This is a genomic window from Micromonospora sp. NBC_00898 (assembly GCF_045207895.1).
Taxonomy (GTDB): domain Bacteria; phylum Actinomycetota; class Actinomycetes; order Mycobacteriales; family Micromonosporaceae; genus Micromonospora.
Genome location: NZ_CP108775.1, coordinates 6376092 through 6600163, shown reverse-complemented (window position 1 = coordinate 6600163; position 224072 = coordinate 6376092). Strand labels below are relative to the sequence as shown.

217 protein-coding genes, 10 pseudogenes and 2 riboswitches (2 of these 229 cut by a window edge) are annotated in these 224072 nt (G+C 73.3%); of the genes and pseudogenes, 100 read left to right on the top strand and 127 right to left on the bottom strand.

The annotated features are described in order from the left end of the window. The 5 genes from OG799_RS32100 to OG799_RS32080 form a co-directional block, all read right to left on the bottom strand. Positions 1-285: the 5' end (the start) of an ABC transporter ATP-binding protein gene (locus tag OG799_RS32100; RefSeq protein WP_406040561.1), read on the bottom strand. It extends 447 nt beyond the left edge of the window; the window shows 285 of its 732 coding nt (coding positions 1-285); its start codon is at positions 283-285; its stop codon lies off the left edge, out of view. Further along, a complete protein-coding gene (locus OG799_RS32095; RefSeq protein WP_406040559.1) occupies positions 282-1025 on the bottom strand; it encodes an ABC transporter ATP-binding protein in 744 nt (247 codons plus the stop codon). The genes OG799_RS32100 and OG799_RS32095 overlap by 4 nt, the downstream gene beginning before the upstream one ends. Positions 1026-1028: 3 nt before the next feature. Next, positions 1029-2231 (bottom strand): substrate-binding domain-containing protein, encoded by a 1203-nt coding sequence (locus OG799_RS32090; RefSeq protein ID WP_406040557.1) that lies wholly within the window; start codon positions 2229-2231, stop codon positions 1029-1031. A gap of 233 nt (positions 2232-2464) precedes the next feature. Continuing rightward, positions 2465-2719: a hypothetical protein gene (locus OG799_RS32085; RefSeq protein WP_406040555.1), complete on the bottom strand. Its 255-nt coding sequence runs from the start codon at positions 2717-2719 to the stop codon at positions 2465-2467. After that, positions 2719-3021 carry a DivIVA domain-containing protein gene (locus OG799_RS32080; protein ID WP_406040553.1) on the bottom strand — a complete coding sequence of 101 codons (303 nt, stop codon included), beginning with the start codon at positions 3019-3021 and terminating at the stop codon, positions 2719-2721. The genes OG799_RS32085 and OG799_RS32080 overlap by 1 nt, the downstream gene beginning before the upstream one ends. 296 nt (positions 3022-3317) lie before the next feature. Between OG799_RS32080 and OG799_RS32075 the strand changes: the two genes are divergently transcribed. Further along, a complete protein-coding gene (locus tag OG799_RS32075) occupies positions 3318-3548 on the top strand; it encodes a GntR family transcriptional regulator (RefSeq protein ID WP_406040551.1) in 231 nt (76 codons plus the stop codon). A 575-nt stretch (positions 3549-4123) separates the two neighbouring features. Here the strand turns inward: OG799_RS32075 and OG799_RS32070 are convergent. Next, positions 4124-5413 (bottom strand): IS256 family transposase, encoded by a 1290-nt coding sequence (locus tag OG799_RS32070; protein WP_406036440.1) that lies wholly within the window; start codon positions 5411-5413, stop codon positions 4124-4126. 131 nt (positions 5414-5544) lie between these two features. On the opposite strand from OG799_RS32070, the gene tcmP reads away from it, so the two are divergent. Continuing rightward, positions 5545-6675 (top strand): three-Cys-motif partner protein TcmP, encoded by a 1131-nt coding sequence (gene tcmP / locus OG799_RS32065; RefSeq protein ID WP_406040549.1) that lies wholly within the window; start codon positions 5545-5547, stop codon positions 6673-6675. A 41-nt stretch (positions 6676-6716) separates the two neighbouring features. Here tcmP and OG799_RS32060 read toward each other — a convergent pair whose 3' ends face one another. After that, positions 6717-7472, bottom strand: a complete 756-nt coding sequence (locus OG799_RS32060; protein ID WP_406040547.1) for a DUF5131 family protein — start codon at positions 7470-7472, stop codon at positions 6717-6719. 262 nt (positions 7473-7734) lie between these two features. Further along, a complete protein-coding gene (locus tag OG799_RS32055) occupies positions 7735-8859 on the bottom strand; it encodes a glycerophosphodiester phosphodiesterase (protein ID WP_406040545.1) in 1125 nt (374 codons plus the stop codon). A 106-nt stretch (positions 8860-8965) separates the two neighbouring features. Between OG799_RS32055 and OG799_RS32050 the strand changes: the two genes are divergently transcribed. After that, entirely contained in the window at positions 8966-10300 is a 1335-nt protein-coding gene (locus OG799_RS32050; RefSeq protein WP_406040543.1) for a TrkH family potassium uptake protein, read from the top strand. Continuing rightward, complete coding sequence (locus OG799_RS32045; protein ID WP_406040541.1) at positions 10290-10958, top strand: potassium channel family protein; 669 nt, start codon at positions 10290-10292, stop codon at positions 10956-10958. The genes OG799_RS32050 and OG799_RS32045 overlap by 11 nt, the downstream gene beginning before the upstream one ends. Positions 10959-11026: 68 nt before the next feature. On the opposite strand, the gene OG799_RS32040 is transcribed toward OG799_RS32045, so the two are convergent. The 7 genes from OG799_RS32040 to OG799_RS32010 all read right to left on the bottom strand — a co-directional run bounded on the left by OG799_RS32040 (position 11027) and on the right by OG799_RS32010 (position 19778). Further along, complete coding sequence (locus OG799_RS32040) at positions 11027-12616, bottom strand: protein kinase domain-containing protein (protein ID WP_406040539.1); 1590 nt, start codon at positions 12614-12616, stop codon at positions 11027-11029. 71 nt (positions 12617-12687) lie between these two features. Further along, positions 12688-14241, bottom strand: coding sequence for a fused MFS/spermidine synthase (locus OG799_RS32035; RefSeq protein WP_406040537.1), 1554 nt, complete (start codon positions 14239-14241; stop codon positions 12688-12690). 36 nt (positions 14242-14277) lie between these two features. Continuing rightward, positions 14278-15297: a coiled-coil domain-containing protein gene (locus OG799_RS32030; protein WP_406046470.1), complete on the bottom strand. Its 1020-nt coding sequence runs from the start codon at positions 15295-15297 to the stop codon at positions 14278-14280. 246 nt (positions 15298-15543) lie between these two features. Then, positions 15544-16353: an inositol monophosphatase family protein gene (locus OG799_RS32025; protein WP_406040535.1), complete on the bottom strand. Its 810-nt coding sequence runs from the start codon at positions 16351-16353 to the stop codon at positions 15544-15546. Then, positions 16346-16798 (bottom strand): response regulator, encoded by a 453-nt coding sequence (locus OG799_RS32020; RefSeq protein WP_406040533.1) that lies wholly within the window; start codon positions 16796-16798, stop codon positions 16346-16348. Before OG799_RS32020 ends, OG799_RS32025 begins: the two co-directional genes overlap by 8 nt. Beyond that, positions 16795-18564, bottom strand: coding sequence for an ATP-binding protein (locus OG799_RS32015; protein WP_406040531.1), 1770 nt, complete (start codon positions 18562-18564; stop codon positions 16795-16797). Before OG799_RS32015 ends, OG799_RS32020 begins: the two co-directional genes overlap by 4 nt. Continuing rightward, a complete protein-coding gene (locus OG799_RS32010) occupies positions 18561-19778 on the bottom strand; it encodes a PP2C family protein-serine/threonine phosphatase (RefSeq protein ID WP_406040529.1) in 1218 nt (405 codons plus the stop codon). Before OG799_RS32010 ends, OG799_RS32015 begins: the two co-directional genes overlap by 4 nt. Positions 19779-20120: 342 nt before the next feature. Between OG799_RS32010 and OG799_RS32005 the strand changes: the two genes are divergently transcribed. Both OG799_RS32005 and OG799_RS32000 read left to right on the top strand, forming a co-directional pair. Then, the gene (locus tag OG799_RS32005) at positions 20121-22499 is read left to right on the top strand and encodes a M28 family peptidase (RefSeq protein WP_406046469.1); all 2379 of its coding nucleotides are present in this window, start codon (positions 20121-20123) and stop codon (positions 22497-22499) included. Between the two features lie 76 nt (positions 22500-22575). Then, positions 22576-23070: a class I SAM-dependent DNA methyltransferase gene (locus OG799_RS32000; RefSeq protein WP_406040527.1), complete on the top strand. Its 495-nt coding sequence runs from the start codon at positions 22576-22578 to the stop codon at positions 23068-23070. A gap of 458 nt (positions 23071-23528) precedes the next feature. On the opposite strand, the gene OG799_RS31995 is transcribed toward OG799_RS32000, so the two are convergent. The 4 genes from OG799_RS31995 to OG799_RS31980 form a co-directional block, all read right to left on the bottom strand. Further along, positions 23529-24404 (bottom strand): oxidoreductase, encoded by an 876-nt coding sequence (locus OG799_RS31995; protein ID WP_406040525.1) that lies wholly within the window; start codon positions 24402-24404, stop codon positions 23529-23531. A gap of 170 nt (positions 24405-24574) precedes the next feature. Then, positions 24575-24829 (bottom strand): Smr/MutS family protein, encoded by a 255-nt coding sequence (locus OG799_RS31990; protein ID WP_117664998.1) that lies wholly within the window; start codon positions 24827-24829, stop codon positions 24575-24577. A 92-nt stretch (positions 24830-24921) separates the two neighbouring features. Beyond that, positions 24922-25287: a tetratricopeptide repeat protein gene (locus OG799_RS31985; protein ID WP_406040523.1), complete on the bottom strand. Its 366-nt coding sequence runs from the start codon at positions 25285-25287 to the stop codon at positions 24922-24924. Positions 25288-25376: 89 nt separating this feature from the next. After that, a complete protein-coding gene (locus tag OG799_RS31980) occupies positions 25377-26147 on the bottom strand; it encodes an ROK family protein (protein WP_406040521.1) in 771 nt (256 codons plus the stop codon). A 77-nt stretch (positions 26148-26224) separates the two neighbouring features. On the opposite strand from OG799_RS31980, the gene OG799_RS31975 reads away from it, so the two are divergent. The 3 genes from OG799_RS31975 to OG799_RS31965 all read left to right on the top strand — a co-directional run bounded on the left by OG799_RS31975 (position 26225) and on the right by OG799_RS31965 (position 29256). Continuing rightward, positions 26225-27862 (top strand): ABC-F family ATP-binding cassette domain-containing protein, encoded by a 1638-nt coding sequence (locus tag OG799_RS31975; protein ID WP_406040519.1) that lies wholly within the window; start codon positions 26225-26227, stop codon positions 27860-27862. 38 nt (positions 27863-27900) lie between these two features. Then, positions 27901-28221 carry a hypothetical protein gene (locus tag OG799_RS31970; RefSeq protein ID WP_406040517.1) on the top strand — a complete coding sequence of 107 codons (321 nt, stop codon included), beginning with the start codon at positions 27901-27903 and terminating at the stop codon, positions 28219-28221. A 309-nt stretch (positions 28222-28530) separates the two neighbouring features. Next, the gene (locus OG799_RS31965) at positions 28531-29256 is read left to right on the top strand and encodes a methyltransferase domain-containing protein (RefSeq protein WP_406040515.1); all 726 of its coding nucleotides are present in this window, start codon (positions 28531-28533) and stop codon (positions 29254-29256) included. Between the two features lie 65 nt (positions 29257-29321). Here OG799_RS31965 and OG799_RS31960 read toward each other — a convergent pair whose 3' ends face one another. Next, positions 29322-30332, bottom strand: a complete 1011-nt coding sequence (locus OG799_RS31960) for a LacI family DNA-binding transcriptional regulator (protein WP_406040513.1) — start codon at positions 30330-30332, stop codon at positions 29322-29324. 141 nt (positions 30333-30473) lie between these two features. Here OG799_RS31960 and OG799_RS31955 point away from each other — a divergent pair, with 141 nt between their 5' ends. From OG799_RS31955 to OG799_RS31935, 5 genes are read left to right on the top strand one after another with little or no spacing between them, the layout of a single operon-like run. Next, positions 30474-31985, top strand: a complete 1512-nt coding sequence (locus OG799_RS31955; RefSeq protein WP_406040511.1) for an alpha-N-arabinofuranosidase — start codon at positions 30474-30476, stop codon at positions 31983-31985. Between the two features lie 36 nt (positions 31986-32021). Continuing rightward, positions 32022-33356: an ABC transporter substrate-binding protein gene (locus OG799_RS31950; RefSeq protein WP_406040509.1), complete on the top strand. Its 1335-nt coding sequence runs from the start codon at positions 32022-32024 to the stop codon at positions 33354-33356. A 6-nt stretch (positions 33357-33362) separates the two neighbouring features. Further along, positions 33363-34325, top strand: a complete 963-nt coding sequence (locus OG799_RS31945) for a carbohydrate ABC transporter permease (RefSeq protein WP_406040507.1) — start codon at positions 33363-33365, stop codon at positions 34323-34325. A gap of 10 nt (positions 34326-34335) precedes the next feature. Next, positions 34336-35160, top strand: coding sequence for a carbohydrate ABC transporter permease (locus tag OG799_RS31940; protein ID WP_406040505.1), 825 nt, complete (start codon positions 34336-34338; stop codon positions 35158-35160). Beyond that, entirely contained in the window at positions 35157-36173 is a 1017-nt protein-coding gene (locus tag OG799_RS31935; RefSeq protein WP_406040503.1) for a glycoside hydrolase family 43 protein, read from the top strand. The genes OG799_RS31940 and OG799_RS31935 overlap by 4 nt, the downstream gene beginning before the upstream one ends. A gap of 59 nt (positions 36174-36232) precedes the next feature. Here the strand turns inward: OG799_RS31935 and OG799_RS31930 are convergent, their stop codons facing one another. Next, on the bottom strand, positions 36233-37729 hold the full coding sequence (locus OG799_RS31930; protein WP_406040501.1) for an amino acid permease: 1497 nt from the start codon (positions 37727-37729) through the stop codon (positions 36233-36235). A gap of 304 nt (positions 37730-38033) precedes the next feature. Between OG799_RS31930 and OG799_RS31925 the strand changes: the two genes are divergently transcribed. Beyond that, positions 38034-39695, top strand: a complete 1662-nt coding sequence (locus OG799_RS31925; RefSeq protein WP_406040499.1) for a glycoside hydrolase family 10 protein — start codon at positions 38034-38036, stop codon at positions 39693-39695. A 77-nt stretch (positions 39696-39772) separates the two neighbouring features. Here the strand turns inward: OG799_RS31925 and OG799_RS31920 are convergent, their stop codons facing one another. Beyond that, positions 39773-40465, bottom strand: coding sequence for a class I SAM-dependent methyltransferase (locus OG799_RS31920; protein WP_406040497.1), 693 nt, complete (start codon positions 40463-40465; stop codon positions 39773-39775). A 171-nt stretch (positions 40466-40636) separates the two neighbouring features. Next, positions 40637-41284, bottom strand: coding sequence for a PadR family transcriptional regulator (locus tag OG799_RS31915; RefSeq protein WP_406040495.1), 648 nt, complete (start codon positions 41282-41284; stop codon positions 40637-40639). Positions 41285-41511: 227 nt separating this feature from the next. On the opposite strand from OG799_RS31915, the gene OG799_RS31910 reads away from it, so the two are divergent. Then, entirely contained in the window at positions 41512-42051 is a 540-nt protein-coding gene (locus tag OG799_RS31910) for a phospholipase (RefSeq protein ID WP_406040493.1), read from the top strand. Between the two features lie 107 nt (positions 42052-42158). On the opposite strand, the gene OG799_RS31905 is transcribed toward OG799_RS31910, so the two are convergent. Together OG799_RS31905 and OG799_RS31900 are read right to left on the bottom strand one after the other, a co-directional pair. Then, positions 42159-44999 carry an ATP-binding protein gene (locus OG799_RS31905; RefSeq protein WP_406040491.1) on the bottom strand — a complete coding sequence of 947 codons (2841 nt, stop codon included), beginning with the start codon at positions 44997-44999 and terminating at the stop codon, positions 42159-42161. Positions 45000-45156: 157 nt separating this feature from the next. Continuing rightward, positions 45157-45378 carry a zinc ribbon domain-containing protein gene (locus OG799_RS31900; protein ID WP_406040489.1) on the bottom strand — a complete coding sequence of 74 codons (222 nt, stop codon included), beginning with the start codon at positions 45376-45378 and terminating at the stop codon, positions 45157-45159. A gap of 38 nt (positions 45379-45416) precedes the next feature. Here OG799_RS31900 and OG799_RS31895 point away from each other — a divergent pair. The 3 genes and pseudogenes from OG799_RS31895 to OG799_RS31885 all read left to right on the top strand — a co-directional run bounded on the left by OG799_RS31895 (position 45417) and on the right by OG799_RS31885 (position 51145). Then, positions 45417-46686: pseudogene (locus OG799_RS31895) on the top strand (lytic murein transglycosylase). 72 nt (positions 46687-46758) lie between these two features. Beyond that, positions 46759-47775: a GNAT family N-acetyltransferase gene (locus OG799_RS31890; protein WP_406046468.1), complete on the top strand. Its 1017-nt coding sequence runs from the start codon at positions 46759-46761 to the stop codon at positions 47773-47775. 94 nt (positions 47776-47869) lie between these two features. Further along, entirely contained in the window at positions 47870-51145 is a 3276-nt protein-coding gene (locus OG799_RS31885; RefSeq protein WP_406040487.1) for a lamin tail domain-containing protein, read from the top strand. A 55-nt stretch (positions 51146-51200) separates the two neighbouring features. Here the strand turns inward: OG799_RS31885 and OG799_RS31880 are convergent, their stop codons facing one another. Next, a complete protein-coding gene (locus OG799_RS31880) occupies positions 51201-51398 on the bottom strand; it encodes a hypothetical protein (RefSeq protein ID WP_406040485.1) in 198 nt (65 codons plus the stop codon). 575 nt (positions 51399-51973) lie between these two features. On the opposite strand from OG799_RS31880, the gene OG799_RS31875 reads away from it, so the two are divergent. Continuing rightward, positions 51974-52486, top strand: a complete 513-nt coding sequence (locus OG799_RS31875; RefSeq protein WP_406040483.1) for an RNA polymerase sigma factor — start codon at positions 51974-51976, stop codon at positions 52484-52486. A 2-nt stretch (positions 52487-52488) separates the two neighbouring features. Next, positions 52489-53634, top strand: a complete 1146-nt coding sequence (locus tag OG799_RS31870) for a hypothetical protein (protein WP_406040481.1) — start codon at positions 52489-52491, stop codon at positions 53632-53634. Here OG799_RS31870 and hemB read toward each other — a convergent pair. The 5 genes from hemB to OG799_RS31845 are packed head-to-tail and all read right to left on the bottom strand — an operon-like array spanning position 53628 to position 59333. Then, a complete protein-coding gene (hemB, locus tag OG799_RS31865) occupies positions 53628-54611 on the bottom strand; it encodes a porphobilinogen synthase (RefSeq protein WP_406040479.1) in 984 nt (327 codons plus the stop codon). The genes OG799_RS31870 and hemB overlap by 7 nt on opposite strands. Before the next feature lie 18 nt (positions 54612-54629). Beyond that, positions 54630-56210 (bottom strand): uroporphyrinogen-III synthase, encoded by a 1581-nt coding sequence (locus OG799_RS31860; protein WP_406040477.1) that lies wholly within the window; start codon positions 56208-56210, stop codon positions 54630-54632. Then, positions 56207-57175: a hydroxymethylbilane synthase gene (gene hemC, locus OG799_RS31855; protein WP_406040475.1), complete on the bottom strand. Its 969-nt coding sequence runs from the start codon at positions 57173-57175 to the stop codon at positions 56207-56209. Before hemC ends, OG799_RS31860 begins: the two co-directional genes overlap by 4 nt. Next, positions 57172-58566, bottom strand: a complete 1395-nt coding sequence (locus tag OG799_RS31850) for a glutamyl-tRNA reductase (protein WP_406040473.1) — start codon at positions 58564-58566, stop codon at positions 57172-57174. The genes hemC and OG799_RS31850 overlap by 4 nt, the downstream gene beginning before the upstream one ends. After that, positions 58563-59333 (bottom strand): redox-sensing transcriptional repressor Rex, encoded by a 771-nt coding sequence (locus OG799_RS31845; RefSeq protein WP_406040471.1) that lies wholly within the window; start codon positions 59331-59333, stop codon positions 58563-58565. Before OG799_RS31845 ends, OG799_RS31850 begins: the two co-directional genes overlap by 4 nt. Before the next feature lie 412 nt (positions 59334-59745). On the opposite strand from OG799_RS31845, the gene OG799_RS31840 reads away from it, so the two are divergent. Beyond that, positions 59746-61047 (top strand): sensor histidine kinase, encoded by a 1302-nt coding sequence (locus OG799_RS31840; protein WP_406040469.1) that lies wholly within the window; start codon positions 59746-59748, stop codon positions 61045-61047. Positions 61048-61155: 108 nt separating this feature from the next. Next, complete coding sequence (locus OG799_RS31835; RefSeq protein WP_406046467.1) at positions 61156-61815, top strand: response regulator transcription factor; 660 nt, start codon at positions 61156-61158, stop codon at positions 61813-61815. A gap of 25 nt (positions 61816-61840) precedes the next feature. On the opposite strand, the gene OG799_RS31830 is transcribed toward OG799_RS31835, so the two are convergent. Genes OG799_RS31830 through OG799_RS31820 form a run of 3 tightly spaced genes read right to left on the bottom strand, consistent with a single transcriptional unit; the run spans position 61841 to position 64410 of the window. Then, positions 61841-62491, bottom strand: a complete 651-nt coding sequence (locus OG799_RS31830; protein ID WP_406040467.1) for an HAD family hydrolase — start codon at positions 62489-62491, stop codon at positions 61841-61843. Positions 62492-62522: 31 nt separating this feature from the next. Continuing rightward, positions 62523-62777 carry a glutaredoxin family protein gene (locus OG799_RS31825; RefSeq protein WP_406040465.1) on the bottom strand — a complete coding sequence of 85 codons (255 nt, stop codon included), beginning with the start codon at positions 62775-62777 and terminating at the stop codon, positions 62523-62525. Further along, positions 62767-64410: an AMP-binding protein gene (locus OG799_RS31820; RefSeq protein ID WP_406040463.1), complete on the bottom strand. Its 1644-nt coding sequence runs from the start codon at positions 64408-64410 to the stop codon at positions 62767-62769. The genes OG799_RS31825 and OG799_RS31820 overlap by 11 nt, the downstream gene beginning before the upstream one ends. 545 nt (positions 64411-64955) lie before the next feature. On the opposite strand from OG799_RS31820, the gene OG799_RS31815 reads away from it, so the two are divergent. From OG799_RS31815 to OG799_RS31805, 3 genes are all read left to right on the top strand, one after another. Continuing rightward, positions 64956-65930 carry an ECF subfamily RNA polymerase sigma factor, BldN family gene (locus OG799_RS31815; protein ID WP_406040461.1) on the top strand — a complete coding sequence of 325 codons (975 nt, stop codon included), beginning with the start codon at positions 64956-64958 and terminating at the stop codon, positions 65928-65930. 289 nt (positions 65931-66219) lie between these two features. After that, the gene (locus OG799_RS31810) at positions 66220-67098 is read left to right on the top strand and encodes a DUF5667 domain-containing protein (RefSeq protein ID WP_406040459.1); all 879 of its coding nucleotides are present in this window, start codon (positions 66220-66222) and stop codon (positions 67096-67098) included. Between the two features lie 121 nt (positions 67099-67219). Further along, positions 67220-68092, top strand: coding sequence for an HAD family hydrolase (locus OG799_RS31805; protein ID WP_406040457.1), 873 nt, complete (start codon positions 67220-67222; stop codon positions 68090-68092). A gap of 15 nt (positions 68093-68107) precedes the next feature. On the opposite strand, the gene OG799_RS31800 is transcribed toward OG799_RS31805, so the two are convergent. The 11 genes from OG799_RS31800 to OG799_RS31750 form a co-directional block, all read right to left on the bottom strand. Next, positions 68108-68986, bottom strand: a complete 879-nt coding sequence (locus tag OG799_RS31800) for a lysophospholipid acyltransferase family protein (RefSeq protein ID WP_406046466.1) — start codon at positions 68984-68986, stop codon at positions 68108-68110. A 329-nt stretch (positions 68987-69315) separates the two neighbouring features. Continuing rightward, the gene (locus tag OG799_RS31795; protein ID WP_406040455.1) at positions 69316-70389 is read right to left on the bottom strand and encodes an NAD-dependent epimerase/dehydratase family protein; all 1074 of its coding nucleotides are present in this window, start codon (positions 70387-70389) and stop codon (positions 69316-69318) included. A 120-nt stretch (positions 70390-70509) separates the two neighbouring features. After that, positions 70510-70611, bottom strand: coding sequence for a 30S ribosomal protein bS22 (locus OG799_RS31790; protein ID WP_007465623.1), 102 nt, complete (start codon positions 70609-70611; stop codon positions 70510-70512). A 219-nt stretch (positions 70612-70830) separates the two neighbouring features. Continuing rightward, positions 70831-71040 (bottom strand): helix-turn-helix domain-containing protein, encoded by a 210-nt coding sequence (locus OG799_RS31785; protein ID WP_089005106.1) that lies wholly within the window; start codon positions 71038-71040, stop codon positions 70831-70833. A gap of 223 nt (positions 71041-71263) precedes the next feature. Then, the gene (locus OG799_RS31780; RefSeq protein ID WP_406040452.1) at positions 71264-72448 is read right to left on the bottom strand and encodes an ABC transporter permease; all 1185 of its coding nucleotides are present in this window, start codon (positions 72446-72448) and stop codon (positions 71264-71266) included. Further along, on the bottom strand, positions 72445-73332 hold the full coding sequence (locus tag OG799_RS31775; RefSeq protein WP_406040450.1) for an ABC transporter ATP-binding protein: 888 nt from the start codon (positions 73330-73332) through the stop codon (positions 72445-72447). The genes OG799_RS31780 and OG799_RS31775 overlap by 4 nt, the downstream gene beginning before the upstream one ends. Then, positions 73329-74717, bottom strand: coding sequence for an efflux RND transporter periplasmic adaptor subunit (locus OG799_RS31770; protein ID WP_406040448.1), 1389 nt, complete (start codon positions 74715-74717; stop codon positions 73329-73331). The genes OG799_RS31775 and OG799_RS31770 overlap by 4 nt, the downstream gene beginning before the upstream one ends. A gap of 40 nt (positions 74718-74757) precedes the next feature. After that, positions 74758-76164, bottom strand: a complete 1407-nt coding sequence (locus OG799_RS31765) for a hypothetical protein (protein ID WP_406040446.1) — start codon at positions 76162-76164, stop codon at positions 74758-74760. A 287-nt stretch (positions 76165-76451) separates the two neighbouring features. Further along, positions 76452-76787 carry a YrdB family protein gene (locus tag OG799_RS31760; RefSeq protein ID WP_406040444.1) on the bottom strand — a complete coding sequence of 112 codons (336 nt, stop codon included), beginning with the start codon at positions 76785-76787 and terminating at the stop codon, positions 76452-76454. Continuing rightward, positions 76787-77353 (bottom strand): TetR/AcrR family transcriptional regulator, encoded by a 567-nt coding sequence (locus tag OG799_RS31755; protein WP_406040442.1) that lies wholly within the window; start codon positions 77351-77353, stop codon positions 76787-76789. Before OG799_RS31755 ends, OG799_RS31760 begins: the two co-directional genes overlap by 1 nt. Then, complete coding sequence (locus OG799_RS31750; protein ID WP_406040440.1) at positions 77346-78140, bottom strand: alpha/beta fold hydrolase; 795 nt, start codon at positions 78138-78140, stop codon at positions 77346-77348. Before OG799_RS31750 ends, OG799_RS31755 begins: the two co-directional genes overlap by 8 nt. A gap of 112 nt (positions 78141-78252) precedes the next feature. Here OG799_RS31750 and OG799_RS31745 point away from each other — a divergent pair, with 112 nt between their 5' ends. Beyond that, positions 78253-78657: a VOC family protein gene (locus tag OG799_RS31745; protein ID WP_406040438.1), complete on the top strand. Its 405-nt coding sequence runs from the start codon at positions 78253-78255 to the stop codon at positions 78655-78657. Between the two features lies 1 nt (position 78658). Here OG799_RS31745 and OG799_RS31740 read toward each other — a convergent pair whose 3' ends face one another. After that, positions 78659-79579 carry a proline dehydrogenase family protein gene (locus OG799_RS31740; protein ID WP_406040436.1) on the bottom strand — a complete coding sequence of 307 codons (921 nt, stop codon included), beginning with the start codon at positions 79577-79579 and terminating at the stop codon, positions 78659-78661. Between the two features lie 152 nt (positions 79580-79731). Between OG799_RS31740 and OG799_RS31735 the strand changes: the two genes are divergently transcribed. From OG799_RS31735 to OG799_RS31725, 3 genes are read left to right on the top strand one after another with little or no spacing between them, the layout of a single operon-like run. Further along, a complete protein-coding gene (locus tag OG799_RS31735; protein ID WP_406040434.1) occupies positions 79732-80016 on the top strand; it encodes a hypothetical protein in 285 nt (94 codons plus the stop codon). A 1-nt stretch (position 80017) separates the two neighbouring features. Further along, positions 80018-81184 carry a glutathionylspermidine synthase family protein gene (locus tag OG799_RS31730; RefSeq protein WP_406040432.1) on the top strand — a complete coding sequence of 389 codons (1167 nt, stop codon included), beginning with the start codon at positions 80018-80020 and terminating at the stop codon, positions 81182-81184. 19 nt (positions 81185-81203) lie between these two features. Continuing rightward, positions 81204-81779, top strand: a complete 576-nt coding sequence (locus OG799_RS31725) for a CGNR zinc finger domain-containing protein (protein ID WP_406040430.1) — start codon at positions 81204-81206, stop codon at positions 81777-81779. Positions 81780-81800: 21 nt separating this feature from the next. On the opposite strand, the gene OG799_RS31720 is transcribed toward OG799_RS31725, so the two are convergent. Together OG799_RS31720 and OG799_RS31715 are read right to left on the bottom strand one after the other, a co-directional pair. Beyond that, positions 81801-82607, bottom strand: a complete 807-nt coding sequence (locus OG799_RS31720) for a sugar phosphate isomerase/epimerase family protein (protein WP_406040428.1) — start codon at positions 82605-82607, stop codon at positions 81801-81803. A gap of 76 nt (positions 82608-82683) precedes the next feature. Next, positions 82684-83628 (bottom strand): Ppx/GppA phosphatase family protein, encoded by a 945-nt coding sequence (locus tag OG799_RS31715; protein WP_406040426.1) that lies wholly within the window; start codon positions 83626-83628, stop codon positions 82684-82686. A 74-nt stretch (positions 83629-83702) separates the two neighbouring features. Here OG799_RS31715 and OG799_RS31710 point away from each other — a divergent pair, with 74 nt between their 5' ends. Genes OG799_RS31710 through OG799_RS31700 form a run of 3 tightly spaced genes read left to right on the top strand, consistent with a single transcriptional unit; the run spans position 83703 to position 85142 of the window. Then, on the top strand, positions 83703-84521 hold the full coding sequence (locus tag OG799_RS31710; protein WP_406040424.1) for a hypothetical protein: 819 nt from the start codon (positions 83703-83705) through the stop codon (positions 84519-84521). Positions 84522-84555: 34 nt separating this feature from the next. Further along, positions 84556-84756 carry a hypothetical protein gene (locus OG799_RS31705; protein WP_406040422.1) on the top strand — a complete coding sequence of 67 codons (201 nt, stop codon included), beginning with the start codon at positions 84556-84558 and terminating at the stop codon, positions 84754-84756. Further along, on the top strand, positions 84753-85142 hold the full coding sequence (locus OG799_RS31700; protein ID WP_406040420.1) for a type II toxin-antitoxin system death-on-curing family toxin: 390 nt from the start codon (positions 84753-84755) through the stop codon (positions 85140-85142). Before OG799_RS31705 ends, OG799_RS31700 begins: the two co-directional genes overlap by 4 nt. Positions 85143-85158: 16 nt before the next feature. Here the strand turns inward: OG799_RS31700 and rraA are convergent, their stop codons facing one another. From rraA to OG799_RS31670, 6 genes are read right to left on the bottom strand one after another with little or no spacing between them, the layout of a single operon-like run. Next, positions 85159-85641: a ribonuclease E activity regulator RraA gene (gene rraA / locus OG799_RS31695; protein ID WP_406040418.1), complete on the bottom strand. Its 483-nt coding sequence runs from the start codon at positions 85639-85641 to the stop codon at positions 85159-85161. Between the two features lie 14 nt (positions 85642-85655). After that, entirely contained in the window at positions 85656-86849 is a 1194-nt protein-coding gene (locus tag OG799_RS31690; RefSeq protein WP_406040416.1) for an MFS transporter, read from the bottom strand. After that, positions 86850-87242 (bottom strand): universal stress protein, encoded by a 393-nt coding sequence (locus tag OG799_RS31685; protein WP_406040414.1) that lies wholly within the window; start codon positions 87240-87242, stop codon positions 86850-86852. After that, positions 87239-88741, bottom strand: a complete 1503-nt coding sequence (locus OG799_RS31680) for a tripartite tricarboxylate transporter permease (protein WP_406040412.1) — start codon at positions 88739-88741, stop codon at positions 87239-87241. Before OG799_RS31680 ends, OG799_RS31685 begins: the two co-directional genes overlap by 4 nt. After that, positions 88741-89451 carry a tripartite tricarboxylate transporter TctB family protein gene (locus tag OG799_RS31675; protein ID WP_406040410.1) on the bottom strand — a complete coding sequence of 237 codons (711 nt, stop codon included), beginning with the start codon at positions 89449-89451 and terminating at the stop codon, positions 88741-88743. Before OG799_RS31675 ends, OG799_RS31680 begins: the two co-directional genes overlap by 1 nt. A gap of 5 nt (positions 89452-89456) precedes the next feature. Beyond that, positions 89457-90464, bottom strand: coding sequence for a Bug family tripartite tricarboxylate transporter substrate binding protein (locus OG799_RS31670; RefSeq protein WP_406040408.1), 1008 nt, complete (start codon positions 90462-90464; stop codon positions 89457-89459). Between the two features lie 99 nt (positions 90465-90563). On the opposite strand from OG799_RS31670, the gene OG799_RS31665 reads away from it, so the two are divergent. Together OG799_RS31665 and OG799_RS31660 are read left to right on the top strand one after the other, a co-directional pair. Beyond that, on the top strand, positions 90564-92219 hold the full coding sequence (locus tag OG799_RS31665; protein ID WP_406040406.1) for an ATP-binding protein: 1656 nt from the start codon (positions 90564-90566) through the stop codon (positions 92217-92219). Next, positions 92216-92887, top strand: a complete 672-nt coding sequence (locus OG799_RS31660; protein ID WP_406040404.1) for a response regulator — start codon at positions 92216-92218, stop codon at positions 92885-92887. Before OG799_RS31665 ends, OG799_RS31660 begins: the two co-directional genes overlap by 4 nt. Here the strand turns inward: OG799_RS31660 and OG799_RS31655 are convergent. The 3 genes from OG799_RS31655 to OG799_RS31645 all read right to left on the bottom strand — a co-directional run bounded on the left by OG799_RS31655 (position 92869) and on the right by OG799_RS31645 (position 95713). Beyond that, positions 92869-93462: a TetR/AcrR family transcriptional regulator gene (locus OG799_RS31655; protein WP_406040402.1), complete on the bottom strand. Its 594-nt coding sequence runs from the start codon at positions 93460-93462 to the stop codon at positions 92869-92871. The two genes, OG799_RS31660 and OG799_RS31655, sit on opposite strands and share 19 nt — an antisense overlap. A 253-nt stretch (positions 93463-93715) precedes the next feature. Further along, positions 93716-94399 carry a response regulator gene (locus tag OG799_RS31650; RefSeq protein ID WP_406040400.1) on the bottom strand — a complete coding sequence of 228 codons (684 nt, stop codon included), beginning with the start codon at positions 94397-94399 and terminating at the stop codon, positions 93716-93718. Between the two features lie 21 nt (positions 94400-94420). Then, positions 94421-95713: a sensor histidine kinase gene (locus tag OG799_RS31645; RefSeq protein ID WP_406040398.1), complete on the bottom strand. Its 1293-nt coding sequence runs from the start codon at positions 95711-95713 to the stop codon at positions 94421-94423. A 215-nt stretch (positions 95714-95928) separates the two neighbouring features. Between OG799_RS31645 and phoU the strand changes: the two genes are divergently transcribed. Beyond that, positions 95929-96582 (top strand): phosphate signaling complex protein PhoU, encoded by a 654-nt coding sequence (phoU, locus tag OG799_RS31640; protein WP_406040396.1) that lies wholly within the window; start codon positions 95929-95931, stop codon positions 96580-96582. A gap of 49 nt (positions 96583-96631) precedes the next feature. Here the strand turns inward: phoU and OG799_RS31635 are convergent, their stop codons facing one another. After that, positions 96632-97399 carry a phosphoglyceromutase gene (locus OG799_RS31635; RefSeq protein ID WP_406040394.1) on the bottom strand — a complete coding sequence of 256 codons (768 nt, stop codon included), beginning with the start codon at positions 97397-97399 and terminating at the stop codon, positions 96632-96634. Between the two features lie 150 nt (positions 97400-97549). Here OG799_RS31635 and OG799_RS31630 point away from each other — a divergent pair, with 150 nt between their 5' ends. After that, positions 97550-98875, top strand: a complete 1326-nt coding sequence (locus OG799_RS31630; protein WP_406040392.1) for an MDR family MFS transporter — start codon at positions 97550-97552, stop codon at positions 98873-98875. A gap of 144 nt (positions 98876-99019) precedes the next feature. Next, positions 99020-100297, top strand: a complete 1278-nt coding sequence (locus OG799_RS31625) for an MFS transporter (protein WP_406040390.1) — start codon at positions 99020-99022, stop codon at positions 100295-100297. 428 nt (positions 100298-100725) lie between these two features. Here OG799_RS31625 and OG799_RS31620 read toward each other — a convergent pair whose 3' ends face one another. The 3 genes from OG799_RS31620 to mshA form a co-directional block, all read right to left on the bottom strand. After that, positions 100726-101646, bottom strand: coding sequence for a hypothetical protein (locus OG799_RS31620; protein WP_406040388.1), 921 nt, complete (start codon positions 101644-101646; stop codon positions 100726-100728). 77 nt (positions 101647-101723) lie between these two features. Continuing rightward, positions 101724-102278 (bottom strand): YbjN domain-containing protein, encoded by a 555-nt coding sequence (locus OG799_RS31615; protein WP_406040386.1) that lies wholly within the window; start codon positions 102276-102278, stop codon positions 101724-101726. Between the two features lie 72 nt (positions 102279-102350). Further along, complete coding sequence (gene mshA / locus OG799_RS31610) at positions 102351-103715, bottom strand: D-inositol-3-phosphate glycosyltransferase (protein WP_406040384.1); 1365 nt, start codon at positions 103713-103715, stop codon at positions 102351-102353. Positions 103716-103886: 171 nt separating this feature from the next. On the opposite strand from mshA, the gene OG799_RS31605 reads away from it, so the two are divergent. Both OG799_RS31605 and OG799_RS31600 read left to right on the top strand, forming a co-directional pair. Continuing rightward, entirely contained in the window at positions 103887-104651 is a 765-nt protein-coding gene (locus OG799_RS31605; RefSeq protein ID WP_406046465.1) for an SDR family oxidoreductase, read from the top strand. Continuing rightward, positions 104651-105430, top strand: a complete 780-nt coding sequence (locus OG799_RS31600; RefSeq protein ID WP_406040382.1) for a class I SAM-dependent methyltransferase — start codon at positions 104651-104653, stop codon at positions 105428-105430. The genes OG799_RS31605 and OG799_RS31600 overlap by 1 nt, the downstream gene beginning before the upstream one ends. Positions 105431-105529: 99 nt before the next feature. Here OG799_RS31600 and OG799_RS31595 read toward each other — a convergent pair whose 3' ends face one another. Beyond that, positions 105530-106621, bottom strand: coding sequence for a UDP-N-acetylmuramate dehydrogenase (locus OG799_RS31595; protein ID WP_406040380.1), 1092 nt, complete (start codon positions 106619-106621; stop codon positions 105530-105532). 70 nt (positions 106622-106691) lie between these two features. On the opposite strand from OG799_RS31595, the gene OG799_RS31590 reads away from it, so the two are divergent. The 8 genes and pseudogenes from OG799_RS31590 (at position 106692) to OG799_RS31555 (ending at position 114707) form a co-directional block, all read left to right on the top strand. Beyond that, on the top strand, positions 106692-107447 hold the full coding sequence (locus OG799_RS31590; RefSeq protein WP_406040378.1) for a maleylpyruvate isomerase family mycothiol-dependent enzyme: 756 nt from the start codon (positions 106692-106694) through the stop codon (positions 107445-107447). 247 nt (positions 107448-107694) lie between these two features. Then, positions 107695-109008, top strand: coding sequence for an ABC transporter substrate-binding protein (locus OG799_RS31585; RefSeq protein ID WP_406040376.1), 1314 nt, complete (start codon positions 107695-107697; stop codon positions 109006-109008). A gap of 73 nt (positions 109009-109081) precedes the next feature. Continuing rightward, positions 109082-110068 (top strand): carbohydrate ABC transporter permease, encoded by a 987-nt coding sequence (locus tag OG799_RS31580; RefSeq protein ID WP_406040374.1) that lies wholly within the window; start codon positions 109082-109084, stop codon positions 110066-110068. Beyond that, positions 110068-110901: a carbohydrate ABC transporter permease gene (locus OG799_RS31575; RefSeq protein ID WP_406040372.1), complete on the top strand. Its 834-nt coding sequence runs from the start codon at positions 110068-110070 to the stop codon at positions 110899-110901. Before OG799_RS31580 ends, OG799_RS31575 begins: the two co-directional genes overlap by 1 nt. After that, positions 110898-112275, top strand: a pseudogene (locus OG799_RS31570) (GH1 family beta-glucosidase). The gene OG799_RS31575 and the pseudogene OG799_RS31570 overlap by 4 nt, the downstream one beginning before the upstream one ends. Positions 112276-112294: 19 nt before the next feature. Continuing rightward, positions 112295-113302, top strand: coding sequence for a LacI family DNA-binding transcriptional regulator (locus OG799_RS31565; protein ID WP_406040370.1), 1008 nt, complete (start codon positions 112295-112297; stop codon positions 113300-113302). A 107-nt stretch (positions 113303-113409) separates the two neighbouring features. After that, on the top strand, positions 113410-113811 hold the full coding sequence (locus OG799_RS31560) for a RidA family protein (RefSeq protein WP_406046464.1): 402 nt from the start codon (positions 113410-113412) through the stop codon (positions 113809-113811). Next, entirely contained in the window at positions 113811-114707 is an 897-nt protein-coding gene (locus OG799_RS31555; protein WP_406040368.1) for a GNAT family N-acetyltransferase, read from the top strand. Before OG799_RS31560 ends, OG799_RS31555 begins: the two co-directional genes overlap by 1 nt. Before the next feature lie 92 nt (positions 114708-114799). On the opposite strand, the gene OG799_RS31550 is transcribed toward OG799_RS31555, so the two are convergent. Then, positions 114800-115315, bottom strand: coding sequence for an O-acetyl-ADP-ribose deacetylase (locus OG799_RS31550; RefSeq protein WP_406040366.1), 516 nt, complete (start codon positions 115313-115315; stop codon positions 114800-114802). A gap of 1 nt (position 115316) precedes the next feature. Beyond that, positions 115317-116108 (bottom strand): EI24 domain-containing protein, encoded by a 792-nt coding sequence (locus OG799_RS31545; RefSeq protein ID WP_406040364.1) that lies wholly within the window; start codon positions 116106-116108, stop codon positions 115317-115319. A gap of 105 nt (positions 116109-116213) precedes the next feature. Between OG799_RS31545 and OG799_RS31540 the strand changes: the two genes are divergently transcribed. Next, on the top strand, positions 116214-117272 hold the full coding sequence (locus OG799_RS31540; RefSeq protein WP_406040362.1) for a helix-turn-helix transcriptional regulator: 1059 nt from the start codon (positions 116214-116216) through the stop codon (positions 117270-117272). Here OG799_RS31540 and OG799_RS31535 read toward each other — a convergent pair. Next, positions 117263-118177, bottom strand: coding sequence for an SDR family oxidoreductase (locus OG799_RS31535; RefSeq protein WP_406040360.1), 915 nt, complete (start codon positions 118175-118177; stop codon positions 117263-117265). The genes OG799_RS31540 and OG799_RS31535 overlap by 10 nt on opposite strands. A 77-nt stretch (positions 118178-118254) precedes the next feature. Here OG799_RS31535 and OG799_RS31530 point away from each other — a divergent pair, with 77 nt between their 5' ends. Continuing rightward, on the top strand, positions 118255-118941 hold the full coding sequence (locus OG799_RS31530) for a DNA polymerase beta superfamily protein (protein WP_406046463.1): 687 nt from the start codon (positions 118255-118257) through the stop codon (positions 118939-118941). Positions 118942-119145: 204 nt separating this feature from the next. Further along, on the top strand, positions 119146-120048 hold the full coding sequence (locus OG799_RS31525; RefSeq protein WP_406040358.1) for a GNAT family N-acetyltransferase: 903 nt from the start codon (positions 119146-119148) through the stop codon (positions 120046-120048). 58 nt (positions 120049-120106) lie between these two features. On the opposite strand, the gene OG799_RS31520 is transcribed toward OG799_RS31525, so the two are convergent. The 5 genes from OG799_RS31520 to OG799_RS31500 form a co-directional block, all read right to left on the bottom strand. Then, entirely contained in the window at positions 120107-120844 is a 738-nt protein-coding gene (locus OG799_RS31520) for an alanyl-tRNA editing protein (RefSeq protein ID WP_406040356.1), read from the bottom strand. Positions 120845-120855: 11 nt separating this feature from the next. Beyond that, positions 120856-121743 (bottom strand): alpha/beta fold hydrolase, encoded by an 888-nt coding sequence (locus OG799_RS31515; RefSeq protein ID WP_406040354.1) that lies wholly within the window; start codon positions 121741-121743, stop codon positions 120856-120858. After that, positions 121740-122060: a DUF2516 family protein gene (locus OG799_RS31510; protein ID WP_406040352.1), complete on the bottom strand. Its 321-nt coding sequence runs from the start codon at positions 122058-122060 to the stop codon at positions 121740-121742. The genes OG799_RS31515 and OG799_RS31510 overlap by 4 nt, the downstream gene beginning before the upstream one ends. A 72-nt stretch (positions 122061-122132) precedes the next feature. Continuing rightward, the gene (locus OG799_RS31505) at positions 122133-122816 is read right to left on the bottom strand and encodes a hypothetical protein (protein WP_406040350.1); all 684 of its coding nucleotides are present in this window, start codon (positions 122814-122816) and stop codon (positions 122133-122135) included. Beyond that, on the bottom strand, positions 122813-123418 hold the full coding sequence (locus OG799_RS31500) for a helix-turn-helix domain-containing protein (protein ID WP_406040348.1): 606 nt from the start codon (positions 123416-123418) through the stop codon (positions 122813-122815). The genes OG799_RS31505 and OG799_RS31500 overlap by 4 nt, the downstream gene beginning before the upstream one ends. 111 nt (positions 123419-123529) lie before the next feature. On the opposite strand from OG799_RS31500, the gene OG799_RS31495 reads away from it, so the two are divergent. Next, positions 123530-124327, top strand: coding sequence for an alpha/beta fold hydrolase (locus OG799_RS31495; RefSeq protein WP_406040346.1), 798 nt, complete (start codon positions 123530-123532; stop codon positions 124325-124327). Between the two features lie 264 nt (positions 124328-124591). Here OG799_RS31495 and OG799_RS31490 read toward each other — a convergent pair whose 3' ends face one another. The 4 genes from OG799_RS31490 to OG799_RS31475 all read right to left on the bottom strand — a co-directional run bounded on the left by OG799_RS31490 (position 124592) and on the right by OG799_RS31475 (position 128137). Continuing rightward, positions 124592-125551, bottom strand: a complete 960-nt coding sequence (locus tag OG799_RS31490; RefSeq protein ID WP_406040344.1) for an asparaginase — start codon at positions 125549-125551, stop codon at positions 124592-124594. A 94-nt stretch (positions 125552-125645) separates the two neighbouring features. Then, complete coding sequence (locus OG799_RS31485; protein WP_406040342.1) at positions 125646-126473, bottom strand: 3-keto-5-aminohexanoate cleavage protein; 828 nt, start codon at positions 126471-126473, stop codon at positions 125646-125648. 126 nt (positions 126474-126599) lie between these two features. After that, the gene (locus tag OG799_RS31480) at positions 126600-127712 is read right to left on the bottom strand and encodes a YgfZ/GcvT domain-containing protein (protein WP_406040340.1); all 1113 of its coding nucleotides are present in this window, start codon (positions 127710-127712) and stop codon (positions 126600-126602) included. After that, positions 127709-128137: a Fur family transcriptional regulator gene (locus tag OG799_RS31475; protein WP_406040338.1), complete on the bottom strand. Its 429-nt coding sequence runs from the start codon at positions 128135-128137 to the stop codon at positions 127709-127711. Before OG799_RS31475 ends, OG799_RS31480 begins: the two co-directional genes overlap by 4 nt. A 67-nt stretch (positions 128138-128204) precedes the next feature. Between OG799_RS31475 and OG799_RS31470 the strand changes: the two genes are divergently transcribed. Next, positions 128205-129053 carry an aminotransferase class IV gene (locus OG799_RS31470; protein ID WP_406040336.1) on the top strand — a complete coding sequence of 283 codons (849 nt, stop codon included), beginning with the start codon at positions 128205-128207 and terminating at the stop codon, positions 129051-129053. Between the two features lie 19 nt (positions 129054-129072). Here OG799_RS31470 and OG799_RS31465 read toward each other — a convergent pair whose 3' ends face one another. Then, on the bottom strand, positions 129073-129675 hold the full coding sequence (locus OG799_RS31465) for an FABP family protein (protein WP_406040334.1): 603 nt from the start codon (positions 129673-129675) through the stop codon (positions 129073-129075). A gap of 173 nt (positions 129676-129848) precedes the next feature. Continuing rightward, entirely contained in the window at positions 129849-129953 is a 105-nt protein-coding gene (gene mtfM / locus OG799_RS31460; RefSeq protein WP_275587258.1) for a small membrane protein MtfM, read from the bottom strand. Positions 129954-129976: 23 nt separating this feature from the next. Between mtfM and OG799_RS31455 the strand changes: the two genes are divergently transcribed. The 3 genes from OG799_RS31455 to OG799_RS31445 all read left to right on the top strand — a co-directional run bounded on the left by OG799_RS31455 (position 129977) and on the right by OG799_RS31445 (position 132864). After that, positions 129977-130339, top strand: coding sequence for a DsrE family protein (locus tag OG799_RS31455; protein ID WP_406040331.1), 363 nt, complete (start codon positions 129977-129979; stop codon positions 130337-130339). Between the two features lie 87 nt (positions 130340-130426). After that, positions 130427-130807 (top strand): hypothetical protein, encoded by a 381-nt coding sequence (locus tag OG799_RS31450; RefSeq protein WP_406040329.1) that lies wholly within the window; start codon positions 130427-130429, stop codon positions 130805-130807. After that, the gene (locus tag OG799_RS31445) at positions 130804-132864 is read left to right on the top strand and encodes a glycogen debranching N-terminal domain-containing protein (protein ID WP_406040327.1); all 2061 of its coding nucleotides are present in this window, start codon (positions 130804-130806) and stop codon (positions 132862-132864) included. The genes OG799_RS31450 and OG799_RS31445 overlap by 4 nt, the downstream gene beginning before the upstream one ends. Positions 132865-132880: 16 nt before the next feature. On the opposite strand, the gene OG799_RS31440 is transcribed toward OG799_RS31445, so the two are convergent. The 6 genes from OG799_RS31440 to OG799_RS31415 form a co-directional block, all read right to left on the bottom strand. Further along, on the bottom strand, positions 132881-133747 hold the full coding sequence (locus OG799_RS31440) for a hypothetical protein (protein WP_406040325.1): 867 nt from the start codon (positions 133745-133747) through the stop codon (positions 132881-132883). A gap of 177 nt (positions 133748-133924) precedes the next feature. Further along, positions 133925-134251: a DUF1416 domain-containing protein gene (locus OG799_RS31435; RefSeq protein ID WP_406040324.1), complete on the bottom strand. Its 327-nt coding sequence runs from the start codon at positions 134249-134251 to the stop codon at positions 133925-133927. A gap of 3 nt (positions 134252-134254) precedes the next feature. Then, entirely contained in the window at positions 134255-135103 is an 849-nt protein-coding gene (locus tag OG799_RS31430) for a sulfurtransferase (protein WP_406040322.1), read from the bottom strand. A gap of 203 nt (positions 135104-135306) precedes the next feature. Further along, entirely contained in the window at positions 135307-135384 is a 78-nt protein-coding gene (locus OG799_RS31425) for an Ms5788A family Cys-rich leader peptide (protein ID WP_311202345.1), read from the bottom strand. A 129-nt stretch (positions 135385-135513) separates the two neighbouring features. Next, positions 135514-136299, bottom strand: a complete 786-nt coding sequence (locus OG799_RS31420; RefSeq protein ID WP_406040320.1) for a DUF2993 domain-containing protein — start codon at positions 136297-136299, stop codon at positions 135514-135516. A gap of 80 nt (positions 136300-136379) precedes the next feature. Further along, positions 136380-137441, bottom strand: a complete 1062-nt coding sequence (locus OG799_RS31415) for a hypothetical protein (protein WP_406040318.1) — start codon at positions 137439-137441, stop codon at positions 136380-136382. Between the two features lie 252 nt (positions 137442-137693). Here OG799_RS31415 and OG799_RS31410 point away from each other — a divergent pair, with 252 nt between their 5' ends. The 9 genes and pseudogenes from OG799_RS31410 to OG799_RS31370 all read left to right on the top strand — a co-directional run. Further along, a complete protein-coding gene (locus tag OG799_RS31410; RefSeq protein WP_406040316.1) occupies positions 137694-138407 on the top strand; it encodes a winged-helix domain-containing protein in 714 nt (237 codons plus the stop codon). Between the two features lie 172 nt (positions 138408-138579). Further along, positions 138580-139419 carry a polysaccharide deacetylase family protein gene (locus OG799_RS31405; RefSeq protein ID WP_406040314.1) on the top strand — a complete coding sequence of 280 codons (840 nt, stop codon included), beginning with the start codon at positions 138580-138582 and terminating at the stop codon, positions 139417-139419. 67 nt (positions 139420-139486) lie between these two features. Continuing rightward, on the top strand, positions 139487-140413 hold the full coding sequence (mshD, locus tag OG799_RS31400; RefSeq protein ID WP_406040312.1) for a mycothiol synthase: 927 nt from the start codon (positions 139487-139489) through the stop codon (positions 140411-140413). A 3-nt stretch (positions 140414-140416) separates the two neighbouring features. Then, positions 140417-141481, top strand: a complete 1065-nt coding sequence (pstS, locus tag OG799_RS31395) for a phosphate ABC transporter substrate-binding protein PstS (RefSeq protein WP_406040310.1) — start codon at positions 140417-140419, stop codon at positions 141479-141481. A gap of 307 nt (positions 141482-141788) precedes the next feature. Further along, positions 141789-142889 (top strand): phosphate ABC transporter substrate-binding protein PstS, encoded by a 1101-nt coding sequence (pstS, locus tag OG799_RS31390; protein WP_406040309.1) that lies wholly within the window; start codon positions 141789-141791, stop codon positions 142887-142889. Positions 142890-142936: 47 nt separating this feature from the next. Beyond that, positions 142937-144028, top strand: a complete 1092-nt coding sequence (gene pstC, locus OG799_RS31385; RefSeq protein WP_406040307.1) for a phosphate ABC transporter permease subunit PstC — start codon at positions 142937-142939, stop codon at positions 144026-144028. Next, complete coding sequence (gene pstA, locus OG799_RS31380) at positions 144025-145110, top strand: phosphate ABC transporter permease PstA (RefSeq protein WP_406040305.1); 1086 nt, start codon at positions 144025-144027, stop codon at positions 145108-145110. The genes pstC and pstA overlap by 4 nt, the downstream gene beginning before the upstream one ends. Positions 145111-145130: 20 nt before the next feature. Further along, complete coding sequence (gene pstB, locus OG799_RS31375; protein ID WP_406046462.1) at positions 145131-145907, top strand: phosphate ABC transporter ATP-binding protein PstB; 777 nt, start codon at positions 145131-145133, stop codon at positions 145905-145907. A 98-nt stretch (positions 145908-146005) separates the two neighbouring features. Further along, positions 146006-146830 (top strand): annotated as a pseudogene (locus OG799_RS31370) (IS5 family transposase); the annotation flags it as partial. 176 nt (positions 146831-147006) lie between these two features. On the opposite strand, the gene OG799_RS31365 reads toward OG799_RS31370, so the two are convergent. Beyond that, entirely contained in the window at positions 147007-147834 is an 828-nt protein-coding gene (locus tag OG799_RS31365; protein ID WP_406040303.1) for an NUDIX hydrolase, read from the bottom strand. A 70-nt stretch (positions 147835-147904) separates the two neighbouring features. On the opposite strand from OG799_RS31365, the gene OG799_RS31360 reads away from it, so the two are divergent. Then, a complete protein-coding gene (locus OG799_RS31360; protein WP_406040301.1) occupies positions 147905-148873 on the top strand; it encodes a Gfo/Idh/MocA family protein in 969 nt (322 codons plus the stop codon). Positions 148874-148925: 52 nt separating this feature from the next. Here OG799_RS31360 and OG799_RS31355 read toward each other — a convergent pair whose 3' ends face one another. The 4 genes from OG799_RS31355 to OG799_RS31340 all read right to left on the bottom strand — a co-directional run bounded on the left by OG799_RS31355 (position 148926) and on the right by OG799_RS31340 (position 152279). Then, a complete protein-coding gene (locus OG799_RS31355) occupies positions 148926-149930 on the bottom strand; it encodes an anion permease (protein ID WP_406040299.1) in 1005 nt (334 codons plus the stop codon). Between the two features lie 4 nt (positions 149931-149934). Then, positions 149935-150561 carry a DUF47 domain-containing protein gene (locus tag OG799_RS31350; protein ID WP_242794679.1) on the bottom strand — a complete coding sequence of 209 codons (627 nt, stop codon included), beginning with the start codon at positions 150559-150561 and terminating at the stop codon, positions 149935-149937. Between the two features lie 131 nt (positions 150562-150692). Next, positions 150693-151682, bottom strand: a complete 990-nt coding sequence (locus tag OG799_RS31345; protein ID WP_406040297.1) for a PPK2 family polyphosphate kinase — start codon at positions 151680-151682, stop codon at positions 150693-150695. A gap of 108 nt (positions 151683-151790) precedes the next feature. Continuing rightward, positions 151791-152279, bottom strand: a complete 489-nt coding sequence (locus OG799_RS31340; RefSeq protein ID WP_406040295.1) for a MarR family winged helix-turn-helix transcriptional regulator — start codon at positions 152277-152279, stop codon at positions 151791-151793. Between the two features lie 111 nt (positions 152280-152390). Here OG799_RS31340 and OG799_RS31335 point away from each other — a divergent pair, with 111 nt between their 5' ends. Continuing rightward, positions 152391-152942: a hypothetical protein gene (locus OG799_RS31335; RefSeq protein ID WP_406040293.1), complete on the top strand. Its 552-nt coding sequence runs from the start codon at positions 152391-152393 to the stop codon at positions 152940-152942. Then, positions 152939-153895 (top strand): RNA polymerase sigma factor SigJ, encoded by a 957-nt coding sequence (sigJ, locus tag OG799_RS31330; protein ID WP_406040291.1) that lies wholly within the window; start codon positions 152939-152941, stop codon positions 153893-153895. Before OG799_RS31335 ends, sigJ begins: the two co-directional genes overlap by 4 nt. 7 nt (positions 153896-153902) lie before the next feature. On the opposite strand, the gene OG799_RS31325 is transcribed toward sigJ, so the two are convergent. Further along, positions 153903-154409, bottom strand: a complete 507-nt coding sequence (locus OG799_RS31325) for a DUF402 domain-containing protein (RefSeq protein WP_406040289.1) — start codon at positions 154407-154409, stop codon at positions 153903-153905. Positions 154410-154547: 138 nt separating this feature from the next. Here OG799_RS31325 and OG799_RS31320 point away from each other — a divergent pair. Both OG799_RS31320 and OG799_RS31315 read left to right on the top strand, forming a co-directional pair. Beyond that, positions 154548-155897 (top strand): annotated as a pseudogene (locus OG799_RS31320) (ATP-dependent DNA helicase); the annotation flags it as partial. A gap of 111 nt (positions 155898-156008) precedes the next feature. Beyond that, positions 156009-156695, top strand: a pseudogene (locus tag OG799_RS31315) (ATP-dependent DNA helicase); the annotation flags it as partial. A gap of 107 nt (positions 156696-156802) precedes the next feature. Here the strand turns inward: OG799_RS31315 and OG799_RS31310 are convergent. Further along, the gene (locus OG799_RS31310; protein ID WP_406040287.1) at positions 156803-158167 is read right to left on the bottom strand and encodes an AI-2E family transporter; all 1365 of its coding nucleotides are present in this window, start codon (positions 158165-158167) and stop codon (positions 156803-156805) included. An 88-nt stretch (positions 158168-158255) separates the two neighbouring features. On the opposite strand from OG799_RS31310, the gene OG799_RS31305 reads away from it, so the two are divergent. Together OG799_RS31305 and OG799_RS31300 are read left to right on the top strand one after the other, a co-directional pair. Beyond that, the gene (locus OG799_RS31305; RefSeq protein WP_406040285.1) at positions 158256-158603 is read left to right on the top strand and encodes a GroES family chaperonin; all 348 of its coding nucleotides are present in this window, start codon (positions 158256-158258) and stop codon (positions 158601-158603) included. 77 nt (positions 158604-158680) lie between these two features. Beyond that, positions 158681-158848 (top strand): hypothetical protein, encoded by a 168-nt coding sequence (locus OG799_RS31300; protein ID WP_406040283.1) that lies wholly within the window; start codon positions 158681-158683, stop codon positions 158846-158848. A gap of 35 nt (positions 158849-158883) precedes the next feature. Here OG799_RS31300 and OG799_RS31295 read toward each other — a convergent pair whose 3' ends face one another. Further along, the gene (locus OG799_RS31295; RefSeq protein WP_406040281.1) at positions 158884-160371 is read right to left on the bottom strand and encodes a PrsW family intramembrane metalloprotease; all 1488 of its coding nucleotides are present in this window, start codon (positions 160369-160371) and stop codon (positions 158884-158886) included. Between the two features lie 22 nt (positions 160372-160393). Next, positions 160394-160514: riboswitch (SAM riboswitch) on the top strand. A 51-nt stretch (positions 160515-160565) separates the two neighbouring features. On the opposite strand from OG799_RS31295, the gene OG799_RS31290 reads away from it, so the two are divergent. Beyond that, complete coding sequence (locus OG799_RS31290; RefSeq protein ID WP_406040279.1) at positions 160566-161879, top strand: aminotransferase class V-fold PLP-dependent enzyme; 1314 nt, start codon at positions 160566-160568, stop codon at positions 161877-161879. Between the two features lie 6 nt (positions 161880-161885). Here the strand turns inward: OG799_RS31290 and OG799_RS31285 are convergent, their stop codons facing one another. Then, entirely contained in the window at positions 161886-163148 is a 1263-nt protein-coding gene (locus OG799_RS31285; protein WP_406046461.1) for an FUSC family protein, read from the bottom strand. A 58-nt stretch (positions 163149-163206) separates the two neighbouring features. Here OG799_RS31285 and OG799_RS31280 point away from each other — a divergent pair, with 58 nt between their 5' ends. Next, positions 163207-163845: a metal-dependent phosphohydrolase gene (locus OG799_RS31280; RefSeq protein ID WP_406040277.1), complete on the top strand. Its 639-nt coding sequence runs from the start codon at positions 163207-163209 to the stop codon at positions 163843-163845. A 49-nt stretch (positions 163846-163894) separates the two neighbouring features. On the opposite strand, the gene OG799_RS31275 is transcribed toward OG799_RS31280, so the two are convergent. Next, positions 163895-164212, bottom strand: a complete 318-nt coding sequence (locus OG799_RS31275) for a DUF4031 domain-containing protein (protein ID WP_406040275.1) — start codon at positions 164210-164212, stop codon at positions 163895-163897. Positions 164213-164278: 66 nt separating this feature from the next. Between OG799_RS31275 and OG799_RS31270 the strand changes: the two genes are divergently transcribed. Beyond that, complete coding sequence (locus OG799_RS31270) at positions 164279-165679, top strand: FAD-binding oxidoreductase (RefSeq protein ID WP_406040273.1); 1401 nt, start codon at positions 164279-164281, stop codon at positions 165677-165679. Positions 165680-165737: 58 nt separating this feature from the next. On the opposite strand, the gene OG799_RS31265 is transcribed toward OG799_RS31270, so the two are convergent. Both OG799_RS31265 and OG799_RS31260 read right to left on the bottom strand, forming a co-directional pair. After that, a complete protein-coding gene (locus tag OG799_RS31265) occupies positions 165738-166178 on the bottom strand; it encodes a hypothetical protein (protein ID WP_406040271.1) in 441 nt (146 codons plus the stop codon). Positions 166179-166341: 163 nt separating this feature from the next. Then, positions 166342-168159, bottom strand: coding sequence for a glycerol-3-phosphate dehydrogenase/oxidase (locus OG799_RS31260; protein ID WP_406046460.1), 1818 nt, complete (start codon positions 168157-168159; stop codon positions 166342-166344). A 79-nt stretch (positions 168160-168238) separates the two neighbouring features. Between OG799_RS31260 and OG799_RS31255 the strand changes: the two are divergent. The 3 genes and pseudogenes from OG799_RS31255 to OG799_RS31245 all read left to right on the top strand — a co-directional run bounded on the left by OG799_RS31255 (position 168239) and on the right by OG799_RS31245 (position 172128). After that, positions 168239-170795: pseudogene (locus tag OG799_RS31255) on the top strand (S8 family serine peptidase). A gap of 61 nt (positions 170796-170856) precedes the next feature. Further along, positions 170857-171792: a GNAT family N-acetyltransferase gene (locus OG799_RS31250; RefSeq protein ID WP_406040269.1), complete on the top strand. Its 936-nt coding sequence runs from the start codon at positions 170857-170859 to the stop codon at positions 171790-171792. A gap of 93 nt (positions 171793-171885) precedes the next feature. Beyond that, positions 171886-172128 (top strand): hypothetical protein, encoded by a 243-nt coding sequence (locus OG799_RS31245; protein ID WP_406040267.1) that lies wholly within the window; start codon positions 171886-171888, stop codon positions 172126-172128. A 64-nt stretch (positions 172129-172192) separates the two neighbouring features. On the opposite strand, the gene groL is transcribed toward OG799_RS31245, so the two are convergent. From groL to OG799_RS31230, 3 genes are all read right to left on the bottom strand, one after another. After that, positions 172193-173815, bottom strand: a complete 1623-nt coding sequence (groL, locus tag OG799_RS31240; protein WP_406040265.1) for a chaperonin GroEL — start codon at positions 173813-173815, stop codon at positions 172193-172195. A gap of 277 nt (positions 173816-174092) precedes the next feature. After that, positions 174093-175100, bottom strand: coding sequence for a hypothetical protein (locus OG799_RS31235; RefSeq protein ID WP_406040263.1), 1008 nt, complete (start codon positions 175098-175100; stop codon positions 174093-174095). A 194-nt stretch (positions 175101-175294) separates the two neighbouring features. Beyond that, positions 175295-175498: a cold-shock protein gene (locus tag OG799_RS31230; protein WP_013288855.1), complete on the bottom strand. Its 204-nt coding sequence runs from the start codon at positions 175496-175498 to the stop codon at positions 175295-175297. A gap of 222 nt (positions 175499-175720) precedes the next feature. Here OG799_RS31230 and OG799_RS31225 point away from each other — a divergent pair, with 222 nt between their 5' ends. Continuing rightward, complete coding sequence (locus tag OG799_RS31225) at positions 175721-176251, top strand: GNAT family N-acetyltransferase (RefSeq protein WP_406040260.1); 531 nt, start codon at positions 175721-175723, stop codon at positions 176249-176251. A gap of 42 nt (positions 176252-176293) precedes the next feature. Here OG799_RS31225 and paaN read toward each other — a convergent pair whose 3' ends face one another. The 4 genes from paaN to OG799_RS31205 all read right to left on the bottom strand — a co-directional run bounded on the left by paaN (position 176294) and on the right by OG799_RS31205 (position 181974). After that, complete coding sequence (paaN, locus tag OG799_RS31220; RefSeq protein ID WP_406040258.1) at positions 176294-177967, bottom strand: phenylacetic acid degradation protein PaaN; 1674 nt, start codon at positions 177965-177967, stop codon at positions 176294-176296. Positions 177968-178019: 52 nt separating this feature from the next. Then, positions 178020-179039 (bottom strand): GNAT family N-acetyltransferase, encoded by a 1020-nt coding sequence (locus OG799_RS31215; RefSeq protein ID WP_406040256.1) that lies wholly within the window; start codon positions 179037-179039, stop codon positions 178020-178022. A 359-nt stretch (positions 179040-179398) separates the two neighbouring features. Beyond that, positions 179399-180685, bottom strand: a complete 1287-nt coding sequence (gene thrC / locus OG799_RS31210) for a threonine synthase (RefSeq protein ID WP_406040254.1) — start codon at positions 180683-180685, stop codon at positions 179399-179401. A gap of 11 nt (positions 180686-180696) precedes the next feature. Beyond that, positions 180697-180830, bottom strand: a riboswitch (SAM riboswitch). Between the two features lie 169 nt (positions 180831-180999). Then, positions 181000-181974, bottom strand: coding sequence for a DMT family transporter (locus OG799_RS31205; RefSeq protein ID WP_406040252.1), 975 nt, complete (start codon positions 181972-181974; stop codon positions 181000-181002). A 90-nt stretch (positions 181975-182064) separates the two neighbouring features. On the opposite strand from OG799_RS31205, the gene OG799_RS31200 reads away from it, so the two are divergent. After that, on the top strand, positions 182065-182370 hold the full coding sequence (locus tag OG799_RS31200; RefSeq protein ID WP_406040250.1) for an ArsR/SmtB family transcription factor: 306 nt from the start codon (positions 182065-182067) through the stop codon (positions 182368-182370). 12 nt (positions 182371-182382) lie between these two features. Further along, the gene (locus OG799_RS31195; protein WP_406040248.1) at positions 182383-182820 is read left to right on the top strand and encodes a DUF4232 domain-containing protein; all 438 of its coding nucleotides are present in this window, start codon (positions 182383-182385) and stop codon (positions 182818-182820) included. Here OG799_RS31195 and OG799_RS31190 read toward each other — a convergent pair. After that, positions 182815-183732 carry an ABC transporter permease gene (locus tag OG799_RS31190; RefSeq protein ID WP_406040246.1) on the bottom strand — a complete coding sequence of 306 codons (918 nt, stop codon included), beginning with the start codon at positions 183730-183732 and terminating at the stop codon, positions 182815-182817. The genes OG799_RS31195 and OG799_RS31190 overlap by 6 nt on opposite strands. Beyond that, positions 183732-186599, bottom strand: coding sequence for an alpha/beta fold hydrolase (locus tag OG799_RS31185; protein WP_406040244.1), 2868 nt, complete (start codon positions 186597-186599; stop codon positions 183732-183734). The genes OG799_RS31190 and OG799_RS31185 overlap by 1 nt, the downstream gene beginning before the upstream one ends. Before the next feature lie 375 nt (positions 186600-186974). Between OG799_RS31185 and OG799_RS31180 the strand changes: the two genes are divergently transcribed. From OG799_RS31180 to OG799_RS31145, 8 genes and pseudogenes are all read left to right on the top strand, one after another. Next, positions 186975-188147 carry a hypothetical protein gene (locus OG799_RS31180; protein WP_406040242.1) on the top strand — a complete coding sequence of 391 codons (1173 nt, stop codon included), beginning with the start codon at positions 186975-186977 and terminating at the stop codon, positions 188145-188147. Next, the gene (locus OG799_RS31175; protein WP_406040240.1) at positions 188134-190632 is read left to right on the top strand and encodes a nitrate- and nitrite sensing domain-containing protein; all 2499 of its coding nucleotides are present in this window, start codon (positions 188134-188136) and stop codon (positions 190630-190632) included. Before OG799_RS31180 ends, OG799_RS31175 begins: the two co-directional genes overlap by 14 nt. Continuing rightward, a complete protein-coding gene (locus OG799_RS31170) occupies positions 190629-191093 on the top strand; it encodes a roadblock/LC7 domain-containing protein (protein ID WP_130329367.1) in 465 nt (154 codons plus the stop codon). The genes OG799_RS31175 and OG799_RS31170 overlap by 4 nt, the downstream gene beginning before the upstream one ends. Further along, positions 191090-191581, top strand: coding sequence for a DUF742 domain-containing protein (locus tag OG799_RS31165; protein WP_406040238.1), 492 nt, complete (start codon positions 191090-191092; stop codon positions 191579-191581). The genes OG799_RS31170 and OG799_RS31165 overlap by 4 nt, the downstream gene beginning before the upstream one ends. Further along, positions 191559-192320 (top strand): GTP-binding protein, encoded by a 762-nt coding sequence (locus OG799_RS31160; RefSeq protein ID WP_406040236.1) that lies wholly within the window; start codon positions 191559-191561, stop codon positions 192318-192320. Before OG799_RS31165 ends, OG799_RS31160 begins: the two co-directional genes overlap by 23 nt. Before the next feature lie 44 nt (positions 192321-192364). Then, the gene (locus OG799_RS31155) at positions 192365-192835 is read left to right on the top strand and encodes a hypothetical protein (RefSeq protein ID WP_406040234.1); all 471 of its coding nucleotides are present in this window, start codon (positions 192365-192367) and stop codon (positions 192833-192835) included. Positions 192836-192887: 52 nt separating this feature from the next. After that, a pseudogene (locus tag OG799_RS31150) lies at positions 192888-193475 on the top strand (ATPase); the annotation flags it as partial. 150 nt (positions 193476-193625) lie between these two features. Then, positions 193626-195191 (top strand): annotated as a pseudogene (locus tag OG799_RS31145) (AAA family ATPase); the annotation flags it as partial. A gap of 309 nt (positions 195192-195500) precedes the next feature. Here OG799_RS31145 and OG799_RS31140 read toward each other — a convergent pair. From OG799_RS31140 to OG799_RS31085, 12 genes and pseudogenes are all read right to left on the bottom strand, one after another. Then, on the bottom strand, positions 195501-195887 hold the full coding sequence (locus OG799_RS31140; RefSeq protein ID WP_406040232.1) for a gas vesicle protein K: 387 nt from the start codon (positions 195885-195887) through the stop codon (positions 195501-195503). Then, the gene (locus tag OG799_RS31135; RefSeq protein ID WP_406040230.1) at positions 195884-196147 is read right to left on the bottom strand and encodes a gas vesicle protein; all 264 of its coding nucleotides are present in this window, start codon (positions 196145-196147) and stop codon (positions 195884-195886) included. The genes OG799_RS31140 and OG799_RS31135 overlap by 4 nt, the downstream gene beginning before the upstream one ends. After that, the gene (locus OG799_RS31130; RefSeq protein ID WP_406040228.1) at positions 196138-196998 is read right to left on the bottom strand and encodes a GvpL/GvpF family gas vesicle protein; all 861 of its coding nucleotides are present in this window, start codon (positions 196996-196998) and stop codon (positions 196138-196140) included. The genes OG799_RS31135 and OG799_RS31130 overlap by 10 nt, the downstream gene beginning before the upstream one ends. Before the next feature lie 151 nt (positions 196999-197149). After that, positions 197150-197344: pseudogene (gene gvpJ / locus OG799_RS31125) on the bottom strand (gas vesicle protein GvpJ); the annotation flags it as partial. 7 nt (positions 197345-197351) lie between these two features. Further along, positions 197352-197708: a gas vesicle protein gene (locus tag OG799_RS31120; protein ID WP_406040226.1), complete on the bottom strand. Its 357-nt coding sequence runs from the start codon at positions 197706-197708 to the stop codon at positions 197352-197354. A 1-nt stretch (position 197709) separates the two neighbouring features. Continuing rightward, a complete protein-coding gene (locus OG799_RS31115; protein WP_406040224.1) occupies positions 197710-198051 on the bottom strand; it encodes a gas vesicle protein GvpG in 342 nt (113 codons plus the stop codon). Between the two features lie 4 nt (positions 198052-198055). After that, complete coding sequence (locus OG799_RS31110) at positions 198056-198832, bottom strand: GvpL/GvpF family gas vesicle protein (RefSeq protein WP_406040222.1); 777 nt, start codon at positions 198830-198832, stop codon at positions 198056-198058. Positions 198833-199046: 214 nt separating this feature from the next. After that, positions 199047-199196: pseudogene (gene gvpJ / locus OG799_RS31105) on the bottom strand (gas vesicle protein GvpJ); the annotation flags it as partial. A gap of 74 nt (positions 199197-199270) precedes the next feature. After that, entirely contained in the window at positions 199271-200485 is a 1215-nt protein-coding gene (locus OG799_RS31100; protein ID WP_406040220.1) for an SRPBCC family protein, read from the bottom strand. 1 nt (position 200486) lies between these two features. After that, a complete protein-coding gene (locus tag OG799_RS31095; RefSeq protein ID WP_406040218.1) occupies positions 200487-200969 on the bottom strand; it encodes a hypothetical protein in 483 nt (160 codons plus the stop codon). A 288-nt stretch (positions 200970-201257) separates the two neighbouring features. Then, the gene (locus OG799_RS31090) at positions 201258-201767 is read right to left on the bottom strand and encodes a GNAT family N-acetyltransferase (protein WP_406040216.1); all 510 of its coding nucleotides are present in this window, start codon (positions 201765-201767) and stop codon (positions 201258-201260) included. Positions 201768-201896: 129 nt separating this feature from the next. Next, positions 201897-202733, bottom strand: a complete 837-nt coding sequence (locus OG799_RS31085) for a hypothetical protein (protein ID WP_406040214.1) — start codon at positions 202731-202733, stop codon at positions 201897-201899. A 275-nt stretch (positions 202734-203008) separates the two neighbouring features. Between OG799_RS31085 and OG799_RS31080 the strand changes: the two genes are divergently transcribed. Continuing rightward, a complete protein-coding gene (locus tag OG799_RS31080; protein ID WP_406040212.1) occupies positions 203009-203221 on the top strand; it encodes a hypothetical protein in 213 nt (70 codons plus the stop codon). Positions 203222-203226: 5 nt separating this feature from the next. Here OG799_RS31080 and OG799_RS31075 read toward each other — a convergent pair whose 3' ends face one another. The 4 genes from OG799_RS31075 to OG799_RS31060 form a co-directional block, all read right to left on the bottom strand. Next, positions 203227-203664: a DUF3263 domain-containing protein gene (locus tag OG799_RS31075; RefSeq protein WP_406040210.1), complete on the bottom strand. Its 438-nt coding sequence runs from the start codon at positions 203662-203664 to the stop codon at positions 203227-203229. Between the two features lie 126 nt (positions 203665-203790). Next, the gene (locus OG799_RS31070) at positions 203791-204804 is read right to left on the bottom strand and encodes an ABC transporter permease subunit (RefSeq protein ID WP_406040208.1); all 1014 of its coding nucleotides are present in this window, start codon (positions 204802-204804) and stop codon (positions 203791-203793) included. Continuing rightward, complete coding sequence (locus tag OG799_RS31065; protein WP_406040206.1) at positions 204801-205808, bottom strand: ATP-binding cassette domain-containing protein; 1008 nt, start codon at positions 205806-205808, stop codon at positions 204801-204803. The genes OG799_RS31070 and OG799_RS31065 overlap by 4 nt, the downstream gene beginning before the upstream one ends. Positions 205809-205908: 100 nt before the next feature. Next, the gene (locus OG799_RS31060) at positions 205909-206694 is read right to left on the bottom strand and encodes a DeoR/GlpR family DNA-binding transcription regulator (protein WP_406040204.1); all 786 of its coding nucleotides are present in this window, start codon (positions 206692-206694) and stop codon (positions 205909-205911) included. Between the two features lie 199 nt (positions 206695-206893). Here OG799_RS31060 and OG799_RS31055 point away from each other — a divergent pair, with 199 nt between their 5' ends. The 3 genes from OG799_RS31055 to nagA are packed head-to-tail and all read left to right on the top strand — an operon-like array spanning position 206894 to position 209881. Then, a complete protein-coding gene (locus tag OG799_RS31055; RefSeq protein WP_406040202.1) occupies positions 206894-207823 on the top strand; it encodes an SIS domain-containing protein in 930 nt (309 codons plus the stop codon). Next, entirely contained in the window at positions 207820-208740 is a 921-nt protein-coding gene (locus OG799_RS31050; RefSeq protein WP_406040200.1) for an ROK family protein, read from the top strand. Before OG799_RS31055 ends, OG799_RS31050 begins: the two co-directional genes overlap by 4 nt. A 31-nt stretch (positions 208741-208771) precedes the next feature. After that, entirely contained in the window at positions 208772-209881 is a 1110-nt protein-coding gene (gene nagA, locus OG799_RS31045) for an N-acetylglucosamine-6-phosphate deacetylase (protein ID WP_406040198.1), read from the top strand. Between the two features lie 216 nt (positions 209882-210097). Here the strand turns inward: nagA and OG799_RS31040 are convergent, their stop codons facing one another. After that, entirely contained in the window at positions 210098-211309 is a 1212-nt protein-coding gene (locus OG799_RS31040) for a DUF4032 domain-containing protein (protein ID WP_406040196.1), read from the bottom strand. Between the two features lie 141 nt (positions 211310-211450). Between OG799_RS31040 and OG799_RS31035 the strand changes: the two genes are divergently transcribed. Together OG799_RS31035 and OG799_RS31030 are read left to right on the top strand one after the other, a co-directional pair. Next, a complete protein-coding gene (locus OG799_RS31035) occupies positions 211451-212182 on the top strand; it encodes a phosphatase PAP2 family protein (RefSeq protein ID WP_406046459.1) in 732 nt (243 codons plus the stop codon). A gap of 10 nt (positions 212183-212192) precedes the next feature. Continuing rightward, positions 212193-213437 carry an APC family permease gene (locus tag OG799_RS31030; protein WP_406040194.1) on the top strand — a complete coding sequence of 415 codons (1245 nt, stop codon included), beginning with the start codon at positions 212193-212195 and terminating at the stop codon, positions 213435-213437. Positions 213438-213443: 6 nt separating this feature from the next. On the opposite strand, the gene OG799_RS31025 is transcribed toward OG799_RS31030, so the two are convergent. Further along, positions 213444-215228, bottom strand: a complete 1785-nt coding sequence (locus OG799_RS31025) for an NAD-binding protein (RefSeq protein WP_406040192.1) — start codon at positions 215226-215228, stop codon at positions 213444-213446. An 86-nt stretch (positions 215229-215314) separates the two neighbouring features. Here OG799_RS31025 and OG799_RS31020 point away from each other — a divergent pair, with 86 nt between their 5' ends. From OG799_RS31020 to OG799_RS31010, 3 genes are all read left to right on the top strand, one after another. Beyond that, positions 215315-215806: an MSMEG_6728 family protein gene (locus tag OG799_RS31020; RefSeq protein WP_406040190.1), complete on the top strand. Its 492-nt coding sequence runs from the start codon at positions 215315-215317 to the stop codon at positions 215804-215806. A gap of 37 nt (positions 215807-215843) precedes the next feature. Then, a complete protein-coding gene (locus OG799_RS31015) occupies positions 215844-217373 on the top strand; it encodes an FAD-dependent oxidoreductase (protein WP_406040188.1) in 1530 nt (509 codons plus the stop codon). A 303-nt stretch (positions 217374-217676) separates the two neighbouring features. Continuing rightward, the gene (locus tag OG799_RS31010; protein ID WP_406040186.1) at positions 217677-218120 is read left to right on the top strand and encodes an HNH endonuclease; all 444 of its coding nucleotides are present in this window, start codon (positions 217677-217679) and stop codon (positions 218118-218120) included. A gap of 116 nt (positions 218121-218236) precedes the next feature. On the opposite strand, the gene OG799_RS31005 is transcribed toward OG799_RS31010, so the two are convergent. Next, positions 218237-218467: a hypothetical protein gene (locus tag OG799_RS31005; protein WP_406040184.1), complete on the bottom strand. Its 231-nt coding sequence runs from the start codon at positions 218465-218467 to the stop codon at positions 218237-218239. 306 nt (positions 218468-218773) lie between these two features. Between OG799_RS31005 and OG799_RS31000 the strand changes: the two genes are divergently transcribed. Continuing rightward, a complete protein-coding gene (locus tag OG799_RS31000) occupies positions 218774-218983 on the top strand; it encodes a helix-turn-helix transcriptional regulator (protein WP_406040182.1) in 210 nt (69 codons plus the stop codon). A gap of 64 nt (positions 218984-219047) precedes the next feature. Here the strand turns inward: OG799_RS31000 and OG799_RS30995 are convergent, their stop codons facing one another. Continuing rightward, positions 219048-219674: a TetR/AcrR family transcriptional regulator C-terminal domain-containing protein gene (locus tag OG799_RS30995; protein WP_406040180.1), complete on the bottom strand. Its 627-nt coding sequence runs from the start codon at positions 219672-219674 to the stop codon at positions 219048-219050. Positions 219675-219746: 72 nt separating this feature from the next. Between OG799_RS30995 and OG799_RS30990 the strand changes: the two genes are divergently transcribed. Beyond that, positions 219747-220361 carry a peroxiredoxin-like family protein gene (locus OG799_RS30990; RefSeq protein ID WP_406040178.1) on the top strand — a complete coding sequence of 205 codons (615 nt, stop codon included), beginning with the start codon at positions 219747-219749 and terminating at the stop codon, positions 220359-220361. Between the two features lie 78 nt (positions 220362-220439). Here OG799_RS30990 and OG799_RS30985 read toward each other — a convergent pair whose 3' ends face one another. The 4 genes from OG799_RS30985 to OG799_RS30970 form a co-directional block, all read right to left on the bottom strand. Beyond that, on the bottom strand, positions 220440-220661 hold the full coding sequence (locus OG799_RS30985) for a hypothetical protein (RefSeq protein ID WP_406040176.1): 222 nt from the start codon (positions 220659-220661) through the stop codon (positions 220440-220442). Then, on the bottom strand, positions 220658-221083 hold the full coding sequence (locus OG799_RS30980; RefSeq protein WP_406040174.1) for a hypothetical protein: 426 nt from the start codon (positions 221081-221083) through the stop codon (positions 220658-220660). The genes OG799_RS30985 and OG799_RS30980 overlap by 4 nt, the downstream gene beginning before the upstream one ends. 65 nt (positions 221084-221148) lie before the next feature. Further along, on the bottom strand, positions 221149-221916 hold the full coding sequence (locus OG799_RS30975; protein WP_406040172.1) for an enoyl-CoA hydratase/isomerase family protein: 768 nt from the start codon (positions 221914-221916) through the stop codon (positions 221149-221151). Positions 221917-222046: 130 nt separating this feature from the next. Then, a protein-coding gene (locus OG799_RS30970; protein ID WP_406040170.1) for a M4 family metallopeptidase crosses the window boundary here: on the bottom strand, positions 222047-224072 show its 3' portion. The gene runs 380 nt beyond the window's last position; the window shows 2026 of its 2406 coding nt (coding positions 381-2406); its start codon lies beyond the right edge, outside the window — the gene reads right to left on this strand; it ends in the stop codon at positions 222047-222049.

Here is a 224072-nt window from a genome sequence, read left to right as displayed (position 1 = left end):
GACGCAGCGGTCCTCCGGCACGTAGCCGAGCCCGCCGCGGACCAGCCGGTGGGTGGGGCGGGCGAGCAGGCTCTGTGCGCCCATCCGGATGGCGCCGCTGACCTCGCCGTTTCGGGGGGTCAGCCCGACGATCGCGCGCAGCGTGGTGGTCTTGCCGACCCCGTTACGGCCCAGCAGCACGGTCACCCCGGTCGGCGCGACCGTGAAGGACACCCCTTGGAGGATGTGCAGACCGGCGATCCGTACCGACAGGTCCTCGACCGCGAGAATCGGTTCCGCGCTCATAGCGATTCCCCCAGGTACGCCTCCTGGACGGTGGCGTTGGCCATCACCGTCTCCGGGGTGTCGCAGGCCAGCAGGGCACCGTGGTGCATCACGGCGATCCGGTCGGCCAGCTCCAGGATCACGTCCATGTGGTGCTCCACCATCAGCACCGACCGGCCGCTGTCGCCGGTCAGCGACTTGATGACGCTGACCAGCTCGGGCACGTCCTCGGCGCTGACGCCCGCCATCGGCTCGTCCAGCAGCATCACCCGGGGCTCCCCGGCGAGCAGCAGGGCGATCTCCAGCTTGCGCTTCTCGCCGTGGGCGAGGGTGCCGGCGAGTGCCGCACCCCGGTGGTGGAGGCCGACCCGGTCGAGCGCCGCGTCGGCGGCGGCGGCCACCTCCCGGTCGGCCGCCGCCCGCCGCCACAGCTTCATCGAGCCACCCCGGTGCGCCTGTACGGCGAGTCGGACGTTCTCCCGCACGGTGAGCGACCCGAAGACCGAGGATGCCTGGAAGGTACGCCCCAGGCCGAGCCGGGCCCGCCGGTGCGGCGGGAGCGCGGTGACATCCTTCCCGTCCAGCAGGATCCGCCCCTCGGTGGGCCGGCGCAGGCCGGTGATCAGGTTGAACAGCGAGGTCTTGCCGGCGCCGTTCGGCCCGATCACGCCGAGGAACTCCCCGGGCGCGAGGTCGAGGTAGACGCTGTCGACGATGGCGACCTCGCCGATCCGCCAGGTCAGACCGCGGGTGGCGAGCAATGGTCAGCCCTTCATCTGGGAGACCGGCGGCGCGGTCTCGTCACCGGTCAGACTCTTCTCGGCGGTCGCGGTGAAGGCGGTGCCGCTGCCGGAGAGCTTGGCCTGGTACATCGGCTGGAGCAGCGCGTGGTCCTCGGCGCGGATGGTCATCGGGCCCTTGATGCTGTCGAACTGCCAGCCTTCGAGCGCCTTGATCATCTTGTCCACGTCGTCGCCGCCCTCGGTGACCGCGCGGACGACCATCTGGGCGGCGGCGAAGCCGTCCGGGTGGAACAGGTCGAGGGTCCCGCCGGGGATCTTCGCCTTGGCGGCCTTGGCGGCCTCGGTGTCGCTGGCCCCGTCGAAGTAGTGCGACAGGAAGGAGATCTTGCTGCCGGCGGCGCCGAAGGTGGGCCAGGAGGCGCGGAGGTCCAGGCCGGTGACGACCTTGGTGGAGGCGAGCACGCCCTGCTGGTCGAGGGTCTGCCACATCGCCGGGGCGGTGGTGCCGGCCCAGGCGACGAACAGCAGGTCGGGCTTCGCGGCCTTGATCTGGCTGGCGAACGGGGTGAATTCGGTGGCGCTCGCCGGGGCGCGGACGCTGCTGACGGCCGCGCCGGCACCGCCGATCACCTTTTTGACCGCGGCCTCGTTGGCGTCGCCGAACGCGCCCTCTTGGGCGAAGACGACGACCTTCTTGCCCGCCGCGTCGCCGACGAACGACTTGGCGGTCACCACGTCCTGGTACGACTGCCGCCCGGACCGGAACGTGTACTTGTTCGCGCCGGTCACCGCGTCGGTGGCGGCCGGGCCGGAGATGAAGAGGACCTTGTTCTGCGCCGCGATCGGGGCGACCTGGAGCGCGACGCCGGACGCGGTGGAGCCGGCAATGATCTTCGAGCCCTTGCCGATCAGGTCCTTGGCCGCGGAGACCGCCTTCGCCGGGTCACCGGCGTCGTCGACCTCGGTGAGCTCGATCTTCCGGTCACCGACCTTGCCGGTGCCCTTGGTGGCGTAGTCGAGGCCGGCCTTGAACCCCTCGATGTACTGCTTTCCGTAGCTGGCCAGCGGGCCGGACTGGGAGTACACCAGGCCGACCTTGACCGGGGCGGTGTCACCGCCGCCCGAGGCGGTGTCCTGCGGGCTGCCGCAGGCCGTGGCGGCAATCGCCGCCGCCATCATCGTGGCGGCGGAGAGGAACACCCGCCGCGTGTGCCGGACCGTCATCGCGACTCCAGGTGAGGACAGGGGGAACTCAGTTGTCGGCTCACGCTAGAAGTGACGTCACCCACGGGCTATGTGGCGGAAACACACAAGTAACCAAGGTGGGGTGGCCGACCGTAACAAGCACCCGCCAGCACCGGTGATGCCACCCGTGACTGATGGCCACGACCGCCACCACCCGCGACGGCGGTGTGTCGCGGCCCGCCACCACCGCGCCGGGAAACCGGACCTTTCGGCTACGACGGTGGACGCCGGCCGCAGGCGCCGTCGTGGTCGGCCGGCAGCGGGCAGCGCCGGCCGCCGCTGAGCAACAGGTCGCAGTAGACCCGATGGCGTACGTGCTGAGCGTCCTCCTCGGACACCGTCGTCTCGGCCCGGTCCACGTCGGCGAGGAAGCCGAGCGCCCGACAGATCGCCCGGGCGAACCGCCGCGCCCCGTCGAGGTCGCTCGCGAGCACGGGCAGGTGGACGACGAACCGCTCCCGGCCCATCAGCGCACCCCCGGGGTGAACCGGGACTGCCAGCTCCGCAGCGCCCGCTTGATCCGGACGTTCTCCTCCGCCGTACGCGCCAGCTCGCGGCGCACGATCGCCAGGTCGCCCGCCACCCGGTAGAGGAAGGCGTGCACCTCGGCCGGGTCGAGGCCGTGCCGCACGGTGCGGAAGTGCCGGTCACGGATCTGCCCCACGCTCAACGGCCGACAGGACTCCGACCGGTACCAGCCGCCGTTCCGCGGCCGACTCGACGCCGACCGCCGCCGCGCCGGCCGGAACAGGTTCAACACCTTGCGCATGACCACCTTCCTCCCGCAGTCGCCCTGGAAGGCGGCCCGGTCCGCGGAAAGGGGACGCGGACCGAGCCGCCGGCCCCGCGCCCGCAGCCCACATCGGCGGTACGACCCCAGAGCCAATCCGAGGTCCAACCCCGCGGTTTGCCGAACCAACCGGAGTCGGACACCGAGCAACCTACTACAGCAGCTACAGCAGCTACAGCAAGTCGACCCCGCAACGTCACGCGACGCCCACTTATTGCAGTAGCTCTAGCAAGTCGGGCATGATCGGGGGTGCCGAACCAACCGGAGTCCTTACCATGCCCACAGCACAGCCAACATTCCGACGCATCGTCGAGGAAATCGCCTCGAAGATTAAAAGCGGCGAACTGAAGCCTGGCGACAAGCTGCCCTCAACCAGCGAACTCGCCAAGATCTACGACGTCAGCACCGGCACTGTGTACCGCGCGCTCTCGCTGCTGCACGACCGGGAGCTGATCATCGGTCAGCCCGGTCGCGGCACCTACGTCGCGGAGCGCTCTACCCGGTAGTGACCCGTCAAGCTCCTTTGAAGCTGATGTCGCAAACGAATCAGGCGACCCGTTCAGCAACCGGCCCACCGGTTGATTCGTCTACGACATCAGGAAAGGACCGCGACGACACACCCCGAACCGGCGCCGTGCCCCCTTGTCGTGGTTGAGCTCACCGCGACCAGACCAGGCGCCGCCGAACCCGCCAACTGGACCTGACCGGAAGTTCTTTGGAGCTGCCCGCGCCAACGGGACGGCTCTTCGGGTCGCGCAGAGGGCGGCCCGCCTCGGACGCCGAAGCGCACAGACGGAGCTACGCCGCCGACCGCTCCCCGAACAAGGCGCGCCTGACTGTCAGATCAAGGACAGGCACTAACGTCACACCTCGACGCCCAACGCCATCGCCGCTGTTCGCAGGCCATGCGAGGCGTTGATACCAGCAGCGATGGCGTCAGCCAGGACAGCAGGAGCGCTAGCTCATCGCTACCGTCACCTTACTGCCGGTGATCTGTGCGGGGAGGCGCGATGTCTGCCAATGAAGAATTCTTCAAGTCCAGGAGGAGCAATAGTCAAGACTTGTGGATGAGAAATCTTGATTAGGCAGCCGTGGCCGTGCTCGTGGCGGGTCGTTCGACGAGTTTGCCGCGTTCGAAGCGGGCGCCGGCGCGGACCAGGGCGACCAGGTGGGGCGCGTTGACGGCCCGCCATCGCTGCTGGGCGGCTTCGATGAGCTTGAACGCCATGGCGAGGCCGGCGGCCTTGGAGCCGGGGCCTTTGGTGACCTTGGTGCGGTGCCGGACCGTGGCGAAGGTCGACTCGATCGGGTTGGTGGTGCGCAGGTGCACCCAGTGCTCGGCGGGGAAGTCGTAGAAGGCGAGGAGTTCGTCCAGATCGTCGACGACCTTGGCGACGGCTTTGCCGAACTTCGCCCCGTAGGCGAGCTTGAACGCGGCCACGGCGCGGCGGGCGTGGTCGCGGTCCTCGGCGTTCCAGATCTCGGCGAGGGCCTTCTTCGCCCCGGGATGAGCTGATTTCGGCAGGGCGGCGAGGACGTTGCCGATCTTGTGGAACCAGCAGCGCTGCTCCCGGGTCTCGGGGAACACCTCGCGTAGCGCGTTCCAGAACCCGAGCGCGCCGTCGCCGACGGCCAGGATCGGGGCGCGCATGCCCCGCCGCTTGCAGTCGCGGAGCAGGTCGGCCCACGACCCGGCCGATTCGCGGTAGCCCTCGGCGAGGGCGACGAGTTCCTTGCGGCCGTCGACGCGCACCCCGACGATCACGAGCAGGCACAGTTTCGCCTCGTCGAGGCGCACGTTCAGGTGCACGCCATCGGCCCACACGTAGACGTAGTCCGCACTGGACAGGTCCCGGTCGGCGAACGCGCGGGACTCGTCCTGCCACTGCCCGGTCAGCCGGGTGATCGTGGCCGCGGACAGCCCGGAGCTGGTGCCGAGGAACTGCTCCAGCGCCGGCACGAAGTCCTGCGAGGACAGGCCGTGCAGGTACAGCAGCGGCAGCACCTCGCTGATCCGCGGGGACTTGCGGCACCACGCCGGCAGGATCGCCGAGGCGAACCGCTTGCGCTCGCCGGTCGTCTCCTCGACGCGCTTGTCGTTGACCCGCGGCGCGACCACCTCGACCGCCCCGGCGCTGGTCAGCACCTCCCGGGGCCTCGCGTGACCGTTGCGTACCACCAGCCTGCGGCCCTGCTCATCCACCTGGTCGGCGTGCGCGGCGATGTACGCGGCGACCTCGGCCTCCAACGCCGCAGCCAGCATCCGCCGCGCACCGTCACGCACGATCTCGTCGATCAACGAACCGCCGGTCGAGCCGGCGTCGGGCGCGGCCGGTGGCGTCGGGTCCTCGGGGTTGACTACCGTAAGCACGGGCGTACCTTCCCGACCCGCGTTGGCGCGCGGGCTCTACTCGATTCCTTGGACTTGGACTCGCCGGGAGGGTACGCCCCACGGCGCTCATCCACAGGTTTCGAGCATTGCTCTCCAGGAGGGCCGCTGCCGTGCTGAAGCACGGCATCCTCAAGCGCTACCCGGTGGTCTTCGCCTCGAAGACCGGACAGGGAAACTCAATTGTCTTCCTTGACGGGTATGCCGGACGGGGAGAGTACGACGATGGAGAGCCGGGCTCTCCACTGCTGCTCTCCCGGTGCGCCGAGTTCGTTCAAGGCTTCCGCGATGTCCTCGCCTTCTTCGTCGAGCAGGACCCGGAGAACTTCGCGAACCTTGAGCAGGTGCTCCGCGAGAAGGGCGGGGCGGTTCAGCGCGAGCTGCGACAGGGCAGTCTTGATCAGCACTTGCCCGAACTTCTAGCGCGGGCCAAGGGCGCCTCTCTCTTTGCCTTCCTCGATCCCTTCGGCCCCGCGCTCGACTTCGACTTGATCAAGTCTCGCCTACTTGCGCGGCCCAGCTGGCCGCCCACTGAGGTCCTGCTGCATTTCAGCGTCTCGGCAGTGGCGCGCATGGGTCGAGCAGTCCATGTCGCTGGCGAAAGGCGAGGCGGCCTCTCGGAGGGCGACCAAAGGACCGCTGCTCGCTTGGACCGCTTCCTCGGCGGCGATTGGTGGAGCAGCTATTTCGCCCAGTTGAGTGACATCTCTGACGAGGAACGAGCGACCGACGTCGCGATGCGCGTCGCCCAGAGGTACGCACAGGAGTTGACGAAAGGCTCGCCCTACCAAGCGGTCCAGATGCCGGTTCGACCTCGGCCCGGCCTTGCCCCGAAGTACGTCCTTGCCTTGTTCACCACGCACAGCGAAGGTGCGTGGCATTTCGCCGACACGCTCGGCAAGGCTGGGATCGAGTGGGAGGAGGCATGGGTCCAGGAACAGGTACGACGTGGAGAAGTCGGACTGCACACCCTGTTCGGCGACGGCCCAGTGTTTGACCCCGAGCAGTACAAAGCCGAGAACGCCCCTCGCTGGTCACGGACCATCGAGGGAAACATCGCCGGGATACTCGACGAAGGCAAACCAATCCGGCTGGCCGATCGTGTACCTGAGGTATACGGCGACGTGCTTGGACAGGCCTGGGCACCCCACGTACGCCAAGCGATCAAGTCTTTGCACCGCCGGCAACTTGTCAACCACACTGGCACGGGAGACTTTTGGAAGGAAGTCCTTTGGCGACCGTAACAAGAGGTGGCCGCTGGCCCTGCCGGCGGCCACCTCTGCCGCTAAACGCCTGCCGGCACGCGAGGCTTCGGCATTTCGTCCCAGGTGCGGCCGTCCAGCAGCCGTCCGCCCGCCTTCGGAGTACGCCCGCCCCATTGCTTGAAGAAGAATGCCGTGCCGGCCCCGTTGCACTGATCCCGTAGGCCGGTCACCCAGGCCGGGTTCATCGGACGACAGCCCGTCCCTGACTCACCACCGGCGATCAACCAGTCAATGCCGGCAAGGTCGAGGCCGGGCAGCGGGCCCAGCAGGGGCTCGGCGGAGATGAAACGCACCGCCGCCGGCACCTCCCGCAGGTGGTCGATGCGGACCCGCTGGCTCTCGTCCTCGACGCTGACGCCCATCCAGACATTGCTCGGCCAATCCAACTGGGGTGCCAGCTTCGCCAGCCGCGCCGCCCGCTTCGTGAGTACCTGGTAGGTATGCCGAGGCGTGTCACGCATGACGGCGAAGACCTCTCGCACATAGCCCAACGGCACGCGCGCATGGAAAAGGTCTGACATTGAGTTGACGAAGACGGTGCGAGGCTCCCGCCAGCGACGAGGAACATCCAGGGAGTCTGGGTGCAGAGCAACTCCGAAGCCCGGCCCAGATGTCCGAGGGTCTCCGTCGACTTGGTACTTGGCGGAGCCCATGGCCTTGAGGCGCTTGGCGAGGGTCAGCGCATAGCAGTTGTCGCAACCAGCCGAGATTCGATCGCAACCGGTGGTGGGATTCCACGTTGCCTCGGTCCACTCGATGGCGCTCTTGTCAGCCATGCGCGCTCCTCCCGCTAGAAGAGCCAATCTTGTCGAACATCCGTACGGATGTGAAGCCCTCTGACGGCCCTCGGTCGGTAGTTGTCGGCCCTGATGTCTAACAGACAGCGATTTGGATGGTGGCGGCAAGACGTGTGATTCGTCTACGACATCAGCTCCAAAGGACACCGAACCAGCATGTGTCCTCCGAACAGGCGCACAGACGCGGGCCGGCCCGCTACCCCGGGATCGGGGCGGCGGACCAGCGACGGGATCAGGTGGGTTATCGGGAAGACAAGCCGGCGCGGGCGGCGGCGGCGGTGTCCGGCTGGTCGGCGAAGGCACCGTCCAGGCCGAGGCCGAAGAAGAGCTCGTACTCGGCGGTGATGTCGCCGCGGGCGTTCGGGTCGGCGCCGATCCGGAAGTCCACCGGCAGGAACTGGTTCTCGGCGCGGAACGTCCAGGCGTGCACGACCAGCTTCTCCCGGTGCGCGTCCCGGATCAGCGTGGTCGGGGCGAGCAGCCTGCCGGCGGTGTCCCGGGGGACGATCAGGTTCTTGTTCGCGCCGATTCCGTCGGCGTACCCGGCGATCCAGGCCAGGCCGTCCGGGGTGGCCAGGTCGGCGTAGGTGCGGGCGTCGCCGGCGGCGGTGAAGTCGTACGGCCGGCCGGCGGCGTCCATCAGCTGCACCAGCCGGACGTCGATCATGCCGTCGAGCTTGCGCAGGTTGGCCGTCTCGAACGACTGGATGAAGACCGGGTCGTTGCGGTGGGTCAGCCCGTTCTTCTGAAGCACCGCGACCAGCGGTTCCTCCAGCGCCAGCCCGATCGAGGCGAAGTAGCTGGGGTGCTTGGTCTCCGGGTAGACGCCGATGGTCCGGCCGCGGGCCTCCGACTCGGCGCGGGCCAGGTCGATGACCTCCTGGAAGGTCGGCACCTCGAACTTCCCGTCGAACGCCGTGTTGGCCACCCGCACCTGGGGCAGCCGCTCCTTGGCCCGCAGCGTCTTCAGTTCGGCCAGGGTGAAGTCCTCGGTGAACCAGCCGGTCACCGGGACGCCGTCGATGGTCTTCGTGGCCTTGCGGGCGGCGAACTCGGGGTGGGCCGCCACGTCGGTCGTACCGGAGATCTCGTTCTCGTGCCGGGCGACCAGCACGCCGTCCTTCGTCGAGACCAGGTCCGGCTCGATGAAGTCGGCACCCAACCGGATGGCCAGGCGGTAGGACTCCAGGGTGTGTTCCGGGCGGTAGCCGCTCGCGCCGCGGTGGCCGATCACGATGGGCCGGCGGGCCGCGCGGGACCGCTCGGCACCGGGCTCCGGGTCGGCCTGGGCGGCCACGGCCGGCACCACCACGGCCGCCGCGAGCAGCGCGCCGGCCACGCCGAGGGCGGAAAGGGTACGTCGCAACGCCGTCTCCTGTCGTCGAGGGATGCGCCCAGCAGACCCGTCCGGGTTGGCCACCAGTTGGTCGGTTCCTGACCTGCCGGTGAATCTCCGGGCGGAAGATTGCCTGGTGCGTCGGCTGCTCCGTCACCCCGTGCGACTGGTGCCGTTCGGGTTCCTGGCGGTGATCCTGCTCGGCACCGGCACGCTGATGCTGCCCTGGGCCACCAGCGAGCAGCACTACACCCCGTTCGTCACCGCGCTCTTCACCTCCACCTCGGCCGTCTCGGTCACCGGCATGGCCGTCAACGACACCCCGAACTACTGGAACGGCTTCGGGCTGACGATGATCACCGTGCTCACTCAGGTCGGCGGCCTGGGCATCCTGACCGGCGCCGCGCTGGTGATCCTGGCGGTGTCCCGGCAGCTCGGCCTGCACAACCGGCTGCTGGTGCAGGCGGAGACCGCCGAGTTCGGCATCGGCGACGTGCGTCGGCTGCTGGTGGGGATCGCGGCGACCGTGTTCGCCACCGAGGCGGTGATGACGACGGTCATCACCGGCCGGCTCTGGCTGGTCTACGACTACCCGCCCTGGTCGGCGCTCTGGTCCGCCGCCTTCGACTCGATCCAGGCGTTCAACAACGGCGGGTTCACCCTCTACTCGGACGGGCTGCTCGCGTTCTCCCGGGACCCGTGGGTGGCGCTGCCGCTGGCCCTCGGCGCGATCATCGGCGGGCTCGGCTTCCCGGCCCTCTTCGAGGCCGTCCGCGAATGGCGGCGACCGGGCCGGTGGGCGGTCGCCACCAAGCTGACCATCTGGGGCAGCCTGGCGCTGATCGTGCTCGGCTCCGGTTACCTGCTGCTCGCCGAGTGGGCCAACCCGGCGACCATCGGCACGTACGACCCCCCGGGGAAGCTGCTGGCCACGTTCACCCAGATCGCGCTGAGCCGGACCGGCGGCTTTGACGTGATCAACGTCGACCAGCTCACCGAGGCGAGCTACCCGCTGCTCATCATCCTGATGTTCATCGGTGGCGGCAGCGCCAGCACCGCGGGCGGCATCAAGGTCTCCACCTTCTTCCTGCTGGCCTTCGTCATCTGGGCGGAGCTGCGCGGCGAACCGGACGTGACGGTCGGTCGTCGGCAGGTCGCCCGCGCCAGCATCCGGCAGGCGCTGACCGTGGCCCTGCTCAGCGTCGCCCTGGTCGTGGTCGGCACGGTGCTGCTGGTCGTGATCACCGCGGGGGTGCGCTACTACCAGGCGCTGTTCGAGGTGACGTCGGCCTTCAGCACCACCGGCCTGTCCCTCGGGGTCGCCCCGAACCTGTCCCACCCGGGCCAGTACGCCCTCACCGCGCTCATGTACATCGGCCGGGTCGGCCCGCTCACCCTCGGGTCCGCCATCGCGTTGAACACCCGGCGACGCCTGTACCACTACCCGGAGGAGCAACCCATTGTCGGCTAGGAAGACCAACGACAGCGGCGTCGTGGTGATCGGCCTGGGCCGCTTCGGCTGCCACCTGGCCGGCACGCTGAACCAGCTCGACCACGAGGTCCTCGCCATCGACCGCAGCCAGGAACAGGTGCAGCGCTGGTCGGCGCAGCTGGACCGGGTGGTGCAGGCGGACTCCACCGAGGAGGGCGCGCTGCGGCAGCTCGGGGTGGCGGACTTCCGACGGGTGGTGGTCGCCATCGGCGCCTCCGTGGAAGCCAGCGTGCTCACCGTGCTGGCCCTGGCCGAGCTGGGCATCCCGCAGATCTGGGCCCGGGCCACCTCGGAGAAACACGCCAAGATCCTCGGCTCGGTGGGTGCCCACCACGTGATCTTCCCGGAGGCGGAGACCGGCGAGAAGGTGGCGCACCTGATCGTCAGCAAGATGCTCGACTTCATCGAGTTCGGCGACGACTTCGCCATCGCGAAGGTCCGCGTGCCGGATGGGATGGCCGGCCGACCGCTGCGCGACCTGGCGCCGGCGGACCGGTACGGCGTGCGGGTGGTCGGCGCCAAACTGCCGGGTGAGCGCTTCCGCTACGCCGAGCCGGACACGGTGCTGGAGAAGGACAGCGTGCTCATCGTGGAGGGCAGCATCGCCCAGGTGCAGCGCTTCGCCGCGCTGAGCTGAGCCCCGGCCATACCGTCACTTGCCCTTGCCCTTGCCCTTGCCGCCGTGACCACCTCCCTTGCGCTCGGTCACTTTCCTTTTCCCTTGCCGCCGTCCTTGCCCTTGCTGGGCTTGTCCGCCCTCGCCCGCGCACTCCCGCCGGCGCCGCCCTTCGCGGTGGTCTTCGCGGGCGCCCTGGTCGTCGGCGGCGTGGCGGGCGTCGACCCGGCAACCCCGGCAACCTGCACGCCGCAGGTGTTCTCGCCGACCTTGAACTCGACCGGCAGCGGGTTGGTTCCGGTGTAGCTGCCGCTCAACGTGACCTTCTTCGACGCCCCCGGCGCCAGCGCGGCGTCCGTGGCGGGCGGCTGCAGCAGCACCGTCCGCCCGTCCTGCCGCACCGCAGGCTGGGCCTGCGTCACCGTCTGCCGGCCGGGGAAGGTGAAGCTCATGCTCCAGTCCCGCAGCTCCCGACCGCCGGTGTTGGTCAGGGTCAGCTCGGCGGCGAAGTCGCGGCCGGAGTCGCGGCGCAGCACGTAGTCGACCTCGCACGGCGCCGGCTGGGGCAGCTCCATCCGGGCCTCCGTGGGCTCGACCCCTCCGCTGGCCGAGCTCCGCGAGGTCATCCCCCACATGGCGGCGGTGACCGCGACCAGGCCCACCGCGGCCACCCCGGCCTCGACCTTGCGCCGGCGGGCCGCCGCCCGGCGGGTCCGGGTGCGGACGGCCGAGAAGGGCAGCGCGTCGGTCGCCGTCGACCAGGGCAGGATCGTCGTCCCGGCGTTCTCCAACAGCGCCGGGTCGAACTGGCCCAGCGCCGGGGAGACCGGCACGATCGCCGCGATGCCGGCCGCGTCGGCGAGGGTGCGGGCGACGTCGGCGGTGCTCGGGCGGTCCGCGGGAGACTTCGCCAGGCAGCGCCGGACCAGCTCCTCCACCTCGGCGGGCAGCCCGACCACCGGCGGCATCGGGTCCGGGTCGTTGTACATGTGCGCCCGGAGCATCTGGGTGGTCGTGCTGGCCTGCCAGGGCAGCCGGCCGGTCAGCATCCGGTACAGCAGCAGGCCGACCGCGTAGACGTCGGTCGCCGGCGAGACCTGACCGTTGTCGAGCCGCTCCGGGGCCAGGTACGCGGGGGTGCCGAGCAGGGCACCGTCCGGGCCCTGCTCGCTCTCCCCGACCAGCGCCGAGATGCCGAAGTCGACCACCTTCACCCCCGTCGGGGTGAGCATCACGTTGCCGGGGGTCACGTCCCGGTGCACCACGCCACGGGCGTGCGCGGTGGCCAGCGCCGAGGCGACCTCCGCCCCGATCGTCACCGCCTCCCGCCAGGGCAGCTGCCCGCCGCGGCCGAGCCGGCTGCTCAGCGGGCCGCCATCGACCAGCTCCATCACGACGTACGGGACGGTCAGCCCCACCTGCTCGGACTCGCCGTAGTCGTACACGTTGGTGATGTTGGGGTGGCAGAGCCGGGCGGCGGCCTGCGCCTCGATCCGGATGCGGTGCCGGAAGGCCTTGTCGCTGGCCAGCCGGGACGCGAGCACCTTGACCGCGACCTGGCGGCCGAGCACCTCGTCGTAGCCGCGCCACACCACCGACATGCCGCCCGCACCGAGCTGCTCGATCAGCCGGTACCGCTCACCCAGCAGCTGCTGGCCGTTCCTGACCGCTCCACCCATGGTCAGTCCTGTTGCCCGAGGTGATCCCACCTACACCCGAAGAGTCGGAATCGGTCAGAAAAGTCACCCGTTCAGGCGGTCGCGAGCAGTTGGTCCACCGGGGCGTAGTCGTCGGTCAGCACCAGCGCGTCCCCGACGTACCCGGTCAGGTCACCGTCGTGCAGCAGGCGCGCCTGCTCGGGCAGGGTGCGCAGCCCCACCTCGATCCGGGCCAGCGGCAACGGCGCGTCCGAGCCGACGATCAGGAAGTTCGAGCCGTACTGGCCGGCGATCGCGCCGGGCGGGGCGACCAGTGCGACGTACCGGAACTCGGCGGCCACGGTGGCCAACTCGGCGCGGACGAAGCGGCCCGGCGGATAGTCGATGACGTTCTGCACGTAGATCCCGCCCGGCCGGAGCACCCGGCGGATCTCGGCGGCCATCTCCCGGGTCGCCAGGTGCCAGGGCACCACCAGGTGGCCGAAGGCGTCACCGACGATCAGGTCCCGGCTGTCGGTCGGTTCGGCGTCGAGCAGCACCCGGGCGTCCCCGACCGCCGCGTGCAGCTCCGGGCCGGTGCGCACGCCGAGCTCCCGCCGGTCCAGCTCGACCAGGCCACCGTCGATCTCGAACACCAGGTTGTCGGTGCCCGGCCGGGTCGCGGTCAGGTAGCGCGGCATGGTGAAGCCGCCGCCGCCCAGGTGCAGGGCGTCCAGCCGCTGCCCCTTCGGCGCCGCCGCGTCAGCCACCAGGCCCATCCACTGCGTGTACGCGTACTTCAGGTGCGTGGGGTCGGCCAGGTCGACGTACGAGTGCTCGGCGGAGTTGAGGTAGAGCGTCCGCCCCTGCGTCCACTGCGGGTCCACCTCGACCCGCGCGCAGTGGTACGCGGTCTCCACGTCGCACGGGTTCGGGGCGACCGTGGCGAGGCCGGCGCCGGCCAGGCCGAGCACCGCCAGGGCGGCCTTCGCCCGGGCCGGACCGGGCAGCCCGGGCCCCGCCCGACGCCGCAGGTACGCCCCGAGCGCCAGCCCGGTGACCCCGAGCAGCCCCGCCAGCCCGAGCACGATCACCGTGCTGGGCAGCGCCGCCACCAGCACGAAGCCGGTGACCATGGTGGCGGTGATCCCGCCCAGGGTGCCGATGCCGGAGAGCCGCCCGACGACCTGCCCGGTGCGGCGCAGGTCGGCGAGCTGGAGCTTCACCACCAGCGGGGTGACCCCGGCGAGCAGCGCCGCCGGCAGCAGCACCGCCAGCGCGGTGAGCAGCAGCACGGCGCTCGCCGCCCCGCCGCGCAGCGCCTCACCGGCGTACCGGACGACGGGCAGGGTGATCGCGGTGGCGACGCCGGCCAGCACCAGGGCCGGGGCCAGCAGCGTGCGCGGGTCCCGCCGGTCCGCCAGGAACCCGCCCATCCACGCCCCGTACGCGATCGCCCCCAGGGCCATACCGATGACCGAGCTGGTCACCTGGAGGGTCACCCCGACGTACGGGCCGACCAGGCGCAGCGAGACGGTCTCCAGGACCAGCACGGCCCCGCTGGATAGGAACACCAGGAAGGCGGCGAGCCCGTTCGGCAGGGCCCGGGGCGGCGCCGGCGGGGTTGACGCGGACTCCACCACGACGTCGGACGATGAGCTGCTCACCGTCGCGATGCTACGCAGCGTTCCAGGCGACTCTGGTCAGTACATCGAGATATGAACATGGTTCGTGTGGTCGGCGGCGGGACTGCCGCCACCGCTGTACGACCGCCAGCCGGTGTTCGGCATCCAGATCTGCCGGTACCAGATCACGTACATGATGCCAAGGCGGCTCGCGTTGTTCTTGGCCCAGCTGGCCAGGCTGTCCCCGTACGCCTTGTCCCCGCCGGTCGCCGAGACGTCCTCGAAGCCGCCGCTGGCGGCGGAGAAGTCGCAGGCCCGGCCCTTGGGGTGCTCGCCGTCCCCGCCGCTGCGGTGGCAGGAGACGTAACGCTTGTAGCCGGCGGCCTGGGCCTGCTGGAGCATGTGCAGCGTGCGGGGCGTGATGCAGCCGGAGGTGGTCGGGTCGTTCACCGAGCAGGACTCCGACGGCCAGGAGCCGTCCGAGTTGCGCGGCGCCGGCTTGGCGGAGGCCGAGCCGCCGCTGAACCCGGAGCTGCTGCCCGAGCTGACCTTGGCCAGCGCGATCTCGGCGTCCCGCTTCTTCTTCGCCAGCACCGCGAGCTGCTTCTGCTGCTCGCGCACCTCGATGTCGATCGCCGCCTTCTTGGTCGCCGCCTCGGCCTTGGCGTCGGTGAACGCGCGCAGCCGCTTGCTGTCCCGCTGGGCCATCATGTCCAGCTCGGCGGCCCGCTTGAGGAACGCGTTCGGGGTGGTGCTGGCGAGCAGCATCGACACCGGGGTCAGCCGACCCAGCCGGTACGACTGCGCGGCCACCTCGCCGACCTGCGAGTTCAGCTCGACCAGGCGCAGCTCGATCTCCTTGAGCTGACCGGCCAGCGCCACCTGCCGGCGTTTCGAGTTGTCGAGCCGGGCCTTCGCCTCGATGTGGCCGCGGGCGGCCGCGTCGAGCGCCGCACGGAGCTGCTTGCTGCCGCCCTCGTCGGGCGCACCCGGCGCCGGGGCGGCCGCGGCGACCCCGGCCGGGGCGAGGCCGGCGCCGAGCAGCAGGGCCGTCGCCGCGAGCAGGGCGAGCAACGACCGGCGGGCGCGCCGCCCGATGAGCCTGGTCCTGGGCACGAAAGCGTCCTTCCGTCGGCCGCCGGCCCCCCGGGTCGATCACTGCGCGGCGGCGGCTCCACCGGCGCCGGACGGCGGCCTGCTGGCGGAAACCGCCGGTCACGATACCGGACCGGGGCGGCCGCGCCAGGCCCCCAACCTCGGGCCACACCGGACATCGACGCAGCGTGTCGGGGCTGTCGCCACGCCGTCACCGATCGCCCGGCCGGGGCGGCATCCGACCGGTGCTCAGCCGCCGAGGAGGGCCGACCGGACCTCGGTCCAGATCTGTTCGTTCGCCGCGACCAGCAGGCCCTGGCCGTCGTCGGCGGGGTGGTAGTCGGTGCCGTCGAAGCGTCGGGCCACCCCGCCGGCCTGTCGGACCAGCAGGGTGCCAGGGGCGTGGTCCCAGGGGAGCGTCCGCCAGAACAGGACGAACTGCTGCGCGCCGGTGAGCAGGTCGAGGTATTCCCGGCCGGCGCAGTGCTGGCCGGGCAGCAGCTCGCCGATCCGCGCCCCGCCCGCCTCGACGGCCTGCCGGACGTCCGGCGGCAGGAACCGGGTCATCGCGGTGCCGCGCAGCGCGCCGACCGCGGGCACCGCCTCGGCCGTGCGCACCACCGTCCCGTCCAGCCGTGTCCCCGCGCCGGTCCGGCAACTGGCCAGGTCCCCGGCGAGCGGGTCGAAGACCCAGGAGGCGACCTGCTCGCCGTCGGTCAGCAGCGCCACCATCAGGGCGAACGGCTGGCGGCCGGCGGCGAAGTTGGAGGTGCCGTCGACCGGGTCGACCAGCCAGACGTCGCCTGCGGCGCGCAGGTGCCGCAGCAGGGCCGGGTCGTCGGCGACGGCCTCCTCGCCGACCACCACCGAACCGGGCCGCAGCCGCCGCAGCCCTGCCGAGATCAGCTCCTCGGCCCGCCGGTCGGCGACGGTGACCACCTCGCCGGGGGCCTTCTCGGCGATGTCGGCGTCGTCGAGCCGGCGGAACAGCGGTACGACGACCTTCGCCGCGGCCTCCCGCAGCAGCTCACCGACGTCGTCGAGCAGCGCGTCAGCCACGAGGCGGCAGCTTGACCACGCTGACGAAGAACTCGTCGATCTGGCGGACCACCGAGATGAAGCGCTCGAAGTCCACCGGCTTGGTCACGTAGGCGTTGGCGTGCAGCTGGTAGCTGCGCAGGATGTCCTCGTCGGCCTGCGAAGTGGTGAGCACCACGACCGGGATCCGGCAGAGCTGCTCGTCCTTCTTGATCTCCGCGAGCACCTCCCGGCCGTCCCGGCGGGGCAGGTTGAGGTCGAGCAGGATCAGGTCGGGGGCCACCGCGTCCGCGTACTGGCCCTCGCGCCGCAGGTAGGCCAGGGCCTCCGCGCCGTCGGAGACGACGGTCAGCCGGTTGCGGAGCTTGTGCTCCTCGAAGGCCTCCTGGGTCATCAACACGTCGCCCGGGTCGTCCTCGACCAGCAGGACCTCGATCGGGCTCTTGCCGTCTGCCGGCGCGGTCATCCCACCGTCTCCTTCATGCCACCTGTTGAACCGTGTCCCGTCGTACCGTCGGCCGGGTCCGTGCGCTCCGACCCACCCGGCTGCCGACCGATCGGCCCGCTCCCGGCGGCGTCGTCGCCGGTCCCGTCCCCGGTCAGCGTCCCGTCCCCGGTCGACTCCGCGCCGGCCGCCGCCTCGTCCGCCGCGCCCACCTCGGCCGCCGCGTTCGCCGCCGCCACGTCCTCCGGGAGGGCGGGCAGGGTGAAGCGGATCGCGGTGCCCTCGCCGGTGCCGGTGTCCACCCAGACCCGGCCGCCGTGGTACTCGACGATCTTCTTGACGATCGCCAGGCCGATGCCCGTGCCCGGGTACGCGTCCTTGGCGTGCAGCCGCTGGAAGATCACGAAGATCTTGTCCGCGAACTCCGGCTCGATCCCGATGCCGTTGTCCTGGCAGCTGATCTCCCACTCGTCCCCGACCAGCCGGGCCGTGACGTGCACCTTCGGCGGCACGTCCGGGCGGCGGAACTTGATCGAGTTGCTGACGAGGTTGGCCAGCAGGTTGGTCAGCAGCGGCTCCTCGCCGCGGATCACCGGCAGCTCGCCCCAGGTCAGCTCGGCGTCGGCGTACTGCCGGGCGGCCTCGGTCTGGCCGGCCACGTCGCCCATCACCTTGTTCAGGTCGATCTCGATGAAACCGGTGGTGAGGCGGCCGATCCGGGAGAACGCGAGCAGGTCGTTGATCAGGCGCTGCATCCGCTGCGCGCCGTCCACCGCGAAGGCGATGTACTGGTCGGCCCGCTCGTCGAGCTGACCGGCGTAGCGGCGCTGGAGGAGCTGGCAGAAGCTCGCCACCTTGCGCAGCGGCTCCTGGAGGTCGTGCGAGGCGACGTACGCGAACTGCTCCAGGTCACGGTTGGACCGGGTGAGCTCCTCGGCCTGCTTCTGGAGCTGGCTGTTGACCCACTCGATGCGCTCCCGGGCCTCGCGTACCTCGGCCAGGTCGCGGGCGATCTTCTGCCGCATCCCGTCGATGTCGTCGGCGAGCCGGCGGAACTCCGGCGGCCCGGCGCCGGCGATGTGGTGCTCGTAGTCGCCCGCGGCGACCTCCCGCACCTGGCCCACCAGCCCGGCCAGCGGCCGGATCAGGATGCGGTCCAGGGAGAGCACCATGACCGCGCCTGCCACGGCCACCACCAGGGCCGCGATGATCAGCAGGACGACCAGCACGTTGCCGGTCCGGGTGACCTGGTCGGCGGTCTGCTGCCGGACGACCAGGATCTCGGCCTGGAGCTGGTTCACCGCGGAGCGGATGCCGTCGAACTGCTGCCGGGTCTGGTCGGTGATCAGCGCCTGCCCGGCGGCCGGGCCGCTGCGTTCGGTCGTCGTGATCACCGGCTCGGCCACGTTCGCCCGCCAGCGCTCCGCCTGCTGCTCGACGACCCGCAGCTCGCGCAGCACGTCCGGGTAGCCGGCGGCCAGCCGCTCCATCGAGTCGACGGTGGCCCGTTCCCGTTCCAGACCCGTTTCGTACGGGGCCAGGTCCTTGCGGTCGCCGTTCACCGCGTACCCGCGGACCGCGGTCTCCTGGTCGAGCAGCGCGCTGAGCAGCTCCTGCGCCTGCACCCGCAGCGGACCGGTCTTGATCAGCACGGCGTCGATGTTCTGCCGGTTCTTCGCCGCGACGACCGCCTCGGCGGCGGCCAGCCCGAGCAGCAGCACCAGGACCACGCCGAGCAGCGCGACGACGCGCCGGCGCAGGGTCCAACCCTGCTGGTACGACTTCACCGGCCACCACCCCGGGCGACCAGCAGCATGGCGACGTCGTCGGCGAGCGGGCCGCCGTTGAGCTGCTCGGCGCGGCCGACCAGCCAGGCCGGCAGCTCGGCCAGGGGCACCGCCTGGTTGGCCGGGTCGGCGAGCAGCTCGGTCAGCCCCGGCACGTCCAGCCGGTCGTCACCGGTGCCCACCCGACCCTCGATCAGGCCGTCGGTGTACATCAGCAGGGACCAGTCATCGGTGTCGAACTCCAGCTCGAAGGCAGCGGGGCGGCGCGGTCGTACGCCGAGCAGCAGTCCACCCTTGGCCGGCACCGGCGCGACCTTACCCCCGCTGAGCAGCAGCGGCGGCGGGTGACCGGCGAGTCGTACGGTGGCCCGGTTGCCGGCCAGGTCGAGCCGGGCGGTCGCCACCGTGGCGAAGATCTCCTGGAGCCGGCGCTCGCTCATCAGCACCTGCTCCAGGGCCGGCAGCACCTCGTCGTCCGGCACCCCGGCCAGGACCAGGGCCCGCCAGGCCACCCGCAGCTCGACGCCGAGGGCCGCCTCGTCCACGCCGTGCCCGCAGACGTCGCCGACGATCAGGTCGATCCGGTCCGGCCGGGTCTGCACCACGTCGTAGAAGTCGCCGCCGATCAGGGCGGCGTGCCGGCCGGGGCGGTAGAACGTGTGCACCGACACCTGGTCGGTGGTCATCAGCGGCTGGGGCAGCAGGCCCCGCTCCAGGCGGGCGGACTCGGCCTGGCGCAGCTCCACCTCGCGGAGCCGGCGGGCGTTCTCGTCGGCCCGCTTGCGTTCCACCGCGTAGCGCAGCGCGCGGGTCAGCAACACCCCGTCGACCTGCCCCTTGACCAGGTAGTCCTGGGCGCCCTCGGCCACCGCGACGATGCCCAGGTGCTCGTCGGAGCGACCGGTCAGCACGCAGACCGCGGCGCCGCTGGCCATCTCCAGCACCTGGCGCAGCCCGTCCAGCCCCTGCGCGTCGGGGAGGCCGAGGTCGAGCAGGACGCAGTCGACGCCCATCACCCGTTCCCGGGCCTCGCTGAGGCTGGTGGCGACCAGCAGGTCGATCATCGAGTTGGTCTCGGCGAGCAGTTCGCCGACCAGGAAGGCGTCGCCCTCGTCGTCCTCGACCAGCAGGACCCGCAGCCGCTCACCGGGCGGCAGGTTGGCGTGCCGCGCCAGCCCGCCGTGCGGGTACGGCACGACGGAGGAACCGGCCATGCCGGCCCCCCGGTGCGGCCGGGTCACCGCCGCGAGACGCGGGAGATCGCTGGTGATGTCGGGCTCCTTCCGAGTGCCCTGCTGATCCTGTATTAGACAACGGTCGCACACAACACGGCGGCGTCGGCGCAGGCGGGGGCGGGCCGGGCTCACCACCGGATCAGCGATAAAGCGGACGGCCGATGTTACGCCCCGGGGTGGCAGCCGGGCCCGCACGCCGATCGTCCACCGGATCCGGCGGGCGGGAGTCCCGCTCGGGGCCGCCGGGGTGCAGGATGATCCCACCCCTGCCCCCACCCCCGAGGAGTTCCCGTGGGCGCACCCGTCACCCGCCCCGTGTCCGTGGGCGCACCCCCCACCCGCCCCGCCGACCGGGCGCTGGCCCGGCCCCGCCGGCGCCCGCTCGCCGCCGTCGCCGCGCTCGCCGCGCTGCTCGCCGTGGGCGCCGGCGTCCTGGTCGACCTGCGTACCCCGACCCCGCGCCCGGCCGACGCGCCGGCGTCCGACTTCAGCGCGGAGCGGGCGTACCGGAACGTGCAGGTGATCGCGGCCCGGCCGCACGTCGCCGGCAGCCCGGCCAACGACCAGGTCCGCGAACACCTCCTGGGTGTGCTGCGCGGGCTGGGCCTGGAGACCGAGGTGCAGGACACCGTGGCCCCGGAGGCCGGCCAGCTCAGCGGGGCCGCGGGCGGGGCCACCCTGGCCCGGGTGCGCAACGTGGTGGCCCGGCTGCCCGGCACCGACTCGACCGGCCGGGTCTTCCTGGTCGCCCACTACGACTCGGTGCAGTCCGGCCCGGGCGGTAACGACGACGCCGCCGGCACCTCGACCATCCTGGAGGTGGCCCGGGCGCTGACCACCGGGCCCCGCCCCCGCAACGACGTGGTCTTCGTGCTCACCGACGCCGAGGAGGCCTGCCTCTGCGGCGCCTCCGGGTTCGCGTCGAGCCACCCGCTGGCCGCCGACGGCGGGGTCGTGCTGAACCTGGAGGCGCGCGGCTCCACCGGGCCGGTGATCATGTTCGAGACGTCCCGGAACAACGCGAAGCTGGTGGATCTCTTCGGCCGGGCCGCCCCACACCCGGTGGGCACCTCGTTCGCGGTGGAGATCTACCGGGCGCTGCCCAACGACACCGACTTCACCGCCTTCGCGGACCGGAAGTTCGTCGGGCTGAACTCGGCGTACATCGACGGGGGCGCCGTCTACCACACGCCGCTGGACACCCCGGCGGCGATGGACCGCGGCAGCCTCCAGCAGCACGGCGACAACGCGCTCGGGCTGGCCCGGGAGTTCGGCCGGACCGACCTGACGGCGCTGCGCTCCGGCCACGACGCCACCTACTTCCCGGTGCCGGGCGGGCTGGTCCGCTACCCCGGCTGGCTCACCCTGCCGCTGGCGCTGCTCGCCGTGGTCGCGGTCGGCGTGCTCGGCTGGCTGCTGCGGCGACGCGGCCGGGCCAGCGCCGGCCGGCTCGCCGCCGGCTTCGGGCTGGCTCTCGTCCCGGTCGTCGCCGCCCCGCTGGGCGCTACGGCGCTCTGGGCGGCGATCACCACGCTGCGCCCCGGCTACGCCGAACTGCTCGACCCGTACCGGCCGGTCTGGTACCGGCTCGCCGTGGTGGCGCTCGCCGCCGCGCTTCTCTTCGCCTGGTACGCGCTGACCCGCCGCTGGGCCGGCCCGGCCGCCCTGGCGTTCGGCGGGCTGGCGTGGCTGGCCCTGCTCGGGGTGCTGCTGGCCGTGCTGGTGCCCGGTGGGGCGTACCTGGCGACCCTGCCGGCCCTGGCCGGCGCGCTCGCCGGCGTGGCGGCGCTGGCCACCCGGCTCGACGGCCCCTGGCCGGTGCTGGCGGTGACCCTGGCCGGCGCGGTCGGCGTGGTGATCCTGCTGCCCACCGTGGTGCTGCTCTTCCCCGCGCTCGGCATGGCGATGGGCGGGGTGGCGGCGCTCTTCGCGGTGCTGCTCGGGCTGGCCGCGCTGCCCGTGGTGGACCTGCTGCACCCGCAGGCCGGCGGGCAGCGCGGCCTGGTCGCGCTGCGGGCCCGCCGGCTGGGTGCGCTGCCGGCTGTCGCCGCCGCGCTCGCCGCCGTGGTGTTCGCCGGGGTCGGGCTGCGCGTGGACCGCTTCGACGCCGCGCACCCGGTGCCCACCCACCTGATGTACGCGCTGGACGCCGGGACCGGCCGGGCCGAGTGGCTCAGCCACGAGGACGCCCCCCAGCCCTGGACCGACGGCTACGTCGACGGCACGGTCTCGGTGGCGGACGACTTCCCGGGGCTGGGCGACGGCGAGCTGCGGGCCGGGCCCGCGCAGGCGGCTGACCTGCCGGCGCCGAAGGTGGAGGTGCTTTCCGACACCCGCTCGGGAGACCAGCGGGTCCTGCGGGTGCGGCTCACCCCACAGCGCCCGGTCCGCCTGGCCACGCTGCACGTCGACACGTCCACCGCGACCGTGAAGTCGGCGAACGTGGCCGGGCGGGACGTGCCGGTGAAGGCCCGCGACGGCCGCTGGGGCTTCGGGATCGTCTTCCACGCCCCGCCGCCCGAGGGCATCGAGGTGACCCTCACCCTGACCCCGAAGGCGGGGCAGGTGGTGCTGCGGGCGATGGACGCCAGCGACGGCCTGACCGGCGTACCGGGCTTCCGCCCCCGCCCGTCCGATGTCGGCATCGTCGGCTCCCACACCTCCGAAATGCTCGCGGTAGCCCGCACCTACCCGGTGTGACGGGCAGCGGCGGCGGTCGCCACAAGCAGATCGGCACGGCCGGCGCAGTGTTGATCACTGCACTACTGTCCCCGCCATGGGTGCTGACGGCTGGCTCGCCGACACGCGGGCGTCCTACGACACGGTGGCGGAAAGCTATGCCGACCTGCTGCGTGACGCACTCTCTGGTGCGACCTACGAGCGGGCAATCCTGGGGTTGTTCGCCGAACTGGTCCGCACCAGCGGCGGGGGACCCGTGGCCGACATCGGTTGCGGACCGGGACGGATCACCGCCTACCTGCACAACCTCGGTGTCGACGCCTTCGGCATCGACCTTTCCCCCGCCATGATCGACCTCGCCCGGCGTGACCACGCGGGCCTGCGGTTCGAGGTGGGCTCCATGACGGACCTCGACCTCACCGATTCCTGCGTTGCCGGTGTTCTGGCCTGCAAGGCAGGCGTCCAGGGTTCACACCACCTCCGGTGGGCGGGGCCGCTGTTGCAGGTAGCTCCGGGCGCGTGGCAGCGGGTCGTGCGCGTACTGCGCCGGCATTCGGTGGTTGTGAGCGGCGCAGAAGTGTCGAAGTGTTGAGGTGATTGGCAGTAGCTCCCAGCCCGAGCCTGGTTCGTACTCCGCAGTGGCGCGCAGCAACTCGGGCAGGGGCGTCCAGCCATCGTGGTCGAAGGCCCAGCGGTCGTTGCTGATGATCACGTGGCTGACGTAGGGCTCATCGAGCTGACGTAATCCCATGATGCCGAAACCGCCCGAGGCGTACCGCTCGACGGCGACCCAGGCGAGCACATGGCATGCGCCGGCGGCGAAGAACGCCTGGTCCGACCGCTTCCATGACAGCAGTTGATCCACGCGTTCAGCTTGCGTGCGGCGGAACCTGGCCGCAGGAGTGTAGGGCGTCCCCATGCCGGAAGTATCCAGCAAGCACACCAAGGCCATCGGGATCTGGAGGCTGTTGGCCTGTGCCCGGCTGGCGAGCACCTCCAGGGCACATCAGCGGATCATGATAAACGAGATGTCGCCTGCCCGGTGTGGCGCTATTCGAGGCTGGCCAGCTCGTCCGCGGACAGGCGAAGCGCCCCGGCGGCCACGTTCTCGACCAGGTGATCCGGGTTGCCCGTGCCCGGGATGGCCAACACGTGCGCCCCGCGACTCAGCGTCCAGGCGATCCGGACCTGCGCGGGCGTGGCGCCGTGTGCACGTGCGATGGCGAGGACCGCGTCGTTGTCGGCAACACCGCCGGCCTCACGTCTGTCACCGGCAATCGCGAAGAATGGCACGAACGCAATGCCCTGATCGCCACACATGTGGAGGGTTTTGTCGCTGACGCGTTTGTCGATGCCGTACGCGTTCTGCACGCACACGACGGGGGCGATCGCCTGGGCCTGTGCGAGATGTTGCGGGCGGACATTCGAGATGCCCAGGTGCCGAATCAGGCCGGTGTCGCGCAGGTCGGCAAGCGCACCGAAGTGCTCGGCGATCGAGTCGAGGCCGTGTTGGCGCAGGTTCACCACGTCCAGGTGGTCGCGGCCGAGCTGGCGCAGGTTCTCCTCGACCTGCCCACGTAGTTGATCCGGCCGGGCCAGTGGCAGCCAATCGCCGGACGGATCCCGGCCGGGACCGACCTTGGTGGTGATGACCAGATCGTCGGGGTACGGCGCCAGCGCCCGATTGATCAGCTCGTTGGCCGAGCGCAGCGGGGAGAAGTAGAACGCCGCGGTGTCGATGTGGTTCACACCCAGCTCGACCGCACGGCGCAGCACGCCGATGACCCGGTCGCGGTCGCTTGGCGTGCCGAGGTCGAAGGCGGCGCTGCCCGTCAGGCGCATCGCGCCGAACCCGATCCGGTTGACGGTCAAGTCGCCGAGCGTCCACGTACCCGCCGAAGCCGCAGTGATCTCGTGAGTAGGCATCGGACGAACATAGCCACGGCCGCTGACCTGCGCAGTCGGTCGTGTGCCCGATGGTGCCACGCCAAGATCCCTGTTACGTTACTTATGCTCAGGGAGCACTGCGGTCGGGTTGGCCCAGTGCTTGCATCCCGTTGCCGGGGATGGCGTGGGAGGTCCGGAAGCCGGGGCTCCTACTTCCAGCGGAAGTGGATGAAGAGGCGGCCGAAGTTCTTCGAGTCCTTCTCCACCCGGTGGTAGAGCTGCTTGACGTCCTTCTGGTCGAGGAAGCGCAGCACCCGCTTCTTGAGCTGGCCGGAACCCTTGCCGGGGATGATCTCCACCAGCGTGGCCTTCTTCGCCACCGCCTCGTCCATGATCCCGCGCAGCGCGCGGTCGATGTCCTGGCCCTTGTTGAAGATGTCGTGGAGATCGAGTTTGAGCTTCACGGTTCCCATCGTAGGCGCGGCTGGCCGTCAGGCCCGCAGACGGCGAAGGGCAGCCCGCCAGGGCTGCCCTTCGCGTTCGTGCTGGTGACTCGTCAGCGACCGCTGACCCGGCTCTCCACCCGGCGCAGGGCGGTCGTGTAGTCGTTGTTCGTTGAGTACATCGCCGCCGCGATGCGCAGGTGCCGCAGCGCGTCGGCGTACCGGTTCATCCGCTCCAGCGTCCGGCCCAGCACGTGGTGCGCGTAGTGGTCGCTCGGGTCCCGGTCGACCAGCTCACGCAGCTGCTCCTCGGCCCGGTTGAGCTGGGCCGACTGGAAGTACGCGCGGGCCAACAGCTGCCGCACCGAGGAGTTCCCGGGCTCCGCCTCGACGATCGGCTCGAGCAGCCGGGCCGCCCCGGCCGGGTCACCCGTTTCGAAGAACATGGTCGCCCGCCGGTACTCCGCCAGAAGATCCACTCGACCCACCTCCTCGTGTCGCGCCGCCTGAGTTCCGACGCTGGCACAACATCGGCCGCACCGCGAGTGTTCCTGGAGCGGAAGTTGCGTCAGGGGGTCGGGTCGTACCGGTCCCCCATCAGGTCCCAGGCCCGGACACCGCCGACGATTCCGGCCGTGTTCGGGACGACCACGACGTCGTCGCCCATCCGGGCCAGTTGTTCCGGGCGGATCAGCCGGGAGTTCCCCCCGCCCAGGTAGAGCCGGTCCCAGCGGAACACCGGGCGCAGGCCCTCGACCACCTGCCGGATCCGCCGGGACCAGAACGCGTCGCCGAGCCGGCGGCGTTCCGGCTCCCCCACGTACGTGTCGTAGGTGGTGCCCCAGCGCACCGGGGCGTGCGACAGCTCCAGGTGCGGGGCGAGCACCCCGCCGTCGAAGAGCGCGCTGCCCAGCCCGGTACCGAGGGTCAGCACCAGCTCGCAGCCGGCCCCGGCGACCACGCCCGCGCCGTGCACCTCGGCGTCGTTGAGCACCAGCGCCGGGATCCCGAACGCCTCGGCGAGCGCGCTGCGCGCGTCGTACCCGGACCACTCGGCGACCAGGTCCGGGTCGACCTTGCTGCGCGGCCCGGACCGGGTCACGTAGTGCGGGGTCGCCACGACCACGCCGTGCCGGATCATCCCCGGCATGCCGACGGTCACCCGGTCGGCCGCCGGCAGCCGGGCGCCCAGGTCCAGCAGGGTCTTGACGAACAGCGACGGCGGCAACGGGTACGGCGTGGGCACCCGCAGCGGCCGGGCCCGCATCGTGCCGGCGCCGTCCAGCACCGACGCCTTGATCCCGCCGCCCCCGCAGTCGATCGCCAGTGTGGTCACCACGCCCGTGAGTGTCCCTCAGCTCTGTTACGGGCGGAGCCCCGGTCACCGGATCGACCGCCGGTAGGCTCGGTCTTCTCATGAGCGCCACGCTGATCGTCAAGGACCTCGCCGCCGGCCACGGTGACCGGCTGCTCTTCTCCGACCTGGAACTGGTGGTCGCCCCCGGCGACGTGATCGGGCTGGTCGGGGTGAACGGGGCGGGCAAGTCGACCCTGCTGCGTACCCTCGCCGGGCTCCAGCCGGTGGAGCTGGGCAGCGTCTCGCTGAACCCGCCCAGCGCCACCGTCGGCTACCTGCCCCAGGAGCCGGAGCGCCGGCCGGGCGAGACGGTCCGTGACTTCCTGGCCCGGCGTACCGGGGTCACCGCGGCGCAGGACGCGCTCGACACCGCCACCGAGGCGCTCACCGCCGGCACGGACGGCGCCGACGACGCGTACGCGGAGGCCCTGGAACGCTGGCTGGGGCTGGGCGGCGCGGACCTGGACGAGCGCGCCGAGCAGGTCGCTGCGGAGCTGGGGCTGACCGTGGACCTGGACCACCCGATGACCGGCCTCTCCGGTGGTCAGGCGGCCCGGGCCGGCCTGGCCTCGCTGCTGCTCAGCCGGTACGACATCTTCCTGCTCGACGAGCCCACCAACGACCTCGACCTGGCCGGGCTGGACCGGTTGGAGCGGTTCGTGACCGGGCTGCGCGCCGGCACCGTGCTGGTCAGCCACGACCGCGAGTTCCTGACCCGGACGGTGACCCGGGTGCTGGAGCTGGACCTGGTTCAGCAGCAGGTCCGGCACTACGGCGGTGGCTACGCGGCGTACCTGGAGGAGCGGGAGGTGGCCCGCCGGCACGCCCGCGCCGACTACGAGGAGTACGCCGACACCCGGGCAGGGCTGGAGGCCCGAGCCCGTACCCAGCGGGCCTGGATGGAGAAGGGCGTGAAGAACGCCCGACGCAAGGCCACCGACAACGACAAGATCGGCCGCAAGTTCCGCGCCGAGGCGACCGAGAAGCAGGCGGCGAAGGCCAAGCAGACCGAACGGCTGATCGAGCGGCTGGAGGTGGTCGAGGAGCCGCGCAAGGAGTGGGAGCTGCGGATGGAGATCGCCGCCGCGCCCCGCGCCGGCGCCGTCGTGGCCGCGCTGCGCGGAGCCGTGGTACGCCGGGGCGGCTTCACCCTCGGTCCGGCGGACCTGCAGATCGACTGGGCGGACCGGGTGGCGATCACCGGGGCGAACGGCTCCGGCAAGACCACCCTGCTCGCCGCGCTGCTGGGCCGGCTGCCGCTCGACGAGGGGCACGCCGCGCTCGGTCCCGGGGTGGTGGTCGGCGAGGTCGACCAGGCTCGCGGGCTCTTCCTGGGCGACCAGCCGCTGCTGGACGCGTTCGGCGCCGCCGTACCGGAGCTGAACCCGGCGGAGGCGCGGACGCTGCTGGCCAAGTTCGGGCTGCGCGCGGCGCACGTGCTGCGCCCGGCGGCGACCCTCTCCCCGGGCGAGCGGACCCGGGCCGCGCTGGCCCTGCTTCAGGGGCGCGGGGTCAACCTGCTGGTGCTGGACGAGCCGACCAACCACCTGGACCTGCCGGCGATCGAGCAGCTGGAGTCGGCGCTGGCGACCTACCCGGGCACGCTGCTGCTGGTCACCCACGACCGGCGGATGCTGGACGCGGTGACCGTCAACCGGCGGCTGCGGGTGGACGCCGGACGGATCGCCGAGGATTGATTCGTGCCGGCCGGCCCGCGCCGGGTGAGAATGACCCCATGCTCAAGTGGGAGTACGCGCTGCTGGTCCGCCGTCGCCAGGCCGCCACCACCGACATCGGGTGGGAGGTCGTCTTCATCTGGTACGGCCCGGACGGCTCGATGGTCGACGTCACCCCGTACGGCGACACCGCGCTGGCCCACCTGAACCGCGCCGGCGACCAGGGCTGGGAGCTGGTGGCGATGAGCGAGGACCCGTCGCTGCCCGGCAACAACGAGCTGCACCGGTACCACCTCAAGCGGCCGAAGACGGTGGCCCCGCAGCCCCGCCAGCGGATGCGCGGCGCGGGCCGGACGGCCCGCCGGACGATTTCCGGCTGACCCTGCCGCCGCCCCCGGCCGGGGTCGCGCAGCCGGCGCACGCCCGAGGGGCCCGCAAGCGGGGCGGGCCGCCCGGGCGTGTCGCGCCGCGGCGGGCAGGTGTCCGGTGAGCGATATACCGGAGAGTCATGAATATGCCTGACAGGCATATCGCTTGGCGGCGTTACCACCGCGGCGGCCGCCCGCCGTCCGCGCCGGGATCGCCCTCCTTGGGCGTCCCAGCGGCCGGGGGCGTCCCAGCGGCGATGGACTTCCCGATCGAGGCATAACGGTCGAGGATGCGGGTAACGGGCGGCGCGGAGGTGGCTCATGGTCGCGATGGCCCAGTACGCACCCTCGGCCGAGCGGCTGCGGAAGGTCGACGAATTCCTCGCCGAGGCGTGGGCCGACCTGGCGCGCAACGACGACCGGCTGCGCCCGCTGGGGGTGGAGGTGCGCTTCGACCGGGGCGTCGCGCACCTGACCGGCGAGGTCGCCGACCCGGCCGAGCTGCGGCTGGTCCGCGATCTGGTCGGCCGGCTCGGCGGCGTGCTCGGCGTCTGGTGCAAGGTACGCGTCGGCGGCCGGGCACCGGTGGTGGTGGACCTGGGCTGCGGGGCCACCAAGCAGTGGCCGGGCAACCTGGGGCTGGACATCTACCCGGCGCCCGGGGTCAACGCGGTGGCCGACCTCTCCGGCTCGCTGCCGCTGGCCGACGACTCGGTGGACGTCTTCTTCGCGGTGCACATCCTGGAGCACCTGATCGACTTCCTGCCGCTGCTGGACGAGTGCCACCGGGTGCTCCGGCCGGGTGGCGTGCTGCACGTGATGAGCCCCTGGTGGCGACACGTGAACGCGGTGGCCGACCCGACCCACGTCCGGCTGCTGGACGTGCAGACCTTCAAGGGCATCTGCGGTCAGCGCCCGCCGGGCACCCCGCGCTGGTACCCCCTGCACGCCAGCTGCGACGGCGCCTCGATCTTCGCCGACCTGACCCCGCTGGGCCCGGACGACCCGGCGGCCGAGCCGAGCCATCTGGCCCGCTTCTTCGACTGACCGGCCTGGCCCGCGCGCTCCACCCGCGGTCCGGCGAAGGTGAACCGGGCGGGGGCGGCGACCGGTCAGGGGCGGCCGGTGGTGCTCTCGCGGGCGGCCAGGCGGTGGGGGGCGGTGAGTTCCCGGGGCGGGGCCTCGCGATCGCCGTCGAGGCGGCCGGCGAGCAGCTCCACCGCGAGCCGGGCGATGCGTTCCTTGTCGGGAGCGACGGTGGTGAGGGTGGGGATGGAGAACCGGCCGTCCTCGATGTCGTCGAAGCCGGCCACCGCGACGTCCTCGGGCACCCGCAGGCCCGCCTCGTGCAGGGCACGCAGGGCGCCGAGGGCGAGGGTGTCGTTGAAACAGAAGACGGCGTCGGGGCGTACGCCGGTGGAGAGCAGCTCGCGCATGGCGGCGGCGCCGTCCGCGCGGTGCCAGGCCGGCGCGGGCGCGACCAGCTTCTCGTCGTACCCGATGCCGGCCTCTGCCAGGGCGGCGGTGTAGCCGGCCAGGCGCAGCCGGGCGCTGGCGCCCTCGGGGGTGCGCTGCGAGCCGATGGCGGCGATCCGGTGGCGACCCAGCCCGATCAGGTGGGCGGTGACCTCCCGGGCGGCGGCCACGTTGTCGATCACGACATGGTCGGCCGGGCCGTGGTCGACCCGCTCGCCGAGCAGCACCATCGGCATGCCGTCGAGGCCGGCGAGGTCGTCGGCGGCGAGCGCCAGCGGGCTGAAGATCAGGCCGTCGATCATGTGGTCGCCGATCCCGCTGGCGACCTTGCGTTCCTGCTCCGGGCCGCCCCCGGTCTGGTCGATCAGCACCGTCCAGCCGTGCTCGGCGGCGGCCGTGACGACGTGCCGGGCCAGCTCGGCGAAGTAGGGGATGTCCAGCTCGGGGACGGCCAGGGCGATCACCCCGGTCCGCCCCTTGCGCAGGTTGCGCGCGGAGAGGTTGGGCCGGTAGTTCAGCTCGGCGATCGCCTCCTCCACCCGGGCCCGGGTGTCCGGCCGGACGTGCAGGTAGCCGTTGACCACGTTGGAGACGGTCTTCACCGACACGCCGGCCCGTTCGGCGACGTCCTTGAGCCTGTGCCGCACTGCCCACCCTCCCGGTGTCGGTACTGCCGGCACTGTACCGCGTGCGCACCCCTTTACAACGTTGGTTACAACGTTGTAGAAACCTGGGGTACGGGGTGACCGCGGTCACCCCGGCACCGGCACGAGGAAAGGCGGCACCCCTTGCGGAGCGCACAGCTGACGATCGACCCGGCGTTCGCGATCGGACCGGCCGACCGCCGGCTGTTCGGTTCCTTCGTCGAGCACATGGGGCGCTGCGTCTACGGCGGGATCTACGAGCCGGGGCACCCCACCGCCGGCGCCCGCGGCCTCCGCGGCGACGTGCTCGAACTGACCCGCGAGCTGGGCGTCTCGGTGGTCCGCTACCCCGGCGGCAACTTCGTCTCCGGCTATCGCTGGGAGGACGGCGTCGGCCCGGTCGGCGACCGGCCCCGCCGGCTCGACCTGGCCTGGAAGACGATCGAGACCAACGCGTTCGGGCTCGACGAGTTCATGACCTGGGCGGCCGAGGCCGGCGTGGAGCCGATGATGGCGGTCAACCTCGGCACCCGCGGCGTGCAGGAGGCCTGCGACCTGCTGGAGTACACCAACCACCCGGGCGGCACCCAACTGTCGGACCTGCGCCGCAAGCACGGCGCCGAGGAGCCGTACCGGGTGCGGCTCTGGTGCCTCGGCAACGAGCTGGACGGCCCGTGGCAGGTCGGCCACAAGACCGCCGACGAGTACGGCCGGCTCGCCGCCGAGACCGCCCGGGCGATGAAGATGATCGACCCGTCGATCAGTCTGGTCGCCTGCGGCAGCTCCAACCGACGGATGCCCACCTTCGCCTCCTGGGAGGCGACCGTGCTGGAGCACACCTACGAGCACGTCGACTACATCTCCGCGCACACCTACTACGACCCGTCCGACGGCGACCGGGCCAGCATCCTCGCCGCCGCCGTCGACATGGACAACTTCATCACCGACGTGGTCGCCACCGCCGACCACGTGGCCGCCAAGCGGCGGCACAAGCGCAAGCTGAAGCTCTCCTTCGACGAGTGGAACGTCTGGTACGAGTCCCGCCTGAAGGCCGACCTGGACCGGCGCGGCTGGGTGGAGGCGCCGGCGCTGATCGAGGACGACTTCACCGCCGTCGACGCGGTGGTGGTCGGCGACCTGCTGATCACCCTGCTCCGGCACGCCGACCGGGTCGGCGTCGCCTGCCAGGCGCAGCTCGCCAACGTGATCGCCCCGATCCGCACCCGGACCGGCGGGCCGGCCTGGCGGCAGAGCATCTTCCACCCGTTCGCCCTCACCGCCCGGTACGCCCGGGGCACCGTGCTGCGTACGGAGCCGGTCTCCCCCCGCTACGAGACGAAGAAGTACGGCGACGTGCCGGTGCTGGACACCGTCGCGGTGCACGACGACGAGACGGGCGCACTGGCCGTCTTCGCGGTCAACCGGGGTGACACGGACCTCCCCCTCGACCTCGACCTGCGCGGCCTGCCCGGCCTGCGCCCCGAGCAGCACCTCACCCTCGCCGCCGGGTCCGACCCGACGGCCACGAACACCGAGGCCGAGCCCGATCGGGTGACGCCCCGGGAGCTCACCACCCCCACCTCCGACGGCGGCCGGTGCACCGTGGCGCTGCCCGCCTGCTCCTGGAACCTGCTGCGCTTCGCCCCTCAGCGCTGACCAGGCAAACTCATCCCGTCCCCCAAGGAGAACCGCATGATCCAGAACGAGTTGAGCCGGCGCCGCCTGCTCGGCCTCGGCGTCGGGCTCGGCGCCGCGGCCACGCTGACCCTGGCCGGCTGCGGCGGCGGCAGCAGCAGCCCCGGCGGCTCCGCCGCCGCCGGGAACGGCGGCAAGGACTACACCGGCCCGAAGGTCGACCTGAAGCTGTGGAACGGGTTCACCGGCGGCGACGGTGACATCTTCAAGAAGCTGGTCGAGCAGTTCAACAGGGAGCACCAGAACATCGCGGTCAGCGTGATCACGTACCAGTGGGATGACTACTACAGCAAGCTCCCCGGCGCGGTCTCCAGCGGCAACGGGCCGGACATCGCGGTCATGCACATGGACCAGCTCGCCACCTTCGCCGCACGCGGCGTGATCACCGAGCTGGACGACGTGGCCAAGGCCTTGGAGCTGAGTGAGGGCGATTTCGCCCCGACGGTCTGGAAGGGCGGCATCTACCACGACAAGCGGTACGGCATCCCGCTGGACATGCACCCGCTCGGCTTCTACTACAACAAGGCGGTGATGCAGAAGGCCGGCCTCGACCCGAACAAGCCGCCGACCACAAAGGACGAGTACACCGCCGCGCTGACCGAGCTGAAGAAGTCCGGCGTGCAGGGCTTCTGGGTCAGCCCGTTCCAGTTCACCGGCGGAATGACCTTCTATTCGCTGCTGCACCAGTGGGGCGGCACCCTCTTCGACTCCGACGTCGCCAAGGCCACCTTCAACTCCGACCCGGCGGTCGAGGCGTGCACCTGGCTGGTCGACATGATCAAGCAGGGTTTCTCCCCGGCCAACGTCGGCCAGGACGCCGACTACCTGGCGCTCAAGAGCGGGAAGAACGCGTTCAACTGGAACGGCATCTGGCAGATCAACGACCTGAAGAAGAGCTCCGCCGTGCAGTGGGGCGTCGCGCCGCTGCCGCAGATCGGCAGCCAGCAGGCCGCCTGGGCCAACTCGCACAACTTCACCATCGTCAAGCAGCGCAGCGCGGACAACAACAAGGTCGCCGGGGCGAAGGTCTTCATCAACTGGCTCAGCCAGCACTCGCTGGACTGGGCGAAGGGCGGCCAGGTGCCGGCCCGCAAGGCGGTCCGGGAGAGCGCCGACTTCAAGGCCCTGACCGAGGTCAACGCGCTCGCCCCCGAGCTGGAGTACGCGGCCTTCCCGCCGGCCGCCCCCGGCCTCGGCGAGGTCATGACCACCTTCTACAACTCCTTCAACGAGGCGGCGCTGGGCAAGAAGTCGCCGAAGCAGGCGCTCGACGACGGGGTGGCCAAGGCCAACAAGCAGCTCGAGGACAACCGCAAGAAGTACGGGAGCTGATCCGTCGTGGCGGACGTGATCGAGGTCGGGGCGGCGCGCGGTGACGCGCCGCCCCCGGCGGGGCATACCCGCCGTCGGGGGGTCACCGAGCGGGGGCACCGGGCCACCCCGTACCTCTTCCTCGCGCCGTATCTGGTCCTCTTCGGCGTGTTCGGGTTGGCGCCGATCGTCTTCGGGGTGTGGATCAGCCTGCACCAGTGGGACCTCCAGCTACCGAACCGGCCGTTCATCGGGCTGGACAACTACCAGGACCTGTTCTCCAGCGACTCGGCGATCTACGGGGACTGGTGGTCCAGCGTCCGGGCCACGGCGCTCTTCACGGTCTTCTCGGTGCCGCTGCTGGTGGTCGTACCGCTGGGGTTGGCGCTGCTGCTGAACCGGTCGTTCCCCGGACGGACGTTCTTCCGGGCGGCGTTCTTCGCCCCGTACGTCCTGGGCGTCGCGGTGATCGGCCTGCTGTGGCGCTTCCTGCTCGACGCGAACCTGGGCCTGGTGAACGGGCTGCTCGGGGCGGTCGGGCTGCCCTCGGACACCCCGTGGGTGACCGACGTGCCGTGGGCCTGGGTGTCGCTGGTGGGGGTGACGATCTGGTGGACCTGCGGCTTCAACGCGGTGATCTATCTGGCCGGCCTGCAGGACATCCCGACCGAGCTGTACGAGGCGGCGCGGGTGGACGGCGCGAACGGCTGGGACCGGTTCCGGCACGTCACGCTCCCCGGCCTGCGCCCGGTGCTGCTCTTCGTGCTGACCACCACGATCCTCGCCTCGGCGAACGTCTTCGGGCAGTCGTTCCTGATCACCCAGGGCGCGCCGGGCGAGCAGACCCGGACGGTGGTCTGGCGGATCGTGGACGAGGGGCTGCGGGACTACGACGCGGGTCGGGCGGCCGCGATGAGCGTGCTCTTCGCGCTGATGCTGGCGGTGGTCAGCATCGTCAACTTCCGGCTGTTCCGGTACCGGGAAGACTGAGGGGGCGACGATGACGAGTCTGCGTCGCGGCGTGCGCTACGCCGTACTGCTGCTGATCACCGCGGTCTTCGTGACCCCGCTGGTCTGGATGCTGCTCACCTCCCTGAAGACGTACGCCGACGCGCAGCAGGACCCGCCGAGCTGGCTGCCGCACCCGTTCTCCACGTACGGCTACAGCGCGATCATCAACAACACCGCGAACCCGGTGCTGCGCTGGTTCGTCAACAGCATGCTGGCCGCCAGCCTGCACACGCTGCTGGTGCTGGCCACCGCGTCGATGGCCGCGTACGCGCTGGCCCGGCTGCGGTTCCACGGCCGGCGGCTGAGCTTCGCGCTGATCGTGGGCACGCTGTTCCTGCCACCCACCTCGCTGGTCATCCCGAACTTCGTGATCGCCGAGCGGCTGGGCTGGATCGACACGCTGACCGTGGTGGTGGTGCCGGGGGCGGCGAGCGCGTTCGGGGTGTTCTTCCTGCGGCAGTTCTTCCTCTCCGTTCCACGGGAGCTGGAGGAGGCCGCGGTGCTGGACGGGGCGAACCACTGGCAGGTCTTCACCCGCGTGCTGCTGCCGCTGTCGAAGCCGGCGCTGGCCACCCTGGCGGTGCTGTCGTTCCTGACCAACTGGAACGACTTCCTCTGGCCGGTCTATGTGCTGTTCAGCCCGGAGCGGCTGACCCTGCCGGCGGGTCTGGGCCTGCTCCAGGGCGCCTACGTGACGGACTATCCGGTGATCATGGCCGGGGCGGTGCTGGCCAGCGTGCCGGTGCTGATCCTCTTCGTGCTCGCGCAGCGCCACGTCATCCAGGGTGTGTCGCGCAGCGGGCTGAAGGGATGATCGGCGGAAGGACCCGGCGACGCGGCGCGGCGGCGACCATCGCCGCCGCGCTGTTCGTCGCCGGTTGCGGCACTGGTCCCACCCCTTCGAGTACGCGGAGCGACCCGAGCATGTTCACCAACCCGGTCGTCCGGACCGACGCCCCCGACCCGCAGGCGATCCGGGTGGGCGAGACCTGGTACCTGTTCCACACCAACGGCGGCGGCCGGAACGTCCCGGTGCTCACCTCCCCCGACCTGGTGGAGTGGAGCGATGCCGGGGACGCCCTGCCGGAGCTGCCGGGCTGGGCCGACGCCGGGAAGACCTGGGCGCCCGAGGCGATCCAGCTCGCCCCGGACCGGTTCCTGCTCTACTACACGGTCGCCGACCGGTCCTCCGGGCGGCAGTGTGTCGGCCGGGCGGTCGCCGGCAAGCCGCTCGGCCCGTACCGGGACGACTCGACGGCCGCGCTGATCTGCCAGCCGGAGTTGGGCGGCTCGATCGACGCCAGCCCGTTCCGGGACGCCGACGGGAGCCTCTGGCTGCTCTGGAAGAACGACGGCAACGCGATCGGGGTGGACACCTGGCTCTGGTCGCAGCGCCTCAGCGACGACGGGCTGCGCCTGGTGGGCGAGCCGACGAAGCTGTTGAAGCAGACCGAGCCGTGGGAGGGCGCCCTGGTCGAGGGTCCGTTCCTCCACCGGCACGACGGGCAGCTGTTCCTCTTCTTCGCCGCCAACGCCTACGACAAGGCCACGTACGCCGAGGGCTACGCGGTCTGCGACAGCCCGACCGGCCCGTGCGTGAAGGCCCCGGAGAACCCGATCCTGCAGACCAACCAGGCCGCCTCCGGCCCCGGCCACGCCTCGATCGTCGAGAAGGACGGCCGCACCTGGCTGCTCTACCACGCGTGGCCGCCCGGCCAGGAGGGCAGCACCGACCCCGGCCGCCAGGTCTGGCTGGACGAAATCAGCTGGGACACCGGCAAACCAGTCGTCCACGGCCCGACGGCAGAGCCCCAACCCCGGCCCTGATCTCAGACCAGAACGCGCCCGACCCACGCACGGACCGGACCCACTAAACCCCCGACAGCTCACACGACGGCGCGCTCGACAGGAGATTCCGCGGCCTGCTCACGACGGGCGAGGCGGTTACGGCGGTAGCCGTAGCCGAAGTAGATGATCCCGCCCAGCAGCATCCAGGCCAGGAACCGGATCCAGGTCTCCACCGACAGGTTGAGCATCAGGTAGAGGCAGGCCAGCGCCGACACGATCGGCAGCACCGGGGAGAACGGCACCTTGAACGGCCGCTCCAGGTCGGGGCGCCTGCGGCGCAGGATCGGCACGGCGACGGAGACCAGCACGAACGCGCAGAGCGCGCCGATGCTGACCAGGTCGGCCAGGGCGGAGAGCGGCAGGAGGCCGGCGAGCAGCGCCACGCCGATGGTCATGATCGCCGAGATCCGGTACGGGGTGCCCCAGCGCGGGTGCACCTTGGCGATCGAGGGCGGGATCAGCCCGTCCCGGGCGATGGCGAAGCCGATCCGGCCCATGGCCACCAGGTCGACCAGGATGACGCTGGTCAGACCCGCGATGGCGGCGATTGAAACCAGAATGGCAGCCCAGCCGGCGCCGACCGCCTCGAAGGCGGAGGCGATCGGTGCGCCCTCGTCGATGTCGGTGTACCGGACCATGCCGACCAGGACCAGCGAGACGCCGATGTACAGCACGGTGGAGATCAGCAGCGTGCCGAGCAGGCCCAGCGGCAGGTCCCGGCGCGGCTTCTTCGTCTCCTCGCCGAGGTTCGCCACCGCCTCGAAGCCGGTGTACGCGAAGAAGACCACGGCGGCGGCGGTGAGCACCCCAGCGAAGCCGAAGACCGACGGTTCCAGCCCGAAGAGGGCCTGGGTGACCGGTTGCCGGATGCCGTCCTCGCCGCTGCCGGCGGGCTCGGCGGTGGGGATGAACGGGGTGAGGTTGGCCGCCTTCACGAAGAAGAGCCCGGCAACCACGATGAAGACGCAGATGGCGACCTTCACCAGCACCAGCAGGTTGGTCACCCGGGCGCATTCGCGGATGCCGACGATGCCGACCACGCCGAGGATCAGCACGATGGCGATGGCGCCGAGGTTGACGATGCTGCCCTCCTCGGCGAACCAGGCGCTGGGCAGGTCGAACAGTTCGGCGAGGTAGCCGGACCAGCCTCTGGCCACCACCGCCGAGCCGAGCGCGAACTCCAGCAGCAGGTCCCAGCCGATGATCCAGGCGACGATCTCGCCCATCGTGGCGTACGCGTAGGTGTAGGCGCTGCCGGCGGTCGGCACGCTGGAGGCCAGTTCGGCGTAGCAGAGCGCGGCGAGCAGCGCGACCACGCCCGCGACGGCGAACGAGATCACGACGCCGGGCCCGGCGTGGTTCTTCGCCTCGATGCCGGTCAGCGTGAAGATGCCGGTGCCGATCACGATGCCGATGCCGAAGCCCATCAGGTCGACGGCACCGAGCCGGCGGCGCAGCCCGAGCTTCCCGTCGGAGCCGTCGGCGTCCGCCTGGGCCTGCACGTCCTTGATCGGTTTGGTCCGCAGCACGGACACAGCGATCACCCCTCCCTGGACCACCCCGGTGGCGGCCGGTGACCGGCCAAGCTACCCAGCTTCCTTTCGACCGACGCCTCACCGCACGTGTCGGAAAGGTCACGAACCGCCCTGTGCGGTGGGTCACCGTCGGACGTTCGGCCCGACCTGGGGCATCGATCCGCCGGGGGGTCTTGCGCCGCTCGGGGAATAGTGAAAGTTTCCTACCAGCGACAGATGTTCTGCGGCGAATCTTGCCGGATGCGCCCGGCGTCCGTCGCCGACCGACACCTGCCCCGGGAGCCCAACGAAGGGACCGCACCACATGAAGGCAACTCGGCTCGGAGCCGCCGGGCTGGCCGTGGCGCTGCTCGGCGCGCTCGTCGCCGGCACCCCCGCGAGCGCGGCGGAGAGCGACGCGACCACCGCACCCACCTCGACCACCTGCGCCACCGACCCAGCCACACCGAAGCAGCAGTTCCGCGCGATGTGGATCTCGTCGGTGGTGAACATCGACTGGCCCACCAAGGCGTCGCAGACCGCGCCGGACCGGATCGCCGCCCAGCAGGCGGAGTACCTGGGCTGGCTCGACCTGGCCCAGAAGCTGCACCACAACGCCGTCGTGGTCCAGGTCCGCCCGACCGCCGACGCGTTCTGGCCGTCGCCGTACGAGCCGTGGTCGGAGTTCCTGACCGGCACGCGCGGCCAGGACCCGGGCTGGGACCCGCTGGCCTTCCTCGTGTCGGAGTCGCACAAGCGGAACCTGGAGTTCCACGCCTGGTTCAACCCGTACCGCGTCTCGATGCCGGCCCCCGGCGGGGCCGGCGCGGACCTCACCAAGCTCGCGCCGAACCACCCGGCCCGGCAGCACCCGGACTGGGTCTTCGCCTACCCGCCGGCCGGGGTCGCCGGCAGCCGGCTCTACTACAACCCCGGCATCCCTGAGGTCCGCGAGTTCGTCCAGACCGCGATGATGGACGCGGTCAGCCGGTACGACATCGACGGAGTCCACTTCGACGACTACTTCTACCCGTACCCGAGCGGCACCTACCAGGTGCCGGACGACGCCACCTTCGCCGCGTACAACCGGGGCTTCACGAACAAGGCCGACTGGCGGCGGGACAACATCAACCTGCTGATCCAGGAGATGTCCGCCAAGATCAAGGCGGCCAAGTCGTGGGTGAAGTTCGGGGTCAGCCCGTTCGGCATCTGGCGCAACGCCTCCGCCGACCCGGCCGGCTCGGACACCACCGGCTCGCAGTCGTACGACATCATCTCCGCCGACACCCGCAAGTGGGTCAAGCAGGAGTGGATCGACTACGTGGTGCCGCAGCTCTACTGGTACATCGGCCAGTACCCGGCCGCCGACTACGCCCGGCTGGTGCCGTGGTGGGCGGAGACCGTACGTGGCACCCGGGTGCAGCTCTACATCGGCCAGGCCGACTACAAGAGCGGTGACCCGGCGTACGGGCCGTTCTGGCAGAACCCGCGGGAGCTGTCGAACCACCTGACGCTCAACCGGTCGTACCCGGAGGTGCTCGGCAACGTACACTTCTCCGCGGTGCAGGTGAAGGCGAACCGCCTCGGGGCGACCGACATCTACGCCGCCGAGCACTACTCCCGCCCGGCGCTGGTGCCGGCCATGTCGCAGCTGCCGTCGAAGCCGCTGCTCGCCCCGGTGGTGACCGGCGCCGAGCGGCAGGCCGACGGGGTGCACCTGAGCTGGCGGCAGCCGGCGAACGGCGAGGGCCCGCTCGGCACCGCCACCTCGTACGCGATCTACCGGTTCGATGGGACCGGCATCGCCGACCGCTGCGACTTCGCCGACGCGTCGCACCTCGTCGCCACCGTGCGCGGCGACACCGGTGACGTGCAGTCCTGGGTGGACGCCACCGCCGAGGCCGGCCAGCACTACACGTACCACGTGACCGCGCTGGACCGGGTCTGGAACGAGGGCCCGGCCAGCCCGCCGCGCTTCGTGCGCTGACCACCCGCGGCGGCCCGTCCGGCCGCCGTCGGACCGGGACGCCCGGGGCTCGCGACGAGCCCCGGGCGTCCCGCCGTTCAGCCCGTGAGCGGCTTGTGGAGCCGCACCTCCAGCCCGACCAGCCCGTCCCGGTCGACCTCGCCGCCGCCGAAGGCGCACTCGGCGGCGAGCCGGGCGAAGCGGTCTCCGGTGATCGCCCGCCGCCGGAGCATCCGCAGCGCCGCCCGGGTCCAGAACGCGCTCAGCGCGCCCAGCCCCATCCGGGCGACCTCCCGGCGGATCTCCTCCCGGGAGACGTCGGCCCGCAGGTCGTGGATGACCGCTCGCCCGCCGGGCCGGAGCACCCGGTGCATCTCGTCCAGCGCCCGGACCGGCCGGGTGAAGTTCTTGAACGCCGCCTGGCAGACGACCAGGTCGAAGGTGTCCGCCCCGAAGGGCAGCTCGTGCACGTCGCCGTGGCGGAACGTCACGTCGACGCCGGCCCGCCGGGCCCGCTCGCCGGCCAACTCCACGAAGGTCCGGCTCACGTCCAGCCCGGTGACCCGGAACGGCCCCCGCCGGGCCAGCTCCACGGCCAGGTAGCCCGGGCCGGGTGCCACCTCCAGCACCGTCGCGCCGGCCGGCAGCCCTTCGGCCAACCGGGCCGCCTGCCGGCGGTACTCCGCCAGCTGGCTGGCCGAGCCGCGGTTGCGGTCGTACCAGCGGGCGGTCGCCCCCTCCATCTCGGGCAGCAGCTTGCGCCTGCTCGTTCGTAGCTCGTTGGTGGCCATGGTCTCCTCCGGTTTCGGATCGTGCGCTGCCGAACCGGCCCGGAACTCTTCAGCCCAGCTATCGTTTGCGGTTGCCACCTTGCGGCCGGGTTCCGTTCCGCGGTCTCGGTTCGAGGTCAGGGCCCCGGCGGCGGTGTTCCCGCACCCCGTCGGGGTCCGTTCTTGCGCGGGTCAGGCCCGCTCGCTCCCCCTTTCCACCAGCTCGGTCCACTCGGCCGGCACCTCGCCGGTCGCGTGCCAGGCCCGCCACTGGGCCAGGCCCGGCAGCGAGCCCGTGGTGAGCTCGTCGAGCAACCCCCGCAGCCAGGTGGCCTCCGCCTCCCGGACGGCCAGGTCGTACTCGGCCTCGATCAGGAACAGCCGGGGCACCTCGCGGGCGTGCCGGGCCAGCACGGCACGCTCCTCGGCGAGCTGGGACTCGAGCCGGCCCAGCCGCTGTCGCAGCAGCGCGGTCGCCTCGTCCGGCGGCAGGACGCCGAGCACCGACAGGCCGGCGGTGAACCTGGGGCTTTCCCGTTCGGGGACCGCCACCAGCTCACGCGTCCAGTCCTCCAGCTCCGCGCGGCCGGCGTCGGTCAGCCGGTAGACCGTCCGCTCGGGCCGGCGCCCCTGTCGTCCGCTCTCGGCGGCGGCCAGCAGGCCGTGCCGCTCCAGGTTCCGGACCACCGTGTAGAGCGAGCCCCACTTGATCGGCATGTCCTGGTCCTTGCCGCGCTCGCGGAGCACGGCCGCCATCTCGTACGGGTGCATCGGCCGGTCCACGACCACCGAGAGCACCGCGAGCGCCAGCAGGTTCCCGACCGGGCGTCGCTTGGCCATGGCACCTCCTCGCCGCCGAATACTCGCATACGAATATACGACCGTCGAGCCATCCCGTCGAGCACCGTCCACCCGGGATGGAGTGGGACACGGCATTGGTCTGTTTCGGCGCATGTCACCAACAGTTCGTGCCGAACATCGCTCGATGTTCCTCGATTGATCGACACTGATCGACACCCGGCGACCCGCCGGTAACCGCCGTACCGCACACCCCCGCGGAGGAAACCGTGTCCAGACGCCTCGCCACCGCCCTCGCCGCCGGCGCGCTCGCGCTGCTCACCGCGCTGGGCGTGGCCTCACCCGCGTCCGCCGCGGTGAGCACCGAGCAGAAGCTCTCGGTGCTCTCCAGCTGGACCCAGACCAGCGCCACCAGCTACAACGCCTGGAACGCCGGCCGACTCAACAAGGCCGCCTGGTCGGAGTACGCCTTCGACTGGTCGACCGACTACTGCTCCTCCAGCCCGGACAACCCGCTCGGCTTCAACTTCAGCCTGTCCTGCTACCGGCACGACTTCGGCTACCGCAACTACAAGGCGATGGGCCAGTTCTCCGCCAACAAGTCCCGCCTGGACAGCGCCCTCTACGCGGACCTGAAGCGGGTCTGCGCCACGTACAACATCGTGGTCCGGCCAGCCTGCTACAGCCTGGCCTGGACCTACTACGAGGCGGTCAGCGTCTTCGGCTCGGTCGCCGCCGTCCGACAGTCCGACATCGACCGCGCCGCCCGCATCAAGGCCGACGCCGAACACCGCGCCGCCCGCCGCTGACCCAGCCCCCCTGCGCTCCGCTCTGTTGATCAAGAGGTCTGCGTCCGGGTCCGGCCGGCTCCAGGACGCAGACCTCTTGATCGACGCAGTTCGACGCGCGCGGGGGGCTAGGCGGGGTGCGGGCGGGAGGCGGGGCGGGGGTTGGGCGCCTCGTCGGGGCGGCGGGGGGCCGGGGTGCCGGGCGCGCCGAAGCGGGGGGAATGCCCGGTCAGGTCGGGGTGCTCCACGCCGAGGGCCAGCGCCGCCGCCTCCTCCAGCGCCAGCTCACCGCCCGCGCCGTACGCGGCGTCGAAGGCCTCGTCGCCGAGCACCCGGCGCAGCCGCGCCTGTCGCTCCAGCCAGTACGCGCCGTAGATGCCCGGGGTGGCTCGCAGGTTCGCCCGGGTCGCCTGCGCCGCCCCGAAGAGCCGCGTTGCGGTCGCCGGGTCACCGCCGAGCGCGCAGCGCACCGCGATCGCGTTCACCGTGTCGCAGGCCCGGCCGAGGTAACCGTGGCTCATCCGGGAGCGGAGCGCCACCAGCAGGTGTTCGTGCGCCGCGACCAGGTCCCCCCGGGCCAGCGCCACCATGCCGAGCAGCATGTCGACCGAGCGGCGGCCCCGCTCGGCCGGGCGGGCCGCCTCCACCGGGCGGGCCGCGCCGAGCAGCTCGGCCGCCTCCTCCAGCGCGCCCCGCCGCCACAGCAGCTCCGCCAGGTTGTAGATGGCGAGCAGCGCGTCGGAGACCACGTCCTGCTCGTGCGCCCACTCGATCACCTCACGGCAGACCCGCTCGGCCTCCGTGAACTGTCCCATGTCGACCAGCGGCGCGGCCCGGCCCGCCAGCACCCGGGCCAGCAGGCCCAGGTCGCCCGCCTGCCGGGCGGCGGCCTCCGCGCGCTGGGAGTAGCGCAGCTCCTCGGCGAACTCACCGTCCGCGCCGGCATGCAGCGAGTGCATGTGGTACGCCGCCGCCAGCTCCGCCTCCGGGATCACCTCGCCGGTCTCCGCGATCCGGCCGTACAGCCGGAACAGCCAGAGTCGGCCCTCCCGGGCCAACCCCCGCTCCCGCCACCACTGGTCCAGCCCGCCGGCCAGCCACAACCCCGAGCGGGCGCTGCCACCGGTGGCGCACCAGCGCAGCGCCGCCCGCAGCTCCCCGGCGAGCGGGTCCAGCGCGTACAGGGAGAGAGTGACCGGTCGGCCGTCCGGCCCGAGGCGCGCCCGCTCCAGCGCGTGCCGCGACCAGGCGACGTGCCGGTCCCGGGCGGTCTGCTCCTCCCCGGCCTCGACCAGCCGCCGCGCGGCGTACGCGCGGATCGGGTCGAGCATCCGGTAGGTGCTGCCGGAGGCGTGCGGCTCCGCCAGGACCATCGACTTGTCCACCAGCACGGAGAGCGGATCGAGCGGATCCTCGTCGAGCAGCCACTGGACGGTCGGCAGGTCCACCGGGCCGGCGAAGACCGACAGCCAGCGCAGCAGCCGGGCCGAGCGCGCGCCCAGCGTCCGGTACGACCAGGTGACGGTGGCCTGCATGGTCAGGTGCCGCTCGCTGGCCGACCGCTGCACCGCCCGGGTCGCCGGGGTGGGCGGACCGGCCCCGGCCGCGGCGGCCACCAGGTCCACGGTGTCCTGCTGGTTGCCGGACCAGCCCGCCTCGGCCAGGGGCGGCTCGGGTTCCTCCCGGCCGGCGTCCAGGGTGCCGAGCATGTCGTCGAGGCGTTCGGCGAGCTGACCGACCGAGAGCACCCGCAGCCGTGCCGCAGCCAGCTCGATGGCGAGCGGCAGCCCGTCCAGCCGCCGCACCACCCGGCGCAGGTCGGCCTGCTCGGCCGAGTCCGGCGGCCGGCCGCCCCGGGCCGCCGCCGTCCGGTCCAGCAGCAGCGCCACCGCGTCGCTCTCCGCGCCGTCCGGCCGCGGGTCCACCGCCAGCGGCGGGATCCGCCACACCACCTCGCCGGGCACGCCGAACGACTCCCGGCTGGTGGCCAGCACCCGGACGCCCCGGCCGCCGGACAGCAGCCGGGAGATCACCTCGGCCGAGGCCGCCGGCTGGGCGTCGCAGGTGTCCAGCACGACCAGCATCCGGCGGGCGGCCGCGTACTCGACCAGGGTGTCCACCATCGGACGCCCCGGCTCCGGGCGGAGCCCGAGCACGGCGGCGATCTCGAACGCCACCAGGCCCGGGTCGGTCACCGCGGCGATGTCGACGAACCACACTCCGTCCGGGTAGGACTCGACGACCCCGGAGGCCAGCTCCACCGCCAGCCGCGTCTTGCCGGCGCCGCCCGCGCCGAGCACGGTCACCAGCCGGTACGCCTCGACCAGCCGCCTCAGCTCGGCCCGTTCCAGCTCCCGGCCGACGAACGAGGTGATCTGGGTCGGCAGGTTGTGCGCCACCGCGTCGGCGGTGCGCGGTCGCGGGAACCGCCGCTCCAGCCCCGGCGCGACCAGCTGGAACAGCCGCTCCCGGTCGTCGAAGCCACGCAGCCGGTGCAGCCCGAGGTCCAACAGGGACGCCCCGGCCGGCAGCGGATCGGCGCGCTGCGCGGTCGCCGCCGAGCAGAGCACCTGGCCGCCGTGCGCGGCGGCGGCCACCCGGGCGGCCCGGTGCACCTCGGGGCTGGCGTACTCACCGTCGCGGGGCTCGGCGAACCCGGTGTGCAGGCCCATCCGGACCCGGGGTGCGGCCTCCGGGGTGGGCCAGTCGTGACTGGCCAGCGCCCGCTGCGCGGTCAGGCAGGCGGTCAGCGCGGCGGCCGCGTCCGTGAAGGCGAGGAAGAACGAGTCGCCCTCGGTCAGCAGCTCCGCCCCGTCGGTCCCGGCCAGGGTGTGGCGCAGCAGCCGGCGATGTTCCCGCAGCACCGGGCGGTAGCCCGGACCGAGCAGCTGGGCCAGCCGGGTCGAGCCCTCGATGTCGGTGAACACGAAGGTCACCCATCCGCTCGGGAGGTGGATCCGTGGCGACATGCGTGGAACCTCCGCCCCTGACGTCGGCTTCATGCTGCCCTATGGTCACGTCGTCACGCATCGTGAGAACGGCCGGGCACATGCCGACCCAAGGTGCCACCGGACCTCGTCACCGGCAAGGTACGGGGTCGGCCGCCGGGACGAGGCCGACCCGCCGTCAGCAGCCGCAGCCACCGCCGCAGCAGCCACCGCCGCCGGGAGCGGACGCCCCACCGACCTGGCCGCTGCCACCCCGACCGGTGACCGCGACGGTGGAGAGGAGCCGGACCGTGTCGACGTGTCCCAGCGGGCAGGACGCGGGCTGGCCGGCCTCGGCCATCGGCCGGTTGACCTCGAAGGTGTCGCCGCAGGCGCGGCAGCGGAACTCGTACCGGGGCATGCCAACAGGGTACGACCGGGCCTGACGCCCGGGCGGGCATGGGTGATACTCGACGGGTGGTGGACGGCGAGGACAGATCGACGGTTCGGCCCCTGCGACCGGCCGCACCGCCCGACGGCCACGGGAGCCGGCCGAAATCCACACCGGTCCCCCGCCCCCGCCGGGAGCCCGCCGAGAAGGCCGGGAAGACCGAGGGCCCAACCGGGGCGGCGGTCGAGCAGGCCGAAGGCGTCACCGCCGAGCAGGCCGAGGGCGTCGCCGCCGCGAAGGCCGAGCGGGCCGAGGCGGAGGGGACGTCGAGCGTCGCCGGCACCGCGGAGCCGGCCACCAGCGTCGCCCGGCGCCGGCGGATGCCGTTCGCGCACGCCGTGCGGGTGCCGCCGCCCCGGCAGCTCGCCGTCGGCGCGGCCCGGGCCACCCGGGACTGGTCCCGCCGGCCGAGCGGGCGGGCCACCCTGCCCGGGGTGTTCCTGCTCGCCCTGGTGGGGGCCACCGCGGCCGGGGGCGCGCTGCTGGTGCCGCAGGCGGCCCGGCCGTCCCGGCCGGTGGCCGTGGACGCCACCGCGACCGTCTCCGTCACCGGCGTACCGGAGGGGGCGCGCTGCCCGGGCCGACCGGCACCGCCGTCCCCCGGGCCTGCCCGGCGCGACCGGACTGCCCGGCACTCCCCTGCCGACCGGGACGTCGCTGCCCGGCGGGCCCACCGGGCCGGTCGTCGGTCCGGCGTCGACCGGCCGGCCGGCGGACGCGCTGGCCGCGTGGGCGCAGCAGATGAGCGCGCGGACCGAGATCCCGGCCGTGGCCATGCAGGCGTACGGCTACGCCGAGCTGGTGCTGGCCGAGACGCACCGCAGCTGCCAGCTCAGCTGGACCAGCCTCGCCGCGATCGGGTACGTCGAGTCCCGGCACGGGTCGGCCAACGGCGCCACGCTCAAGTCGACCGGCCGGGCCGAGCCGGAGATCGTCGGCGACCCGCTGGACGGGCAGGGCGGCCGGTCCCGGATCCTCGACACCGACAAGGGCCAGCTCGACCGCGACACCGTCTACGACCGGGCGCTCGGCCCGATGCAGTTCATCCCCAGCACCTGGCAGGAGATCGGCGCGGACGCGGACAACGACGGCCGCAAGGACCCGCACGACATCGACGACGCCGCCCTCGCCGCCGGCAACTACCTCTGCAAGGGCGGCCGGAACATGACCATCCCGGGTGACTGGTGGGGGGCGATCCTCTCCTACAACGACGTGCGGCGGTACGCCCAGGATGTCTTCGATCGGGCGAACGAGTACGGACGGCTCAGCCGTACGTGAAGTGATCGTCCGCATACATTGGAGAACTGAACCCTTCCCCCCGGCAGCCGTTGACGGCAAGCTAGACGGGTGATGGTGCGCGAGTGGGACCCCAGGACCGCGTCGTCCGTCGAGATCGCGTCGCTGCTGGACACGCTGAACGCGGTCCTGGCGACCGACCTCCCGCAGGATCCGCCCTGGCGGGAAAGTTCCCTGCGGGAATACCTCTCCGAGGTGATGCCCGGTGAACGGCGGATCTCCTGGGTCGCCCAGGACGAACCGGCCGGCGACGGCACCCCGGGGCGGATCCTCGGGCAGGTCCAAGTGCTGCTCCTCGGCGGCATCGGGGTGCTGGAGGTGCTGGTGCACCCGTCGATGCGCCGCAGCGGGCTGGGCCGCACCCTGGTCAAGCTGGCCGCCCGCCGGATCCGCGACGAGGGCTTCGGATCGATCGGCGTCGAGGTCGTCGGGGACACCCCGGCGGTGGCCTTCTACGAGTCGCTCGGCTTCACCCGGGATTACGTCGAGACCCGCAGCGTGCTCGACCTGGGCGCGGTGGGCTGGCCGGCGCTGGCGGAGATGGCCACCGGTGTCGGGGCGGGCTACCACCTGGAGTTCTGCCCGGGCGGCCCGCCGGACGACCTGATCGAGGCGTACGCACGGGCCAAGGCGGAGGTGCGCGACGTCGACGACGGCGAGCTGCGCCCCAGCTCCTACGACCCGGAGCGGCTCCGGGACAGCCTCGACACCCTGCACCGCCGTGGCATGAAGCCGTACATCGTGCTGGCCATCCACGAGCAGAGCGGGGAGGTGGCCGGGCTGACCGAGGTGGTGGTGCCGGCCCAGCACCCCACCCGGGCCGACCAGTACGACACGATCGTGGTGCAGGACCACCGGGGCTACGGCATCGACCGGGCGATCAAGGCGCGGATGCTGCTGGAGCTCCGCTCGGCCGAGCCGGAGCTGGCCGAGGTGCAGACCTGGAACGCCCAGGCCAACGAGGCGATGCTGAAGGTGAACGCCGAGCTGGGCTACCGGCCCGACCGGGACTGGTGCGAGTACGGCGTGGACGTCGCCGAGCTGGTGCACCGCCTCGACGCCCAGCATTGACGGATATTCACCAAACGGCCCGCCGGGGGATGGACGGCGGACAGGAACGCCCCTTAACGTGCGTTTGTTCCCGTCCACCCATCGTGGAGGCCTCATGCGCCCGCGCCGCACCTTTGCCGCGCTCGCGACGACCGCCGCCGTCTCCGTCACGGCCATCGGCGTCGCACCCCCCGCGGCCAGCGCCGCGCCCAGCGATCTGTTCATCGCCGAGTACGTCGAGGGCTCGTCCAACAACAAGGCGATCGAGCTCTACAACGGCACCGGCGCCCCGGTCGACCTGACCGCCGCCGGCTACCAGCTCCAGCTCTACTTCAACGGCGCCAGCACGTCGACGAACGTCGCCCTGACCGGCACGGTCGCCACCGGGGACGTGTTCGTCCTCGCCGCCTCCTCGGCCGCGCCGGCGATCCTCGGCCAGGCCGACCAGACGTACGGCGGCTCGCTGTTCAACGGCGACGACGCGATCGTGCTGCGCAGGGGCGGCACGGTGGTCGACTCGATCGGCCAGGTCGGCGTCGACCCGGGCACCGAGTGGGGCACCGGGCTGACCAGCACCGCCGACAACACCCTGCGTCGGCTCCCCGCGGTGACCGCCGGGGACACCGACCCGTCGGACGCCTTCGACCCGGCCGCCCAGTGGGCCGGCTTCGCGACCGACACCTTTGACGGCCTGGGCAGCCACTCCGTCGACAGCGGCGGCGGCCCGGTCGACCAGCCGGCCGCGCTGAACTGCGGCGGCACGCTGACCGTCGAGGCGGGCGGCACGGCCACCCGCGACGTCACCGCCACCGACGCGGACGACACGATCACCGACCTCGCGGTCACCGCGGTGAGCCCGGCGCCCGCGTCCGGCTCGATCAGCCGTACCGCGTTCGCCCCGGCCGGCTCGGCCGGCGGCACCGCCACCGCCACGCTCACCGCCACCGGCCTCTCCGCCGGCGCGTACGCCGTGACCGTGACCTCGACCGACGCCGACGGCGCGACCGCCACCTGCACGCTCACCGTGCAGGCCACCGCGGTGCTGTCGGTGGGCGAGGTGCAGGGCCGCACCGGCGACGCCGAGAACGGCCCCACCGACCGGTCGCCGCTCGCCCCGGCCAGCGGCAACGGCACCAGCTCCGCCCTGTACGACGTGCGCGGCGTGATCACCCAGAAGTCGCTCACCCGCACCTCCGCCGGCGCCGAGCAGAACGGCTTCTACCTGCAGAGCCGCACGGGCACTGAGGACGGCGACCCGCTCAGCTCGGACGGCATCTTCGTCTTCACCGGCTCATTCACCACGCTGATCGGCGGCTACACGCCGACCGTCGGCGATGAGGTGGTGCTGCGCGGCCGGGTGTCCGAGTACTTCAACCAGACCCAGCTCTCCAGCGCCTCCCTGGTCCGCAAACTGGACTCCGGCCTGGACGTCGACACCGCCGTGCGGGTCGACGACGCGACGCCGCCGGCCGACGCGGCGGGCGCCGACCTGTTCTGGGAGCGGCACGAGGGCGCCCGGATGCGGGTCCGCTCGGGCAGCGGGGTCTCCGCCCCGCGGCACATCTACGCCTCCAGCGCCGACTCCGAGATCTACGTGGTGGACCGCGAAGACCCGATCATGAAGCGGACCGACCCGTACGCCCGCCGGGTGTTCCGGGACGCGCACCCGCTGGACGACCTCCCCGGCCAGCTCTTCGACAACGGCAACAACCAGCGCGTCCTGCTGGGCGCGGGCGGGGTGAAGGCCACCGCCGGTGACTCGACCGCGCTGCTGCCGGAGGCCCGCACCTACGACACGCTGACCGAGGACGCCTACGGCGCCATCTCGTACGCGTTCAGCAAGTACAGCGTCCAGCCCGAGCAGCTGACCCTCACCGGTGGCGCGGACCCGTCGGAGAACAACCCGCCGGAGCCGGCGAACCGGAACACCGAGGTCGCGGTCGCCACCTACAACCTGGAGAACCTGTACGACTACCGGGACGACCCGTTCGACGGCTGCGACTTCGCCGGCAACGCGGGCTGCACCGGAGTCACCCCGCCGTTCGACTACGTGCCGGCCAGCGAGGCCGCGTACACCCAGCGGCTGGGCGTCGAGGCCCGGCAGATCGTCGACGCCCTGCACAGCCCCGACCTGGTGATGGTCCAGGAGGCCGAGGACCAGGACATCTGCGCGGTCGTCGACGGCAAGCTGGCCTGCGGGACCACGAACGACGCCGACGGCGCGCCCGACACCATCCAGGAGCTGGCGCTGACCATCGCGGCCAACGGCGGCCCCGCCTACGCCGCCGCGTACGACCGGACCGGCGCGGACGCCCGGGGCATCACCTCGGCGTTCCTCTACCGGACCGACCGGCTGACGCTGGCCGAGGCGACCGCCACCGACCCGCTGCTGGGCACCGCCCCGATGGTGGACTACCGCTCGGCGGGGCTGCCGGCCAACGCGGACGTACAGAACCCGAAGTCGCTCAACGCGGTGCTGCCGGCCGATGTGGACCGGTCCACCGGCGTGGACGGCGCGAACGTCTACACCCGAGCGCCGCAGCTCGGAAAGTTCACCGTGGCGGCGGCGCCCGGCTCGACCGAGCACTACACGCTCTGGGCGCTGAGCAACCACTTCTCGTCCGGTCCGGACAGCCGCGTCGGGCAGCGGCGGGAGCAGGCCGCGTACGGCGCCGCGCTGATCGAGGCCATCGAGGCGAGCGACCCGGACGCCCGGATCGTCTACGGCGGTGACCTGAACGTCTTCCCGCGCCCGGACGACCCGATCGCCACCGGGGACAACCCGACCCCGTCGGACCAGCTCGGCCCGCTGTACCAGGCCGGCATGCACAACCTCTGGGACGACCTGGTCGCGGACGTGCCGGCGGCGGCGTACTCGTACACCTTCAGCGGGCAGGCGCAGACGCTGGACAACCTCTTCGTCAACGGCAAGCTTCACGACGACCTGGTGCAGATCCGCTCGGCGCACATCAACGCCGACTACCCGACGGACGCCGAGGGCCTCGGCGACCGGGGCGCCAGCGACCACGACCCGCAGGTGGCCCGGTTCCGCTCCCGGGCGTCGCTGACCGTGGCGGACGCGTCCGTGGCCGAGGGCGACAAGGGCGACACCGCCCTGACGTTCACGGTGACGCTGTCCCGGCCGCTCTCCGAGCCGGCGCTGATCTGCGCCACCACCTACGGCACCACCGCGTCGGCCGGGTCGGACTACGACCCGTACGTCGGCTGCCGCACGCTGGCCGCCGGGCAGACGTCGATCGCCTTCCCGGTCACCGTCCGCGGTGACCGGAAGGCCGAGGCGGACGAGCAGCTGAAGCTCTTCGTGGCGGGCGTGCCGGGGCTCCAGCTCGCCGATCCGGTCGCCGTCGGGACCATCACCAACGACGACTGACAGTGCACCCCGAGGCGGCCCGTCGTCCAGCTCACCGGCTGGACGACGGGCCGTTTCAGTACGTCCACCGCCGCGGGTCCTCCGGGGCCGGCACGCCGCGGTACTTCGCCACCCGCACCTCCCACTGGCTGCGCCGGCGGCGCGCCTCCCGGTCGATCGGGCAGCGGTGGAAGGTCTCGGGCGGCCGGGCCAGGCCGTAGATGTCCGCCCACCACTCGCCGGGCTCCGGGTCGAGGATCAGCTTCAGGTGCAACGGAAACCGTCATCCCGCCGGCCTCCACCCTGCCCACGGTCGACGGCGCCACCTTCGCGAAGCGGGCCATCTGCCGCTGGCCGAGCCCGGCGATCCGGCGGGCCTGCCGGACCAGGCCGGCGATCGGGACACGACCGATCGTTGGCCCGGTCGGCGGTGGATCGAGCGCGGAAGCCATGCCGAAACCCTGCCCACCGGGACACACCACCGGCAACCCCTGTGGACAAAGCTGTGGACAGAGCCGTGCGACCGCCGCGCGCGCGTCGGCCCGCCACCGCCAGGTTCTGTCTCGGCCCCTTTGCTCTGCTGCAGCCCACGCAACACTTGAGCGCTCCCAGTGTTGCGTGGACTGCAGCAGAGCAAAGGACGTGGACACTACTGGTCGCTCGGCGCAGGCCACCGGTCCGGGTGAGGACATCATCCTCGCTCGGCGTGGGCCGCCGGTGAGGGCGAGCGCTCGGCGTGGGCCGCCGGTCGCGTCGAGTGTCAGGAATGGGAGTGAACCGATGGAACACCCGGCCGGGGCCGGGCGTGTACCTGGCATGGGAAGCCACCCGGCAGCGCCGGCCAGTGCAGTGGAAGAGCTGACGCCCGACTGCGCGGTGCCGGCCGGTGCCCGGGCGGAGCTGCCGTTCGAGCAGTTCTACCGGGAACACCTGGACCGGATCCACCGGGCGCTCGCGCTGGCCGTCGGAAACCCGGCCGTGGCGCGGGAGGCCGCCGACGAGGCGATGGCCCGGGCGTACGCGCGCTGGGACCGGGTCCGCAGGCTCGACAACCCGGCGGGTTGGGTGTTCCGCGTCGGGCTGAACTGGGCCACCTCGTGGTGGCGAAAGGTACGGCGGGAACGGCCACCGGCCGACGACTGGCAGGCACCGGTGGCGGCGCCCGACCCGGCCGGCCTGGCCGCCCGGTCGGCCCTGGACCGACTGCCCACCGGCCAGCGCACGGTGATCGTCTGCCGGGTCCTGCTGGACCTCTCCACCGCCGAGACCGCCGCGGTGCTCAACCTGACCGAGGGCACGGTACGCAGCCGCCTCTCCCGTGGTCTGGCGGAGCTGCGGGTCGCGCTGGCCGAGAAGGAGTGACCGTGAACGTCGTACCCGAGGATCTGGCCGACCTGGTGCGTCGCGCCGCGCTGGCGACCCCGCCGCACGTGGGCGATCTCGCGAACGTACGCCGGCGGGCCCGTGCCCGGCGACGGCGTCGGGCCGCGGCGACCGCGGGCGGTCTGGTCGTGCTGGTCGCGCTCACCGGCGGTGCGGTCCCGCTGCTGGCCGGGAGCCGGCCGGCACGGCCCGCGACCACCGCACCCGCGCCGGCCAGCCCCGTGCCGGCGCCGCCACCGTCCACCAACCGGCCCGCCGAGCCGGCGCAGCGACTGATGATCGCGGTGGATCCGAACACCTGGCGGCTCGACCGCGGCAGAGGGCCGGAGGTCGGCCTGCGCGGCGGGGGTGAGGTGCTACCGGACGGGTCGGTGCGGCGGCACCGGACGCCGAAGGACTTCGGCCTCGGCGCGGCGCTGCCGGACGGGCGGCTGGTCGGGCTCCTGTACACCGACCTGATGCCCGGGGTGCGGCGTACCGACGGCCCGAACGTCGAGGGCCTGTCGATCAAGCTGGTGGTGCTCGGTCCGGACGACGCCGTGGAGATCAGCCGGGAGGTACGAATCAAGGGTCGGAGCGTCGAGCTGCTCGGCGCCGACCAGCGGTACGCCTACCTGGCCCGGGACGAGGGGATCGTCGCGCACGAGCTGACCACCGGCCGGGAGCGGACCCTGCTCCGGTCGTCGACCGCGGGCGTCGACCTGATGGCGGCCAGCCAGACCGCGGTCGGTTCCGACCGGTTGGCCGAGCAGCGCACCGACTCGCCCTGCCGCACGGACGTACGCCGGCTCGCCGACGGAAAGCGGATCGCGCGGTTGACGGCCGACGGGATCTGCATGAACGGGCTTCGGCTCTCCCCGGACGGCCGGTTGGTCGCCGTCCCGTACTTCCTCCCCGACCACGGCGGACAGCAACGGGTGGCCGTCTACGAAACCGGCACCGGCAACCTCCGCGTCGACCAGGCGATCGGCACTCCCCGCCGGATTCCCGTGCCCGGCGGCATCCAGGGGCTCGCCTGGGCCGACGACACGTTGCTCCGGGTGGCCTGGGCCGAACTGCCCGCCGGGGCCCGTCGGGTCTACTCCGTGGAGGAAGTGCTGAAGGTGGTGACCGTCACCGTTCAGTAGCGCTGGCGGAGCAGCTGGGCGGCCTCGACCGCCCAGTAGCTGAGGATGATCTGCGCGCCGGCCCGCCGGATCGAGGTGAGCGTCTCCAGCATCACCCGCTCCCGGTCGATCCAGCCGTTCGCGGCAGCCGCCTCGACCATCGCGTACTCGCCGGAGACCTGGTAGGCGGCGACCGGGACGTCCACCGCGGCCCGGACCGCCGCGACCACGTCGAGGTAGGGCAGCGCCGGCTTGACCATTACCATGTCGGCGCCCTCGGCGACGTCCAGCTCGACCTCGCGCAGCGACTCCCGCAGGTTCGCCGGGTCCTGCTGGTAGGTGCGCCGGTCGCCCTCCAGGGCCGACTCCACCGCGTCCCGGAAGGGGCCGTAGAACGCGGAGGCGTACTTCACCGCGTACGCGAGCACCGCGACGTCCTGGTGGCCCGCGGCGTCCAGGGCCCGGCGGACCACGCCGACCTGGCCGTCCATCATCCCGGACGGCCCGACCACGCCGACCCCGGCGTTCGCCTGGGCCACGGCCATCTGCGCGTACGCCTCGAGCGTGGCGTCGTTGTCGACGCCACCGTCCGGGGTGAGCAGGCCGCAGTGCCCGTGCGAGGTGAACTCGTCCAGGCAGAGGTCGCTCATCACCGCCGTGGCGTCGCCGACCTCGGCGACCACATCCCGGATCGCCACGTTGAGGATGCCGTTCGGGTCGATGCCACCGGAGCCGCGCTCGTCACGCGACGCCGGCACCCCGAAGAGCATGATCCCGCCGACCCCGGCCTGGACCGCCTCGACGGCGGCCTTGCGCAGCGAGTCCCGGGAGTGCTGGAGCACCCCCGGGAGCGACGCGATGGCCCGCGGCGCGGTCAGCCCCTCCTTGACGAACATCGGCACGACCAGCTCGGCCGGGTCGACGCGGGTCTCGGACACCAGCCGCCGCACGGCCGCGTTACGGCGCAGCCGGCGGGGCCGGATCTCGGGGTACGGCATGACAGGCCTCCTTGGCGACTACCGGAACCGCAGGGCGGTCGGCCCCTGCACCTTCGAACCGCGGCGCTGCTTCGCCGGCATGGCGGCGAGCTTCTCGCGCAGCTCGACGGCGTAGGCGGCGAGCGCCTCCACCAGGTCGGGCACCGAGGCGTGCTGAGGCTGCACGTCGACCCGCAGGCCGAACTCCGTGGCGGTCTCCGCCGTCTTGGGGCCGATCACGGCAACAACGGTACGCGCGTGCGGCTTCCCGGCGATGCCGACCAGGTTCCGGACGGTGGAGGACGAGGTGAAGAGCACCGCGTCGAACCCACCCGACTTGATCGCGTCGCGGATCTCGGCGGGCGGCGGGGCGGCCCGGACGGTCCGGTACGCGGTCACGTCGTCGACCTCCCAGCCGCGCTCGGTGAGCCCGGCGGCGAGGGTCTCGGTGGCGATGTCGGCGCGCGGCAGCAGCACCCGACCCACCGGGTCGAGGATCTCGTCGTGCGGCGAGAACTCGGCCAGCAGCCCTTCGGAGGACTGCTCCCCGGACGGGACCAGCTCCGGCTGGATGCCGAACGCGCGGACCGCCTCGGCGGTCGCCTCGCCGATGCAGGCGATCTTGACGCCGCCGAAGTGCCGGGCGTCCAGGCCGTGCTCGGCGAACTTCTCCCACACCGCGCGGACCGCGTTCACCGAGGTGAAGATCACCCAGGCGTACCGGCCGTCGACCAGGCCCTTGACCGCCCGCTCCATCTGGGCGGGGGTACGCGGCGGCTCGACCGCGATGGTCGGCACCTCACACGGGATCGCCCCGTACGCGCGCAGCCGGGCGCTCATCGCACCGGCCTGCTCCTTGGTCCGGGGGACGAGCACCTTCCAGCCGTACAGCGGCCGGTTCTCCCACCAGCTCAGCTTGTCGCGGTCGGAAACGCCCGCACCGATGGTCAGCACGACCCGGCCGGTGAAGCCGAGCGCCGCCGCGACGAACGAGTCCACGCTCGACGTGGTGGTGTACTGCGTCTCGCCGGTGCCGTCGCCGGTCACCCCGACGCCGGTGGTGCCGTCCACTCCGGCGGCCAGCAGGCCGTCCCGGACCGCGGCCAGGTCGCCGGCGTCCACGGCCAGGGCCAGCGAGCCCCGGCCGACCGCGGCGGCCAGCGCGTCGAAGTCGAGCGTGCTGACGTCCTCGACGTCGGCGGCGGTCCGCACCCCCGGCAGCGGCACACCCGCGTAGGTGGCCACGCCCTCGGCCTGGCCGACGCCCGGGACCACCTCGAAGTGCGCGGCGGTACGCGCAACCGCCTGCACCTCCTTGACCACCGAGTCGTGGCCGAACGGGTCACCGGCGACCAGGTGCACCGCGTTCTGCCCGGAGCGGGCCGCGGAGATCAGCACCTTCGCCACGTCCCCCGGTACGCCCTCGGCGGGGCTGAACTGGGCGTCGGACTTGGCCTGGGCACGGACGTGGTCGAGCAGCGACTCGGGGACTCCCCGGTCGTACACCACCTGGTCGGCGTCGACCAGGGCGTCGTGCGCCCGGCGGGTCAGCAGGCCCGGGTCGCCGGGGCCGGCCCCGACGAACGCGATGCGGCCTACGGGCTTACGGGTGCGGGTCATTCTGTGCTCCCAAATTGCTGGGTCCCCGGGCCGGCGTGTCCTTCTTGGCCGAGGATCGAGTCGGCGCCGAGTTCGAGGAGTTCGGCGGCGAGTGCCTTGCCGATCTCCGCCGCGTCGGCGGGCGTTCCGGTGCGGGACAGCCGGAGGTCACGGGTACCGTCCGGGCTGATCACCGCCCCGCGCAGGTAGATCTCCTCGCCGGTCTCACCCTCGGCGAGTTCGCCGTAGGCGGCGACCGGTGCGCTGCACCCGGCCTCCAGGGTGGCCAGCAGTGCCCGTTCCGCGGTGACCGCGGCGCGGGACGGTGCGTGGTCGAGCACCGCGAGCAGCTCGACCAGGTCGGGGTCGTCGATCCGGCATTCCACGGCCAGCGCGCCCTGGGCGGGCGCGGGCAGCATCAGCATCGGGTCGAGCGTCTCGGTGATCACGTCGGTCCGGCCGAGCCGGGCCAGCCCGGCGCGGGCCAGGACCACGGCGTCGAGGTCGGCGTCCGGGCCGAGCACCCGACCGAGGCGGGTGTCGACGTTGCCCCGGATCGGGGTGACCTCGAGCTGCATGCCGAGGGCGTGCAGCTGGGCGATGCGGCGCAACGCGCCGGTACCGACCAGCGCGCCGGGCGGCAGCTCGGCGAGGGTACGGCCACCCTTGGCGACCAGCGCGTCGCGCGGGTCCTGCCGGCTCGGCACCGCGGCGATGTGCAGCCCGGGGGCCGCCGCCGTCGGCAGGTCCTTGTACGAGTGGACGGCGAAGTCGATGGTGCGGGCGGTCAGCGCGTCCCGCAGGGCGGAGACGAAGACGCCGACGCCGAGCCGGTGCACCGGGGCCGAGGAGCGGTCCCCGGCGGTCACCACCTCGACCAGCTCGACCGCGCGGCCGGTGGCCAGGGTGAGGGCCTCGGCGATCTGGCCGGACTGGGCCATCGCCAGGGCGCTGCCCCGGGTGCCGAGGCGCAGGGGGGCGGTCATCGCGCACCTCCGGTGGACGGGACGTCGGAGTCGGTCACCGGCACGTCCGCGACCTCGAACGACGGCCGTCCGGCCGGGTCGACCTCGACCACGTCGGGAACGGTGTCGACCGGCGAGGTCTGCGGCACTTCCAGGTCGAACAGCTCGCGCAGCAGGGCCGCGTACTGGTCGCCGCCCGGCTCGGCGGCGAGCTGGCGGACCCGCACGGTGGGCTGGTGGAGCAGCCGCTGCACCACCCGGTGCACCGTCCGGGCCACCTCGGCGCGCTGGTCGTCGCTGAAGTCGGGGCGACGCTGGGCGAGCCGGCGCAGCTCGGCGGTCACCACGTCGTCGGCGCGCCCGCGCAGGGCGGCCACGGTGGGCGCCACGTCGGCGCCGCGCAGCCAGGACAGGAACGCCTCGACCTCGGTCGTCACGATCCGGCTGACCTCGGCGGCGTCGGCGGCGGCCGGCCCGTCGGCGAGGATCGCCGCCATCCGGTCGATGTCGATCACCTCGACGCCGGCCAGCCCGGCCACCCCCGCCTCGACGTCGCGCGGGACGGCCAGGTCGAGCAGGACCAGCGGGCCCCGGTCGGCGTCCCGGCGGGCCAGCGCTCGGGTCACCACGTCGCGGGTGAGGACCGGTTCGGTGGCCGCGGTGGCGGCCACCACGATGTCCACTGTGGAAAGGGCGTCGACCAGTTCGGCCATCGGGACCGCGTTGGCGCCGTACGACTCGGCCAGCCGGACGGCCCGGTCGGCGCCCCGGTTGGTCACGGTGAGCGGCCCGGCGCCCAGCCGGGAGAGCGTCGCCACGCCCAGCGAGCCCATCGCGCCGGCCCCGACCACCATGGCGGGCCGGCCGGCGAGGTCGCCGTCGAGGAGGCCGGCGGCCAGGTCCAGCGCGGCGGTGACCACGCTCTGACCGGCCCGGTCGATGTTGGTCTCGGCGTGCGCCCGCTTGCCCACCCGCAGGGCCTGCTGCATCAGCTCGTGCAGCAGCCGCCCGGCGGAGTCGGCGCCGCTGGCCCAGTGGTACGCGTCCCGGAGCTGGCCGAGGATCTGCGCCTCGCCGACCACCATCGAGTCCAGCCCGGCGGCGACCCGGAAGACGTGGTCGACGGCGGCGGCGTCGTAGTGCACGTAGAGGTGGTTGGCCAGCGCCGCCGGCGGGGCGCCGGCCTGCTCGGCCAGCACGGCGCAGATGTCGCCGAGGCCGCCGTGGAAGCCGGTGACGGCCGCGTAGACCTCCACCCGGTTGCAGGTGGAGACGAGCACGGCCTCGGCGACGTACGGCTGGGCGACCAGGCGGTCCAGGGTGCGGGTGAGGTCGGCGGGGGTCACCGCCAGCTGCTCCAGCGTGGCGACCGGGGCGGTGCGGTGGGACGCGCCGACAGCGAGCAGTTTCACGTGCCGATCGCCTCCTGGGTGTCGGTGGCCGCGAGCCCGCCGGGCAGGGCGGTGAGGGCGGCCCCGGGGGTGCCGGGCAGCGCGGTCAGCGACGCCTTGCGGTGCTCGTGGAAGGACAGGATCTGCAGTTCGATCGCGAGGTCGACCTTGCGCACGTCGACCCCCTCCGGAACCGAGAGTACGCACGGCGCGAAGTTGAGGATGCTCGTCACGCCGACGGCGACGAGCTGGTCGGCGACGGCCTGGGCGGCCGGGGCCGGGGTGGCGATCACGCCGATCGAGATCAACTCTTCGACGGCGACCCGGGGCAGCTCGTCGACATGCCGGACGACCAGCCCGTTTATCTGCTCGCCGACCCGGGACGGGTCCGCGTCGAAGAGCGCGGCGATCCGGAAGCCGCGGCTGGCGAAGCCGTCGTACCCGGCCAGGGCGTGACCGAGATTACCCACGCCGACCAGGGCGACCGAGCGGCACTGGGTGAGGCCCAGCACCGACTCGATCTGCTCGATCAGCAGGGCCACGTCATAGCCGACGCCCCGGGTGCCGTACGAGCCGAGGTGGGAGAGGTCCTTGCGCAGCTTCGCCGAGTTGACGCCGACGGCGTTCGCCAGGCCCTCGCTGGACACCGTCTCGTGGCCGGTGTCGGCGAGGTTGTGCAGCGCGCGAAGGTATTCCGGGAGCCGCGCGACGGTCGCCTCGGGCAGGTCCGGGAGCGCCGGTACGGCACCGGCGTGGCCGGGCGCGCCAGGGTGACGGTGCTGACTCATGAGACTCCGTGCGGTGCGATCCTCGACCAGCTTCGGCGGCCGGTCGTTTCGGGACTCCCGCTGGCGACCGATGTTGCCGGCTGTGCTAGCAGGGCGCGTCGGAACTACAGAGTAGGCGCTTGTGAAGACGTGCACAAATCGCGATCTTGCTGGCCCGCGACGCGCCTCCACCTGCCCCTCCATTCCACAAGATCGATCTGACGGGCTCCATCGGCGCCGCTCGGCGATTATTGCTCAATCCCGACTTCTCTGACCAATCGCGCGCGCTCCGTCGCGCTGTGTCACCGCAGATCCGGGTCCGGCGTCACTCCCGCGGCCGGTCCCGCCGGCCGGCCGCGGTAGGGAAAACCCCACCCGGAGAGGCGGGCACACGGGATGGGACCGGCCGGCCGTCGCCCATAGCCTCCTTGGCATGACCACGATTCCCCTGGCCACCACGCCGGCCCCGGCACCCGTCCGCGGCGTCGGCCGCCAACTCCTGCGCGACTCCGGCTACGTGCTGCTCGGCCTGCCCCTGGCCATCGCCGGCTTCGTGGTGGTGGTGGCGGGGATCTCACTCAGCGCCGGCCTGCTGGTGACCACCGTCGGCCTGCCCGTCCTCGCCGGCACCCTCTACGTGGCCCGTGGGCTGGCCGACATCGAACGGCTGCGGCTCCCCGCCGTGCTGCGCCAGCCCCGGGTACGCCCCGAGTACCTGGTCCCCGAGCCGGGCGCGAAGCTCTGGCGGCGGGTCTTCACCCCGATGCGCGACGCGCAGTCCTGGCTCGACCTGGCGCACGGCCTGCTCAAGCTGCTGGTGGCGCTGCCGACCTTCGTGCTGCTGCTCGTCTGGTGGGCGGTCGCCGTCACGGGCACGCTCTACGGCGCGTACGACTGGGCCATCCCCCGCGGCCCCGACGACCAGGACCTCAGCCAGCTGCTCGGGATGGGTGACGGGGCCGGCGCGCGGATCGCCCTGAACACCGCGCTCGGCGTGTTCTGCCTGTTCACCCTGCCCCTGCTGGCCCGGGCCTGCGCCCTGCTCCAGGCCGGTCTGGCCCGGTCCCTGTTGACCGGGGTGGCCGAGATGCGCAACCGGATCACCACGCTCGAGGAGCAGAAGAAGGCCGCCGCCTCGGCGGAGGCGTCCGCCCTGCGCCGGCTGGAACGGGACATCCACGACGGCCCGCAGCAGCGGCTGGTCCGGCTCGCCATGGACCTGAGCCGGGCCCGCCAGCAGCTCGCCGCCGACCCGGAGGCCGCCGGCCGGACCCTGGACGAGGCGGTCACCCAGACCCGGGAGACCCTCGGCGAGCTGCGCGCGCTGTCCCGGGGCATCGCCCCGCCGATCCTGGTGGACCGCGGCCTGCCCAGCGCCCTGGCGGCGCTCGCCGCCCGCGCCCTGGTCCCGGTCGAGCTGGTGATCGACCCAGAGCTGGGCACGCCCACCGGGCGGCTCGACCCGGTGGTGGAGAACACCGCGTACTTCGTGGTGGCGGAGGCGCTGACCAACGTCGCCAAGCACAGCCAGGCCAGCTCGTGCCAGGTCGAGGTCACCCGCCGGGTCGGCCGGCTGGAGATCGCCGTACGCGACGACGGGGTGGGCGGCGCCCACCTGTCCAAGGGGCACGGGCTGGCCGGCATCGCCGACCGGGTGCGGGCGATCGGCGGCACGCTCGACGTGGTCAGCCCGGCCGGCGGGCCGACCGTGATCCACGCCGAGCTGCCCCGCTGAGTCGGCCCGCCCCGGCCGGGCCGGCGGCCGCCCCGAGCGGCCCGGTCGCTCGGCGCACCGCGGGCGCGCCGGACCCCGGGTGGCGGCGGCGTGGTAGACACCGGAACCATGCGGGTGGTGATCGCGGACGACGCCGTGCTGCTCCGGGAGGGGCTGGTCCGGCTGCTGACCGAATCGGGACACGAGGTGGTGGCCGCCGTCGGTGACGGTGACGCGCTGGTCGAGGCGGTGGTGGCGCACCGGCCGGACGTCTCGGTGGTGGACGTGCGGATGCCGCCCTCACACACCGACGAGGGGCTGCGGGCGGCGGTGGAGGCCCGCCGGCTGGTGCCGCGTACGCCGGTGCTGGTGCTCTCCCAGTACGTCGAGGTGTCGTACGCCGACGACCTGCTGGCGACCACCGGCGGGGCCGGCGGTGGCGGGATCGGCTACCTGCTCAAGGACCGGGTGGCCGCGATCGACGAGTTCCTGGACACGCTGAACCGGGTGGCCGCCGGCGGCACGGTGCTCGACCCTGAGGTGGTCGGCCAGTTGCTGGTCCGCCGCCGCCGCGACGACCCGCTGCGGGACCTGACCCCCCGCGAGCGCGAGGTGCTCGCCCTGATGGCCGAGGGCCGCTCGAACACCGCCATCGCCAGAGCCCTGGTGGTCAGCGACGGCGCCGTCGAGAAGCACGTGAGAAACATCTTCACCAAACTCGACCTCCCCCCCGACGCCACCCACCACCACCGCCGCGTCCTCGCCGTCCTGACCCACCTCCGCGCCTGACCCCACCCCGGGAAGTCAGCGCCCGTCAGGGGAGGGTGTGGGCGAGGGTTACGGCCTGGGTGAGGGTGTCCGCTGTCGGGTGGCCGGAGGCGCGGAGGCGGGTGGGGTCGGAGATGCCGCCGGTGTAGAGGACGCAGCGGGCGCCGACCGAGGTGGCCGCGTCGGCGTCGTCGAGGGAGTCGCCGATCAGCACCGCCTCAGCGCCGGACAGCCCCAGCTCGGCCAGGTGCTTCTCCAGCCACGCCGCCTTGTGGCCGCCGCCGACCGCCGACCGCAGACCGTCCACCCGGGCGAAGTGCGGGGTCAGGCCGTAGGTGTGCACGGTCGGCACCAGCTCGTCGTGGAACCACATGGACAGCAGCGACTGGCTGCCCGGCCAGGCCGCGATGGCGGCGGTCGCGTCGGCGGCCAGCTCGCAGCTGGTCAGCTCCGCCCGGTACGCGTCGTGGAAGATCCGGTCGAGCCGGCCGAACGCCTCGTCGTCGATCGCCTGGCCCAGCATCTCGGCGTAGTACTCCGCGATCGGCCGGCGGAACCGCACCCGGTGCTCGTCGGCGCTGACTGCCGGCCCGCCGGCGCTGGCGAAGGCCACGTTGGTGGCCCGGACCACCAGGTCGAGGTCGTCGAGGAGGGTGCCGTTCCAGTCCCACACCAGGTGGCGCCGCACAGGGGTCATCGCAGCACCATAATCGAGCTCCGGGGCGGGCTCAGAGCTGCGGGGTGGTCAGGTCCCGCAGCAGCCGGTCCTCCTCGACCCGCCAGTAGCCGTGCTCCTTGCCGTCCAGCAGCACCACCGGCAACCGGTCGCCGTACTCGCGTTCCAGCTCGATGTCGTCCGTGACGTCCTTCTCGATCCACCGGTCGCCGGTGACCGCGACCACCCGGTCGAGCGCCGCCTTCGCGTCCTCGCAGAGGTGGCAGTCGGGCCGGGTGATCAGGGTGAGCCGGGCGTCAGTGGACATCGGGTACCTCCGTGCGGATCTCGGTCGGCGGAGCCGGGGACGGCACCGGGGGCGCCGACGGGCGGAGCTGGGTCTTGCGTACCTTGCCGATCGCCGAGTACGGCAGCGTGTCGACGAACTCGACGGCGGTCGGGCACTTGAACCGGGCCAGGTTGCGCGCGCAGTGGGCGAGCAGGTCCGCCTCCGTCACGGCGGAGCCGGGCGTCCGCACCACGTACGCCCGGACAGTCTCGCCGGTCCGCGGGTGCGGCACCCCCAGGACGGCCGACTCGGCCACCTCGGGATGCGCGTCGAGCACCAGCTCCACCTCGTGCGGGTAGACGTTGAAGCCGTTGACCAGGATCAGCTCGCCGAGCCGGTCGACCAGGAAGAGGTCGCCGCCGGAGTCGGCGTACGCGACGTCGCCGGTGGCCCACCAGCCGTCGGCGTCCGGGCCGCCCCGGCCGTCCGGCCAGTAGCCGGCGAACAGGTTCGCGCCCCGCACCACGATCTCGCCCGGGTCGGTGCCCGGCTCGTCGTCGGAGAGGTCCGGCTCGTCCGGGTCGTCCTGGGGCGCGGTCCCGGCGTCCGGCCACAGGTCGGCGCCGTCGGGCCCGACCAGGCGCAGGTCCACGCCGGGCAGCGGGCGGCCGATCGAGCCGGGCTTCGGCTCCCCGCCGACCAGGGTGGAGGTGAGCACCGGGGCGGTCTCGGTCAGGCCGTACCCGACGTGCGGCGGGCGACCGGCGACCTCGGCGAACCGCGCCGCGGTCGCGGGCGGCAGCGGCGCCGCGCCGCAGACCGCCACCCGGACCGACGTCGTCGCCGCCGCCACCGCGTCGCGGTCCGCGTCGGCCCAGGTCAGGAACATCGACGGTACGCCGATCAGCACGCTGACCCGGTGCCGGGCGATCTCGTCGAGCGCCCCGGTCGGGCCGAGCTCGTCGACGAGCACCCCGGTGGCGCCGTGGTGGACGACCGCCCCCAGGCCGGAATTCAGCCCGTACGCGTGGAAGAGCGGCAGCGCGAGCAGCACGGTGTCCTCGGGCCCGACCACCGGCGGGGTGATCCGGCCGACCTGCTCGTGGTTGGCGGCCAGGGCGCGGTGCGACAGCATCGCGCCCTTCGGCCGGCCCTCGGTACCGGAGGTGTAGAGCAGCACCGCCAGGTCCTCACCGCCCCGGGTCGGGAACGCCTCCGGGGCGTCACCCTCGGTCACCGGCGGTGCGGTGTGCACGGCGGTCAGCGCGGGCAGCTCGGCGGCGAGGCCGGCGACCCGGTCCCGCACCTGCGGGGCGCAGATCAGCACGGCGGCGCCGGAGTCGGCGAGCACGTGCCGCAGTTCCCGGGCGGTGAGGCCGGGGTTGACCGGCACCGCGACCAGACCGGCGCGCAGCACCGCCAGGTAGCTGACCACGAAGTCAGGTGTGTTGCCGAACGACACGGCCACCCGGGGCGGGTGCCGGTCGCCGGGCGGGCCGGCCGGCGCCGCGGCGGCGAGCGCCCGGGCCGTGGCGGTCACCGCGGCGTCCAGTTCGGACCAGGTGAGGGTGTTTTCCCGCCAGTGCAACGCGGGGCGGTCGCCGTGGGCGAGGGCCGCCCGGCGGAGCCGGTCGGCGAGGTTCGGCGCGGAACTGTCGGCTGCGTCCTGCACGGTGGCTGAGTCTGGCACAGCGGCGGCCGGCCGACCATGCCCGTGCGTCCGTACGGCCGGGACGGCCGTCCGGTCCCGCCGACGGGACCCGGGAAGGGGCGCCGGGCCTTCCCCCCTCCGGCCCGACGGCGCCGCCGCGGAAGTGCCGCCGCGACACGCCGAAGGGCGGGGCGAAATCGCTCCGACCAGGACTTTCCACTCCGGACCAGCTTCCGCCGGCAAAGTCAACCGCACACGACGGACAACGGGTCCGCCATTCGTGCGACAGGGAGGGAAATACTTCCGCCCTGTGTAACGGACTTGCCACGCGTGGGTGACGTTGGCCCTATCATCACTCGGGTCGGCTCGCCCCATTTGCCGTGAGTCGACACCCCTCAGCCCGAGGAGGCCCCCGTGCCTGTGAGCGCATTGGACCAGCACCTCAAGGGGATCTGCCGCCCGTCGGCACGTCCCGGAACGGCCCTGCCCGACCGGGGCGTACCCGGTCCCGCGGCGACGCCGCGGCATCCGGCACGGTCGTGCCCCGCGTGGATCGGGGAGGCCCGGTGACCACCTTCGGTTATGCGGAGCGGCCGGCCGGCCTGACCGGTCCGACACCGAGGACGCCGGTCAACGAGCGGCTGGAGCAGACGCCGCGCGGCACGACGGAGAGCTCGTGGGGCCTCGCCGTCCGCGGCGAGGGTGCCCGTCGGGTCCGCAACCGCCCGCACCACAACGAGGCGCCACCCCGCCCGGCACTGCCGGGTGGCAACGCGAGCCGGGTGAGCGCGCCGTCCCGCCCGACCATGCCCGCGCAGGGCCGCCGCAGCGCGGAGACGACCCCGGCCGCCGACCCGTCGGCCGGCGAGACGGCCGTCCTGCCGGCGGTGCCGGCCGCGGACACCGCCGTGCTGCCCGCGGTACCCGCCGAGCCGGCCACCGCCACCGGCTTCCCGAGCCGCCCCGACCCGTCGGACCCGGCCACCGAGGTCTGGACCCTGGTCGAGCGCGCCCAGGCCGGCGAGGCCGAGGCCTTCGGCCTGATCTACGACCGGTACGTCGACACCGTCTTCCGGTTCGTCTACTTCCGGGTCGGCAACCGGCAGCTGGCCGAGGACCTGACCTCCGACACCTTCCTCCGGGCGCTCAAGCGGATCGGCAGCTTCACCTGGCAGGGCCGGGACCTGGGCGCCTGGCTGGTCACCATCGCCCGGAACCTGGTCGCCGACCACTTCAAGTCCGGTCGCTACCGGCTGGAGGTCACCACCGGGGACGTGCTCGACGCGGACCGGGAGGACCGCGGGCCGGAGGGCAGCCCGGAGGCCGCGGTCGTCGAGCACATCACCAACGTCGCCCTGCTCACCGCGGTCAAGCAGCTCAACCCGGAGCAGCAGGAGTGCATCGTGCTCCGCTTCCTCCAGGGCTTCTCGGTGGCCGAGACCGCCCGCGCGATGGGCAAGAACGAGGGCGCGATCAAGGCGCTGCAGTACCGGGCGGTGCGGGCGCTGGCCCGGCTGCTGCCCGACGGTTTCCAGCCCTGAGCGACGCCTACCGCGCCGGCCCGCCCTCGTACCGTGGGCGGGCGCGCGGCGTCTCCGGCCTGTGACAACGATCACTCTTCGTGATTTCGCCTCCGCCGGCCCCGTAACCGCCACCCGCCGCGGACCGTTTCTCCGGGTGCGACCAGTGGTTGTCCCGGCGTCCCCCGGGCCACCCGGGTCCGGCGGACACGGTCGACCATCCTGGTCGCCCGTCGGCGTCACGCTGCCACCGGTCGCTGGTGACGAATACGGCCCGACCGGCCGTGACCAGCGAGAGGAGGTGCCTGCGGTGGACAGCGACCTCTTCTCCCGTCGGCGCGCCGAGCGCTTCGCACAGCTCCTCGACGAGGCCAACGGCGGCCGGCGTCACCACGCGCGCTCCCGGGTCGACGACGAACTCGCCGCGCTCGTCGCGGTCAGCCAGCGGCTCACCACCGAGCGGCCCGACGTCGAGTCCGGCGCGGAGTTCCGCACCGGACTGCGGGCGATGCTGGTGGCCACGGCCGAGCGGGAGGGCATCGGCAACCCGGCCACAGCGAAGACCGACAACACCGCGGCGGCCGGCACCGGAACCCGCGGTTCGCTCCTGCCGGCGGTCACCGCCCGGCGGGCCCGCGCCCGGGGCGCGATCCTGGTCGGCATCGCCGCCGGCGCCGTCGCCCTCTCCGGCATCTCCGCCGCCAGCGAGAACGCGCTGCCCGGCGATGCGCTCTACGGCATGAAGCGCTCCACCGAACGGGCCCAGCTCGCCCTGGCCAGCTCGGACCTCAGCCGCGGTCAGCTCTTCCTCGACTTCGCCCGGACCCGGCTCGACGAAGCCGCCACGGTACGCGGCGACCAGATCGGGTTCAGCGCCGTCCTCGACGACATGGACGCCGACACCCGCCAGGGCGTACGGCTGCTCACCGCCGTCGCCGCGCAGCGCTCCGACCCGGCCGGCCTGGACGCGGTGAACGTCTTCGTCACCGGCCAGCGGCGGGCGGTCAACGGGCTGCTCGACCGGGTCGACCACGTCGAACGCGACCGCACCCGACGCTCGCTCGCCCTGCTCGACGCCGTCCGCAAGCGCTCCGATGCGCTCCGCTCGGCGATCGCCTGCGGGCTGCCGACGCCGACCGCCAGCGACGCGCTGGGCCCGGCCCCGGGCAGCTGCCCCGGCGTGCGCTGACCCGGCCGGCGGGACAGCCGTCCACGCCACAGTTCGTCGCACGTACGACCGGCCGTCACCGATGTCCGGCTACGCTCGCCGTGGGAACACGTGTCGCGGTCGTCGAGCGGAGGGAGGTCGCGTGCGCACCCGGAAGGTCACGGTCAGCACCGATGTCCACGGCCACACCGCCGGCTGGTCGGAAACCGAGCAGGCGCCGCCGACCACCCCCACGCCGGACCCGACCGCGGCGGCCTTCTTCGACGTCGACAACACGGTGATGCAGGGCGCCTCGATCTACTGGTTCGCCCGCGGGCTGGCCGCCCGCAAGTACTTCACCACCGGTGACCTTGCCCGATTCGCCTGGCAGCAGGCGAAGTTCCGGCTGCTCGCCACCGAGCACGCCGGGGACATGTCGCAGGCCAAGGAGGCCGCGCTCGCCTTCATCCACGGCTGGCGGGTGGAGGACGTCGAGCGGCTCGCCGACGAGATCTTCGACGAGCTGATGGCCCCGCGGATCTGGGCGGGCACCCGCAAGCTGGCCCAACGCCACCTGGACAGCGGTCAGCGGGTCTGGCTGGTCAGCGCCGCCCCGGTGGAGATCGGCCGGGTGATCGCCGCCCGGCTCGGCCTGACCGGCGCGATCGGGACGGTGGCCGAGGTGGTCGACGGGGCGTACACCGGGCGGCTGGTCGGCGAGCTCATGCACGGTCCGGCGAAGGCGGAGGCGGTCACCCAGCTCGCCGCGGTCGAGGGGCTGGACCTGACCCGCTGCGCCGCGTACAGCGACTCCGCCAACGACCTGCCGATGCTCACCACGGTGGGGCACCCGGTGGCGGTCAACCCGGACGCCGCCCTGCTCCGGCAGGCCCGCGAGCGTGGCTGGGACGTCCGGGACTTCCGCACCGGCCGTCGCGCGGTCAAGATCGCCGTACCGTCCACCGCCGCCGCCGGGCTGGTCGCCGGGGCGGTCTCCGCCGGCCTGGCGCTGCACCGCCGCCGCCGGACCCCCTGACGGCGACGCGTCCCCTCAGGGGCCGAACGGGTCGGGGCGTCGTTCGAGGAGCCGGTGCAGGGTCTGCTGGATGGTCTCCCGGACCTGGTCGGCGAGGTTGAAGACGACCAGCGGATCGTCGGCCGAGTCGGTCAGGTGCGCGGTCGGAATCGGTGGGCAGAACTCGATCAGCCACTTGCTCGGCAGCGGCACCATGCCCAACGGCCCGAGCCACGGGAACGTCGGCGTGACCGGGAAGTAGGGCAGCTTGAGCAGCCGGGCGAGCGGCTTGATGTCGGCGAGCATCGGATAGATCTCCTCGCCGCCGACGATGGCCACCGGCACGATCGGGGTGCCGGTACGCAACGCCGCCGAGACGAACCCGCCCCGACCGAACCGCTGGAGCTTGTAGCGGTCCGAGTAGAGCTTGCCGACGCCCTTGAAGCCCTCCGGGAAGACACCGACCAGCTCACCGTTGCCGAGCAGCCGCTCGGCGTCCGGGTTGCAGGCGACCGTGCCGCCGGTCTTGCGCGCGATCTCGGAGACCACCGGCATCCGGAAGACCAGGTCGGCGCCGAGGAGCCGCAGGTAGCGGCGCGCCGGGTGCTGGTCGTGCAGGGCTGCGGAGAGGATCAGCGCGTCCAGCGCCACCGTGCCGGAGTGGTTGCCGACCACCAGCGCGGGCCCGTCGGCCGGCACGTTCTCCAGGCCGCCGACCTCGGTGCGGAACCAGTCCCGGTACAGCAGCCGGACCAGCGGGTGGAACACGGCGTCGGTGAGGTCGGGGTCGAAGCCGAACTCGTCGACCTCGTAGTCGCCGGAGAGCCGGCGCCGCAGGAAGGCGAGCCCCTTGGCCACCTTGCGGTCCCAGTGCTCCCCCGGTCGGTCCGCCACCGCCGGCCCGACCGGCTCCACCGCGCCGCCGTCCTCCGGGGCCGCGTCGCCCCGGGTCGAGCCACCCCTGGTCGCTTCGGCCGCGCCGGGACCGACGGTCCCGGCCACCGGGTCGTCCGCCGCCGGCTGGTCCAACTCCTCGGCCGTCGCCTGGTCCGGCACGGCGGGTCGTCGGGCCGGCACGGCGACCGGCTCGTCCGTCGCCGCGGTGTCCGGCTCGTCGTGCACCGCCGGGTCGGCGGCGGCCGCCGCCGTCCGGTGGTGTCCGTTGCGCCGCGCCGGCTGCGCGTCCGGCCCGGCCACCGTCATCGGTACGTCGTACCGGCCGTCGCGCCGCTCGTCCCGGCCGCTCACGGCCGCTCCCGCACGGCTGAGCGGACCTGCCGGATGCCCTCCAGCACCAACTGCTCGGCCGCGGCGAGCTGCTGCCGGCTCACCACCGCACCGCCGTGGTGGGCGCGGATGAAGTCGTCGAACGCGGCGGCGGTCGAGCGCGGCGTGAAGCCGTACTCCCGCTCGAGCCTGGTGGTGTCCACCACCCGACCGTGCACGAAGAGGTCGACCTGGTCCAACCCGTAGCGGCCGAAGCCGAGGTTGCGGGCGACCGCTGCCGCGCCGGAGAGGCCGGGCTCCAGCACCGGCATGGCCACCCGGCCGGCCCGGCGGATCGCCTGGGTGAGGGAGAGCACGCCCGGGCCGGCGACGTTGTACGTCCCCGGGTGCTCCTCGACGATCGACCGGTGCAGCACCTCGAGCGCGTCGTCGAAGTGGACGAACTGCAACCGCGGGTCGCGGCCGAAGACGGTGGGCACCACCGGCTGGGAGAAGTAGCGGGTCAGCGTGGTGTCCGCGGTGGAGCCGATGAACGGCGCGAAGCGCAGCACGGTGGCGGTGACGTCGGGTCGGCGGCGGCGGAAGCCGCGGACGTACCCCTCGATGTCGAGGATGTCGCGGCCGAAGCCGCCGCGCGGCACCTCGCGCGGCTCGGTCTCCTCGGTGAAGACCGCCGGGTCGCGGAACGACGCGCCGTACGCGGCGGTCGACGAGCGGACCACGAGCTTGCGCAGCCGGGGCGCCCGCTGGCAGGCGGCGAGCAGTTGCATGGTGCCGATGACGTTCTGTTCCTTCATCGCCGCCCGGCCGCCGTGCTGAGGGTCGGGGGCGCTGACCAGCGCCAGGTGGACGACGGCGTCGACCTCCAGGTCGGCGAGGAGGCCGCCGAGCGAGTCGAGGTCGAGACGGATCCGTTCGACCCGGTCGAGCAGGTCGGTGAACTCGGGACCGGGGGTGGCCGGGTCGACGCCGATGACCCGTTCGATCCGGGGGTCGGCGGCGAGCCGGGCGGCGACGTGGGCGCCGAGGTAGCGGCCGACCCCGGTGACGACGACGACCCCCGGAGCACCTGGGGTGCCACCGGGGGTCATGTCGTGCGCCTTGGTTGGCAGGCGGGATCGAGCCGGGACGTCCGCGGCCTGATCACCTGTGCCTCCGAGAGTCGACAGTTGGCAAGTGGTGCCGGATGCCGGGCCCTGGCCCGGCCCCGGTCACTTGCCGAGACGGCGACGCTGGACGCGGGTCTTGCGCAGCAGCTTGCGGTGCTTCTTCTTAGCCATGCGCTTGCGGCGCTTCTTGACCACCGAGCCCATACGACAGCCTTTCGATGCAACGTGCGGGGCGGACCGGGAGACACCACGACAGGTGGCGTCGGCGACCGCTTGCGGACAACGGACCGGACCAGCGTGGTGGGCAGGGCGCACCAGAGTGCGGTCACGGTCGGGTCCAGGGTAGCCGGAGTGGGTCAGCAGGACCAACGCGGCCCCGTCGATGCCCGTTACGTCGCACTCGCCGCAGCGGTCGGCGGTGCGTCAGGCGGTTTCCTGAAACGCGCCCCGGAGATACTCGTGGACGGCGTGCTCGGGCACCCGGAACGACCGGCCCACCCGTACCGCGGTCAGTTCACCGCTGTGTACGAGACGGTAGACCGTCATCTTGGAGACCCGCATGACCGTCGCCACCTCGGCGACGGTCAGGAACCTGACATCCGACAGTCGACCGTCGGACTGCGACCCGGCCATGGCTCACCGACCCATTCCCGTGCCCGGCGCGTGCCACCGGACGGGAGCTCCCGCCAGGACGGGCAACGCGCGTGTTACCAGTACGGTAGCGGGACGGCTGTGACCGGCGCGATCCCTTCCTGCAACTGATCATAAATGGGACGGCGTTTCCACCGCGTTGACCTGGTGTTTTCCTCCTCGATGCGCGCCTCGTCCCGTTGCCGGGACGGCGCACCGCGGGCGGTCACTCCGCGCGCAGCGCGACCACCGGGTCGAGGCGGCCGGCCCGCTGGGCCGGGACCACCCCGAAGACGATGCCGACCGCGGCGGAGACCCCGAAGGCGAGTGCCAGCGACCACCAGGTGATCGCGGCCGGGATCGGCGAGACCGCGTCGACCAGCAGCGCGCCGCCCACGCCGAGCGCCATCCCGGTCAGCCCGCCGATCGCGGTGAGCAGCACCGCCTCCAGCAGGAACTGCACGCCGATGTCCCGGGGGCGGGCGCCCACCGCCTTGCGCAGCCCGATCTCCCGGGTCCGTTCGCGGACCGAGACCAGCATGATGTTGGAGACGCCGACCCCGCCGACGAGCAGCGAGATGCCGGCGATGGCGGCCAGCACGCCGGTCAGCACCCCGAGGATGTCGCCGAGCACACCGAGGATCTGCTGCTGGGTGACCGCGCTGAACTCGGTGTCCGGGTGGCGGCGGGACAGCTCGGCGACGATCCGGTCGCCCAGTTCGCCGATCCGCTCCCGGTCCGGCGCCTTGACCGCGATGCCGTCGACCCGCTGGGTGCCCCAGAGCCGCTGCGCCGCGGTCACCGGCACGTGCACCTCGTCGTCCCGGTCCACGCCGAGGCTCTGCCCGAGCGGCGCGAACACGCCGATCACCCGGAACCGCACGCCGGCCAGCGCGACCTGCTGGCCGAGCGGGTCCCGGTCGGGAAAGAGCGCCGTCGCGACGGACGCGCCGAGCACCGCCACCCGACGGCTGGTGTCCACGTCGGCCCCGGTGAGGTACCGGCCCCGGGCCAGCGACCGGGTGAAGACCGCCGGGGTGGTCTCCAGCACGCCCTGGACGGTGGTGAAGTCCGACCGGTTGCCGGCCCGCGCGGTGGCCCCGGAGGCGACGGTGACGGCCACCCGGCCGGGGTCGCCGACCACCCGGGAGACCGCGTCGACGTCCTTCAGCGTCAGCGGCGAGACCACCGGGGCGGTGCCCACGTCGATCTTGCCGGGCACCACCAGGAGCAGGTTCGAGCCGAGCCCTTCCACCTGCTGTTCTACCTTCTGCTTGGTGCCGGTGCCGATGGCGACCAGCAGCACCACCGAGGCCACCCCGATGATCACGCCGAGCATGGTCAGCGCGCTGCGCAGCCGGTTGGCCCGCAAGGCGTCCAGCGCCACCCGCCAGGCCTCGGCCATCCTCACGACGCACCCCCGGTGCGGCGCGGAAGGCGCCCGGTGGCTCCGGCGGCGCCACCGGAGCCACCGGGCGGGTGCCCCGGGCCGCTTCCGGACGCGGACCGGGGCTCCGCGCTGGGAGCGGCGTCCAGTGTCTCAGGTCGGCCGTCGCCGTCGGACAGCGGTCGATCATGAAGCGTGTCGCGGCCCGGCGTGAACCGGTCGGAGCGGACCAGACCGTCCCGCACGGCGATCCGCCGGCGGGCCCGGGCGGCCACCTCCTGGTCGTGGGTGACCATCACCAGGGCCACCCCGGACTCGGCGTTCAACCGTTCCAGCAGCGCCAGCACCGCCTCCCCGGTCGCGGTGTCCAGGTTGCCGGTCGGCTCGTCGGCGAGCAGCACCGCCGGGTCGGTGACCAGCGCCCGGGCGATCGCCACCCGCTGCTGCTCGCCGCCGGAGAGCTGGTTGGGCCGGTGGTGCAGCCGGTGCCCCAGCCCCACCCGGCCGAGCATCGCCGCCGCCCGCTCCCGCCGCTGCCGCGCCCCGATCCCCCGGTACACCAGCGGCAGCGCCACGTTGTCCACGGCGGACGTCCGCGGCAGCAGGTGGAAGGCCTGGAAGACGAAGCCGATGGTCTCGTTGCGCAGCGTCGCCAACTCCGGGGCGGAGAGCGTCGCCACGTCCCGGCCGCCGATCACCAGCCGGCCACCGGTGGGCCGGTCCAGGCCGCCGAGCAGGTGCATCAGGGTGGACTTGCCGGAGCCGGACGGCCCGATCACCGCAACGTAGTCGCCGGGCGCGATGGTCAGCGACACGCCCCGCAGCGCCGGCACCGACACCCCGCCCAGCTGGTACGTCCGGGACACGTCGACCGCCTCGATCGCGGGCGCCCCGGCCGGCGGCGTCACTTCAGTTCCTGGCCGTCGCGGACCTGGTCCGCACCCCGGACCACCACCCGGTCGCCGGCCTGCACGCCGCTGACGATCTGCACCAGGTCCTGTCCCTGCACACCCACGGTGACCGGCACCTGGTCGGCCTTCCCGTCCCGCAGCACCCACACCGCGTCCCGGCCGTCGGCGGAGAAGACCGCCGAGGCGGGTACGGCGACGGCGTCGGCCGCCTCGCGTACCCGGAGGTGCACCACGGCGTTCATGCCGGGGCGCGGCGCCGGGGCGGCCGCCCCCTCGTCGAGGCGACCCGCGCCCAGCGCCAGCCGCACCCGGTAGGTCACCCCGCCCCGGGCGGAGGTGCTGGGCAGCACGTCGACCGAGCGGACCCGGGCGTCGTACGTCGCGCCGGTGACCGCGTCCAGCTCGACCGAGGCGGTCAGACCGGCCCGGACCAGGAGCACGTCCGTCTCGTCGACCTCGGCGAGCAGCCCCAGTTCGCCGGTGTCCACCACGGTCAGCACGGGCGTGCCCGCGGTGACCCGGCCACCGGCCGGCACGGCGTCGTCGACACCGGGCGGCGGGCCGCCCTGGGCGGGCGCGAACGCCGACGGGTCGAGCCCGGTCGCGCCGCCCGCACCGAGCAGGCCGGCCAGGTCGGCCGACCCGCTCGCCGGCCGGGTGCCGCCGGACTGCACCACCCCGTCGACCGGGGCGCGCAGGGTGAGCGCGTCCACCGTCGCCTGCGCCAGGTCGTACGCCTGCTGGGCCTGGAGCCGTTGGGCGCTGGACAGCGCGCCGACGGCCGAGTTGAGCCCGGCCACGCCGCGCTGCACCGCGCTGACCGCCCGGTCGGCGGCGCGGGCGGCCGACTCGTACTGCTGCCGGGCGGAGTCGACCTGGAGCAGCAGCGCGGACCGCAACCGCGGGTCGCCGATCTTCCCGGCGGCGGCCCGGGCGGCGTCGAACGCCTCGGCGGCGGCCTTGTCGGTGCCCCGCCGGCTGCCGCCCAGGTCGCCGACGCCGACGCCCCGGCCGGCCCGCTTCGCGGCGCGCAGCGCCTCGCGGGCCTGCCGGAGCCGGTCCTGGGCGGACGGTGAGTCGACGACGGCGAGCACCTGACCGCGCCGCACCCGCTGCCCGGGCTGGACGCGCAGGCTGGCGAGGGTGCCGTCGGCGGGTGCGGTGAGGGTCGCGGCGGCCCGGGCGGTCACCGTGGCCGGGGCGTCGATCACCTCGGCGACGGCGGACCGGCCGACCTGGGCCAGCGCGACGGGGGACTTCCCGTCGCCGCACGAGGCGGCGGTGGTGCCGGTCAGGGCGACGACGGCGAGGAGGGCGGTGAGCAGGCGGGGCCGCGTGGCGATCGGGGGCCGCGGCGAGTGGGTGCGGGCCACCCGGCCCATGCTACGACCCGTCGACGATCGTCGACCTGCCAGCCGCCGGTCAGCCGGCGACGGCGCGGACGTAGGCGACGCAGTCGTCGTGCAGGGTGGACCACTGCTCGCCGAAGACCTGGTCGGACGCCTCCTCGACGGACCGCTGATCGTGGACCACAGCGCGGAAGAAGTCCAGCACCCGCTGCTCCCCGTACCGGTCGACGAGGTGCCGGACGGCCAGGTAGCCGACCCCGTAGCTGCCCCCGACCCGGTCGTCGGCCGCGTCGTCGGCCGGAGCCAGCCCGTCCAGCCGGCCGGTCCAGCCGCCCCGGATGAGTTTCCGCACCTCGGGCAATCCGTCGTAGCGGCCCACCGGCTGGCCGTCCGCGCCGGCGTACTCGGCCAGGCCCTCCACCAGCCACCAGGTGGACTTCCCCGAGTAGCCCCGGTCGGGCAGCGAGGCGGCGTGGGTCAGCTCGTGCCGCAGCAGGTCGTCGACCCCGGTGGGCGACACGCTCTCCGCGTTGAGCACCACATCGTGGTGGCCCCCACCGACGCCGACGGCGTAGCCCGCCGTCCACCGGGGACGGCCGCCGCCGTACCAGCGCCGCCACTCGACACGACCGGCGTAGAAGACCAGGTAGCGGTCGGGCGGTGGGGCGCCCACCGCGTACAGGTCGGCGACCTTCGCCGCCGCCTCGGCCTGCGCGAGCAGACCGGGCAGCTTGGCCCGCAGCGCGGGCGTGGTGGCCACGACCGCCCGCTTCCCGAACGCCACCACCAGGTCGCTCACCTCCCATGGCCGGGCACCGGCCGGGCCGGTACGGGACTCCTCGACCGCCAGCAGCCGGGGCTGCTCCCCGGCGTCCCGCCAACGGGTGCCGATCACGACGGAGGCGGGTGCGCAGGCGGGGACGACGAAGCAGTAGCCCACCCGGACCGTGAGCTGCCACTCCCCCGGCCGGCCGGCGACCGGGCTGGGCACGCCGTCCGGCGTCGGCCGCCACACGGTCACCCGGAGCGCCCGCAGCGCGGCGTACCGGCGGGTGAGGTCGGCACGGGCCCCCGGATCGGCGATGGCGAGGAAGCCGGTCCGGTCGCCGCCCAGCAGCGCGGCGGCCTGACGGTCGAGTTCCGCGGACAGCCGTACGCCCACGCGACGGGCGGCGGCGGTGGCCGCGTCGTCGCCCGTGGCCGTCCGTCCGGCCGCATCGCCGACCAGCCCGACCAGCAGCACCGAAGGCAGCGCGCAGGTCAGCACCACGACCACCACCGCGAGCCCGGCCCAGAGCGGCCACCGCCGCCAGCGTGCCGACGCCGCTGCCGGCGCCAGTTCCCGTGCCGCCTGCGGCTGCGGCTGGGTGACGTTCTCGTCGGGCGCCACGACCAGTTGGCAGCCGACGACCGGCGCACCGCCCACGGCCGGCTCGCGGTCCGCGGCTGTCTCGCCGGACTGCTGGTCACCGTCGGTCACCGGCGAAGGGTACGACCAATCGGGCGATCCGGCCAGAGCCGCGCGCCGGCGGCGTCGGCTGCGGCGCTTCCCGTCCGGACAGGTGATGGTGCTGGTCCGCCGGTGCAGCTGATGTCGTAAGCGAATCACCGATGGCGTGCCGAGCGGATCCGCGACGAGCCGGCAAGGGATGCCCAAGATCTGCACGACTTCCGGGATTTGGTGGTCTTCCGCCGCGAGGAAACCGCCACATCCGGGAAGTTGCGCGAATGCCCTGACCGCACCCCCCGGGAGCGGGCGGGGGCAGGTCAGATCGGGTCGCCGGCCAGGCGGAGCAGTGCCTGGTCCGCCGCCCAGAGCACCACCAGCAGGATCGCCGGCACCGGGCGGCCGGCCAGCGCGAGCAGCGCGCCGCCGGTCACGAAGCAGGCGGCCTGGGCGGCGAGCTTGGCGGGCGCGGGCAGCGGCACGGCCGCCCTCGGGGAACAGAAGGTGCCCCAGACGACCGCGATCAGCAGGGGCGCGCCGAGCCCGGCGAGGAGGCGGACGGGCCACCCCGCGTCGAGGGTGAAGCCCCACCACCCGGCGGCGACGAGCATCGCCAGCTCCAGCAGGAAGGCGAGCGCCAACAGCAGGGCCTTCATCAGGACCTCCAGTCCCGGAACGCGGTGTCCAGCCCGGCCACCAGCTGATCGAAGGAGCGGTCGATGGCCCGGGGCAGCCCGAACCCGCCGTTGGCTTCGAGCGTGACGAAGCCGTGTACGGCGGCGCGGAACATCCTGGTGGCGTCGACCGCGTCGTCGCCACTCAGGCCGTACCCGCGCAGGATGGCGTAGATCGCGCCGACGGCCCGCTCGGCGGCCGCGACGTGGTCGGGGTCGGCGGGGTCGGGCGCCCGCTGGGTGGCGGGGTAGCGCCCGGGGTGCCGCCGGGCGTACGCGCGGTAGGCGGTGGCGACGGCCCGCAGCGCGTCGCCACCCGCCCGGCCCGCGGCGGCGGTGGTCAGTTCGGTGGCGATCTCGCCGGTGGCGAGCGCCGCCAGTTTCTGGTTGAGCGCGTCGGCGCCCTTGACGTGCTTGTAGAGGCTGGGCAGCGCGACGCCGAGCCGGCCGGCGAGCGCGGCCAGGGTGAGCCGGTCGTAGCCGACCTCGTCGGCGAGCCGGGCGGCCTCGTGGACGACGGTCTGCGGGGTGAGGCCGGCCCTAGGCACCGGAGGTCACCGCCAGGAACTCGACGAGCTGGGCGGCGGTGGCCTCGGGCTGGTCGGCGTGCGGGTAGTGCCCGGAGTCGTCGATCATGCGCGCCTCGGCGGTGGCGAACTGCCGGCGGGCGGCCCGCGCCTCCGCGCCGGGATCGGGGAAGTCGGGGTCCCTCGTACCCATCAGGACCAGGACCGGCTGCCGCACGTCGGCGGCCCGGGCCGTCCAGTGCGGCGCGACCGGCGCGACCACCCCGCGCACCGCGTCCATCCGACCGCGCAGCTTCGCGACCATCTCCTTGCGGTACGCGGCGTCGTCGGCCGGCCGCGCGGCCGGGAAGAGCGTCTTGTGGAACATGCCGAACAGCCGGGGGCTGCGCAGCACCAGCGCCTGGGCGGCCCGCATGACCGGGTTGGGCTTCGGCTCCGCGACGAACGGGCTGAGCTGCACGACGCCGTTGACCAGGTCGGGTGCGTCGGCGGCGGCGAAGACCACGGCGGCTCCGCTGGAGGAGCTGCCGACCAGGGTGGCGGGGCCGCCACCGAGGGCCCGGACCACGGCGAGCAGGTCCGCGCCGACCTCGGCGGGGGCGTACGTCGCCCAGTGCGGGCTGGAGTCGCCGTGGCCGCGGACGTCCACGGTGGCCACCCGGTAGCCGGCCCGGACCAGGAGGGGGATCAGGTGACGGAAGGATCGCCGGTTCTCGCCCATGCCGTGCGAGAGGACGACCAGTGGCCCCTCCCCGTGCACCTCGTAGCTGATGGTTCCGCCGTCCCGCGCCACCTGGCTAATCGTCATAGCCATAAAGCTAATGCCATTAGCTTGATCCGTCAAGAGCGCTCCCGGCCCGGGTTTACCCGGAACTGGCGATCTTGACCTGAACCCCGCTGGAGGTTCGATGATCGGAGGCATGACGACCTCGGGGAGCCCGCACGTCCGCATCGCCCGCCCCAGCCGCGACCTGGCGGCGGCCGAACGCTTCTGGGTGGACGGGCTGGGCCTGCGCGTGCTCTACCAGGGCGCGGCCGGTGGGCCGGGCGAGCACGACCTGGTCATGGTGGGCTGGCCGGACGCGGCCTGGCACCTGGAACTGGTCGGCGGTGACCAGCTCGCCGTCGAGCCGACCCCGACCGCGGAGGACCTGTTCGTCCTCTACCTGGACGGACCGGTCGACGACGAGCTGACCGACCGACTCGAACGGGCCGGCGGGACACGGGTCTCCGCCGGCCCGTACTGGGACCGCTGGGGGGTGACGTTCGCCGACCCGGACGGCTACCGCCTGGTGCTGAGCACCCGGGCCTGGTCGAACGGGTGAGTCACTTCTTCGAGATCAGGGCCCGGCCGAAGAACATCAGGTTGGCGGGGCGTTCCGCGAGGCGGCGCATCAGGTAGCCGTACCAGTCCTCGCCGTACGGCAGGTAGGTGCGCACGGTGTAGCCCTCGCCGACCAGGCGGGCCTGCTCCTCGGGGCGGATGCCGTACAGCATCTGGAACTCGAAGCGGTCCGGGCCGCGGTCGAACCAGCGGGCCCGGTCCTCGCCGATCGCGATCAGGCGCGGGTCGTGGGTGGCCAGCATCGGGTAGCCGTCGCCGGACATCAGCACGTTCAGGCAGCGGACGTAGGACTTGTCCACCTCGCGGGCGGACTGGTAGGCCACCGACTCCGGCTCCTTGTACGCGCCCTTGCAGAGCCGCACCCGCGACCCCGCGCCGGCCAGCTCGCGGCAGTCCGACTCGGTCCGTCGCAGGTACGCCTGGAGCACCGCCCCGGTCGACGGGAAGTCCTTGCGCAGCTTGGCCAGGACGTCCAGGGTCGAGTCGGTGGTGGTGTGGTCCTCCATGTCCAGGGTGACCGTGGTGCCCGCGGCGTCGGCCGCCGCGCAGATCGCCCGGGCGTTGTCGTAGGCGAGCTGCTCGTCGAACTTCTGGCCGAGCGCGGAGAGCTTCACGCTCACCTCGGCGGCGGGGGTGAGGCCGGCGGCGGAGAGCAGCCGCAGCAGCTTGAGGTATTCGTCCCGGGTGGCGTTCGCCTGCTCCGGGGTGACGGTGTCCTCGCCGAGGTTGTCGATGGTGACCGCGAGGCCGTCGGCGACGAGTTCGCGGGTCGCGCGCAACGCGTCGTCGGTGCCGGCGCCGGCGACGAACCGGCGGACGACGTCCCGGGTGAACGGGGCCGTCGCGACGAGCCGCTCGACCTGGGATGACCGGGAGGCGGCGAGGATGACGGAACGGAGCATGAGCCGAGCGTAACGCCCGCGCACCGGCCCGCGCCCGGGGGCGGCGGCGAACGTGACCCACGGTTAGTAGGGGCCTCCTGTACAACGCCAGGCGTCAATCAGGGGCCCCTCCTTGCATGTACGGCGTGGCGGCGATCGGCTACAACGATCACGTGGAATCTCGCCCCCGCCCCGCCCCCCGCCGCCGCCTCCGGTCGGCCACCGTGCAGCTCGGCGCGCTCACCGCCCTGGCGCTCGCCCTCTCCGGTTGCAACAACGGCTACGACGACGACGATGACGACTGCGCGCTCGGCCCGGCCGGCGGTGGCGGCGACACCGTCGCGCTGGCGCTGCGGGTTCCCGCGCCGGCCGCCGCCCGGACCGCCCCGGCGCCCGTCGCCGCGGCGGTGCCGGCGCGCGGCGGCTTCGGCACCCACCTCGCCTCGTGCGGCGGCTGAGGTGCGGCGCGAGGCCAGCACCCCCCGCCCCGACTGGGACGCCACCATCCGCGCCCAGGGCCTGGTGTACGTCGACACCGAGCTGCCGGACGGCGGGATCATGTCGTACTGGGACGAGACCGCCGCGTACGGCTTCGACCTCGACGAGGTGCTCCGGCTGGAGGAGGCGACCGAGGAGCTGCACCGGATGTCGGTGGCCGCCGCCGAGCACGTGGTGGCCCGCCACCGGTACGCCGAGTTCGGCATCCCGGCCTGGGCCGCCGAGGCGGTCGCCCGCTCGCTGCGCGAGGGGCCGCCGACCCTCTACGGCCGCTTCGACCTCTGGTACGACGGCTGCTGGCCGCCGAAGCTGCTGGAGTACAACGCCGACACCCCGACCGCGCTGGTCGAGGCGAGCATCATCCAGTGGTACTGGCTGGAGCACACCCGGCCCGCGGCGGACCAGTGGAACAGCCTGCACGAACGCTTGGTCGGGGCGTGGGCGAAGATCGGCGCCGGCCTGCACGACCGGCGGGTGCACGTGGTCTGGTCGAACGAGGAGGAGTCCGGCGAGGACCAGATCACCGCCGGCTACCTCGCGGAGACCGCCCGCCAGGCCGGGCTGGACGTCGAGCTGCTGCCCATCCAGCACGTCGGCTGGGACGGCCGGCGCTTCGTCGACGCCGCGGACCGCCCGGTCACCACCTGCTTCAAGCTCTACCCGTGGGAGTGGATGCTCGCCGAGCCGTACGGGCCGTTGGCGCTGGACCCGGGCACCCCGACCGCCTGGATCGAGCCGGCCTGGAAGCTGCTGCTGTCGAACAAAGCGCTGCTCGCCGTGCTCTGGGAGCTGTACCCGGCCCACGAGTACCTGCTCCCGGCGTACCTCGATTCGCCCCGCGGAATGTCGGAATACGTGGCGAAGCCACTGCTCGGCCGCGAGGGCGGCTCGGTGCGGATCGTGACCGGCGGTACCGAGATCACCAATCCGGGGATCTACGGTGACGAGGGCTTCTGCTACCAGCAGTTCCGTGCGCTGCCCGAGTTCGCCGGGAGCCGGATGGTGTTGGGGAGCTGGATCGTCGACGGCGAGTCGGCCGGCGCGGGCGTACGCGAGAGCGAGAGTCTCATCACCGACGGTTACGCGCGGTTCCTGCCGCACTACATCGACGCGCCGCGTACCCCGTGAGTCGTCTACCGTTGGTGTCGTGAACTTCGACGCGTACGCCCGGACCGGCGTTGACCTCGTCAACGCCCGCCTGGACGACCTCGACGACCTGCGGGCCCTCTTCCCGGACGACAACGCGTGGATGCGCGACGAGGTCGCGGAGCGGGACCTGGCGATCTTCCGGCGGGCGCAGAAGCGCCTGCGCGACGTCTTCGAGTACGGCACCTCGGGCCGGGACGGCCAGGCGGTGGCCGAGCTGAACGCGCTGCTGGAGGCTTTCCCGGTGCAGCCGCGCATCTCCGGCCACGACTCCAGTGACTGGCACATGCACGTCACCAGCCGGGGTGCCTCGGTCAGCCAGGAATACCTGGCCGGCGCGGTGTGGGGCCTGTCGGTCTGGCTCTGCGAGTACGGCAGCGCCCGGTTCGGCGTCTGCGCCGACGAGCGCTGCGGCAACGTCTACCTGGACACCTCGTCGAACTGCTGCCGGCGGTTCTGCTCGGAGCGCTGCGCGACCCGCTCGCACGTGGCGGCGCACCGGGCCCGCAAGCGCGCCGCCGTCGGCGAGCAGGTCAGCGTGGCCGCGACCGCCGACGCGCTCACCCCGGTCAGCTGAACCGCCGCTCCCGCGCCCCGGTCAGACGTCGACCGGGGAGGGGGCGGTGAGGTTGGCGCGGGCGAACTCCAGCGCCTCGCGCAGGTCGGCCTCGCGGACGGCGCGGCTCTTCGCGCCCCGGGTGGTCACCTCGACCGCGACCGAGCCGGTGAAGCCGCGCCCGGCGAGCGAGCGGAGCAGCTCGGCGCAGGGCTGGCTGCCCCGGCCCGGCACCAGGTGCTCGTCGCGCCCCTCGCCGGTGCCGTCGCCGAGGTGCACGTGAGCCAGGCCGGCGCCCATCCGGTCGGCCATCGCCAGGGCGTCGGTGTGCGAGGCGGCGCAGTGCGACAGGTCCAGGGTGTACGAGGCGTAGCCGGTGTCGGTGGGGTCCCAGCCAGGGACGTACGGGACGAACTGCCGGCCGGCCATCCGGACCGGGTACATGTTCTCCACCGCGAAGCGCAGGCCGCCGAACTGCCCGGCGATCTTGTCCAAGCCGTCGGCGAAGTTCCGGGCGTAGTCCCGCTGCCAGGTGAATGGCGGGTGCACCACCACGGTCGGCGCTTCGAGGGTCTCGGCCAGCTCGGCGGCCTTGCGCAGCCGCTCCCACGGGTCGGCGCTCCAGACCCGCTGGGTGACCAGCAGGCAGGGCGCGTGCACCGAAAGCACCGGGACGCCGTAGTGGTCGGCGAGCCCGCGCAGCGCGCCCGGGTCCTGGCTGACGACGTCGGTCCAGACCATCACCTCGACGCCGTCGTAGCCGACCGCCGCGGCGAGCTGGAACGCCGCCGCGGTCCGCTCAGGGAAGACCGAGGAACTGGAGAGGAGCACCGGGACGCGGGAAGTCACGCCCCTCAGGGTAGCCCGGCCCGTCGCGCGGCATCAGGACGAGCATCCGCAAAGCACCCAGAACGGCCGACCGGGATCACATCGGTGCGAGCTGATCCAGTCGGCGGAGGATGACCCCCTCGCGCAGCGCCCACGGGCAGATGTCGAGCGAGTCGACGTCGAGCCGGCGCATCACCGCCTCGGCCACCACCGCACCCGCCAGCAGCTGGTGGGCCCGGCCGGCGCTGACCCCCTCCAACTCGGGCAGCTGCGCCGGCGGGATGTGCCGGACGAAGCCCAGCACCTGCCGCAGCCCGGTGCGGGTGAGGCTGCGGCGGGCCCAGAGCCCGGCGCCGGAGGGCGCGGCGCCGGCCAGCCGGGCCAGCGTCCGGAACGTCTTCGAGGTGGCGACCGGGCGTTCCCAGCCCACCGCCGCCAGCTTCTCCACCACCGGGTCGAGCAGCTCGTCGACGTACTCCCGCAGCTCCTCCACGGCCTCGGCGGGCGGCGCCACGGTGCCCGCCGGGTCGACCCGCAGCCGCTCCCGGCTCAACCGCCCGGCGCCGAGCGGCAGCGACACCGCCACGTCCGGCTCCTCGTCGATCCCGGCCGCCAGCTCCAGCGAGCCGCCACCGATGTCCAGGGCCAGCAGCCGGCCGGCCGACCAGCCGAACCACCGCCGGACCGCGAGGAACGTCATCCGCGCCTCGTCCGCGCCGGAGAGCACCTCCAGCCGTACGCCGGTCTCGTCGCGGACCCGGGCCAGCACCTCGGCGGCGTTGGTGGCGTCCCGGACGGCGGAGGTGGCGAAGGCCAGCAGGTCGTCGGCGGCCAGCCCGGCCGCCGCCGCCCGGGCCATGCCGACGGCCTTGACCAGCCCGTCCGCGCCCGCGTCGGTGAGCGCGCCGTCCGGCCCCATCTGCTCGGCCAACCGGAGCACCACCTTCTCCGAGTGCGCCGGCCAGGGGTGCGCCCCGTGGTGGGCGTCGACCACCAGCAGGTGCACCGTGTTCGAACCGACGTCGAGGACACCCAGTCGCATGCTGATGACCCTAGGCCCAACACGTTTTCCCGGCTCGCCAGCCGGTCGGAGGCACCCCGCGTACGCTGGTCCGGGTGACAGGCCAGATCGAGCTGCAGGTGATCGTGGACGACCCCGACGACCCGCGAAGCCGGGAGGTGGGGCTCGACTTCCCCCGGGAGTGGATCGAGTTCGTCGACCCGGCGGACGCCAAGCACCTGGTCCGGGCCGACCTGACCTGGCTGCTGTCCCGGTGGACGTGCATCTTCGGCAAGGGTTGCCACGGCATCGTCGCCGGCCGGGCAGCCGACGGGTGCTGCTCGCACGGCGCCTTCTTCACCGACTCGGACGACGAGAAGCGGGTCCGCACCGCGGTCAAGCGGCTCACCCCGTCGACCTGGCAGCACTTCCGCCGGGGCTTCAAGAACTGGACCGAGAACGACACCATCGACGGCAAGAACCCGGCCCGGCGCACCGCCACCCGGGACGTCGACGCGCCCTGCGTCTTCCTCAACGACGCCGACTTCCCGGCCGGGGGCGGCTGCGCGCTGCACGCCCAGGCGCTGCGCGACGGGGTCCACCCGCTGGAGTACAAGCCGGACGTCTGCTGGCAACTGCCGATCCGCCGCGACCAGGACTGGCACAAGCGGACCGACAACACCAAGGTGCTGATCTCCACCCTGTCGGAGTTCGACCGGCGGGGCTGGGGCGCGGGTGGACACGACCTGGACTGGTGGTGCACCTCCTCCACCGACGCGCACGTCGGCGCCGAGCCGATGTACGTCTCGTACGGCCCCGAGCTGACCGCGCTGATCGGCGCCCCGGCGTACGCGAAGCTGGCCGAGCTGTGCGGGGCCCGGCTGCGGCAGGGCCAGATCGCCCCGCACCCGGCCAGCGAGGGCCACCAGATTTGATGATCATGGTAGCAACCTTGCTACCATCGATCACATGGCCATGACCCTTCGGTTGGACTCCGAACGCGAAACCAAGCTCCGTCTGGTTGCCGAAGAGGAGGACAGGTCGATGCACGCGGTCGTCGTGACCGCGATCGACGACTACCTCGCACGGCGAAACGCCAGGCAGTTCGAACAGCTGGCCGACGACATCATCGATCGACACGCCACGCTGCTCGCCCGGCTCGCGGAATGACGGCCGACGAGGTGTACCACCCGACGCTGGCCGACGTCGTCCGCATCGCCCGCAAGATCGGCGCGGGCGTTCGCGACGCCGGGCTGATCGAGTCAGCCATTGCGCGGCCGAAGACGAGCGTCTTCGGTGAGGATGCCTATCCCGATCTGTGGACAAAGGCGGCAGCACTGCTGCATTCCCTGGTCAACAACCATCCGTTCGTGGATGGCAACAAGCGGATGGGTTGGATCGTCGCGGTGGCGTTCCTCCGCCAGAACCATGCTGTCTCCGACACGCAGCTCACCGACGCCGACCAGGACGCGGCGTATGACCTGGTGATCGGCGTGGCGGAGGGCCGACTGACCGAGGTCGACGAGATCAGCTCGGCCCTCCGTAAGGTCTTCTGAGCAGCGCCGCGCCGGCCTACGCCCGTTTGCCGGGCGGCAGGACCACGACGCCGTCGTCGTCGCTGTGCACCTCGGCGCCCGGCGCGAAGACGCAGTCGCCGAACGACACCGGCACGTCCCGCTCACCGGCACCGGTCTTGGCGCTCTTGCGGGGGTTCGTGCCGAGCGCCTTGATGCCGATCGGCAGGGTGCGCAGGGCGGCGACGTCGCGCACCGCGCCGTTGATCACCACGCCGGCCCAGCCGTTCCGCGCGGCCGTGCCGGCGATGAGGTCGCCCATCAGGGCGGTGTGCAGGGAGCCGCCACCGTCCACCACCAGCACCCGGCCCTCTCCCGGCTCGGCGACGACCGCCTTCACCAGGGCGTTGTCTCCGAAGCAGCGCACGGTGACGGCCGGTCCGGCGAAGGCGTGGACACCGCCGAACTGGCGCAGCTGGGTGTCGCAGGAGCGGAGCGTGTCGCCGTACCGGTCGTAGAGGTCGGCGGTGGGGATCAGCATGGGTGTTACCTCTCTCATTCGGTGGTGGGGGTGGGTGACCGGTGCAGGCCGGTGGCGGCGACGGCCGCGCCGGCCAGGCCGGCAGCGGTGCAGGCGAGCACCCCGGCCGCCCCGGCGCCGGCCGCCAGCACGCCGGCGGCGCTGGGGATGAGCACCTGGCCGAGCCGGTTGCCGGTCAGCCGCAGCGACATCGCCCGGCCGCGCAGGCCCGGCGGGGCGACCTCGGCCAGGAAGGACATCGTCAGCGGTTGGCCCGCGCCCAGCCCCAGCCCGGCGACCGTGACGACGACGGCCATCGCCCAGAACGGCAGGGGCGGCAGCAGCAGCCCGAGACCGGCGGCGGAGAGGGCGACGGTGCCGATCAGCAGGGCACGCCGCCCCACGCTGGCGACCAGCCGGCCGAGCAGCAGCCGGGAGGCCATCGACGCCACCGCCCGCAGCCCCAGCAGGACGCCGATCGAGCCGGCGGCGATGCCGCGTTCGGCGCCGAGCGCGGGCAGGTAGACCAGGGTGATGTCGACCGCGGCCAGGACGACGCAGCTGACCGTGAGGGCCCGCACCAGCCCGGGCTGGCGGAGCAGGCCACGCAGTCCGCCGGCAGCCGGCCCGGCCACCTGTCGGTGGTGGCCCGACGGGCGGAGGAACACGGCGGCGACCAGCAGCGGCAGGGTGAGCACGGTGGCCCCGAGGAAGATCGCCCGGGTGTCCGGGATCGGCCGGTCCCCGCCGAAGACCACGATCAGGCCCGGGCCGAGCGCCTGACCGAGCGAGGCGGCGAAGGTGTAGTAGCCGAAGGCCGCGTCGTAGCGGGCGGCCGGGGTGCGGTTGGCGACCAGCGCCTGCTGGGCCACCACCGAGCAGAGGTGCCCGGTGCCGAGCACCATGCTGGCGACCACCAGGCCGGCGACCGAGTCGGCGAGGAACACGAAGCAGAGGCCGGCGGCGGCGAGCAGGCCCGACCCGGCCAGCACGATCCGGCGTTCGCCGAACCGGTCGACGGCGTGGCCGGACGGCACCGCCAGGACCAGCGGTACGACGGCGAAGCTGGCCCCGAGCCCGCCCAGCCACGCTCCCGGCACGTCCAGCTCCAGGGCCCGGTACGCCGACGCCGGCCGGAGCATGAAGGTGGCCGCCTGCACCACGATGGTGTGCGCGAACAGCAGCGCGGTCTGGGCGCGCCCGGGGACCGGCGGGCCCCCGGGCGCCATTCAGTCGGCCTTCACCGCGAGGACCGGGCAGGGCACCCGGAGCAGGATCTCCTGCGCCGTCGAACCCATGATCAGCTTGCCCACCGGGGTCCGGTGCCGGATGCCGATCACCACCAGCGACACGTCCTCCGCCTCGACGATCTCGACGATCTCCTCGGCCGCGTCCCGGCCCCGGACGAGCTGCCGGACCGTGTGCGGCACCCCGGCGGCGGTCAGCTCGCGGACCACCCGGTCCAGGTCGGGCTCCTGGGCGAACCGCGGGTCGACGTACGCGTCGCCGCGCGAGGTGTTCACCACCAGCACCGGCTCGTCACGGAACCGCGCCTGCTCGACGGCGGCCGCCAGGGCCGCCTCGCCGAGCGGCGAGGGCACGTAGCCCACCAGCACGGTCATCCGGTCACCAACCTTCCTCGCAGCGGACGGACCACGAACCGGCCGACCAGCGGCCAGAGGAGCACCACCAGGATCGCGGCGTAGATCAGCCAGGACACCCAACCGCCGATCAGGCCGTGCAGCTCGCCGCCGGAGAGCTGCAACGCCCGCCGACCCTGGAGCTCGGCGCGCGGGCCGAGGATGATGCCGACGATCAGCGGCAGGATCGGCAGCCCGAAGCGCCGCATGCCGAAGCCGAGCAGGCCCAGGGTGAGCAGCAGGAACAGGTCGAACGGCTGGGCGTTCACCGCGTACGCGCCCATCGAGGCGAAGAACAGGATCCCGGCGTAGAGGTACGGACGCGGGATCCGCAGCAGGCGCGCCCAAGCCGGGGCGAGCGGCAGGTTGAGCACCAGCAGCAGCAGGTTGCCCACGAAGAGGCTGGCGATCAGCGTCCAGACCAGGCTGGACTCCCGGGTGAAGAGCAGCGGGCCGGGCTGGATGCCGTACCCCTGGAAGGCGGCCAGCATCACCGCGGCGGTGGCGTTGGTGGGCAGGCCGAGCGCCAGCATCGGCACCAGGGTGCCGGCGGCCGAGGCGTTGTTGGCCGCCTCCGGCCCGGCGACTCCCTCGATCGCTCCGCGCCCGAACTCCTCCGGGTGCTTGGACAGCTTCTTCTCGGTGACGTACGACAGGAAGGTCGGGATCTCCGCCCCACCGGCCGGCACCGCACCGAACGGGAAGCCGTACGCGGTGCCGCGCAGCCACGGCTTCCAGGACCGCTTCCAGTCCTGCTTTCCCATCCACGGCTGGCCCACCGGGATCACCTCGGCGGCCCGGCGGCGCAGGTGCGCGCCGATCCAGAGCGCCTCGCCCACGGCGAAGATGCCGACCGCCACCACGACCACGTCGATGCCGTCGGCGAGTTGCGGGAGGCCCAGGGTGAGCCGCTGCTGACCGGACTGGTCGATCCCGATCACGCCGATCACCAGGCCGAGCAGCAGCGCGGCGAAGCCGCGGACCCGGGACGCGCCGAGCACCGCGCTGACGGCCACGAACGACAGCAGCATCAGCGCGAAGTAGTCCGGCGCGCCGAGGCTGATCGCGAACGACACCACCGGCGGGGTGACCACCACCAGCAGCAGGGTGGCGATGGTGCCGGCGACGAACGAGCCGATCGCGGCGGTGGCCAGGGCCTGCGCCGCCCGACCCGCCTTCGCCATCTTGTTGCCCTCGATCGCGGTCACCACCGAGGACGACTCGCCGGGCGTGTTCAGCAGGATCGAGGTGGTCGAGCCGCCGTACATGCCGCCGTAGAAGATGCCGGCGAACATGATGAACGCCTGGGCCGGCTCCATTCCGTAGGTGACCGGCAGCAGCAGCGCGACCGTCATCGCCGGCCCGATGCCCGGCAGCACGCCCACGGCGGTGCCGACGGTCACGCCGATCAGCGCGAACAGCAGGTTCATCGGGGTCAGCACGTTGGCGAACCCGTCGAGCAGGTTGGCGAGGTTTTCCATCACAGGATCCCTTGCAGCACGCCGGCGGGCAGGTTGACCTTGAGCCCGATGGCGAAGGTGTAGAACGTGATCAGCGACAGCGCGACGGCGATCAGCAGATTCCGGACGTAGTGGCGGTTGCCCAGCGCGTACGCCGAGCCCCAGAAGAGCAACGTCCCGCTGATCACCCAGCCGAGCCGGTCGATCAGCACGGCGTTGACCAGGAACGCGCCGATCAGCAGCAGCACCGTCCGCCAGTCGATCGGGCTGCTCAGGTCGACGTCCTCGCCGGCCTCCGGCTCACCGGCGCCGCCGCGGGCCACGTCCACCGCGTAGATCGCTGCGACGATCAGCAGCAGCACGCCGAGCAGGATCGGCACCGGCTTCGGGCCGATCGGGTCGGCGGTGCTGATCGCGTGCCCGATCCGCGTCGCGTCGACGATCACCAGGCCGCCGACCAGGGCCAGGAACGCGCACACGCCGTACTGCGCCCGGTCCGGTCTCGGCGCCGGGCCGTCGTCCACCGCGGGGGCCGCGACGGTCGGCGGCACGTCGCCCGTCGCGGGCCGCGCCCCCGCCGGCTCATCCGCCGTACGCTCCGCGCCCGGCTGCGTCGGGATCGGCGGTACGGATGCCGCCACGCCGGTCTGGTCCGGGTCCGGCGGTGCGGATGTCTGCCCGGCCGGGGGCCGGGGCGGCTGCTCGCCGCCCCGGTCCGGTCGGGTGGTCATGCCGCTCATGCCAACCCGAGCTGCTTGAGCACGTCGGCGACTGCCTTGTCCTGCTCGGTCAGGAAGGTGCCGAACTCGTCGCCGGTGACGAAGGCGTCGGTCCAGCCGCGCTTGGTCAGTTCGGCCTTCCACTCGGCGGAGTCGTGCATCTTGGTCAGCGCGTCGATCCAGACCTTCTTGTCGGCGTCGCTGATCCCGGGGGGCGCGACGATGCCCCGCCAGTTGGTGAAGACCAGGTCGATGCCGGCGGACTTGAGGGTCGGCACCTCCTTGAGCGCCTCGATCGGCGCCTCGCTGGTGACCGCGAGGACCCGGATCTGGCCGGCCTCGACCTGGTCGAGGAACTCGCCGAAGCCGCTGGCGCCGAAGGCCACCTTGCCGCCGAGCACGGCCGGCAGCAGCTCGCCGCCGCCGTCGTACGACACGAAGTTGACCTGCTTGGGGTCGATGCCGACGGTCTTCGCGAGCTGCATCGGCAGCAGGTGGTCCGGGCCGCCGGGCGACGAGCCGCCGCCGACGGCGATGCCCTTCGGGTTGGCCTTCCAGGCCGTGACCAGGTCGTTGATGGTCTTGTACGGGGAGTCCTTCGGCACCACGATGGCGCCGGCTTCCTCGATCAGCTTGGCCAGCGGGGTGGTCTGGGTCAGCGTCGCCGCGGACTTGGAGGTGTACGAGGCACCGACCACGCCGAGCCCCATCTGCATGGCGAGCTTGCCGTTGCCCTTCTCGTTCACGGTCCGCTGGAGGCCGACCGTGCCGCCCGCGCCGGGCAGGTTGAAGACCTGCACGCCGGTGGCGATCTTGGCGTCCTCCATCACCTTGGCCGCGGTGCGGGCGGTGGTGTCGTACCCGCCACCGGGGGTGTTCGGCACCATGATCCGCAGTCCGCTGACCGGTTTGCCGTCGTTGCTGGAGCCGCCCTCGTTCTTGTCGGCGGTGGCGCCACAGGCGCCCAGGGCGAGCGCCGTGGCCGCGGCGACGCCCATGACCAGTACGTTTCTCCTAGTTGCCATCTTGTTTCTCTTCCGTTTCGAATGAGTCCAGCGGCAAGATGATGGCCTCCGGGCGGTCCCCGAGTCTGCGTTGTGTCACCAGCGGAAGTTGAGGTCTTTGTGGTCGCGATCACGTCCCGCCGCCGAACCCTGGCCGGGCAGCTGCTGGTCCTCCAGCTCGCGATCATCGTCGTGGTGCTGGTGGCCGTGGCCGCCGTGTCGCTGGCCCAGTCGGCGGCCACCTTCAACCGGGTCGAGGGGCGCCGGGTCGCCGACCTCGGCGAGCAGCTCGCCGGCAGCCCGCTGCTGCGCGACCAGCTCAACCAGCCGGCACCCGCCGAGGCGATCGCCCCGCTGGTGCAGAACACGCCGACCCAGTACCAGGTGACCTCGGTGACCGTGGCGGACGACCGGGGCCGGGTGGTCGCCTCGACGAACCCGACGCTGGTCGGCAGTCCGGTGGGGCTCGGCGACCCCCAGGTGGCACAGGGCCGGAGCTGGTTCGGCGAGCTGGCGGTCGACGGCTCACGGGAGCTGGTCGCCCAGGTGCCGGTGCTCGGCGCCGGGAAGGCGAACCTCGGCCGGTACCTCGGCGTGGTGGTGGTCGGCGTGAAGTCGCCGACCTGGTCGGAGCGGCTGGTGGGGGCGTCGTCGTACCTCTTCACCTACCTGGGCATCGCCTGCGCGCTCGGCGTGGTCGGGTCGTGGCTGCTGGCCCGCCGGATCAAGCGGCAGACCCTGGGTCTGGAGCCGCGGGAGATCGCCGGGCTGGCCGAGCACCGGGAGGCGCTGCTGCACGGCATCGCCGAGGGGGTGATCGCGCTGGACCCGCAGCACCGGGTCACCCTGGTCAACGCGGTCGGCCGGCGGCTGCTCGACCTGCCCGAGCACTGCCTCGGGCGCAGCCTGGCCGAGCTGCGGATCTCGGGCCGGCTGCGGGACGTGCTGGCCGGCGCGGGCGGCGGGCCGGAGGCCCGGGACCAGGTGGTGGTCCGGGGCGGCCGGGTGCTGGTGATGAACCGGATGACGGTCCGCAAGGACGGCCGCCGGCTCGGCTCGGTGACCACCCTGCGGGACCGCACCGAGCTGGCCCGGCTGGAACGGGAGATCGGCTCCTTCCGGAGCACCACGGAGCTGCTCCGGGCGCAGACCCACGAGTTCGCCAACCAGTTGCACACCATCTCCGGGCTGATCCAGATCGGCGAGCACGACGAGGTCGTCCGGTACGTCGACACGCTGAGCCGGCACCGGGCCTCGCTCGACCTCACGGTCACCAGCCGGATCCACGACACGGCGGTGGCGGCCCTGCTGATGGCGAAGTCGGCGGTGGCCGCGGAGCGCCGGGTGGAGCTGCGGATCTCCGAGCGGACCGGGCTGGACCGGCTGGCGCCGGAGGTCTCCGCCGACGTCGCGACGGTGCTCGGCAACCTGGTCGACAACGCGGTCGAGGCGATCGCCGGCGGCCGGGAGGCGGGCACGGGCGGCTCGGCCGAGCGGCCCGCCTGGGTGGAGGTGGAGCTGCGGCAGGACGCCTCGTCGGTGGAGATCGTCGTCCGGGACTCCGGCCCCGGGGTGGCGCCGGAGCTGGCCCAGGAGGTCTTCACGCACGGCTTCACCACGAAGGCGGCCCAGGGCGGCGAGCGCGGCATCGGGTTGGCGCTCACCCGGCTGGTCTGCACCCGTCGCGGCGGTGAGATCGCGGTGGCGAACACCGAGGAGGGGGCGATGTTCACCGCCCGGATGTCGGTGTCCCGCGCGATGGAGGAGGCGGCATGATCGACGTGCTCGTCGTCGACGACGACTTCATGGTGGCCCGGATCCACTGCGGGTTCGTCGAGCGGATCGAGGGTTTCCGGGTGGTGGGCACCGCCAGCACCGGCGAGCAGGCGGTCGCGGCGGTCGATGACCTCCGCCCCGACCTGGTGCTGCTCGACCTCTACCTGCCGGACATGTTCGGCCTGGACGTGGTGACCCGGCTGCGGGCCGCCCGGCACGACTGCGACGTCCTGGTGATCAGCGCCGCCCGGGAGGCGGAGGCGGTCCGCCGGGCGGTCCGCTACGGCGCGGTCAACTACCTGCTCAAGCCGTTCGGCTTCGACGAGCTGCGGACCCGGCTGGAGCAGTACGCGGCCCGCCGCAGGGCGCTGCGCGCCACGGTGGTCAGCGACCAGGCCGACGTCGACCGGGTGCTCTCCCGCAGCGGCTCGGTCGCCACCCCGACCCTGCCCCGCGGGCTGAGCACGGAGACCGCCGAGCTGGTCGAACGGGCGCTCCGTGAGCACACCGGCACCCTCTCGGCCGCCGAGTGCGCCAACCAGGTGGGCATCTCCCGGGTCAGCGCCCGCCGCTACCTGGAGCATTTCTCGGGCACCGGTCGGGCGGAGGTGACCCTGCGCTACGGCGCGGCCGGCCGGCCGGAGCGCCGCTACTGCTGGGTGGGCTGACCCAGGGCGGCGTCGACGAGGGCGCGGGCGCTGCGCTTGGCCGCCTCGGCGATGGCCGGGTCCCCGTCGAGCACCCCGCCGGCCAGCCCGCCGTCGAGCAGCAGGGTGAGCTGTCGGGCGAGCAGCTCCGGCTGGTCCGCCCCGGCCCGCCGGGCCAGGTCGGTCACCCAGGCCCGGACGACGTTCTTGTGCTCGACGGTGCGGGCGTGCACCGGGCCGCCGGCGGGCGACTCGGCGGCGGTGTTGATGAACGCGCAGCCGTGGTAGCCGTCCCGGCGGCAGGCGCCGACCAGGGCATCGAACATCCCGACGAGCTGCTCGCGAGGGTCGTCGCCGGCCTCCCGGGCGGCGGCCCGCAGCGCCCCGAACCAGGCCTGGTCGACCTTGTCCAGGTACGCCAGGACGAGGTCGTCCTTGCTGGGGAAGTGCTTGTAGAGGGTGGCCTTGGCGACGCCGGACTCGGCGATCACCGTGTCCACCCCCACCCCGCGTGGGCCGTGGGCGTAGAAGAGCCGGAACGCGGTGTCCAGGATGCGCTCCCGGGCGGAGCCGGCTGGGGTACGCGGCGCGGGCATCGGCGTTCCTTCCTGCGGGTGTTCCGAGGAAGTCTACAGACCCGTCGGTCTGGACAGTCCGGAGACTGTGTTCGCCGTCACCGGTTGCCAGACTGGCATAGCAGACAGACCCGTCTGTTGGCGTCGTCGAGGACGCATGCCGCCACCGATCCGGCTGCCCCGCCACGACACGCTCGGCACCGGCGTCTTCACCTTCAAGATCGCCCACTGAGCGTCGGTCGGGGCCCGCATGGTCGGCGCGGGCCCCGACCGGTCACGGCTCGAACTTGTAGCCCAGGCCGCGGACGGTGACGATGTAGCGCGGCGTGGACGGCTCCGGCTCGACCTTGGAGCGCAGCCGCTTGACGTGCACGTCCAGGGTCTTGGTGTCGCCCACGTAGTCGGCGCCCCAGACCCGGTCGATCAGCTGCCCCCGGGTGAGCACCCGGCCGGCGTTGCGCAGCAGCAGCTCCAGCAGCTCGAACTCCTTCAGCGGGAGCTGGACGGCGGCCCCGTCGACGGTCACCACGTGTCGCTCGATGTCCATTCGGACCGGGCCCGCGGCGAGCGTCGGGGCACCCGACTCGGCCACCTCGGCGCTCTGCCGGCGCAGCACCGCCCGGATTCGGGCCACCAGCTCGCGCGGCGAGTACGGCTTGGTCACGTAGTCGTCGGCCCCGATCTCCAGGCCCACCACCTTGTCGATCTCGCTGTCCCGCGCGGTGACCATGATGATCGGTACGTGCGAACGCTGCCGGAGCTGGCGGCAGACCTCGGTGCCCGACATTTCCGGCAGCATCAGGTCGAGCAGCACGATGTCGGCGCCGGTCCGGTCGAACTCGGTGAGGGCGGAGGGACCCGTCGCGGCGACGGAGACCTCGAAGCCCTCCTTGCGGAGCATGTAGGACAGGGCGTCGGAGAACGATTCCTCGTCCTCGACCACCAGTACGCGGCTCAACGGGTGTTTCCTTTCCTGTGGTCAGACCTGCCGGAGCTCGGCCGGGCCGGCCTCGATCTCAGCGGAGGCGAGTGTCGCCTCCAGGTCGTCCGGGGGGCTGGCGGGCAGCCGGAGGGTGAACGTCGACCCCCCACCAAGAGTGCTCGACACCTCCACCCGGCCGCCATGGTTGCTGGCGATGTGTTTGACGATGGCCAGGCCGAGGCCGGTGCCGCCGGTGGCGCGCGACCGGGCCTGGTCCGCCCGGTAGAACCGCTCGAAGATCCGGTCGACCTCGTTCGGGGCGATGCCGATGCCCTGGTCGGCGACGGCGATCTCGACGTGTTCGTCGGTTTTCCGGGCGGTGACCCGGACGGTGGTGTCCTCGCCCGAGTAGTTGATGGCGTTCTCGACCAGATTGGCGACCGCGGTGGCGAGCTGGGTGTCGCTGCCGTACACGGTCAGGCCGCGCGCGCCGTCGACCACGACGTCCACCCGCCGGACGGTGGCCGCGGTGCGGGTCCGGTCGATCACCTCGGCGACCACCCAGTCCACCGACACCGGCTCCGGCGGGGGCTGCGGCTCGGCGCCCTGGAGCCGGGTCAGCTCCAGCAACTCCTGCACCAGCCGGCCGAGCCGGGTCGACTCGTGCTGGATCCGCTCGGCGAACCGCCGGGCGGCGACCAGGTCCGCGTAGAGGTCGGGCGCCCCGTCGCCCGCCGGCTCGGTGGCGTCGATCAGCGCCTCGGCGAGCAGTTGCAGCGCGCCGATCGGGGTCTTCAGCTCGTGGCTGACGTTGGCCACGAAGTCCCGGCGGACCCGGGCCAGCCGGTGCGACTCGGTGACGTCGGCCGCCTCCACCGAGATGTACCCGGCGCCGAGCCCCATCGCCCGCAGGTGCACGCCGAGCGGGTTGTCCCCGGCGCTGTCCCGGCCGCGCGGCAGGTCCAGCTCGATCTCCCGCCGTACGCCGGTGCGGCGGACCTGCCCGGCGAGGGTGCGGATCAGCGGGTGCGCGGCGATGGAGCCGGGCGTGGGGCCGGTGCGGAGCAGGCCCAGCGCCCGCGCCGCCGGGTTCACCAGCACCGGGACGTCGTCCGGGTCCAGCACCACGACGCCGGCCCGGAGCGAGTCGACCGTCTTGCGGCCGAGCCCGGAGAGCCCGCCCTGCTGGTCGTCGGGCATCGCCGGCCTCCCTGCGCTCGGGCGGAAGCCCCCGTCCCCGGACAGCCGCGAGCGGTGCCACCAGTCCCGGACGGGTCGGGACAGCAGCAGCCCGGCGACCAGTCCGGTCACCAGAGCCAGGGCCACCACGACCGCCACCGCCCACTCCACCCGGCGATCGTAGGGTCATTGTTAACCTGGGGACCGCCCAGAACGGGACGAATCACTCTCACTTTCGGCAAAGTTCACCTGCGGGCCCCGCGTCGTTCATCCTCGTTCACCTCGGGTCCGCTCCCCCGGCCTACCGTGGGTCGCCCACCCGCTCAAGCCGTACCGGCACCGGAATCCCCGGGTCGACCCGCGGCCACCGACCCCAGGAAGTGACGATGCGCGACGAATTCCGGGCCGACCTGCAGATTGTCAGCCAACTGCTGGTGGACATGGCGGAGGGGGTGCGCGCCGCCATGCGCCAGGCCACCCGTGGCCTGCTCACCGCCGACCGCGAGGCGTCGGAGGCCGTGATCGCGCGGGACGCCGAGATCGACGACCTGTACCGGCACGTCGAGGAGCGGGTCTGCGACCTGCTCGCCCGGCAGGCGCCGGTCGCCTCCGACCTGCGCGCCATGATCACCGCCCTGCACGTCGCCGCCGACCTGGAGCGGATGGGTGACCTGGCCGACCACGTCGCCAAGACCGCGCTGCGCCGGCACCCGTCCCCGGCGGTCCCGGCCGAGCTGCGGCCGGTCTTCACCGACATGGCCGCCATCGCCGACCGGATGGCCGAGAAGATCGGCTCGGTGCTGGCCAAGCCCGACGCCGACCTCGCGGCCGAGCTGGACGGCGACGACGACGCCATGGACGACCTGCACAAGAGCCTCTTCGGCGTGCTGCTCGGCGACGACTGGCCGTACGGGGTGGAGACGGCGATCGACGCCACCCTGCTGGGCCGCTTCTACGAGCGCTTCGCCGACCACGCCGTGAACGCCGGCGAGCACGTGGTCTACCTGATCACCGGGGAGAGCAGCCCCACGGCGAGCTGAACCGGACACGACGAAGGCCCCCGGTCACCCGGGGGCCTTCGTCGTCGGCTCAGCGGCCCTGGTTGGCGACCGCGGCGGCGGCCTCCTTGGCGGCATCCGGGTCGAGGTACGTCCCGCCCAGCGTCATCGGGCGCAGCTGCGGGTCGAGGTCGTAGCGCAGCGGGATCCCGGTCGGGATGTTGAGCTTGGCGATCGCCTCGTCGGAGATCTGGTCGAGGTGCTTGACCAGGGCGCGCAGCGAGTTGCCGTGCGCGGCCACCAGCACCGTCCGGCCGGCCAGGACGTCCGGCACGATCGAGTCGTACCAGTACGGCAGCATCCGCTCGACGACGTCCTTGAGGCACTCGGTGCGCGGCATCAGCTCGGTGGGCAGCAGCGCGTACCGGGGGTCGCCGACCTGGGACCACTCGTCGTTGTCGTCGATCGGCGGCGGCGGCGTGTCGTACGACCGGCGCCAGAGCATGAACTGCTCCTCGCCGTACTCGTCGAGGGTCTGCTTCTTGTTCTTGCCCTGCAGGGCGCCGTAGTGCCGCTCGTTGAGCCGCCACGACCGGCGCACCGCGATCCAGTGCCGGTCGGCGGCGTTGAGCGCCAGCTCGGCCGTGCGGATCGCGCGCCGCATCACGCTGGTGTGCACCACGTCCGGCAGCAGGCTGTGCTCGCGCATCAGCTCGCCGCCGCGGCGCGCCTCCGCCTCGCCCTTGGCGGTCAGGTCGACGTCGACCCAGCCGGTGAAGAGGTTCTTCGCGTTCCAGTCGCTCTCGCCGTGCCGCAGCAGGACCAGCGTCCCGACGGTGGGCCCCTCGCTCGCAGTCATGCCGATCATCCTGCCGTACGCCTCCGGTGGACACGCGGGGACCGGTGGTGACGACCACCACGTGGAAAAGCTGATGACCGACGTTCCGGGGCGGGACTAGGTTGTAAGGCGCTTGCGAGATTGCGGTCATTACCAAACGGGGGCGGCGCGGTGCGGACGGTGCGGAGTTGGTTCCGGGAGACGACGGGCGGGCTGCCGAGGGCCTTCTGGTACCTCTGGACCGGGACGCTGATCAACCGGCTCGGCTCGTTCGTGCTGGTCTTCCTCGCCATCTACCTCACCCAGGAGCGTGGCTTCTCGGCGTCGCAGGCCGGCCTGGTGCTCGGCCTCTGGGGCGTCGGCGGCGCGGTCGGCACCACCGTCGGCGGCACCCTCGCCGACCGGTGGGGGCGGCGACCCACCCTGCTCACCGCCCACCTGGGCGCGGCCACCATGATGCTCGCGCTCGGCCTGGCCCGGCCGCTCTGGGCGGTGGCCCTGGGCGCGCTACTGCTGGGCACCTTCGCCGAGGCCGCCCGGCCGGCGTTCGGCGCCATGATGATCGACGTGGTGCCGGAGAAGGACCGGTTGCGCGCCTTCTCGCTGAACTACTGGGCGATCAACCTCGGGTTCGCCTGCGCCGCCGTGCTCGCCGGCCTCGCCGCCCAGGCCGGCTACCTGCTGCTCTTCGTGGTCAACGCGGCCGCCATCGTGATCACCGCGCTGATCATCTTCACCCGGGTCAAGGAGACCCGCACCGCCGCGGCCGCCCCCGTCCGCAAGGGCGACGCCGCGCCTTCCGGCGCGCTGCGCACCATCCTCACCGACCGGGTCTACCTGGGTTTCGTGGTGCTGAACGTGTTCGCCGCGCTGGTCTTCCTCCAGCACATCTCGATGCTGCCGATCGCGATGGGCGACTCGGGCCTGTCCCCGGCCACGTACGGCTCGGTGATCGCGCTCAACGGGGTGCTGATCGTGGTCGGGCAGCTCTTCGTACCCCGGCTGATCAAGGGGCGGAGCCGGTCGCACGTGCTCGCGCTCGCCTCGCTGGTGATGGGCGTGGGCTTCGGCCTGACCGCGTTCGCCGGCACAGCCTGGTTCTACGGGGTCACGGTGCTGATCTGGACGCTCGGCGAGATGCTCAACTCGCCGTCCAACGCCACCCTCATCGCCGAGCTCTCCCCGGCCGCGCTGCGCGGGCGTTACCAGGGCGTCTTCTCGCTCTCCTGGCAGATCGCCGGGGCGGCCGCCCCGATCCTGGGCGGCCTGGTCCGGGAGCACGTCGGCAACGGCGCGCTGTGGCTCGGCTGCGCGGTGATCGGCGCGGTGATGGCGGTGGCGCACCTGGTCTCGGGTCCGGCCCGGGAACGGCGGGCCGCCCAGCTCCGGACGCCGGCGGCGCCGATCCTGCCGGTCACCGCCGTCCAGCCCCCGGCCCCCGAGATGGCCGAGGCCGCCGCGACCGCGCCGGCCGAGCCGGTCCGCGCCGCCTCCTGAGGTACGCCCGCCGAGGCGGGGAATCCATCGGCACGTCCCATCGGCACGTCCCGAGCACCTGGGTGACGAGGGCCACGCTGGCGCCCTCGAACCCACCTCCCTACGGTCGGGGGGTAGCAGTTAACAAACCTTCATGGAGGACGGGTGCGCGGCCTGCGGCGCTGGTGGGACGACACGGCCGGCGGGCTCCCCGCCACGTTCTGGTACCTCTGGTCCGGACTGCTGGTCAACCGGGCCGGCGCGTTCGCGATGCTCTTCCTCTCGCTCTACCTGACCGCGGCGCGCGGCGCCTCCGAGTCGCTGGCCGGCGCGGTGGTCGGCGCGTACGGGGCGGGCGGTGCGGTCGGCACGCTGCTCGGCGGGGTACTGGCCGACCGGTGGGGCCGGCGGGCCACCCTGCTCGCCGCCCACCTCGCCGCCGCCGGGCTGATGGCCGCGCTGGCCTTCACCCGGCAACTGGCGGTGATCGCGCTGCTCGCCGCGCTGGTCGGGGTGGTGCACTCGATGCCGAGCCCCGCCTTCGTCGCGGCGATCGTCGACGTGGTCCCCGAGGAACGCCGCTCGCGCGCGTTCAACCTTCAGTTCTGGGCGTTCAACCTGGGCATGGCGGTCGCCTCGCTGCTGGCCGGGGTGCTCGCCGAGGCCAGCTTCGTCGCCCTCTTCCTGGTGGACGCCGCGACCACCGTGGCCGCCGCCGCGGTCATCGCCTGGAAGGTCCCCGAGACCCTCGCCCGGCGCACCGAGGCCCGGGACGTGCCCGATCCGGCGGGAGAGGTCGCGGGGCGTGGCGGGCACCGCCGGCCGGGGCTGCACACCGCGTTGACCGACCGGGTCTTCCTGGTCTTCGTCGGGCTGACCTTCGTGCTCGCCGTGCTCACCATGCAGACGTCGACGATCATGCCGCTGGCGATGCGCGCGGACGGCCTGAGCCCGTCGGCGTACGGCGTGGTGGTGGCGCTCGGCGGGGTGCTGATCGTGCTCGGGCAGCTCTTCGTGCCCCGGCTGATCGAGCCGTACCGGAAGGCGACCGTGCTGTCGGTCTCCACCGGGCTGATGGCGCTCGGCTTCGCCGCGCTGACCTTCGCCGACGACCTGCCGTTCTACCTGGGCGCGGCGGTGGTCTGGACGGTCGGCTCGATGCTCGCCGCACCGCCGAACGCGCAGATCAACGCGGACCTCGCGCCGCCGGAGCTGCGGGCCCGTTACCAGTCGGTCTTCTACCTGACCTTCCCGGCGGCGTCGTTCGTGGCGCCCGCGCTGGGCGGCGTCAGCCTCCAGCATCTCGGCGAGCGGCACTGGCTGGTCGTGGGCGGTCTGGGCCTGGTCGCGGCGGTCGGCCACCTGCTCGCCGGTCCGCCCCGCGAACGCCGGGTCGCCGCACAACGCGACCGCGGCGCGGAGAAGGTCACCGCCGGCCGCTGAGACGCGGCCCGGCCGGTCGAATCGACACGGCTGAGGTCGGGCCCGATCCGGGCCCCGGAAACGGCGCTGGGCGCCCACCTCGACCCCCGTCGTGGTGGACGCCCGCACCGTACGCCCGGCGGCGGCGGGCGACACTCACCCCCGTAAGCGTCGCCCGCTCGCGCCGCCGGTTCCACAGGTGGCACCGTCCCCCAACGGCGTGCTCCACCTGTTTCCTCGCGCCTCGCTTGCGCGGATCTGATCGATCCGCCGCTCCCCCGAACGATTCCAAGCGTTGCGCGGTGCAATAAAGTTAGTTCGCCCGGATTCTGGATTCAACCCAGATCACTGTCTCGCCGGTCACAGCACCGGTGTCGGAAATCCGGCTGCACCTGCTCCGGGCCATGAAGGTGACAACAGCGGGTTCCCGTCGGCCATTCCCGTAAACCTCAGGCGTCCTCCCGATCGGGTGACTCCGTACGGAAGAAATTGCTCTGCCGGCCGTCACGGAGCTGCTCCTGGTAGATCAGGTTCAGCCGCCGCAGGTCGAAGGTCCGGAACCAGTCGTCCCAGGTGATCTGCCGGATCCGGCTGCTCTCCCGGTAGCCCGGGATGTTGAACGTCAGCACCCCCGGCCGGCCCTCCCGCTCGGTGCCGGCAATGGTGGCCGGCTTGGCGTTGCGGGCGCGCGCCCAGCGCTGGATGACCTCGTGGTTGGCCGTCACCAGGCTCCGACCGGGACGTTCCGGACGATCGTCCAGCGAGGTGATCTGCTGGGACGAACGCACCGAACGGGCCGGCGACCGGCCGGTCCGGACCGGCGTCGAGATCCGCCCCGCCGCGGTGCCGCCGGCGCGCGCGGGCGCCGCCCGCGCTCCCGTACGGGTGACCGCCTTCGCGGCGGGACGCCGGCCCGCCGACGGTGCCGCCTTCTTCGCGGCGGCACCCCGGGCCGGCGACGGTGCGGCCTTCTTCACGGCCGCCGCCTTACGAGCGGGGGCGGCCTTCGCCCGCGCGCCCGCGGCCTTCGCGGCGGGCGCGGCCTTGGCGGTCTTCTTGGCCGGGGCCTTCTTGGCGGCGGCCTTCTTCGTGGCGGCGGGCCGCCCCGCCGGTCCGGTGGCCTTGCGGGCCGCGCCGCCGCCCCGGCCCTCCGACCGCAGGGTCCGGGCCAGGGTCTTCACCAGCTCCGGCTTGCGCAGGGCGGAAATCCCCGTCACCCCGCGCCGGCGGAGCTGCCCGCGGATGTCGTCGACCTTCATCCGGGAGATGTCGGATTCGGAGACGCCCGGGGTGCCCGGGGTCTGGTTGCCGGCTTGCCGCTTCGTCCTGGTCGCAGTCGCGCCGCGACCTGAGCTGTTGCGCTGAGCCATGGGACACACGCTCCTCGACAGTCCGTCCTCGGCCCGCGGTGGGTCCCAGTACCGCACCGCGCGGTGCGGCATACCCGTCAGGACGGGTCCGAACCTCCGGTGGACGAGGCGACGCCGTCCGCCGCCCGGTCGGCGGCGCCCGACGGCTCGAAGAGGTGGGCGAACGCGGCCAGGTTGGCCGTCGACTCGCCCCGCTTGACCCGCCACTCCCACTCGCGGCGGATCGCGGTGCCGAAGCCGATCTCCAGCATGCTGTCGAACGACTCGTCGGCGTACGTCAGCACGGCACCCAGCAGTCGGTCCAGCTCGTCCTCGTCGACCCCGGCCAGGTTGACCCGCCCGGTGAGGTAGACGTCGCCGACCGAGTCGATGGAGAAGGAGACCCCGTACATCCGGGCGTTGCGCTGCAACAACCAGGCCCACAGCTCCTCGCGCCGCTCGTCCGGCTGGCGCATCACGAACGCCTCGACCCGCAACGCGTGTTCGCCGACGATCAGGTTGCAGATCGTCTTGAGCTTGTGCGTGCCGGGCAGGGTGACCGCGTACGACCCCTCGCCGGTCGACTCCCAGTCCAGCTCACGCTCGGCGCAGACGGACTCGATCAGGGCGGCGACGTCGCTCCTACGGCTCATCTGATCCACTTTACGGCCGCACCACCCCGCTCACCCGGCGGCGGACGCCCGTCACCCGTCACCCGTCACCCGTCACCAGGAGCAGGAGAGCGCGGGGTCGCCGGCCAACCGGGCGGCCAGCCGGCCGCGGTGCTCGGCGATCGCCTCGCCGTAGACCGTCAGCAGGCCGGACACCGTCCGGTGCCAGGAGAAGTTGCCCGCGTGCCGCTCGGCGCCCCGGCTCAGGGCCGCCCGGCGGAGCTGGTCCGGCAGCAGCTTGGCGAGCATGCCGGCCCAGTCGACCGGGTCGTGGCCGTCGATCAGCACCCCGCTCACCCCGTCCCGGACGGCGGTGACCAGGCCACCCACGGCTGCGGCCAGCACCGGCGTACCGCAGGCCTGGGCCTCCAGCGCGACCAGCCCGAACGACTCGTTGTACGACGGCACGGCGACCAGGTCGGCGGCCCGGTAGAGGGCGGGCAGGTTGTCGCCGGTCTGCGGCGGCAGGAAACGCACCCGGTCGGCGACGCCCAGCGAGGCGGCCAGCTCGATCAGCGCGGTCGGCCGGTCCAGGCCGGTGCCGCTGGGTCCGCCGCAGATCACCACGGTCAGCTCGTCGGCGATCGCGGGGTCCCGGTCCCGCAGCGCGGCCACCGCCCGGATCAGCACGTCGGGCGCCTTGAGCGGTTGGATGCGGCCGATGAAGGCGACCACGTACCCGCGGGTGGGCAGCCCCAGCCGGCGGCGGGCGGCGAGCCGGGCGACGTCCCGGTCCCCGCCGGCCGGGCGGAACCGGTCGAGGTCGACGCCGGGCTCGACCACGGCGACCCGGTCCGGGTCGGCGTCGTACCGGTCGAGCAGGTCGCGGGCCTCGACGCGGGTGTTGGCGACCAGCCGGTCGGCCTCCGCGACCACCTGCTCCTCGCCGATGACCCGGGCCTTCGGCTCGGGCCGGTCCCCGGCGGCGAGTTGGGCGTTCTTGACCTTGGCCAGGGTGTGCGCGGTGTGCACCAGCGGCACCCCCCAGCGCTCCTTGGCCAGCCAGCCGACCTGACCGGAGAGCCAGTAGTGCGAGTGGATCAGGTCGTAGTGGCCGGGCGGGCGGGCCGCCTCGGCGCGGAGCACCCCGGCGGTGAACGCGCAGAGCTGGCCGGGAAGCTCCTCCTTGGTGAGCCCTTCGAGGGGGCCGGAGGTGACGTGCCGGACGTGCACGCCGGGCGCCATCTCGACCACCGGGGGCAGGTCACCGGAGGTGGCCCGGGTGAAGATCTCCACCTCGACGTTGGCCTCCGCCAGCCGACGGGCGACCTCCAGGATGTAGACGTTCATGCCTCCCGCGTCGCCCGTGCCGGGCTGGTGCAGGGGCGAGGTGTGCACGGAGAGGGTGGCGATGCGGCGGGGCCGGGGCCACGGCAGGTCACCTCGCTGACGACCGACACCGGTGTGCAATTCCGCCACGTCCGCTCCTTCTGCCACGGTTGATGCCGTCCCGCACGACCGGCGCTTCTCGGTCAACCTCCACGCCGGGTGTCATCTTCCCCACCGGGCTTCGGAAATGCGTGTCGCCGGGTCCCCGGCGTGACGGACCTCATCACCGCCGCCGACGACGGCCGGGGGCAGAATGACCGGATGACCTCAGTCGCGATCGTCACCGGGGCGTCCAGCGGGATCGGTGCGGCCACCGCCCGCCGGCTGGCCGCCGAGGGCTTCCACGTGCTCGCCGCCGCGCGGCGTACCGACCGGCTGGGCGACCTGGTCGCCGAGATCGCGGCGGCCGGCGGCAGCGCCACCGCGGTGGCCTGCGACGTCACCTCCGACGAGTCGGTGGCCGGGCTGGCCGCGGCGGCCGCCGCCGCGCCCGGGCCGGTCACCCTGCTGGTCAACAACGCCGGCGGGGCCCGCGGCCTCGACCCGGTGGAGTCCGGCTCGGTGGGCGACTGGCAGTGGATGTACGACGTGAACGTGCTCGGCACGCTCCGGGTCACCCAGGCGCTGCTGCCGGCGCTGGAGGCATCCGGCGCCGGCACCATCGTCATCGTCAGCTCCACCGCCGGTTTCACCGTCTACGAGGGCGGCGGCGGCTACACCGCCGCGAAGCACGCCCAGACCGCGATCGCGGGCACCCTGCGCCTGGAGCTCAACGGACGGCCGGTGCGGGTCATCGAGATCGACCCCGGCATGGTGAAGACCGACGAGTTCGGCCTGGTCCGCTTCGACGGCGACGCGGATCGGGCCGCCGCGGTCTACGCCGGGGTGCCCGAGCCGCTGGTCGCCGACGACGTCGCCGACTGCATCGCCTGGTGCGCCACCCGCCCGCACCACGTCAACGTGGACCGGCTGGTGGTGCGCCCGCTGGCCCAGGCCGCCCAGCACAAGGTGCACCGGGTGACCTGATGAAGCCCGTGGGCGTGGTGACCCGGGGGACGACGAATCCGAACCGGCTCCGGCGGGTGGACAACTGGATCGTCGAGACCTGCCGGGACGCGCTGCGGTCGGCGGCCGACCCGCTGGTGGTGGACCTCGGCTACGGCGGCACCCCGGTCACCGCCGTAGAGCTGCGGGCCCGGCTGGCGGCCGGGGTCCGCGCCGACGTCCGGGTGGTCGGGCTGGAGATCGATCCGGTACGCGTCGCCGCCGCCCAGCCGGCCGCCGACCCGCCCGGGTTGACCTTCGCCCGGGGCGGCTTCGAGCTGGCCGGCCTGCGTCCCGCTCTGGTCCGCGCGTTCAACGTGCTGCGCCAGTACGACGAGGGCGAGGTCGCCGACGCCTGGCGTACGGTCACCGACCGGCTCGCCCCGGGTGGGCTGCTGGTGGAGGGGACCTGTGACGAGCTGGGCCGGCTCGGGAGTTGGGTGCTGCTCGACGCGGCCGGCCCCCGCACGCTGACCCTGGCGGCGAGGCTGACCACCCTGGAGACCCCGGCGGAGCTCGCCGAACGCCTGCCCAAGGCCCTGATCCACCGCAACGTCCCCGGCGAACGGATCCACGACCTGATCCGCGCCCTCGACGACGCCTGGCAGGCCGCCGCCGGCTACGCCCCCTTCGGCCCCCGCCACCGCTGGATGCAGACCGTCGCCGCGGTCCGATCGGCCGGCTGGCCCATCCTCGACCGCCCCCGTCGCTGGCGCCTGGGCGAACTCACCCTCCCCTGGCCCGCCGTCTCCCCCCGCTGACCCCCGCGATCTTGCACTTTGGGTCTCTGGTTTGTGGGTTCCTGCACCCATTATCCGGGCACAAAGTGCACGATCGCGTTGGGGGAACGGCGGGAGCAGTCAGATGACGCAGTTGATGAGGACGGGTTCGGGGTGGAGGGTGACGCCGAAGCGGTCGTGGACGGCGTCGCGGATCTCGCGGGCGAGGGCGACCAGGGCGGCGGTGCTCGCCGTGCCGGCGCGGTTGGTGAGCGCGAGGGTGTGCTTGCTGGAGATCGCCACACCCTCCGGGCCGGGGCGGCCCTTGGCGAAGCCGGCCTTGTCGATCAGCCAGGCCGCACTGACCTTGACCACGTCGCCCGCCCCCGGCCAGGAGGGCGGCTCACCGAGGTCGGCGGCGCGCTCACGGAGCAGCTCGTACGCCTCGCGTTCCAACACCGGATTGGTGAAGAACGAGCCGACCGACCAGGTGTCCGGGTCGGCGGCGTCGAGCACCATGCCCTTGCCGGCGCGCAGCCGCAGCACGGTCGCCCGGGCGTCGGCCAGCGGCACCTGGTCGCCCACCTCGACGCCGAGCGCCCGGGCCAGCTCGGCGTAGCGCACCGGGCCGGAGAGCGGCGAGCGGGTCAGCCGGAAGTCGACCGAGAGCACCACCCAGCGGTCGCTGTACTTGAAGATGCTGCCCCGGTACGCGAACCCGCAGTCCGCCGCGTCGACCCGACCGACGCTGCCGTCGGTGCGGTCGTACACCTGCACGCCGGTGATGGTCTCGGCGACCTCCTGGCCGTAGGCCCCGACGTTCTGGATCGGGGTCGCGCCGGCCGAGCCGGGGATGCCGGAGAGGCACTCCAGCCCCGACCAGCCGTTGGCCACGGTCGCGGCGACCAGGTCGTCCCAGGGCTCGCCGGCCTCGACACGCACGGTGACGGCGTCGGCGTCCTCGGCGACGACCCGGAGCCCCCGCGAACGGACCAGGACCACCGTGCCGGGGAAGCCCTGGTCGCCGATGACCACGTTGCTGCCACCGGCGAGGATCAGGACCCGCTCGTCCCGCCGCTCGGCCTCCTGCACCTTATGTACGATTTCCTCGGCGCTGGTGGCGGTCTCCAACCGTCCGGCGGCGCCACCGAGGCGGAGAGTGGTGTATCTCGCCAGGGTGGCCGGGTCGGTTGGGTCGGCTCCGGTCGTCAATTCGGCGTAGACGTCTGACACGCCTTTCACCCTAGGCTGAGGGGTAGCCGCGGCACCCACTGGTGGCCCGGTCACCCCCGGGAGGATTGCGATGAGCAGACTGCACGGCACGAAGGACTTCTGGATCGGCGCGCTGCGGACCGAGGGCCCCGCCTTCGCCGCCGCCGTCGCCGAGGCGCCGCCGGAGACACCGGTGCTGTCCTGTCCTGGCTGGACGGTCTCCGACCTCGCCCACCACCTCACCGGGGTGTACGTCTGGGCGCGCACGGTGGTGACCGCCGGGACCACCACCAGGCCGGTCCGCGAGGACCCGACGCCGCCGGCGGGGCTGACCCCGGCGCAGTGTTACCGGCAGGAGTACGACCAGCTGATGGCCCTCTTCGACGGGCTCGATCCGGAGGCTCCGGCGTGGAACTTCGCGCCGCAGCCGAAGAAGGCGGGCTTCTGGCCGCGGCGGGTGGCGCACGAGACGGCGGTGCACCGCTGGGACGCCCAGCTCGCCATCGCCGCCGGTGAGCCGATCGAGGCGAAGCTCGCCGCCGACGGGGTGAGCGAGGTGCTGGACACCTGGCTGCCGGCGGGGCGGCGGATCTCCCCCGGCCAGTGGCACGGGGTGGTGCAGTTGACCGCGACGGACGCCGCTCAGGACTGGTATCTGCGGCTGCGCGGCGAGGGGGTGGCCCTGCTCGACACCGCGACCATCCTCGACCACGACGATCACCGGGCCCGGGCGCAGGTGGCCGGCACCGCCAGCGACCTGTTGCTGGCGCTGATGGGCCGGGTCAGCTTCGACACGCTCGGGGTGGCCGGCGACCGCCGGCTGTTGGACGGGCTGCGGGTGGGCTGACCGCACCACTGACCGCACCACCCCGGCACCCGGGCCGGGACCGCGATCTGAGGCACGACGAAGAGTGGCCTTCCCCCGTCGGAAGGCCACTCTTCGTCGTTCCACGAGTCCCGGGAACCAGTTGACAACGGTCTGAGAACGCTCTCTTGACAGAAATTGAGGCAGGCACCGCCCTTTCGCGAGAGCGCTCTCTCAGTCACCGGAACCACCTCCATCACCCGTACGACCTAGAGGGGTCAGATAAGAGATGGCTACCTTCACGCGCCGCCGCCTGGCGGCGGTGGCCCTCGTCGCCACCACCGCGCTGCTCGGCACCGCCGCCTGCGGCGGTGCCGACGACGACAAGTCCGCCGCCGACGGACCGGTCACGCTCACCGTCGACGTGTTCGGCCAGTTCGGCTACGACGAGCTGTACAAGGAGTACATGGCCAGCCACCCCGACGTGAAGATCGTTGAGCGGGGCACCGGCAGCAACCTCGACGAGTACTCGCCGAAGCTGACCCAGTGGCTGGCCGCGGGGAAGGGCGCCGGCGACATCGTCGCCATCGAGGAAGGCCTGCTGGTCGAGTACAAGGCCAACCCGCAGAACTTCGTCAACCTGCTCGACCACGGCGCCGTCGACCTCAAGGGCAACTTCCTCGAGTGGAAGTGGAACCAGGGCCTCACCGCCGACGGCAAGCAGCTGATCGGCCTCGGCACCGACGTCGGCGGCATGGCGATGTGCTACCGCAAGGACCTCTTCGCCAAGGCCGGCCTGCCCACCGACCGGGACGCGGTCTCCAGGCTCTGGCCCACCTGGCAGGACTACATCAAGGTCGGCGAGCAGTTCAAGGCGAAGAACACCGGCGCCTCGTTCCTGGACGCCGCGACCAACACCTTCAACACCATCCTGCTGCAGACCGCCGGCAACACCCAGGGATACAGCTACTACGACACCAGCAACAACCTGGCCGTGGACAGCAACCCGGCCGTCAAGCAGGCGTACGACACCACGCTGGACATCATCGACTCCGGCCTCTCCGGCAAGTACGGCTCCTGGTCGGAGGAGTGGGTGTCGGCGTTCAAGCAGTCCAAGTTCGCCACCATCGCCTGCCCGGCGTGGATGACCGGCGTCATCGAGGGCAACGCCGGCCCCGCCGCCAAGGGCAAGTGGGACATCGCGCAGGTGCCCGGCAACGGCGGCAACTGGGGCGGCTCCTTCCTCGCCGTGCCGAAGCAGACCGAGCACCAGGCCGAGGCGATCGAGCTGGCCAAGTTCCTGACCAGCGCCAAGGGCCAGATCGGCGCCTTCAAGGCCAAGGGCCCGCTGCCGTCCTCGCCGCAGGCGCTGGAGGACCCGGCGATCGTCGACTCGACGAAGGAGTACTTCTCGAACGCGCCGGTCGGCAAGATCTTCGCCACCGGGGCCAAGAGCCTGAAGCCGGTCTACATGGGCCCGAAGAACCAGGCCGTCCGTACCGAGGTGGAGACCGCGGTCCGCACCGTCGAGCTGGGGCAGCGCAGCCCCGAGCAGGGCTGGACCGACGCGGTGAACAACGCCAAGAAGGCCGCCGCCAAGTAGCCCGAGCAGCCAGGCGTGCGGGCGGGGCCCGGCGACGGGGTACCGCGCGCACGGCGGAAAGGAGTCATGGGCCATGGCCGTCCAGCTCGACGCCCGGCCGCCGGTCGCACCGGCGCACCGCACCCCCCGCCCCTCCCGGGCCGCCCGGCTCAGCCGGTTCGACACCCGGTACTCGCCCTACCTCTACATCGCCCCGTTCTTCCTGCTCTTCGGGGTGTTCGGGAGCTACCCGCTGATCTACACGTTCTGGGTCTCGCTGCACGACTGGGACCTGCTCGGCGCCGAGCACACCTTCATCGGGTTCGACAACTACACCCAGCTGCTGGCCGGCCCGGACTTCTGGCACTCGGTGGTCAACACCCTCGGCATCTTCGTCATCTCCACCGTCCCGCAGTTGCTCCTCGCGCTCTGGCTGGCCAACCTGCTCAACCGCCGGCTCCGCGCCCGGACCACCTGGCGGATGGCGGTGCTGATCCCGAACGTCACCTCCACCGCCGCCGTGGCGATCGTCTTCGCGGTGCTCTTCGGCCGCGAGTTCGGCATGATCAACTGGCTGCTCGACCACGTCGGCGTCGGCGCCGTCGACTGGAAGGCGAACAGGTTCGCCTCCTGGGTGGCCATCTCGACGATGGTCGACTGGCGGTGGACCGGCTACAACGCGCTGATCTTCCTGGCCGCCATGCAGGCCATCCCGCGCGACCTGTACGAATCCGCCTCGATCGACGGTGCGAGCCGGTCGAGGCAGTTCTGGTCGATCACCGTGCCGCTGCTCAAACCGACGATCGTCTTCGCGGTCATCATCTCCACCATCGGCGGGCTCCAGCTCTTCACCGAGCCCCGCCTGTTCAACTCCGGCACCAACGCGATCCGCGGCGGCCCGCTGCGCGAATCGCAGACGGTGACCATGTACATGTTCGAGAACGCCTTCGCGCCGCACTACAACTTCGGCTACGGATCGGCGATCGCCTGGCTGCTCTTCGCGCTGATCGGGGTGGTCGCGGCCGTCAACGTGCTGCTCCTCCGCCGGCTCGGCGGCGGCGTCCGGAAGGAGGGCGACTGATGTCCCGGATCTGGTCGGCCAGCCGGCTCACCTACCTGGCGCTGACCCTCACGGCCTTCCTGTCGATCTTCCCGATCTACTGGATGTTCGTGGTGGCCAGCCGGACCAGCGACGCGATGGGGCAGGTGCCGCCGCCGGTCACCCCGGGCGGCAACCTCGGCGCCAACATCGCCCGGTTGTTCTCCAACACCGACGCGTACTTCCTCACCGGTCTGATCAACTCGGCCATCGTGGCGGGCACCGTCACCGTCTCGGTGGTCTTCTTCTCCACCCTCGCCGGGTTCGCGTTCGCCAAGCTGCGCTTCCGGGGACGCAACGCGCTGCTGCTGGTAATCGTCGCCACGATGATGGTGCCGACCCAGCTCGGCGTCATCCCGCTCTACCTGCTGATGACCAAGCTGAACTGGAACGACCGGCTGCCGGCGGTGATCGTCCCGGCCCTGGTCACCGGGTTCGGCGTGTTCATGATGCGCCAGTACGCGGGCCAGGCGGTCAGCACCGAGCTGATCGAGGCGGCCCGGGTGGACGGCTGCAACACCGCCCGGATCTACTGGAACGTGGTGCTGCCGGCGCTGCGCCCGGCCGCCGCGGTGCTCGGCCTGCTCACCTTCATGACCACCTGGAACGACTTCCTCTGGCCGTACGCCGTGCTCAACGACCCGGAGAACCCGACCGTGCAGCTCTCCCTGCGGGCGCTGTCCGACGGCTACTACCAGGACATGTCGCAGGTGTTCACCGGGACGGCGATCGCCACTCTTCCCCTGCTGCTGGTCTTCATCGTGTTCGGCCGCCAGATCATCGGCGGCATCATGGAAGGTGCGGTCAAGGCGTGAGTGAGGTGCGATTTCCCGACAACTTCGTCTGGGGGGCGGCCACCGCCGCGTACCAGATCGAGGGCGCCGCCCAGGAGGACGGTCGCGGCCCGTCCATCTGGGACACCTTCAGCCGTACGCCCGGAAAGGTGTTCCAGGGGCACACCGGCGACGTGGCCTGCGACCACTACCACCGGTACGCCGACGACGTGGCGCTGATGGCGGAGCTGGGGCTCGGGACGTACCGCTTCTCGGTCGCCTGGCCGCGGATCCAGCCGGACGGCACCGGCCCGGTCAACCCGCGCGGCCTGGACTTCTACGACCGGCTGGTGGACACGCTGCTGCGCCGGGGCATCGACCCGTTCGTCACGCTCTACCACTGGGACCTGCCGCAGACGCTCCAGGACCGGGGCGGCTGGACCAACCGGGAGACCGCCGAGCACTTCGCCGACTACGCGGTCGCCGTGCACGGCCGGCTCGGCGACCGGGTCCGCACCTGGACCACGCTGAACGAGCCGTGGTGCTCGGCCTACCTGGGCTATGGCAACGGAGTGCACGCGCCCGGCGAGCAGGACGCCGGGGCGGCCTTCCGCGCCGTACACCATCTGCTGCTCGGCCACGGCCTGGCGACCCGGGCGTTGCGTGCGGCCGGGGTGGCAAGCCTCGGGATCACCCTCAACCCGGCGGACGTGCAGCCGGCCGACGCCGGCAGCGAGGCGGACGCCGCCGCGGTACGCCTGGTCGACGGCCTGCACAACCGGATCTTCCTGGACCCGCTGACCGGCGCCGGCTACCCGGACGACGTGCTGGAACACCTCGCCCGGCACGTCGAGCCGGCCGCCCTCGGGAACGGCGACGAGAAGATCATCGCGGCCCCGATCGACCTGCTCGGGGTCAACTACTACTCGCCCACCTACGTCTGCGGGCGGGCGGGTGGGGCGGGTGGCAGCGCGTACCCAGGAAGACGGCGTGGTGGAGTTCCTGCCGCCGGTCGGCCCGCTCACCGAGATGGGCTGGATGATCGAGCCGGCCGGGCTGACCCGATTGCTGGAGCGGATCGGCGCCGACTACCCGGGGCTGCCGTTGATGATCACCGAGAATGGCGGGGCGTTTCCGGACAAGGCCGGCGCCGAGGACCCGGATGGGACCGGCTGGGTGGCCGACAGCGACCGGGTCGCGTACCTCGACGGACACCTGCGCGCCGTACATCAGGCCATCGCCCGAGGCGTGGACGTGCGCGGTTATCTCGTATGGTCGTTGCTGGACAACTTCGAATGGGCCGAGGGCTACCGGAAGCGGTTCGGGATCGTCCACGTCGACTACCTGACCCAGCGGCGCACACCGAAGGAGAGTGCCCGGTGGTACCAGGAGGTGATCTCCCGGAACGGGCTGTGACGAGGTGGTGGTAACGGGGATGACGACGGCACAACGACCGACCCTGGAGGCGGTGGCCCGACGGGCCGGGGTGTCCCGGGCCACGGTCTCCCGGGTGGTCAACGGCTCCACCACCGTCGCCGAGTCGATCCGGGAGGCGGTCCGCCGGGCGGTCGAGGAGCTGGGGTACGTGCCGAACCTGGCCGCCCGCAGCCTGGTCACCCAGCGGACCGACTCGGTCGCCCTGGTCATGCCCGAGGAGGCCACCCGGGTCTTCTCCGACGACCAGGTCTTCCCGGGCATCATCCGGGGCGTCAGCCAGGAGTTGGAGGCGGCCGACAAGCAGCTCGTGCTGATGCTCGCCGGCTCGCCGGCCGGGCACCAGCGGGTCGAGCGCTACACCACCGGGCGGCACGTGGACGGGGTGCTCTTCGCCTCGCTGCACGGCGAGGACCCGCTGCCGGGCGTCCTGTCCCGGCTGGGCATCCCGGTGGTGTGCGCCGGTCGGCCGCTCGACGGCGCCGAGGTGCCGTACGTGGACGTGGACAACGTCGGCGGGGTCACCCGGGCGGTGCGGCACCTGATCGGGAACGGTCGGCGACGGATCGCCACCATCGCCGGGCCGCAGGACATGGTCGCCGGGATAGAGCGGCTGGCCGGCTACCGGGAGGCCATGGCCGCAGCCGGGCTGCCCGCCCGGGAGGCGTTCGGGGACTTCACCCGGGAGTCCGGGGCGAGGGCGATGCGGGACCTGCTCGCCGCGGACCCCGACCTGGACGCGGTCTTCGCCGCCTCCGACCTGATGGCGCACGCCGCTCTGCGCACCCTGCGCGAGGCGGGGCGGCGGGTGCCGGCGGACGTGGCGGTGATCGGCTTCGACGACATCGAAACCGCGGCGTACACCGACCCGCCGCTGACCACGGTGCGCTGGGACATCGTCGAGCTCGGCCGGGGAATGACCCGGCAGCTGCTGCGGATGGCGGCCGGCGAGGACGTCGAGCAGGAGCTGATCCTGCCGACGAACCTGATCGTCCGCGACTCGGCCTGAGGTGCAAGGAGGGGCCCCTGTCAACGCCTGGCGTTGCACAGGGGGGCCCTGTCAACTCGTCGCACGGCGCCGACCCGGGCGCTACGGTCCACGGCGTGACCGACACCGTGCAGCTCATCCGCGCGCCCCACCTCACCGACGTCGCCGAGTACGCCTACGCGGCGGGGGTGATCCCGCCGGCCCGGCTGGTCTTCACCGCCGGGGCCTGCCCGCTGGACGCCGACGGCAACACCGTCGCCCCCGGCGACCACGTCGGCCAGGCGCGGCAGGTGCTGGCCAACCTGGAGACCGCCCTGGCCGCCGCCGGGGCGGCGCTCACCGACGTCGTCAAGACCACCGTGTACGTCGCGACGACCGACCGGGCCGACCTGGTGGCCGTGTGGCAGGTGGTCCGGGACGCCTTCGGCGACCACGACCCGCCGAGCACCCTGCTCGGGGTGACCGTGCTCGGCTACCCGGACCAGCTCGTCGAGGTCGAGGCGGTCGCCGCCGTCCGCGAGGTGGGCTGATGCTGATCCGTGCCGCCCACCCCGACGACGCGCCCGCCGTCGTGGCGCTGCGCGCGCTGGTCTATCCGTACCTGGTGCGCGGGGTCGAGTCGACCCGCCGGATGATCGCCGAGCCGTCGCCGGGCGAGGAATGGACCGCGTTCGTGGCCGAGATCGACGGCCGGGTGGCCGGCTGGGTGTCGGCCTACCGCAACGGCAACACGTCGGAGGCGGACTTCGGGGACGTCTCCCTGCTGCACGTCCACCCGGAGCAGCGCGGCCGGGGCATCGGCGTCGCGCTGCTGGACGCCGCGCTCGGCCACCTGCGTCCGCTGGGGATCCGCCGGGTGCGGGCCTCGGCGCTGACGGAGTCGCTGCCGTTCGCCCGCCGGCACGGCTTCACGCCGAGCCGGGGGCTGCGCTACTCGGCGCTCGACCTGCGGGCGGCACCGCCGCTGGCCGACGCCCCGGACGGGGTACGGCTGCTGCCGCTGGCCGGGCTCGATCCGCGTCGGCTGCACGCCGCCCACGTCGCGGCCTCCGCCGACGAGCCGGGCGACGCGCCCACCGACGCGCTCAGCTATGCGAACTGGCGCTACGAGGTCTGGGACAACCTCGGGCTGGACCGGCAGGCCAGCACGGCCGTCGAGGTCGACGGCGAGCTGGTGGCCTTCAGCCTGGTGAAGCGGGACGGCGACCGGATGTGGTCGGACATGACGGCCACCCTGCCGGCGTTCCGTGGCCGGGGGTTGGCCCGCATAGCCAAGATCGCCGCGCTGCACCGCGCCCGCGACCGCGGGGTCACCGTCGCCTACACCTCGAACGACGAGTCCAACGCCCCGATGCTCGCAATCAACGAGCGGCTCGGCTACCGGCCGGTGGCCGCCCAGTGGTCCTGCCTCGCCGAGCTGAGCTGACCCGACGACCGCCCGCGTCGGCGGTCCCGTGACCGGCCGACTCACCCGATGGTGGGGACGGACGCCTCACCAGGCGGCGGGGACCGGACACCTCAGCCCGCGGCGGCGATCCGCTCGGCGGTGGCGTACGTGTCGGCGCCGAAGAGGACCAGCCGGGCCTCGGTGACCCGCGCCGGGGTGGCCGCGCGGAGCACGGTCAACGCCTGGCGTATCGCGTCGTCGACCGGCCAACCGTAGACACCGGCGGAGATCAGTGGGAAGGCCACCGTCGCGGCGCCCAGCTCCTCGGCGACCGCCAGGCTGTTGGCGTAGCAGTCGCGCAGCAGCGTCGACCGGTCCTCGGCGGCGGAGAAGACCGGGCCGACGGTGTGGACGACCCAGCGGGCGGGCAGGTCGCCGGCGGTGGTGGCGACCGCCTGACCGGTTGGCAGGCCCCTGCCGTATCGGGAGGCGCGCAGCGCCCGGCACTCCGCGAGGATCGCCGGCCCGCCCTTGCGGTGGATCGCCCCGTCCACTCCCCCGCCACCGAGCAGCGACGAGTTGGCCGCGTTGACGATCGCGTCGACCCGCTGCGCGGTGATGTCCCCCGCGACCAGGGTGATCTCCATGTCAGCGCTCCTCGATGGGCTGGCCGAGCGACCGGCGGGCGAGCAGGGTGGCCCCGGCCACGGCGGCCGGCATGACCAGCACCGCGCCGAGCGGGATCAGGAAGCAGACGAAGACCGCCACGCCGAAGCCGAGCGCGGTCGGCCGGTCCGCCCTCAGCAGCGAGCGGCGGTCCGGCAGCCGCATGCCGCGCCGGTAGAAGGGCGCGCCGACCAGTTCCAGGGCGAGGAACCAGCCGCCGACCGCCGCGCCGATCACCGGTACGACGGTCTGCCCGACCACCGGAATGAAACCGGCCGCGAAGAGCGGGATGCCGACCAGCGCGGAGATCGCCACCAGTCGCAGCGAGTCGACGACGCTGCGCCGCAGCGACGCCCAGAACGGCACGTCGACCGCGCCCGGGGTGCCGCCGAAGCGCTCCTCGACCCGCTCGGAGATCTTCTCGTAGAACGGGTCACCGATCACCAGGGTGACCGCGGTGAAGGTGACCACCGCGAGCAGGCCGCCCAGCCCGAGGAAGGCCAGTCCGGCGATCACCCGGACCAGACCGCGCGGGGTCGCCGACCAGTCGTCCGCGAACGGGGTGACCAGCGCGGCGAGGTCGTCCACGAAGTACACCAGGGTGGCGAAGGCGGCGATGAAGAGCGCGCCGGAGATCAGTGCCGGGACGATGCCGAGCAGCATCAGGCCGGGGCTGCGGACACAGAGGCCGAGGCCGCGCAGCAGCAGCCCGGCACCGGCGAAGAACCGGCCGACGGCGCCGGTGACGGGGGCGGCGAGGCAGGGTGCGTTCACGACCGCAGAGCCTAACGGTCCCCCGCACCCGCGGCCCGGGTGTCAACCGGGGGCCCTTGCTCTACCGGAGGCGTCAAGTGGGGCCCTTCCTTACACAATGGGCGGGTGCGCGCGTCCCGGCTGATCTCGTTGGTCCTGCTGCTCCAGTCGCGGGAGACGATGACCGCGGCCGAGCTGGCCCGGGAGCTTGAGGTCTCCGAGCGGACGGTCTACCGGGACGTGTTGGCGCTCTCCGCCGCCGGGGTGCCGGTCTACGCCGACCGGGGCCGGGCGGGCGGCTACCGGCTGCTCGGCGGCTACCGGACCCGGCTGACCGGGCTGACCCGGGACGAGGCGGAGGCGCTCTTCCTGGCCGGACTGCCCGGCCCGGCCGGTGCCATGGGGCTCGCCGACGCGGTGGCCGCCGCCGAGCTGAAGGTGCTGGCGGCGCTGCCGCCGAGCCTGCGGGACGCGCCCGCCCGGGCCGGCCAGCGGTTCCACCTCGACGTGCCGGGCTGGTTCCGGGAGGCGGGGCCGCCGCCGTGGCTGGCCGAGCTGGCCCGGGCGGTGTGGCGGGACCGGGTGGTCGAGCTGCGCTACCGGCGCGGCGACCGGGAGGTCAGCCGCACCGTGCAGCCGTACGGGCTGGTGTTGAAGAGCGCGGTCTGGTACCTGGTGGGCCGGGTCGGCGACGGGCACCGGACGTACCGGGTGGACCGGGTGGTCGGCGTCGAGGTGGGCGAGGAGACCTTCGCCCGGGACGAGGGCTTCGACCTGGGTGCGTACTGGCGGGAGCACGCCGAGGCGTTCCTGCGCGGCATGCTGCGGGCCGAGGTCCGCGTCCGGCTGAGCCCCGCCGGCCTGCGGGCGTTACGGCACGTCGCGGAGGCCCCCTTCGCGTACGACGCGGCGGTGGCCGGCGCGGGCGAACCCGACGGGCAGGGCCGGGTGGTGACCCGGCTGCCCGTCGAGTCCGTGCCGGTGGCGTACAACGTGCTGCTGGGCCTGGGCCCCGAGGTGGAGGTGCTCGACCCGCCGGAGCTGCGGGCCCGTTTCGCCGAGGCGGCCCGCCGCTCGGCCGCGCTGTACGCCGACGTGCCGGAGACGCCGGCCGGGCCGGACGCCACGACGCCGGGCGGATCGGACGCCGCGACGCCGGACGGGCCGAGCGCCGGTCAGCGGTAGCCGGTGTCGTCGGCGGGCTTCCCGGCGGCCACCACCTCGTCGTAGTAGCGCGCCCAGTGCGGTCGGGTGCCGTCCAGGTCGGTGAAGCCGTACACCTGGGCCAACCCGCCGCTGTCCACGGACCTGCCGTTCCAGCGGGCCCGGTCCGGGTCGGCAGCGAGGGCGACCACCGCGCGCCCGACGAAGGCCGGCGTCTCCGACATGACGAAGTGCGGGTCCTTCGCCCCGCCGTCGCGCCAGGTGGCCTCGGTGACGCCGAAGTGCTCCAGCATCGCCTCGGAGCGCAGCCAGCCGGGGGTGAGCGCCACCGCGGTGCAGCCGTGCGGCGCCAGCTCGTGCGCCTGGGTGAAGGCGAGCCGGTTCACCGACACCTTGGCCAGGTCGTAGAAGACCGAGAGCCGGTAGGTGGCGTCGTTGTACTCCTTGGTGCCGTCGCCGATCTCGACGACCAGGCCGCCCCGGTTGCGGATCAGCAGCGGCAGGGCGAAATGGCTGGTGATGATGTGGGTGTCCACGGCGAGCCGAAGGGTCCGGAAGCCGGCGTCGAGGGGTTGCTCCCAGACCGGTTTCTCCCAGCTGATCAGCGGGTCGGCGCCCCAGATGTCGTTGACCAGCACGTCGAGCCGGCCCTGCTCGGCGTCGATCCGCTCGACCAGCTGGCGTACCTGGTCGGGGTCGAGGTGGTCGACGGCGACGGCGATGCCGGTGCCGCCGGCGGCGGTGACCAGCTCGGCGGTCTCCTCGATGGTCTCCGGCCGGTCCATCTCGGACCGGCGCTCGCGGGTGGTGCGGCCAGTGGCGTAGACGGTGGCGCCGGCCGCGCCGAGCTGGACGGCGATCTGCCGGCCGGCGCCGCGGGTCGCCCCGGCGACGAGCGCGACCTTTCCTGTCAGCGGTGATGTCATACGGTCGACGGTGCCAGCAATACCTGACAGCCGAGGTCCGGTTTCCCGGGTGATCTGGATCCGCCATGATGACCCGCATGCACCTGCTGCTCTCCGGGATCGTCGGCTCGGTCGCCTACGGGCTGGCCGGCCCCGGCTCGGACGTGGACCGGATCGGCGTCTTCGCCGCGCCGACGGTGGCGTTCCACGGGCTGCACCCGCCCCAGGAGTCGATGGTCACCACCGACCCGGACGTCACCCTGCACGAGGCGGCCAAGTACGCCCGCCTGGCGCTGAGCGGCAACCCGACCGCCACCGAACTGATGTGGCTGCCGCAGGAGTGCTACGAGACCCGCACCGAGTTCGGCGAGCGGTTGATCGCCATCCGGTCGGCGTTCCTCAGCGCGCCCCGGGTCCGCGCCGCCTACCTCGGCTACGCCACCCAGCAGTTCCGCAGGCTGACCGCCCGGGACTCGTCGGTGGGCGGCCGGCGGCGGTCGGCGAAGCACGCCCGGCACCTCGCCCGGCTGCTGCACCAGGGCCGGGTGCTCTACACGACCGGCGTGCTGGAGATCCGGCTCGCCGACCCGGAGTGGTTCCGGGCCTTCGGCGAGCGGGTCGCCGGCGGCGCGCTGGACGAGGCGGAGGCGCTGGTCGCCGCGGCGGAGCGGGACTTCGACCGGTTCCGCAGCCCGCTACCGGAGCGGCCCGACTCCGAGACCGTCGAGCGCTGGCTGCTCGACGTCCGCGCCGCCCACCTGCCGCCGGAGCTGGCCCGGCCGTAGCCACCGAGAGGAGCGCCGGGCCCTCCGGCTCACGGCCGAAACCCAGTTGGCCCGGCACCGACCCTGCCGTTAGGCTGCGGCCGCGTCCTCGATCAGCGAAAGGGAGGTGAGCGCGATGTCCACCATGACAGTCATGTGCTCCCACCCGACGGCGAGGACGCCGAGGTCCTGAACCGGGAGCACGTCACCACCCGGAAGGACCCCATGACCGACCTGGTCATCCGCCCGATCACCGCGGGCGAGGAACACCTCTTCGACTCCCTGCCCGACTCCGCTCTCGTCGGCCGCGCCGCCTTCGGCGAGAGCTACCTCGACATGGCCGCCACCGGCCAGTACCGCCCCGAATGGACCTGGGTCGCCCTCCGCGACGACACCGTCGTGGCCCGCGCCGCCTGGTGGGGCGGCCCCGGCGACACCGCGCCGCTGGCGCTCGACTGGTTCGACTTCACCGATGCCGGCGCGGCGGTCGAGCTGCTGCGGACCGCGCCGCTGCGGGCGGAGTACTCCATCTCACTGCCACCCGGCTGGCGCGACGACTCGGCCGTCCGGGCGCAGGGCGAGGCCCGGATCGACGCTGCGACGAAGGCCGGCATGTCGGTGCTGGTCGAGCGGTACCGGTACCGCTGGACGGCCGACTGCGGGCTGCCGGCCCGACCGGGGCGGTTGGAGTTCCGCCCCGAACCGGACGACGCCGTCATCCTCGACGTCCTCCGCCGCATCGGCGAGGGCAGCCTGGACGCCCACACCCGCCACACCATCGCCACCTCCGGCCAGGAGGCGGCGGCCCAGGAGGAACTGGACCTGTTGCGCTGGCTGCCGAGTCCCCGTGACTGGTGGCGACTGGCCCGGACCGCGAGTGGCACGCTGGTCGGCATCATCGTGCCGGCCCGCAACCACAGCGATCCGATCGTCGCCTTCGTCGGCGTGCTCCCCGAGCAGCGCGGCCACGGCTACGCGTACGACCTGCTGGTCGAAGGCACGCACCTGCTGGTCGAAGGCGGCGCGACGGCAATCGTGGCCGCCACGGACCAGACCAACCACCCGATGGCCGCCGTCTTCGCCCGGGCGGGCTACCCGGTCGAGCGGGAACGCGTCGACCTGGTGTGACGCACCGGTCCCCGGCACCGGACCACCGGTGCCGGGGACACCGCCCGGCCCAGCCCGCTCAGTCCGCGAGGCGGACCCGGACCCGGCGGTTGGCGCGACCCTTGCTCTCCACCTTGACCACCTGGACCTTGCCGATCTGGGCGGTCGACGCGACGTGGGTGCCGCCGTCGGCCTGCACGTCCAGCCCGACGATGTCGACGATCCGGACCTCCTGCTCGTCGGGCGGGATCAGGTTCGACTGGGTGCGGATGATGTCCGGCAGGGCCAGCGCCTCGGCCCGGGGCAGCACCCGGACGGCGACCGACCGGTCGGCGGCCACCTCGGCGTTGACCAGCTCCTCGATCCGGCTCTTGAAGTCCGGCGGCACCTCGGGGAGGTTGAAGTCCATCCGGGCCTCGCCCGGTTCCATGTTGCCGCCGGTCACGAGCGCGCCGAAGTCGCGGAACACCACCCCGCAGAGCACGTGCAACCCCGAATGGGTACGCATCAGCATCGTCCGGCGGTCGTCCTCCACGGCGCCCGTCACCGCGGTGCCGACCGGCGGCACCGGGTCACCCTCGGCCGGGATCAGCCAGAGGTCGTCGCCCTTGCGGATGCCGACGATCCGGGTCTGCACGCCCTGCCAGAGCAGCACCCCGTGGTCCGGCGGCTGCCCGCCGCCGCCCGGGTAGAAGGCCGACCGGTCCAGCACGATGCCCTGCTCGGGGTCGGCCGCCAGCACCGTGCACTCCCACTCGCGCAGGGTGGGATCGGCGAGGTCGAGACGGTGGGTACGGCCGTGGTGTGTGACGCCCATGACAGGCGACGTTACCCGTTCAGGAACCCCGAGATCCGCTCCCGCAGGTCGGCGCGTTCCGACCACAGCACCCCCGGCCGGTCGTACACGTGCAGGGTGGCGTGCGGCAGCGCGGCGGCCAGCTCCTCGGCGACCGACACCGGATGCAGGTCGTCGCCGGCGCAGCCGATCACCAGCGCCGGCGCGGTGACCTGGGCGAGCGCGCCCGCGTCCCGCAGCGGCGCCTGCTCGGGCAGGCTGGCCAGCCCGGGGGCGAGCCCGTCCCGGAGCAGCTGGTCGAGCCGCTGCCGCAGGTACGCCCAGCCGGCCGGGGTGTTCCGCACGGCGGGCGGCAGTTCCATCGACACCACGTCGGCGAGGGCGGAGGCGTCGCCGCTCTCCACCGCGTCGAGCAGGTCGGTCAGCCGGTCCCGGGCCACCTCGCCGCGCGGCTTGTCCAGCACGGCGGGCAGGAAGAAGACCAGCTTCTCGAAGCGTTCCGGGCTCTCCACCAGCAGTCGGCAGAGCGCCCCGGCACCCAGGCTGGCGCCGAAGGCCCGGGTGGCGCCGCCGAGGTCGGCGACGGCCCGCAGGTCGCGGGCCAGGTCCAGATAGGTCCACGGCCCGGGCGGCGAGTCGGAGCGGCCGTGCCCGCGGAACTGGAAGAAGATTCTGCGGCCGGTGACCGCGCTGCCGAACGGGCGGGTGGTGGCGATGCCGTTGCCCAGCCCGTGCGCGAACACCGTGGCCGGGTCACCGGTGCCGGTGACCAGCCGCTCCAGCCGTACGCCGTGCGGGGTGGTGACCAGCTCGGTCTCCGGCTCCGGCAGGGCGGGACGGCCGGTGCGGGGCGCCCCCGGGCCCGGCCCCCAGGTGCGGGGACCACCGTCCGGCGGCGGGGGCCAGCGGAAACCCCTCACCAGAAGCCTTTGCCGTCGTGCAGGTCACGCAGCCCGGGCCGGACATCGAGCAGGTAGATCAGGCCGGCCGCGATGCCCGCCAGCGCGAAGATGCTCAGCACGCTGAACCCGAAGAACGGGAGGGTGAGCACCAGGCAGACCGCCAGGATGGCGATCCAGCCGCCCTTGGGCAGGGTGCCGATCGCCGGGAAGGCGTCGGAACGCTGGGTGATGGCGTGCACCAGGGCGACACCCTCGACGACCAGGGCGAAGACGAGCAGGATCAGCTCGATCACGTAGCGGACTTCGAACACGAAGATCGGCGCGGCGTAGGCCATGTCGGCAAGCTTATGCCGACGGCCCCGGAAACGTCCCGCAGGACGCTTCCGGGGCCGTCGATCCAGGATCGGCTACTCGGCGGCCGGGCGGGTCCGCTTGGTGGTCTTCGGCAGCTTCGCCGACGGGGTGGCGGCCGGCTTGGCGGTCGTGGCCCTGGCGGCGGTGGCCTTGGTGGCCCGGGTCCGCGGGGTCTTGGCGGCGGCCGGCTTGGCCTCGACGACCTCGGCCACGTCGGCCGGGGTGGGCACCTCGACCGGGGCGGCCGGCGTGGTGGTCGCGACCGGAGCGGCCTCGGTCGCCTCGATGTCCGCGTGCACCGTGTCGGCGGCCTCCAGCACGCCGGCGCCGACGACCCGCTCGCCGCGGGCGACCAGCTCGGCGTACGCGGCCAGGGCCTTGACCTGCGCGGCCTGCGCGCCGGCCAGGGCGCGCTCCTGCGCGGCCTCGGCGGCGGCCAGCACGGCCGCGGCGTTGCGGCTGGCGGCCTCGCGGAGCTTGTCCAGGTCGAGGTCGGCCGGGACGGCCTTCTCCCGCAGCCCGGTCGCGGTCAGGTTCGCGGTCTTCAGCGTCTCGGTGGCCTTCTGGCGCAGCTCGAAGCCGGTGACGACCGCCTTGCCGCCGAGGTCGGCGACGACCTTGGTGCCGAGGTCGGAGACCACGGTCGGGAGCTTGCGCAGCTGCTGCAGGGCCAGCTCGCCGGCGCCGGCGGCGGCGTAGAGCGGAGCGGGGATGCGGTTGGTCTTCGGCTGGGTCATGACTTCTCCTCCTCGGCCGCACCGGCGGCCTTCGGCGTGCTCTTCTTCGGGCGGGCGGTGGTGGTCGGGGCGGGGGCGGGGCCCGCCTCGGTGACGGCAACCGACTCGAGGACCGCCTCGGTCGGGGTGCCGTCCGGCGTCGTGGGGCCGGTGGCGGCGGGCGTCACGGTGGCCGGCGCCTGCGGGGCCTGCGCCGGCTCGCTGGCGGCGGGCGTCGCCGGCTCGGCGGCGCCGTTCGCGGCGGCGGTCGTCTCGGCGAGCCGGGCATTCTCCCGGCGGAACGTCTCGTAGATCTGGGTGAGCGACTGCTTCTGCGCCATGGTCAGCTCGGGGTCGACGGCGATCGCGGCGAGCACCCCCTGGCCTTCCCTGTCGTCGAGCAGCCCGGCGCGCAGGTACATCGCCGGGGTGGAGACGCGCAGGGCGCTGGCCAGCTGCTGGAGCACCTCGGCACTGGGCTTGCGCAGGCCGCGCTCGATCTGGCTGAGGTACGGGTTGCTGACGCCGGCCTGCTCGGCGAGCTGCCGCAGCGAGATCTTCGCGTTGCGGCGCAGATCGCGAATGAACCCGCCGACGTCGGGAAGGTCCTTGCTGGTGGCCATGACTCGACGCTATCCGGCCCTGCTAGCAACTGCAAGCAAAACGCTAACCAGAGTTAGCAAGGTCTCAGATCGACTGTTGCGCGCCCGGTGTCCGGTACGTACCGTCCTGGGGTGACCAAGATCGAAGTGAACGGCGCCCAGCTCGCGTACGACGAGGCCGGCGCCGGAACGCCGGTGCTGCTGCTGCACGCCGGCATCGCCGACCGGCGGATGTGGCGGGAGCAGCTCCCCGCGCTCGCCGCCCGGCACCGGGTCGTGGCCCTGGACCTGCGCGGCTACGGGGACTCCGAACTGCCGCCGGCCCCCTTCGCCCACCACGAGGACGTGGTCGGCCTGCTCGACGCGCTCGGCCTCGACCGGGCCGCCCTGGTCGGCTGTTCGTTCGGCGGCAAGATCGCGGTGGACGCCGCACTGGCCCACCCGGAGCGGGTCTCGGCGCTGGCCCTCTTCGGCGCCCCGGTCTCCGGCAACGAGTGGTCGGAGGAGACCGAACAGCTCTGGGAGACGCTGGTCGGCGAGGTGGACCCGGAGGACTTTGCCGCGTCCGCCGCCGGGGAGGTGCGGTTCTGGGTGGTCGGCCCGGCCCGCCGGCCCGAGGACGTGGACCCGGAGCTGATCCGGTTCGCCCAGGAGATGGACCAGCGGGCGCTCGCCGCCGAGCTGGCGTTGAGCGCCGTCGAGGTCGGCGAGCTCGACCCGCCGGCGATCGACCGGCTGGGCGAGCTGCGGATGCCGGTGCTGGTCGGGGCCGGCGCGGCGGACGTACCGGACATCAGCCGGCTCGCCGACCGCATCGCGGACGAGGCACCCGACGCGGTACGACTGCCCGACGTCCCGGACGCCGGCCACCTGCTGCCGCTGGAACGACCCGGACCGGTCAACGCCGCCCTGCTCGACTTCCTGCCCTGACAGCCCGCCCCGCCCGGCAGCCGGTCCCGCTGCGGCCGGGCTGAGCGCCCGCCCGGCGTGTCGCGCGCTGGGCGCCACCTCCCCTGGCAGCGATATGACTGTCAGGCATATTCATGCCGCACAGTCATATCGCTCGTCCGGGCGACCGCTACCGGACGGCGGGACCCCGCAGCCGCCGCCGCGCGCCCACCACCGCCCAGACGGGACGGCCCCGCCGACGGCACCGATCGCCGCGGGGCTGGGACGGGCCGCGGGCAGCGCGGGTCACCAGACGGCGCGGACCGCCCCGACCGGGAGGCCGCCACCGAGCAGCGGCACCTCGGCGTACTCGGTGAGCACCGGAGCGTCGACGCCGAGCCGGCCCAGCGCGGCGACCAGCACCGGCATCCGGGCGCGGGCGGCACCGTCGTCGATCTTGACAGCGACCGCGCCGACACCGGGGACGGCCGCCGCGATGACGCCCTCGGCGCCGACCTTGGCCAGCAGACCGGGTACGCCCCGCATCAGCCGGGTGTCGTCGGCCTGGGTGCCACCCACCAGCTCCGGGTACGCCCGCATCGCGTCGGCCACGGTCCGCTCGACCGTGCCGGGCTCCGCCGAGACCAGCCGCAGGTACGCCCGGGCCAGCCCGGTCAGCGAGACGGCGAGCACCGGCGCGCCGCAACCGTCGACCCCGACCGCCGCCGCCTCCTCGCCGGTGAACTCCTCGATCGCGGCGGTCAGCCGCCGCTGCAGCGGGTGGTCGGGCCGCCAGTACCCGTCCAGCGGCCAGCCGGCCGCGAGGCAGGTCAACAGCATCCCGGTGTGCTTGCCGGAGCAGTTCATCTGGACCCGCGTCGGCCCGCCGCCGGCCCGCAGCACGGCCTCCCGGGCCGTTTCGCCCACCGGCAGGTCGGGCGGGCAGTGCAGCGCCGACTCGTCGAGCCCGGCGCGGCGGAGCAGGGCAGCGACCCGTTCCAGGTGGAACCCCTCACCGGCGTGGCTGGCCGAGACCAGCGCCACGTCGGCCGGCTCGGTCAGCGGCAGGCCCGCGCGGAGCATCCCGATCGCCTGCATCGGCTTGCTGGACGAGCGGGGAAAGATCGCGGAGTCCACGTCCCCGGTGCCGGCCACCGTCGCGCCGGACGCGTGCAGCACCACCACCGAGCCGCGGTGCAGCCCCTCCACGAAGCCGGACCGGACCACCTCGGCGAGCGGCACGCCGCCCTCGTACGTCTTTCCCACGAGGTGGACGGTACCGACGGGTCCGGGAGGCCCGGCACCGGGGTGACCAGCGGCGTCGACCGCCGGCGTACAGGGGTGCCGGGCCGGTGCGGGCTTACACGCCGAGCAGCTGCCGGGCCTCGGCGGTGGTCAGCGGCGGGCGCTGGGCCAGCTGGGCGAAGCCGACCGCGCGGGCGACCAGCTGCATGTTGGACTCCACCGGCCGGCCCTTGGCGTACGTGACGGTGTCCTCCATGCCGACCCGCAGGTGCCCGCCGGTCGACAGCGAGGCGAGCATGACCGGGATGGTGCTGCGGCCGATGCCGGTCGCCGAGAAGGTGGTCCCCGCCGGCAGGTCACGGAGCATCTGCTCGGCAGCGACCAGCGTGGCGGTGGTGCCCGGCATCCCGCCCGGCACGCCCATCACGAAGTCGACGTGCACGTGCCCGCCGTGCGGCAGGCCGTACTTGCCGAGCAGTCGCTGAAGGGCGGTCAGGTGGCCGAGCTCGAAGATCTCGTACTCCGGCACGATGCCCTGCTCCTGCATCCGGGTGTGCAGGCCGACGATGAACTCCCAGCGGTTGAGGAACACATCGTCGCCGAAGTTGACCGTGCCCATGGTGCAGGAGGCCATGTCCGGACCGGCGTCCAGCACGGCCAGCCGGGCCGCCTCCGGGTCGGTCACCGCGCCGCCGGAGGAGAGCTGCACGATCAGGTCCGTGCTCTCCCGCAGCGCGGCCACCGTCGCCCGCAGCCGCCCCTGGTCCAGGGTCGGCTTCGCCTCGTCGTCCCGGATGTGGACGTGGATCACGGCGGCGCCGAGCGCCTCGCACTCCTTGGCGGTCAACAGCAGCTCGTCGAGGGTCACCGGCAGCGCCGGCACCTCCGCCTTGGCCGACTCCGCGCCGGTGGGGGCAACCGTGATCAACGTCCCTGTCGTCATGCCGGCGATCCTAGACGCCCAGGCCAGCCCCGGTCGACGGCCGGAGCGTGTCACGACGGAAGAATCATCCGTGCCCGTCAGCAGGAGCGGAAGAACTCCCGCTTCGCGGGCGTCTGCACGGCACCCTTACGCCGGGTCGATCGCGGCGGCGGTCTCGCCGACCAGGAGGCGGGCGTCGTCGGGCACGTTGCGCTTGAGCACCGCGAGCGCGATCTGGCCCAGCTCGTAGTGGTGCACGGCGGTGCCGACGAAACCGACCGCCCGGCCGTCCAGGGTCACCGGCGTGCCGGCGACCGGCGGCTGGTCGGTGGTCACCCCGTCCAGGTGCAGCAGGACGAGGCGACGCGGCGGCTTGCCCATGTTGTGTACCCGGGCCACCGTCTCCTGACCCCGGTAGCAGCCCTTGTCCAGGTGCACCGCCGGGGCGATCAGCCCCACCTCGGCCGGGATGGTCCGGTGGTCGGTGTCCACTCCGACCCGGGGTCGCCGGGCGGCCACCCGCACCGCCTCGTACGCCCACAGCCCCGCCACCGGCACCCCGGCGCCCCGCAGCTCGGCCACCACCTGGGTCATGCCGTCCCGGGGCACCAGCAGATCCACGCCGAGCGCCACCCGCCGGGCCCAGCCGCCCGTCGGCAGCGGCTGCACGTCGTACACGACGGTGGGCCGTGGTGGCAGCTCACCGGCACGGAACTTCGGGCCCGGCACCGTGACCAGGTCGGGCTCGGCGAGCCCGGCGACGCCGAGGGTGCCGAGCGCGCCAACCGCCTCCGGCCCGACCAGCGACAGCAGCGCGTGGTCGGCGGTGACATCGCGCGGCTCGACCTTGCTGAAGAACCGCATCCGCTCCAGGTACGACAGGAGGCCGGCGGTGGCGCCCGGCTCGGTGTCCAGCCAGGTGGTCTCGCCGTCCTCGGCGACCATGGCGTGCTGCTCGACGTGGCCGTGCGGGGAGAGCACCAGCAGCTCGGTGCCCTGCCCGGCGCCCAGCGTGGCGAGGTGCTGGCTGGTCAGGGTGTGCAGCCAGGAGATCCGCTCCTCGCCGGGCACCGCGATGACGCCCCGGTGTGACCGGTCCACCAGGCCCACGGCGGTGGCCAGGGTGCGCTGCTCGCGCATCGGGTCGCCGTAGTGGGCGGCGACCCCCCGCACCCCGGCCGCCCGGTGGGCGGGCTCGGGCTGGTCCCGGGTCTCCTCGTCGATCGCCTCGGCGGCCACCGCTCCCGCGATGTCGATCATTTCTGTTCCCCGTCCTCGCAGTGGCGGCAGACGCCGAAGAGCGCCACGTGCCCGATGTCAACCTGGAATCCCCGCTGAGCGGCCAACTGGTCGGCGAGCGGGCGGAGCAGCTCCCGATCGATCTCGTCGATCGCGCCGCACTCCCGGCAGACCAGGTGGACGTGCTGGTGCTCGCCGGCCGCGTGATACGTCGGCGAGCCGTGCGAGAGGTGGGTGTGGGTCACCAGGCCGAGCCGTTCCAGCAGCTCAAGTGTGCGGTAGATGGTGGTGATGTTGACCCCGGCGGCGACCTCCCGGACCGCCGTGTGCACCTGCTCCGGCGTGGCGTGCCCAAGGTCCAGCACCGCCTGTAGGACCAGCTGCCGCTGCGCCGTCAACCGCAGCCCGCGGGAGCGGAGCAGTTCCGCGAGGGAGGATTCGGACACCGTCCGATCATAGTTCGGCCGCCGCGCTCCGCCGGCCGCCGATGTCGTACGCCACTAGGCTCCGCTCGTGGTGGCATCGCGGGTGGCCGTGCTCGGCCGGGGCGTCGTACCGGCCGGGGAACCGGTGCTGCGCGGCGACGAGCGGGGGGCCCTGCACGGCGACGGGCTCTTCGAGACGATGCACCTGCGCGGCGGGCGGCCCTGGCTGCTCGACGCCCACCTGGCCCGGCTGCGGGCCGGCGCCGCGGCGGTCGAGCTGCCGCTGCCGCCCGACGGCTTCCTGGTCGAACTGCTCGACGCGATCCGGGCGGGCTGGCCGGCCGAGGTGGAGGGGGCGCTGCGGCTAATCTGCGCCCGGGGGCCGGAGGGCGGCGGGCCGCCGACCGTCTGGGCCACCCTCGGCGAGGTCCCCGCGGCGGCGAAGCGGGCCCGGCGGGACGGGGTGACCGTGGCCACCCTCCCCCTCGGGGTGGCCGCCCGCGCCCGCCCCGAGCTGGACTGGCTTCCGGTCGGCGTGAAGTCCACCTCGTACGGGGTGAGCACCGCGGCCCGCCGCTGGGCGGCCCGCAACCGGGTGGACGACGTGCTCTGGGTCTCCACCGACGGATACGTGCTGGAGGGGCCGAGCGCGAACGTGGTCTGGCTGGCCGGCGGAACCCTGTGCACGGTGCCGGCCGCGACCACGGGCATCCTGCCCGGCGTCACCGCCCGCCGGCTCCTCGAGCACGCCGCCGACCTGGGCCTGACCGCCGAGGAGCGGATGGCCACCCCGGTGGAGCTGGGGAGCGCGGACGCCGTCTGGCTCACCTCGTCGCTGCGCGGCCTCGCCGAGGTCCGCACCCTCGACGGCACCCCCCTGCCCCGCTCCGACCGCACCCCCGTCCTGCTCACCCTCCTCGGCTTCCCGCTCCCCTGACCCGCCGGGGCGGGGTGGGTCAGCCGGCTACGCGGATGAGGCGGGCGGAGAGGTGGGGGCTGAGGGCATGACCGAGGGCGGCCATCTCCTGCGCGTAGAGCAGGGCGCCCTCGACGATGCCGAAGAGGCGGGCGCCGGCGGTGACCTCCTTGGCCGTCGCGGTGCGGACCACCGCGTCGGTGGCGAACTCGATCTGGGTGCCCTTGCGCTTGCCGATGTGCAGCTCCATCACGCCGGTGGGCACGGACATCAGGGCTTCCAGCTCGTCGGTGACCCGCTCGCCGTCCAGCACCGGACGCCACCAGCCGACCTCGCGGCCGGCCGGGCGCACCGGGCGGCTCTGCTCGTCGAGGATCCAGGCCCGCGACTCGTAGAACAGGAACGGCCGGCCGTCGTGGCTGATCCGGATCTCCTGCGCGAAGTCGAAGTCCTCGATGGTGGGGAAACCGCCGCGCCCCCGGCCACGCCACACCCCGATGTACGGCAGCAGGCCGTCCAGGCTCGGGTGCAGCTTCGGGCCGACGCGCAGGTCGTGGCTCTCCTCGTACGGGTACGGGTCGACCGGCGGCGCGTTGAGCCACGGTGGCTGCAGGGGGTTCTCGTCCGACGGCTTCGCGCTCACCGCGCCACCTTCGTTCGCGACTGCGGGGCTCGCAAACCCGGCTCACTCCTCGCGCTCACCGCGCCACCTTCGTTCGCGACTGCGGGGCTCGCAAACCCGGCTCACTCCTCGCGCTCACCGCGCCACCTTCGTTCGCGACTGCGGGGCTCGCAAACCCGGCTCACTCCTCGCGCTCACCATTTGCCTCTCGAAATGCGGACAGCGACGTAGACCAGGCCACCGGCGAGCGCGCCCAGGCCGGCGACCAGCAGGCTGACGAACCCGATCTCGGTAACCATTCCGGCCATCCTATGCTGGCGCCATGGCCCGCACTCTCGTCGTCAAGGCCACCGCCGGGGCGGACGCCCCGGAGCGGTGCGCCCAGGCTTTCACGGTAGCCGCCACGGCGGCCGCCGCCGGGGTCGACGTGTCCCTCTGGCTGACCGGGGAGTCGACCTGGTTCGCGCTGCCCGGGAAGGCGCAGGAGTTCGAGCTGCCGCACTCCGCGCCGCTCGCCGAGCTGCTGCACGTGATCCTGACCACCGGAAAGGTCACCGCCTGCACCCAATGCGCCGCCCGCCGGGACATCGGCCCCGGCGACGTCATCCCCGGGGTGCGGATCGCCGGGGCGGCGGTCTTCGTCGAGGAGGCGATGGCCGAGGGCGCGCAGGCCCTGGTCTACTGACGCCGTCCGACCCGCCCCCGGCCGGTCCTCTTCGGGCGGAGTGCCGATACTGACCCGACATGTCTGGCCACTGCCTACGATTCGGATGTGGGCGAGGCGATCGAGCGGTTCTTCGCGTCACTGCCGGAACGTGCCCCGGTGGTGCTGCTCGGGCCGGTCAGCGGGACCCTCCAGATCGACCTGACCACCGGCAACTGCACCGACCACTGGCTGGTCGAGCTGGGGCACGGCTCCGCCCGGGTCTTCCGGGAGCTGCGCGTCTCCGACGCCACCTGGCACAGCAGCCACGACCTCTTCGAGCGGCTGGTCGCCGGCCGGGACAACGGCATTGCCGCCATGATCCGTAACGAGAGCACCTTCACCGGTAAGGTGACGCTCTTCCTGGCCTTTCGGCGTTTCTTCCCCGACCCGCCGGGCACCCGCGACCCTCGCGAGCTCGCCCGCGAGCAGGCCGGACGGACGGCATGAAGGAGCAGGAACGGGTCAGCATCCTCGACGGCAACACCTTCCTGGTCTGCGACCGCCGGGGTGACATCGAGCCGTCCTTCGACTTCCCCACCGGGCTCTTCTCCTTCGACACCCGGTTCCTCTCCACCTGGCTGCTCACCCTCGACGGGGAGCGGCTGCACGCGCTGTCCATCGACGACGCCCAGTCGTACCGGACCCGGTTCTTCCTGGTTCCCGGCGAGCCGACGCACTACCTCGACGCGAAGGTCTCGGTGATTCGCAGCCGCTCCATCGGCGGGAGCTTCGCCGAGGAGCTGACCGTGCTCAACCACTCGGAGCAGGAGATCGAGTTCACCCTCCGGGTCGACATGGGCGCCGACTTCGCCGACCTCTTCGAGATCAAGCACGCGCGGCAGAAGAAGGGACGCACCACCCCGACGGCCGGCGAGAACGAGCTGCGGCTCAGCTACCGCCGGGAGGCGTTCCACCGGGAGGTGGTGATCAGCACCTCCGCCCCCGCCGAGGTCGACGGCCGGGGCATGACCTTCCGGATCCGGGTCGGCCGGCACGGCGAGTGGACCACCCGGCTGCACGTCGCCACCGTCATCTACGGCGCCCGCGGCGAGGACATCCGGGCCACCCTGCCGCTCGGCGGCTACCGCGCGGCCGCGGCCATCCACGCCGAGCAGGACGAGCTGATCGACCGGGCACCGAAGCTCGGCTGCGACTGCCAGCCGCTCGCGGGGGCGTACCGGCGCAGCCTGAACGACCTCGCCGCGCTCCGGTACGAGTCGATCACGCTCGGCGTGCGCCTGCTCGCCGCCGGCCTGCCGTGGTTCATGACGCTCTTCGGCCGGGACAGCATCCTCACCTCCCTGCAGGTGCTGCCGTTCCTGCCGGACCTGGTCCCGCCCACCATCATGATGCTGGCCGGGCTCCAGGGCAGCCGGCTGGACGACTTCCGGGACGAGGAGCCTGGCAAGATCCTGCACGAGCTCCGGTACGGCGAGACGGCCGGCTTCGAGGAGCAGCCGCACTCCCCCTACTACGGCTCGGCGGACTCCAGCGCCCTCTTCGTCATCCTGGTCGACGAGTACGAGCGGTGGACCGGGGAAGCCGACCTGGTCCGGCAGTTGGAGTTCCGGGTCCGGGCGGCACTGGACTGGATCGACACCTACGGCGACCTGCTCGGCACCGGATACGTCTGGTACATGACCCGCAACCCGGAGACCGGCCTGCAGAACCAGTGCTGGAAGGACTCCTGGGACTCGATCTCCTACCGCGACGGCCGGCTGCCCGCGTTCCCCCGCGCCACCTGCGAACTCCAGGGGTACGCCTACGACGCCAAGCTGCGCGGCGCCCGGATGGCCCGGGAGTTCTGGAACGACCCGGCGTACGCCGACCGGTTGGAGCGGGAGGCCGCGGAGCTCAAGGAGCGGTTCAACCGCGACTTCTGGATCCCGGAGCGGGAGTACTACGCGCTCGCCCTGGACCCGGAGGGGCGGCACGTGGACGCCCTCTCCTCCAACATCGGGCACCTGCTGTGGAGCGGGATCGTCGACGAGTCCCGGGCCGGGTTGATCGCCGACCACCTGCTCGGTCCCCGGCTCTTCTCCGGCTGGGGGGTGCGGACCCTCGCCGACGATCAGGGGCGGTACAACCCGATCGGCTACCACGTCGGCACGGTCTGGCCGTTCGACAACTCGATCATCGCCTGGGGGCTGTCGAAGTACGGCTTCCGCGAGGAGGCCGGCCGGATCTGCGACGCGATGCTGAGCGCGTCCCGGTTCTTCGACGGCCGGCTGCCGGAGGCGTTCGCCGGGTACGAGCGGGACCTCACCGACTATCCGGTGCAGTACCCGACGGCGTGCAGTCCGCAGGCCTGGTCGGCCGGGACCCCGCTGCTGCTGCTCCGGGTGATGCTCGGCCTCGAACCGCAGGGCGAGCACCTGATCATCGACCCCGCCGTCCCGGAGGGGATGGGCCGGGTGGAGCTGCTCGACATCCCCGGTCGCTGGGGCCGGGTGGACGCCCTCGGCCGCAGCCGCACCCCGCACGACCACGCCCGGGGCCGCTGATCGGGACCGGCCGCGGTCAGCGCGAGCAGATCGTGGAGACGGTCAGCCGGACGCGCCCGTCGACGCGTTCGGCCACCACGGTGCGGCTCGACCGGTAGGCGTACAGCTCGGGGGTCGCGCGGATGTGCTGGGCGCCGTCGTTGACCTGCGACAGCGTGCCGGGCAGCGTCGGCCGGTCGGGCCGATCGGGCGCCGAGACGGCCGTGGCCGTCCGGGCCGTCGCGCCGCCCGGGCAGGGGGCGGCGGAGACCTCCACCGGGCCCTCCGCCCCACCGAAACCACGCAGCAGCTCGGTGGCCGTGTCCGCCTCCGGCCCGCCGACGGCGGTGGGGGCGCGGTAGCCGTCACCCAGCGGCCGGCAGCCGGTGTCGGCGGTGAGCCGGACCCGGCCCGGCCCGGTGGCGCGGCCCTCCACGGCGACGAACTCACCGGCGTCGGCGCGCAGCACCGGCCCCTCGCCGCCCACCCGGACCCCGGCCCGCCAGCCCGCCGGCAGCCGGTCGGCCACCCGCTGGAGCAGCCCGCGCACGTCGTCGTCGGGGAGGAGCACCTCCACCCCGCGGGTCAGCGCGGCGCCGTCCGCGAACGGGGTGACCCGGCAGCCCCGGCGGAGCACGTCCGGCCGGAGCCACGCCGCGACGCCGTCGCCGGTCGCGGCCAGCAGCTCACCGACCGCCCGGTCGACCACCGGCCCGGCCTCGGCCAGGTTGCGCTGCTCGCGGACGGTCGGCGGGTCGTCGCGGACGGAGACCCAGGCCAGCACGGCGAGCAGCACCGACCACGCCACGGTCGCGGCCAGCAGCCAGCGCAGCCGCCGCCGGCCGGGAGCCGGCTGGTCGGGACCGGTCGGCGGGGCGTACCCCGCCTGGACAGCACCACTCACCGGGCCATCGTGTCACGCGGCGGCCCGCCTCCCGCGCCGGCCCGTTCGGGTGGACCACCGTCCCGCCCGCTGGCCGGCGTCAGTCCGCCTCCGCCCGCTCCGGCGTGACCTGCGACGGCGACGGGGCCGGTCACCCCGGGCGGGGCGACCGGCCCCGTGGGCCGATCAGAGCGTGGGTCAGGCGGCGGCGACCGCGACGGTCACCTCGTTGATCCCGCGGGCGGCGGCGACGGCGGTCTCGCCGTTGCCGTGCCGGGAGAGCGCCCGCAGGGTCCAGTCGCCCGGCGCGGCGAAGAAGCGGAACTGGCCGGCCGGGGAGGTCACCACCTCGGCGGTGAACTCACCGGTCGAGTCGAGCAGGCGGACGTACGCGCCCGGGACGACCTCGCCGGACTCGGCCTTGACCAGGCCGGTGATGACGGTTTCCTTCTCGAGGTCCAGGCTGGCCGGCAGCGGCGCGGCCTGGTCGGGAGCCGCGCAACCGGCGGCGGTGGGAGCAGTCATGGCTCAGGCCTCCCCGGGCTCGTCGCCGAGCGCGACCGGCACGCCGACCAGCGAGCCGTACTCGGTCCAGGACCCGTCGTAGTTCTTCACGTTGCGGTGGCCGAGCAGCTCCTGGAGCACGAACCAGGTGTGCGAGGAACGCTCGCCGATCCGGCAGTACGCGATGGTCTCCCTGCTGTCGTCCAGGCCGGCGGCGGCGTAGATCCTGCGCAGCTCGTCGTCGGACTTGAAGGTGCCGTCCTCGTTGGCCGCCCTGGACCACGGGACGCTGATCGCGGTGGGCACGTGGCCGGCCCGCTGCGCCTGCTCCTGGGGCAGGTGGGCGGGGGCGAGCAGCCGGCCGGCGTACTCGTCGGGGCTGCGCACGTCGACCAGGTTCCTGGTGCCGATCGCGTCGACCACCTCGTCGCGGAAGGCGCGGATCGAGGTGTCCGGCTCCTGCGCGACGTACCGCGTCGCCGGGCGCTCGACCTTGTCGGTGACCAGCGGGCGGGCGTCCAGCTCCCACTTCTTGCGGCCGCCGTCGAGGAGCTTCACGTCGCGGTGGCCGTAGAGCTTGAAGTACCAGTAGGCGTACGCGGCGAACCAGTTGTTGTTGCCGCCGTACAGGATCACGGTGTCGTCGTTGCCGATGCCCCGCTCGGAGAGCAGCGCCTCGAACTGGGTCTTGTTGACGAAGTCCCGGCGGACCGGGTCCTGGAGGTCGGTACGCCAGTCGAGCTTGATGGCACCGGCGATGTGGCCGGTGTCGTAGGCCGAGGTGTCCTCGTCGACCTCGACGAAGACGACGCCCGGGGCGTCGATGTTCTTCTCGGCCCACTCGGCCGAGACGAGTGCGGTGTCGCGACTCATCAGATCACTCCCTGTGAGGATGGATGGTGAGCCAGCGCGCGGAGATCGAAGTCGGTGATTGTCGCACCACGCGCGGGACCCTGAGTTGGGAACGGGATCACGGGTTCGTGCGACGGCGCCGCTGCCGGGCGAAGGGGGAGCACCGGAGGGTACGCGGACCCTGCGTGCCGGTGGCCGCTAGGCGGCCGAGGACAGCCCCGCCGTCAGATGACGGGGCGACACAGGCAGGTGGCCACGCGGCACAGGTCGACCGCGCGCCGTTTGGTGAGGAGCGTCCCCATGGGAAGGGAGCCTACCAGCCACCCTCGTGAACGCCACCGGACCGACCAGCATCCGGGACACGGCGCCGGTGCCCGGAAACGCCGACGGCCCGACCGACGGTCGGGCCGTGAGCAGGGTGCAGTGCCGGGTCAGCCGGCCTGGTTGATGGGTACGTTCCGGGCGTCGGCGGTCACGGTCAGCCCCTCCGGCTTCGGCTCCACCTTGCGGACGTTGAGCTGGAACGGCAGCTCGGGCAGCGGCACGTCGACCGAGATGCCCTTGGCGTAGTTGGCCAGCAGCGTCCGGGCCAGCGGCAGGTTGGGCAGCCCCTCGGCGTTCAGGTTGTTGAACCGCAGCGCCACCTTGTTGTCCTTGACGGTCACGTCGGCGGTGCCCACGACGGTGAGCTTGACGCCGAGGATGTCGACCGGGGCGGTGACGGCCAACTTGCCGCCCTGCTCCCCGAGGGTGAGGCCGGGCCGGTCGAGCAGCTTGGCCAGGCTGGCGTAGGTGATGGTGCCCCGGCCGTCGACGCTCTCGGCGACCACGTCGCCCTGCCCGGAGCGGAGGGTGTCCAGCGAGGCCCGCACGTTGTGGGCGTCCACGTCGAGTCGCGGCACGTCGACCGTGTCGCCCCGCACCGGGCCCTTCACGTCCGTCAGCACGATCGAGATGTGCTCGTACCTCCCGGCCAGCACCTGGGTCAGGAACGGGAAGCCGCCGACCTGGACCTTCGGCGCGGCGGACTGCGCGTCCTGCTTGGCGACCTGCTGCTTCACCTGGTCGGCGATGGCCCGCTCGGCGACGCCGGCCGCCACCCGGTCGGCGACGACCAGCAGCCCGGCCAGGACCAGCAGCAGGACGACGAACCCGATCAGCACCTTCCGGCCGCGTCGCCGGGGCCGTTCCTCGTACGCCGCCTGGGCCTGTGCCACGCCGCCTCCTGTGCTCGTTGCCGGGTGCCGCCCTGCGGCGCACCGCTAATACCCGATGGCTGGATTCCTCAACCGCCGGCTCAGAGGAAGAGCACGCACATGGCGTACGCGGCGGGCGCGGCCAGCGCGAAGCCGCCGAGCGGGCCCTGCATGTGCCGGGCCACCCACATGGTCGGCGGCTCGCCGGCCATCAGCCGGCCCGCCTCCGCGTACCCGACGGCGAGGTCGGCCAGCACGGCGGTGGCGGCGGTGACCAGGCCGATCAGGGCGGCGCTGGTCGGGGTGAAGCCGACCAGGTAGCTGCCGAGCACGGCGCTGGCCAGGGTGCCGATCATCGCGCCGACGACCACGCCGGCGGCGCCCCGGGGCACCTGCGGGGCGAGCCGCGGCCAGGGCGCCACCGCGTCGGTCAGCCGGGCGACGGTGAGCGCGACCCCGGTGGCGGTCAGGCAGATCGTGATGGCCTGGGTGCCGGCCGGGATCCGGCTGAGCACGATCAGGGTGCCGAACGCGACCACGCCGACCACGATGAGCAGCGTGCCGCCGAGCGAGTCGGTCACCCGGACCCGGTCGACCCGGCGGACGAGCTGGCCGAGCACGCCGAGGACGAAGCCGCCGGCCGCCGCGTATCCGAGGGGGGCCAGGCCGGCGATCTCCGACTGCACGGCGGCGGCGTCGGCCGCCGCGGCGACCCCGGCGCCGACCAGGGCGACCAGCAGCAGCGCGGGCGGCCGCATGGCCATCGTCCAGGCGAGCACGAAGAGCAGCTGGACGCCGAAGATGATGAACGCGAACGGCAGCCGGTGCCCGGGGCCGGCGGTCTGCGCGCCGAGCACCAGGCCCACGCCGAGCAGCGCGGCGAACCCGGCGACGGCGAGGGCGAGCGGTCGGCGTACCGCGACCGGCTCCACCTCCTCCTCGGGGGCGTCGTCGGCGGGCTCGTCGTCGGGTCGCCGGGCCGGGCCGCCCTTGCGGAGCCGGCGGGGGCCGCCCCGCTCGCGCCGCTGCCCGCCGTCGTCGGCGGCCGGGCCGGTGCGCGGGCCCGGCGCCGGCGGGTAGCCACGGGAGGGGTCGGCCGGCCCCGGACGGGCGCCGCCGGCCCAGGGGTCGCGGCCGGTCTCGGGCGAGGTGGAGGGAAACACGCCCCGATCGTGCCAGACCAGCGAGCTCCGGCGGAGGTCGCGGTTTCGGCAACGTTAAAACCTGAGCCGCGATCAGGGGCAGATCAGACAAAGGGGAAAGGGCACGAGGGCGCAGGCGGGGCGATCGGTTACGCTCAAGCCGTTACCCGCCCGTCAGCGACGCCGGGACCCACGCAAGTTCTCAGCGCCACCCCTCGCGGGCGTGCCGCTGGTCGCGCGCGGCCATCAGGCCGCCGGGACGGAGGTGATCGTGTGGAGATCCTGCTGCTGGTGAGCCCGCGCGCAGGGGAGCCCTCGGCGGTGCTGCCGGCACTCGACCTGCTGCCGCACTCGGTCCGCACCGCGCCACGCGACGTCCGCACGCTGGTCAGCGGCCCCAGCCCGGACGCGGTCCTGGTGGACGCCCGCTCCGAGCTGAGCGAGGCCCGGGCGACCTGCCGGATGCTGCATGCCACCGGGCTCGGCGTGCCGCTGGTCGCGGTGGTCACCGAGGCCGGCCTGATCGCGCTCAACGCCGACTGGGGCGTGGACGACGTCATCCTGGCCGCGGCCGGTCCGGCCGAGGTGGAGGCGCGGCTGCGGCTCGCGGTCGGCCGGCTCAGCAACGCGACGGCCGGGGCCGGCGGGTCGATCCGGGCCGGCGAGCTGACCATCGACCCCGACACGTACGCGGCGAAGCTCAAGGGCCGTCCGCTCGACCTCACCTACAAGGAGTTCGAGCTGCTGAAGTTCCTGGCCCAGCACCCGGGCCGGGTGTTCACCCGGGACCAGTTGCTCCGCGAGGTCTGGGGCTACGACTACTTCGGCGGCACCCGGACGGTCGACGTGCACGTCCGGCGGCTGCGGGCCAAGCTCGGCTCGGAGTACGAGTCGATGATCGGCACCGTGCGCCAGGTGGGCTACAAGTTCGTCGTCCCGCCGTCGCGTTCGCTGCCCGAGTCGGAGCCCGCCCCGCTGTCGGTCTGACCGACCCTTCGACCGCTACACCCTTTAGGGGCCTTTTCCACCTCTGCCCTTTTTGCCGGTCTGGTCGCTCCTAGTCTGACTGCCGGGTCAACGAAAAGGGGGCGACGGTGCGCGCGGTGACCACGGGGGCGACGACAGGTCCATGCCGAGGGCCGAACGGTCGGGGCTTCTGATGCCGGGCAGGAAGCTACGCGCCACCGGCATCGTGACCCTGGTGGCGGCCGCGCTGCTCGGCTCGGCGTACGCGCTGGGCCGCAGCCTTCTCCCCGACCCGCCGCGACACAGCGTGACGGCGAGCGTCAACAGCCCGCACTACACCGACCAGCCGCCGGTCCGGCCCGACCCCCCGGCGGCGACCGGGACGAGCCCCACGCCGGAGGACGGGCAGCACCCGGCCGACGGCGGCGAGGGGCCCTTCGGCAGCCTGGTGTCCACCGGCTCTCCCCGGGTGGCGCTCACCTTCGACGACGGACCGGACCCGCAGTACACCCCCCAGGTGCTCGCGCTGCTGCGGGAGTACGGCGTCAAGGCCACCTTCTGCGTGGTAGGCCAGAACGCGGAGAGCCACCCGGACCTGATCCAGGAGATCGTGGCCGATGGCCACACTCTCTGCAACCACTCCTGGAACCACGACACCGCCCTCGGCACACGGTCGCCGGACGCGATCCGGGCCGACCTGCTCCGCACCAACGAGGCGATCCGGGCCGCGGCGCCGGACGTGCGGATCGAGTACTTCCGGCAGCCCGGCGGGGCCTGGACGTCCCCGGTGGTGTCGGTCTGCGAAGAGCTGGGCATGGCGCCGCTGCACTGGGCGGTCGACCCGTCCGACTGGACGGCGCCCGGAGCCGGGAAGATCACCGCTGCGGTGATGACCCAGACGGGGCCCGGCGCGATCGTGCTGATGCACGACGCCGGCGGAAACCGGGCCGGCACCGTCCAGGCCCTGCAGGACCTCCTGCCCGAGCTGATGGACCGGTTCCAGCTGGAGGCGCTGCCCACCGGCACCACGTGACGGGCGTCGCGGCGCCGGTCCCCGCGTCCGGCGTCAGCGACCGCGCGTGGGCGGTTACGGTGACGGGATGAGCAGCACCGAGCCGACCGCCGACCGTGTCGCCCGCGCCGACCGGCTGGCGCCGGTCGAGGTGGCCGAGGTGCTGGCGCTGGCCCGTACGGCCGGGGACGCCGACGGCGCGGACCCGCTCGACGAGCACGTGCTGCTGCGGCTGCGGGATCCGGAGGCGCCGGCGGTGCACCTGACCGCCCGGGCCGCCGACGGGGCCCTCACCGGCTACGCCCACCTGGACACCACCGACGCCACCGCCGGCATCGGGGTGGAGCTGGTGGTGCACCCGACGTACCGGCGGCGCGGCACCGGCCGGGCGCTGGCCCGGGGCGTGCTGGCCGCGGCGGCCGGGCCGCTGCGCGCCTGGGCGCACGGCGACCACCCGTCCGCCGCCGCGCTCGCGGTCGATCTGGGCTTCAGCCGCGCGCGGGTGCTCTGGCAGCTGCGCCGGCCGCTCACCGCCGCGCTGCCCGAGGTACGCCTGCCCGACGGGGTCGAGCTGCGCGCCTTTCAGCCGGGCGCGGACGACGAGGCCTGGCTGGCGCTCAACAACCTGGCCTTCGCCGCACACCCGGAGCAGGGCCGCTGGACCCTGGCCGACCTGCGGGTACGCCTGGCCGAGCCGTGGTTCGACCCGGCCGGCTTCCTGCTCGCCGTGCAGTCCGCCACCGGCCGGCTGCTCGGCTTCCACTGGACCAAGGTGCACGAGCGTCCCGGGTCGGCCCGGATCGGCGAGGTCTACGTGCTCGGGGTCGACCCGTCCGTGCACGGCGGCGGCCTCGGCAAGGCGCTGACCACCGCCGGGCTGTCGCACCTGCGGGACCGGCGGGGCCTGGACCGGGTGATGCTCTACGTGGACGAGTCGAACGCGGGGGCAATGGCGCTCTACGAGCGGCTCGGCTTCGCCCGCTGGTCCGGCCACGTCAACTACCACCTGGGCTGACCGGTGACCCAGCGGGTGGTGCTGTCGGGGCTGACCATGGTGCTGCTCCTGGCCGCCGGTGGTTGCCCGGCGGACGACCGGGCCGAGGGCGTAGCGCCGGGGATCACGTGCGCCAGGGGCACCCTGAACGGCCAGGGCTCGTCCTCCCAGGCGAACGCGATGACGATATGGACCGACCGGTACGAGCAGGCCTGCCGGGGAGCCACTATCAACTACGAGCCGTCGGGCTCCGGCGCCGGCATCAATTCCTTTCTCGCCGGGACCGCGGATTTCGCCGGCACCGACTCCCCGCTCAAGGGCGGCGAGCGCGAGCAGGCCGATGCGCGGTGCTCCGGGGACCAGACGCTCAGCCTGCCGATGGTGGTCGGTCCGGTCGCGGTCGCCTACCACCTGGCCGGCGTGCCGGCGCTCCGGCTCACCCCGGCCACGGTGGCCGCGATCTTCGCCACCAGGATCCGGCGCTGGGACGACCCGGCGATCCGAGCGGACAATCCCGGGGTGGCCCTGCCCCCGACCAAAATTCGACCGGTCCACCGGTCCGACTCCTCCGGCACTACCGACAGCTTCACCGACTTCCTCGTGGCGTCCGCCCCCGACGCCTGGAACTATGGGCGGAGCCGGGAGTGGGCGGCGCCGGGTGGCGTCGGCGTGGCCGGTTCCGCCCGGGTGCTGGAGGCGGTGCGCGGGCGGGACGGCGCGGTCGGCTACCTGGAGCTGTCGTACCTGCGGGGCACCGATCTGCCCGCGGCCTCGATCCGGAATGCGAGCGGCCGGTTCGTCGCGCCGTCCGGGGGCGCGGCGGTGCAGAGCCTCAGCGAGCCGACGGCGAATCTGCTGGTGCCGATCGAGCCGACCAGCCGGCGGCCTGGCGCGTACCCCCTGGTACTCGTGACCTACGAGGTGGTCTGCGCCCACGCGCTGGCGGCCGACAAGAAGGCGCTGGTGCGGAGCTTCCTCGGTTACACGGCGAGCGAGGAGGGGCAGCGCGCCGCCGGAGAGATGGGCTACGCCCCACTGCCCGCCCCGCTGGACCGGTCGGTGCGGGACATGGTCGAGAGGATCTCCTGAGTTGGCGCCCACCGGGGCGGCGGCGGGCCGAAACGCGGATCACGGGACCATCACGGCGAGGTTCCGGCGCGGTCACGCCTAGCCCGACAAGTAATGATAAAGGGGACACGTCCCCGCCAGTTCATGTAATGGACAACACACACTCAGCTAGCGGTTGTCCGCCGGAGCGTGGGTGTTCACCTTCCGTTCACTTGCAACGGGCGAGCCGGCTACCTCGGGCTCCTAGCTTTCTTCCCATCAGCCGGTCAGCCCGGCACCCGGCTCCGTCCGGGCGACCTGACCAAAGACGTGAAGGGAAACCCCTCAGGTGAAGCTCCAGCGGCACGGCGCCATTGCCTGCCTCGCTCTTACCGCGGTGCTCGGTCTCAGCGCTTGCGGCTCGGACAACAACGAGTCCAGCACGCCGTCGGCCTCCGGTTCGGCCGCCGCCGACTGCGCCACGGGCACCGTGAGCGGCTATGGTTCGTCCGCGCAGAAGAACGCGATGGGCGAGTGGATCAAGGCTTACCAGCAGAAGTGCGCTGGCCTGACGATCAACTACGAGCCCAGCGGCTCCGGCGCCGGCATCGAGTCCTTCATCGCCGGCACCGCCGACTTCGCCGGCTCGGACTCCGCGCTCAAGCCGGAGGAGAAGACGAAGGCGGACGCCCGCTGCGCCGGCGGCCAGGCCGTCGACCTGCCGATGGTCACCGGCCCGATCGCGGTGGCCTACAACCTCCAGGGCGTGGAGGGCCTGCAGCTCAAGCCGGCCACCATCGCCAAGATCTTCACCGGCAAGATCACCAAGTGGGACGACCCGGCGATCAAGGCTGACAACCCGGACGCCAAGCTGCCGTCGACCGCGATCAGCACGGTCCACCGCAACGACGCGTCCGGCACCACGGACAACTTCACCAACTTCCTGTCCAAGACCGCCGAGGCCGACTGGACCCTCGGCAAGGCCAAGGAGTGGAAGGCGCCGGGCGGCACCGGCCAGAAGGGCTCGGACGGCGTCACCAACTTCGTCAAGAGCACCCCGGGCTCCATCACCTACACCGAGTTGTCGTTCGCCGAGAACGCCGGCGTGGGCATGGCCAAGATCCAGAACGGTGCCGGTGAGTTCGCCGAGCTGACCCCCGAGAACGCTGGCAAGGCCGTCGCCGGCGCCAAGGTCGTCGGCCAGGGTGACGACCTCGCCCTGTCGATCGACTACAACACCAAGGCGGCCGGCGCCTACCCGCTGGTCCTGGTGACCTACGAGATCGCCTGCACCAAGGGCCTGCCGGCCGACAAGGCCAAGGCCGTCAACGGCTTCCTGACCTACACCGCCAGCACCGAGGGCCAGCAGGCGCTGACCGAGCTGGGCTACGCCCCGCTGCCGGAGTCGGTCCGCACCAAGGTGGCCGACGTCGTCAGCAAGCTCTCCTGAAACACCCGGTAACCACCTAACCCCTTCGTAACGGAGCGAGCGAGCAGATGGGCGATACTCCACCCCGCTCGGCCGACGCCTACACCGGCGGGTCGCGCGTGACCACCAGTCACGCCCGCCCCGCCGGTTCGGCGCTTCCGGCCGATTTCCGCGAACCGCCGACGAGCCAGGCTCCGCATGGCGGCGTCGGCGGCGGCGGTGCCCTGCCCCGCCGGCAGAAGTTCGGCGCGGAGACCATCTTCCGGCTGCTGACCATGGCAGCCGGCTCGATGGTGCTGATCACCATCGTGGCCATCGCGGTCTTCCTGGTCGTCAAGGCCGTGCCCGCGCTCCGCGCGAACACCGTCGGCTTCTTCACCTTCGACGGCTGGTTCCCCAACGACCCCGAGCCGAAGTTCGGCATCGGGGCGCTGGCCTTCGGCACGGTGCTCTCGTCGGCGCTCGCGCTGCTGGTGGCCGTGCCGGTGGCGCTGGGCATCGCGCTGTTCCTCACCCACTACGCGCCGCGCCGGCTGGGCACCACCCTCGGGCTCCTGATCGACCTGCTGGCCGCGGTGCCAAGCGTGGTGTTCGGCCTGTGGGGCCGGGACTACCTCGTCGGTCCGGTCACCGACCTGTCGGTCTGGCTCAACAAGTACTTCGGCTGGATCCCGATCTTCGGCGGCGACGGGCCGTTCGGCCGCTCGGTGCTGCTCGGCTCGCTGGTGCTGGCGATCATGGTGCTGCCGATCGTCACCTCTCTCTCCCGGGAGGTCTTCCTGCAGACGCCGACCGCCAACGAGGAGGCCGCGCTGGCCCTCGGCTCCACCCGGTGGGAGATGATCCGCACGGCCGTTCTGCCGTACGGCCGGCCCGGTGTGATCGGCGCGGTGATGCTCGGCCTGGGCCGCGCGCTGGGTGAGACCATCGCCCTCGCGCTGACCCTGAGCTTCGCCTACAACATCTCCTTCAACGTCCTGGAGAACGGCGGCAACTCGATCGCCGCGAATATCGCGGTGAAGTTCGGCGAGGCCAACGCGACCGGTCGCGGCGCGCTCATCGCCTCCGGTCTGGTGCTGTTCGTCATCACCCTGATCGTCAACATGACCGCGCGGGCGATCATCTACCGCCGCCGGGAGTTCACGGAGTCCGCCGCATGAGCACCGTCACCTCACACCGCACCCGACCGCCGGCGCAGCCGTCCACGCTGCGAGCCCGGCGGCTCCCGCTCGTCGCCGTGCTCGGCATCGCCGCCGGTGCGCTTGCCGTCGCAGCGGCCGTCGTCTACGGCACGGGCATCGGCGGCACCGTCCTGGTGATCGTCGTCGGCCTGCTGCTCTACCTCGCCGGCGTCTACGCCGCCAGCTCGGCGGTGGAGGGCCGGCGCCAGGCGCGCAACCGCACCTGGAGTTCGCTGATCCACGCCGCCTTCGTGCTCGCCGCGCTGCCGCTGGTCTCGGTGGTCTGGACCCTGGTCAGCAAGGGCGCCGAACGGTTCGACGGCAACTTCTTCAACACCTCGATGAACAACATCGGCCCCCGGGACCCCGAGGGCGGCGCGTACCACGCCATCGTCGGCACCCTGGAGCAGGCCGGCATCGCCGCCCTGATCACGGTGCCGCTGGGCGTCCTCTGCGCGATCTACATCGTGGAGTACGGGCGGGGCCGGTTCGCCTTCGCGATCCGGTTCTTCGTGGACGTGATGACCGGCATCCCGTCGATCGTCGCCGGCCTCTTCGTGCTGGCCTTCTGGGTGCTGGTCGTCTCGCCGTGGTTCAACGACGGTCAGCCGGGCTTCTCCGGCTTCGCCGCCGCCCTGGCGCTGAGTGTGTTGATGCTGCCGCTGGTGGTCCGCTCCACCGAGGAGATGCTCCGGCTGGTCCCGGCGCCGCTGCGGGAGGGCTCCTACGCCCTCGGCGTGCCGAAGTGGAAGACCATCCTGCGGGTGGTGTTGCCGACCGCGCTGCCGGGCATTGTCACCGGCGTCATGCTCGCCATCGCCCGGGCGGCCGGCGAGACCGCCCCCGTGCTGCTCGTCGCCGGCGGCACCGCCGCCATCAACCTCAACCCCTTCGAGAACAACCAGTCCTCACTGGCGCTCTTCGTCTACCAGCAGGCCGGCGACGCTTCCAAGTACTCGCCGGCCCGCGCCTGGACCGCCGCACTCACCCTGGTCGCTCTCGTCCTGATCCTGACGATCGCGGCGAAGCTGCTCGCCCGCCGCAACCGGCTGAGCCGATGATCAACGGAGGTACCACCACCATGGCCAAGCGCGTCGAAGCCAGGAACGTCACCGCCTACTACGGCAACTTCAAGGCGATCGAGAACATCAGCCTGACCGTCGAGCCGAAGACGGTCACCGCCCTGATCGGCCCGTCCGGCTGCGGCAAGTCCACCTTCCTGCGGTCGATCAACCGGATGCACGAGGTGCTGCCCGGCGCCCGGGTCGAGGGCAGTCTGACCATCGACGAGCAGGACATCTACGACCGGGACATTGACGTGACCGCGGTCCGCCGGACGATCGGCATGGTCTTCCAGCGCCCCAACCCGTTCCCCACCATGTCGATCTTCGACAACGTGGTGGCCGGGCTGAAGCTCAACGGGGTCCGCAAGAAGTCGATCCTGGAGGAGACCGCCGAGAAGGCGCTCCGCTCGGCCAACCTCTGGGACGAGGTCAAGGACCGGCTCGGCAAGCCGGGCGCGGGCCTCTCCGGCGGTCAGCAGCAGCGGCTCTGCATCGCCCGCACCATCGCCGTCGAGCCGCAGGTGGTGCTGATGGACGAGCCCTGCTCGGCGCTGGACCCGATCTCGACGCTGGCCATCGAGGACCTGATGTTCCAGCTCAAGGACAAGTTCACCATCATCATCGTCACGCACAACATGCAGCAGGCCGCGCGGGTGTCGGACCGGACCGCCTTCTTCTCCATCGAGAAGACCGGCGACCCGGGCCGCCTCATCGAGTACGACAACACCCAGAAGATCTTCAGCAACCCGAGCGTGAAGAAGACCGAGGACTACATCACCGGCCGCTTCGGCTGAGAGACCGTCGGGTAACCGATTGAGGGCGGGCTGTTACGGCGAGAAACGTCGATGTCGGGTGCTCGACAAATGCGTCATCCCCGCCATGATCTTGATGTGTGTGCAACAGGGATCTTGGCGGGGACGACGCCCGTAGATGCTACTCATCCGGCCTGACCGACGCGATGTGGGCTGTCCTGGCTCCGTTGATGCCGGTGCGTGACCTGCGCAAAGGCGGACGTCCGCGGGTGTACGACGATCGGTTGATTCTGAACTCGATCTTCTATGTGCTGCGGTCGGGCTGTGCGTGGCGGTTGATGCCTCACGATCTGGCCCCGCCGGACGCGGCGCATCGGTGGTTCACCACCTGGCGCCGAGACGGCACGTGGGATGCCATCCACGACGAACTGCGGCGGCAGGTGCGCGTGCAGGCCGGGCGGGAACCCGAGCCCACGGCGGCGGTTCTGGACGCCCAGTCGATCAAATCCAGTGAGGGAGGTGAGTCTCGTGGATTCGACATGGGTAAGCGCACCACCGGCCGGAAACGACACCTGATCGTCGACACGATGGGACTCCTGCTCGTCGTCGCGGTCACCTCCGCCTCGGTACAGGACCGACCCGGCGGACGGGCGCTGCTGCACCGCCTCGCCGCCACCTTCACCACCATCGCCGTCGTCTGGGCCGACGGTGGCTACGCCAACAGCGTCGACACCAGTCTGCTGACCTGGGCCAAGACCCAACTCGGCATCCTGCTGCAGATCGTCAAACGCACCGACGACGTCAAAGGCTTCCAGGTCCTACCCCGCCGCTGGGTCGTGGAACGCACCTTCGGCTGGCTGATCCGCAACCGACGCCTGGCCCGCGACTACGAACGCCTCACCACCAACTCCGAGACCATGATCAAAGTCGCAATGATTCGACTCATGGCGATACGCCTGGCCCGTCAACCGACCCGATGGGCCAACACCGCCGAACGTGCAGCCGCTCGACGCATCAACGCCGAACAACTTTTCACAACGTAACCATCCGGTTACCCGACGGCCTCTGAGCCGCTGGTTCCCGGTCCGCGAGGGGCGTCGGTCGCACTGACCGGCGCCCCTCGACGTGTCCCGGGGTGGGTTCAGGACAGCAGGAACCGGGGTTCGCCGTGCTCGGGGATGTCCAGGTGGGGGGTGACCGGGTTGGCGGCGTCGCGACCGGCCGCCGCCCGGGCCACGCCGGCGAGGTCGCCGGCCGCGGCCACCTGGGCGAGGGTGACCAGGGTGGGGGGCAGCATGGTCAGGTCGCCGGCCTCGGCCCGGGCCAGGGCGTCCGCGGGGCGGATCCACATGGTGTGGTCGGCCTCGCCGGAGACGTCCCGGGTCCGCTGCCCCTCCGGCAGCAGGGCCACGAAGAAGTACGTGTCGAAGCGGCGCGGCTCGAACTCCGGCGTGATCCACCGGCTCCACGGCAGCAGCAGGTCGGACCGGAGTGTCAGCCGTCGCCCGGCGAGCAGGTCGGCGAAGCCCACCCGGCGCCCCTCCAGGTCCTGCCGGGTGGCCTCCCAGTCGTCACCGCTGACGTCGCCGACCACCGTGTCGGCGTCCGGGCCGGCCAGCAGCACCCCGGCCTCCTCGAAGACCTCCCGGGCGGCGGCGCAGACCACCGCCTGGGCGGCGTCCGGCGCGAGGCCGAGGCGGTCCCCCCAGCGCGTCGGCGCCGGACCGGCCCAGTCCAGGTGGGCCTGCGAGTCGGAGCGGTCGACGCCGCCACCGGGGAAGGCGTACATCCCTCCGAAGGTCATCGCGGCGACCCGGCGGATCACGTACACCTCGAAGTCGACGCCGGCGGGGCGGAGCAGCAGCACGGTGGCCGCGACCCGGGGCGTCGCCGGGGTGCCGCCCTCGGCGCGGAACCGGCGGGCGTGCTCCACCAGGGCGGGGGGTGCGGCGAAGCCGTCGATCGTCATCCCGCGAGCCTAGTTCCCGACGGGTGGATCATCCTCCCGGTGTCCGGGCGGTCCGGGATAGCGTGCCGGGATGACGCGTTGGGGAATCCTGGCCACCGGACACATCGCCGGCCGCTTCGCCGAGGACCTGCGACTGCTGCCGGGCGCGGAACTGGTCGCGGTCGGCTCACGTACGCCGAAGAGCGCCGAGCTGTTCGCGGCCCGGCACGGCGTGCCCCGGGCGTACGGTTCCTGGGCCGAGCTGGCCGCCGACCCGGACCTGGACGTGATCTACGTGGCCACCCCGCACGCCGCCCATCACGAGGCGACCATGACCTGCCTGGCCGGCGACAAGGCGGTGCTGGTGGAGAAGCCCTGCACGCTCGACCTGGCCACCAGCACCGAGCTGGTGGAGACCGCCCGGGCCCGCGGGGTCTTCCTGATGGAGGCCATGTGGATGCGGACCAACCCGCTCATCCTCCGCGTGGTGGAGCTGATCGCGGCGGGTGCGATCGGCGACGTGACCAGCGTGCGGGCGGACTTCGGGGCGGCCGGGCCGTTCCCGCCCGAGCACCGGATGCGGGCCCGGACGCTGGGCGGCGGGGCGCTGCTCGACCTGGGGGTCTATCCGCTGAGCCTGGCCCACCTGCTGCTCGGCGTGCCGCAGCATGTGCACGCCTGGGCGAAGCTGGGCCCCGAGGGCGTGGACGAGAACACCGGCATGGTGCTGGGCTGGGACTCGGGCGCGGTGGCCACGCTGAGCTGCGGCATGGTCGGCGCGACCGGGATCACCGCCTCGATCACCGGCACCACCGGGCGGATCGACCTGCCCGAGCCGTTCTACCGGCCCGGCTCGGCGCTGCTGCACCGGCTCGGGGCCGAACCGGAGACCATCCCCGCCGACCTGACCGGCGGCGGCTACCAGCACGAGGCCGTCGAGGTGCAGCGGTGCCTGGCAGCCGGGCTGACCGAGAGCCCGCTGGTCCCGCACGCCGCGACGCTGGAGGTGATGGCGCTGCTGGACGGCATCCGGGAGCGGATCGGCGTCTCCTACGCGTGAAAGGAGGGCCCCTTCTCAACAGACGTCTTTGAGAAGGGGCCCTCCTTTCACCTCAGAAGAGCGGTCGGACCACCAGGTAGGCGAGGCAGGCGATCAGCGCGGCGGCCGGGAACGTGATGATCCAGGCGATCACGATGTTGCCGGCGACGTTCCAGCGCACCGCGGAGAGCCGCTTGGTCGCGCCCACACCCATGATCGCCGAGGTGATCGTGTGGGTGGTGGAGATCGGAGCCTTCAGCACCAGGGCGTTGAAGAAGAGCACCGCGCTGGCCACCGTCTCGGCGGCGAAGCCCTCCGGCGGGCCCAGGTCAATGATCTTGCGGCCGAGCGTGCGGATGATCCGCCACCCACCGGAGTAGGTGCCGAGCGCCAGCATGGTCGCCGAGGTCCAGAAGACCCAGCCGGGGATGTGCGTCTTGTCGCTCTGGAAACCGCCCGTGTAGAGAGCCAGGACGATGATGCCCATGGTCTTCGCGGCGTCCTGCATACCGTGGCCGATCGACATGGCCGCCGCCGAGGCGGTCTGCGCCCAGCGGAAGCCCCGGTTCAACTTGCCCGGCTGCCCCTTCCGGAACAGCCAGAGGATCAGCAGCATCACCAGGAAGCCCAGGATCAGGCCGACCACCGGCGAGAGCACCATCGGGATGATGACCTTCTCGCCGATGTTGCCCCACTGCACCACGCCCCCGGTGGCGAGCAGCGTCGCCCCGACCAGGCCGCCGAAGAGGGCGTGCGAGGACGACGAGGGCAGGCCGAAGTACCAGGTGATCAGGTTCCAGGCGATCGCCCCGAGAACCCCGGCGAAGACCACCCCCAGGCTGGTCACTCCGGTGGGCAGGGTCACCAGGCCGTCGCCGACGGTCTTGGCCACGCCGGCGCCGAAGTGCGCGCCGACGAAGTTGCCCACCGCGGCCAGTGCGAGGGCGACCCGAGGTGTCAGCGCCCGGGTGGAGACGCTGGTGGCGATCGCGTTCGCCGCGTCATGGAAGCCGTTCGTGAAGTCGAACGCCATGGCGGCCACGATCACCGCCAGTACGGCGATGAGTTCGGGACTCACAGGATCAGGACTCCTTGACCGTGATGGTCTCGACGGTGTTCGCCACGTGCTCGAAGGCGTCGCAGGCGGCCTCGAGCTCGTCGGCGACCTCCTTCATCTTCAGCACGGTGAGGGCGTCGTACTCGCCGGAGAAGAGTCGGACCAGCAGCATCCGGTACGCCTGGTCGCCGTCGTTCTCGAGCCGGTTGCATTCGATCCAGTAGTCCTCGAGGTCCTTCATCGACTTGAGTCGGGGCATCGCCTCGGCGGTCAGCTTGGCCTGCTGGTCGAGGACGTTGACCAGCTCGTGCAGCTCGCGCGGCAGCGCGGGGAGCTTGGTCAGGCCGTACAGGTAGAGCAGGTTGCCGACCGCCTCCAGGTGGTCCATCACGTCGTCGAGCAGCGAGCCCAGACGGTAGATGTCCTCCCGGTCGAACGGGGTGATGAAGGTAGAGTTGATCTTCTTGTACAGCTCGTGGGTGATCTGGTCGCTGTCGTGCTCGACCTCGGTGAGCCGCTCGCTGACCGACTGCACGTCGACGTCGGGCAGGCCCAGCTCGTTCAGCAGCTCGGTACCCCGCACCAGGTTCTGCGCGGCCCTGGTGAAGAGCTCGTAGAAGGCGCCCTCGGTGGGACGGAAGGAAAACTTCACAGCACGGACCTCGTCGTGTCGGTGGAAGGGTGGCTGCCGCCCCGAGGGGCGCCTGCTCCGGGAATGCTAAGGACACGGCGGGACGGGGCATTCCCCGGCCCACCCCTGGTCAGGCCCGATTCACCACTCGTTCACCTGCTGTTCACCTTCAGTCCGTCGTCCCCACTCCGCAACCGTTGGCGTTGCCGCGCCACGTCGAAACCGGCTGCCGGATACCCCAGATCCAGTCCGTCGAACGTCTCCCGGAGCAGGTGTGCGACCGCCCAGTCCCGGTACCACTTGCGGTCCGCCGGCACCACGAACCACGGCGCGGCGTCCGCGTCGCACCGGGCCAGGGCCTCGGCGTACGCGGCCTGGTAGTCGCCCCAGCGGGCCCGCGAGTCGAGATCGCTCGGGTTGTACTTCCAGTACTTGCGCGGGTCGGTCAGCCGCTCCATCAGCCGCTCGCCCTGCTCCGCGTACGAGATGTGCAGCATCACCTTGACCAGGGTCACCGCGCCGCCGTCCAGCTCCCGCTCGAAGGCGTTGATCTCGTCGTACCGGGCCCGCCAGGTGGCCTCGTCGACGAGCCCGTCGACCCGGGCGATCAGCACGTCCTCGTAGTGCGAGCGGTTGAAGATCCCGACGTAGCCGGGCGGCGGCAGGGCCCGGCGGATCCGCCACAGGAAGTCGTGCCGCCGCTCCTCCGCGCTGGGCGGCCCGAACGAGCGGATGTGCAGGCCCAGGGGGTTCATCGCGCCGGCCACCCGCTTGATCGTGCCGTCCTTGCCGCCGCAGTCCATCGCCTGGAGCACGAGCAGCACCCGGCACGGCCGGTCGCCGTCCAGCTGGGCGTCGGCCGCCGTCGGCGCCCCGGCCGGCGCGTCCGGTCCGGCCGCACCCTTCGCGGTGGCGTACAACATCTCCTGCTGCCGGCCCAGCTCGGCGCCGAGCAGCGCGACCTGCTGGTGGGCCCAGGCCTTGCGCCGTTTGCCGCTCCCGGCCGCCGAGGGCAGCCCCGGCATCGACCGGGGGTCGATCGCGGCCAGGTCGACCGCCCCGCCCGCCGGCGCCACCCGCAGCAGTTCCCGTATCGTCCCGCCGTCCGGCGGCACGACGGCCGCCTCATCGACTCCGCTCATCCCCGGATCATCACCCACCCCACCCGTCCCCGCCTCCCGGGGACGCCGCGCCCGGCCGGGCGGGCGGAGCTGGGTCGGATGCCAGCGGTCGGCACGCCGACCCGAGGGTCAGGAGCCGACGGTGGGCGTCTGCGGGCTTCCGGCTCCCCGGACCTGGTGGTCCAGGACGCGGGTGAGCAGCCCCACCAGCTGGGCACGCTCGTCCGGCTCGAGCGGGGCGAGCAGGGCGTCCTGGACGCGGGTCAGCTGCCCCTCCAGCAGCGCCAGCTGCCGGTGGCCGGCCGAGGTGATGGTGATGATGTTGCGCCGCCGGTCGGCCGGGTCGGGGGCGCGTTCGACGAACCCCCGGTCGGCGAGCTCGTTGAGCGCCGCCACCAGGTCGCTCAGGTGGACGCCGCTGCGTCGGCCCAGGGCCGCCTGGCTGGCCGGACCGAACTCGTCGAGGGCCGCCAGCACCCGGTAGTGGTAGCCGCGCCCGTCGACGGCGGCCATCCCGTCGGCCACCAGGCGCCCGGCGTGCTGGGCGGTCTGGGTCAGCAGCCAGCTCGGCAGGCGGGTGAACCGGGCCGGGGTGACGTCGTCGGCCGGCCTTCGCATGTGACGACCCTAACAGGTCGTTCGGGGTCCTAACGATTGCCCTTGAATCATTAGGACGCCTAACGTTAATGAGGCAAACGTTGTAACGACCAACGAGCCGGAGGAGCCACGATGACCAGCCCGCTGCTCAACCCTCAGATCGTCGGCCAGGCCGAGAACGCCCACCTGCCGGTCCTGGCGCGCATCCTCGCCCGCACCGGCACCACCAGGCACCAGTGGGTGGCCCTGACCCTCACCGCGGCCGGCGGCGGGGCGGTCGACCGCGACCGGCTCGTCGCCCGGATCACCGGCACCCTGAAGATCGACGCCGCGGCGGCCACCGCGGCGATAGCCGAGCTGACCACCCGCCGGCTGCTCGCCGAACTGCCCGGCGAAACACCCCGGATCGAGCTCACCGACGCGGGCCAGGCACGCCACCGGGCGATCCGCCTCGCCGTCGACGAGGTCATCGGGCGGGTGTACCGTGACATCCCCGCCGACGACCTGGCCACCGCGGGCCGGGTGCTGACCCTCATCACCGCCCGGCTCAACGCCGAGACGGCCGACGCCGGCCAGCCGAACGGCGGGCAGCAAGCCCCACCCGCCCCGCAGTCACATTCGGGGCTGCCGTCGCCTCCCTGGGACGGGGACGATGTGGGCGGCGGTGGGAGGAGAATGCGGTGACGGATCTCAGCACGGAGTTCGAGGCGGAGCGCGGGCACCTGATGGCGGTCGCCCACCGGATGCTGGGCAGCCGGAGCGAGGCCGAGGACGCCGTGCAGGAGACCTGGCTGCGGTACGCGGGCGCGCTCGCCGACCCGGCGGCCCGCGCCCAGATCCGGGAGTTGCGGGGCTGGCTGACCACCACCTGCTCGCGGATCTGCCTGGACGTGCTCCGCTCCGCGCGGGTACGACGGGAGACCTACCCCGGGCAGTGGCTGCCGGAGCCGGTGGTGAACGCCGTCCCGGCCGCCGCCGGCTTCGCCCCCGACCCGGCCGAACGGGCGGTCCGCGCCGACCAGGTCGGCACCGCGCTGCTGGTGGTGCTGGAACGGCTCGCGCCGGAACAGCGGGTCGCGTTCGTGCTGCACGACGTATTCGCCGTGCCGTTCGCCACCATCGCCGAGGTGCTGGGCACCACACCCGCCGCGGCCCGGCAGCTCGCCTCCCGGGCCCGCCGGGCGGTCACCGCCCCGGACGTCCCCCGGCACACCGCCGACCTGGCCGAGCAGCGGCGGGTGCTGGCCGCGTTCGCCGCCGCCGTGGACTCCGGCGAGCTGGATCGGCTGGTCGAGGTGCTCGCCCCGGACGTGGTCATGGTCGGCGACAGCGGCGGGCACTTCCCGGCGGCCCGCCGGCCGGTGGTGGGCGCCGAGGCGGTGGCCCGCTTCATCCTCGGCCTCTTCGGGCAGGCCGCCCGGTTCGCCGGCCCGCTGCTGGCTCGGCCGGTGCTGGTCGACGGCGCCCTCGGCTGGCAGCTGGAGACCGTCTACCGGGACGGCCGCACGCTGCGCCTGGTCATGGCGTACGCGGTGCACGAGGGGCGGATCACCGGCGTCTGGAACCAGCTCAACCCGGAGAAGCTGGCCGACCTGCCGGCGTTCGGCCCGGACGACGTCTGGCCGCCGCGCCGGTGACCCCGGCTCAGACCACCAGGGCCAGCCACTTCCGGTACGACGTGGCGAACGGCTCGGTGCCGTCCGCGAGCGCGCCGAAGAGCCAGCCGGCCGCCGCCTCCGCCTCCACCACCACGTCGTCCGGGTAGCCGAAGCGCTCCCGGTGCTCGGCGAACTCGTCCTCGTCGCGCAGCTCCACCAGGCCGGTCGCCCGGCGGCGCACCACGTCCAGGTCGAGGTCGATCAGGTGGACCGTGTCGCCGCCCTCCCAGCGGGCCGGGGTGGCGATGTCGCAGTAGACCTCGCTGGTCCGCGGCGGCGGGTTGAACATGCCGGTCCACCAGCCGTGGTGCGGCACCAGCAGGACGAACGGGATCTGCTCGACGGAGGGCCGGCCGTGGTAGACCGACTCGGTGCCGGCCGGCACGCCCAGCCACACGCCGAGATCGTCCTCGGCGAGGCGGCGGGCCGGGTAGTCGCGGTGGGCGCTGCCGTCGAACTTGCGGTAGATCACGCGGACCACGTCGCTCGGCATGACTGGCACCCTAACCGATTCCGGCCACGCGACGCGATCGGCAGGTAACCGGACGCGACCCGCGCGAACGCGTACCGCGACGACGCCACGCGGCGGATCGGCGCGGCCCGTGTCGGCCGCGCCGGGTACCGTCGCACGGTGACCCCGCCCCGCACCGCCACCGGTCCCGCCGCGTCCCGGAAGGGTCGGGGCACCCGGCCCAGCGGGGCCGACCTGCTCGCCGCGGCGGTCGGCGCCGTGCCCGGCGGGGCCGCCCGCCCGGGCCAGCAGCAGATGGCCGAGGCGATCGAGCGGAGCATCGCCTCCCGCGAGCACCTGCTCGTCCAGGCGGGCACCGGCACCGGCAAGTCGCTGGCCTACCTGGCCCCGGCGTTGACCGTGGACGGCCCGGTGGTGGTCTCCACCGCCACCCTGGCGTTGCAGTCCCAGCTGGTCGACCACGACCTGCCCCGGCTCGCCGACGCGGTGGAGCCGCTGCTGCGCCGGCGGCCCACCTTCGCCGTGCTCAAGGGCCGGCACCACTACCTGTGCCTGGCCCGGCTGGACAACTCCACCGAGGACGAGCCGGAGGACACCCTCTTCGACGGCCCGGCGGCCCGCCCCGGCGGCGGGACGAAGTGGCTGGGCGAGGCCGGCCGGCTGGGCAAGCAGATCCAGCGGCTGCGCGACTGGGCGGAGAAGACCGACACCGGCGACCGGGACGAGCTGGACCCGGGCGTGGACGACCAGGTCTGGCGGACGGTCTCGATGCCGGCCCGGGAGTGTGTCGGCGCGAGCCGCTGCCCGTTCGGGCAGGAGTGCTTCGCCGAGGCCTCTCGGGCCCGGGCCCGCGAGGCCGACATCGTGGTCACCAACCACAGCCTGCTCGCCGTCGACATGCTCGCCGGCCGGCACATCGTGCCGCCGCACAAGCTGCTCATCGTGGACGAGGCGCACGAGCTGGCCGACCGGGTCTCCTCCGCCGCCCAGGCCGAGCTGGTCCCGGAGCTGGTCGACCGGTCCACCCGCCGGGCCCGGCCGCTGCTGCGGCCGGAGGTCGCCGAGCGGCTCACCGAGGCCGGCGACGCCCTCGCCGTCGGGCTGGCCGAGGCGCCCGCCGGGCGGCTGACCGCCGGCCTGCCCGGGCCGCTGCGGGAGGCGTGCACGCTGCTCGACGCGGCGACCCGGGCGGCACTGGAGGCGATCGGCGAGGTCAAGGCCGACGACCCGGACCCGGTCCGCAAGCAGCAGGCGAAGGCGGTGCTGGACGAGCTCTCCACCACCGCCCAGCGGTTGCTGGAGGAGGCGGACCACGACGTGGCCTGGGTGGAGAAGCCCGACAACGGCAGCCGCCGCGCCCTGGTGGTCGCGCCGCTCTCGGTCGCCGGCACCCTCGCCACCCACCTGTACGACGAGCGCACCGTGGTCGCCACCTCGGCGACCCTCGCGCTCGGCGGCCGGTTCGACACGGTGGCCCGGGCGCTCGGGCTCGACGCGCCGCCGCCCGCCCCACCGTCTCCGGCCGCCGCCGCCCTCGCCGCCAGCACCGCGCGCGGGGACGCCGCCGTACCCGCGCCGGTCGCCGCCGCACCCGGCAGCCGGGCCGCCACCGGCACCGTGCCGGCCACCGAGGGGCCGGGCTGGCGCTCGCTGGACGTCGGCTCTCCGTTCGACTACGCGCGGCAGGGCATCCTCTACGTCGCCGCGCACCTGCCCCGCCCCAGCGTCTCCGGGCTGCCCGAGGCGGCCGGCGAGGAGCTGCTGGCGCTGGTCGGGGCGCTCGGTGGTCGTACCCTCGGGCTCTTCTCCTCCCGACGGGCCGCGCAGCAGGCCGCGGAGCTGCTCCGCACGCGGACCGACCTGCCGGTGCTGCTCCAGGGCGAGGAGGCGCTGCCGCTGCTGGTCCGCCGGTTCCGGCAGCAACGGCAGAGCTGCCTGTTCGGGGTGATGTCGCTCTGGCAGGGGGTGGACGTGCCGGGCGACGCCTGCCAGCTCGTGGTGATCGACCGCCTGCCCTTCCCGCGCCCCGACGAGCCGCTCGCGGCGGCCCGGGCCGCGGCGGTGGACGCCGGCGGCGGGTCCGGTTTCGCCGCGGTCAGCGTGCCGATCGCGGCGGTCCGGCTCGCGCAGGGCGTGGGGCGGCTGATCCGGGCCACCGGGGACCGGGGCGTCGTCGCGGTGCTCGACTCCCGGCTGGAGACCGCCCGTGGCTACGGCCCGTTCCTGCGGCGTTCGCTGCCGCCGTTCTGGTACACCACCCGGCCGGACGTGGCCCGGGGCGCCCTGGAACGGCTCGGCAAGAGCTGACGGAGCGGGCGGACTCCCCCCGTCGGCCGGCCGTCCGCCTGGGTGACCACCCGCACGGCGGCGAGCGTCGCCAGCGCCTTACGAAAGTTCATGCCTGCCCGCTCCGGTCAGGGCGCCTGCGAGGCGACCACCACCGCGTCCGGCGGGGTGTCCGGCACGGTCCGGGCGGCGAGCCGGCGGACGGCCGTGTTGAGCACCGCGATCAGCGGCACCGCGACCAGCGCCCCGGTGATCCCGGCGAGGACGACGCCGGCGGCGATCCCGATGATCACGGCGAGCGGGTGGATGGCCACCGCGCGCCCCATGATCAGCGGCTGGAGCACGTGCCCCTCGACCTGCTGCACGCCGATCACCACGCCGAGGATGATCAGCGCCTTGATCGGCCCGCTGTCGACCAGCGCCACCAGCACCGCCACGACGCCGGAGAGCGCGGCGCCGACGATCGGGATGAACGCCCCCAGGAAGACCAGCGCGGCCAGCGGGAAGGCGAACGGGATGTCGAAGACGACCAGGAAGATGCCGATGCCGACCGCGTCGATGAAGGCGACCAGGACGGTGGCCCGGACGTACGCGCCCAGCGTCGACCAGGACGCCCGGCCGGCGTCGTCGACCTTCCAGCGGGCGGCGACCGGCAGCAGCCGGACCAGGAACCGCCAGATCCTGCTGCCGTCGCGGAGGAAGAAGAAGGTGGCGAAGAGCACCAGGATGGTGCCGGTGAGCACCTCGGCGAGGGTGGCCGCGGTGGAGAGGGCGCCGCTGGTGAACTTCTCGGTGTTGCCGTTGATCCAGCCCTGCGCCTCGTCGATGTAGCGGTTGAGCTGGCTGTCCGACAGGTGCAGCGGGCCGGTCTTGAGCCAGTTCTGGATCTGCCGTACGCCCTGCGACGACTTCTCGCTCAGCTCGGGCACGCCCTGGATGAACTCGTTCACCACCAGGGTCAGCGTGCCGATCACCGCCGCCAGGCCGCCGACGAGCACCACCCCGGTCGCCAGCGACCGGGGGAAGCGGGCCTTCAGCAGCCAGCCGACCGCCGGGGCGAGCAGCGCCGAGAGCAGCAGCGCCACCGCCAGCGGGATGATCACGATCCGGATGGTGCCGACGATCCTGAGGAGCCCCCAGGTGACGACCCCGACCACGATCAGGCGCCACGACCAGGCCGCCGCGATCCGCAGCGCGTGCGGCACCTCGGCGTCGTCCCGGCTGGAGGTGGAGTTGTGCATCGCGGCCGGCGGTTCCGCGCCCACCACCGTCGCCGCGGGTGGCGCCACCGGACCCGGCGAGGTCGGCGAGGCCTCGCCCGGTTCGTCGGGCGCGTCCGCCGGCTGGGCACGCTTCGCGCGCGCCGACTCGCGTCCCGACTCGTACGCGTGACGGAGCCGTCCGCGTACCCGCTCGAAGCGGCTCAAGCGCACCTCCCGCAAAGCTGGTCCGCCCACGACACAGGGGGGACAGGATACGTCCGTCGGTCCCACCCTAGGGCGGATCCGCCACACATTGCCCCCAGCCGACTCCGCTCAACCACCGCACGACCGACCGCGGGGCACGCGGTAGCGTCTTCGCGTGACCGCCGACCAGAACCTCGACTCCGGCCTGCCGATCCGCCTGCTGCACGACCGCGTGCTGGTGCGCACGGAGGGCAGCGAGGGCGAGCGCCGCTCCACCGCGGGCATCGTGATCCCGGCGACCGCGGCGGTCGGCAAGCGCCTGGCCTGGGCCACCGCGGTGGGGGTGGGCCCGCACGTACGCGCGATCGTCGCCGGCGACCGGGTGCTCTTCGACCCCGACGACCGGTCCGAGGTCGAGCTGCACGGCCGCGGGTACGTCCTGCTCCGCGAGCGCGACGTGCACGCCGTCGCCGCCGAACGGGTGGACAAGGAGCCCACCGGCTCGACCGGCCTCTACCTGTAGGCCCTTGCCGCCCGCGGCGTCGTTTGCCTTCCCTCCCGACGGGAAGCCAGCCACCTCCACCGCCCTGGGGAGGGACGATGCCGGTATTCGTGAAGAAGCTGCTGCTGTGGGGCTTCGTCGCCTTCCTGATCTACTTCATGGCGTTCCGGCCGGACGGCGCGGCCCAGATGTTCAAGGGGATCGGGGCGGCGCTGATGGCCATCTTCCAGGGCCTCGGCGACTTCATGACCGGCCTGACGACCTGACCCGCGCCGCCGCCACCACCGGCGGCCGGAAGCGGTCAGGCGCCGGGGGGCCAGGGCGCGGCAGGTCGAGGGCCGTACCAGCCGGGCGGGCCGTAGCCGGCCGGATAGGCCGGGGGCGGCGGCGGGGCCAGCACCACCGGGATCGGCACCACCGGCTCGTCCGGCGCCGATACCGCCCGCTGCGACCCGTCCGGGAACCGCAGGTGGTAGCGCTGCCCGTCCCAGACCCCCACCGGCGCCTGCGGGTCCCGCCCCACGAAGAAAGACCGGTACGCCGCAATGGCCTCCAGCAGCTCCCGTTCCTCCCGGGCCGTCCGGTCCCGGTCGGCCTGCTTGCGGTCCAGGCCCCGGCGCATCCCGTCGCGCAGCAGCGCCAGCCGGGTCGCCGCGAACTGGTAGCCGCGCATCGCCTTCACCCCGCCGTCGCCGGCGATCCGGCGGGCCCAGGTGCGGGCCGCGTGCCGCCGGCCCAGGCTGCCCAGCGCCGCCACCTCGGGCGGGGTGAGCCAGCCGGCCCGCACGTAGTCCGGCAGGGTCCGCTCGGTGAGCCGCCCCTCCCAGGCGCGCAGCCAGATCGCCAGGCCCACCATGCCGAAGAAGATCGGCACCATCACGCCGAGGTAGCCGTACAGGGCGATCAGCGGCTGGCCGGTGGCCGCGGCCAGCGACGGCAGCAGGTTCCAGGTGCCGTGCAGCATCATCGCCAGCAGCAGCCCGGCGATCGGGGCGAGCACGCGGACCCGCCGGTCGGCCGTCCGCGCGGCGATGCCCAGACCCACCCCGGTCATCGAGGTGAACAGCGGGTGGGCGAAGCCGAAGATCAGGATCCGGACGATGAAGATGGCGATCACCTGGCGGGCGCCGGTCGCCGGACCGTACTCCTCGACTCCCGTGCGGTAGCCGTAGCCGCCCAGGTAGAGGATGTTCTCCACCATGGCGAAGCCGATCGCGGAGAGCCCGCAGTAGACCAGGCCGTCGGTGATCCCGGACCACTCCCGGCGCCGGAAGATCAGCAACAGGATCGGCCCGAGCGCCTTGGTCAGCTCCTCGATGAACGGGGCGACCAGCACGGCGGTGAGCGCCGTCGGCAGCCCCCAGTTCTTGAACAGCAGGGCGGAGCCCTCGTTAACCAGCAGTGAGATGGCCGTGGAGACGAACGCGCCCCAGGCGAAGCAGAAGATCAGGTACTTGAGTGGCTCCGGCTCGTAGCGGTCCAGCCAGAGGAAGCAGGAGACCAGCACCGGCACGGGCAGGACCGCCGCGACCACGCCGACCAGCAGCGCTGTAGGGCCGAGGCTGGAGCCGAGTGTGTACAGCATGAACACCCCGCCGGCGGCGATCAGCAGGACGACCCCGGCGAGCACCAGGAACCGCCGCCAGCCGAGCCGGCGCAACGGCATCCGGGGGGTCGCCGTGCCCGGTGGCGGGGCGGCGGGCGCGGTCGGCGACGGCGGGGCTCCGCCGGGCGGGTTGTCGGCCATGCGGTCAGCGTAGTCACCCGCGCCCCTCTGGTCCGGCCGCATTCCGGCCGCTATGCTGCCGGCAGGTCACGAGCGCCAGCGTCAAGCCCCGGCTTGCTGGCCGGCAACCCTCGTCGAGTTCGCGGTGGGGTGCCCCGGGTGATGACCGGGCCCAGCCCGAACGGCGTGCTGGGCAAGCGCGGACCCCGTCCCGGTGCCCACACCCCGGGGTCCCCTGGGCTCCGGAGGTTCCTCCCATGACCGTCACCCTCGTACCGTCGCTGCCCGCACTGCCCGCGCTCCCGGACCGGCCGGCCGCCGCCGACCCGCTCGGCGTGCTCGGCGTACCGGGTCAGATCAACCTCGATTACGCGGCCAGCGCGCCGTGCGCGCGGGCCGCGGCCGACGCGGTGGCCGAGCTCCTGCCCTGGAACGCGAGCGTGCACCGCGGCGCCGGCGCGCTGTCGCGGCGCTGCACCCTGGCCTACGAGCGGGCGCGGCAGACGATCGGCGACTTCCTCGGCGCCCGCGCCGAGGACCACGTGATCTTCACCCGGAACACCACCGACGCGGTCAACCTGCTGGCCCGGGCGCTGCCCTCCGGCACCACCGTGGTCACCTTCGCCGGGGAACACCACGCCAATTTGCTGCCCTGGCCGCGCGGCTCGGTCCGGCTGCCGGTGCCGGAGAGCCCCGCCGCGGCGGTCCGGGCGCTGGACGCCGCCCTCAGGGAGCTGCGCCGGGTGAGCCCGGGGAGCGAGCCGGCCCCGCGCCCGGGGGCCACGGTGGCCGCCGGGCCGCCGGTGCTGGTCGCGGTGACCGGCGCGAGCAACGTGACCGGTGAGCGGTGGCCGGTGGCCGAGCTGGCCCGGGTCGCCCACCGGCACTCCGCCCGGATCCTGGTGGACGCGGCCCAGCTCGCCCCGCACGCGCCGGTCGACCTGGCCGCGCTGGACGTGGACTACCTGGCGCTCTCCGGCCACAAGCTGTACGCGCCGTTCGGCGCCGGGGTGCTCGTCGGGCGGTCGGACTGGCTGGATGCCGCCCCGCCGCACCTGGCCGGCGGCGGCGCCACCGGTCACGTCGGCGCGGCCACCCACGACGTGCGGTGGGCCACCGGCCCGGCCCGGCACGAGGCCGGCACCCCCAACCTGCTCGGCGCGGTCGCCCTGGCCGCCGTCTGCGCCGCGCTCGCCGGGGCCGACCGGGACGCGCTGCACGCCCGCGAGCAGCGGCTGCTGGCCCGGCTGCGGGCCGGGCTCGCCACCCTGCCGCACGTGGTGGAGCTGCGCACCTTCGCACCCGAGGCGCCCCGGGTGGGGATCGTCTCCTTCGTGGTGGCCGGACGGGATTCCGCCGAGGTCGCCGCCCACCTGGCCGCCGCGCACCAGATCGGGGTCCGGGACGGGCTCTTCTGCGCCCACCCGCTGGCCCGGCGGCTGCTCGCCGAGGCGGCGGCGCGCAGCCGCCGGCAGGACCTGCCGCCCACCGCGCTGCGGGCCAGCATCGGCCTCGGCAGCACCGCCGCCGAGGTGGACCGGCTGGTGGACGCCCTGGCCGCGCTCGGCTGAGCGGGATCACCCGACCGGGGGCGCCGTCGGCGGCTTCGGGGCGCCCTCCTGCTCGGCCTGGCCGCTCGGCGGCTGTTCCCCGCCGCCGAACGCCTGCCGGACGAGCCGGTTCGCCTCCTCCTGCTCGATGCCGGAGGCGACCATCAGGTCGCTGGCGGTGGTACGCACCTGGGCGATCACCACGCTGCCGGAGAAGCCCACCCCCTGCGCGTACGCCCGGCCGGCCTCGCTCACCGCGCGCAGCGACCGCTCACGGGCCTTCTCCGGCTCCTCGCCGACGGCGAACTCGTGCCGCAGCATGCGGACCGACTCGGCCAGGTGGGCGATCGCGTCGGGCATCGGCTCCGGGACCGGCTCCTCGTCCTCGACCATGGTGACCGAGCGACGGATCAGGGTGCCGCTGTTGCGCATCGCCCGGTCGATCGGGTCGGCCGCCTCGGCGTAGTGGGTCAGCTCGCTGCGCCGGTGCCAGCGGGCCGGGGAGAGCGTGCTGGTCTCCTTGGCCCCCTCGATCGCCTCGGTGAACGCGGCCAACTCCTCCTTGTTCTCCCGGAGCCGTTCCAGCGCGCGCTGGGCGCTCTGCCGGTCCCGGTTGCGCAGCGCCTCGGCGGTGACGTCCAGCTGCCCGGCGAGCAGGTCCAGCGCCGGCCGGGCGGCCCGGTTGATCACCCGGAGCGGGTTGAGCGGCAGCAGGATCGCGGTCACCAGCAACGCGATGCCACCGCCGATGAACGCGTCGACGAAGCGCGGTATCTCCAGGTTCTGGGTGGACGGGCTGAGCGTCACGATCAGCACCGCGGTGGCGGCGGCCTGGATCACGATGGCCACGCTCGCGCCGAAGAAGATGGTCAGCAGGATCGCGGCCGTCACCACCAGCCCCAACTGCCAACCGCCGGCGCCGAGCAGATAGATCAGGAAGTCACCGAGGGCGACGCCGACCGCCACCCCGACGATCAGCTCGACGGTGCGGCGCAGCCGCTGGCCGACGGACGCGGCCAGCGTGCCGACCGCTGAGATCGGCGCGAAGACCGGCTGCGGGTTGCCCAGCAGCTGGTGGGAGACGATCCAGGCCAGTGCGGCGGCCAGCCCGGCCTGGACGGCCAGGCCCATCGCCATCCGGACCCGGTGCAGCCGGTCGTGCAGGGTGGCCTTGCTCCGGTGCCGTAGCTGGTCCAACGCCTCGGCGATCCGTGCCGCGTCGACGTCCACCATCCCGTTCTTCCAGGAGGTGCGACGCACGAACGACGGTCGGTCCCGGGCCACGGCCATGGCGGGGACTACCCGCGTCACACCCGGTGATTCCTCGCCGTGGGGCAGACTGCACCGGGTGGGAGAGCTGATCGAGCGGTGGCGGGACGCCGCCCGGGGCGCCGGGGCGACCGACCCGGCCGGGGTCGACCGGGCCGGGCAGCGGCTGCTGGCCGGTTGGCGGGAGCCGCACCGGCACTACCACACGGTGGACCACCTGACCGCCGTGCTCGACGTGGTCGACGGCCACGCGGCGGTCGCCCGCCGCCCCGACCTGGTCCGGCTGGCCGCCTGGGGCCACGACGCGGTCTACGACCCGCGGGCCGGCGGCGACGCCAACGAACGGGCCAGTGCGGCCCTCGTGGGCACCCTCCTCGCGGACGCCGGGCTGCCGGCCGGGACGGTGGCCGAGGTCCGCCGGTTGGTGCTGCTCACCGCCGGCCACACGGTGGCCGACGACGACCCGGACGGCGCCCTGCTCTGCGACGCCGACCTGGCCGTCCTGGCCGGCCCACCACCGGTGTACGACCGCTACGCCGCCGCCGTCCGCCGCGAGTACGCCCACGTCCCCGATCCGGCCTTCCGCGCCGGCCGGGCGGCGGTCCTGCGCTCGCTGCTGACCCTCCCGGCCCTCTACCGCCTCCCCACCCTGCGCTCACGCTGGGAAGCCGCCGCCCGCACCAACCTCAGCCGCGAGCTCACCACCCTCCGTCCCTGACCCCCTGGTCCGTCGATCTTGCAGTTGGTGTCGGGGCGAAAAGGGTGAATCAGCCCAGATCAGCGACCGGAAGTGCAAGATCGCGGCGGGGGTGGGGTGGGCGGGGGCGGGTGAGGTGCTTGGGGCGGCGGAGGCCGACGTCGCGGAGGAGGCGAGCTATCTCGCGGGTGGGGACGACCTGGGCGCCGAGGTACACGGCCATGGGGAAGCGCTCGGCGGGGAGGTCGTAGTGGTCCCGGTCGAAGCCGCGGCGGGGCGCGCCCAGCGCCTCGGCGAAGGCGTGCAGCTCGGCGAAGGAGACGTCGCTGATCAGGTGCGACCAGAGCCGTCCCCGCCAGGGCACGGCCGGCCGGTCCAGATACAGCATGGCGGCCAATCTAACGCGCCGGACGCGCGGTTGATGATCAGGTTGGGGCGACTTAGCCTTCCCGGCATGGCCGACAACCCCCTCCTCGACGACCTGCGGGCCGCGCTCGGCGACGCCGCCGTCCTGACCGACCCCGACCTGCTCCGGATGCACGAACGGGACGAGGCCGACCTCTGCGCCGCCGGCACGCCGCTCGTGGTCACCCGGCCCCGGGACACCGCGCAGGTCGCTGCGGTGGTCCGGGCGGCCGCCCGGCACGGCGTACCGGTGGTGCCGCAGGGGGCGCGGACCGGGCTGGCCGGCGCGGCGAACGCGATCGACGGCGCGGTGGTGCTGAGCACCGTCGCGATGGACCGGATCCTGGAGATCGACCCGGTCAGCCGGATCGCCGTGGTGCAGCCCGGCGTGGTCAACGCGGCGCTGGCCGCGGCGGTACGCGAGCAGGGCCTCTGGTATCCGCCCGACCCCGGCTCCTGGGAGTCCTCCACCATCGGCGGCAACGTCGCCACCAACGCCGGCGGCATGTGCTGCGTCAAGTACGGCGTCACCACCGAGTACGTGCTCGGCCTGACCGTGGTGCTCGCCGACGGCGAGGTGCTGCGCACCGGCCGGCGTACCGCCAAGGGGGTCGCCGGGTATGACCTGACCCGGCTCTTCGTCGGCTCCGAGGGCACCCTCGGAGTGATCACCGAGATCACCGTCTCGCTGCGGCCCGCGCCCGAGGAGTCGCTGACCCTGGTCGCGGTCTTCGGCTCCACCGCGGCCGCCGGGACGGCGGTGGCCGGGATCGCCGAGCGTGGGCTCACCCCGAGCCTGCTGGAACTGCTGGACCGGACCCACCTGGCGGCCATCGAGGCGTACCGGCCGATGGGGTTGCGCACGGACGCGCAGGCGCTGCTGCTGGCCGCCGTGGACACCGGTTCCCGGGCCGCCGAGGACCTGGCCCGGATCGCCGGGGTGTGCGAGGCGGCCGGCGCCGTCGAGGTGTGGACGGCCACCGACGCGGTGGAGGCGGCGGCCCTGCTGCAGGCCCGCCGGCTGGCCCACCCGGCGATGGAGAAGTTCGCGGCGGACGCCTTCCCCGGCGGCAACGGCGGCCTGGTGATCGACGATGTGGCGGTGCCCCGCGGCTCGCTCGCGGCGCTGCTGGACGGGGTGGCCCGGATCGCCGCGGAGTGCGCCGTGCCGATCGGCGTGGTCGGGCACGCGGGCGACGGCAACATGCACCCGAACATCGTGGTCGACCGGGCCGACCCGGCCAGCGTCGAGCGTGGCCGGCGGGCGTTCGACGAGATCATGCGGCTGGGTCTGGAACTGGGCGGCACCTGCACCGGGGAGCACGGCGTGGGGCTGCTCAAGCGGGACTGGCTGGCCCGGGAGATCGGCCCGGTCGGGGTCCGGGTGCACCGGGCGATCAAGGCCGCGCTGGACCCGGCGGGCCTCCTCAACCCCGGCAAGGTGCTCTGACCCGCTCGGGTCGGCCCGGACGGTCAGGCCGCCGGGACGCGGCCCGGCCGGGCGGCGGTCAGCCGCGGACCTCGGCCGGCGTCGCCTGGGTGAGCAGCAGCAGGATCTGGTCGGCGACCGGGGGACGGTCCTCACCCGGGCAGTCCTGCGAGGTGATGGTCAGGCCCGGCGGGATGAGCAGGGTGGAGGTCAACGCGTCGATGCAGGCCAGCTTGTAGTGGCGGGCCTCGTCGGTCTCCGTCGCCAGGCCGGGGTCGGCCAGCATCTGCTGCAACCGCTGCACCTGGTCCGGGGCGAGTTCGCCGGTCGAGTTCACCCCGTCGCCGGCGCAGTCCCGACAGGCCCACCTGCCGTTCGGCTCCACCTCCAGGGTCCGGACCGGGCCGTCCGCGCCGAGCTTCTGCACCAGGGAGACCCGGCGTGTGCCGGCGGGCGGCGCGCCCCCGCCCGAGGGTGTGCCCCCGGGCTGCGCCGTGGCCCCCTCGGCCGGCTCGAACACCGAGCAACCGGTCAGGGCGACCGCCAGCAGAACACCGGCCGAAAATAGGATGACGCGCGACCTTGATGGGCGAACCACGCACGGCAACCTACCCCACCGTAGGTTTGGCCGGTACCCGCCGACCGGTCGGGCGCCGAGCGCCGACCGGGACCGGACGGATCGGCTACCGGGGGGACGAGGAGGGTTCGACGACGTCGCCGTCGACCCCCCGGTCCGCCGCGAACCCCCGAACGTCGGGGGCCCCGAGCCGGGCCGCGTCCGCCGCCACGTCGTCCGGCATCAGCTGCGACTGCCGCTCGGCGTCCACCCGCGCCCGGTAGTGCGCCACCTCGCGGGCCCGGGTCGCCTCGTCCCAGCCGAGCACCGCGCCCATCAGCTCCGCGGTGTGCTCCGCCGAGTCCAGGCCGCGGTGGCTGGTCTCGAAGGAGATCCGGGTACGCCGGGTCAGCACGTCCTCCAGGTGCAGCGCCCCCTCGGCCCGGGCCGCGTACGTCACCTCGGCGGCCAGGTATTCCGGCGCGCCGGCCAGCGGGGAACCCTGCAGCGGGTCCGCGTCGATCAGGGCGAGCAGGTCGCGGGTGAGGGTGCCGTACCGCTCCAGCAGGTGTTCGACAACCCCGACCGGGACGCCGTGCCGGCGGGCCAGGTCGGCCCGGTCCCGCCACGTCGCCGCGTACCCGTCGGCGCCGACCAGCGGCAGGTCGGCGGTGCGCGACGGGCGGGTCCAGCCCAGCCGGTGGACCGCCCGGTCGACCACGTCCGAGGCCATCACCCGGTACGTCGTGTACTTGCCGCCGGCGACCAGCAGCAGCCCCAGCATCGGCTCCACCACCGCGTGCTCCCGGGAGAGCTTGGAGGTGGAGTCCGCCTCGCCGGCCAGCAGCGGGCGCAGCCCGGCGTACACGCCCTCGATGTCGGCAGTGGTCAACGGCCGGTCGAGCACCGTGTTGACCTGTTCCAGCAGGTAGTCGATGTCCTTGGCGGTGGCCGCCGGGTGGGACCGGTCCAGCCGCCAGTCGGTGTCGGTGGTGCCGATGATCCAGTGGCCGCCCCACGGGATGACGAAGAGCACACTGGTGGCGGTGCGCAGGATCAGCCCGGTCTCGCCGGTGATCGCCGAGCGGGGCACCACCAGGTGGACGCCCTTGGAGGCCCGGACCCGCACGCCGGGACGCAGCCCGACGTCGTTGAGCATTCGGGACATGTCGTCGCTCCACACACCGGTGGCGGCGATGACCGTGCGGGCGCGTACCTCGAACTCGGCGTCCGGTGAGCCGGCGGGCGCCTCCAGGTCGCGGACCCGGACCCCGGTGACCTCGCGGGCCTGGCGGATCAGGCCGACCGCCCGCGTGCTGGTCACCACGGACGCGCCCAGGCTGGCCGCGGTCCGCGCCAGCGTCACCACCAGCCGGGCGTCGTCGACCTGGCCGTCGTAGTAGCGGATCGCCCCGGCCAGGGCGTCGGCGCGGAGGCTGGGGAAGATCCGCCGGGCACCCTCGCGGGTCAGGTGCCGGTGCAGCGGCATGCCGCGCCCGCCACCGAACACACCGGCGAAGGCGTCGTACGCGGCCACGCCGGCCCCGTAGTAGGAGCGCCGGAAGAATCGCCCGGGCAGGTCCCGCAGCCCGCGCCCGGCGGGCAGCGGGACCAGGAACGGCACCGGGCGCACCAGGTGCGGCGCGAGTCGGGTGGCGAGCAGCCCCCGCTCGGTCAGCGCCTCGTGGACCAGGTGGAACTCCAACTGCTCCAGGTAGCGCAGGCCGCCGTGGATGAGCTTGCTGGACCGGCTGGAGGTGCCGGCGGCGTAGTCCCGCGCCTCCACCAGCGCCACCTTCAGGCCGCGGGAGGCGGCGTCGAGGGCGGCGCCCGCGCCGGTCACCCCACCGCCGATGACCAGCACGTCGAACCGCTCGGCGCGGAGCCGGCGCAGGTCGTCGGCGCGGCGGGTGACGGAGAGCTGGCCGGCCGCGGATCGGGACACGTTGGGGTCGCGCACCCGTCCACGGTAACCGTCCGGGCGCTCCGGCGACATGTGCCCTCGGAGCCGTACCGTGATCGGCATGGAGATCGGTCCCCCGCCGCCCGCCGGTCCGCCCGTCCCGCCGCCGGCTCCCGCTGCGGACCGGACGGGCCCGTGGCCGGTCGTGGCGGCGGTGCTGGTCGGCGGGTGGACGGCGCTGGTGACCGTGCTCGGGCAGGTGATCGGCTGGGCGATCGACCAGGCGGTGCTTGTCGCCGGCCTGGACCGGACGCTGCCGGTCTGGCCGCTGGTCGCCCTCGGCACGGTGCTGCTGGTCGGCGCGCCCGCGCTGGCGCTGGCCGTGCTCCCCCGCTCACCGGCGGTGCGGGCGACCGGCCGGCTCTGGCTGGCCGGGGCGCTGGCGCTGGGCGCGCTGACCCTGCTGCGGGCGGTGCCGCCGGTGCACCAGGAGGCGTACCTGGCCGCCCTGGCCGCCACCGCCGCGCTGCTGGCGGTCGTCCTCGGCCGGCTGGCCCGCGGCCGGCGCGCGCCGGCCCCCGGCCCGGACCGGGTCGACGCGGCGGCGCGCCCGGACGGCGCCGGGACCGGCGACCCGGCGGCCGCGGCGCCGGACGCGTTCGACGCCGCCGGCGCCCGGCCGGGGCCGGACGTCCCGGGATCCGTGGACGGCCGCCTGGCGGTCCGGCCGGTGACCCTGCTCGCGGTCGCGGCGGGGCTGGCCCTGCTGCTGCCGTGGGCGTGGGTGGGCGCGCTGGGCGGCCTGCTGGAGACGCTGCTCGCCGGGCTCGCCGCCGGCGCGCTCGGCGTCCTCGCCGGGGTGCTGCTCGACGCCGCGTTCTGGGCGCGGTTCACCGTCGACGCGCCGCCTCGGCCGGCCCGGCTGGTGCTGGTCGGCGGGCTCGTCGCCGGGGTCGTCCTGGCGCTGCTCGCGGCCGGGGCCGGGCAGTCCGGCGCCCAGCTGCCCGCGCTGTTCCTGCTGCCGCCGCTCGGCTTCGTGCTGGCCGCGCTGCACGCGACGGCCGCCCGCACGGGCCGGCCGCTCGGCCGCGCCCCGGTGCGCTGGCTGGTCGGGCTCGGCGTGCTGGGCCCGCTGGCCCTGGTCGACCCGGAGGAGCCTCACGGTGCTCCTCGCGACCAGCCGCGACGTGCCGTTCTGGGTCGCGGTCGCGACGGGCGTCGCGCTCGCCGTCGCGGTGCTGCTCGCCGTCGGGTACGGCGTCCTGCTGGCCCGCCCGCGCGCCGGCACGCCGCGCCGCCGGGTGGCGGGGGTGGTCGCCGCGACCCTGCTCGCCACGGTCGCGGTGGTGTACGTGGTCCCCGGGCAGCCCGGCCTGCACGGCGACCGGCTGCTGGTGGTGCTCCGCGAGCAGGCCGACCTGAGCGGTGTCCCGACCGGGGCGCCCGGTCGGGCCGGCCGGGACGCCCGGGCGGCCGAGGTCTACCGGCGGTTGGTGGCCACGGCCGACCGCACCCAGGCGGGCCTGCGCCGGGAGCTGACCCGGTTGCGCCTGCACCCGACGCCGTACTACCTGGTCAACGCCATCGAGACGGACGGCGGGCCGGCGGTGCGGGCCTGGTTGTCCGGCCGGCCCGAGGTGGCCCGGGTGCTGGTCAGCCAGCGGTTGCGCCCGCTGCCGGCGGCGGCCCCGGCCGCCCGTGGCACGCTGCCCGCGCCGGCCGGACCGGCCTGGAACATCTCGCTGATCGGCGCCGACCGGGTCTGGTCGGAGCTGGGCGTGACCGGCTCGGGCGTGGTGGTCGGCGCCTCCGACTCCGGGGTGGACGGTGGGCATCCGGCGCTGGCGGCGGGCTTCCGCGGCGGCGGCGACTCCTGGTACGACCCGTGGGCGCACACCCGCACCCCGAACGACCAGGCCGGGCACGGCACCCACACGGCGGGCAGCGCGGTGGGCCGGGACGGGATCGGCGTCGCCCCCGGCGCCCGCTGGGTGGGCTGCGTCAACCTGGACCGCAATCTGGGCAGCCCGGCGCGCTACCTGGACTGCCTGCAGTTCATGCTGGCGCCCTTCCCGTTCGGCGGGGACCCGTTCACCGACGGGCGGCCGGCCCGGGCCCCGGACGTGCTGACCAACTCGTGGGGCTGCCCGCCGATCGAGGGCTGCGACGCCGGTGCGCTCCGGCCGGCCACCGCCGCGCTGGCCGCGGCCGGCATCCTGGTGGTCGCGGCGGCCGGCAACACCGGCCCGTACTGCGGCTCGGTGGCCGACCCGCCGGCGCCGTACCCGGGTGTGCTGACGGTGGGCGCGGTGGACCGGGCGCGGCAGCTCACCCGCTTCTCCAGCCGCGGGCCGGTGGCCGGCGGGGCGGCGAAGCCCGACCTGGTCGCGCCGGGCGCGGACGTGCTCTCCGCGTTCCCCGGCGGGGGTTACGCCACGCTGGCCGGCACCTCGATGGCCACCCCGCAGGTGGCGGGGGTGGTGGCGCTGATGTGGTCGGCGAACCCGGCGCTGGTCGGGGACCTGGAGCGGACCCGGCGGATCCTCCGGGACACCGCCACCCCGGCCAAGGTCCGGCCGGACGACCCGACGGCGCGCCGCTGCGGCGGCGACGCGGACCTGGTCGGCGCCGGCCTGGTCGACGCGTACGCCGCCGCCCGTGCCGCCCGCGCCGGGTGAGCGGGGTCCGAGCCGATCCGACGGTGCCGCCGGGCGGGCGGATGACCTAGGGTCGGCCACCATGGACGTGGAGATCATCGAGCTGGCGCCGGACCGCCTGCCCGCCGTCGTCGAGCTCTGCCGGCGGGCCCTCGACCTGCCCGAGGATGCCGCCGAGGCGCCGGCCATCCTGGACGCCCTGACCACCCGGGCGGCGGCCGACCGCCCGGTGCTGCTGGTGGGCGCGGTCCGCGGGGCGGAGCTGGTCGGGGCGCTCGTCGGGTCGATCGGGCAGCGGGACCCGCGGCTCGGCCACGTCGACCTGGTGGCGGTGGCGCCGGAGGAGCGCCGCCGGGGCGTCGGGCGGGCCCTGCTGGCCGAGGCGGAGCGGCGGCTCGCCGGGCTGGGCGCGGTCGAGCTGCTGCTGGCCGGGAACCCGCCGTACTACGCCTGGCCGGGCATCGACGTGCGGTACACGCCGGCGGTCTGCGCGGCGCGGCGGCTCGGCTACCGGCAGGACCGTACGGCGTGGAACATGACCGCGGACCTGTCGGCGGGCTCCGCGGCGCTGCGCTCCACGGAGGCCGCCGAACGCCGGCTGACCGGCCAGGGCGTCACGGTACGCCGGGCCGAGCCGGCGGACCTGGCCGCCCTGGCCGCCTTCGCCCGCGCCACCTTCGGCGGCACCTGGGACGGCGAGCTGGCCGGCTCGGTGGGGCGGCCGGGCGCGGGCGCGCACCTGGCGGAGCGGGACGGCGAGATCCTGGGCTTCGCCGCGTACGGCTCGTCCCGGCCGAGCTGGTTCGGGCCGATGGGTACGGCCCCGGCGGCGGAGGGCTCCGGCATCGGCGGGGTGCTGCTGCGCCGCTGCCTGCGGGATCAGGCGGCGGCCGGGATCGGCGCGGCGCAGATCGGCTGGGTGGGACCGGTGCCGTTCTATTCGGGAAGCGCGGGCGCGCGGATCGAGCGGGTCTTCTTCCTGTACCGGAAGGCGATCGGCGGGCACCCGGTCGGATAATTAAAGGGGCGAAAAGGATATAGACGCCAATAATGCCATTCACCCGCCCCGGTCATCGACCCCGGCCTACGGTTGCCCGTAGAGGAGGCAGCCATGACCACGGATGACGAACGGACCGACGACCAGCCCGCGAGCTGGCCACCGGTCGGTGAACTCCCCGGGCAACTGCCGTTCGACCGGCTCGACTACGGCGACGCCGAGCAGCTGGCGGAGCTGGCCGGCGCCGACACACCAGCCGCCGAGGAGACCCGGCAACCGGTCGACGAGCCGGTCCGGATCCCGCCGCCGTACGACCGGACGAACAAACGACGCAATCAGCGGCCACTGCCGACGTGACGGACGGAAAGGGGGCGGACCGCTGACGCGGCCCGCCCCCTTTCGGCGTTCGGTGGAACTGGACTCAGAAGTCCATCTCCCCGCCACCCGGACCAGCCGGGGCGGCCGGGGTCTTCTCCGGCTTGTCCGCCACGACGGCCTCGGTGGTGAGGAAGAGCGCCGCGATCGACGAGGCGTTCTGCAGCGCCGAGCGGGTCACCTTGGCCGGGTCGATGATGCCCGCGGCCAGCAGGTCGACGTACTCGCCGTTGGCGGCGTTCAGGCCCCAACCCGCCTCGATGTTGCGGACGTGCTCGACGACCACGCCACCCTCGAGGCCGGCGTTGACGGCGATCTGCCGCAGCGGGGCGTCCAGCGCGATCTTGACGATCTGCGCGCCGGTCGCCTCGTCGCCGGTCAGGTCCAGCTTGTCGAAGGCGGTCTTGCCGGCCTGGACCAGCGCGACGCCACCACCCGGGACGATGCCCTCCTCGACGGCGGCCTTCGCGTTGCGAACGGCGTCCTCGATGCGGTGCTTGCGCTCCTTGAGCTCGACCTCGGTGGCCGCGCCGACCTTGATCACCGCAACGCCGCCGGCCAGCTTGGCCAGCCGCTCCTGCAGCTTCTCCCGGTCGTAGTCGGAGTCGCTCTTCTCGATCTCGGCGCGGATCTGGTTGACCCGACCCTGGATCTGCTCGGCGTCACCGGCGCCGTCGACGATGGTGGTCTCGTCCTTGGTCACCACGACCTTGCGGGCGCGGCCCAGCATGTCGAGGCCGACGGCGTCCAGCTTGAGGCCGACCTCCTCGCTGATGACCTGACCACCGGTGAGGATGGCGATGTCGGCCAGCATGGCCTTGCGGCGGTCACCGAAGCCCGGCGCCTTGACGGCGACCGACTTGAAGGTGCCGCGGACCTTGTTGACCACCAGGGTGGCCAGGGCCTCGCCCTCGATGTCCTCGGAGATGATCAGCAGCGGCTTGCCCGACTGCATGACCTTCTCCAGGATCGGGAGCAGGTCCTTCACCGACGAGATCTTGCTGTTGACGATCAGGAGGTACGGGTCGTCGAAGACGGCCTCCATACGCTCCGGGTCGGTCATGAAGTACGCGGAGATGTAACCCTTGTCGAAGCGCATACCCTCGGTGAGCTCAAGCTCCAGGCCGAAGGTGTTGCTCTCCTCGACGGTGATGACGCCTTCCTTGCCGACCTTGTCCATCGCCTCGGCGATGATCTCGCCGACGGTGCTGTCACCGGCGGAGATGGAGGCGGTGGAGGCGATCTGCTCCTTGGTCTCGACGTCCTTGGCGAGCTTGGACAGCTCCTCCGAGACGCTGGCCACGGCGGCCTCGATGCCCCGCTTCAGGGCCATCGGGTTGGCGCCGGCGGCCACGTTGCGCAGGCCCTCACGGACCAGGGCCTGGGCCAGGACGGTCGCCGTCGTCGTGCCGTCACCGGCGACGTCGTCGGTCTTCTTGGCGACCTCCTTGACCAGCTCGGCGCCGATCTTCTCGTACGGGTCCTCGAGCTCGATCTCCTTGGCGATGCTCACACCATCGTTGGTGATGGTGGGGGCACCCCACTTCTTCTCGAGCACGACGTTGCGGCCCTTGGGGCCGAGTGTCACCTTCACGGCGTCGGCGAGCTGGTTCATGCCCCGCTCGAGGCCGCGGCGCGCCTCTTCGTCGAACGCGATCATCTTGGCCATACGGCGTTGTCCTCCTGGACACTCACGGGCCACCCGAGTGTGTCTCCCGGATGGGCCGCCTGGTGTACGCACCTTGGCGACGTCGCCACCTGGCGACGACGACGTCTCCTCGGTCGGGCCGGACAGCCCGCGACGACCGGCCATGTGCCACCCCGGCGCCATCGAGACGCCCGTGTGGCCGTGGCCCTACCGCCCCGACCATTGGCACTCACGGTATGCGAGTGCCAATGACCTGTTTAGCACTCTCCCTTGCCGAGTGCAAGCACGATGGCCCCGCTCAGCCGAGTTCCGCGGCCAGTCGCGCGGCGTTCACCGGGCCCTCGTGGGCGCGCTGCTCGGCGTACGTCACGACGAGGCCGATCAGGTAGGCCAGCCAGGCCGGCAGGTAGAGCAGCACGGTGACCACCGAGCCAACGACGGTGCCGGCGGTGATCTCGAAGGCGCCGGTCGGCCCGCCGGCCAGGCTGATGATCATCTGCACCGGTACGGCCACCAACGAGCTCACCATCGCCATCAGGCCGACCAGGAGTACCCGGCCGAGGACCTGCCCGAACCGGGCGTGGAAGATCTTGAAGGACCGGCTGATCGGGTTGCCCCGCTCAAATAGGAACACCGGACCGGCGAGGCTGAGCGCGACCATCAGGTAGAGCCCGGGCAGGTAGCAGAAGACCGCGCCGACCATCACCAACGCGAACACGAGCAGCATCCAACCCCAGAGCGCCGGAGCCCGCCGCAGGCCGTACCGCAGCGCCCCGCCCACCGTCACCGGCTCGCCGGCCGCCTGCCGCGTGACCGCCCACGTGCCGGCCGCCCAGCCGACGCACTGGATCGCCAGGGCGAACACCCCGACCACGATGGCCACCCCGACGAAGACGAATAGTTCGCGGAAGTACTCGGCGGGGAACGGGGCGGGCGGCTCACCCGGCGCGGTGACCGTGATGGTGGGCCGCGGGTAGAACGGCAGGGCGAGCAGCGTGATCGCGATGGCCGGCAGCCCCTGGGTGAGCAGCATGATCGGCACGAGCGTGCGCCAACTGCGACGCAGCGCGCCGAGGACGCGCTCGAACCAGCCGCCGACGCCGAACCCGGGCGGAGTGACCAGCGGGTCCTGTGGGTCGTATGCCGAGCCGGCCGGCCACGGCGCGAGCCCGGCCGGCGGATAGCCACCGTACGGCGGGTAGCCGGCGAAGTGGGGCTGTTGCCCGTACGGCGACGGCCCGGCGGGAGGCGAGGGCGGCCCGAACGCCGGCGGCGCCCAGCCGGACGGCCCCGGCTGGGGCGGCACGGCCGGGACCCCTCCGCCCCACTGGCCGGGGCCGGCAGGCCCCGACGGGTGGGGCCGGGGAGCATTCGGCGGAGGCAAGTCGGACATGGGCCCTCCTCAGCGGCGATGGCTGGAACGGCTCATGATCTTCCTTGGCGCGCGCCCGCGGCGCAGCCCCTGATCGGGTGGAAACGCAGCCGGACGGCGGCGCGGGGTCAGGCGATGACGCGGACGCGCTCGGCCTGCGGCCCCTTCTGGCCCTGGGCGATCTCGAACTCGACCCGCTGGCCGTCGTCCAGCGCCTTGTAGCCGTCCATCTCGATCGCGGAGAAGTGAACGAAGACGTCCTGCCCGCCGTCGACGGCGATGAAGCCGTAGCCCTTTTCGGCGTTGAACCACTTCACGGTGCCCTGTGCCACGGTGCACTTCCTCACTCTGCGCGGCGTTCCACAACCCCCGGACGCCGGCCGAGCCCGCGCCCGGACCACCGTTTCGGCGATCGGCGACGGCCGCTGATTCGGTGACCGAAATCGCACGCTACACGAGGCGTGACGACGGCGCACGACCACAAATCAGGCATATTCCGGGCAGGATCCGGCCCGGCGCGACATGGACGACCGTCCCTCCGGTATGCATGCGACATGACGAGCGCGCCGACCATCACCGCCACCCGGACGACCACCGTCCGCCGGATCCACCCGGAGGACGCCGCCCGGATGCGGGCGCTGCGGCTGGAGATGCTCGCCGACGCGCCGCTGGCCTTCCTGGAGACCGTGGCGGAGGCCGCCGCCCGCCCGCACGCCGACTACGCGGCCCGGATCGCCGCCGTGTCGCACGGCGCCGCCACGGCCCAGTTCGTCGCCGACCCCGGTGGCCGGTTCGTCGGCCACGCCGGCGGCACCGTCACCCCGGAGGAGCCCGGCCTGACCGTGATCTACGCCGTGTACCTCACCCCGGCCTGGCGGGGCAGCGGACTGCTCGCCGAACTGGTCGACGCGGTGGCGGCCTGGTCCCGCGCGTGCGGCCGGCCCGAGCTGATGCTGGAGGTGGTGGTCGGCAACGACCGCGCCTACCGGGCGTACCAGCGGCTGGGCTTCGTGGACACCGGCGTGCGGGTGCCGCACCCGAAGGTCCCGACCCTGCGCGAACTCCAGATGCGCCGCCCGGCCTGAGCGGACGGCCCGTCCCCCGGCGGGGACGGGCCGGCCACCCGGTCAGACGTGCCGGCGGCTCTGCACGATGCGGAACCGGTTCGCCACGTACGCGCCGTCGGTCAGCGCGGCGTTGGCGGCCGGGTTGGCGCCGCTGCCGTGGAAGTCGGAGAACGCCGCCGACTGGTTGACGAAGACGCCGCCGGTCAGGTTGCAGGACAGGTGCACGCCGGCGTCGATCGCCGCCGCCTCGGCCGCGTCCAGCACCGCCTCGTCGGTCGAGTAGACCGCCGCGGTCAGCGCCCCCTTCTCGCCGACCGTGGACCGCAGGATGTCGAGGCTGTGCGCGGTCGAGTCGGTGGCGATGGCGAACGAGATCGGGCCGAACCACTCCCGCGAGTAGGTCACGGTGTCGTCGGCGGCCAGCTTGACGATGGTCGGCGTCCGGACCACCGCGCCGGGGAAGGCCGGGTGCTCGACCGTACGCGACTCCAGCACCGGCTCACCAACCTTGGTGACCTCGTCGAGGCGCTCCAGCACGCCGTCGTTGACGATCGCGCCGGTCAGCTCGACGCCGCGGGCCGGGTCGGCGGTGAGCTTGCCGACCGCACCGGCGATCCCGGCGGCCACCTCGTCGAAGCTCTTGTGCCCCTGGTCGGTGGCGATGCCGTCCCGGGGGATCAGGATGTTCTGCGAGGTGGTGCACATCTGGCCGCTGTACAGGGTCAGCGTGAAGCCCAGGTTGCGGCACAGCCCGGCGAAGTCGTCGGTGGAGTCGATCACCACCGTGTTCAGGCCGGCCTTCTCGGTGTAGACGGCGGCCTGCCGGGCGTTCGCCTCCAGCCAGTCGCCGTACTCGGTGGAGCCGGTGAAGTCGACGATCTTGACGGCCGGGTGCAGGGCGAGGGTGGAGGCCAGCTTCTCGCCCGGCGCCTCGGGGGCGAGCAGCACCAGGTTCGGGTCGAAACCGGCCTCGGCGAGCACCTCGCGGGCGTACTTCACGGTGATGGCCAGCGGCAGGACGGCGCGCGGGTGCGGCTTGACGACCACCGGGTTGCCGGTGACCAGCGAGGCGAAGAGCCCCGGGTACGAGTTCCAGGTCGGGAAGGTGTTGCAGCCGATCACCAGCGCCACACCCCGCGGCACCACGTGGAAGGTCTTGGTCATCCGCAGCGGGTCACCCTTGCCGGCGGCCTTCTCCCAGCCGGCCGTCCCCGGGTGGCGGGTCATCTCCGCGTACGCGTAGGCGACCGCCTCCAGCGCCCGATCCAGCGCGTGCGCGCCGCCGGCCTGGAAGGCCATCACGAACGCCTGGCCGCTGGTGAACTGCACCGCGTTGGCCAGCTCGAAGATGTGCTTGTGCAGCCGGTCCAGGATCTCCAGGCAGACGCCCACCCGGGTCTGCGGGCCGGCGTCCCGCCAGGCCGGCAGCCCGGCGGACGCGGCGGCCACCAGCTCCTCGGCGCCGGCGTGCGGGTAGCGCACGTTCAGCTCCAGCCCGAACGGGCTGGCCTCGGTGGCGATGGTCTCGCCGGCACCGGGCTGGTCGAGGGGGAAGTCGCCGTTCAGGTACGCCTCGAAGGCGGCCCTGCCGTCGGCGGCGGCGGTCTCGCCGTACACCCGGGGGCTGGGCGACTCGGGGTAGGCGGACCAGTAGCCCCGCTCGGTGATCGCGGTCAGCGCGCGGTTGAGGGTGTCGGCGTGCCTGTCGTAGAGAGGGTGCGGGGTCTCCGTCATGCCCGCCATCATGCAACAGGAAGCCACCAGATCAGTAGGGCCGTGTCACAAGTCAGATCGTCAGCTGCCAGTCTGTCCAGGCGTCGACCGGGCAAAAGCCGAGCTGTTCGTTGATGTCGATCATGTGCCGGTTCTCGGCGGCGTTCCAGGTGTCGATCACCCGCAGGGCCGGCTCGTGGCCGAGCACCCAGCGTAGGTTCTCCACCTTGGTGAGCAAGCCGAGCCGGTGCCCCCGGTGCGTCGGGTCGACGATGGTGATCTGCTGGAACGCGTGCCAGTCGGCGCTCGGGCCCAGGTCGATCAGGGTCCAGGCGACCACCCGGCCGGTCGCCTCGTGCACGGCCGCGTGGTGGTAGCGGCGGCGGCCCCGGGCGTCCAGCGCCCGTTCGGTCCCCCGCAGCCGCGCGACGTCCACCTGCTCCGGCTCCCAGACCAGGTCGCCCAGCGGCGCGTCGGTCATCAGCCGGCCGTCGAGGTAGGCCACGTCGGCGGCGTACTTCTCGGGGGTGTCGCCCCGCCACCGGACCGTGCGGTAGCCGGCGGCATGGGCACGGGCGTCGGCGGCCAGGGCGTCGAGCGCGGCGTGGTCGAGCCGGTCGGTCTCCAGCCGGCGGCGCACCTCGGCGAGCACCGGGCGGGCGCCCATCGCGGCGGCGAAGGCGCCGCCGGCCTCCGGCCGGGCGACTCCCCCGGGGAGCGCCGAGACCGCCATCCCCATCATCCGCTTGCGGCCGTGCTCACCGAGCAGCCGCAGGCAGTGCTCGTGCAGCGCCCGGCCGATGCCCCGCCGCCGGTACGCCGGGTGCACGACCACGTCGACGGTCGAGTTGTCGGTGTTGTCGAGCTGCGGCAGGTCCAGTCCCAGGTAGCCGGCCGGCACGCCATCGAACCGGGCCAGCGCCCAGCGCGGCGCGTTGCCCGGCATCGGCTGCCGGACGGCGGCGTCGAAGCGCTGCCGGCAGAACGGCGGGAAGTCCGGCAGGTCGGCCGCGTTCGCCGCCGCGCCGATCCGGTACGCCTCGTCGATCGCGGCCTGGTCGGCGGCGTCGAACGGCGCGATCGTGATGCCCATGCCAGCGAGGGTCCGTCAGGAACAGCGATCGGGCCAGCGAATTTCGCTGGCCCGATCGCGACGTTGGTCGGGAGGGACGATCGCACAACGCCTCCGGCGTTGGGTCGTAAGAACTTGAAAAGTCTCCGGCGAAACGCCCTCCCGCACGGAGCATCCTGCGCCGTCCGAATCCTGCCGTCAAGTCCTTAGCGGCGGGTTTTTCATACTCACAGCGAAAAGCCAGTTACTCAACGGATCCGCCCAATCCCCCACCCGGGCGATCCCCCACCGCGCGCGATCTTGCACCTTGTGTCGGTCATGTGGCCCGACATGCGCCTTTTGCCCAGGCAGCAAATGCAAGATCGCGGGGAGGGCGGGGGTCAGGAGAGGAGGCCGGCGTCGCGGGCGGCGCGGAGGGAGGGCTTGATGCGGTGGGTGGGGCCGACCTCGCCGGCGACGGCGTCGATGGTCTTCAGACCCTCGCCGGTGTTGAAGACGACCGTTTCCGCCGTGGGGTCGAGGCGGCCGGACTCGACCAGCTTGCGGAGCACCGCCACGGTGACCCCGCCGGCGGTCTCGGCGAAGACGCCGGTGGTCCGGGCCAGCAGTCGGATGCCGGCGCGGATCTCGTCGTCGTCGGCGTACTCCATCCAGCCGCCGGTGCGGCGGACCGCCTCCAAGGCGTACAGGCCGGCGGCCGGGTCGCCGATGTTCAGCGACTTGGCGATGCCGGTCGGCTTGACCGGGGTGATGGTGTCGCTGTCGGCGTGCAGGGCGGTGGCGATCGGGTTGCAGCCGGCCGACTGCGCGCCGAAGACCTTCCAGCCGCCGGCCGGCGCCGCCACCAGGCCGATCTCGACCAGCTCCGAGAACGCCTTGTCGATCTTTGTGAGCAGCTCGCCGGAGGCCATCGGGATCACCACCTGCGCCGGGATCCGCCAGCCGAGCTGCTCGGCCACCTCGTACCCGAGGGTCTTCGAGCCCTCCGCGTAGTACGGCCGGACGTTGACGTTGACGAACGCGGTGTCCTCGAACTCGTCGGTTTCCACCAGCTCCCCGCAGAGCCGGTTCACGTCGTCGTACGAGCCGTCGATGGCGACCAGCTCGCCGCCGTAGACGGCGGTGGTGACCACCTTGCCCTGCTCCAGGTCGCTGGGGATGAACACCACCGACGGCGCCCCGGCCCGGGCCGCGTGGGCGGCGACCGAGTTGGCCAGGTTGCCGGTGGAGGCGCAGGCGTACCGGGTGAAGCCGAGCGCCCGGGCGGCGGTCAGCGCCACCGAGACCACCCGGTCCTTGAACGAGTGGGTGGGGTTGGCGCTGTCGTCCTTCACCCAGAGCGGGGCGGTGATGCCCAGCTCGGCGGCGAGATTGGGGGCGGCGACCAGCGGGGTGAGCCCCGGGTCCACGGTCACCCGGCTGGCCGGGTCCTGGCCGGCGGGGAGCAGCGCGGCGTACCGCCAGAGGTTCTTCGGGCCGGCCTCGATCTGCTCCCGGGTGACGGTGGCGAGCGCGGCGGCGTCGTAGTCCACCTCGAGCGGACCGAAACACTCGTAGCAGGCGTGCTGGGCGGCCAGCGGGTAGCGCGTGGAACAGGCGCGGCAGACCAGGGCGCGGGCGGGGCTGAGGGTGGTGTCGATACCGGCGGCGGGAAGCGTCGACGTCATGTCGCGGGTTCCTCTCATCTTTCCCCGCATCGCACCGTGCGGCGGGGACGGAATTGGCACCTGCCCGCTCCTCGCTCGTCGTCGAGCGTGCGGGTGGTTGCCGGGGCGTCGTCGGGCCGTATCCCTCAGCCCCTCTGGATGAGGTATGCAGTTGTGCCGCCGAGTCTATGCACTCACGGCGCACCTGCCGAACGGAGTTCCCACGGTGTGAGCCACCCCCGCTCACCAGCGCCAAGATCCGCGCAACGTCCGGGAGGTGGGGCCCCTCCGCCGCCGGGTGCCCCCACCTCCCGGGCGTTGCCGCTCCGCTCACCTCACCGGGCCACCACGGCGATCGGGTCGACCATCGCCGGCCGGTCGGTGACCGCCACCGGGACGGGCGCCCCGGCGAGGGTGGTGGCGGCGCGGGAGCGGGTGGCCAGGTTGGCGGCGATCAGGGCGGCGATGGTCAGGGCCGCGCCGACCAGTTCCACGACGCCGGGCCGGTAGCCCCGGGCGGTCTGCACCACGAAGGTGGTCACCGGGACCAGGTTCATGAACAGGGCGGCGTCGGCCGCGCCGAGCCGCTGCACCCCGGTGTTCCAGGCCAGCACCGCGAGGACGGCGGCGACGAGCACCGCGTACGCCAACTGCGGGGCGACCGCGACGAGGTCGGCGGCGGCCGGCAGGTGCTGCCAGCCGGCGAGGTCGGCGGTGAGGCTGCCGGCGAGCATCGCGGCCGTGCCGGCGACCGCGGTGAGTGTGGTGTAGCGCAGCGGGGACCAGCCGGTGAACCGGCTCGCGCCGTGGGTGTAGACGGCCCAGCCCAGCACCGCGCCGATCATCAGCAGCCCGCCGACGCCGAACTGCCCCAGCCCGTCGAGCCGGCCCCGGGTGATCACCAGGCCGACGCCGACGAGGGCGAGCAGCGAGAACCCGAGCAGCACCGGACGGGGGCGTACGCCGTCGCGGACCCAGCGGACCAGCTGGGTGACCAGCGGGGTGGTGGCGGCGAAGAGGGCGATCTGCTGCGGGGCGGCGTGCCCGAGCGCCAGGTTGGTCAGCACGTTGAACCCGGCGAAGCCGAGCACGCCGAGCACCACCACCTCGACCGCGCGGCCGCCGGCGCGCAGGGCGGCCAGGCCCTCCCGGGCCAGCAGCAGGGCGAGCAGGACGGCGCTGGCGAGGACGTACCGGGCGGTGGTGAGGTTCAGCGCGTCGACCCGGGTCAGGGCGCTGGCCAGCACGGGGAACATGACCCCCCAGCTGAGCACCGCGAAGAGCGGGAAGGCGGCGTGACGAGAACGCACGAGAGCTCCTATGTTCGAGTATCGTCGAACCAACGGCACCGACTGTAGGAGCATGTTCGACGGATGTCGAACAACGGTTACACTGGTCACATGGAGCTCCACGAACCCGAACTGCGGGACGTACCGGTCACCGCCGTGCTCGCCGCGCTGGCCGACGACGTACGGCTGCAGATCGTGCGCGCCCTCGCCGAGGGCGACGAGTACGCCTGCGGCACCTTCGAGTTCGGCGTGTCCAAGGCGACCCGCAGCCACCACCTGAAGGTGCTGCGCGAGGCCGGCCTGACCCGGACCCGGGTCGCCGGCACCAGCCGGTACGTCCGGCTGCGCCGCGACGACCTGGACCGCCTCTACCCCGGCCTGCTCGACGCGGTCCTCACCGCGCCCACCCGTTCCTGACAGGATCGGCGGGTGACGGGGGCGCGGGTGGCGGGGCGGCTGCTGGCGGCGCTGGGGAGCGCAGTGGACGGGCAGCCGATGGCGGTCCGGATCGTGCCCGGGGCGACGGGGATCGCCGCCGGCTTCGACACCCCGCCCCGGCAGCTCGTCCTCGCCCCCGGCGACCGGGCTCAGGCGGCCCTGTTGTGGCGGAACACGGTCACCGACGCCACGGTGCCCGCCGCCAACGGCCGCTACCTGGCGGTCGCCCCGGTATCGGGCCGGCCGGCCCAGCCGGTCGAGCTGGACGGGCCGATCGACCTCGGCACCACCGGCCGGCTCGGCGCCAGCGCCTGGCGGCCGGCCGAGCGACCGAAGCCCGGGGACCAGACGACCGGGACGCCGCCCGCCGGCCCGGGGACCAGTGGGCCGCCCGCGACGCTGACCCCGCCGCCCGACAGCCGACTATGAGGTGACGTCCTTGCGGGTGAAGCGCCAGAAGGCCAGCCCCCAGAAGAGCGTCGCGTAGCTCACTGCCGAGATCGCCCCCCGCACCACGTCGTCGGTCTGCACCGGCGTGGACAGCAGCCCCAGCCAGGCGCTGCTGTAGTGGGTCGGCAGAAAGGCGCGCAGGCCGCCGAGGGCGGTGATCTGGTCCAGGATGCTGGAGAGGATCCAGAGCAGCACCGCGCCACCGACCGCGCCGAGCGCGGCGTCTGTGGTCACCGAGAGCAGGAACGCCAGCCCGGCCACCACCAGCAGGACGACCGCCAGGTAGCCGAGCACCGCCAGCAGCCGCAGCAGCCCCTCGCCGGGCGCCAGCTCGGCGGAGACCTGGCTGCGCAGCGGCGACCAGCCGTACCGGAGGGTGCCGGCGAGCAGCGCGGTGCCGGCGAGCAGCAGCAGGGCCAGCGCCGAGTACGCGAGCGCGACCAGCAGCTTCACCGTGAGCAGCCGGGCCCGGGGCACCGGGATCGCCAGCAGGTAGCGCAGGCTGCCCCAGCTCGCCTCGCTGGCCACCGTGTCCCCGCAGAACAGCGCCACCACCACGACCAGCAGGAACGACGCCGACACGAAGATCGAGAAGAGGGTGAAGTTGAGCCCGCCCGAGGTGGCCAGGTCGACCAGGCTGCCGAACTCGTTGCGCCCGTTGCGGTCGTCCTCGCCGGAATTGAACTGGAACGCGACCAGGATGATCAGCGGCAGCAGCACCATGAAGCCGAGCGCCAGCTGGGTACGCCGCCGCGACGCCTGCCGGCGGAACTCCGCCGCGAACGGCAGGGTGGCCGACGGCCGGTAGCCGACCGCCGCCCCGCCCGGACCGACCAGACCCGTCCGGCCGCCGCCGACGTCGCCCGCCTCCACCGAAGACGACTGCCCCATCACCGGTCCCCGCTTCCCCGAGAGTTCTCGCCGACCAGGGCCAGGAACGCGTCCTCCAGGCGGCGCCGGGGCACCACCCGGTCCACCCCGATGCCGGCCCGGACCAGCTCCGCCACCACCTCGCTGCGCGCGGTGCCGTTGGTGTCCACCACCAGGCCGCCGTCGCCGTCGGGCAGCACCCGGACCCCGTGCAGCCGGTCCAGCACGGTGCGGGCGGCGTCCGGGTCGGTCACGTCGAAGAGCACACTCGGCGATTCGCCGACGATCTCCTCCACCGGGCCGGAGGCCACGATCCGGCCCTTGTTCACCACCACCGCGTGGGTGCAGGTCTGCTCCACCTCGGCCAGCAGGTGGCTGGAGACCAGCACCGCCCGGCCGTCGGTGGCGTACCGCTGGAGCACCCGGCGCATCTCGGCGATCTGCGGCGGGTCGAGGCCGTCGGTCGGCTCGTCGAGCACCAGCAGCTCCGGCAGGCCGAGCATGGCCTGCGCGATGGCCAGCCGCTGCCGCATGCCGTGGCTGTAGTTCTTCGTCCGCCGGTGCACCGAGGAGCCCAGGCCGGCGATCTCCAGCGCCTCGTCGAAGTGCGCGTCGGCCCAGGGCCGCCCGGTGGCCCGCCAGTACGCCTTCAGGTTCTCCAGACCGGACAGGTGCGGCAGGAAGCCCGGCCCCTCCACCAGCGCGCCGATCCGGGACAGCACCGGCGAGCCGGGCACCAACCGGTGCCCGAAGACGTAGATCTCCCCGGCCGTCGGCTGGGTCAGCCCCATCAGCACCCGCAGGGTGGTGGTCTTGCCGGCGCCGTTCGGGCCGAGCAGGCCGACCACCTGACCGGGGTGCACCTCGAAGTCGACTTCTGCGACGGCGACGAAGCCGTCCGCGTACTCCTTGCGGAGCTGGCGCACGGTGAGCGGGATGCCCGCGTACTCCGGGTGGACGGAGCTGTCCTGGCGGCGGTGCCGGCGGCGGGCGATCAGGACGACCAGGACGAGCCCGACCGCGATCGCGGCGAGCAGCCCGACCAGCACCCAGCGCCAGACCGTGGCGGTGGTGGGGATCGGCTCGCCGTCGACGGTCGGCAGGGTCAGCGCCCCGTCGACGGCGACGGTGTGGACGGTCGGCTCGGGCGGGGTGGCGTACGCCTGGTCGGAGGTGGCCACGACGACCCGCAGCCGGTGCCCGGCCTCGACCCGGCGGACGATCGCCGGCAGGGTGACCGTGACCGGCTGGGCCGCGTCGACGGTCTTCGGCAGGCCGGTGAGGCGGACCGGGGCGACCAGGCCGTCGGGCAGCGTGGCGGCGCCGTTCGGGTCGACGTCGTAGAGCTTGACGAAGAGCACCGCCTCGCCGGTCGGTGACGCCGCCCGGACCCGGACCGTCGGCGAGCCGACCACGTCGACCGCCTCGTCCAGCGGCGCGGACTCGAACCGGGCGTGCTGGCCGGGGATGTCGCCGGCCACGCCGTCCAGCAGCGAGCCGAGCGCCCCGGCGAACGGCACGGCGGAGATGGCCGCCGGGTTGCCGTTGGGCGGGTTGGCGATGGTCTGGGCGGGGCCGGTCACCTCGACCTCGCGCCGGGCGTCGCCGGCGACGCCCGGGTAGTCGGCGGTGCGGTAACCGGTGGCCACCAGCCCCCGGTCGAGGGCGTCGAAGCCGGCGATCCGGGAGAAGGTGAAGCTGTCGCCCGGCACCGCCCCCTCCCCCTTGACGTAGTGGTCGAGCCACTGCGCGGTCAGGAACTTCACCCGGTCGGAGTCGCTGGTCGGCCCCGCGCCGCCGTCGTGGCCGCCGGTGAACCAGGCGACCCGGACGGGGGTGCCGGCGGCGGCGATGCCGCGCGCGTTGGCGTCGGCCTCGGCCAGCGGGAAGAGGGTGTCCGCCTCGCCCTGCACCAGCAGGGTGGGCGCCTTGACCCGGTCGAGCACGCCGGCCGGGGAGGAGCGGCGCAGCAGCTCCACCGCCCCGGCGTCGGCCCGGCCGGTGGTGGCGATCCGCAGGTACGCGGCGCAGACGTCGGCGGCGAACCGGCCGCAGGACGGGTCGGCGGCGCCGGCCGGGGCGCGCCCGGAACCGGTGCCCGGGCCCCCGCCCGGCCGCGGGCTGGGCGCGCCGGCCGACGCCGGGGCACCCTGCGGCTGGGCGGCCGTGGCGCCGGAGATGCCGGCCGGTCCGGAGCCGGCGGAGCCGCCACCGCCGAAGAAGATGCCCGCCCAGCCCTTCTTGAACACACCCTCGGTGGGGGGCTTCCCGGTGCTCTCCGGGAGGAAGGCGCGGGACAGGTCGTTCCAGGTGATCATCGGGACGATCGCGTCGACCCGGGGGTCCTGGGCGGCGAGCAGCAGGGCCAGGCCGCCGCCGTACGAGCCGCCGACCACGCCGACCCGGGGGTCACCAGCGGCGTCGGTCCGGATGTCGGGGCGGGCGGCGAGCCGGTCGAGCAGGCGTTGCGCGTCCCGCACCTCGTAGTCGGGGCTGTCCAGGTGGATCTCGCCGCCACTGCGGCCGAAGCCCCGGGCGGTCCAGGTGAGCACCGCGTACCCGTGCTCGACCAGGTCCTCGGCGTCGGAGCGGACGGACTCCTTGGTGCCGCCGAAGCCGTGCGCGAGCAGCACCGCCGGGACCTTCCGGTCGGCGGAGGCGCCGTCCGGCAGGTAGAGCGTGGTGTCCAGGTCGACCGGCTGGTCGCCGGCCGGTCCGGAGCGGACGGTCACCGTCGCCGACTCGGTCCGGAAGGCGGGTCGGTCCGGCCGGGCCGCCCACACCACGGCGGCGGCCGCCAGGACGACCACCACCGACGCCGCCACGACCCGGCGTCGGCGGGTGGCCAGGGCACGCCGGACCCGCGCGGCCGACAGCGGTGATCTCATGCGGCACACGGTACGGCCCGGATCCTGAGCGTTGCCTGAGATCGGCCGTACGTCCGTCCGGTTGCTCCGGTCGGCGCGCGAGTCCGATCAACCGCGCAACGTCCAGAACATCCCAGCGAGTTGACTTCGGATCACGTGAATTCACATGTACGGCATAAACCACCTCCGATGCGTCCATGACGCACGATCCACGGAACACTGCGTGCCGGCAAGGTCAACAAGCCGTGACATCGCTCGAAGTGACGCGAAGCTGACTCGGCGACGGCGGCCACACGTCCGCGCGGGTCGGCTAGTTTTCCGGTCCGGTGTACGGGACTGCATCGGCGACCCCCGCCACCGGAGGAAGTCCCCCGCCGTCGCCGGAGGAGACAGACCATGACAGTCCCCGCGCCGCGGGTCCGTCGCCGGCCCTCCGTACCCGGCCGGGTGCTTCCCCTGCTGCTCGTGGCGGCCCTGCTGGCCCCGGTGGGGCTGCTCTTCGCCCAGACGCACCGGCTGACCGGGGACGACCGGGACCTCGCGGTCCGGGAACGGCTCGGCGTGCAGTACCTGCGCGCCCTCGGCCCGGTCACCGAGGCGCTGGTGGACGCCCAGACCGCCGCGGTCGGCGGCCGACCGGTCTCCCGGGACGCACTGACCGCCGCGGTCGAGCAGGCCGCCGCCGTCGACAGTGCCGTCGGGGACGAGCTGCGCAGCCACGAGCGCTGGTCCGGGCTGCGCGCCAAGCTGGAGGCGCTGCCCGACCGGGGGCTCACCGACCCCACCACCGCGTACGCCGCGTACGGGGAGATGACCGACCTGCTGCTCGCCCTGCACCGCAAGATCCGGGACAGCTCGGGGCTGATCCGCGACCCGCAGTCCGACTCCTTCTTCCTGCAGGACGGCATCGGCGGCGATCTGCCCGAGGCGATGGTCGCGGCGGGCCGGCTCGCCGACCTGACCGCCCTGGCCGCGCAGCGCCCGGCGACCGAACGCGAGGCGACCCTCGCCGAGCTGGCCGCCCTCCGGGTGGCCGCCCTGGGACCGGCCACCGACCTGGTCGCCGACCTACGGGCCGCGGTCGACAGCTCGGAGAGCACCGAGCTGGGATCGAACGTGCTCACCCCGCTCGACACCTACCAGCGCTCGGTCGAGGCGCTCGCCGCGCTCTCCGCGCCGACCGGCAGGGCGGGCAGCCGACCGATCGACCCCGCCCAGGTCGCCGCCGCCCGACTCAACGCGCAGGCCGCCGCCAAGCAGCTCCAGCCGATCATCCTCGACCAGCTCGACGCGCTGCTGAGGGAGCGGATCGACCGGCTCGACCGGGACCGCCTGCTGGCCTTCGCCGCCGCCGCGCTCGCCGGCCTGCTGGCCGTCGTCCTGGCCGGGGTGCTGATCGGGGCGTACCTGCGGGCCCGCCGCCGCGCCGCCGACGAGCGGCGGGCGCGAGAGGACTCGGGTGCGCTGCCGGCTTGGCAGCCGCCGGCCGAGCCGCGTCCACTCCAACCGGCCGGATCGGGCCGGCCCGGCGAACCCGAGCGCTGGGGGCCCTTCGATGCTGCTCGGTAGGCTCCGCATCCGGGGCAAGCTCGCCCTGCTCGTGATCATTCCGCTGCTCAGCATGGTCGGACTGGCCGTGCCTGCGGTGCTCGACCGGGTGGCCGCCGCCCAGCGGGCCGGCGACATCGCCGCCAGCGTCCGGGTCGCCAGCCGGATCGGCAGCCTCGTCCAGGACCTCCAGCAGGAACGGCTGCTCTCGGTCGGGCTGCTGCTCGGCCGGGTGACCCGGACCGAGCTGATCCAGAAGTCGTCCGGCGTCGACGACCGGGTCGCCGACCTGCGGGCCGGCCGCCTCCCGGACCGGGTCGCCGCCGCCCTCGACGGCGTACGCAAGCTGGCCGAGCTGCGTACCGCCGTGCTGGCCGGGAAGGCGACGCCGACGCAGATCATGGAGGCGTTCGGACCGGTCGACATGGCGCTGATCGAGGCGCTGCGGCTGCCCTTCGGGGTGGACACCCACACCCCGGCCGGGCGGCAGGTGCTCGCGCTGGACGCGCTGCTCCGCACCGACGAGAAGCTGGGCGCCTGCGCCACCCTGATCGTGCTGGTGAAGGCGACGGGCGATCCGCAGGTGATCGCCGGCTACATCGCCTGTATGGCCGCGCTCCAGGTGGACAACCTGCGCTTCCGCAGCCTCATCACAGCGGAACAGTTCAAGCTGGCGCAGCTCGACGACGCGGCGGTGGCCGCCCGGACCAGCCCCACGTTCCAGACCGACAGCGTCAAGGACCCGGTCGCGGCGATCGCCGCGGTGCCGCTGGACGCGCTCTTCCCCTCGGTCCGCTCGATGATCACCCTCGGCCAGTTCGTGGAGAAGAAGATCGTCGCGGACGTCATCGCGGAGACGACCGCCGAAAAGCGACGGTCCCTGACCATCGCGTGGCTGCTCGGCGGGGCGGCGATCCTGATCCTGGCGATCGTGGTGCTGCTCAGCATGGCCGTCGCCCGGACTGTGGCCCGGCCGTTGACCCGCCTCACCCGCTCCGCCGACCGGGTCGCCCGGGTCGCCGAGGCCGAACTGGTCCGGGTGGTCGACGACGATTCCGAAGCCGGCCAACCGGTCCGGCTCGACCCGGTCGACGTCCGGGCCCGGGACGAGATCGGCGACCTGGCCCGCGCCTTCGAACGGGTGCAGAGCACCGCCGCCCGGCTGGTGGAGCGGCAGGTGGCCGGCCGGCGCAACGTGGCGCAGATGTTCGGCCACGTCGGCCGGCGTACGCAGAACCTGGTCGGCCGGCAGATCGCGCTGATCGACCGGCTGGAACGGCAGGAGGCCGACCCGGGGCGGCTGAAGCACCTGTACCGGCTCGACCACATCTCCAGCCGGCTGCGCCGCAACGCCGGCAGCCTGGTGGTGCTCTCCGGCGCGGGCGGCACCGACGGGCACGTGGCCCCGGTGCAGCTCGCCGACGTGGTCCGCCTGGCGCTCGGCGAGATCGAGGACTACACCCGGGTCGACGTGCAGGTCCCGCCGGGAGTGTCGGCGGCGCCCGCCACCGTCGGCGACCTGGTGCTCGCGCTGGCCGAGCTGATGGAGAACGCCACCGTCTTCTCCCCGCCGCACACCCGGGTGGCGGTGGGCGGCGAGCTGACCGACGGCGGGGCACGGCTGAGCGTGGTGGACCGAGGCATCGGCATGACCGAGGAGCGGCTCGCCGAGGAGAACGCCCGGCTGACCCGGCGGGAGCGGCTCGACCTGGCTCCGACCGAGGTGCTGGGGCTGTTCGTGGTCGGCCGGCTGGCCCGCCGGCACGGCTGGACAGTGGACCTGGCCCCGACCGCGGGCGGCGGGGTGACCGCCCGGCTGGAGATCCCCGCCGCGCTGCTGGTGGTCCGGCGGCCGGAGCGCGCCGGCGTCACGGTCGCCCGGGCCGCCGTGCCGGCCCGGGACCGGCGGGCGCTCGGCCAACCGGCCCGCCCGGGTCGGGCGCTCACCGCGGCCGCCGTCCCGGCGGCCGTCGAGGAGCACCCGGGCCTCGACCCGGCGCTGCTCCGGGCCACCCGCAGCCTGGAGACCGCCGAGTCGTGGAACGCCTTCGGCGCGGCGGCCGAGGAGGGCACCGACGCGCCGCCGCCGGCCGTCCCGATGGGTGCCCCGGCCGCCGGAGCGGCGGCGGGCACCCGGCCGCTGATCCGCCAGCGGGTGCCGGGCGCCAGCCTGCCGCGCACCGGCCCGACGGCCAAGCCGGTCGACGCCACCCACGCCGACCCGTCCGCCGTCCGCGCTCTGGTCGAGGACTTCCAGGCCGGGGTACGCCGCGCCGAGCGGAACGCCACCCCGGTCGAGCTCACCCCCGACCGGCCCCGGCTGAGCCGGCGGGTGCCCGGGGCGAACCTGGCCGTCGCCCCGCCCCACGCGCCGGTCGCCAGCCAGCACCCCGGAGACCCGGCCGAGGTCCGCAACCTCATCACCGAGTTCGAGGCGGGCGTCGCCCGCGCGCTGCGCGAAGTCGGTCCAGACCACCACCGCCACGAAGAGGGATCATCACGGTGACCAGCCCCTTCCTGCACGACAACGTCGACCACCAGCACACCGGGGAACTCAGCCCCGAGGCACGCACCTTCAACTGGCTCCTCGACTCGTTCACCTCCAGCACCGCGGGGGTGATGGAGGCGATCGCGGTCTCCTCCGACGGGCTGCTGATGGCGATGTCCTCCATCAAGGACCGGTCCAACGCCGAACGGCTCGCCGCCGTGGTCTCCGGGATGACCAGCCTGGCCGGAGGCGCGGCCAGCTGGTACGCGCTCGGCGGCCTGAACCGGGTGATCGTCGACATGGCCGAGGGCTACCTGCTGATCAGCGCGATCAGCAGCGGCTCGGTGCTCGGCGTGGTCGCCGACCGGTCGGCCAACCTCGGCACGGTGGCGTACGAGATGACCCTCTTCGCCGGCCGGGCCGGCGGCGCGCTGAGCCCGCGGCTCATCGCCGAGCTGAAGAACGCCGTGCAGCAGTGACCCCGGAGGTGGCCGACGAGGAACCGGATCCGGAACCTGGCGTCCGGATCCGTCCCTACCTGCGGTCGCCGTCCCCGGCCGGCGAGCCGGCACCCCCGCCCCTGCCGTACCCCGCCGACGAGGTCGACGAGCGGGACGCCGGCCAGCCGGCGGGCCCGCGTCCGTTCGTGCTGACCGCCGGGCGGGTGTCCGGCGCCGACCCGGCGATCGGGCTGGAGACCCAGGTGACCGCCCGGCCGGAGAGCGGGTCCTGGGCGGTGTCGTCCCGGCTCGCCCCGGAACTCCAGGCCATCGTGGCGCTCTGCGCCGACCCGATCTCGGTCGCGGAGATCTCCGCCCGGACGCGGATGCACTTCGGCGTGACCCGCGTGCTGGTCGGTGACCTGCGCACCGCCGGCCACCTCGACGTGCACGTGGGCGACGCCGCCGAAGCCCTTGACCCCGACATCATCCTGCGAGTGATTGATGGACTCCGTGCGATCTCCTGAATGGCCCGCCGCCGCGACCGGTGGGCTCGCCGCGAACAGCGCCGCCGCCCGGTACGGCGTACCGGCGGGGCCCGGCGCGGCCGCCGGCCGGACGGTGCCGCCGGTCGCGCAGCCGGCGCCGCCGCCGTACCGGCCACCGGGGGCGCCGGCCCCGGCGACCGCGGCCGTCCCGGCCGCCAGGCCGCCGATCCCGGTGAAGATCCTGGTCGCCGGCGGGTTCGGCGTGGGCAAGACCACCACGGTGGGCGCGATCTCCGAGATCGCCCCGCTGACCACCGAGGCGGAGATGACCAGCGCCGGCATCGGCGTCGACGACCCCGGCGTACGCTCCACCAAGACCACCACCACGGTGGCGATGGACTTCGGCTGCGTGACCATCGACCGCAGCCTCAGGCTCTACCTCTTCGGCACTCCGGGGCAGGCGCGGTTCGGCTTCATGTGGGACGACCTGGCCCGGGGCGCGCTCGGCGCGCTGGTGGTGGTGGACAGCGCCCGGCTGGACGACTGCTATCCGGCGGTCGACTTCTTCGAGCGCGCCGGGCTGCCGTTCGTGGTCGGGGTGAACGCCTTCGACGGGCGGCTCGCGCACGACCTGGCCGCGATCCGGTGGGCGCTGGCGATCGGCGACCACGTCCCGCTGGTGCAGTTCGACGCCCGGGACCGGCTCTCGGTGCGGGACGCCCTGCTGGTCGTCCTGGACCGCGCGCTGGACCGGGCGACCCGGGAGAAGGGTGCCTGAACCGACCGTCGGTTCGACCCGTTTCATGGAAAGGGGTGGACGTGATGAGAGGTGACCTGGACGAGACACTGGCCCGGCTGGCCCGCCGCGAGGAGGCGCTGCGGCGCCGCGCGGGTGGCCCGGACGAGGAGGCCGCCGGGGAGGAGCCCACGGCGGCCGGGTCACCCCGGGACGGGCACGGCGCGTACCGGCTGCGGGGCGCGAGCCGGCCGGTGGACCGGGACCCGGTGGAGGAGGTGGCCGAGGCCGTCCGCCAGGTGGTCGCCGAGCATCCCGGCCTGATCGTCACCCTGCGGGTGGAGCACGACGGGCAGGCGTACCCGCTGCGGGTCTCCTGGGCCGGGCCGGACGTGACGGTCGGCGGGGAGGCGACGGTCGCGCCACCGCCGGTCTGGCCGATGTCGGTGAAGACCGTGCCGGCCCCCGGCCAGGACGGGCTGAGCACCGACCCGGCGGCCCGGCTGGCCGAGATGATCCGGCGCGACCCGTCGCTGCTGGAGGACGGGCCGCTCTGACGCCCGCGCACCGCCCGGCGGGGGTGTGGTGCCGGCGGCTACTGTCGGGCGGGTGGCGGCACCCGACCTGATCCTCACCGCGAGCCTCCGGCCGGCGGCGCTGGACGCCCGCCGCGGCGTCGTCCGGCTGCACCCCGAGGTGCTGACCGCGCTGGCGCTGCGCCCCGGTGACCCGGTCCGGCTGGCCGGCCGGCGGGTCACCGCCGGCATCGCCGCGCCGGCCGACCGGGCCGCGAGCACCGCCCTGCTGTACGCCGACGACCTGCTGCTGGGCAACCTCGGCGTCCGGGACGGCGGGCAGGTGACGCTGAGCCCGCTGCCGGTGACCCCGGCCCGTCGGGTCACCCTGACCGGCCCGGTGGAGATCGTCGCCGCGGTCTCCCCGGAGATGCTGCGCCTCGCCCTGCTCGGCAAGGTGGTGACCGCCGGGGACGACGTCTCGCTGCTGCCGCAGGACGTGCTCCCCGACGCCTCGGTCCGCAGCCTGGTCGAGGCGGCCCGGCGCAGCCTGGCCAACACCGTCGGCTACGCCTGGACCAGCACCCTGCTCACCGTGACCGCCGTCGAGCCGGACGCCGGCGCGCTGGTCACCATGGACACCGTGGTCGGCTGGGAGCACGGCCCGGCGACGCGCGGCTCCGGACCGCTCGGGCAGGACCCGGCGGGCCGGCTCACCGACGCCACGACCGTCGGCGGTGGAGCGGCCCGCGGCCCGAGCGGGCGGGGCGGCGGGGCGGCAGGGACGTCCGGGGCGCCGGCCGGGACCGGCCCGGGGCTGGTCGAGCCGGAGGAGGCGCCGAGCGTCGACGAGCTGCCCGGGCTGCGGGCGCAGGCCGAGGAGCTGACCGAGCTGCTCGACCTCGGCTTCCACCACCGCGAGGTGCTCGGCCGGCTGGGCACCACCGTCTCGCTCGGCGTACTGGTCAGCGGGCCGGCCGGGTCCGGCAAGGCGGCGCTGGTCCGCGCGGTCGCCGCCCGGGTCCGGGCCCGGGTCTGCCCGATCTGGGCGCCGGAGGTGGCCGCGCTGAGCAACGACGCGGCGGCCCGCCGGCTGCGCGAGGCCGCCGCGGCGGTACGCGACGACGCCGCAGCCGTCCTGCTGGTCACCGACGTGGAGGCGCTCGCCCCGGCCGACGACCCCGGGCCGGTGGCGACGGTGTTCCGGCAGGTGCTCGCCGAGACCGTCCGGGCCGGCGCGGCGGTGGTCTGCACCACCGGCCGGCCGGAGGCGGTGGACCCGGCGCTGCGCGCCCCGGACCTGCTCTCCCTGCGGATCACCGTGCCGCTGCCCGACCAGGCGCTGCGCCGGGAGCAGCTCACCGTGCTGACCCGGCAGGTGCCGCTGGCCGAGGACGTCCGGCTGGACGAGGTGGCGGGGCGTACCCCGGGGTTCGTCGCGGCGGACCTGGCGGCGCTGGTCCGGGAGGCGGGGGTGCGCGCCGCGCTGCGGCAGAAGGCGGCCGAGACGCCGACGGTGGCGATGGCCGACTTCACCGCCGCGCTGGAGGTGGTCCGGCCGACCACGATGGCCGCGTCCACCCTGGAGCTGGCCTCGGTCACCCTCGACGACGTGGGCGGCCTGCACGAGGTCAAGGAGACACTGACCGAGTCGGTGCTCTGGCCGCTGACCTACCCGGACACGTTCGCCCGGCTGGGCGTGACGCCGCCGCGTGGAGTGCTGCTCTACGGGCCGCCGGGCTGCGGAAAGACGTACCTGGTCACCGCGCTGGCCGGGTCGGGTCGGGCGAACGTGCTGTCGGTGAAGGGCGCGGAGCTGCTGTCCAAGTGGGTCGGCGAGAGCGAACGCGCGGTCCGGGAGCTGTTCCGCCGGGCCCGCGAGGCCGCGCCGACGCTGATCTTCCTGGACGAGGTGGACGCGCTCGCCCCGGTCCGCGGCCAGGCCACCGACGGCGGTACGACGGACCGGGTGGTCGCCGCCCTGCTCACCGAGCTGGACGGGGTGGAGTCGCTGCGCAACGTGGTGGTGGTCGGCGCGACCAACCGGCCGGACCTGGTCGACCCGGCGCTGCTCCGTCCGGGGCGGCTGGAACGGCTGGTCTACGTGCCGCCGCCGGACGGACCGGCCCGGGCGGAGATCCTCCGGGCCGCGTCCCGTAACGTGCCGCTCGCCCCGGACGTGGACCTGGCCGGGCTGGGCGACGAGCTGGCCGGCTTCTCGGCGGCCGACTGCGCCGCCCTGGTCCGCGAGGCGGCACTGGCCGCGATGCGCGAGTCGCTGACCGCCGCCACGGTCGCCGCCGCCCACGTGTCGGCCGCGCGGGCCCGCGTCCGCCCGTCGCTGGACCCGGCCCAGGTGGCCTGGCTGGCCGCGTACGCCGAGCAGCGGGCCGGCTGATGCCTCGCCCCGGGACGGCGTCTCTCGCGATGCCGCTCACGAGACTGTTCGCCGGAGGCGATATGCCTGAGAGGCATAAACATGACTCTCAGGCATATCACTCGCGGCCAGGCGGCCGCCTGCGCCCTGCGGCGCCGCCAGCGTCAGGGACGGGTCCGACGTACGGTGCTCCTGATCGCCGCGTCGATGCGCATCAGCAGGCCGCCGATGAGGAAGTCGCCGGGTTCGCGCGCGTCGTCATCAATCGAAACTGGTTCCTCGGGTACGGCGGCAGTGTAGGCAGCGGTTTCCGCTGTGGCTGCCCCGCCGTCAGTCCGTCGGCAGCAGCGGGCCGAGCGGGCCGAGGTCGAGGTTGAGGTCCTCGGGCGACAGCCCGAAGTACTCGCGGAGCTGGGTCATCTGCTCCTCCAGCGCCATCAGCGTGGCGCCGACCCGTTCGATCTGGGCCTCGGTCAGGTCGCCGAGGTCGACCCGGCGCAGCGCCTGCCGTTCCATCAGCTGCCGCAGCAGCTCGATGACGGTGAGCACCAGGCTGGCCAGGCCGCGCTCGACCGAGTCGGAGTCCACGGCGAGCCGCCGGTCCAGCGGGCGGACCCTTGGCGCCTCCCACCGCGGCTCCCCCAGCGCCGCCGCCAGGTCGGCCGCCCCGTCCCGCCTCGGCTCGTCCCGATTCGGGCCGCGGCCGGGGGCGGTCATTCCGCCTCCAGGACAGGGCCGAGGGCCGCCGCCGGAACGGCGTCCGTCGCGGGCAGATCGGGCGGGGCGAGCGCACCGACCGAGGCGACCAGGGCCCGCAGCGAGATCCGGACCAGGTCGATGTCGGCGATCGCCAGGGTGATGTCCCCGGTGATCACCACGCCGGTGGCGAGCACCCGGTCGAGCAGGTCGACGAGCGCCACCGGCCGGTAGGCCAGCGGGTCGTCGGCGCTGCTCGGGGAGAGTGAGGTCACCGCCATGCGGGCCCCCGCGCCGGCTCCCGGACCGGGCGCGCCGGCTCGGCCGACGGTTCCGCCACGAAGGAGTACGGCGGCCACGGGCCGGTCAGCTCCAGCCGCAGCTCCGGGTGCCGGTCCGCGAGTTCCCCGACGAGCGCGGAGAAGCCGTCCAGCGCCGTCCGGTCGATCAGGTACGCCCCGTTCAGCACCATCGCGGTGGCCGCGCCGGAGAGCCGCCGGTCCTGCGGGGCGTGCCGGCGGGCGGCGACCGCGTACCCGGCGAGTGCGGTGTGGATGGTGGCGGCGGCGTCGGCGGCGATCCGCTGCCCCTCCTCGCGGGCGGTGAGCTGGGCCCGCCGCCGCCGCAGGTACGCCGCACCGGCCCCGCCGCCACCGGCGGCCTCCGCCGTGCGGGGCTGCGCGCCGGGAACGACGTACCCCTTGACGCCCCACTCCTCGCGGTCGGTGAGCCGGGCCAGGGTGGCGGACAGCTCGTCGCGCCGCTCGGTGAGCACCCGCGCCACCCGGTCGTCGTCGCGGTGCACCGTGGCGAGCCGGGCCGGCACCACCGCGCCGGCTCGCGCCAGGGCGTCGACCACCGTGTGGTGGGTCCGCGCGGCCCGCTCCAGCCAGCCCAGGTCCTCCAGGTTGCGGCGCAGCGCCGCCTCGCCGTACTCGACCAGCGGGGCGGCGCTGACCACGGCGGTCAGGCCGGCGGCCCGGACCGCGCGGACCGGGGCGCCGTCCATCCCGGCGATCCCGGCGAGCGTGGCCGGGTCGACGTCGGCGGTCACGCCGTGCAGCCACACGCCCGTGCCGGTCTCCGGGGCGCCGTCCAGCGGCGTGGTCTCAGTCTCAGCGGTCGTGCTCATCCCGCTCCCTCCGCTCGGCCCGGGCGGCCACCCTCGGCCGTCGGGACGCCTCCACCTCCTCCGGGTCGCGCGGCCCCGGCTCGACCGGCGGGCGGGCCCGCGAGCTGAGCCACGGGTCGTGCTCCCACCAGTCGATGCCGATCTGCCGCGCGGTGTCCACCGAGGCGATGACCAGCCGCAGCTTCAGCGTCAGCAGCTCGATGTCGAGCAGGCTGACCCGGATGTCACCGGCGATGACGATGCCCCGGTCGAGCACCCGTTCGAGGATGTCGCCGAGGTTCGCCGGTTCGTGCCCGGCCGGCAGGACCTGGCCGGAGTTCTGCACCACCGAGGGTGGTCGCGGCATCGTCATCTCAGCCCCCGTCCCCCTTGCCGCGCTGGTACCGGCGGGTCCGCCGGTAGCCGAGCAGGCTGCCCGTCATGTCCAGCTCCACCTCGTAGAGGCCGAGCAGGTCGGTCGAGGCCGGGATCCGGTGGTCCTCGACCACCTCCACCCCGACCAGCCAGCCGTCGTCGGTGGGCTGGATCGAGGTGATGCCGAGCGGGTCCTTGCCGGTCAGCCCGACGATCTGGCGCAGCCCCTCCCGGGCCGCCTCCGCGGCCGACACCTCCTCGTACTGCTCCTCGCCGGCGTACCGGTCGTCGTCGCGGGCACCCCGGTCGCGCCGGCGCTCCCGATCGCCCTCGCCACGGACGCGTGTTGTTGTCATGTCAGTCCCCTCGCCCGCGGTGCTGGCCGCCCCGTCGAACGGCCGTCCGTCGTCGGCCGGTCTCCCGGGCCGGCGACGGCCGGCCGGCGGCGTCGGAACGGGTACGCCCCGCGCCGCCGGCCGGTGTGGTCAGCCGGTCCAGGACCTGCTGCTGTCCCCGGTCCCGCTCCTGCGGCGTGATGTCGCCGACCTCCGCCGCCTGGTCCAGTTCCTCCAGCTCGTGCCGGATGTTGACCGGGTTGTACTGCCGCGACTCCGCCTCCCGGTCGATCACCTTGACCACCGCGGTCAGCCCCCGCACCGGGGCGTACGGCAGGGTCAGCAGGCTCCAGAGGATGTCCATGTCCTCACTCCACCAACTGGTGTGCGCTGACGAGGTCGTACGGGGCGAGCGGGCCCAGCAGCCGCATCCGGATCAGGTCCCGCCGCTGCTCGGCGAAATCCTCCACCGCCCGGACGAAGTCCTCCTCGTCGTCGGTCGCGACCAGGAAGGCGACGTTCATCGCGTCCAGTTCGCTGCTCGGCGGGCGCGGTGCATGGGCCACCGCGTGCGGGGTGAGCGCGTCGATGAGCGCCCGGTTCTCCGCCTCGCGGCGCAGCTCCACCCCCTGGCTGATCATCTCGCCGAGCCGGATCCGCTGTTCGCGGGTCTCCGCCTCCGGCCGGCCGCGCACCTGGTCGGCGAGCGCGGCGGCGGCGGCGTTCTCGGCGAGGAAGTCGCTGATCGTCTCCTCCTCGTCGAAGCGGCCGTGCACCGTGTACTGCATCCGGTCCTCGAACTCGTCGAGGGCGGCGGCGAACCGGTCGTGGTGCGCCGCCAGCAGGTCCTCGACCGCGTCCGGCCCGGTCACCACCGTGCCGAACCGGACCGGCAGCACCGGCGCGACGGCCGCCGTCCCGTCCAGCAGCGTCTGGTACGCGGTCAGGTCGGCCGGCCGGCCCATCGGCTCCTCCAGTCCGACCTCGCTGACCAGCGCGGCCAGGTCGCCGTGCGGAACGGCGGTCACCTCGCCCGGCGGATTGCCGACCCCTTCCGCGTCCGGGGTCGGCTCCACGTCGGACGGCACGATGCCGTAGATGAACAGCCCGACCTCGCCGGCCGGCTGCGTCTGCTCGTCGGTCATCTCAACGCTCCTCGTCCCGGCGTCGGCGTGGCCGCTCCCGCTCCCGCTCGCGCTCGCGGCCGCGGTCGCTGAGCGAGTCCGCCACCGCGCCGCTGATCTCCTGGGCCGCCTTCCCGAGACCGGAGATCGCCTTGCCCTTGGTCGCCGCCCCGGCCGCGTCCCCGACCAGGTCGGGCAGCCCCTTCTGGTTCTTCGGGGTGATGCTCAGCCGGTCGACCGCCTCGGCGAACCGGAGGTACGTCTCGACGCTGGCGATCACGATCCGGGCGTTGATCTCCAGGAGCTGGATGCCGACCACGGCGACCGAGACCTGCGCGTCGATCACCACGCCCTTGTCCAGCACCGTCTCCACCACGTCGGCCAGGGTGCCCCCGGCACCACCGCCGGTGCCGCGTTCCAGGGCGCCACCGGCCTCGCTGCCGGTCGTCGTCGCGATCGTCATTCGCCACGCTCCTCACGCCGGCGGCGGACCACCGGACGGCGCGGCGGCTCCGGGGCACGTCGGGCCGCCGGGCGGGGGCGCTGCGGCTCCTCGCGCGGCTCCCGCTCCTCCCGCGGCTGCTGACGGCGGGCCCGCTCGGGCTGCCGGCGACGCGGCGGCGGCTGCTCCTGCTCGGGCTCCTCCTCCTCGTCGTACCCCTCGTCGTAGTCCTCGCCATCGTCGTAGGCGTCGTACTCCTCCTCCTCGGGCGGACGGCGGCGCTGCGGCGGACGACGGCGGCCGCGCTCGGCGGGTCGGCGCTCCTCGCGCTCCTCCTCGGCCTCCTCGGCCCGGCCCTGCTCCTCCCGGCCGGGCTCCTCCCGCTCGCGCTGCTGCTCCTGCTCCTCCTGCAGCGCGGTCTCGTGGTCCTTGACCACCTGGGAGTCCTCGATCTCGCCACGCCAGCCCTCGACCGAATCCGGGTCGAGCACGGTCTGGGTCATCACGTGCCGGACGAAATGCTTCAGCTCCAGCCGGACGCGTCGGCCCTGGGCCCGCCAGAGATTGCCGGTGTGCTCGAAGAGCCCCTGCGGGTGGTACTCCAGGACGACCAGGATCCGGGTGAGGTCCGGGCCGACCTCGTGGAAGCTGACGGTGCCGTCGACCGAGCCCTTCTCGCCCTTCGACCGCCAGTGGATCAGCCGATCCGGGATCTGCCGGACGACCTGCGACTCCCAGCTGCGGTGCGACCAGAAGACCTGCGCCTTCCAGGTGGACTTCCCGTCGTCCTGGGCGTCGGCGCTCTCGACCTTCTTCATGAAGCTCGGGAAGTCGCCGAACTGGGTCCACTGGTTGTACGCGACCCGGACCGGCACGCCGACCTCGATGGTCTCGACGATGTTGGTGACCTTGAGCTTCTTCTTGCCCTTACCGCCCTTGCCGCCGCCTCCGCCCAAGGCCGACATCAGCTTCTCCTTACCGCCGGCCAGGCCGGCATGGAACATGGCCTTCATCGGGGAGTGCCCCTCGGCCAGCTTCTGTGCGCCGGTGGCGGCGGCGACCAGGCCGGGGCCGCCGCCGGACTTCGCGTACTCGCTGAGCCGGCCGGTGGCGCCGGTGAGCCGTTCGGTCACCACCTGGACCGCCCGCTCGCCGATCGCGGTCGCCAGGTTGCGCAGCTCCCCGCCGAGCTGGTCGCGTGCCTTGTCCGCGAGGTTCCTATTGGCCGCCATGTCACCGCCCCCGCTGCCGACGCGCCGCGACCGGCTGCTCGTCGCGGTCGGAGTCGTCCCGGTCGGAGTCGTCGTCGTAGTCGTCTACCGCCTCGGGCTGGTCGTCGAGCTCCTGCTCCTCGTCGGGCGCCGACCGAACCTCCGCGGCGGCGTCGGCGTCCGGCCGGTCCCCGCCGGACTTCCGCCGTAGCGCGTCCGCGCTGCCGCGCAGCTTGCCGCTGAGGGCGTCGATGCCGCTGCCGGCGGCGGCCGTCGCCGCCGCCTTGCCGGCGGTGGCCAGGGGTGCGCCCAGCTTGGAGAGGTTGCCCAGCTGGGGGCTGGTGTTCAGCAGGTTCATGCCGTACTTCAACAGCCCGCCGGGGTTCTGGCTGGCCCGACCGGCGGCCACCGCGGCGGCCAGGGTCAGGGCGGTACGCAGCTTCCTACGGCGGCCCAGGAGGTACCCGAAGCCCACCGCCAGCGCGACCCGTGCTCCGCTCTTCATCAGCTCTCCTTCGCTCCCCGGGGACGTCGACGCCGTTCGTGGGGGCAGGCCGGAAAAGAGCTCCGGGGAGTAGCGCGAAATGGGCCTGCGACCGGGCATCCCGTATTAGCGGACCCGGCCGGCAGTACCCGTGGGCCTAACCGCGAAACATTTCCCCGCAATTCTCGGGGCCTGCGTCACAGCGCATTCGGATACCGGTCCCGAGGGAGAACAAAGAGTCGCAAAACGGTCAGCAGTGCCGCGCCGAACAGCGAGTAGGCAAACCTTGCCGCAAGGCAAGCAAACGCATCAGAGGGCCGGTAGGGCGGAATCCAGACACATTTCCGCGCGCACCTTGCCGGCGTCCTCGCGCAATTTCGCGCCGCATTTCCTGAGGACCGATATCGCGCCGGCGTTGTCCGCGGTCGTCTCGGCCACCACCGTGTGCATGCCGGCCGCCGCGGCCGCGTTCAGCAGCTCGCGCAGCGCCGACGCGCCGAGGCCCTGCCCCCGGGCCGAGCGCCCCAGCCACATCCCCGTCTCCACGGTGCCGGGCTGGTCGCAGCGGGTCATCCGGACCAACCCCACCACCTCGCCGCCGGCCAGGATGGCGTACATCCGGGTGCGGGTGGGGCCGTCCAGGCCGCCGAAGCTGGCCCGGTGGAAGTCGCGGAACGCCTCACGGCGGACGAGCGACCAGCCCGCCGGGGCGTCCACCGGGGGCATCACGTCGTCCGGATCCGCCTCGGCGGCCGCTACGGAGAGCAACGGCTCCAGGTTCCGCTCGTCCACCGGCTCAAGCCGTACCGCACCCGCCACGTGCCGCAGTCTGCCGTCCGTACCGGCCGCAGTCCACCCCTTTGGGCGGGGACTGCCGGTCCGGCGGAAGGTACCGGCCGGTCGGACCGCCTCCGTGTTCCGCCTCACGCTCAGTTGTCAGCCGTCGGCTCAGTCCGTCGGGTCGAACTCGCAGAACATCACCGAGGCGTCGTCGGTCCGCTTGTGCCGGCGCAACCGGTCCGGGTGATCGCGCTCGGCGGCCCGAACCCGCCCGATCAACCCCTCCGGCCCCTCGGCGGCCGTCACGTCCAGCAACCCCGCCCAGTCGAAGAGGCCGAACTGCTCGACCGCGCAGGACGCGCCGTCGCTGAGCAGCGCCGCCCGGTGCAGCGCCCCCGGCCCGCGCAGCGGCAGCGTCCCGGTCACCGCGTGGTACGCCGCGTCCGGGTCGGCGGCCGCCACCCAGTAGCCGTGCGTCCGGTTCATCCGCTCCCGCTGCGCCAGCACCGCGTGCCGGAACCGGGTCATCGGGTCGGCCCCGCCCGCGGGCAGCCCGGCGGCGGTGTCGCGCAGCTCCGCCATGGCGGTGTCCAGCCGCTCGTCGGAGACCACGCTCACCTGCCCGCCGGTGTCCAGCACCAGCGGGCTGTCACAGAGCACCAGGTAGTCCACCTGGTCGCCGCCCTCCCGCAGCAGGCAGACCGTGGACGACGGGGTGCCCGGGTGGTCCAGGTCGCAGTCGCCGCCGTGGTCGGCGCGGACCGCCAGGATGGCCGCCGCGAGGCTGCTCATCAGGGTCGCCGCCGGGCGGGCCGCGAGCGCCAGGCCCATCCGGGCAGCCAGGTGCCGGACGTACCAGCCGGGCCCGTGCACGCACCCGGTCTCGAAGCCCTCCGGCACGGTCGCCCCGTCCAGGAGCCCGACCAGCGGGCCGAACCGGAAGACCACATCCTCGTTCTCCAGCCGGCCGGGGGCCGGGTCGGACGCGGACCGTACCCGCATCATCGGTGCCGCCCCGATCGGCCGCGCCGGCCGGCTCCCGGTCGGATACCGGCGATCTGGTGCCCCCATCCGTGCGCTCCCTCCGTCGCCGACCCGCCTACCCGGGCCGACGGACGCCATGCGGACGGCGACCGGAAGCTACTCCGGCAACTCACCGGTACGCCCCGCTCGCCGCCGGTAGCGTCAGGTGCGGTCGGCCTCCCGGGGCCGCCACTCTAGCGGCACCGGCGCGGCGTGCGGTCGTGCCCGGGAGCCGTCGGCCGCGACAGGGGGATCGCATGTTGGAACGGTTGCACGAGTCGGGGATCAAGGCCGAGCACGCCTACCTGGCCGGGTTTGTGAGCATCGGGCTCTCCTTCACCAGCTGGTTCCTCTCCAAGAACCTGGAGCGCGCGGGCGTCGCCCGGGCGGACCGCTGGGGCATCTTCATCGGAGAGTGGGCGCCGACCTTCTTCGCCATCGGCAACGGGCTGCGCACGTACGAAAAATGAGCCGGTCAGCGACGCCGGTTGCGTGCCCGTGAGGAGCGCAACCGGCGCAGCCGGCCGATCAGCACCGGCTCGGCGGCCAGCGCGGCCGGGTGGTCGAGCAACGCGTTGAGCAGCTGGTAGTAGCGGGTCGCGGAGAGCCCGAAGGTGTCCCGGATGGCCTGCTCCTTGGCCCCGGCGTGCTTCCACCACTGCTGCTCGAAGGCGAGGATCCGGCGTTCCCGCTCGGTCAGCCCGTCCGCCGGCCCGGCCTGCGCCGCCGGTCCGTCCGCGGGCTCGCCCTCGGCCGCCCCGGCGCGCTGCTCGGGCTCCGTCGCCGCCGGATCCGCCTCGACGGCCGGCGCGGCACGCGGCGGGGGAACCGCCACACCGCCCGGCCGGTGCTCGACGTCGACGCCGGACGGCTCGGGCCGGTCGGTGGCGGCCGCGGAGGCGTCGGCGGGCATGGCGCTCCTCGGGAGGGCGGGGCCGGCGCTGCGGCGCCGACCGGGGGGACCCAAGCCTAACCAGGGCCCGCCCCGGTCGCATCGGACGCGGCGTCCGCGCCGACCACCGTCAGGAGGCGACCACCGTCAGGAGATGTCCCGGCGGCGCATCGTCCAGAAGGCGGCGATCAGCGCCAGCGCCGTGCCCACCCCCAGCACCAGCGCCGAGTCCTGCCAGGTGACCAGCATTTCCTTGGGGGTGCACTGCCCCTGCGCGAAGTCGCAGGACCGGTAGTCGATCAGCTTCCACTGCTTCTCGAACCAGGCCATCGCGTAGGTGGAGAGGACGTAGCGGTCCCCGAAGCGCACCCCCGCCATCGCGACGGCGATCCGGATGCCGACCTCGCTGATGACGCCGACTCCGACGGCGGCGCCGAGCGCCATCGCGGTGTGCCGGCCGAGCGAGGCGAGCGCGAAGGCCACCGCCCCCACCGCCAGCACCAGGGCCAGCGCCCGGACGCCGCTGATCGCGGTGGACTGCCAGACCCCGGAGGTCACCTTCGCGGTGCTGCCCCGGTACGTGCCGATCAGCCAGAAGGCCAGCGTCCAGAGCGCCCCGAGCACGACGCTCACCCCGAGCAGCGCGGTCAGCACGGTGGCCAGCTTGGTGCCGAGTACCGCCAGCCGTTTCGGGCGCCAGAGCAGCAGGTTCATCATGCCGCCGGTGCTCCACTCGGCCCCGACGAACGAGGCGCCGACCAGGAAGGCGACGAGCGCGACCGCGCCCGCGAAGACGGCGATGAAGGTGCTGAACTCGCCGCGGAAGTCGAACTGGTACGGCAGGTTCCACTTCGGGTCGAACATCTCCGGCTGCGGCTGCCACTGCCGGCCGCAGTCCGGGCCGTACTTGTCCTCGGTCTTCTCGCCGCGCGCGGCGGCCGCGTCGCACTCGGCGACCGACTTCTCCCAGTCCTTCACCGCCTGGCGGTAGTCGGCGTCCGACCTGGCCTGCGCCTGCGCGACCACCGCCGGGGAGAGCTTGTGGCTGGAGAAGGCGAAGGCGGTGGCGATGCCGGCCAGCCCGAGGACGAGCAGCACCAGCAGCAGCCGGGTGAGCCGGCGCTTGGCCAGCCGGCGCAGCTCGGTGACGTACAGGCTCATGCGCCCCAACCTCCCACGGTGCCGCCGACCCCCGGCTCACCGACCTTCGTGGACTGGTCGACCTGCCGGTGCTGGCCGGGTACCGGCGCGGTGGCGGTCAGTTCGAGGAAGACGCTCTCCAGGTCGACGGCGACCGGGGCGAGCTCGCTGACGTACAGGCCCTGCTCGGCGAGGAGGCGGCTGACGGTGGCCGGCTTCTCGACGCCGGCGAGCATCAGGTGGTCGGGCTCGGCGGCGACCCGCACCCCGGCCCGGGTGAGCACGTCGGCGGCCCGCGGCAGGTCGGTGACCGCCTCCAGGCGAACCCGGACGGCACCCTGCGAGTGTTCCGCGAGCACCTGCTCGACGGGGCCGAAGGCGACCCGGCGGCCCAGCGAGATGATGGTGACCGAGTCGCAGATGAGCTGGATCTCGCCGAGGATGTGGCTGGAGAGCACCACGGTCATGCCGGCGGCGGCGAGGTCCCGCATCAGGGTGCGCATCTCGCGGATGCCACCCGGGTCGAGGCCGTTGGCGGGCTCGTCGAGGATCAGCAGCTTCGGGTTCTTCAGCAGCGCGGAGGCGACCGCCAGCCGCTGCTTCATGCCGAGCGAGTACGTCTTCACCCGCTCGCCGGCCCGGTCGCGGAGCCCGACCAGCTCCAGCACCTCGTCGACCCGCTGCCGGGGCAGCTGCCCCGCACCGGCGAGCAGGCCGAGGGTGTCCCGCGCGGAAAAGTGCGGGAAGAACTGCGGACTCTCCACGATCGCCCCGACCTGGCCGGCGACCACCGGCAGCGCCTGCGGCACCTCGTGGCCGAGGATCGCCATCCGGCCCCCGTTCGGCCGGATCAGGCCGAGCAGCGTCCGCAGGGTGGTGGTCTTCCCCGAGCCGTTGGGGCCGAGGAAGCCGTGCACCTGGCCGGCCTCGACCCGCATGTCGAAGCCGTCGAGCGCGTGCCGCGGCCCGCGTCGGCGACTGCGGTACGTCTTGCGGAGACCTTCTATCTCCAGGACAGCCGACAAGCTGACCTCCCCCGATGAGTGATGGTGACGACCGACACCATACGCGGTATGCAGCGAGACACGATACCGGGTATGCATCGGGGTTGTCCCGGATTTCGCCTCAGGCGCAGATGACGTGCACGCCCGCGTCGCGGAACGCCTGCACCACGGTGGGATCGGCGCCGGAGTCGGTGACCAGCGTCTCCACCCGGTCCACCGGGCAGATCCGGGCGAACGCGTGACCGCCCAGCTTGGACGAGTCCGCGATGATCACCACCCGCTTGGCCCGGGCCACCATCAGGTTGTTCATCGCCGCCTCCCCCTCGTGATGGGCGGCGGCGCCGAGCTGTGGATCGATCGCGTCGACGCCGAGCAGGGCGACGTCCAGGGTCACCTCGCGCAGCAGCGCCCCGCCCAGCGGGCCGACCAGCTCGAACGACTTGGGCCGGACCACGCCGCCGGCCACCACCACCTTCATCCGCGAGCGGACCAGCAGCTCGTTGGCGATGTTCAGGGCGTTGGTGACCACGGTGAGCTGGGCGCCCTCGGCGCTGGTGTTGAGGTCGGGCCGGACGGCCAGGGCCCGGGCCACCTCGGTGCTGGTGGTGCCGCCGTTGAGGCCGACCACGGTGCCGGGCGTGACCAGTGCCGCGGCGGCCGCCCCGATCCGCTGCTTCTCGGCCGAGTGCTTGGCCGTCTTGTACCGCAGCGGCAGGTCGTACGAGACGCCGTTGGCCACCGCGCCACCCCGGGTCCGGGTGATCATCTGCTGCTGGGCGAGCTGGTCGAAGTCACGCCGGATGGTCGCCTGGGAGACATCCAGGCGCCCGGCCGCCTCCTCGACGCTGACCCGACCGCTGTCGGTCAGCATCTCGAGCAGCGCGTTCCATCGGGCGTAGCGGTCCACCGCGGGGGCCTCCAGAGACTCTGCACGGACGGTGATTGATTGCGTGCACAGTAGTGCGCGAAACTGCCGGTGCGCAAAACCTTGGGCTGCGCGATCTGGGAGTCGGTTGCCACGGCCACCCGGACTCGCGCAGAATAACGCGCGAAAGACGGCTATAACGAGCCGTATTGCGCACCGGTCTCCCCTGCGAGGAGTTGTCATGGCGTACGTGCACGCGGAGATCGCAAGCCAGCCCGACTGCTGGCGGGAGGCGGCGCAGCTCGCCCCGACCGTCGCCGACCGCCTGCCGCGCCCCGGCGAGCGGGTCGCCGTCGTCGGTTGCGGCACGTCGTGGTTCATGGCGATGGCGTACGCCGGGCTGCGCGAGCACGCCGGCCACGGCGAGACCGACGCCTTCCAGGCCTCCGAGTACCCCATCGGCCGCCGCTACGACCGGCTCATCGCGATCACCCGCTCCGGCACCACCACCGAGGTGCTGGAGCTGCTGTCCGCGCTGCACGGCCAGGTCCCCACCACCGTCATCGTCGGCGACCCCGCCTCCCCGGCGGTCGAGCTGGCCGACGCGGCGGTGCCCATGCCCTTCGCCGACGAGCGGTCGGTGGTGCAGACCCGCTTCGCCACCAGCGCCCTCGCGCTGCTCCGCGCCCACCTCGGCGACGACATCGGTCGGCTGGTCGCCGACGCCGAGGTGGCCGTCCGGGCGCCGCTGCCGATCGAGCCGGCCACCATCGAGCAGGTCACCTTCCTCGGTCGCGGCTGGACGGTCGGGCTGGCCCAGGAAGCCGCGCTGAAGTGCCGGGAGGCGGCCACCTTCTGGGCCGAGGCCTACCCGGCGATGGACTACCGGCACGGCCCGATCTCGGTGGCCGCCCCGGGCCGGCTGGTCTGGGCGTTCGGCGGGATCCCCGACGGGCTGCCCGAGGACGTCGCCGCCACCGGCGCCGCGTTCGTGCACAGCCGCACCCACGGCTGCCGCACGGTGCTCACCAGTTGGGCGGCCGGGCGTACCCCGGTCGACCCGATGGCCGACCTGATCCTCGCCCAGCGCTTCGCCGTCGCGCTCGCCACCAGCCGCGGCCTCGACCCCGACGCGCCCCGCCACCTGACCCGCTCCGTGGTCCTCGCGTGACCGCAGCCACCCAGGTCGTCGTCGCGCTGGACGTGGGCGGCACCGGGATGAAGTGCGCCCTGGTCCGCCCGGACGGCGTGGTGGTGCACGCCGAACGGCACCCCACCGACGCCGGGCGCGGCCCGCAGGCCGTGGTCGACACGATCCTGGAGATCGCCGAGGGGCTGGCCGGCAAGGCCCGCGCCGACGGTCTGACGCCGGTGGCCTGCGGCATCGCCGTACCGGGGGTGGTGGACGAGGCCCGCGGGGTGGCGGTCTGGTCGGCGAACGTGGGCTTCCGGGACGTACCGCTGCGGGACCTGGCGGCGACGCGGCTCGGCCTGCCCACGGCGCTCGGCCACGACGTGCGCGCGGGCGGCCTGGCGGAGGCCCGGCTCGGCGCCGGGCGCGGCGCCGGCCACGTGCTCTTCGTCGCGATCGGCACCGGCATCGCCGCCGCCCACGTGGTCGACGGGTCGGCCGCCGTCGGCGCGCACGGCGCCGCCGGGGAGATCGGCCACATCCTGGTACGCCCCGACGGCCCGCGCTGCGGCTGCGGCCGCCCCGGCTGCCTGGAGGCGGTCGCCTCGGCCGCCGCGATCGGCCGTCGGTACGCGGAGCTGGCCGGCGATCCGGCGACCGCCGCCGAGGTGGCGGACCGGGCGGCGGCCGGTGAGCCGCTGGCCGGTCGGGTCTGGCGGGAGGCCGTCGAGGCGCTCGCCGACGGCCTCGCCACCGGCCAGGCCCTCTTCGACGTGGCGACCATCGTGATCGGCGGCGGGCTGGCGCAGGCCGGCCCCCGACTGCTGGACCCGCTGCGCGGGGCGCTGCGCGAGCGGCTGACGTTCCACCGGGAACCGCGCCTGGTCGCGGCGGCGCTGGGCGACGAGGCCGGCTGCCTCGGCGCCGCGCTGCTGGCCCTGGACGCCCGGCCCTGAACCGCCCATCCCGGACAGTGGAGGAGAGCTGATGACCCTGCGGGTGAACGGCAAGGTGGTGACCCCGGCCGGCGTGATCCGGCAGGGCTGCGTGGAGATCGCCGGCGACCGGATCCGGGCGGTCGCCGAGTACCCGTCGGTGCGCGACGGGCACTGGATCGTGCCGGGCTTCGTGGACATGCACACCCACGGCGGCGGCGGGCGCACCTTCACCACCGGCGACGCCGACTCGGCCCGCGAGGCCGCCGCGTTCCACCTGCGACACGGCACCACCACGCTGCTGGCCAGCCTGGTCAGCTCCCCCTTCGCGCTGATGCGGGACGCCACGGCCGCCTACCGGCCGTTGGTCGAGTCCGGGGTGCTGGCCGGCATCCACTTCGAGGGGCCGTACCTGTCGGCGGACCGGTGCGGCGCGCAGAACCCGGATTTCCTCCGTGACCCGTCCACCGACGAGCTGGCCGAGCTGATCGAGGTGGGCGGCGGCGCGGTCCGGATGGTCACCCTGGCCCCCGAGCGGGACGGCGCGCTGGACGCGATCAAGCTGCTCGTGTCGCACCGCGTGGTCGCCGCCGTCGGCCACACCGACGCCACCTGGGAGCAGACCCGGGCCGCCGTGGCGGCCGGGGCGAGCGTCGGCACCCACCTGTTCAACGGCATGCGCCCGGTGCACCACCGGGAGCCCGGCCCCGTGGTGGCCCTGCTGGAGGCGCCGAACGTGGTGTGCGAGCTGGTCGCCGACGGCGTCCACCTGCACGACGGGATGCTCGGCTTCGCCGCCTCGGTCGCCGGCCCGGAGCGGGCGGCCCTGATCACCGACGCGATGGCCGCCGCCGGCATGCCCGACGGCGCGTACGAGCTGGGCGGGCAGGCCGTCACCGTGGCCGACGGGGTGGCCCGGCTGACCGAGGGCGGCGCGATCGCCGGCAGCACGCTCACCATGGACGCCGCCCTGCGCCACGCCGTGGCGGCCGGCGTCGCCCTGCCGGACGCCTGCCGGATGGTCGCCACCACCCCGGCCCGGGCCATCGGCCTCGGCGACAAGGTGGGTGCGCTTCAGCCCGGTCTCCGCGCCGACCTGGTCGTCCTCGACGACGACCTGAACGTGGTCCGGGTGATGCGCGCCGGCTCCTGGCTGGGCTGACCGCGGGCCGGCGCGATGGCCTCCGGGCCGGGCGAACATATTTCGGGGACTTCCTTTGGAGCTGATATCACGAACGAATCGGCCTCGTCTGATTCGTTTACGACATCAGCTCCAAAGGAGGTCCACAACCACGTCTTCCGTCAAACCCGGCACGCCGTGGGTCGGGCGCCGCGCTCCGAGCCGCCCACCAGGTACCGCAGAACGCGGGGACCGGGGTCAGCCGGCGGCGGGGACCTCGACGCCGAGGACGGCCTGCTCGTCGGGGCGGTGCACCAGCACGTCGGCCAGGAACGACTGCACCGCCGGGCCCATGCCGACGTCCCGGCCGGCCCGCTCGGAGAGCAGCCACTTGTGCTCGATGATCTGCGCGAACAGCTCCTGCGGCTCCAGCTTGCGGCGCAGGTGCGCCGGCACGGCCCGGACCACCGGCTCGAAGACCTCGGTCAGCCAGCGGTGCGCCGCCTGCTGCTCGTCGGTCAGATCGCTCTCCACCCGGTACGCGTCCAGGTCGTTGAGGAGCTTGCGGGCCTGGTTCTCCTCGGCGTCCAGGCCGGTCAGCCGGATCAGCCGCCGGGTGTGGTACCCGGCGTCGACCACCTTGGGACGGACCAGGTAGCGCCCGTTGTCGGCGGTCGACATGGCCACCTCGGCGACGTCGAAGCCCAGCTCGTTGAGGCGGCGGATCCGGCCCTCGATGTCGTGCCGCGACTCCCGCTCGATCTGCTGCTCGTAGGTGATCTCGTGCCAGAGCCGCTCGTAGCGCTGCACGACCTCCTCGCAGACCACCTCCGGGTCGATCGACTCGTGCAGCAGCCCGGCGGCTTCGAGGTCCAGCGCCTCGCCGAAGATGTTGACCCGGGCGATCTCCAGGTCCTCGCCCCGCTGGCCGTTGGAGAGCGAGCTGTGCAGGGCCCCGGTCTCGGCGTCCACCAGGTAGGCGGCGAACGCGCCGGCGTCCCGGCGGAACAGCGTGTTGGACAGCGAGCAGTCGCCCCAGAAGAAACCGGTCAGGTGCATCCGGACCAGCAGCACGGCCAGCGCGTCGAGCAGCCGGTTCATCGTCTCCGGCCGCAGGGTGCGGGAGAACAGCGCCCGGTAGGGCAGCGAGAACTGCAGGTGCCGGGTGATCAGCACCGGATCGAGGGGCTCGCCGTCGTCGGTCTGCCGGTCGGCCACGATCGCGATCGCCTCGACCGACGGGAAGTCGATCCGTTCCAGGGCCCGGAGCAGGTCGTACTCCCGCTCGGCGACCCGCTCGCCGGTCTCCTTGACCGCGTAGACGTACTCGCCGAGGCGGACGAACCGGACGATGTGCCGGGAGATGCCCTGGGGCAGCGCGACCAGGTGCTGGGCAGGCCACTCCTCCAGCGGGGTCGACCAGGGGAGGTCGAGCAGCGCCGGGTCGACGAGGGCCGAGGTGATCCGCACGGGGACCAGTGTGCCGGCTCGCCCCACCGGAGCGCTTCCCTTCGTGGCTGGGCACACAGCCGCCGATGCCCGCGGCGGTCCGGCGCCGTCCGCGGCCGGTAGCGTGGTCGCGTGCGGGAGACCACAGGGGTACGCGACCGGGTGCGGCTGCGACCGGTCCGGCCGGCCGGCTGGTGGTGGGACGTGCTGCTGCTGGCCGCCCTGGTCGGGCTGACCGTCGCGCTCGCCCGCGGGCACCTCCTCGGCCTCGACCGGGCGGTAGCGGACTGGGCGGACGGCCACCGGCCCACCGCTGCGCGCTGGACCGCGATGATCCTCAATTACCTGGGCCAGGGCACCCCGCTGACGCTGCTCGCCGCCGGGCTCGGCGTGCTGGTGGCGGTCCGGCTCCGGTCGGTACGCCCGGTGCTGCCGCCGGTGGCCGCGTTCGTGCTCACCTACCTGACCATCGGGCCGCTGAAGCTCTGGACCGACCGGGCCGCGCCGAGCGCCAGTGTCAAGCCGCCCTACCTGCCCGAGGCCGACACGGTCCAGCTCTTCCACACCGACGGGCCCTACGGGGTTTCGTACCCGTCGGGCCACGTCGCCAACTCGATCGTCTGGTACGGCATCCTGGCCCTGCTGCTCCCGGCCCTGCTGGGCAGCTTCGGCCGTACCGTCCCGGGCCGGCTGGTCACCGTGGTGCGGGTGCTGCCGCCGCTGATCGTGCTCAGCACGACCACGTACCTGGGCTGGCACTGGCTGACCGACTCGGTCGCCGGGCTGCTGCTCGGCCTGCTGCTGGACCGACTGCTGCGCCGGATGCCCTGGGATGACCTCCCGCTGCCCGGCCGGTTGCGCAACTGGGACCGCCCGTTCACCTCGTACCCCTAAGGTCCACGTCGTGGATCAACTGAGGCGGCGGCTGGGCGTACCCGATGCGGTGGTCATCGGTCTGGGGTCGATGCTCGGCGCGGGCGTCTTCGTGGTCTTCGCCCCGGCCGCGGCGGCGGCCGGCGGCGCCGGGCTGCTGATCGCGCTGGCGCTGGCCGGCTTCATCGCCTGGTGCAACGCGACCAGCTCGGCCCGGCTCGCGGCCCGTTACCCGGAGTCCGGCGGCGCCTACGTCTACGGCCGGGAGCGGCTGCACCCGTTCGCCGGCTTCCTCGCCGGCTGGGGGTTCGTGGTCGGCAAGACGGCGAGCTGCGCCGCGATGGCGCTGACCATCGGGGCGTACCTGTGGCCGGGGCGGGCGCGGCTGGTCGCGGTGCTCGCGGTGGTGGCGGTGACCGCGGTGAACGTACGCGGCATCGGCAAGACCGCCACGGCGACCCGGGTGCTGGTCGGCGTCACGCTCACGGTCCTCGCCCTGGTCGCGGTGACCGGCGCGCCGCACGTGGCGGTGGACCGGCTGGACGGCCTCGCCGGCACCGGGATCCGGGGCGTGCTGACCGCCGCCGGCCTGCTCTTCTTCGCCTTCGCCGGGTACGCCCGGATCGCCACCCTCGGCGAGGAGGTACGCGAACCGGAGCGGACCATCCCCCGCGCGGTGCCGCTGGCGCTCGGCGTAGTGCTGGCGATCTACCTGGTGCTGGCCGTGGTCGCGCTCGGCGTGCTGGGCGAGGACCGGCTGGCCGGGTCCGCCGCGCCGCTGGCCGACGTGGTGACCGCCGCCGGGCTGCCCGGCCTGGCCTGGCTGGTCCGGGCCGGCGCCGCGGTGGCGGTGACCGGGGTGCTGCTCTCCCTGCTCGCCGGGGTGGGCCGGACCACCCTCGCCATGGCCCGCCGCCGGGACCTACCCGGCGCCCTGGCCGCTGTGCACCCCCGGTTCAAGGTGCCGCACCACGCCGAACTGGCCGTGGCCGCCGTGGTGATCGTCGTGGTCACGCTCGGCGACGTCAGGGGCGCGATCGGCTTCTCCAGCTGCACGGTGCTGGTCTACTACGCGATCTCCAACGCCTCGGCCCTCACCCTCGGCCGGGAGCCGGGCCGCAAGGTCCCGGTGCAGCTCCTCGCCGCCCTGGGGCTGGTCGGTTGCCTGGTGCTGGCGGTCAACCTGCCGGTCGCCAGCGTGCTCGCCGGTTTCGGCGTCCTCGCCCTCGGCGCCGTCTGGTACGCCCTGCGCCACATCCGCACCGGGCGCGCCTGAACGGGCTCACTCCTCGGGTTGCCTCGGCATCGGTGCGCCGGCCGGGGCGGGCTCCGCGGGCGGGGTGGTCTCGCGCAGCAGGGCGCTCAGCCCGGCCCGTCGGGCCACCACGGTAAGCCGGTCCCCCGCCGCGACCACCATCCGGGGATCGGCGGTCCAGTCGGTCTTCTGGCCGGCCCGGGTGTGCGCGAGCAGGCGTACCTCGCCGGGCCGGGCCACCGCGGCGAGCGGGCGGCCGTCCAGCGGGGAACCGGCGACCACCGGCACCTCGGTGACCAGCAGCGCGTGCCGGCCGACGGGGATGGTGGCGATCACCGCCCGGTCCAGCAGGGCGGCCGCGAAGGAGGGCGCGGCCAGGTACGACACGCTGGCCGAGATGCCGATCCCGAACGCCTTCTGGATCCGTTCGGCGAAGTCGCCGTCGAAGAGCCGCAGCACCATCCGCAGCTCGGCGTTGAGCGCCCGGCCGTTCAGCGCGGCGCGCAGGTTGGTGCCGTCGTCGGTGGAGACCACGACGAGGGCCTGGCAGGTGTCGACGGAGGCGGCCCGCAGCGTCTCCTCCAACCCCGCGTCGCCCACGACCAGCGGCACGCCGAGCCGGTGCGCGAGCGCCCCGCCGCGCGCGTCCGGGACCTTGTCGATGGCGACCACCTCGACCCCGAAGTCCTGCAGCTGGGCCATCACCCGGGTGCCGATGTTGCCGAGCCCGACGACCACCACGTGCCCGGAGCGGTCCGGCTGGATCCGACCGGCGTGCAGGGCCAGCCGGGCGTTGACGATGCCGTCCACCACCACCGCGGTGATCAGCGGGATCAGCGCCAGCCCGGCGAGGTTGAGCACCACCTGCATGACCTGCGCGGCGGCCGGCTTGGCGACGTCCGGGTCCTGCCCGCTCAGGGTGGTGACCAGCGTCAGGTAGAGCGCCTCGGTCCAGCTCACGTCGACCGCGCGGCCGTTGAGCCAACCGAGCAGGGCGATCACCGCCAGCAGCAGCATCACCGCGACGCCGATCTTGCGGGTGGCGAAGCTGCGGACCGCGCGGAGCAGTACCGCGACGGGCTGGCGCCGGCGCCGGGCGCGGACCAGCCGGCGGGCGGCGAGCTCGGTGCCGGGTGGCTGCCCGGTCGCCTCGGCCAGCACCACGTCGGCCGCGGACTCGTCGGCGGGCAGCACCCGGACCAGGTCGGGGTCGGCGGTGACGGCCAGTCCGCAGACCACGTCCCGGGGGTGTACATCGGCCCGCCGGGAGACGTAGAGGGTGCGTCCGGCGTGCCGGAAGTGGGTGGGGGCGAGTTCACCGAGCGCGGCGGCCACGAAGGCCGGGGCGGCCATCGAGGCGTCGGAGAGCACCGCCGAGTCGGGGAAGATCTGCCGTACGCCGTTGGCGAGGCTGGTGTTGAACATGCGTACCACCAGGCGCAGCCGTGGCTCGATCTCCTGGGCGCAGAGCGCCGCGTGCATGTTGCCCACGTCGTCCTGGTGCAGCAGGGCCAGCCCGTCGGCGCCGGCCAGCCCGGCCCGGCGGAAGGCCGCCTCGTCGAGGCGGTCGGCCCGGACCACCTGGACGCCCTCGATGTCGCGGCCGTCCGGCCCGTCGGAGCGGCGGCGCTCGGGCACGATCAGGGTGACCCGCACCCGGGCGGCGGTCGGCTCGGGGCCGAGCAGCGCCTTGACCACCCAGTAGGCGAGCGGGTCGCGACCGCAGATCACGAAGTGGGGGCGGGGGTCGCCGTTCATCCGAAGCCGCCAGCCGCTCGCGCGGCGGGCGCGGTCGCGCAGGGGCTCGGCCATGCCCGGATGGTAGTCAACCGCTCGCAGCGCGCGCAGCCCCGCGATCATGAGGGCATGGCGTAGGCCCGGACGGGTAGAGCAGCGGCATGCAGACATTCCTCCCGTACCCGGATTTCCTGGCCAGCGCCCGGACGCTGGACCAGAAGCGGCTGGGCAAGCAGCGGGTGGAGACGATCCAGGTGCTGCGCGGGCTGACCCGCCCGGACTACGGCTGGCGCAACCACCCGGCGGTGAAGATGTGGGCCGGCTACGAGGAGGCGCTCACCCGGTACGGGCTGGACGTGTGCGCGGTCTGGTGCGAGCCGGGCCGGGCGGACACCTGCGCCGCCACCATGGTCACCGACCTCGCCACCGCCTGCGGCCTCGACACCGTCCGCAGCCAGGCCGAGCTGGCCGAGGCCGGGGAGTTGCCGCCCTGGCTGGGCCGCGACGACCTGCACCTGAGCCACCGCTCGTCGCTGCTGCGCAAGGACCCGGCGCACTACGGCCCGCGGTTCGGTGCGGTCCCGCCCGACCTGGAGTACGTCTGGCCCGCCTCGGATCGCGAGCGGCGCTGTCTGCTGCCGCCGGAGTCCTGACCGGGCACACTGGAGGCCCGTCGTCGAAGAGGTGCCCATGGCGTGGTCGCAGGTGGTCGGTCGGCTCATCGGCGTACGCGAGCACGTGGTGGACCCGGGCGGCGGTGGCGCGGCCCGCGTGCCGGGCCCGGCGACGGCGGTGGTGGTCGGCGGCGGCATCGCCGGCATGTCGGCGGCGGTGGTGCTGGCCGAGCGTGGGGTGGACGTGACGGTGCTGGAGGCCGCGCCCACCCTGGGCGGCCGGCTGGGCGCCTGGCCGGAGGCCCTGGCGGACGGGACGCAGCGCAACGAGCACGGCTTCCACGCGTTCTTCCGGCAGTACTACAACTGGCGGTCCATCCTCCGCCGGGTCGACCCGGAGCTGGGCTTCCTCAAGCCGATCCCCGGCTACCCGATCCTCAGTGAGCAGTGGCCCACCGAGGAGTTCGGCAAGCTGCCGCCGGCGCCGCCGGCGAACCTGCTCGCCCTGCTCGCCCGCAGCCCCAGCCTGCGCCTGGCCGACCTGCGCGGGATGGACCGGGACGCCGCGCTGCCGCTGCTCACCTACGACCCGGTGCGCACCTACGCCGAGTTCGACGACACCACCACGGACGCGCTGCTGGCCTCGCTGAAGCTGCCGGACCGGGCTCGGGCGATGCTCTTCGAGGTCTTCTCGCACTCGTTCTTCAACCACGAGGCGGAGATGTCGGCCGCCGAGATGATCGCCCAGTTCCACTTCTATCTGCTGGGCAATCCGGAGGGGCTGGCCTTCGACTGCCCGGGCGAGGACTACGCGACGGCGATCTGGGAGCCGTTGACCCGGCACGTCGAGAAGCACGGCGGGCGGGTGGTCACCGGCGTCGCCGCCGCGCGGCTGGACCGGGGGCCGGCGGGCTGGCGGGTGACCGCCGCGGAGGGTTCGTCGTACCCCGCCGGGCACGTCGTACTCGCCGTCGAACCGCCCGCGCTCGCCGCGCTGGTCGCGGCCTCACCCGGTTTGGTCGCGGGGGCGCCGGAGCTGGTGGCGCGGATGCCCGCGTTCGGCACGCCCGGTCCGCCGTACGCGGTGGCGCGCTACTGGATGGACGGGGACGTGCGCCCCGACCGGGCGGTGTTCAGCGGGGTGTCCCGGCAGCCCACCCTGGACTCGGTGACCCTCTATCACCGGCTGGAGGACGAGCCGCGCCGCTGGGCGGAACGCACCGGCGGCTCGGTGGTGGAGCTGCACGCGTACGCCTGCGAGCCGGACGTGCCGGCCGAGGAGCTGGCCGAGCGGATGCGGGTGGAGCTGACCCGGCTGTGGCCGGAGGCGGCCGACCTGCGGGTGCGGGAGCTGCGCGCCCGGGTGGAGGCGCGGGCACCGGCATTCACCCCGGGCAGTCACGCCAGGCGGCCCGGGGTGCGCACCGACGCCGACGGCCTCTACCTGGCCGGGGACGGCATCGCCACGGAGTTCCCGAGCGCGCTGATGGAACGGTCGGCGGCCACCGGGATCATCGCGGCGAACCACATCCTGCGCGCGGAGGGCGGGGCGGCCGAGCCGGTCCGCTCGGTGCGTCCCCGCGGTCTGCTCGCCGGCCGCCGCTGATCCCGGTGCGACGCCACCGGGCCGGCGGTGGATCGAAATACGTTGCCCACCTCCCCGGCGTGGATCTACCGTGACCGGGCAAGGTCAACCACCGCTCCGGGAGCCGTCGATGTCGAAGCCGCACGTCACCACCGTGCCGTCGTGGCTGCTCGGCGACGGTTGCCGAGCCGAAGGTCCCATCGTCGGGTGGCCCGACTGACGCGTGCCCGCACGCGTCCTGCGCCGCCCGTCCGATCGCCGGACCGGGCGGCGTTTCGCTGTCCGGACCGCTTGCCACCGTCGTTCGTGAGAAGGGAGTGCCCGGTGGACGCCGTCCTCGTCGTCAACGCCGACCTCGGCCCGCTGCACCGGGTCACCGTCCAGCACGCGATCCGGATGCTCTGCCGGCGGGTCGCCGAGATCCACGAGGCCGAGCCGGACCAGCTGATCGGGGTCTTCCCGCTGCCCCGGGTGGTCCGCCTCGTCCGGTACGTGGTCACCCGCTGGCGGTTCAACGCCGGGCCGGCCTGGTCCCGGGCCGGAGTGCTGCGCCGCGACGGTCGGCGCTGCGCCTACTGCGACGCCCCGGCCAGCACCATCGACCACATCCTGCCCCGCTCGCGCGGCGGCCGGAACACCTGGAAGAACACCACCGCCGCCTGCTACGGGTGCAACCAGCGCAAGGGCGACCGGACCCCGGCCGAGGCGGGCATGCCGCTGCGACGGGAGCCGGTGACGCCGAGCTGGGCGGCGCTCGCCGGGCGGTGACGGACCGGGCCGGCGGGCACAGGGGGTCGCGTCGGGGGTACGCCTCCGGCGCGGCGCCCGCCGGCCCTGTTCTTCCTCCATGACGGCGGCGCAGCGCCGACAGGCCGGATGGATTGTCAGGACTTGGCGAGGTCGGCCTGGCGGTGGATCACAGCCAGCTCGCGGGTCGGTGCGACGAGGGCCGAGGCTCGATGCCGAGGCGTCCAACCTTCCGGGGGTGCCGGCTCCAAACGACGGACGTGCGCTTCGAGCAGGTCGGCTGACCGCTTGAGGGACAGCGCGACGACCAAGCCCACAAGATGGGCGACGAGCGCGATCATCAGCAGCACGGTGGATGCGACGTCCATACCTCAGCCACCCCGGCAGATGCCACGCAGGCGCTCGGCAGAGGCCGGGTGGTCCTGCAATCGAGTAGCGACGGCTGCACGGATCGCCCCGAGAACAACGGCCGGTCGCTCACCCCGCCGTCCCTCCAGGCCAACTCGGTGCGTTCATCCATCACGGCCGCCCTTCGTCGCATGGTCGACATGGCAGAACCCGGCAGGGATATCTCCACCGGACGGCTGCCACCTCGCCACTCTGCGCTACAACCTGTCGTGTTGTCAATCGTCAAGTAGCAATAGTCAAGGGCACTGCCGTCCTACGTTCTCCGCGTGACGCGACTGCGCCTGTACGGGCCCGGGGAGCTGGCCGCTCTCTTCGGTGTGTCGCGCCAGCGAGTCCTGCAGATCACCCGGCGCCCGGGCTTCCCCGAGCCGGTGGCGCGCCTGATCGGCACGACGATCTGGGACGCCGACGAAGTCGACGAATGGGCGAGGCACAACCGCCCACCCCGGCCAACGGACGGCGACGAGCAGGCCTGAGCCCTGCTCCACGTGGCGGCGACCCTCTTACCACTCGCGTTCAGAATCCCGCGAGACGTCCCGCTCAATCGCGGTTTGAAAGAGCGACCAGCCCGCGCAGGAGGATGTCGAGCCCGCCGCCGAACTCCTCGTCCGGTCCGACCTGCTGAGCGACCTGTGCCGTCTCGGCCATGAGCGGGAACTCCGTCCGAGGTAGTTGCGCCATGGTCACCGTGCCGGACCCGGACAGCGGCCCGAGGTGTTCCAGTTGGATCGCGCCGATCACGTAGCTGAGCAGGCCCCGCAGCGCGATGACCCGGCGCGTGCCGTCGAAGCCGGCCTCGGTCAGTACGCCGAGCACTGCCTCGGACCAGCGCAGCACGCCGGGCGAACGGTGTCGGTGGGCGGGGAACAGCGGCACGACGGCGGGGTGCGCCCCGACGGCGGCGCGGACCCGCTCGACCAGCACCCGGAGCCGCTCCGGCCAGGGCACGTCGGCCGGTGGGATGACGTCCACCCCGTCGAGCGCCAGCTCCACCACGAGCCCTTCCAGCTCCTCCCGATCGGCCACGTACCGGTAGAGGGCCATCGTGCTCATCCCGAGTTCCTGGCCGACCGCCCGCATGGTGAGACCGGCGAGGCCGTGCCGGTCGACCACGGCGAGCGCCGCGGCGGCGAGCTGCACGGGAGTCAGGGAACGGGGACGCGGCATGGCCTTGACAGCGTACAAGATACGCCTACGGTTTGTAGGAGTACGACGTACGCCAACAACGGGGAGCGTCCCATGACCAGATCCAGCCGACCGATCCGCCCCGGCTCCGTCGTCGACAGCCGCCACCTCACCACCGTCACCGGCTCTCCGGTTGCCGTCCCCGACGCCGAGCGGCTGATCCACCTCCAGTTCCGGCGGTTCGCCGGCTGCCCCGTCTGCAACCTGCACCTGCGCTCGATCGTCAAGCGGCACGCGGAGATCGAGGCGTCCGGCGTACGGGAGGTGGTGCTCTTCCACTCCCCCGCCGACGAGTTGCGCGAGCACACCGAGGACCTGCCGTTCGCCGTGGTCGCCGACCCCGACAAGCGGCTGTACCGGAAGTTCGGCGTCGAAGCCGCACCGCGCCCAATGCTCAGCCCGCGCGCCTGGCTGTCCATCCTCCGGGCCGTTCTGCGCAGCTCGTGGGCGGTCCTCCGCGGGCGGGAACGCCCGCCGGCCGCGGTCCCGCACGGCGGACGGTTCGGCCTGCCGGCCGACTTCCTGATCGCCCCCGACGGCCGGGTGCTCGCCGCGAAGTATGGCGAGCACGTCTACGACCAGTGGTCGGTGGACGAACTCCTGTCGTTGCTGCCCGGGGCGGCAGCCTCGACCACCCCGCAGGGGCGGACCAGCGTCACCGGCGGCTGACTACCGCCGGGGGCGGCGAGGAATTGTCTGGTGAGCGATATACCTGAGAGGCATAAATATGACTCTCAGGTATATCGCTCAATCGGCCATCGTCCCCGGGACCGGCCGTGGTCCGGCCCCGATCTCGCCGCCGCCCGAGCCCTCGGCGGGATCGGGGTGAGCACGCAGGAACGCCTCGGCCCGGCGCGCGTTGCGCAGGATCTGCCAGTCGGCCAAGCCGAATGCCAGCGTCAGGAGGGAGTAGATCACCAGCCAGACGGGCGTGTACCGGAGCAACACCTGTCCGAGGTACATGGTCACCAGCCCCGCGAAGAGCAGGGTGATCCACCGCTGTTGGCCATGTGCCGTGCGCTTGCTTGGAGCAGCGGCAGGCCCGCGTCGCTGCCGACGCTGCCACGGCGCACCTGACCAGCCAACTCCCGGCGGCGCCGCCAGCTCACCGCCCACAGCGGGGACTGTCGGCCGACCCGGTAGCGACCGCTGCGCACGGCCCACACCAGCACGGCCACCTCCACGATCACGCCCAGGCCCGGAAGGACGAGGCCGAGAATGCGCGCCCACACCGGCGGCTCCCCCTCCTCGAAGAGGACGGATGAACCACCGCGAGCCACCAGCAGACCGGCCACGAGGGCGATCACGGCGAGGACGAACAGCGCGACGAAGACGCCGAGGAGGAAGCGGCGACCGCTCCGGATCCGCACCCGCTCGCCCTGATCGTCCATGGTGGGCCCCCGTTCCCCGTCGAGGGCATCGACGTACCCATCGACGGGGGCCGGTCAAACAGCGGTCACGGACGGCCGGGCGGCGCCCAGCCGAAGCGCGGCGGCCGGCGCTCGTTGGCCGCCGCCACCCCCTCCCGGGCCTCCCCGCTGTCCCGCACCTGCCCGTGCCACCAGGCGATCCGCGCCTCGTCGGCCCGGTCGTCGATGATCTCCTTCGCCGCCGCGACGGTCAGCCGGGAGCGCTGCGCGATCGCGGACGTGATCGCCTCCACCCGGGCGGTCACCGCGTCGGCCGGCAGCACCTCGTCGACCAGGCCGACCCGCAGCGCCCGCTCGGCCTCGATCAGCTCACTGGTGAAGAGGAGGTGCTTCGCGCCGGACGGCCCGATCAGCCGGGCCAACCGCCGGGTGGTCGGGGCGGGATAGACCAGCCCGAGCCGCGCCGGGGGTACGCCGAACCGGGCGTCCGCGGCGGCGATCCGCAGGTCGCAGGCGACCGCGAGCTGGCATCCCCCGCCGACGCACGCGCCCTGGATGGCGGCCACCGTGGGCTTGCCGAAGGCGGCCAGCCGCTCCTCGGCGGCGACCGCGATGCTCCCGTCACCGGCTTCCAGCAGCTCGTCCAGGTCGCCGAGGTCGGCACCGGCGCAGAACGTGCCGTCCGCACCGGTCAGCACCAGCGCCTGCACCGCCGGATCGGCCTCCAGCCCGTCGAGGAGCACCGGCAGCTGCCGCCACATCCCCGGGGTCATCGCGTTGCGTCGCCCTGGGTTCCGGATCACCACCGTGGCCACCGGCCCGGCCACCTCGACGGTCAGCTCCGCGTCCGACATGTTCTCCCCCTTCAGAGCCGACGGCGACCAGGGCCGACACCAGCGTGCAGACCGCCGGCCGACCATAACGGCGGAGGCCCGGCGACCACCCGCGTGGGGTGGCCGCCGGGCCGCCGACGGTACGGCTACGTCAGGAGACGTTGACCGCGGTGTCGTCCACGACGAAGGAGGTCTGCAGCGAGATGTCCTCCACGCCGGTGAACTTCAGGGTGACGGTCTGGCCGGCGTACGAGGCCAGCGAGAACGACCGCTGGGTGTAGCCGGCGGCCTTGTTCAGGTTCGAGTACGTGGCCAGGGTCGCCAGCACCGTCCCGGACGAGTTGAGCACCTGCACCTTCAGCGTGTCGTACGCGACGCTGGTGGTCGTCTCCGACGTGTCGATGTGCAGCCAGAAGCTGAAGTTGTACGACGTGCAGCCGGCCGGCAGGCTCACCGCCTGGGCGAGCGTGTCGGTGTGGCTGATGCCGTAGCCGTCCAGCCAGGCGTTCCAGGTGCCACCGTGGGTCGGCTGGCCGCTGGAGCCGTACTGGCCGATGACCCCGGAGGTGGACGCCCAGACCGTGTTGCCGGACTCGAAGCCGGGGTTGCCGAGCTTCTGGCCGGCGCCCGTGCAGCCGCCGCCGGTGCCGTTCACGGTCAACGTGTACGTCGCCGAGTGGCTCCCCGAGGTGGCGGCGCCGGTGACCGTGACCGAGTAGGTGCCGGCCGCGGTGCCCGACGTGGTGCTGATGGTGAGGGTGGACGAGCCGCCCGAGGTCACCGAGGTCGGGTTGAACGACGCGGTGGCGCCGCTCGGCAGGCCGGACGCGGAGAACGTCACGGTCTGCGCGGTCCCGCTGGTGGTCGCCGTCGACACGGTGGTGGAGACGGAACCGCCGGCGGTCACCGAGCCGGAGGTCGGCGAGAGGGAGACGGAGAAGTCGTTGCCGGTCGACGAGCAGGGCGCGTCGTTGCCGGCCACGTTCACCGCGGTCCACGCCGCCTGGACGGTCTTGTACTCGGTGGAACAGTTGCCGTACAGGTCGGTCGCCGACCTGAGGCTGTAGGCCCGGGCGGTGTTGGACGGGGTGGTGGTGTTGACGTACGACGTGTTCGAGGTGAAGTACACGTCGAGCGCCCGGAACCAGATCTTCTCCGCCTTGGCGCGGCCGATGCCGGTCACGGCCGGGGCCGAGCCGCAGACCGGCGAGGTGCCGTACGCCGTGGAGCCGGTGCCCTCGGCGAGGTTGAAGAAGAAGTGGTTGGCCGGGCCGGACGAGTAGTGCACGTCCTTGTTCTTGGTGCTGGTGGACCAGCAGCTGTCGGACGAGCCGTCCAGCGACGGGTTGTACATGTAGCGCAGCGGCGTGCCGTTGCCGTTGATGTTGATCTTCTCGCCGATGTCGTAGTCGCCCGGGTCGCTGGGCGCGGCGGCGTAGAACTCGACCATCGATCCGAAGATGTCGCTGGTGGCCTCGTTGAGGCCGCCGGACTCACCGGAGTAGGTCAGGCCGCCGGGAACCACGTTCTCGGTGACGCCGTGGCTCATCTCGTGGCCGGCCACGTCGAGGGAGACCAGCGGCTTGGCGTTGCTCGACCCGTCGCCGTAGGTCATCTGGGAGCCGTCCCAGAAGGCGTTGACGTAGTTGCTGCCGTAGTGCACCCGGCTCGGCACGCCGGTGCCGTTGCCGAAGATGCCGTTGCGGGCGTGCACGTTCTTGTAGTAGTCGAAGGTCTTGGCGGCGCCGAAGTGGGCGTCGACCGCGGCGGACTGCCGGTTGGAGTTCGCGCCGGTGCCCCAGGTGTTGTCGGCGTCGGTGAAGGTGGTGCAGGTCGACGTGCCGTTGTTCATGTCGCAGGTCCGGCCGTTGCCGTGCGACGGGTCCACCATCTGGTAGGTGCTGCCGGAGAGCGTGGTGTCGATGCTGACCGTGCCGGCGTAGATGCTGTTGCCGGTGCCGGCGACCGTCTCGATCTCGTCGTACGAGCCGATCACCCGGCCGGTGGTGGCGTCGGTGATGACGTGCAGCTTCGACGGGGTCTGCTGGTCGGCCTTCATGCCCGAGGCGACGGTCTCCCAGGCCAGCCGGCCGCGGCCGGAGCTGGCGTCGACGAAGAGCTCCGGCGCGCCGAGGGAGGTGAGCGAGCCGGCGAAGGCCTGGCGCGCGCTCGCCTTG

What these genes read in the sequence shown, in the direction of transcription:
- OG799_RS31200 (WP_406040250.1), top strand. Translation starts at nt 182,065, where the DNA reads ATGGAGCTCCACGAACCCGAACTGCGGGACGTACCGGTCACCGCCGTG.
- OG799_RS31510 (WP_406040352.1), bottom strand. Translation starts at nt 122,060, where the DNA reads ATGGCCTACGCCGCGCCGATCTTCGTGTTCGAAGTCCGCTACGTGATC.
- OG799_RS31285 (WP_406046461.1), bottom strand. Translation starts at nt 163,148, where the DNA reads ATGGCCGTGGCCCGGGACCGACCGTCGTTCGTGCGTCGCACCTCCTGG.
- OG799_RS31055 (WP_406040202.1), top strand. Translation starts at nt 206,894, where the DNA reads ATGGCGTACGTGCACGCGGAGATCGCAAGCCAGCCCGACTGCTGGCGG.
- OG799_RS31635 (WP_406040394.1), bottom strand. Translation starts at nt 97,399, where the DNA reads ATGACTGCGAGCGAGGGGCCCACCGTCGGGACGCTGGTCCTGCTGCGG.
- OG799_RS31300 (WP_406040283.1), top strand. Translation starts at nt 158,681, where the DNA reads ATGCCGGTATTCGTGAAGAAGCTGCTGCTGTGGGGCTTCGTCGCCTTC.
- mshD (WP_406040312.1), top strand. Translation starts at nt 139,487, where the DNA reads ATGAGCAGCACCGAGCCGACCGCCGACCGTGTCGCCCGCGCCGACCGG.
- OG799_RS31110 (WP_406040222.1), bottom strand. Translation starts at nt 198,832, where the DNA reads ATGACCGACGAGCAGACGCAGCCGGCCGGCGAGGTCGGGCTGTTCATC.
- pstB (WP_406046462.1), top strand. Translation starts at nt 145,131, where the DNA reads ATGGCCAAGCGCGTCGAAGCCAGGAACGTCACCGCCTACTACGGCAAC.
- OG799_RS31295 (WP_406040281.1), bottom strand. Translation starts at nt 160,371, where the DNA reads ATGCGGCCGGACCAGAGGGGCGCGGGTGACTACGCTGACCGCATGGCC.
- OG799_RS31425 (WP_311202345.1), bottom strand. Translation starts at nt 135,384, where the DNA reads ATGGGGACGCTCCTCACCAAACGGCGCGCGGTCGACCTGTGCCGCGTG.
- OG799_RS31890 (WP_406046468.1), top strand. Translation starts at nt 46,759, where the DNA reads ATGGTGCGCGAGTGGGACCCCAGGACCGCGTCGTCCGTCGAGATCGCG.
- OG799_RS30990 (WP_406040178.1), top strand. Translation starts at nt 219,747, where the DNA reads ATGACCAGATCCAGCCGACCGATCCGCCCCGGCTCCGTCGTCGACAGC.
- OG799_RS31100 (WP_406040220.1), bottom strand. Translation starts at nt 200,485, where the DNA reads ATGGCGGCCAATAGGAACCTCGCGGACAAGGCACGCGACCAGCTCGGC.
- OG799_RS31080 (WP_406040212.1), top strand. Translation starts at nt 203,009, where the DNA reads ATGTTGGAACGGTTGCACGAGTCGGGGATCAAGGCCGAGCACGCCTAC.
- OG799_RS31745 (WP_406040438.1), top strand. Translation starts at nt 78,253, where the DNA reads ATGACGACCTCGGGGAGCCCGCACGTCCGCATCGCCCGCCCCAGCCGC.
- OG799_RS31215 (WP_406040256.1), bottom strand. Translation starts at nt 179,039, where the DNA reads ATGGGCATCACGATCGCGCCGTTCGACGCCGCCGACCAGGCCGCGATC.
- OG799_RS31180 (WP_406040242.1), top strand. Translation starts at nt 186,975, where the DNA reads ATGACAGTCCCCGCGCCGCGGGTCCGTCGCCGGCCCTCCGTACCCGGC.
- OG799_RS31160 (WP_406040236.1), top strand. Translation starts at nt 191,559, where the DNA reads ATGGACTCCGTGCGATCTCCTGAATGGCCCGCCGCCGCGACCGGTGGG.
- OG799_RS30980 (WP_406040174.1), bottom strand. Translation starts at nt 221,083, where the DNA reads ATGGACGATCAGGGCGAGCGGGTGCGGATCCGGAGCGGTCGCCGCTTC.
- OG799_RS31660 (WP_406040404.1), top strand. Translation starts at nt 92,216, where the DNA reads ATGATCGACGTGCTCGTCGTCGACGACGACTTCATGGTGGCCCGGATC.
- OG799_RS31025 (WP_406040192.1), bottom strand. Translation starts at nt 215,228, where the DNA reads ATGGCCGAGCCCCTGCGCGACCGCGCCCGCCGCGCGAGCGGCTGGCGG.
- OG799_RS31135 (WP_406040230.1), bottom strand. Translation starts at nt 196,147, where the DNA reads ATGGCGGTGACCTCACTCTCCCCGAGCAGCGCCGACGACCCGCTGGCC.
- OG799_RS32075 (WP_406040551.1), top strand. Translation starts at nt 3,318, where the DNA reads ATGCCCACAGCACAGCCAACATTCCGACGCATCGTCGAGGAAATCGCC.
- OG799_RS31480 (WP_406040340.1), bottom strand. Translation starts at nt 127,712, where the DNA reads ATGATCGACATCGCGGGAGCGGTGGCCGCCGAGGCGATCGACGAGGAG.
- hemC (WP_406040475.1), bottom strand. Translation starts at nt 57,175, where the DNA reads ATGACCGCCCCCCTGCGCCTCGGCACCCGGGGCAGCGCCCTGGCGATG.
- OG799_RS31590 (WP_406040378.1), top strand. Translation starts at nt 106,692, where the DNA reads ATGAGCAGACTGCACGGCACGAAGGACTTCTGGATCGGCGCGCTGCGG.
- OG799_RS31915 (WP_406040495.1), bottom strand. Translation starts at nt 41,284, where the DNA reads ATGGCCAAGCGACGCCCGGTCGGGAACCTGCTGGCGCTCGCGGTGCTC.
- OG799_RS31950 (WP_406040509.1), top strand. Translation starts at nt 32,022, where the DNA reads ATGATCCAGAACGAGTTGAGCCGGCGCCGCCTGCTCGGCCTCGGCGTC.
- OG799_RS31085 (WP_406040214.1), bottom strand. Translation starts at nt 202,733, where the DNA reads ATGATGCGGGTACGGTCCGCGTCCGACCCGGCCCCCGGCCGGCTGGAG.
- paaN (WP_406040258.1), bottom strand. Translation starts at nt 177,967, where the DNA reads ATGACGGAGACCCCGCACCCTCTCTACGACAGGCACGCCGACACCCTC.
- thrC (WP_406040254.1), bottom strand. Translation starts at nt 180,685, where the DNA reads ATGACGTCGACGCTTCCCGCCGCCGGTATCGACACCACCCTCAGCCCC.
- OG799_RS31245 (WP_406040267.1), top strand. Translation starts at nt 171,886, where the DNA reads ATGACCACGGATGACGAACGGACCGACGACCAGCCCGCGAGCTGGCCA.
- OG799_RS31435 (WP_406040324.1), bottom strand. Translation starts at nt 134,251, where the DNA reads ATGACTGCTCCCACCGCCGCCGGTTGCGCGGCTCCCGACCAGGCCGCG.
- OG799_RS31620 (WP_406040388.1), bottom strand. Translation starts at nt 101,646, where the DNA reads ATGGCTCAGCGCAACAGCTCAGGTCGCGGCGCGACTGCGACCAGGACG.
- OG799_RS31335 (WP_406040293.1), top strand. Translation starts at nt 152,391, where the DNA reads ATGACCAGCCCGCTGCTCAACCCTCAGATCGTCGGCCAGGCCGAGAAC.
- OG799_RS31655 (WP_406040402.1), bottom strand. Translation starts at nt 93,462, where the DNA reads ATGCCCGCGCCGCGTACCCCAGCCGGCTCCGCCCGGGAGCGCATCCTG.
- OG799_RS31075 (WP_406040210.1), bottom strand. Translation starts at nt 203,664, where the DNA reads ATGCCCGCCGACGCCTCCGCGGCCGCCACCGACCGGCCCGAGCCGTCC.
- OG799_RS31605 (WP_406046465.1), top strand. Translation starts at nt 103,887, where the DNA reads ATGACCTCAGTCGCGATCGTCACCGGGGCGTCCAGCGGGATCGGTGCG.
- OG799_RS31845 (WP_406040471.1), bottom strand. Translation starts at nt 59,333, where the DNA reads ATGAGTCAGCACCGTCACCCTGGCGCGCCCGGCCACGCCGGTGCCGTA.
- OG799_RS31095 (WP_406040218.1), bottom strand. Translation starts at nt 200,969, where the DNA reads ATGAAGAGCGGAGCACGGGTCGCGCTGGCGGTGGGCTTCGGGTACCTC.
- OG799_RS30975 (WP_406040172.1), bottom strand. Translation starts at nt 221,916, where the DNA reads ATGTCGGACGCGGAGCTGACCGTCGAGGTGGCCGGGCCGGTGGCCACG.
- OG799_RS31345 (WP_406040297.1), bottom strand. Translation starts at nt 151,682, where the DNA reads ATGAGCGGAGTCGATGAGGCGGCCGTCGTGCCGCCGGACGGCGGGACG.
- OG799_RS31225 (WP_406040260.1), top strand. Translation starts at nt 175,721, where the DNA reads ATGACGAGCGCGCCGACCATCACCGCCACCCGGACGACCACCGTCCGC.
- OG799_RS31995 (WP_406040525.1), bottom strand. Translation starts at nt 24,404, where the DNA reads ATGCCTACTCACGAGATCACTGCGGCTTCGGCGGGTACGTGGACGCTC.
- OG799_RS32000 (WP_406040527.1), top strand. Translation starts at nt 22,576, where the DNA reads ATGGGTGCTGACGGCTGGCTCGCCGACACGCGGGCGTCCTACGACACG.
- OG799_RS31705 (WP_406040422.1), top strand. Translation starts at nt 84,556, where the DNA reads ATGGCCATGACCCTTCGGTTGGACTCCGAACGCGAAACCAAGCTCCGT.
- OG799_RS31770 (WP_406040448.1), bottom strand. Translation starts at nt 74,717, where the DNA reads ATGGGCCGGGTGGCCCGCACCCACTCGCCGCGGCCCCCGATCGCCACG.
- OG799_RS31975 (WP_406040519.1), top strand. Translation starts at nt 26,225, where the DNA reads ATGAGCGCCACGCTGATCGTCAAGGACCTCGCCGCCGGCCACGGTGAC.
- OG799_RS31830 (WP_406040467.1), bottom strand. Translation starts at nt 62,491, where the DNA reads ATGACCCCTGTGCGGCGCCACCTGGTGTGGGACTGGAACGGCACCCTC.
- OG799_RS31405 (WP_406040314.1), top strand. Translation starts at nt 138,580, where the DNA reads ATGCCGGGCAGGAAGCTACGCGCCACCGGCATCGTGACCCTGGTGGCG.
- OG799_RS31250 (WP_406040269.1), top strand. Translation starts at nt 170,857, where the DNA reads ATGGACGTGGAGATCATCGAGCTGGCGCCGGACCGCCTGCCCGCCGTC.
- OG799_RS31020 (WP_406040190.1), top strand. Translation starts at nt 215,315, where the DNA reads ATGCAGACATTCCTCCCGTACCCGGATTTCCTGGCCAGCGCCCGGACG.
- OG799_RS31520 (WP_406040356.1), bottom strand. Translation starts at nt 120,844, where the DNA reads ATGGGCGTCACACACCACGGCCGTACCCACCGTCTCGACCTCGCCGAT.
- nagA (WP_406040198.1), top strand. Translation starts at nt 208,772, where the DNA reads ATGACCCTGCGGGTGAACGGCAAGGTGGTGACCCCGGCCGGCGTGATC.
- OG799_RS31825 (WP_406040465.1), bottom strand. Translation starts at nt 62,777, where the DNA reads ATGTCCACTGACGCCCGGCTCACCCTGATCACCCGGCCCGACTGCCAC.
- OG799_RS32020 (WP_406040533.1), bottom strand. Translation starts at nt 16,798, where the DNA reads ATGACCGCGCCGGCAGACGGCAAGAGCCCGATCGAGGTCCTGCTGGTC.
- OG799_RS31615 (WP_406040386.1), bottom strand. Translation starts at nt 102,278, where the DNA reads ATGAGCCGTAGGAGCGACGTCGCCGCCCTGATCGAGTCCGTCTGCGCC.
- OG799_RS31940 (WP_406040505.1), top strand. Translation starts at nt 34,336, where the DNA reads ATGACGAGTCTGCGTCGCGGCGTGCGCTACGCCGTACTGCTGCTGATC.
- OG799_RS31555 (WP_406040368.1), top strand. Translation starts at nt 113,811, where the DNA reads ATGCTGATCCGTGCCGCCCACCCCGACGACGCGCCCGCCGTCGTGGCG.
- mtfM (WP_275587258.1), bottom strand. Translation starts at nt 129,953, where the DNA reads ATGGTTACCGAGATCGGGTTCGTCAGCCTGCTGGTCGCCGGCCTGGGC.
- OG799_RS31070 (WP_406040208.1), bottom strand. Translation starts at nt 204,804, where the DNA reads ATGAGCCTGTACGTCACCGAGCTGCGCCGGCTGGCCAAGCGCCGGCTC.
- OG799_RS31970 (WP_406040517.1), top strand. Translation starts at nt 27,901, where the DNA reads ATGCTCAAGTGGGAGTACGCGCTGCTGGTCCGCCGTCGCCAGGCCGCC.
- OG799_RS31575 (WP_406040372.1), top strand. Translation starts at nt 110,068, where the DNA reads ATGTCCCGGATCTGGTCGGCCAGCCGGCTCACCTACCTGGCGCTGACC.
- pstC (WP_406040307.1), top strand. Translation starts at nt 142,937, where the DNA reads ATGGGCGATACTCCACCCCGCTCGGCCGACGCCTACACCGGCGGGTCG.
- OG799_RS31965 (WP_406040515.1), top strand. Translation starts at nt 28,531, where the DNA reads ATGGTCGCGATGGCCCAGTACGCACCCTCGGCCGAGCGGCTGCGGAAG.
- OG799_RS31680 (WP_406040412.1), bottom strand. Translation starts at nt 88,741, where the DNA reads ATGGAAAACCTCGCCAACCTGCTCGACGGGTTCGCCAACGTGCTGACC.
- OG799_RS30995 (WP_406040180.1), bottom strand. Translation starts at nt 219,674, where the DNA reads ATGCCGCGTCCCCGTTCCCTGACTCCCGTGCAGCTCGCCGCCGCGGCG.
- OG799_RS31790 (WP_007465623.1), bottom strand. Translation starts at nt 70,611, where the DNA reads ATGGGCTCGGTGGTCAAGAAGCGCCGCAAGCGCATGGCTAAGAAGAAG.
- OG799_RS31140 (WP_406040232.1), bottom strand. Translation starts at nt 195,887, where the DNA reads ATGACCGCCCCCGGCCGCGGCCCGAATCGGGACGAGCCGAGGCGGGAC.
- OG799_RS31535 (WP_406040360.1), bottom strand. Translation starts at nt 118,177, where the DNA reads ATGACATCACCGCTGACAGGAAAGGTCGCGCTCGTCGCCGGGGCGACC.
- OG799_RS31600 (WP_406040382.1), top strand. Translation starts at nt 104,651, where the DNA reads ATGAAGCCCGTGGGCGTGGTGACCCGGGGGACGACGAATCCGAACCGG.
- OG799_RS31785 (WP_089005106.1), bottom strand. Translation starts at nt 71,040, where the DNA reads ATGGCCGGGTCGCAGTCCGACGGTCGACTGTCGGATGTCAGGTTCCTG.
- OG799_RS31580 (WP_406040374.1), top strand. Translation starts at nt 109,082, where the DNA reads ATGGCCGTCCAGCTCGACGCCCGGCCGCCGGTCGCACCGGCGCACCGC.
- OG799_RS31675 (WP_406040410.1), bottom strand. Translation starts at nt 89,451, where the DNA reads ATGACCACCCGACCGGACCGGGGCGGCGAGCAGCCGCCCCGGCCCCCG.
- OG799_RS32085 (WP_406040555.1), bottom strand. Translation starts at nt 2,719, where the DNA reads ATGGGCCGGGAGCGGTTCGTCGTCCACCTGCCCGTGCTCGCGAGCGAC.
- OG799_RS31700 (WP_406040420.1), top strand. Translation starts at nt 84,753, where the DNA reads ATGACGGCCGACGAGGTGTACCACCCGACGCTGGCCGACGTCGTCCGC.
- OG799_RS31015 (WP_406040188.1), top strand. Translation starts at nt 215,844, where the DNA reads ATGGCGTGGTCGCAGGTGGTCGGTCGGCTCATCGGCGTACGCGAGCAC.
- OG799_RS31275 (WP_406040275.1), bottom strand. Translation starts at nt 164,212, where the DNA reads ATGCTGTATCTGGACCGGCCGGCCGTGCCCTGGCGGGGACGGCTCTGG.
- OG799_RS32090 (WP_406040557.1), bottom strand. Translation starts at nt 2,231, where the DNA reads ATGACGGTCCGGCACACGCGGCGGGTGTTCCTCTCCGCCGCCACGATG.
- OG799_RS31900 (WP_406040489.1), bottom strand. Translation starts at nt 45,378, where the DNA reads ATGCCCCGGTACGAGTTCCGCTGCCGCGCCTGCGGCGACACCTTCGAG.
- OG799_RS31290 (WP_406040279.1), top strand. Translation starts at nt 160,566, where the DNA reads ATGACCGTCACCCTCGTACCGTCGCTGCCCGCACTGCCCGCGCTCCCG.
- OG799_RS31715 (WP_406040426.1), bottom strand. Translation starts at nt 83,628, where the DNA reads ATGCGACTGGGTGTCCTCGACGTCGGTTCGAACACGGTGCACCTGCTG.
- OG799_RS31550 (WP_406040366.1), bottom strand. Translation starts at nt 115,315, where the DNA reads ATGGAGATCACCCTGGTCGCGGGGGACATCACCGCGCAGCGGGTCGAC.
- OG799_RS31690 (WP_406040416.1), bottom strand. Translation starts at nt 86,849, where the DNA reads ATGGCGCCCGGGGGCCCGCCGGTCCCCGGGCGCGCCCAGACCGCGCTG.
- OG799_RS31935 (WP_406040503.1), top strand. Translation starts at nt 35,157, where the DNA reads ATGATCGGCGGAAGGACCCGGCGACGCGGCGCGGCGGCGACCATCGCC.
- OG799_RS31115 (WP_406040224.1), bottom strand. Translation starts at nt 198,051, where the DNA reads ATGGACATCCTCTGGAGCCTGCTGACCCTGCCGTACGCCCCGGTGCGG.
- OG799_RS31840 (WP_406040469.1), top strand. Translation starts at nt 59,746, where the DNA reads ATGACCACGATTCCCCTGGCCACCACGCCGGCCCCGGCACCCGTCCGC.
- OG799_RS32010 (WP_406040529.1), bottom strand. Translation starts at nt 19,778, where the DNA reads ATGGCCGGTTCCTCCGTCGTGCCGTACCCGCACGGCGGGCTGGCGCGG.
- OG799_RS31455 (WP_406040331.1), top strand. Translation starts at nt 129,977, where the DNA reads ATGGCCCGCACTCTCGTCGTCAAGGCCACCGCCGGGGCGGACGCCCCG.
- rraA (WP_406040418.1), bottom strand. Translation starts at nt 85,641, where the DNA reads ATGCTGATCCCCACCGCCGACCTCTACGACCGGTACGGCGACACGCTC.
- OG799_RS31190 (WP_406040246.1), bottom strand. Translation starts at nt 183,732, where the DNA reads ATGGGGCAGTCGTCTTCGGTGGAGGCGGGCGACGTCGGCGGCGGCCGG.
- OG799_RS31485 (WP_406040342.1), bottom strand. Translation starts at nt 126,473, where the DNA reads ATGACGACAGGGACGTTGATCACGGTTGCCCCCACCGGCGCGGAGTCG.
- OG799_RS32060 (WP_406040547.1), bottom strand. Translation starts at nt 7,472, where the DNA reads ATGGCTGACAAGAGCGCCATCGAGTGGACCGAGGCAACGTGGAATCCC.
- OG799_RS31340 (WP_406040295.1), bottom strand. Translation starts at nt 152,279, where the DNA reads ATGCGAAGGCCGGCCGACGACGTCACCCCGGCCCGGTTCACCCGCCTG.
- OG799_RS31360 (WP_406040301.1), top strand. Translation starts at nt 147,905, where the DNA reads ATGACGCGTTGGGGAATCCTGGCCACCGGACACATCGCCGGCCGCTTC.
- OG799_RS31750 (WP_406040440.1), bottom strand. Translation starts at nt 78,140, where the DNA reads ATGACGATTAGCCAGGTGGCGCGGGACGGCGGAACCATCAGCTACGAG.
- OG799_RS31430 (WP_406040322.1), bottom strand. Translation starts at nt 135,103, where the DNA reads ATGAGTCGCGACACCGCACTCGTCTCGGCCGAGTGGGCCGAGAAGAAC.
- OG799_RS31905 (WP_406040491.1), bottom strand. Translation starts at nt 44,999, where the DNA reads ATGTCGCCACGGATCCACCTCCCGAGCGGATGGGTGACCTTCGTGTTC.
- OG799_RS31760 (WP_406040444.1), bottom strand. Translation starts at nt 76,787, where the DNA reads ATGAAGGCCCTGCTGTTGGCGCTCGCCTTCCTGCTGGAGCTGGCGATG.
- OG799_RS31685 (WP_406040414.1), bottom strand. Translation starts at nt 87,242, where the DNA reads ATGACCGTGCTGGTGGGCTACGTGCCCTCGCCGCTCGGCGAGGCGGCC.
- OG799_RS31500 (WP_406040348.1), bottom strand. Translation starts at nt 123,418, where the DNA reads ATGGCCACCAGCAAGGACCTTCCCGACGTCGGCGGGTTCATTCGCGAT.
- pstA (WP_406040305.1), top strand. Translation starts at nt 144,025, where the DNA reads ATGAGCACCGTCACCTCACACCGCACCCGACCGCCGGCGCAGCCGTCC.
- OG799_RS31795 (WP_406040455.1), bottom strand. Translation starts at nt 70,389, where the DNA reads ATGACCCCCGGTGGCACCCCAGGTGCTCCGGGGGTCGTCGTCGTCACC.
- OG799_RS31155 (WP_406040234.1), top strand. Translation starts at nt 192,365, where the DNA reads ATGAGAGGTGACCTGGACGAGACACTGGCCCGGCTGGCCCGCCGCGAG.
- groL (WP_406040265.1), bottom strand. Translation starts at nt 173,815, where the DNA reads ATGGCCAAGATGATCGCGTTCGACGAAGAGGCGCGCCGCGGCCTCGAG.
- OG799_RS31130 (WP_406040228.1), bottom strand. Translation starts at nt 196,998, where the DNA reads ATGAGCACGACCGCTGAGACTGAGACCACGCCGCTGGACGGCGCCCCG.
- OG799_RS31365 (WP_406040303.1), bottom strand. Translation starts at nt 147,834, where the DNA reads ATGACGATCGACGGCTTCGCCGCACCCCCCGCCCTGGTGGAGCACGCC.
- OG799_RS32080 (WP_406040553.1), bottom strand. Translation starts at nt 3,021, where the DNA reads ATGCGCAAGGTGTTGAACCTGTTCCGGCCGGCGCGGCGGCGGTCGGCG.
- OG799_RS32040 (WP_406040539.1), bottom strand. Translation starts at nt 12,616, where the DNA reads ATGGGTGGAGCGGTCAGGAACGGCCAGCAGCTGCTGGGTGAGCGGTAC.
- OG799_RS31565 (WP_406040370.1), top strand. Translation starts at nt 112,295, where the DNA reads ATGACGACGGCACAACGACCGACCCTGGAGGCGGTGGCCCGACGGGCC.
- OG799_RS31670 (WP_406040408.1), bottom strand. Translation starts at nt 90,464, where the DNA reads ATGGCAACTAGGAGAAACGTACTGGTCATGGGCGTCGCCGCGGCCACG.
- OG799_RS31175 (WP_406040240.1), top strand. Translation starts at nt 188,134, where the DNA reads ATGCTGCTCGGTAGGCTCCGCATCCGGGGCAAGCTCGCCCTGCTCGTG.
- OG799_RS31530 (WP_406046463.1), top strand. Translation starts at nt 118,255, where the DNA reads ATGCACCTGCTGCTCTCCGGGATCGTCGGCTCGGTCGCCTACGGGCTG.
- OG799_RS31445 (WP_406040327.1), top strand. Translation starts at nt 130,804, where the DNA reads ATGAAGGAGCAGGAACGGGTCAGCATCCTCGACGGCAACACCTTCCTG.
- OG799_RS31585 (WP_406040376.1), top strand. Translation starts at nt 107,695, where the DNA reads ATGGCTACCTTCACGCGCCGCCGCCTGGCGGCGGTGGCCCTCGTCGCC.
- OG799_RS31860 (WP_406040477.1), bottom strand. Translation starts at nt 56,210, where the DNA reads ATGACCCGCACCCGTAAGCCCGTAGGCCGCATCGCGTTCGTCGGGGCC.
- OG799_RS31505 (WP_406040350.1), bottom strand. Translation starts at nt 122,816, where the DNA reads ATGACCCAGCCGAAGACCAACCGCATCCCCGCTCCGCTCTACGCCGCC.
- phoU (WP_406040396.1), top strand. Translation starts at nt 95,929, where the DNA reads ATGCGCGACGAATTCCGGGCCGACCTGCAGATTGTCAGCCAACTGCTG.
- OG799_RS31325 (WP_406040289.1), bottom strand. Translation starts at nt 154,409, where the DNA reads ATGCCGAGCGACGTGGTCCGCGTGATCTACCGCAAGTTCGACGGCAGC.
- OG799_RS31835 (WP_406046467.1), top strand. Translation starts at nt 61,156, where the DNA reads ATGCGGGTGGTGATCGCGGACGACGCCGTGCTGCTCCGGGAGGGGCTG.
- OG799_RS31005 (WP_406040184.1), bottom strand. Translation starts at nt 218,467, where the DNA reads ATGGACGTCGCATCCACCGTGCTGCTGATGATCGCGCTCGTCGCCCAT.
- OG799_RS31885 (WP_406040487.1), top strand. Translation starts at nt 47,870, where the DNA reads ATGCGCCCGCGCCGCACCTTTGCCGCGCTCGCGACGACCGCCGCCGTC.
- OG799_RS31925 (WP_406040499.1), top strand. Translation starts at nt 38,034, where the DNA reads ATGAAGGCAACTCGGCTCGGAGCCGCCGGGCTGGCCGTGGCGCTGCTC.
- OG799_RS31185 (WP_406040244.1), bottom strand. Translation starts at nt 186,599, where the DNA reads ATGAGATCACCGCTGTCGGCCGCGCGGGTCCGGCGTGCCCTGGCCACC.
- OG799_RS31120 (WP_406040226.1), bottom strand. Translation starts at nt 197,708, where the DNA reads ATGACAACAACACGCGTCCGTGGCGAGGGCGATCGGGAGCGCCGGCGC.
- OG799_RS31920 (WP_406040497.1), bottom strand. Translation starts at nt 40,465, where the DNA reads ATGGCCACCAACGAGCTACGAACGAGCAGGCGCAAGCTGCTGCCCGAG.
- OG799_RS31270 (WP_406040273.1), top strand. Translation starts at nt 164,279, where the DNA reads ATGGCCGACAACCCCCTCCTCGACGACCTGCGGGCCGCGCTCGGCGAC.
- hemB (WP_406040479.1), bottom strand. Translation starts at nt 54,611, where the DNA reads ATGCCGTACCCCGAGATCCGGCCCCGCCGGCTGCGCCGTAACGCGGCC.
- OG799_RS31740 (WP_406040436.1), bottom strand. Translation starts at nt 79,579, where the DNA reads ATGCTCCGTTCCGTCATCCTCGCCGCCTCCCGGTCATCCCAGGTCGAG.
- OG799_RS31525 (WP_406040358.1), top strand. Translation starts at nt 119,146, where the DNA reads ATGACCGACCTGGTCATCCGCCCGATCACCGCGGGCGAGGAACACCTC.